Annotated in this window: 179 protein-coding genes, 6 tRNA genes and 2 pseudogenes (1 of these 187 only partly in view); 131 read left to right on the forward strand and 56 right to left on the reverse strand. The window is 61.9% G+C overall.

Translation table 11 applies throughout. From position 1 onward, the window contains the following. The 4 genes in view from C5J22_RS05985 to C5J22_RS06000 are tightly spaced (at most 1 nt apart) and all read right to left on the reverse strand, a layout consistent with a single transcriptional unit that may run on beyond the window. On the reverse strand, nucleotides 1–236 hold the 5' end (the start) of the coding sequence (locus tag C5J22_RS05985) for a phage major capsid protein (RefSeq protein ID WP_105437520.1). The gene continues 1,006 nt to the left of window position 1, outside the view; the window shows 236 of its 1,242 coding nt (coding positions 1–236); its start codon is at nucleotides 234–236; its stop codon lies beyond the left edge, outside the window. A 1-nt stretch (nucleotide 237) separates the two neighbouring features. Next, nucleotides 238–741 (reverse strand): HK97 family phage prohead protease, encoded by a 504-nt coding sequence (locus C5J22_RS05990; RefSeq protein ID WP_105437521.1) that lies wholly within the window; start codon nucleotides 739–741, stop codon nucleotides 238–240. Beyond that, complete coding sequence (locus C5J22_RS05995) at nucleotides 741–1,133, reverse strand: hypothetical protein (protein ID WP_105437522.1); 393 nt, start codon at nucleotides 1,131–1,133, stop codon at nucleotides 741–743. Before C5J22_RS05995 ends, C5J22_RS05990 begins: the two co-directional genes overlap by 1 nt. Continuing rightward, nucleotides 1,123–2,307, reverse strand: a complete 1,185-nt coding sequence (locus C5J22_RS06000) for a phage portal protein (protein ID WP_245440304.1) — start codon at nucleotides 2,305–2,307, stop codon at nucleotides 1,123–1,125. Before C5J22_RS06000 ends, C5J22_RS05995 begins: the two co-directional genes overlap by 11 nt. A gap of 152 nt (nucleotides 2,308–2,459) precedes the next feature. On the opposite strand from C5J22_RS06000, the gene C5J22_RS31040 reads away from it, so the two are divergent. Then, the gene (locus C5J22_RS31040; protein ID WP_172746536.1) at nucleotides 2,460–2,912 is read left to right on the forward strand and encodes a hypothetical protein; all 453 of its coding nucleotides are present in this window, start codon (nucleotides 2,460–2,462) and stop codon (nucleotides 2,910–2,912) included. Here C5J22_RS31040 and C5J22_RS06005 read toward each other — a convergent pair. From C5J22_RS06005 to C5J22_RS06030, 8 genes are all read right to left on the reverse strand, one after another. Beyond that, nucleotides 2,880–3,137: a hypothetical protein gene (locus C5J22_RS06005; RefSeq protein WP_105437524.1), complete on the reverse strand. Its 258-nt coding sequence runs from the start codon at nucleotides 3,135–3,137 to the stop codon at nucleotides 2,880–2,882. The genes C5J22_RS31040 and C5J22_RS06005 overlap by 33 nt on opposite strands. Beyond that, entirely contained in the window at nucleotides 3,134–3,352 is a 219-nt protein-coding gene (locus tag C5J22_RS06010; protein WP_105437525.1) for a hypothetical protein, read from the reverse strand. The genes C5J22_RS06005 and C5J22_RS06010 overlap by 4 nt, the downstream gene beginning before the upstream one ends. Beyond that, complete coding sequence (locus C5J22_RS31045; RefSeq protein WP_172746537.1) at nucleotides 3,349–3,510, reverse strand: hypothetical protein; 162 nt, start codon at nucleotides 3,508–3,510, stop codon at nucleotides 3,349–3,351. Before C5J22_RS31045 ends, C5J22_RS06010 begins: the two co-directional genes overlap by 4 nt. After that, nucleotides 3,507–4,166: a DUF1376 domain-containing protein gene (locus C5J22_RS06015; RefSeq protein ID WP_105437526.1), complete on the reverse strand. Its 660-nt coding sequence runs from the start codon at nucleotides 4,164–4,166 to the stop codon at nucleotides 3,507–3,509. Before C5J22_RS06015 ends, C5J22_RS31045 begins: the two co-directional genes overlap by 4 nt. A 14-nt stretch (nucleotides 4,167–4,180) precedes the next feature. Further along, a complete protein-coding gene (locus C5J22_RS31050) occupies nucleotides 4,181–4,351 on the reverse strand; it encodes a hypothetical protein (RefSeq protein WP_172746538.1) in 171 nt (56 codons plus the stop codon). A 1-nt stretch (nucleotide 4,352) separates the two neighbouring features. After that, the gene (locus C5J22_RS06020; RefSeq protein ID WP_105437527.1) at nucleotides 4,353–4,541 is read right to left on the reverse strand and encodes a hypothetical protein; all 189 of its coding nucleotides are present in this window, start codon (nucleotides 4,539–4,541) and stop codon (nucleotides 4,353–4,355) included. Further along, entirely contained in the window at nucleotides 4,538–4,783 is a 246-nt protein-coding gene (locus C5J22_RS06025) for a hypothetical protein (RefSeq protein WP_105437528.1), read from the reverse strand. Before C5J22_RS06025 ends, C5J22_RS06020 begins: the two co-directional genes overlap by 4 nt. 403 nt (nucleotides 4,784–5,186) lie before the next feature. Continuing rightward, nucleotides 5,187–5,381, reverse strand: coding sequence for a helix-turn-helix domain-containing protein (locus C5J22_RS06030; protein ID WP_105437529.1), 195 nt, complete (start codon nucleotides 5,379–5,381; stop codon nucleotides 5,187–5,189). A gap of 108 nt (nucleotides 5,382–5,489) precedes the next feature. Here C5J22_RS06030 and C5J22_RS32025 point away from each other — a divergent pair. From C5J22_RS32025 to exoR, 9 genes and pseudogenes are all read left to right on the forward strand, one after another. Next, nucleotides 5,490–5,588, forward strand: a pseudogene (locus C5J22_RS32025) (Arc family DNA-binding protein); the annotation flags it as partial. Beyond that, entirely contained in the window at nucleotides 5,589–5,906 is a 318-nt protein-coding gene (locus C5J22_RS06035; RefSeq protein WP_245440318.1) for a hypothetical protein, read from the forward strand. It begins immediately after the preceding pseudogene. Then, entirely contained in the window at nucleotides 5,906–7,099 is a 1,194-nt protein-coding gene (locus C5J22_RS06040) for a site-specific integrase (RefSeq protein ID WP_105437531.1), read from the forward strand. Before C5J22_RS06035 ends, C5J22_RS06040 begins: the two co-directional genes overlap by 1 nt. Nucleotides 7,100–7,376: 277 nt before the next feature. Beyond that, nucleotides 7,377–7,574 carry a hypothetical protein gene (locus C5J22_RS06045; protein ID WP_046630783.1) on the forward strand — a complete coding sequence of 66 codons (198 nt, stop codon included), beginning with the start codon at nucleotides 7,377–7,379 and terminating at the stop codon, nucleotides 7,572–7,574. A 152-nt stretch (nucleotides 7,575–7,726) separates the two neighbouring features. Next, nucleotides 7,727–8,380, forward strand: coding sequence for a protein-L-isoaspartate O-methyltransferase (locus C5J22_RS06050; protein WP_105437532.1), 654 nt, complete (start codon nucleotides 7,727–7,729; stop codon nucleotides 8,378–8,380). A gap of 269 nt (nucleotides 8,381–8,649) precedes the next feature. Beyond that, nucleotides 8,650–9,564 (forward strand): DUF2497 domain-containing protein, encoded by a 915-nt coding sequence (locus C5J22_RS06055; protein ID WP_105437533.1) that lies wholly within the window; start codon nucleotides 8,650–8,652, stop codon nucleotides 9,562–9,564. Nucleotides 9,565–9,705: 141 nt separating this feature from the next. After that, complete coding sequence (locus C5J22_RS06060; protein ID WP_105437534.1) at nucleotides 9,706–12,537, forward strand: valine--tRNA ligase; 2,832 nt, start codon at nucleotides 9,706–9,708, stop codon at nucleotides 12,535–12,537. Nucleotides 12,538–12,902: 365 nt separating this feature from the next. Next, nucleotides 12,903–14,135, forward strand: coding sequence for an OmpP1/FadL family transporter (locus tag C5J22_RS06065; RefSeq protein WP_105437535.1), 1,233 nt, complete (start codon nucleotides 12,903–12,905; stop codon nucleotides 14,133–14,135). Nucleotides 14,136–14,638: 503 nt separating this feature from the next. Beyond that, entirely contained in the window at nucleotides 14,639–15,409 is a 771-nt protein-coding gene (gene exoR / locus C5J22_RS06070) for an exopolysaccharide production regulator ExoR (RefSeq protein WP_371412552.1), read from the forward strand. A gap of 27 nt (nucleotides 15,410–15,436) precedes the next feature. Here exoR and xth read toward each other — a convergent pair whose 3' ends face one another. Continuing rightward, a complete protein-coding gene (xth, locus tag C5J22_RS06075; protein ID WP_105401174.1) occupies nucleotides 15,437–16,240 on the reverse strand; it encodes an exodeoxyribonuclease III in 804 nt (267 codons plus the stop codon). Between the two features lie 82 nt (nucleotides 16,241–16,322). Then, nucleotides 16,323–16,652 (reverse strand): iron-sulfur cluster insertion protein ErpA, encoded by a 330-nt coding sequence (gene erpA, locus C5J22_RS06080; protein ID WP_105424958.1) that lies wholly within the window; start codon nucleotides 16,650–16,652, stop codon nucleotides 16,323–16,325. Between the two features lie 136 nt (nucleotides 16,653–16,788). Between erpA and C5J22_RS06085 the strand changes: the two genes are divergently transcribed. From C5J22_RS06085 to C5J22_RS06145, 13 genes are all read left to right on the forward strand, one after another. After that, nucleotides 16,789–18,006: a deoxyguanosinetriphosphate triphosphohydrolase gene (locus C5J22_RS06085; RefSeq protein ID WP_105437536.1), complete on the forward strand. Its 1,218-nt coding sequence runs from the start codon at nucleotides 16,789–16,791 to the stop codon at nucleotides 18,004–18,006. A 62-nt stretch (nucleotides 18,007–18,068) separates the two neighbouring features. Then, nucleotides 18,069–19,826 (forward strand): arginine--tRNA ligase, encoded by a 1,758-nt coding sequence (gene argS, locus C5J22_RS06090; RefSeq protein ID WP_105437537.1) that lies wholly within the window; start codon nucleotides 18,069–18,071, stop codon nucleotides 19,824–19,826. A gap of 66 nt (nucleotides 19,827–19,892) precedes the next feature. Continuing rightward, nucleotides 19,893–23,057 (forward strand): SPOR domain-containing protein, encoded by a 3,165-nt coding sequence (locus tag C5J22_RS06095; RefSeq protein ID WP_105437538.1) that lies wholly within the window; start codon nucleotides 19,893–19,895, stop codon nucleotides 23,055–23,057. Between the two features lie 81 nt (nucleotides 23,058–23,138). After that, the gene (gene nagZ / locus C5J22_RS06100; protein WP_105437539.1) at nucleotides 23,139–24,155 is read left to right on the forward strand and encodes a beta-N-acetylhexosaminidase; all 1,017 of its coding nucleotides are present in this window, start codon (nucleotides 23,139–23,141) and stop codon (nucleotides 24,153–24,155) included. A gap of 26 nt (nucleotides 24,156–24,181) precedes the next feature. Then, entirely contained in the window at nucleotides 24,182–25,048 is an 867-nt protein-coding gene (locus C5J22_RS06105) for a ScpA family protein (protein ID WP_105437540.1), read from the forward strand. A 20-nt stretch (nucleotides 25,049–25,068) separates the two neighbouring features. After that, entirely contained in the window at nucleotides 25,069–25,761 is a 693-nt protein-coding gene (gene scpB / locus C5J22_RS06110; protein WP_245440316.1) for an SMC-Scp complex subunit ScpB, read from the forward strand. Nucleotides 25,762–26,446: 685 nt separating this feature from the next. Then, nucleotides 26,447–26,671, forward strand: a complete 225-nt coding sequence (locus C5J22_RS06115) for a twin-arginine translocase TatA/TatE family subunit (protein WP_037084545.1) — start codon at nucleotides 26,447–26,449, stop codon at nucleotides 26,669–26,671. Between the two features lie 33 nt (nucleotides 26,672–26,704). Continuing rightward, a complete protein-coding gene (gene tatB / locus C5J22_RS06120; RefSeq protein WP_105437542.1) occupies nucleotides 26,705–27,412 on the forward strand; it encodes a Sec-independent protein translocase protein TatB in 708 nt (235 codons plus the stop codon). Then, nucleotides 27,409–28,233, forward strand: coding sequence for a twin-arginine translocase subunit TatC (gene tatC / locus C5J22_RS06125; protein ID WP_105437543.1), 825 nt, complete (start codon nucleotides 27,409–27,411; stop codon nucleotides 28,231–28,233). The genes tatB and tatC overlap by 4 nt, the downstream gene beginning before the upstream one ends. Before the next feature lie 55 nt (nucleotides 28,234–28,288). Further along, complete coding sequence (serS, locus tag C5J22_RS06130) at nucleotides 28,289–29,572, forward strand: serine--tRNA ligase (protein ID WP_105437544.1); 1,284 nt, start codon at nucleotides 28,289–28,291, stop codon at nucleotides 29,570–29,572. After that, on the forward strand, nucleotides 29,572–30,342 hold the full coding sequence (gene surE, locus C5J22_RS06135) for a 5'/3'-nucleotidase SurE (RefSeq protein ID WP_105437545.1): 771 nt from the start codon (nucleotides 29,572–29,574) through the stop codon (nucleotides 30,340–30,342). The genes serS and surE overlap by 1 nt, the downstream gene beginning before the upstream one ends. Before the next feature lie 8 nt (nucleotides 30,343–30,350). Beyond that, complete coding sequence (locus tag C5J22_RS06140) at nucleotides 30,351–30,989, forward strand: protein-L-isoaspartate(D-aspartate) O-methyltransferase (protein WP_371412553.1); 639 nt, start codon at nucleotides 30,351–30,353, stop codon at nucleotides 30,987–30,989. 147 nt (nucleotides 30,990–31,136) lie between these two features. Next, nucleotides 31,137–32,756: a peptidoglycan DD-metalloendopeptidase family protein gene (locus C5J22_RS06145; protein ID WP_105437546.1), complete on the forward strand. Its 1,620-nt coding sequence runs from the start codon at nucleotides 31,137–31,139 to the stop codon at nucleotides 32,754–32,756. Nucleotides 32,757–32,828: 72 nt separating this feature from the next. Here C5J22_RS06145 and C5J22_RS06150 read toward each other — a convergent pair whose 3' ends face one another. Next, a complete protein-coding gene (locus C5J22_RS06150; RefSeq protein WP_105437547.1) occupies nucleotides 32,829–33,701 on the reverse strand; it encodes an ATP-binding protein in 873 nt (290 codons plus the stop codon). Between the two features lie 196 nt (nucleotides 33,702–33,897). Between C5J22_RS06150 and yajC the strand changes: the two genes are divergently transcribed. From yajC to C5J22_RS06170, 4 genes are all read left to right on the forward strand, one after another. Next, nucleotides 33,898–34,266 carry a preprotein translocase subunit YajC gene (gene yajC / locus C5J22_RS06155; RefSeq protein WP_105401185.1) on the forward strand — a complete coding sequence of 123 codons (369 nt, stop codon included), beginning with the start codon at nucleotides 33,898–33,900 and terminating at the stop codon, nucleotides 34,264–34,266. A 98-nt stretch (nucleotides 34,267–34,364) separates the two neighbouring features. Continuing rightward, complete coding sequence (locus C5J22_RS06160; RefSeq protein ID WP_105401186.1) at nucleotides 34,365–34,751, forward strand: Mth938-like domain-containing protein; 387 nt, start codon at nucleotides 34,365–34,367, stop codon at nucleotides 34,749–34,751. 3 nt (nucleotides 34,752–34,754) lie between these two features. Continuing rightward, nucleotides 34,755–35,609, forward strand: coding sequence for a phytoene/squalene synthase family protein (locus C5J22_RS06165; RefSeq protein WP_105437548.1), 855 nt, complete (start codon nucleotides 34,755–34,757; stop codon nucleotides 35,607–35,609). Between the two features lie 118 nt (nucleotides 35,610–35,727). Then, nucleotides 35,728–36,180 carry a hypothetical protein gene (locus C5J22_RS06170; RefSeq protein WP_046668053.1) on the forward strand — a complete coding sequence of 151 codons (453 nt, stop codon included), beginning with the start codon at nucleotides 35,728–35,730 and terminating at the stop codon, nucleotides 36,178–36,180. Here C5J22_RS06170 and trmFO read toward each other — a convergent pair. The 3 genes from trmFO to C5J22_RS06185 form a co-directional block, all read right to left on the reverse strand. Further along, entirely contained in the window at nucleotides 36,158–37,582 is a 1,425-nt protein-coding gene (trmFO, locus tag C5J22_RS06175; RefSeq protein WP_105437549.1) for a methylenetetrahydrofolate--tRNA-(uracil(54)-C(5))-methyltransferase (FADH(2)-oxidizing) TrmFO, read from the reverse strand. The two genes, C5J22_RS06170 and trmFO, sit on opposite strands and share 23 nt — an antisense overlap. 148 nt (nucleotides 37,583–37,730) lie before the next feature. Further along, nucleotides 37,731–37,874: a DUF1127 domain-containing protein gene (locus tag C5J22_RS06180; protein WP_007762204.1), complete on the reverse strand. Its 144-nt coding sequence runs from the start codon at nucleotides 37,872–37,874 to the stop codon at nucleotides 37,731–37,733. Between the two features lie 251 nt (nucleotides 37,875–38,125). Continuing rightward, nucleotides 38,126–38,272, reverse strand: a complete 147-nt coding sequence (locus C5J22_RS06185; RefSeq protein ID WP_080951229.1) for a DUF1127 domain-containing protein — start codon at nucleotides 38,270–38,272, stop codon at nucleotides 38,126–38,128. Between the two features lie 731 nt (nucleotides 38,273–39,003). Between C5J22_RS06185 and C5J22_RS06190 the strand changes: the two genes are divergently transcribed. The 4 genes from C5J22_RS06190 to C5J22_RS06205 all read left to right on the forward strand — a co-directional run bounded on the left by C5J22_RS06190 (nucleotide 39,004) and on the right by C5J22_RS06205 (nucleotide 43,635). Continuing rightward, nucleotides 39,004–39,088: transfer RNA gene (locus C5J22_RS06190), tRNA-Leu, on the forward strand. A gap of 162 nt (nucleotides 39,089–39,250) precedes the next feature. Continuing rightward, entirely contained in the window at nucleotides 39,251–40,744 is a 1,494-nt protein-coding gene (tig, locus tag C5J22_RS06195; RefSeq protein WP_105437663.1) for a trigger factor, read from the forward strand. An 82-nt stretch (nucleotides 40,745–40,826) separates the two neighbouring features. Further along, on the forward strand, nucleotides 40,827–42,449 hold the full coding sequence (locus tag C5J22_RS06200; RefSeq protein ID WP_105437550.1) for an ABC-F family ATP-binding cassette domain-containing protein: 1,623 nt from the start codon (nucleotides 40,827–40,829) through the stop codon (nucleotides 42,447–42,449). 295 nt (nucleotides 42,450–42,744) lie between these two features. Next, complete coding sequence (locus C5J22_RS06205) at nucleotides 42,745–43,635, forward strand: cell wall hydrolase (protein WP_245440305.1); 891 nt, start codon at nucleotides 42,745–42,747, stop codon at nucleotides 43,633–43,635. A gap of 28 nt (nucleotides 43,636–43,663) precedes the next feature. On the opposite strand, the gene C5J22_RS06210 is transcribed toward C5J22_RS06205, so the two are convergent. The 3 genes from C5J22_RS06210 to C5J22_RS06220 all read right to left on the reverse strand — a co-directional run bounded on the left by C5J22_RS06210 (nucleotide 43,664) and on the right by C5J22_RS06220 (nucleotide 46,093). Further along, a complete protein-coding gene (locus tag C5J22_RS06210; RefSeq protein ID WP_105437551.1) occupies nucleotides 43,664–44,275 on the reverse strand; it encodes a glutathione S-transferase family protein in 612 nt (203 codons plus the stop codon). 69 nt (nucleotides 44,276–44,344) lie between these two features. Next, a complete protein-coding gene (locus C5J22_RS06215) occupies nucleotides 44,345–44,806 on the reverse strand; it encodes a GNAT family N-acetyltransferase (protein WP_038542420.1) in 462 nt (153 codons plus the stop codon). A 72-nt stretch (nucleotides 44,807–44,878) separates the two neighbouring features. Then, a complete protein-coding gene (locus C5J22_RS06220; RefSeq protein ID WP_105419633.1) occupies nucleotides 44,879–46,093 on the reverse strand; it encodes an NADP-dependent isocitrate dehydrogenase in 1,215 nt (404 codons plus the stop codon). A 227-nt stretch (nucleotides 46,094–46,320) separates the two neighbouring features. On the opposite strand from C5J22_RS06220, the gene C5J22_RS06225 reads away from it, so the two are divergent. The 12 genes from C5J22_RS06225 to C5J22_RS06280 all read left to right on the forward strand — a co-directional run bounded on the left by C5J22_RS06225 (nucleotide 46,321) and on the right by C5J22_RS06280 (nucleotide 55,740). Further along, nucleotides 46,321–46,851: a hypothetical protein gene (locus tag C5J22_RS06225; protein ID WP_105419258.1), complete on the forward strand. Its 531-nt coding sequence runs from the start codon at nucleotides 46,321–46,323 to the stop codon at nucleotides 46,849–46,851. 132 nt (nucleotides 46,852–46,983) lie between these two features. Further along, complete coding sequence (locus tag C5J22_RS06230; RefSeq protein WP_105437552.1) at nucleotides 46,984–48,975, forward strand: FUSC family protein; 1,992 nt, start codon at nucleotides 46,984–46,986, stop codon at nucleotides 48,973–48,975. A 61-nt stretch (nucleotides 48,976–49,036) separates the two neighbouring features. Next, nucleotides 49,037–49,888: an RNA methyltransferase gene (locus C5J22_RS06235; protein WP_105437553.1), complete on the forward strand. Its 852-nt coding sequence runs from the start codon at nucleotides 49,037–49,039 to the stop codon at nucleotides 49,886–49,888. Beyond that, nucleotides 49,872–50,669, forward strand: a complete 798-nt coding sequence (gene murI / locus C5J22_RS06240; RefSeq protein WP_105419254.1) for a glutamate racemase — start codon at nucleotides 49,872–49,874, stop codon at nucleotides 50,667–50,669. The genes C5J22_RS06235 and murI overlap by 17 nt, the downstream gene beginning before the upstream one ends. A 383-nt stretch (nucleotides 50,670–51,052) precedes the next feature. Next, complete coding sequence (locus C5J22_RS06245; RefSeq protein WP_105437554.1) at nucleotides 51,053–51,289, forward strand: DUF1127 domain-containing protein; 237 nt, start codon at nucleotides 51,053–51,055, stop codon at nucleotides 51,287–51,289. Between the two features lie 72 nt (nucleotides 51,290–51,361). Then, nucleotides 51,362–51,805 carry a GNAT family N-acetyltransferase gene (locus tag C5J22_RS06250; protein WP_105437555.1) on the forward strand — a complete coding sequence of 148 codons (444 nt, stop codon included), beginning with the start codon at nucleotides 51,362–51,364 and terminating at the stop codon, nucleotides 51,803–51,805. Nucleotides 51,806–51,951: 146 nt separating this feature from the next. Next, entirely contained in the window at nucleotides 51,952–52,035 is an 84-nt protein-coding gene (locus C5J22_RS31605; protein WP_215893446.1) for a type II toxin-antitoxin system RelE/ParE family toxin, read from the forward strand. A gap of 14 nt (nucleotides 52,036–52,049) precedes the next feature. Continuing rightward, nucleotides 52,050–52,337 carry a HigA family addiction module antitoxin gene (locus C5J22_RS06260; RefSeq protein WP_105437556.1) on the forward strand — a complete coding sequence of 96 codons (288 nt, stop codon included), beginning with the start codon at nucleotides 52,050–52,052 and terminating at the stop codon, nucleotides 52,335–52,337. Nucleotides 52,338–52,423: 86 nt separating this feature from the next. Beyond that, nucleotides 52,424–53,062 (forward strand): LysE family translocator, encoded by a 639-nt coding sequence (locus C5J22_RS06265; RefSeq protein WP_105401198.1) that lies wholly within the window; start codon nucleotides 52,424–52,426, stop codon nucleotides 53,060–53,062. Between the two features lie 23 nt (nucleotides 53,063–53,085). Then, entirely contained in the window at nucleotides 53,086–53,457 is a 372-nt protein-coding gene (locus tag C5J22_RS06270) for a GFA family protein (protein WP_105437557.1), read from the forward strand. 10 nt (nucleotides 53,458–53,467) lie between these two features. Then, complete coding sequence (locus C5J22_RS06275; protein WP_105437558.1) at nucleotides 53,468–54,100, forward strand: LysE family translocator; 633 nt, start codon at nucleotides 53,468–53,470, stop codon at nucleotides 54,098–54,100. A gap of 125 nt (nucleotides 54,101–54,225) precedes the next feature. Next, nucleotides 54,226–55,740, forward strand: a complete 1,515-nt coding sequence (locus C5J22_RS06280; RefSeq protein WP_105437559.1) for an ATP-binding protein — start codon at nucleotides 54,226–54,228, stop codon at nucleotides 55,738–55,740. Between the two features lie 4 nt (nucleotides 55,741–55,744). On the opposite strand, the gene C5J22_RS31055 is transcribed toward C5J22_RS06280, so the two are convergent. Further along, complete coding sequence (locus tag C5J22_RS31055; protein WP_046667938.1) at nucleotides 55,745–55,990, reverse strand: DUF982 domain-containing protein; 246 nt, start codon at nucleotides 55,988–55,990, stop codon at nucleotides 55,745–55,747. A 298-nt stretch (nucleotides 55,991–56,288) separates the two neighbouring features. On the opposite strand from C5J22_RS31055, the gene rpsD reads away from it, so the two are divergent. Then, nucleotides 56,289–56,906, forward strand: a complete 618-nt coding sequence (rpsD, locus tag C5J22_RS06290; protein WP_105424983.1) for a 30S ribosomal protein S4 — start codon at nucleotides 56,289–56,291, stop codon at nucleotides 56,904–56,906. Between the two features lie 98 nt (nucleotides 56,907–57,004). On the opposite strand, the gene sthA is transcribed toward rpsD, so the two are convergent. Further along, nucleotides 57,005–58,492, reverse strand: a complete 1,488-nt coding sequence (gene sthA, locus C5J22_RS06295) for a Si-specific NAD(P)(+) transhydrogenase (RefSeq protein WP_172746539.1) — start codon at nucleotides 58,490–58,492, stop codon at nucleotides 57,005–57,007. Nucleotides 58,493–58,709: 217 nt separating this feature from the next. Here sthA and C5J22_RS06300 point away from each other — a divergent pair, with 217 nt between their 5' ends. From C5J22_RS06300 to C5J22_RS06330, 7 genes are all read left to right on the forward strand, one after another. Beyond that, nucleotides 58,710–59,450, forward strand: coding sequence for a FadR/GntR family transcriptional regulator (locus C5J22_RS06300; RefSeq protein WP_046606239.1), 741 nt, complete (start codon nucleotides 58,710–58,712; stop codon nucleotides 59,448–59,450). An 89-nt stretch (nucleotides 59,451–59,539) separates the two neighbouring features. Further along, a complete protein-coding gene (locus C5J22_RS06305; protein WP_105437665.1) occupies nucleotides 59,540–61,045 on the forward strand; it encodes an ABC transporter substrate-binding protein in 1,506 nt (501 codons plus the stop codon). A gap of 84 nt (nucleotides 61,046–61,129) precedes the next feature. Then, a complete protein-coding gene (locus C5J22_RS06310) occupies nucleotides 61,130–62,077 on the forward strand; it encodes an ABC transporter permease (RefSeq protein ID WP_105437561.1) in 948 nt (315 codons plus the stop codon). Beyond that, the gene (locus C5J22_RS06315; RefSeq protein ID WP_105437562.1) at nucleotides 62,074–62,949 is read left to right on the forward strand and encodes an ABC transporter permease; all 876 of its coding nucleotides are present in this window, start codon (nucleotides 62,074–62,076) and stop codon (nucleotides 62,947–62,949) included. Before C5J22_RS06310 ends, C5J22_RS06315 begins: the two co-directional genes overlap by 4 nt. Before the next feature lie 36 nt (nucleotides 62,950–62,985). Further along, on the forward strand, nucleotides 62,986–64,770 hold the full coding sequence (locus C5J22_RS06320) for a gamma-glutamyltransferase family protein (protein ID WP_105437563.1): 1,785 nt from the start codon (nucleotides 62,986–62,988) through the stop codon (nucleotides 64,768–64,770). Nucleotides 64,771–64,772: 2 nt separating this feature from the next. Then, the gene (locus tag C5J22_RS06325; RefSeq protein ID WP_105437564.1) at nucleotides 64,773–65,537 is read left to right on the forward strand and encodes a DUF1028 domain-containing protein; all 765 of its coding nucleotides are present in this window, start codon (nucleotides 64,773–64,775) and stop codon (nucleotides 65,535–65,537) included. A 26-nt stretch (nucleotides 65,538–65,563) separates the two neighbouring features. Continuing rightward, nucleotides 65,564–67,375: an ABC transporter ATP-binding protein gene (locus tag C5J22_RS06330; protein ID WP_105437666.1), complete on the forward strand. Its 1,812-nt coding sequence runs from the start codon at nucleotides 65,564–65,566 to the stop codon at nucleotides 67,373–67,375. A 10-nt stretch (nucleotides 67,376–67,385) separates the two neighbouring features. Here C5J22_RS06330 and C5J22_RS06335 read toward each other — a convergent pair whose 3' ends face one another. Further along, on the reverse strand, nucleotides 67,386–68,225 hold the full coding sequence (locus C5J22_RS06335; protein ID WP_105437565.1) for a helix-turn-helix transcriptional regulator: 840 nt from the start codon (nucleotides 68,223–68,225) through the stop codon (nucleotides 67,386–67,388). Nucleotides 68,226–68,324: 99 nt separating this feature from the next. Here C5J22_RS06335 and C5J22_RS06340 point away from each other — a divergent pair, with 99 nt between their 5' ends. Continuing rightward, nucleotides 68,325–69,212 (forward strand): SDR family oxidoreductase, encoded by an 888-nt coding sequence (locus C5J22_RS06340; protein ID WP_105437566.1) that lies wholly within the window; start codon nucleotides 68,325–68,327, stop codon nucleotides 69,210–69,212. A gap of 4 nt (nucleotides 69,213–69,216) precedes the next feature. Here the strand turns inward: C5J22_RS06340 and radC are convergent, their stop codons facing one another. Continuing rightward, the gene (gene radC, locus C5J22_RS06345; RefSeq protein ID WP_105437567.1) at nucleotides 69,217–70,020 is read right to left on the reverse strand and encodes a DNA repair protein RadC; all 804 of its coding nucleotides are present in this window, start codon (nucleotides 70,018–70,020) and stop codon (nucleotides 69,217–69,219) included. A 3-nt stretch (nucleotides 70,021–70,023) separates the two neighbouring features. After that, nucleotides 70,024–70,860: a type I methionyl aminopeptidase gene (map, locus tag C5J22_RS06350; RefSeq protein WP_046667929.1), complete on the reverse strand. Its 837-nt coding sequence runs from the start codon at nucleotides 70,858–70,860 to the stop codon at nucleotides 70,024–70,026. A 176-nt stretch (nucleotides 70,861–71,036) separates the two neighbouring features. Here map and C5J22_RS06355 point away from each other — a divergent pair, with 176 nt between their 5' ends. Next, on the forward strand, nucleotides 71,037–71,285 hold the full coding sequence (locus tag C5J22_RS06355; RefSeq protein WP_105429835.1) for a type II toxin-antitoxin system Phd/YefM family antitoxin: 249 nt from the start codon (nucleotides 71,037–71,039) through the stop codon (nucleotides 71,283–71,285). Continuing rightward, the gene (locus tag C5J22_RS06360; RefSeq protein WP_105437568.1) at nucleotides 71,275–71,556 is read left to right on the forward strand and encodes a type II toxin-antitoxin system RelE/ParE family toxin; all 282 of its coding nucleotides are present in this window, start codon (nucleotides 71,275–71,277) and stop codon (nucleotides 71,554–71,556) included. Before C5J22_RS06355 ends, C5J22_RS06360 begins: the two co-directional genes overlap by 11 nt. Here the strand turns inward: C5J22_RS06360 and sfsA are convergent. Then, nucleotides 71,532–72,260, reverse strand: coding sequence for a DNA/RNA nuclease SfsA (gene sfsA, locus C5J22_RS06365; protein ID WP_105437569.1), 729 nt, complete (start codon nucleotides 72,258–72,260; stop codon nucleotides 71,532–71,534). The two genes, C5J22_RS06360 and sfsA, sit on opposite strands and share 25 nt — an antisense overlap. An 11-nt stretch (nucleotides 72,261–72,271) precedes the next feature. After that, complete coding sequence (locus C5J22_RS06370; protein ID WP_105437570.1) at nucleotides 72,272–74,119, reverse strand: alpha/beta hydrolase; 1,848 nt, start codon at nucleotides 74,117–74,119, stop codon at nucleotides 72,272–72,274. A gap of 122 nt (nucleotides 74,120–74,241) precedes the next feature. Here C5J22_RS06370 and C5J22_RS06375 point away from each other — a divergent pair, with 122 nt between their 5' ends. From C5J22_RS06375 to recJ, 5 genes are all read left to right on the forward strand, one after another. Next, complete coding sequence (locus C5J22_RS06375) at nucleotides 74,242–74,643, forward strand: hypothetical protein (RefSeq protein ID WP_105437571.1); 402 nt, start codon at nucleotides 74,242–74,244, stop codon at nucleotides 74,641–74,643. A 145-nt stretch (nucleotides 74,644–74,788) separates the two neighbouring features. Continuing rightward, complete coding sequence (locus C5J22_RS06380) at nucleotides 74,789–76,006, forward strand: LL-diaminopimelate aminotransferase (protein ID WP_038542482.1); 1,218 nt, start codon at nucleotides 74,789–74,791, stop codon at nucleotides 76,004–76,006. A 62-nt stretch (nucleotides 76,007–76,068) separates the two neighbouring features. Continuing rightward, the gene (locus C5J22_RS06385; RefSeq protein ID WP_105437572.1) at nucleotides 76,069–77,391 is read left to right on the forward strand and encodes a homoserine dehydrogenase; all 1,323 of its coding nucleotides are present in this window, start codon (nucleotides 76,069–76,071) and stop codon (nucleotides 77,389–77,391) included. Nucleotides 77,392–77,562: 171 nt separating this feature from the next. Continuing rightward, the gene (locus C5J22_RS06390) at nucleotides 77,563–77,799 is read left to right on the forward strand and encodes a hypothetical protein (RefSeq protein WP_105437573.1); all 237 of its coding nucleotides are present in this window, start codon (nucleotides 77,563–77,565) and stop codon (nucleotides 77,797–77,799) included. An 88-nt stretch (nucleotides 77,800–77,887) separates the two neighbouring features. Continuing rightward, nucleotides 77,888–79,720: a single-stranded-DNA-specific exonuclease RecJ gene (gene recJ, locus C5J22_RS06395; RefSeq protein WP_105437574.1), complete on the forward strand. Its 1,833-nt coding sequence runs from the start codon at nucleotides 77,888–77,890 to the stop codon at nucleotides 79,718–79,720. Between the two features lie 49 nt (nucleotides 79,721–79,769). Here the strand turns inward: recJ and C5J22_RS06400 are convergent. From C5J22_RS06400 to gloA, 4 genes are all read right to left on the reverse strand, one after another. Beyond that, nucleotides 79,770–79,844: transfer RNA gene (locus C5J22_RS06400), tRNA-Glu, on the reverse strand. A gap of 160 nt (nucleotides 79,845–80,004) precedes the next feature. Further along, a tRNA-Glu gene (locus C5J22_RS06405) sits at nucleotides 80,005–80,079 on the reverse strand. Between the two features lie 121 nt (nucleotides 80,080–80,200). Beyond that, nucleotides 80,201–80,713, reverse strand: a complete 513-nt coding sequence (locus C5J22_RS06410) for a hypothetical protein (RefSeq protein ID WP_172746540.1) — start codon at nucleotides 80,711–80,713, stop codon at nucleotides 80,201–80,203. A gap of 221 nt (nucleotides 80,714–80,934) precedes the next feature. After that, nucleotides 80,935–81,375 carry a lactoylglutathione lyase gene (gloA, locus tag C5J22_RS06415; RefSeq protein WP_046636837.1) on the reverse strand — a complete coding sequence of 147 codons (441 nt, stop codon included), beginning with the start codon at nucleotides 81,373–81,375 and terminating at the stop codon, nucleotides 80,935–80,937. A 222-nt stretch (nucleotides 81,376–81,597) separates the two neighbouring features. Between gloA and C5J22_RS06420 the strand changes: the two genes are divergently transcribed. The 6 genes and pseudogenes from C5J22_RS06420 to C5J22_RS06445 all read left to right on the forward strand — a co-directional run bounded on the left by C5J22_RS06420 (nucleotide 81,598) and on the right by C5J22_RS06445 (nucleotide 85,300). Continuing rightward, the gene (locus tag C5J22_RS06420) at nucleotides 81,598–82,176 is read left to right on the forward strand and encodes a cold-shock protein (protein WP_037084473.1); all 579 of its coding nucleotides are present in this window, start codon (nucleotides 81,598–81,600) and stop codon (nucleotides 82,174–82,176) included. Beyond that, nucleotides 82,176–82,655: a DUF192 domain-containing protein gene (locus C5J22_RS06425; RefSeq protein WP_105437576.1), complete on the forward strand. Its 480-nt coding sequence runs from the start codon at nucleotides 82,176–82,178 to the stop codon at nucleotides 82,653–82,655. The genes C5J22_RS06420 and C5J22_RS06425 overlap by 1 nt, the downstream gene beginning before the upstream one ends. Before the next feature lie 101 nt (nucleotides 82,656–82,756). After that, nucleotides 82,757–82,833, forward strand: a tRNA-Pro gene (locus C5J22_RS06430). 181 nt (nucleotides 82,834–83,014) lie between these two features. Continuing rightward, nucleotides 83,015–83,234 (forward strand): annotated as a pseudogene (locus C5J22_RS31610) (CBS domain-containing protein); the annotation flags it as partial. An 82-nt stretch (nucleotides 83,235–83,316) separates the two neighbouring features. Beyond that, nucleotides 83,317–84,486 carry a zinc-dependent alcohol dehydrogenase gene (locus C5J22_RS06440; RefSeq protein WP_105437577.1) on the forward strand — a complete coding sequence of 390 codons (1,170 nt, stop codon included), beginning with the start codon at nucleotides 83,317–83,319 and terminating at the stop codon, nucleotides 84,484–84,486. A 13-nt stretch (nucleotides 84,487–84,499) separates the two neighbouring features. After that, the gene (locus C5J22_RS06445; RefSeq protein WP_105437578.1) at nucleotides 84,500–85,300 is read left to right on the forward strand and encodes an SDR family oxidoreductase; all 801 of its coding nucleotides are present in this window, start codon (nucleotides 84,500–84,502) and stop codon (nucleotides 85,298–85,300) included. 6 nt (nucleotides 85,301–85,306) lie between these two features. On the opposite strand, the gene C5J22_RS06450 is transcribed toward C5J22_RS06445, so the two are convergent. From C5J22_RS06450 to C5J22_RS06460, 3 genes are all read right to left on the reverse strand, one after another. After that, nucleotides 85,307–86,368, reverse strand: coding sequence for a Gfo/Idh/MocA family protein (locus C5J22_RS06450; protein WP_105437579.1), 1,062 nt, complete (start codon nucleotides 86,366–86,368; stop codon nucleotides 85,307–85,309). Next, nucleotides 86,361–87,353 carry a zinc-binding dehydrogenase gene (locus C5J22_RS06455; protein ID WP_205837159.1) on the reverse strand — a complete coding sequence of 331 codons (993 nt, stop codon included), beginning with the start codon at nucleotides 87,351–87,353 and terminating at the stop codon, nucleotides 86,361–86,363. The genes C5J22_RS06450 and C5J22_RS06455 overlap by 8 nt, the downstream gene beginning before the upstream one ends. A 109-nt stretch (nucleotides 87,354–87,462) precedes the next feature. Next, nucleotides 87,463–88,020, reverse strand: a complete 558-nt coding sequence (locus C5J22_RS06460; protein WP_105437580.1) for a DUF1003 domain-containing protein — start codon at nucleotides 88,018–88,020, stop codon at nucleotides 87,463–87,465. A 187-nt stretch (nucleotides 88,021–88,207) separates the two neighbouring features. Between C5J22_RS06460 and C5J22_RS06465 the strand changes: the two genes are divergently transcribed. From C5J22_RS06465 to C5J22_RS06500, 8 genes are read left to right on the forward strand one after another with little or no spacing between them, the layout of a single operon-like run. Beyond that, nucleotides 88,208–89,314, forward strand: coding sequence for an NAD(P)-dependent oxidoreductase (locus C5J22_RS06465; RefSeq protein WP_105437581.1), 1,107 nt, complete (start codon nucleotides 88,208–88,210; stop codon nucleotides 89,312–89,314). Further along, a complete protein-coding gene (locus C5J22_RS06470) occupies nucleotides 89,311–91,353 on the forward strand; it encodes an SDR family NAD(P)-dependent oxidoreductase (RefSeq protein ID WP_105437582.1) in 2,043 nt (680 codons plus the stop codon). The genes C5J22_RS06465 and C5J22_RS06470 overlap by 4 nt, the downstream gene beginning before the upstream one ends. Next, entirely contained in the window at nucleotides 91,350–92,468 is a 1,119-nt protein-coding gene (locus C5J22_RS06475) for a glycosyltransferase family 4 protein (protein WP_245440306.1), read from the forward strand. The genes C5J22_RS06470 and C5J22_RS06475 overlap by 4 nt, the downstream gene beginning before the upstream one ends. Before the next feature lie 2 nt (nucleotides 92,469–92,470). Beyond that, the gene (locus C5J22_RS06480; RefSeq protein WP_105437583.1) at nucleotides 92,471–93,601 is read left to right on the forward strand and encodes a glycosyltransferase; all 1,131 of its coding nucleotides are present in this window, start codon (nucleotides 92,471–92,473) and stop codon (nucleotides 93,599–93,601) included. Beyond that, entirely contained in the window at nucleotides 93,598–94,689 is a 1,092-nt protein-coding gene (locus C5J22_RS06485) for a glycosyltransferase (protein ID WP_105437584.1), read from the forward strand. The genes C5J22_RS06480 and C5J22_RS06485 overlap by 4 nt, the downstream gene beginning before the upstream one ends. Continuing rightward, on the forward strand, nucleotides 94,686–95,801 hold the full coding sequence (locus C5J22_RS06490) for a glycosyltransferase (RefSeq protein ID WP_105437585.1): 1,116 nt from the start codon (nucleotides 94,686–94,688) through the stop codon (nucleotides 95,799–95,801). The genes C5J22_RS06485 and C5J22_RS06490 overlap by 4 nt, the downstream gene beginning before the upstream one ends. An 11-nt stretch (nucleotides 95,802–95,812) precedes the next feature. Next, nucleotides 95,813–96,856: a UDP-glucuronic acid decarboxylase family protein gene (locus C5J22_RS06495; protein WP_105437586.1), complete on the forward strand. Its 1,044-nt coding sequence runs from the start codon at nucleotides 95,813–95,815 to the stop codon at nucleotides 96,854–96,856. Between the two features lie 2 nt (nucleotides 96,857–96,858). Further along, entirely contained in the window at nucleotides 96,859–97,638 is a 780-nt protein-coding gene (locus tag C5J22_RS06500; RefSeq protein ID WP_105437587.1) for a TIGR04290 family methyltransferase, read from the forward strand. A 206-nt stretch (nucleotides 97,639–97,844) separates the two neighbouring features. Here the strand turns inward: C5J22_RS06500 and C5J22_RS06505 are convergent, their stop codons facing one another. After that, nucleotides 97,845–98,252, reverse strand: a complete 408-nt coding sequence (locus C5J22_RS06505) for an ester cyclase (protein WP_105437588.1) — start codon at nucleotides 98,250–98,252, stop codon at nucleotides 97,845–97,847. A gap of 295 nt (nucleotides 98,253–98,547) precedes the next feature. On the opposite strand from C5J22_RS06505, the gene C5J22_RS31060 reads away from it, so the two are divergent. From C5J22_RS31060 to C5J22_RS06520, 4 genes are all read left to right on the forward strand, one after another. After that, nucleotides 98,548–98,754 carry a hypothetical protein gene (locus C5J22_RS31060; protein ID WP_172746541.1) on the forward strand — a complete coding sequence of 69 codons (207 nt, stop codon included), beginning with the start codon at nucleotides 98,548–98,550 and terminating at the stop codon, nucleotides 98,752–98,754. 143 nt (nucleotides 98,755–98,897) lie between these two features. Next, a tRNA-Pro gene (locus C5J22_RS06510) sits at nucleotides 98,898–98,979 on the forward strand. Between the two features lie 49 nt (nucleotides 98,980–99,028). After that, nucleotides 99,029–99,334, forward strand: a complete 306-nt coding sequence (locus C5J22_RS06515) for an ETC complex I subunit (RefSeq protein WP_105437589.1) — start codon at nucleotides 99,029–99,031, stop codon at nucleotides 99,332–99,334. A gap of 43 nt (nucleotides 99,335–99,377) precedes the next feature. Further along, nucleotides 99,378–99,454, forward strand: a tRNA-Arg gene (locus C5J22_RS06520). Between the two features lie 97 nt (nucleotides 99,455–99,551). Here C5J22_RS06520 and C5J22_RS06525 read toward each other — a convergent pair. Then, entirely contained in the window at nucleotides 99,552–99,854 is a 303-nt protein-coding gene (locus C5J22_RS06525) for a hypothetical protein (protein ID WP_105437669.1), read from the reverse strand. Between the two features lie 140 nt (nucleotides 99,855–99,994). On the opposite strand from C5J22_RS06525, the gene C5J22_RS06530 reads away from it, so the two are divergent. Both C5J22_RS06530 and C5J22_RS06535 read left to right on the forward strand, forming a co-directional pair. After that, nucleotides 99,995–100,306, forward strand: a complete 312-nt coding sequence (locus tag C5J22_RS06530; protein WP_105437590.1) for a putative quinol monooxygenase — start codon at nucleotides 99,995–99,997, stop codon at nucleotides 100,304–100,306. Between the two features lie 261 nt (nucleotides 100,307–100,567). After that, complete coding sequence (locus C5J22_RS06535; RefSeq protein WP_172746542.1) at nucleotides 100,568–101,224, forward strand: hypothetical protein; 657 nt, start codon at nucleotides 100,568–100,570, stop codon at nucleotides 101,222–101,224. A gap of 71 nt (nucleotides 101,225–101,295) precedes the next feature. Here the strand turns inward: C5J22_RS06535 and C5J22_RS06540 are convergent, their stop codons facing one another. The 4 genes from C5J22_RS06540 to C5J22_RS06555 all read right to left on the reverse strand — a co-directional run bounded on the left by C5J22_RS06540 (nucleotide 101,296) and on the right by C5J22_RS06555 (nucleotide 105,615). Next, on the reverse strand, nucleotides 101,296–102,069 hold the full coding sequence (locus C5J22_RS06540) for an amino acid ABC transporter ATP-binding protein (RefSeq protein ID WP_046637733.1): 774 nt from the start codon (nucleotides 102,067–102,069) through the stop codon (nucleotides 101,296–101,298). Between the two features lie 48 nt (nucleotides 102,070–102,117). Continuing rightward, nucleotides 102,118–103,275: an amino acid ABC transporter permease gene (locus C5J22_RS06545; RefSeq protein WP_105437592.1), complete on the reverse strand. Its 1,158-nt coding sequence runs from the start codon at nucleotides 103,273–103,275 to the stop codon at nucleotides 102,118–102,120. Between the two features lie 4 nt (nucleotides 103,276–103,279). Further along, nucleotides 103,280–104,473 carry an amino acid ABC transporter permease gene (locus C5J22_RS06550; RefSeq protein WP_105437593.1) on the reverse strand — a complete coding sequence of 398 codons (1,194 nt, stop codon included), beginning with the start codon at nucleotides 104,471–104,473 and terminating at the stop codon, nucleotides 103,280–103,282. A 116-nt stretch (nucleotides 104,474–104,589) separates the two neighbouring features. After that, the gene (locus tag C5J22_RS06555) at nucleotides 104,590–105,615 is read right to left on the reverse strand and encodes an amino acid ABC transporter substrate-binding protein (protein WP_105416381.1); all 1,026 of its coding nucleotides are present in this window, start codon (nucleotides 105,613–105,615) and stop codon (nucleotides 104,590–104,592) included. Nucleotides 105,616–105,980: 365 nt separating this feature from the next. Here C5J22_RS06555 and C5J22_RS06560 point away from each other — a divergent pair, with 365 nt between their 5' ends. Continuing rightward, nucleotides 105,981–107,171: a cystathionine beta-lyase gene (locus C5J22_RS06560; RefSeq protein ID WP_105437594.1), complete on the forward strand. Its 1,191-nt coding sequence runs from the start codon at nucleotides 105,981–105,983 to the stop codon at nucleotides 107,169–107,171. Here the strand turns inward: C5J22_RS06560 and C5J22_RS06565 are convergent, their stop codons facing one another. Both C5J22_RS06565 and C5J22_RS06570 read right to left on the reverse strand, forming a co-directional pair. Further along, nucleotides 107,172–108,335, reverse strand: a complete 1,164-nt coding sequence (locus C5J22_RS06565; protein WP_105437595.1) for an FAD-dependent monooxygenase — start codon at nucleotides 108,333–108,335, stop codon at nucleotides 107,172–107,174. It lies immediately after the preceding gene. Nucleotides 108,336–108,348: 13 nt separating this feature from the next. Then, nucleotides 108,349–108,594: a zinc-finger domain-containing protein gene (locus C5J22_RS06570; protein ID WP_007758304.1), complete on the reverse strand. Its 246-nt coding sequence runs from the start codon at nucleotides 108,592–108,594 to the stop codon at nucleotides 108,349–108,351. A 172-nt stretch (nucleotides 108,595–108,766) separates the two neighbouring features. Here C5J22_RS06570 and C5J22_RS06575 point away from each other — a divergent pair, with 172 nt between their 5' ends. The 8 genes from C5J22_RS06575 (at nucleotide 108,767) to C5J22_RS06610 (ending at nucleotide 115,812) form a co-directional block, all read left to right on the forward strand. Beyond that, entirely contained in the window at nucleotides 108,767–109,555 is a 789-nt protein-coding gene (locus tag C5J22_RS06575; RefSeq protein ID WP_105437596.1) for an alpha/beta fold hydrolase, read from the forward strand. Nucleotides 109,556–109,671: 116 nt separating this feature from the next. Further along, nucleotides 109,672–110,493 (forward strand): serine O-acetyltransferase, encoded by an 822-nt coding sequence (gene cysE / locus C5J22_RS06580; RefSeq protein WP_046637726.1) that lies wholly within the window; start codon nucleotides 109,672–109,674, stop codon nucleotides 110,491–110,493. Between the two features lie 162 nt (nucleotides 110,494–110,655). Next, a complete protein-coding gene (locus tag C5J22_RS06585) occupies nucleotides 110,656–110,859 on the forward strand; it encodes a DUF3126 family protein (protein WP_037088580.1) in 204 nt (67 codons plus the stop codon). 273 nt (nucleotides 110,860–111,132) lie between these two features. After that, nucleotides 111,133–111,486, forward strand: coding sequence for a phasin family protein (locus C5J22_RS06590; RefSeq protein ID WP_105437597.1), 354 nt, complete (start codon nucleotides 111,133–111,135; stop codon nucleotides 111,484–111,486). Between the two features lie 256 nt (nucleotides 111,487–111,742). Beyond that, nucleotides 111,743–112,096, forward strand: a complete 354-nt coding sequence (clpS, locus tag C5J22_RS06595; protein ID WP_007758328.1) for an ATP-dependent Clp protease adapter ClpS — start codon at nucleotides 111,743–111,745, stop codon at nucleotides 112,094–112,096. Nucleotides 112,097–112,106: 10 nt separating this feature from the next. Beyond that, nucleotides 112,107–114,638: an ATP-dependent Clp protease ATP-binding subunit ClpA gene (gene clpA, locus C5J22_RS06600; protein WP_105437598.1), complete on the forward strand. Its 2,532-nt coding sequence runs from the start codon at nucleotides 112,107–112,109 to the stop codon at nucleotides 114,636–114,638. Nucleotides 114,639–114,727: 89 nt separating this feature from the next. Next, entirely contained in the window at nucleotides 114,728–115,477 is a 750-nt protein-coding gene (locus C5J22_RS06605; protein WP_105437670.1) for an AzlC family ABC transporter permease, read from the forward strand. Further along, nucleotides 115,474–115,812 (forward strand): AzlD domain-containing protein, encoded by a 339-nt coding sequence (locus tag C5J22_RS06610; protein WP_046637722.1) that lies wholly within the window; start codon nucleotides 115,474–115,476, stop codon nucleotides 115,810–115,812. The genes C5J22_RS06605 and C5J22_RS06610 overlap by 4 nt, the downstream gene beginning before the upstream one ends. A 3-nt stretch (nucleotides 115,813–115,815) precedes the next feature. On the opposite strand, the gene C5J22_RS06615 is transcribed toward C5J22_RS06610, so the two are convergent. The 4 genes from C5J22_RS06615 to C5J22_RS06630 are packed head-to-tail and all read right to left on the reverse strand — an operon-like array spanning nucleotide 115,816 to nucleotide 118,702. Then, a complete protein-coding gene (locus C5J22_RS06615; protein WP_038542587.1) occupies nucleotides 115,816–116,247 on the reverse strand; it encodes an HIT family protein in 432 nt (143 codons plus the stop codon). A gap of 45 nt (nucleotides 116,248–116,292) precedes the next feature. Then, nucleotides 116,293–117,489 carry a GNAT family N-acetyltransferase gene (locus C5J22_RS06620; protein ID WP_105437599.1) on the reverse strand — a complete coding sequence of 399 codons (1,197 nt, stop codon included), beginning with the start codon at nucleotides 117,487–117,489 and terminating at the stop codon, nucleotides 116,293–116,295. Nucleotides 117,490–117,497: 8 nt separating this feature from the next. Beyond that, entirely contained in the window at nucleotides 117,498–118,235 is a 738-nt protein-coding gene (locus C5J22_RS06625) for a glycerophosphodiester phosphodiesterase (protein ID WP_172746543.1), read from the reverse strand. Continuing rightward, complete coding sequence (locus C5J22_RS06630; protein WP_105437600.1) at nucleotides 118,232–118,702, reverse strand: RidA family protein; 471 nt, start codon at nucleotides 118,700–118,702, stop codon at nucleotides 118,232–118,234. Before C5J22_RS06630 ends, C5J22_RS06625 begins: the two co-directional genes overlap by 4 nt. A gap of 110 nt (nucleotides 118,703–118,812) precedes the next feature. Here C5J22_RS06630 and C5J22_RS06635 point away from each other — a divergent pair, with 110 nt between their 5' ends. The 14 genes from C5J22_RS06635 (at nucleotide 118,813) to lpxB (ending at nucleotide 133,059) form a co-directional block, all read left to right on the forward strand. Then, complete coding sequence (locus tag C5J22_RS06635; RefSeq protein WP_105437601.1) at nucleotides 118,813–119,661, forward strand: cell envelope integrity EipB family protein; 849 nt, start codon at nucleotides 118,813–118,815, stop codon at nucleotides 119,659–119,661. Between the two features lie 213 nt (nucleotides 119,662–119,874). Beyond that, nucleotides 119,875–120,648 carry a 30S ribosomal protein S2 gene (gene rpsB / locus C5J22_RS06640; RefSeq protein ID WP_046637716.1) on the forward strand — a complete coding sequence of 258 codons (774 nt, stop codon included), beginning with the start codon at nucleotides 119,875–119,877 and terminating at the stop codon, nucleotides 120,646–120,648. 236 nt (nucleotides 120,649–120,884) lie between these two features. Then, the gene (gene tsf / locus C5J22_RS06645) at nucleotides 120,885–121,811 is read left to right on the forward strand and encodes a translation elongation factor Ts (protein ID WP_046606277.1); all 927 of its coding nucleotides are present in this window, start codon (nucleotides 120,885–120,887) and stop codon (nucleotides 121,809–121,811) included. A gap of 114 nt (nucleotides 121,812–121,925) precedes the next feature. Continuing rightward, nucleotides 121,926–122,648, forward strand: coding sequence for a UMP kinase (gene pyrH, locus C5J22_RS06650; protein ID WP_038542600.1), 723 nt, complete (start codon nucleotides 121,926–121,928; stop codon nucleotides 122,646–122,648). A 45-nt stretch (nucleotides 122,649–122,693) separates the two neighbouring features. Further along, on the forward strand, nucleotides 122,694–123,251 hold the full coding sequence (frr, locus tag C5J22_RS06655; RefSeq protein WP_046606279.1) for a ribosome recycling factor: 558 nt from the start codon (nucleotides 122,694–122,696) through the stop codon (nucleotides 123,249–123,251). Nucleotides 123,252–123,303: 52 nt separating this feature from the next. Next, nucleotides 123,304–124,047 carry an isoprenyl transferase gene (locus C5J22_RS06660; protein ID WP_105401247.1) on the forward strand — a complete coding sequence of 248 codons (744 nt, stop codon included), beginning with the start codon at nucleotides 123,304–123,306 and terminating at the stop codon, nucleotides 124,045–124,047. Further along, nucleotides 124,047–124,880 (forward strand): phosphatidate cytidylyltransferase, encoded by an 834-nt coding sequence (locus C5J22_RS06665; RefSeq protein WP_105437602.1) that lies wholly within the window; start codon nucleotides 124,047–124,049, stop codon nucleotides 124,878–124,880. The genes C5J22_RS06660 and C5J22_RS06665 overlap by 1 nt, the downstream gene beginning before the upstream one ends. A gap of 39 nt (nucleotides 124,881–124,919) precedes the next feature. Continuing rightward, on the forward strand, nucleotides 124,920–126,041 hold the full coding sequence (gene rseP / locus C5J22_RS06670; protein WP_105437603.1) for an RIP metalloprotease RseP: 1,122 nt from the start codon (nucleotides 124,920–124,922) through the stop codon (nucleotides 126,039–126,041). A 197-nt stretch (nucleotides 126,042–126,238) separates the two neighbouring features. Next, on the forward strand, nucleotides 126,239–128,602 hold the full coding sequence (gene bamA / locus C5J22_RS06675; protein WP_105437604.1) for an outer membrane protein assembly factor BamA: 2,364 nt from the start codon (nucleotides 126,239–126,241) through the stop codon (nucleotides 128,600–128,602). 51 nt (nucleotides 128,603–128,653) lie between these two features. Continuing rightward, complete coding sequence (gene lpxD, locus C5J22_RS06680; protein ID WP_105437605.1) at nucleotides 128,654–129,721, forward strand: UDP-3-O-(3-hydroxymyristoyl)glucosamine N-acyltransferase; 1,068 nt, start codon at nucleotides 128,654–128,656, stop codon at nucleotides 129,719–129,721. Beyond that, complete coding sequence (fabZ, locus tag C5J22_RS06685) at nucleotides 129,714–130,181, forward strand: 3-hydroxyacyl-ACP dehydratase FabZ (protein ID WP_046637708.1); 468 nt, start codon at nucleotides 129,714–129,716, stop codon at nucleotides 130,179–130,181. Before lpxD ends, fabZ begins: the two co-directional genes overlap by 8 nt. After that, nucleotides 130,178–130,993: an acyl-ACP--UDP-N-acetylglucosamine O-acyltransferase gene (gene lpxA, locus C5J22_RS06690; protein WP_105425080.1), complete on the forward strand. Its 816-nt coding sequence runs from the start codon at nucleotides 130,178–130,180 to the stop codon at nucleotides 130,991–130,993. The genes fabZ and lpxA overlap by 4 nt, the downstream gene beginning before the upstream one ends. Nucleotides 130,994–130,999: 6 nt before the next feature. Further along, nucleotides 131,000–131,881: an LpxI family protein gene (locus C5J22_RS06695; protein WP_105437606.1), complete on the forward strand. Its 882-nt coding sequence runs from the start codon at nucleotides 131,000–131,002 to the stop codon at nucleotides 131,879–131,881. Beyond that, nucleotides 131,881–133,059, forward strand: coding sequence for a lipid-A-disaccharide synthase (gene lpxB / locus C5J22_RS06700; protein ID WP_105437607.1), 1,179 nt, complete (start codon nucleotides 131,881–131,883; stop codon nucleotides 133,057–133,059). Before C5J22_RS06695 ends, lpxB begins: the two co-directional genes overlap by 1 nt. Nucleotides 133,060–133,088: 29 nt before the next feature. Here the strand turns inward: lpxB and gltA are convergent, their stop codons facing one another. Then, nucleotides 133,089–134,378: a citrate synthase gene (gene gltA / locus C5J22_RS06705; RefSeq protein WP_046637704.1), complete on the reverse strand. Its 1,290-nt coding sequence runs from the start codon at nucleotides 134,376–134,378 to the stop codon at nucleotides 133,089–133,091. A gap of 593 nt (nucleotides 134,379–134,971) precedes the next feature. Here gltA and C5J22_RS06710 point away from each other — a divergent pair. Next, complete coding sequence (locus C5J22_RS06710) at nucleotides 134,972–137,173, forward strand: ComEC/Rec2 family competence protein (protein ID WP_245440307.1); 2,202 nt, start codon at nucleotides 134,972–134,974, stop codon at nucleotides 137,171–137,173. Here C5J22_RS06710 and lexA read toward each other — a convergent pair. Continuing rightward, on the reverse strand, nucleotides 137,154–137,873 hold the full coding sequence (lexA, locus tag C5J22_RS06715; RefSeq protein ID WP_105401256.1) for a transcriptional repressor LexA: 720 nt from the start codon (nucleotides 137,871–137,873) through the stop codon (nucleotides 137,154–137,156). The genes C5J22_RS06710 and lexA overlap by 20 nt on opposite strands. A gap of 200 nt (nucleotides 137,874–138,073) precedes the next feature. On the opposite strand from lexA, the gene C5J22_RS06720 reads away from it, so the two are divergent. From C5J22_RS06720 to lipA, 11 genes are all read left to right on the forward strand, one after another. Continuing rightward, a complete protein-coding gene (locus C5J22_RS06720; RefSeq protein WP_105437609.1) occupies nucleotides 138,074–138,946 on the forward strand; it encodes a VOC family protein in 873 nt (290 codons plus the stop codon). 4 nt (nucleotides 138,947–138,950) lie between these two features. Next, nucleotides 138,951–139,799, forward strand: a complete 849-nt coding sequence (gene kdsA, locus C5J22_RS06725; protein ID WP_105437610.1) for a 3-deoxy-8-phosphooctulonate synthase — start codon at nucleotides 138,951–138,953, stop codon at nucleotides 139,797–139,799. A 110-nt stretch (nucleotides 139,800–139,909) separates the two neighbouring features. Further along, on the forward strand, nucleotides 139,910–141,184 hold the full coding sequence (gene eno / locus C5J22_RS06730; protein ID WP_105437611.1) for a phosphopyruvate hydratase: 1,275 nt from the start codon (nucleotides 139,910–139,912) through the stop codon (nucleotides 141,182–141,184). Between the two features lie 162 nt (nucleotides 141,185–141,346). After that, nucleotides 141,347–141,664 carry a septum formation initiator family protein gene (locus tag C5J22_RS06735; RefSeq protein ID WP_046669298.1) on the forward strand — a complete coding sequence of 106 codons (318 nt, stop codon included), beginning with the start codon at nucleotides 141,347–141,349 and terminating at the stop codon, nucleotides 141,662–141,664. A 193-nt stretch (nucleotides 141,665–141,857) separates the two neighbouring features. After that, nucleotides 141,858–142,928: a pyruvate dehydrogenase (acetyl-transferring) E1 component subunit alpha gene (pdhA, locus tag C5J22_RS06740; RefSeq protein WP_046669299.1), complete on the forward strand. Its 1,071-nt coding sequence runs from the start codon at nucleotides 141,858–141,860 to the stop codon at nucleotides 142,926–142,928. An 18-nt stretch (nucleotides 142,929–142,946) separates the two neighbouring features. Next, nucleotides 142,947–144,365 (forward strand): pyruvate dehydrogenase complex E1 component subunit beta, encoded by a 1,419-nt coding sequence (locus C5J22_RS06745; RefSeq protein ID WP_105437612.1) that lies wholly within the window; start codon nucleotides 142,947–142,949, stop codon nucleotides 144,363–144,365. Between the two features lie 15 nt (nucleotides 144,366–144,380). Then, nucleotides 144,381–145,724 (forward strand): pyruvate dehydrogenase complex dihydrolipoamide acetyltransferase, encoded by a 1,344-nt coding sequence (locus C5J22_RS06750; protein WP_105437613.1) that lies wholly within the window; start codon nucleotides 144,381–144,383, stop codon nucleotides 145,722–145,724. Between the two features lie 66 nt (nucleotides 145,725–145,790). Further along, nucleotides 145,791–146,429: an SGNH/GDSL hydrolase family protein gene (locus C5J22_RS06755; protein ID WP_105437614.1), complete on the forward strand. Its 639-nt coding sequence runs from the start codon at nucleotides 145,791–145,793 to the stop codon at nucleotides 146,427–146,429. A 61-nt stretch (nucleotides 146,430–146,490) separates the two neighbouring features. Next, nucleotides 146,491–147,936, forward strand: coding sequence for a dihydrolipoyl dehydrogenase (gene lpdA / locus C5J22_RS06760; protein ID WP_105437615.1), 1,446 nt, complete (start codon nucleotides 146,491–146,493; stop codon nucleotides 147,934–147,936). A 287-nt stretch (nucleotides 147,937–148,223) separates the two neighbouring features. Continuing rightward, entirely contained in the window at nucleotides 148,224–148,469 is a 246-nt protein-coding gene (locus C5J22_RS06765) for a GlsB/YeaQ/YmgE family stress response membrane protein (protein ID WP_046630581.1), read from the forward strand. 37 nt (nucleotides 148,470–148,506) lie between these two features. Then, complete coding sequence (lipA, locus tag C5J22_RS06770; RefSeq protein WP_105437616.1) at nucleotides 148,507–149,481, forward strand: lipoyl synthase; 975 nt, start codon at nucleotides 148,507–148,509, stop codon at nucleotides 149,479–149,481. A 22-nt stretch (nucleotides 149,482–149,503) separates the two neighbouring features. Here lipA and C5J22_RS06775 read toward each other — a convergent pair whose 3' ends face one another. After that, a complete protein-coding gene (locus tag C5J22_RS06775) occupies nucleotides 149,504–149,689 on the reverse strand; it encodes a hypothetical protein (protein WP_037087239.1) in 186 nt (61 codons plus the stop codon). A gap of 302 nt (nucleotides 149,690–149,991) precedes the next feature. Between C5J22_RS06775 and C5J22_RS31065 the strand changes: the two genes are divergently transcribed. Both C5J22_RS31065 and C5J22_RS06780 read left to right on the forward strand, forming a co-directional pair. Continuing rightward, nucleotides 149,992–150,135 (forward strand): hypothetical protein, encoded by a 144-nt coding sequence (locus C5J22_RS31065; RefSeq protein ID WP_172746544.1) that lies wholly within the window; start codon nucleotides 149,992–149,994, stop codon nucleotides 150,133–150,135. Nucleotides 150,136–150,203: 68 nt separating this feature from the next. After that, the gene (locus C5J22_RS06780; protein WP_105437617.1) at nucleotides 150,204–150,671 is read left to right on the forward strand and encodes a type II toxin-antitoxin system RatA family toxin; all 468 of its coding nucleotides are present in this window, start codon (nucleotides 150,204–150,206) and stop codon (nucleotides 150,669–150,671) included. Here C5J22_RS06780 and C5J22_RS06785 read toward each other — a convergent pair. Further along, complete coding sequence (locus C5J22_RS06785) at nucleotides 150,662–151,165, reverse strand: CinA family protein (RefSeq protein WP_105437618.1); 504 nt, start codon at nucleotides 151,163–151,165, stop codon at nucleotides 150,662–150,664. The two genes, C5J22_RS06780 and C5J22_RS06785, sit on opposite strands and share 10 nt — an antisense overlap. Next, nucleotides 151,162–152,382: a bifunctional 2-C-methyl-D-erythritol 4-phosphate cytidylyltransferase/2-C-methyl-D-erythritol 2,4-cyclodiphosphate synthase gene (locus C5J22_RS06790; protein WP_105437619.1), complete on the reverse strand. Its 1,221-nt coding sequence runs from the start codon at nucleotides 152,380–152,382 to the stop codon at nucleotides 151,162–151,164. The genes C5J22_RS06785 and C5J22_RS06790 overlap by 4 nt, the downstream gene beginning before the upstream one ends. Before the next feature lie 158 nt (nucleotides 152,383–152,540). On the opposite strand from C5J22_RS06790, the gene dusB reads away from it, so the two are divergent. The 10 genes from dusB to C5J22_RS06840 all read left to right on the forward strand — a co-directional run bounded on the left by dusB (nucleotide 152,541) and on the right by C5J22_RS06840 (nucleotide 165,202). Further along, the gene (gene dusB / locus C5J22_RS06795; protein ID WP_105437620.1) at nucleotides 152,541–153,560 is read left to right on the forward strand and encodes a tRNA dihydrouridine synthase DusB; all 1,020 of its coding nucleotides are present in this window, start codon (nucleotides 152,541–152,543) and stop codon (nucleotides 153,558–153,560) included. Further along, on the forward strand, nucleotides 153,557–154,705 hold the full coding sequence (locus C5J22_RS06800; protein WP_105437621.1) for a nitrogen regulation protein NR(II): 1,149 nt from the start codon (nucleotides 153,557–153,559) through the stop codon (nucleotides 154,703–154,705). The genes dusB and C5J22_RS06800 overlap by 4 nt, the downstream gene beginning before the upstream one ends. Beyond that, nucleotides 154,702–156,153 carry a nitrogen regulation protein NR(I) gene (gene ntrC / locus C5J22_RS06805; protein ID WP_037087225.1) on the forward strand — a complete coding sequence of 484 codons (1,452 nt, stop codon included), beginning with the start codon at nucleotides 154,702–154,704 and terminating at the stop codon, nucleotides 156,151–156,153. Before C5J22_RS06800 ends, ntrC begins: the two co-directional genes overlap by 4 nt. A gap of 220 nt (nucleotides 156,154–156,373) precedes the next feature. Next, a complete protein-coding gene (locus C5J22_RS06810; RefSeq protein ID WP_105416317.1) occupies nucleotides 156,374–158,647 on the forward strand; it encodes a PAS domain-containing sensor histidine kinase in 2,274 nt (757 codons plus the stop codon). Beyond that, a complete protein-coding gene (locus tag C5J22_RS06815; protein WP_105401269.1) occupies nucleotides 158,637–160,001 on the forward strand; it encodes a sigma-54 dependent transcriptional regulator in 1,365 nt (454 codons plus the stop codon). Before C5J22_RS06810 ends, C5J22_RS06815 begins: the two co-directional genes overlap by 11 nt. Nucleotides 160,002–160,004: 3 nt before the next feature. Beyond that, a complete protein-coding gene (gene trkA, locus C5J22_RS06820; RefSeq protein ID WP_105437622.1) occupies nucleotides 160,005–161,381 on the forward strand; it encodes a Trk system potassium transporter TrkA in 1,377 nt (458 codons plus the stop codon). A gap of 31 nt (nucleotides 161,382–161,412) precedes the next feature. Then, nucleotides 161,413–162,276 carry a D-amino-acid transaminase gene (locus C5J22_RS06825; protein ID WP_105437623.1) on the forward strand — a complete coding sequence of 288 codons (864 nt, stop codon included), beginning with the start codon at nucleotides 161,413–161,415 and terminating at the stop codon, nucleotides 162,274–162,276. A 107-nt stretch (nucleotides 162,277–162,383) separates the two neighbouring features. After that, nucleotides 162,384–162,626, forward strand: a complete 243-nt coding sequence (hfq, locus tag C5J22_RS06830) for an RNA chaperone Hfq (protein WP_007757453.1) — start codon at nucleotides 162,384–162,386, stop codon at nucleotides 162,624–162,626. Between the two features lie 43 nt (nucleotides 162,627–162,669). Beyond that, nucleotides 162,670–164,043 carry a GTPase HflX gene (gene hflX, locus C5J22_RS06835; protein WP_205837160.1) on the forward strand — a complete coding sequence of 458 codons (1,374 nt, stop codon included), beginning with the start codon at nucleotides 162,670–162,672 and terminating at the stop codon, nucleotides 164,041–164,043. Nucleotides 164,044–164,182: 139 nt separating this feature from the next. Continuing rightward, entirely contained in the window at nucleotides 164,183–165,202 is a 1,020-nt protein-coding gene (locus C5J22_RS06840) for an acyltransferase (protein ID WP_105437624.1), read from the forward strand. Nucleotides 165,203–165,220: 18 nt separating this feature from the next. On the opposite strand, the gene C5J22_RS06845 is transcribed toward C5J22_RS06840, so the two are convergent. From C5J22_RS06845 to C5J22_RS06855, 3 genes are all read right to left on the reverse strand, one after another. Then, entirely contained in the window at nucleotides 165,221–165,910 is a 690-nt protein-coding gene (locus tag C5J22_RS06845) for an isoprenylcysteine carboxylmethyltransferase family protein (RefSeq protein WP_105437625.1), read from the reverse strand. A gap of 76 nt (nucleotides 165,911–165,986) precedes the next feature. After that, nucleotides 165,987–166,820 (reverse strand): nucleoside triphosphate pyrophosphohydrolase, encoded by an 834-nt coding sequence (gene mazG, locus C5J22_RS06850; RefSeq protein ID WP_105437673.1) that lies wholly within the window; start codon nucleotides 166,818–166,820, stop codon nucleotides 165,987–165,989. A gap of 24 nt (nucleotides 166,821–166,844) precedes the next feature. Then, complete coding sequence (locus tag C5J22_RS06855; RefSeq protein ID WP_105437626.1) at nucleotides 166,845–167,423, reverse strand: deaminase; 579 nt, start codon at nucleotides 167,421–167,423, stop codon at nucleotides 166,845–166,847. Between the two features lie 236 nt (nucleotides 167,424–167,659). Here C5J22_RS06855 and cysG point away from each other — a divergent pair, with 236 nt between their 5' ends. The 5 genes from cysG to C5J22_RS06880 all read left to right on the forward strand — a co-directional run bounded on the left by cysG (nucleotide 167,660) and on the right by C5J22_RS06880 (nucleotide 172,591). Then, nucleotides 167,660–169,114: a siroheme synthase CysG gene (gene cysG, locus C5J22_RS06860; RefSeq protein WP_105437674.1), complete on the forward strand. Its 1,455-nt coding sequence runs from the start codon at nucleotides 167,660–167,662 to the stop codon at nucleotides 169,112–169,114. Next, nucleotides 169,111–169,425, forward strand: a complete 315-nt coding sequence (locus tag C5J22_RS06865; RefSeq protein ID WP_105401274.1) for a DUF2849 domain-containing protein — start codon at nucleotides 169,111–169,113, stop codon at nucleotides 169,423–169,425. The genes cysG and C5J22_RS06865 overlap by 4 nt, the downstream gene beginning before the upstream one ends. A gap of 7 nt (nucleotides 169,426–169,432) precedes the next feature. Next, nucleotides 169,433–171,106, forward strand: a complete 1,674-nt coding sequence (locus tag C5J22_RS06870; RefSeq protein WP_105437627.1) for a nitrite/sulfite reductase — start codon at nucleotides 169,433–169,435, stop codon at nucleotides 171,104–171,106. Next, entirely contained in the window at nucleotides 171,107–171,616 is a 510-nt protein-coding gene (locus C5J22_RS06875; RefSeq protein ID WP_105437628.1) for a DUF934 domain-containing protein, read from the forward strand. A 147-nt stretch (nucleotides 171,617–171,763) separates the two neighbouring features. Then, nucleotides 171,764–172,591 carry a ferredoxin--NADP reductase gene (locus C5J22_RS06880; protein ID WP_105437675.1) on the forward strand — a complete coding sequence of 276 codons (828 nt, stop codon included), beginning with the start codon at nucleotides 171,764–171,766 and terminating at the stop codon, nucleotides 172,589–172,591. Between the two features lie 191 nt (nucleotides 172,592–172,782). Here the strand turns inward: C5J22_RS06880 and C5J22_RS06885 are convergent, their stop codons facing one another. Then, entirely contained in the window at nucleotides 172,783–173,223 is a 441-nt protein-coding gene (locus tag C5J22_RS06885) for a DUF3828 domain-containing protein (RefSeq protein ID WP_105437629.1), read from the reverse strand. Nucleotides 173,224–173,291: the final 68 nt, after the last annotated feature.

The raw sequence follows: 173,291 nt of genomic DNA on the forward strand, positions 1-173,291 counted from the left end.
ATCTGCTCGTCCTTGTCCTTCTTTACGCCGGGGCGATTGGCCTTCTTCTCCAGCTCGTCGAGGCGATCGATGAGTGCCTTGATCTCCGGCCCACCTTCGACCTTCTTCAGACGCTCGTCGATGTTCTTCTGCAGATCCTCAAGGGACTTGGTGACGATCGAAACCGGATCGTCCTCTTCGCCCTTGCGGGTGATCGCCACGCTGTCGAGCAGCGCCTGTTTCATGACATGCTGCATGTCACTTCCTTCCGATCTGCGCGGCTGCGCGGTTGATGGCAGCGGCGATGGAAAGCGCCTCGACTGCCGACTTGGCGGAGGTGACCCTCGCGCCGGGATGCATGCCTACCGTGACAAGGCTGATCTCGATCATTTCGAGAGCCTTGATGGTGCGGCCCCCGCCTGGGCGGGTAAGTGCTTTTTTGGTGATGAAGCTGATGGAGACGCCATTGACGGCGCCGGCCCGAACAAGAGCATTCACTTCTCGGGCCCGCGCGACTTCGCTGATCAGCATCTTGCCGCTGACGTGTAGGCCGTCCGATCTCTCACCGGCGACATCCCAAGTGCCGATCGGATCACCATGGTCATGGCCAAACAGCATCGGGATCGGGAGCTTGAGGCTCTTGAACGTACCCGGCTCGATCATGTCGCCTACCCGGTCGGGGGTGGCGAAAGGCCATGCCAGTGCCGAGATAGCCCCGCTATCGTCTGCCAGCATCTTGGTTTCGAAGAATATCCGATCCATCAGCCACGCTCCGGTGCGAAGTTCCGGCGGTCACCGGCGAAGGCGTCCACTTGCGCCTGGAGCCAGTCAGCTGCCTTGAGGACGCGCACGACGTTCTTGTGGTTGAAGGAAAGGTCCGAGCCTTCGTGTTGCACCTCCCAACGAAGGACGCATTTGCCGAGGCAGTTGATGCGGGCTGCTTCCCGGTGCGCCGCGGTGACTGTGCCGTCCGGCTCGGCGCGCTCGGCCAGTTCGTCCATCATTTCGATACGGGCGCGGCGCTGGGTGGCGCTGTCCGGGCCGGCGATCCACATCACCATACCCGTCGGCTTGCCTTCGAACGGCTCGTGGATTTCGAGCTTTCGGCCACGGTCCTGGTCGACCACGTTGGCTTGGATTTCCTCAAGCGTCATCGCGCGGCTCCTTGTCGGCGTCGTCTTCATTGTCTGGCTTCGGCGGGGTCTGCGCAGAATTGCGTATAGGGTCCGCTGGGTTTTGAGCAGACCCCGGCTGACTACTGCCGGTGTTCGGGTTCGCGTATTCCTCGCCACCATCACGGGGTGGGAGGTCTAGCCAATCGCGGCCGGTGTTCGGGTTGATGACGCGGGAGGCAACGAGGCTGTTGATCGCGGCTGCCAACACCGCCAGGTCAACCTTACTGAAGTCGTCACGCTCAAAGCGGACAGCATATTTCGCCCGCTCTTCTTTCGTGAAAAGGGCGCGGCGATAGGCGCTCTCCAATGCCTTCAGCCACGGCTCAAGGCAGAGCAGAAGAAATAGGCGCTGCATCTCTGCCGAGTTCGACCATGTTGCCCGGGAAAGCTCGCCAATAAGTATGGCGGGGATGTTGAAAGCGCGGGCTATTTCTTGAAGCTGGAAGATCCGGAGCTGCTGGAATTGGGCATCCACGCTCGAAAATGTCATCTGTGCCCATGACGCACCGTCATAGAGGAAGGCGGTCTTGCCCCCGTTCTCGGAGCCCTCCATGGCCGCGCGCCAGCCCTTGATCATTTTCTTTAAGCCTTCGTCACCGAGCGGCTTAGGAGACGAGACGACGCCACCGGGACGGGCGCCTTTACCGAAAAGCTGCGCCGCATGGCGCTCCATGACGATGGCAACACCGATCGCCTCCCGGCATAGTGTCACCGGGCTCCTGTCGAAGGTGCTCTTGAGGTGGACGATGTTGCCGGCCGGTTGGATGATACCGTTGATCCGGTACCGCGGCTGAAGACTGTCATCGGGATAATCGACGTTGATATAGCCGGGACGCGGGCGGATGATTTCCAGAACCGAATCGTCCGATGATCGGCGCGTCACCTGGGCAAGTCCGCCTTGGTCGCGGGTCAGGGCATCGACCATGAGGGAGCGGGTCAGCTCGAAACCGGAGGTCCAGTCATTTGCTTCGTTCTTGAGAAGGCCGGCAACCGGATGGGCTGGGACATCCGTCTCGGTACCATCATCCGCGATTTCAACGACCTTCACACGAAGGCTGGCGGCCGCTTCGGATATGGTGCGGACGGCAGCGGCGACGGCCGGCACGCGAAGAGCGATCTCAGATGAAACTGCGATGCCGGTTGAGGTCGGCATTCCGCCACCGAGCAGATCAAGGATCTGGTCGTCGGTCAGGGCTTTCTTTTCAGTCCGGAATGGGTTCCATCTCATCCATCAGGTTATGCCCGATGCGGGATGTAATAGCATAACGGTTTGAGACGGGAATTCGTGGCTGTGGGAGGTTAGGCGTGGGTGTAGGAAAAGTTCTGTTTGATTGGCGAGATCGTCGCTACCGTCTGATCCAGCTTAGGCTGGAGCGCGAAAAAGCATATGAGGATTTCTACACAAGGACTAAGGGGCTCAACCGCCGATCCGAAGAGTATGAAAGCCTGGATGGCGACCACCAGAATGCGGTAGCGCTACTCTCTGCCGAAATAGGAAGGCTAGAGACCTTAGACCTGCTTCGCCGCGCCTACCGCTGGCGAGCTCCCGTTCCCGGTCACCCGGTGCTGCCGGAAACGGAGAATGAGCATTGGGCTTGGAACCGAGTGATCGGTGGATATCATCTGACAACGAAGGGAATGCGCGAGGTAAGGCATGCCGTTGCCGCTGAGGTCGACCTCTATTACAAGCCATGGCTTTCATGGGCAGCCATCGCGATCAGTTTCCTAGCCCTGATCGTTTCTGTTTTCAAACCGTAGGAAGGCGATCAGGTCGTCCTCAAAAGCGTAGTACCGCCCGCCGATTTCCCTCACCGGAGAGCCGGGCTGTTTAGCGATCGTGTCCCGGACGAAGTCGGCACCAACACCGATCCGCCGGCCGATCGCCGGCAGCGTCCAAATGATCCGAGACGGGTTTCCGGCTGGCTTAGCTCTGCCGTCCAGCATGGCGTCGAGGCGCTCGGGGGTGAGGGCGGGGCGGGTCAAATATCGTCCTCCGTGTCACCGACCTCGTTCACGACCAAGCGGCCCCGCTCATTTCGGTAGGGCGTGAAGTATTTCGCAGATTTGCGGCTCAGCTTGACATGACGATCCCTGTAATAGTCGATTAGATCTTTCAACTCGGGCGATGGGCCAGCTATCTTTTCAAGCGCAGCCAGCGTTGAGGCAATGCGCTCGATCTCGTCATCCAGATCTTTCATGCGACGCTCCGTTTCATCTGGATCAGATCGCCGCCACCCTTGGGGCGCGGGATGTTGTAGATCGCCTCCATCGCCGCCTTGTGGACCAGCGCCGGCATGAGCGTCACGACATTGGTCGGTTTCGTATCGGCCCACTCGAATAGATCAAGCTGCTTCATGCGTTTGCCCTCGCTTTAACGTCCCACGCCTCGATATCGAAAGGTGTGAGGTGCCCTTCCATCAGCATGCCGAGGCACCGCTTCAATTCCTCTGGCGGGCAACCACGGCTCAAAAGAAAGTTTCTGCCACCTTCAACGCTCTGAGGAACCGGGAAGGCTCGCGTATACGTTTCCTTCCTTTCTTCATCATAAGCCCGACTTGGTGAGGCTGACGCTGCCGTTGGCGCTGCCGGTGAATTTAAGTCTGAAGGTGAAGGTGATGGTGATGGTGATGGTGTTTCATTTAGCTTTCCATCAGCTTTGCCGTTAGCTTTACCTGTAGGTTTCGTTTCGGTTTCGTTTAGGTTTTCTGTCGGCTTGCGCGGACGACCACCTTTCTTGCCGTTCTCAACCTTCGTCAGGCGCAATTCCTCTGATTGCCGGCGGAGTTCAGCCGTCTTGACGTGATGCCACTGCCAATCGAAGAGAGGCGCCAGAGCATCCCGGATCATCGGCCATTGCTCCCGCTCTGCCGAGCAGATGCGGCGAAGCCGTTCTTCGTCCGTCGGAAGTTCGCCATGCATCCATTGGTGAAGCCTGAGGCGCATGTGGCAACCGTATTCCTCGGGGCTGAGTGCCGACGTTTCAGCAAGCTCGTCTCCGATATAGATTTGCATCCAAGGTAGATGGCTCAACCGAAAGCCCTCCGGTTCGTTCTATACTGCCGCGCGAGTGTAAGCGCCTGGGCGGCCTGAACCGCGGTGATGTGGAACTTCTCCCGGAGCAGGTGGATGACCTGCTCCGGGATTTCCTTCTGATCGGCAAGCCACATCGCTGCGGCCGTGATGGGCTCGTTTGTCATGCTACCTCCCAAGGACGTGGAGTTTCTGCAGCTCGACGGCCAAGCTCTGGATCGTCAGCGGCCGCTTTTCACCGGCAATCATCTTGCCGGTAGCAGTGTGTGAAAGGACGTAACCGCCGCTTGATTTGGCGACGGTGAAGCCAGCGTCCTTGGCCAGCTTCTTGAGGCGGGATTGGGGATTGATGGTCACAGTCCGCAGCCTCCGGTCAGGCGGCCGACGCTGTAATCTCCCTCGTCGCCATTGTAGTCTTGCTCATCGCCGTCGACTTCAAGGTCGTATTCACCGCACTGGGGCGAACCACCAAGCCATGGCTCTTCGTCCCCGCTATTTTCGACGTCGGGATCACCGTCGAGGATGTCCAGCAGCCCGATCATCTCCTCAATCTTGGCTTCCAGCCTTCGGCGCGTGGTGATGATGATGCGCGGGTTCATACCGACGCCCTCCCGGAGGACCGCGGGACGACCAGGACGAATTCTGACTTTGCCTCATGGCAGGTCTGAACACGCCATCCCGTCTCGTTCGGGTGCAAATCTGCCATCGCCTCCGCAAGCGCGTTTGAATGGTACCGAACACGCTCCGAGGGTAGGGCCTTCGCGAGGAACTCGTCTACCGATAGGGGTGCATCACGAACCGAAACCTTAGCGGCCGCTGTGACCGGTAGCGAGGCGACGGTCGCAAATCCAAGGAACAGTCGGCGGGAGAGGGGTGGAAATGGTGACGGCGCAGTGTTATCTTCCCCTTTGTTCATAGATAAGTCCTTTCTCGGGATGTTTGAACCATGGTCCGGAACCGTTGGCGCGGTTGCCGGACCGTTTGCGTTCCGGAGGGCCGCGTTCATGCCGCCTCCATGAAGAAGGCAATGAGCTTGCTCCGCTCGACGACCCAGCGGCCGTTCACTTTCTTGGCTGGCAGCTGGCCCTTTTCCAGCATGTCGAACGTCGCGCGCTGAGATCGCCCAATCATCTTTGCGATATCGGCGGCGCCCCAGATGAGGTCGAGCGCGACGGAGTTATCCGCATTTCTCGTCATAAATGGTAACCTTTCGTTATTAACATCACGGTAATGTAAATTACGGTGATTTCATTGCGCGTCAAGCGAAAAGAAATTACGGTGATGTAAATCTCGGGGGTATACGGAATGGCGAAGGTAGGGCGGGGTTCGGATCAGTTTCCGCTGAGGCTTCCTGACGGGCTCAGGAACAGGATCAAAGGTGCAGCCGATCGGAACGGCCGCAGCATGAACGCGGAGATTGTTCGGGCTTTGGAGATAGCATTTCCTGAACCCGTTTCGGTGGGGGCTCGCTTAGCGGACTTAGGGGTCTTGTTTTCTGCGCTCAGAAAGATGCGTGGTTACGATGCAGCGGTCGAAGCTATTACGGACGAAATCCTCGACATCATCACCTCGGGTGCGGACGGGCGAGATCCAAGTCTAGGTGATGAAGCGATCTCGGAGCTGCAAAAAGCTCTACTCAAGTGGAATGGTCAGCGAGAGGTTGAGGCAGCCGCTCACAAGAGGATCGTTGATGAAAAGTACAAGTCTCTGGAGAGTGAGTGATGTCCGTTCGCAAGCGTGAATGGACCACACCTAAAGGCGTCGAGAAATCCGCCTGGGTTGTAGACTATTTCGACACCACCGGCGTTCGCCGCTTGAAAACGTTCCGGCTCAAGAAGGAAGCTGACCAGTTCGCAGCTACGGCAACTGTCGAGGTGAGGGAAGGGACCCACGTCGCGGACTCGGCGAGCGTCACAGTCGAGAAAGCCGGCGCGCTGTGGGTCGCGTCTGGCGAGAACGCCGGCCTTGAGCGGTCGACCGTAAACCAGCGGAAGAGCCACCTTGAGCACCACATCGTGCCACTCATTGGCCAGGTACTGCTTTCGAAGCTCACGGTGCCGGCGGTGCGCGATTTCGAGGATAAGCTCAGGGAAGCAGGAAGGTCACCGGCGATGGTGAAGAAGATCCTCACTTCGCTCGGTTCCATCCTGTCCGATGCGAACGAGCGTGGTCTCGCTACACGCAATCCAGTGCGCGACATAAAAGGGAGCCGAAAGGGCCGCGACAGACGTCAGGAGAAGCGCCAGAAGGGCAAGCTTGAGGTCGGGGTCGATATACCAACTCGCGAGGAGATCAAGGCTCTTGTGGCCGCCCTGGACGATCACTGGAGGCCGCTGCTCGTCACGGCGATCTTCACCGGTATGCGCTCATCAGAGCTGCGCGGGCTGAGATGGCAGGACGTGAATTTCAAGAAGGGCGAGATCAGCGTCAACCAGCGCGCCGACCAGTTCAAGGCGATCGGCCCGACGAAGTCAGAAGCAGGCGTCAGGGCAATCCCGGTCCCCCCGCTCGTCATAGCCGCTCTGAAGGCTCATAAGCTCAAGCAGCCAAACGGCGCCCATCTAGTTTTCGCCAATCCTGATGGAGAACCCCGATCGCATACGAACATCATCAACAAGGGTTTGGTGCCGGCGATGATGAGGGCAGGGGTGACGGTCGAATCAGCCGAGCTCGACGAGGATGGCAAGCCGCTCCTGAAGGCGAAGTACACCGGCCTACACGCCTTGCGTCATTTTTACGCAAGCTGGCTCATCAATCGTAAAGAAGATGGCGGCCTGGGTTTGCCGGCCAAAATGGTCCAGGAGCGCCTCGGACACGCCTCCATCGTGATGACAATGGACGTCTATGGCCACCTTTTCCCCCGCGGCGACGACGGGACAGAACTGGCACATGCAGCGAACATCCTGCTCAACTGACTGCAACATGAGTGCGACACGAGACAGAAAAGCCAAACGTTAACAAAGGCAGGGAAAAGCCTGCAAATCCTTGCACCCGAGTTCGATTCTCGGCGAGGCCTCCAATTTCCCCTTCTTGTCTGACCTGTTCCTCAAATCCAAACATGCTTTGATACCAAGCATTTACCACGCATATTTGTGTGCGCTGCAACATGGTTAATTTTTTAACCTTCTCCTCCTAGTCTCGGAACAGAAAGGCCCGCTCAGCATTTATGGGGTGGAACGGAGGGAAGGCGCCATGATCACCAGGATAATCAACGTACACCGTCAGGCAGCCAACGAGGTCGAAGGCACCGGCACATTCGCCGACGGCATGTTCCCGCTGACCTCCGCCGAGCAGTCCGCCTTCGACAAGGACCACAGCCTGCGCTCTTCCTATGGGCGGGACTATGTGACCATCCGCAAGCTGGAAGAAGCGCCGCCGGCCTACGCTTGAGCTTCGGCCCCACGGTTGAGCCTGAGGAGAGCGGGGCGCTCTCCTCCGCTTTTTTGCTTCGAAAGCGGCCAGTGTCTTGAAAGCATGTCTTGCCGTCAGTAAGACGGTCATGCGTAGACCGGCGCATCGCCGGGTGATTTGGGACGACTGAGATGATGGATTTCGAAGCAGCACGGACGAAGATGGTCGAAAATCAGATCCGCACCACCGATGTCACGTCGCATTCGGTTCTGCGGGCCTTCTACAATGTTCCGCGTGAGGCTTTCGTGCCGGCCAAGGCAAAATCGCTCGCCTATATCGATGCGGACATCGAGGTTGCCCCTGGCCGGTACCTGATGGAGGCTTCGCCGCTTGCCAAGCTTCTGCAGCTTGCCGCCATTACCAAGGATGACGTCGTGCTCGAAATCGGCACCGGCAGCGGTTATGCGACCGCCGTCCTGTCCCTGATCGCCGGCTCCGTCGTCTCGCTGGAGGCGGATGAGACGCTGGCCTCGCAGGCAACCGCGACGCTCTCCTCGCTCGGCTACGACAATGTCGCGGTCGTTACCGGCGAGCTCGAGAATGGTTATGTCGCCGAGGCGCCCTATGACCTGGTCTTCGTCAACGGTGCCGTCGAGGAAGTGCCTGCCGCGCTTCTGGAACAGCTGCGCGATGGCGGACGGCTGGTCGCCGTCGTCGGTTATGGCAATGCCGCCCAGGCGAAGGTGCTGGTGAAGGAGCAGGGTTCCATCTCCGAAAGCGCCTCTTTCAACGCGTCGGTGAAGCCACTGCCGGGCTTCCGAAAGGCCAAGGAATTCGTGTTCTGATCGCTCGGCGCGGTTCGAACGCCATGAACGGGAAGGGGCCTTGCGGCCCCTTTGTCGTTTCCGGCGGCGCCACCTGTCTGTTTCACGCCAGTGTCACTTGTTTCCTGCAAGTGTGACTTACGGGATTCACAACCCCAACAAAACTGTGTATCGGTAGGAGGCCTGGGGCACTTGTCATTGTTTCCAGCCCCCCCAACACCTTAGAGTAACGTCGATTCGGTTCACCCTCCACGGGGCCGACTCGAGTGCCGGTAACAGCGGGGATGAAAATGGCTCAGCCAAATGTAGCGCGTGAACCCTCCATGGAAGAAATCTTGGCGTCCATTCGCCGGATCATTGAAAGCAATGAACCGAACGCCGAGAACGCGCTCAGCGGCCAGCTTCCCCCGGTTTATGGCGACGATGAGATCGAAGACGGCGAAGAGACGGGCTTTGTTCCCGACATGGCTGCCAATGATCGCGGCGCGCCATCGCGCAGCGAGCCGATGAACTACCCGTCGGGATCCTCGGGCCAGACGGCACAGCAGGATCGTACCCTGTCGCTCGCAGATGTCGCCGCAAGGGTCCGGGCCGCTTCGACCCGCCAGCAGGAGACCGGCAGCGTGCGTCTTTCGGCCGCTTCGACTGCGCCGGGCCCGTCGGCGGCCACCTCTTCCGCGCAAACGCCGTCCTCGCCCGCATCGGCGGCACGCCAGGAGGAGCCGGCTCAGCTTCGCCCGATGCCGCGCATGCCCGAATTCCGCGAACCGGCCACCCAACCAGCCCCCGTCACGCAGGCTGCCCCGGTGGCGCCGCAGCCGGAGCCGGTCCAGCGTGTCATGATGCCGGTCTTCGACCCGCCGCTGTCGGCTACGCACAGGGCCGAAGCGCCGGTGCGGTCCGAACCACGAATCGAGCCGAAAACAGAGCCGAAACTCGCTGCGGAACCCGCGCCGCGCAGCCTGCCGGCGAAGATCGAGGAGACCGCGAACCTTCTGTCCGCCGAAGCCGGCGCTCAGGTCGCAAAATCCTTCAGCGAGCTTGCCTCGGTGTTCAACGGCATGGAGCGCCGTTCGCTCGAGGACATGGCCGGCGACATGCTGCGCCCGATGCTGCAGGAATGGCTGGACGACAACCTGCCGACGCTGGTCGAGCGCCTGGTGCGCGAGGAAATCGAACGCGTATCCCGCGGCACGCGCCGCTAAGCCAGCGGTTGGCCTGGCCCATCCGCCCGCAAGGCTGATCGATACGGCCGCTCCGGTGACGGGGCGGCTTTTTTATTGACTTGGAACACCCCATCCTATTTACACCCCGATAGCTCTCAAAGAACAAAAACGGGTCAGGAAATGCTCGAAAAGACCTATGATTCCGCAGAAGTAGAACCGAGGATCGCCAAGGCCTGGGACGAGGCCGACGCTTTTCGCGCCGGCGTCAACGCCAAGCCGGGCGCGGAAACCTTCACGATCGTGATTCCGCCGCCGAACGTGACCGGTTCGCTGCATATGGGCCACGCGCTCAACAACACGCTGCAGGACATCATGATCCGCTTCGAGCGGATGCGTGGCAAGGACGTGCTGTGGCAGCCGGGCATGGACCATGCGGGCATCGCCACCCAGATGGTCGTCGAGCGCCAGTTGATGGAGCGCCAGCTTCCGGGACGCCGCGAAATGGGCCGCGAGGCCTTCGTCGACAAGATCTGGGAGTGGAAAGAGGAGTCGGGCGGTCTGATCTTCAACCAGCTGAAGCGTCTCGGTGCTTCCTGTGACTGGTCGCGCGAACGTTTCACCATGGACGAGGGCCTGTCGGCCGCGGTCCTGGAAGTCTTCGTCACGCTCTACAAGCAGGGCCTGATCTACAAGGACAAGCGCCTCGTCAACTGGGATCCGAAGCTGCTGACCGCGATCTCCGACCTCGAAGTCGAGCAGCACGAGGTCAACGGCAATCTCTGGCACTTCCGCTATCCGCTTGAGGAAGGCGTCACCTACCAGTATCCGGTCACATTCGACGAAGACGGCAATGCGACCGAATTCGAGACGCGTGACTATATCGTCGTCGCGACGACGCGTCCCGAAACCATGCTCGGCGATACCGGCATTGCGGTGAACCCCGAGGATGAGCGCTACAAGGCCATCGTCGGCAAGCACGTCATCCTGCCGATCGTCGGCCGCAGGATCCCGATCGTCGCGGACGACTATGCCGATCCGACGGCCGGCACCGGTGCGGTCAAGATCACCCCCGCGCACGACTTCAACGACTTCGAAGTCGGCAAGCGAGCACGGCTGCGTGCCATCAACGTGATGAACGTCGACGGTACGATCACTATCAAGGACAACGAGGATTTCCTCGAAGGCCTCGATCATCCGGCAGCACTTCACGGCGCCTGGGATCGCCTCGAAGGCCAGGATCGTTTCACCGCCCGCAAGATCGTCGTCGAGATTTTCGAGGAAGCAGGCCTGCTCGACAAGGTCGAGCCGCACAAGCACATGGTGCCGCATGGCGACCGTGGCGGCGTGCCGATCGAGCCGAGGCTGACCGAACAATGGTATGTCGACGCCCACACCCTGGCGCAGCCGGCAATCGCTTCCGTCAAGGAAGGGCGCACCAAGTTCGTGCCCAAGAACTGGGACAAGACCTATTTCGAATGGATGGAGAACATCCAGCCCTGGTGCATATCGCGACAGCTCTGGTGGGGACATCAGATCCCGGCCTGGTATGGCCCGGACGGCCAGGTCTTTGTCGAAAAAACCGAGGAAGAGGCGCTGCAGGCCGCCATCCAGCACTATCTTTCGCACGAAGGCCCGATGAAGGCTCTTGTCGAGGATCTCCTGGAGAACTTCAAACCGGGCGAGATCCTGACCCGCGACGAGGACGTGCTCGACACCTGGTTCTCTTCGGCGCTCTGGCCGTTCTCGACGCTTGGCTGGCCGGACCAGACCAGGGAGCTTGAGAAGTATTATCCGACCAGCGCGTTGGTCACCGGTTTCGACATCATCTTCTTCTGGGTTGCCCGCATGATGATGATGGGCCTGCATTTCATGAAGGACGAGGATGGCAATCCGGTCGAGCCCTTCCACACCGTTTATGTCCACGCGCTCGTTCGCGACAAGAACGGTCAGAAGATGTCGAAGTCGAAGGGCAACGTCATCGATCCGCTCGACCTGATCGACGAATACGGCGCCGACGCCTTGCGCTTCACGCTGGCGATCATGGCGGCGCAGGGACGTGACGTGAAGCTCGATCCGGCCCGCATCGCCGGTTACCGCAATTTCGGCACCAAGCTCTGGAATGCCACACGCTTTGCCGAGATGAACGGCGTCAAGCGCGATCCGGCCTTCCTGCCGGAGGCAACTGCGCTGACCGTCAACCGCTGGATACTGACGGAACTTTCCGAGACCATCCGCGACGTCACGGAGGCGATCGAGACCCAGCGGTTCAACGAGGCGGCGGGTTCGCTCTACCGTTTCGTCTGGAACCAGGTCTGCGACTGGTATCTGGAACTCCTGAAGCCGATCTTCGCAAGCGAGGATGAGGGTGCCAAGGCGGAGGCCCAGGCCTGTGCGGCCTACGTGCTGGAAGAGACCTACAAGCTCCTGCATCCGTTCATGCCGTTCATGACGGAAGAGCTCTGGGCCCACACCGAAACGCGCGACGGCCTGCTTTGCCACGCCGATTGGCCGGCGCCGGAATTCGCCGATCAGGCAGCTGCGGAAGAGATCAACTGGCTGGTCGACCTCGTCACCGGTCTGCGCTCTGCCCGCGCGGAGATGAACGTGCCGCCATCGGCCGTTGCGCCGCTGATCGTCGTCGGCGCCAACGAACTGACCCAGGCGCGTCTGCGCCGTCACGAGGCGGCCGTCCGCCGCCTTGCACGCGTGGAAACCATCGAGCTTGCCGAGGCAGCGCCGAAGGGTTCCGCCCAGATCGTCGTCGGCGAGGCGACGGCCTGCCTGCCGCTCGGCAACCTGATCGACGTCGTGGCCGAAAAGGCGCGCATCGAGAAGGCGGTCGGCAAGACCGAGGCCGAGATGGATCGCATCGGCAAGAAGCTGGCCAACGAAAAATTCGTCGCCAATGCCGATCCCGAAGTGGTTGCTGCCGAGCGCGAACGCTTTGCCGAACTGGAAGTTCAGATGGCGAACCTGAAGACTGCTCTTCTGCGCATCAGCGAAGCCGGCTGACCGTCTTCATCGTGAATCGGTGGAAATAAGGGGTGCCGCGCCGGAAACGAGCGCGGCATTTCCCGTTTCGCAACCGTTTGTTGGCCCTGGGTCGCATGTGTGCAACTGCTCACTTGCAGAAAGCCGCATTGTTGCCACATTGACACAGATAGCCGGCTTAAAATAATAAAATTCTAATCTTAACGATCCAATTAAGGGAGAGAGAGCAATTTTGTGCCGAAATCGGCATCAAAGCCCCGGTTCCTGGTTTGCTTACGTAAATCTATAGAGCGTTTGCGCCGCGAAGCGCCGGACAGCCGAAAGTTGTCAATTGGAGCGAACCATCTAGAGTGATTTCGGTCACTTACCAGGGAGTGGGAGAATTTATGGTAAGCAAACTAATCTCAAGGGGCGTCTTTGCTCTCGTAGCTGGATGCACCCTTCAGTCGCCTGCGCTCGCAGGCGGCATCGAGCGGGGCGGATACAATATCGATCTGCTTTTTGATCCGTCTTCGGTCGCGATCGAGTCCACGGCTACCTACGTGATGCCCCAGAGGAAACTCAAGAACGTCACCGATACAATCGCGGGGGATGGCGCGCTCAACACCTTGGGTTATTCCAGCTCCGTGGACGAGACGGACGACTACTGGTCTCCGCGTATCGGCGCCAAGGCGGGCTTCGAGGGGTTCGACTGCTTGGCCGACTACTCGCAGCCCTATGGCGCTCATACCAACCCAGGCGCCGGTTGGGCCGGGGCAAACCAGAACATCGAGACAAAGATCAACAGCGACAACTACGCGCTGACCTGCTCCTACAAATTCGATGCCGGCCCGGGCGACTTGCGCGTCATCGCCGGTGGAAACTATCTCCAGATGGACGGCTTCAAAGAACGTCTGGTCGTGGCGCCGTCAGTCTTCGCGCCGTTACCGGGCTCTGGTGTGGGCCGCCTCGATCTTGAAGGTGACGGCTGGGGCTGGCGGGCAGGTGTTGCCTACGAAATTCCGGAATACGCGCTGCGCGCCAGCCTGATGTACTATAGCCAGGTGAAATTGGATAGCGTCACCGGCCAGGTTGACCTTACCAACCTTCCCGGGGGCATCGGCGTGCCCGGCGCCGGCACGGTCATTCCGGTCGAAGGCTCAACCGCTATGCCGGAGGCTATCGAACTCAAGCTGCAGTCTGGCATCGCTCCCGATTGGCTCGCGTTCGGATCGGTCAAATGGACCAATTGGAGCGTGTTGCAGCGGATCCCGTTCTACAATGCCGGCGGCGTGGAAGTTACCGCGCTTGAACTCGGATACCGGGACGGTTGGACGGTTACCGGCGGCGTAGGCCACAAGTTCAACGAACAATGGAGCGGCGCGGTCAGCCTCACCTGGGATCGAGGGACTTCGCAGGGCTTTGGCACCCTCACGGATACCTGGACCGTCGGCGCAGGTGTCGCCTACTCGCCGAACAAGAACGTCGAGATTCGTCTGGCCGGCGTGCTTGGCGTCCTGACCGGCGGCAGCTCAAGTGCCGTGACCATCAACGGCATTGCCGCTGGTGACGAAGCAACATACCGGTTTGGTGACGATCTGGTCGCTGCCCTCTCGACGTCTCTGAAGGTCAAATTCTGACTTCACTTGATTGAAGCTTGAAAGCCCGGTTGCGACCGGGCTTTTTTGTGGCGAATTTTAATTCAGATGAGAACAGTTTCGTCGTTTCTCTTGTGACGATTTAGCAACACTTTTTCGAGACTATTGTCGGGTGCCTTGAGAGGGGCGTTTCTGTCCACTTCCCGCCACAAACGGGGAGCAGCGATAGAGGAAGAACAGGCGCGGAACGCGGGGGCGCGGCGCGTAATTGGAGTATCATGGGCGGGTTTCTTTATGAAAAGCCGGGCTTTTTGCGCTCAGGCAGGCGGATTCTGATGCCGTCCTGTCCTGCCGCAATCGCTGCGGTTATGGGTCCTAGTCTTGCCGAAAACGGCGGCTACAGTTTCATTCGTCTCTCGGGAGGAGCAGGCACGGGATATTCCCGGACAAATCTTGTTCCGGCAGCGAGCGACGCTCGGGCTGCGGCGGGTAGTCGCGCGCGGAGTGAAAGAAACTGAACCATGCCGAAGTGTGACATCGGATCCATGAGAGTATTGCTTCTTGGAGCGTCGCTCGCCTCGATTTTGGCGGGATCGGCTGCGGCCTTCGATATCAAGTCGGGAGTGACGAAGGAGTCTGGCCCCTTCGATCTCTTCAAGTTCGGCTTCAAGGCCTATAAGAACGGCCAGAAGGAAGACGCGGTCGAAGCTTATCGTTATGCCGCCGAAAAGGGCCATACCGGTTCGCGCTGGGCGCTTGCCAATATGTACGCCTATGGCGACGGCGTCGCGAAGGACGATTTCGAGGCCTTCAAGATCTATAACGAGATCGCGGCACAGGGCGTCGAACCCGGCTCGGAGGACACCGGCTTCTTCATCAACGCGCTTCTGTCGCTGGCCAACTATTATCGCCGCGGCATTCCCGGCAGCCCAGTCAGACCCGATCTTTCGCAGGCCCGCCAACTCTATTTCCAGGCGGCATCCACGTTCGGCGTGGCAGAAGCCCAGTTTCAGCTGGCCCGGATGATTCTGGCCGGCGAGGGCGGTACTGCCAATATCCAGCAGGCGAAGAAATGGCTGAACCAGGCCCGCAAGAGCGGCCATCCGGGCGCCATGTCGGTTTTCGGCAACGTCCTTTTCCAGGAAGGCCAGACGGTGCGGGGGCTCGCCTTCATGACGGCAGCGCTCGACAAGTGCACCGCCAAGGAATGTATCTGGATGCAGCAATTGCAGGAACAGGCATTCTCCGTCGTCGGCGAAGAGGATCGCCGCGGTGCAGTCGCCCTGTCTCAGGAGTTCGCCCGAGGCGTCGAATAACCGACGCCTCGCCGATCTTTCAGGCGATCAGCCGAAATCGAACATGCCGATGACGGGCACATGGTCCGACGGCTTTTCCCAGGCCCGGACATGTTTCTCGATCGCCGTGGATTTCAGCCTGTCGGCGGCTTCCGCCGAGAGCAGGAGATGGTCGATGCGGATGCCGTTGTTCTTCTGCCAGGCGCCGGCCTGATAATCCCAGAAGGAATAGAGCTTGGTCGCGTCGGTCGTGGCGCGTACTGCGTCGATAAGGCCGAGGTTTTCCAGACGCCGGAAGGCGGCGCGGGTCTGCGGCAGGAACAGTGCGTCCGTCGCCCACACCGCCGGATCGAAACAATCATGCGGCTCGGGAATGACGTTGTAGTCGCCGGCAAGGATTAGCGGCTCTTCGAGGAGAAGGCAGTTCTGCGCATGCAGGCGCAGCCGCTCCATCCAGGCCAGCTTGTAGGGGTACTTGACCGGGTCGTCGGCTGGATTGCCGTTCGGCAGATAGATAGAGGCTACACGGATCGCGCCGCCCGGCACCGAAAAGACCCCCTCGATATAACGCGACTGCTCGTCCACCAGTCCGTCCGGGCCTTCGCCACCCGGCAGACCGCGCATCACCTCGTCGGGCCTCGTCTTCGACAGCAGTGCGACGCCGTTGAAGCCCTTCTGGCCGTGGGTCTCGACGTGATAGCCGAGCGCCTCGATCTCGAGCCGCGGGAAGGTTTCGTCGACGGATTTGATTTCCTGCAGGCAGACGATATCCGGAGAAGAATCGGTCAGCCACTGGCGCAGGCTGTCGATACGCGCCTTGACGCCGTTGATGTTCCAGGTGGCGATCTTCATCGGCCCTTGCCTCCATGTTCGCTTCCTCTTTTAGCGAAAGAGGAAGCGTTGGGAAGGGCGAACTGCGCGGAAGGAAGAGTTATCAGATCGAGAAGCTGGTGCCGCAGCCGCAGCTGGCGACCGCGTTGGGGTTCTTGATCTGGAAGGACTGGCCGAGCAGGTTGTCGACGAAGTCGATCTCCGAACCCGCCATGTAGACGAGCGAGAGGCTGTCGATCAGCACCTTGGCATCGCCGTTGGCGATCACCACGTCGTCGTCCGCGGCCGCTTCGGCGAGATCGAACTTGTAGGAGAAGCCCGAACAGCCACCGCCTTCGACCGAGACGCGCAGCGCCTGCTTGCCGGCTTCATTGCCGACGATTTCGGCGATGCGCTTGGCCGCCGCATTTGAAAGAGTTACATTGGTTTCCATATTATCCGCCTCCTGCCGGGTTCAAGGCCCGGAGAGATTCCTGTCACCGGCATTGCGCACAGCTTCACTATAGGTATGAAGACGTGAACGGCACGTCAATGGGCGGCAGGCGGCGGATGAACAAACAGGTGACGGCATGACGATCGATACCAGGGCGCTGGGTTTCGGCAGTGGCGAACGGGCGGTCTATGCCGCCAACCCCTGGGCATCGCGCGGACGTCTGTTTCCCGAGGACGGCAGCCTGACGCGTTCCGAATTTCAGCGCGACCGCGATCGCATCGTCCACACCACCGCATTCCGGCGGCTGAAGCACAAGACCCAGGTGTTCATCAGCCCCGACGGCGACCACTACCGCACCCGGCTGACCCACACGATCGAGGTGGCGCAGATCGCCCGCGCGCTTGCCCGCGCCCTGAAGCTCGACGAGGATCTCGCCGAGGGCGTGGCGCTGGTCCACGACTTCGGCCACACGCCGTTCGGCCATACGGGAGAGGACGCGCTTGACGAGATGCTGAAGCCCTATGGCGGTTTCGACCACAACGCGCAGTCACTCCGCATCGTCACCAAGCTCGAACGCCGATATGCGGATTTCGACGGGCTCAACCTGACCTGGGAAAGCCTCGAAGGCCTCGTCAAGCACAATGGTCCGCTCCTGACCGCCACCGGCGAGGGGACGCGCGGTCCAGTGCCGCAGCCGATCCGCGACTATAGCGAACTCCACGACCTGGAGCTTGCCAGCTATGCCAGCCTGGAAGCCCAGGTTGCCGCGATCGCCGACGACATCGCCTATAACACCCACGATATCGACGACGGGCTGCGTTCCGGTCTGCTGACCTTCGAGATGCTGGATGAGGTCCCGTTCCTCGCCAAGCTGATGACGGAGGTGAGGGCGCGTTATCCGCATCTCGAACCGAGCCGTTTCGCCCACGAGATCATGCGCCGGCAGATCACCCACATGGTCGAGGACGTGATCGACGTCGCGCAGCGCAATCTCGGTAAGCTGGACCCTCAGAGCGCCCAAGACGTCCGTGCCGCGGGACATGTCATCGCCACGTTCTCGCAGGAGATGGCCGAGACCGACCGCTGCATCAAGAAGCTCCTGTTCTCGCGCATCTACCGGCATCCGGACATCATGCGCATCCGCGCCGGCGCCTCCCAGATCGTCTCCGACCTGTTCGGCGCCTATATGAATGACCCGTCGCTGATGCGCAGCCACTATTGGGTCAACCATATTGCCGGGCTCGGCGAGACGGCGAGGGCGCGTCACGTGGGCGATTATCTCGCCGGGATGACCGATACGTTCGCAATCAAGGCGCATGGGGAGCTGTTTGACCACACTCCGGATTTACGCTAGGCACCGCCACCAATGACACTGGCCAGCAAGGGTCCTCGGGCAAGTCTCGGGGATGATTGAACATGAATCTTTTTGCCGACTTCGAAACAAGAATTAAGAACGCTTTGGAAGCCCTTGATATCATCAAGGAAAAGCGAAGCGAGATTGATTTTGGCCGTATCGCAGTCGAACCGCCGCGGGACCAGAGCCATGGCGATGTGGCGACCAATGCCGCCATGGTTCTGGCAAAGCCGCTTGGCACCAATCCGCGTGCCCTTGCCGATATCATCGCCGAAGCGCTGCGTTCCGATGCCGATGTCTGCGAGGTTTCGGTGGCCGGCCCCGGGTTCATCAACATCCGGCTTGGTGCGCCTTACTGGCAGCGCCTGCTCGCATCGATCATTGCCGAGGGCACGGATTACGGCCGCTCCAAGGTCGGTGCAGAGAAGAAGGCGAATGTCGAATACGTCTCGGCCAACCCCACCGGCCCGATGCATGTCGGCCATTGCCGCGGTGCGGTGGTGGGGGATGCGCTGGCGAACCTGATGGAGTTTGCCGGCTACGACGTGACCAAGGAATACTACATCAACGATGCCGGAAGCCAGATCGATGTTCTGGCCCGCTCGGTCTTCCTGCGTTACCGCGAGGCTCTCGGAGAGACGATCGGCGAAATCCCCTCGGGTCTTTATCCGGGCGACTATCTCGTGCCGGTCGGGCAGGCCCTGGCGGCGGAATATGGTCCCCGCCTGCACAACATGCCGGAAGACGCCTGGATGCCGATCGTCAAGGACACGGCGATCGATGCGATGATGGCGCTGATCCGCGACGATCTCGAAGCACTCAACGTCCATCACGACGTCTTTTATTCGGAACGGGCATTGCACGCCAACGGCGCGCAAAGCATCCGCCAGGCGATCAACGACCTCACCTTCAAGGGGCACGTCTACAAGGGCACGCTGCCGCCGCCGAAGGGCCAGTTGCCGGAAGACTGGGAGGACCGCGAGCAGACGCTGTTCCGCTCCACCGAGGTGGGCGACGATATGGATCGTCCGCTGATCAAGTCGGACGGCAGCTATACTTACTTCGCGGCGGACGTTGCCTACTTCAAGGACAAGTTCGATCGTGGTTACGACGAGATGATCTATGTGCTCGGCGCCGACCATGGCGGCTACGTCAAGCGCCTGGAAGCCGTCGCGCGTGCCGTCTCAGGCGGCAAGGCGAAGCTCACCGTGCTCCTTTGCCAGCTGGTCAAGCTGTACCGCAATGGCGAGCCGGTGAAGATGTCGAAGCGTTCCGGCAACTTCGTGACGCTTCGCGAAGTGGTCGACGAGGTCGGCCGCGACGCGGTGCGTTTCATGATGCTCTACAGGAAGAGTTCCGAGCCGCTCGATTTCGACTTCGCCAAGGTGACGGAACAGTCGAAGGATAATCCGGTCTTCTACGTGCAGTACGCCCATGCGCGCTGCTCGTCGGTGTTCCGGCAGGCAAAGGAAGCATTTCCGGGTCTCGATTTCGACTCGCTCGACCTCAAAGGTTCGACCAGCCTGATCAACGATCCGAACGAGATGCAGCTGGTCGCCAAACTTGCGGAATACCCCAGGATCGTTGAGGCTGCGGCCCAGGCGCAGGAGCCTCATCGGCTTGCTTTTTACCTCTATGATCTGGCAAGTTTCTTCCATGCGCATTGGAATAAGGGTAAAGAACAACCGGAATTACGCTTTGTTAACGATAAAAACCGAGAATTGAGTATTGCCAGGCTTGGGCTGGTGCATGCTGTCGCCTCTGTTTTGAAGTCAGGACTTGGGATCACGGGCACTGCAGCACCGGAAGAAATGCGGTAGATATCGCCACCATTTCCCCACATTGCACTGGCATATGCGTTGTAATGTAGGTGAGTGGACGAGGTAATGGCCGATAACAACCTTGCGCGTAGCCGGAATGATTTGCCGGACTTCTTTGCCGATGATGACCCGCTGGCTGAACTCGCCCGCATCGTAGGCTACGACGATCTCCCCGTCGCTGCCAGGCCCGGATCATCTTCCGCCGATACTTCATCGACTGCGCGGCGGGAGCCGGCGTTCAATCTCGAAGACGAGCTTCTTCAGGAGTTCGAACGTTATGACACGCCGCATCTCGACCCCATTCACGATATCGCGCTTGACGATGTTCCTCAGCATTTCGCCGCACCGCCGGTAGAGCCTGAGGAGCTGGAGTTCGTTCCGGCCGAAGCTGCCGCGGTAGAAGTGCCGCAGGCCGATAGCGCCATCAGTGAGCGCGCTGACATTTTCGGCGACGAGGAGCCTCCGTTGGCGGTTGATGCCGTTGACGCGAACGATGCTGCGGAACCGGTATTCGAGCCGGCTGTCGAATCCGCGCGCATGGAACCCGTTTTCGATCTGCCCGACTTCCCCGCTGCAGGCTCGATGTCGCCCGCCGCGTCGGCAGAAGACCCCGCGGAAGAATTCGATCTCGCTGCGGAGCTGGAAAACTCGATCGCGGCCGAGTCCGAGGCGGCGTTCGACCCGGAAGGGACGTTAGAGCCCGAAGCAAGATTTGAGCCGGAAGTCCGGTTCGTGCCTCAGGCGGCATTCGAACCCGAGACGGCCCCCGAGCCCGAGGCGGCGTTCGAGCCTGAAGCAAATTTGGAACCCGAAGCGAAGTTTGAGCCGAAGACGGAGAGGGGCAAAGGCGCCTACATTCCCGGCTTCCGGATGCCGCTCAGCAATTTCAGCGTGGCACGAGACGTCGCAGCGGCCTCTACACAGGCGGCTGCAGCCGCTTCTCAGGTGACCTCACCTGCATCGAACGAATATGCGTTCGAGCCTCCGGTCCTGAACGATATCCCGAGCCCGAAGATCGAGCCGGCACCGGCTGCCGAGCCGCTGGCTTCCGCAAAGGCCCCGGAGCCGCCGGCCCAGGAACCGCAGCCGGCGCCCGTCGCCGCTGCGCCGCAAAAGGATAGGTTCTCCGCGCTCGACGAACTGATCTACGACGTCCAGCGCTATACGCTGCCGACATCGAACGGGCAGCCGCTCGCGAAGCCTGTGGCGAAGCCCGAGCCGGCCGTCACGCAGGCCGCCGCATCTGTCGCGCCGTCGGCGCCCTCTGTTGTCGATGCGCCGGTTACCAAGCCCTCGGTTGCCGAGGTCTCGTCTCTGGACGAGACGGATCCGTTCTCCGACGAGGAGTTCGAGTTGGCGCTTGACGGTCTCGAACTCGACCTTGCCGAGATCGTCGTCGAAGAAGCGCAGGCACATCCGGTTCAGGCACCGTCTCCGGCGCCAGCCCCTGTTAAAGCCGAACCCGCACCTGCTGCCGCTCCTTCCATGGCGCCGGTCGCGCGCGTTGCGCCCGTCACCGCTGCGGCGGCACCGGTCGTGGAGACGCAGGTTGTAGAAGAGCCGGAATCGATTGCCGACCTGCCGTTCGATCCGGCCCAGATTGCCGATTCGGAAGATCAGGTGGAGGCGATCGCCGAACTCGACGTACCGTCGCTACCGGCAGAAGAGCCGGAACAGCCGCCGGCCTATCGTCCCGATTACGAACTCGACATCGATGCCGAGCTTGCGACGCTTCTGGCCGCGCCCGGCAAGCCGTCGCCGGCACGCAAGCCGGAAATCGATATCGCGCCGAGGGGCCGGCAGGCCGCCGCCGAAGCCGCCCGTTCGCCGAACTATACCGATCTCGACGACTTCGAACGGGCACTGGAAGAGGATTTCCGCCGCAGCCTGACGACGCCGCTGCCTGCCGCCGAGCACGAGGAACTGCATTATTCCGACGCCGACTATGTCGCGACCGTCGAGAACGCCCGCCGTTCCGTCCGCAGCTGGGCTGTGCCGCTGGTCCTAGCGGGAGTTGTGATCCTTGGAGGTTTCGGCGCCTACACGTTCTTCGGCAGCAGCGTGTCGGGTGTTGTGTCGGGCGGCGAACCGGTCATCATTGCCGCCGACAACGAACCGATCAAGATTGCGCCGGAAAATCCGGGCGGCAAGACCGTCCCCAACCAGGACAAGGCGGTCTACGACCGTGTCGCCGGCGTTTCGCCGAAAGATCCGAAGCAGCGCACCCTGATCTCCTCCAACGAGGAGCCTATCGACGTCGTGCAGAAGACCCTGATGCCCGATACGCTGCCGCTCGAAGGCGAAAACGATATCGAGCCGACCGATGTCGGCGAAACGGAGGATCCACGCCTCCTGCCGCAGGATCGGACCGCGCAAAACAATACCGCTGCTGAGCAGCAGCCGGTGACCGTCATGCCGCGCAAGGTCAAGACGATGATCGTCCGCCCTGACGGCAAGCTGGTCGAGCAGGAAGTTGCAGCCCCGGCGCTTGCCGCGCCGGAAACCGTCAAGCTGCCCGCGGCCGGCGCCAAGCCGGTTGAAACGGCCGCTGCTTTCCCCGAGAAAGTCCCGGCTTCCGTGCCGGCGACACCGGTCCGCACGCAACCCCTGCCGGCTAGCTCGAATGCCGGCGCTGGCGGTATCCTTCCGGTCTCGACACCTGCCAATCCGGCCGCGCCGGCCGAACACGTCAACGTGGTGAGAACGAACCCGGTCACGCCGGCCGTCGCAGCCGCTCCCGCCCAGCCGACCCCGGCGGCCGCGGCGCCTGGTCCTGCTCCTGCTGCCGCACAGGCTCCGGCGCCTGTCACTCCGGTTCAGGCCTCTGCGCCTGCGGCGAGGGCTCCGGTTCCGATCGCACGTCCGGCCGAGCAGCCGGTCAACGTAGTCGCTGCGGTTACCGATCAGGGCAACGTCCGTGCACCGGCCCAGCCGGCGGCGGCGGCCGCTGCGGGTTCCGCCTCGAACCAGGTCGCTTCGCTGGGGTCCGGTGACTATGTGATCCAGATCGCCTCGCTGCCATCCCAGGCGGAAGCCCAAAAATCCTACCAGAGCCTGTCCGCCAAGTTCGGCAACGTCATCGGCGGCCGCGGCGTCGATATCAAGTCTGCCGAGATCGCCGGCAAGGGCACGTTCTACCGCGTCCGCATTCCGGCCGGCAGCAAGAACGATGCCGTGGCGCTCTGCGAACGCTATCGCGCCGCCGGAGGCACCTGCCTGGTCGGCCGGTAAAGGCCGAAAAAGCGAAGAAATTGGACGGGGCGCCTAGGCGCCCCGTTTTTCGTTAGCCCTCCAATGATCTAAGATCGGACCATGAGCGAATCAAAAGCAATGATCCTGGGCTCCAGCGGCCCGACCCTCACCGCGGACGAAGTGGCGCTTTACCGGGATGAACGACCCTGGGGCTTTATCCTGTTTGCCCGCAATTGCGTCGAGCCGGCGCAGATCACCGATCTCGTCGCGTCCATGCGCGATGCCGTCGGTCGGCCGGATGCGCCGGTGCTGATCGACCAGGAGGGCGGCCGCGTCCAGCGCATCCGCCCGCCGATGATCGAGCGTTATCCCTCGGCCGCTGTGCTCGGTGAGCTTTACCGCCGGGATCGCGAAATGGGCCTGCGGGCGGCTTGGCTGATGTCGCGCCTGCATGCCTTCGACCTGATGAAATTCGGCATCAATGTCGATTGCCTGCCGGTGCTCGACGTGCCGATCGAAGGAGCGAGCAACGTCATCGGCGATCGCGCCTATGGATTCGATCCGAAGACGGTTGCCGAAATGGGGCAGGCGGCTGCCGACGGCCTCAAGGCGGGCGGCATGCTGCCGGTGATGAAGCATATTCCAGGTCATGGTCGCGGCATGGCCGACAGCCATCACGAACTGCCGGTAGTCACCGTCTCGCGCGCAGATCTGGAAGCGCACGACTTCCTGCCCTTCGTCGCCATGAAGGACGAGTTGATGGCGATGAGCGCCCATATCGTCTTCACCGCCATCGACCCGGACGAGCCGGCGACCATTTCGCGCAAGGTGATCGACGAAATCATCCGCGGCCATATCGGCTTCGATGGGCTGCTGATGTCCGACGACACGTCGATGAACGCGCTCAAGGGCACGATCGGTGAGCGTGCGGCAAGAATCGTTGGGGGCGGCTGCGATATTGTCTTGCATTGCAACGGCGTGATGGACGAAATGAAGGCCGTCGTGAAGGAAGCGATACCGCTTGGCGGCGAAGCGCTGCGGCGTGCGAAGGCGGTGGAAGCGGCCTTCGGCCGGGGCGATGGCTTGAGCGAGGAGGCGGTCCGCGCGGAGTTCCAGGGTCTTCTCGCCGTCTCCTGACGGCTGTCGACAGCAAGAGGTTGGGAATGGCAACGACGACATCGCAGAACGCCATTCCGATGGACAAGTTGTGGCAGGATGCCGGCGCCGAACGTGCGACGGACGATCCGGCACTTGTCATCGATGTCAGCGGTTTCGAAGGTCCGCTCGACCTGCTGCTTCATCTGGCCCGCACCCAGAAGGTCGATCTCGCCCGCATCTCCGTTCTGGCACTGGTCGAGCAATATCTGTTGTTCATCGACAGCGCCCGGCGGGTCCGCATCGAGCTTGCCGCCGATTATCTCGTCATGGCCGCCTGGCTCGCCTATCTCAAGTCGAAGTTGCTTATTCCGCAGCAGGCCAAGGGCGACGACGGCCCGAGCGGCGAAGAACTGGCAGCGACGCTCGCTTTCCGCCTGAAGCGCCTCGAGGCGATGCGCGAGTCGGCGACCCGGCTGGTCAACCGCAATCGGCTCGGCCGCGACGTCTTTGCCCGCGGGGCGCCGGAACATATCCCGCATCGCGTCGAATCCGCCTATGACGCGACGCTCTATGACCTTCTCTCTGCCTATGCGAACCTTCGCCAGCGCACCGCCGTCACCCAGGTGACGATCGAGAGGCGCAAGGTCTGGTCGCTGGTCGATGCCCGCGAACTGCTGACCCGCATGCTCGGCGAGATCGTCGACTGGACGGCGCTGCAGCACTATCTCTTGCCCTATCTGCCGCCGGAGGATCGCGTCACGGCAACCGCCAGCGCCTTTGCCGCGTCGCTCGAACTGGTGCGCGAAGGCAAGCTCGAAATCCGCCAGGACGGCGCCTTCCAGCCGATCTTTCTGCGCAAGGGGACCGGACCGCAGCTGCCCGCTCCGCCACAGCCCGCCCCACCACAGCCCGCCAAGGGAGGCGTTGATTGACGCCGCAAGAGGACGACGATCTGCCGATCGCTGCGGAAGAAGAGGCGGAGCTCCCATCGTTCTCGTCGGCGGAAGTCGAGCGGATCGCGGAAGCGCTGGTCTTCGCCTCGGCCGAGCCGGTCTCTGAGGCGTTTCTGGCCGAACGCCTGCCGCGCGGCACCAATGTCAATGCCGTCATGCAGCAGCTGGCGGAGGTCTATGCGCCGCGCGGCGTCAATCTGATCCGGACCGGCGACCGCTGGGCCTTCCGCACCGCCGCCGATCTCTCCTTCGTCATCCGTAACGAAGACAACGAGACGAAGAAGCTGTCGCGCGCCGCACTCGAAGTGCTGGCCATCATCGCCTATCACCAGCCCGTCACCCGCGCCGAGATCGAGGAGATTCGCGGTGTGCAGACGTCCAGAGGCACGCTGGACGTGCTGATGGAAGCGGGCTGGGTCCGCTTCCGCGGCCGCCGCCGCACGCCGGGACGGCCGGTGACGCTCGCCACGACGCCTGATTTCCTCGACCATTTCGGCCTGGAGGAACTGCGCGATCTTCCCGGTCTCGAAGAATTGAAGGGCGCCGGCCTGCTGTCCGGCCGCATCCCGCCGGGCTTTGCGATACCCGTCCCGCTCAATGTCGACGATCTTTCCGAAGACGAGGACCCGATCACGCAACTCGACCTCGAGGAACTTGGCCTCCTGACGCCGGGCGGGGAAGCGGAAGAGTGATTTCGCCGGAGTGGTCGCGCCCTCGGGACGCGTCGGTCTGTCGCACCTCACGCTCCCCTTTGGCAAACATGGCGTCCCATGGCTCGCGCGGGCTCCTGGGGCAGATCACTTTTTACGGAAGAGCCCTTTTCCGGCCTCGTTTCTCGGCTACAGGAGATTATCCGAGCCGAACCGCCGGCGACCCTGATGAGAGTGTCGCGACGGCGATCGCAGTCAGCCACGATGCTGAAGAAGCGATGCGGGTGGCAGACCAATCGCACTTTTGAAGGATGTCCTTCAGGTGCAGGTCGGTAGATCGGACGGGTGCCATCGTTCACCTTCTCATTTGTCGCCGCTCGTTTCCTCATGGAAATCAGCTGGTTCGCGATGTGGTGAAAGATGGCGCGGTTGTTATGCAGCCCACAATTGGGACCGCCGATGGCTTCGGCTGGACATTTCGGTGTCGTGCCAAGGGTGGCCAGCTTGCGGCGGGAAGCCTGTCGAGAGGGTCCCCTCGGCGGCCTGGAATCCCAGATGTTCGCGGTTCGCAGGGCCAGTCAGCCGGGCCGTGGCCGGATCCGCGCCGACGAGTTGTCGTGCAGGGTTAAGGACGTCTCGATAAGGTGTCCACTGACGACATTTTGGTGTTTGAAAAAGCATCATAAAGAGCTTACATCGATGAAACGGTACTAATGGAGTTGGACTTATGGGTTCTTTCAGTGTGTGGCATTGGCTGATCGTTCTGGTCATCGTGCTCGTTCTCTTCGGACGCGGCAAGATTCCGGAATTGATGGGCGATTTCGCCAAGGGCATCAAGAGCTTCAAGAAGGGCATGAGCGACGAGGACGCCCCGGAGGCGAACGGCGCGACGACCACGACGAAGACCGTTGATCTCAAGGCTGAAGAGGCCAAGGAAACCACCCGGTCGTAATGGCCGAGTGGCGGGTTCCAGGAGCCTCGTTGAATGTTAGATATCGGCTGGACCGAGCTTCTCGTCATTGCGATCGTCCTGATCGTCGTGGTTGGTCCGAAGGATTTGCCGCCCATGCTCAGGGCCTTTGGCAAGATGACGACCAATCTGCGCAAGATGGCCGGGGATTTCCGCTCGCAATTCGACGAGGCGCTGAAGGAGTCGGAACTCGACGACGTGCGCAAGACGATTTCGGATGCGCAGCGGCTGAACCCGACGAACGCGCTGAGGGATGCGATCAACCCGCTCCGGCAGATGGGTCAGGAAATCCGCGCCGACCTGCAGAAGGCGACGCAGATGCCGACGCCGGCCGTAGCCGAGACCGATATCGAGGCCCAGCAGGCTGTCGAGGGCACGTCGAGCATCGACGCCGCTCCGGAGGTTCCCGCAAACTTCCCGTCGGCGGCGCCCGCATCCTCGACACCTGCGCCAGTCCCGGCTCCGGCCCAGCCCTCACCTGAGGCAGCGGCAACCGTCGTGGAAAAGCCGAAGCCGGTCCGCAAGACCGCCGCCAGGGCAAAACCCGTCGTCGAGACCGCTGCGGCTCCGGTTGCCCCGGCCGCTATTGTCGAAAAACCGAAACGCCCTCGCGCGGCGGCAAAACCGGCGCCTGTTGCCCAGGCTGTGGATGAGGCGATCGCCAAGGCTCCGGCCCGCAAGCGCGCGCCGAAAAAGGCCGATACCCCGAAGGACGACGCATGAGCGGTGATATCGAAGACAAGCCGCAGCCGCTCATCGAGCATCTGATGGAACTGCGCACCCGGCTGATGTGGTCGATCGGCGCCTTTTTCGTCGCGTTCGTCGTCTGTTTCTTCTTCGCCAAGCAGCTCTTCAACCTGCTTGTTGTTCCTTACAAATGGGCTGTCCTCTGGGCCGGCCTCGATCTTGCCAAGTCCGAGCTGATTTACACCGCGCCGCAGGAATTCTTCTTCACCCAGGTGAAGGTGGCGATGTTCGGGGCGCTGGTGATCGCCTTCCCGGTGATCGCTTCGCAGATTTACAAGTTCGTGGCGCCGGGCCTCTACAAAAACGAGCGGGCTGCCTTCCTGCCGTTCCTGGTCGCTTCGCCGGTCCTCTTCCTGATGGGCGGCGCGCTGGTCTATTTCTTCTTCACTCCCATGGTCATGTGGTTCTTCCTCGCCATGCAGCAGGCGCCGACCGAAGGTGAAGTCGGCATTTCGCTTCTGCCGCGGGTCTCGGAATATCTGAGCCTGATCATGACGCTGGTCCTGTCCTTCGGGCTGGTGTTCCAGCTTCCGGTCGTCACCACGCTGCTCGCCCGCGTCGGCATCCTGTCCAGCGGCTGGCTGCGGGAGAAGCGCAAATACGCGATCGTGCTGGCCTTCGTGGTTGCAGCCGTCCTGACCCCGCCCGATCCGATGTCCCAGATCGGTCTTGCACTGCCGACCATCCTTCTCTACGAGATTTCCATCTACGCCGCACGACTCGTCGAGCGCAAACGTGCCGAGGATAAGCTTTCGGAGCAGGAACCTTCGGATGTTGCGGAGACGGACAAGGCCTGAAGCCTTCCGGCCTGCCTTGCGAGTCCGCGGCGTTCCGCTCTAAAGGCAAGGCAAGATGCTCGATATCAAGTGGATCCGTGAAAACGAAGGGGCTTTGGATGCGGCGCTCAACAAGCGCGGTGCAGAGCCCATGGCGGCAACCCTCCTGGCGCTGGACGACAAGCGCCGTTCCGTCATCCAGAAGCTTCAGGACATGCAGTCCCGCCGCAACGCCGCCTCCAAGGAGATCGGCATTGCACTCGGACAGAAGAATTCCGAGCTCGCCGAAAGGCTGAAGGCCGAAGTCGGGTCGATCAAGGATACGATGCCGCTTGCCGAGCAGGAAGAGCGCGAGGCCGTTGCTGCCCTCGAAGACGCCCTGTCGCGCATCCCGAACGTGCCCTTCGACGACGTACCGGTCGGCAAGGACGAACACGACAACGTGGTCAAGCACGTCGTCGGCGAAAAGCCGCGCTGGAACCACGCTGCCAAGGAGCACTACGAGATCGGCGAAGCGCTCGGAATGATGGATTTCGAACGCGCCGCGAAACTCTCCGGCTCGCGTTTCACTGTCCTCACCGGCCAGCTCGCCAGGCTTGAGCGGGCGCTCGGCCAGTTCATGATCGACATGCACACGACGGAGCACGGCTACACGGAAGTCTCTTCGCCGCTGATGGTGAAGGGCGACGCCATGTACGGCACCGGCCAGTTGCCGAAGTTCGAGGAAGACCTCTTCAAGACGACGGATGGCCGCTACCTGATCCCGACGGCGGAAGTGACGCTCACCAACCTCGTTGCCGGGGAAATGCTGGAACAGGAAAAGCTGCCGCTGCGCTTCACGGCGCTGACGCCGTCCTTCCGTTCGGAAGCCGGTTCCGCCGGCCGCGATACCCGCGGCATGCTGCGTCAGCATCAGTTCTGGAAGTGCGAACTCGTGTCGATCACCGATCAGGAAAGCTCGGTCGCTGAGCACGAACGGATGACCGAATGCGCCGAGAACATGCTGAAGCGCCTCGGCCTGCATTTCCGCACCATGACGCTCTGCACCGGCGATATGGGTTTTGGCGCACGCAAGACTTATGACATCGAGGTCTGGCTGCCGGGTCAGGATACCTACCGTGAAATCTCGTCCTGCTCTGTTTGTGGCGATTTCCAGGGGCGCCGCATGAACGCGCGCTATCGAGCCAAGGACGACAAGGCGTTGAAGTTCGTTCACACGCTGAACGGCTCCGGTGTCGCGGTCGGCCGCTGCCTGATCGCGGTCATGGAAAATTACCTGAACGAGGACGGTTCGGTCACAATTCCGGACGCGCTTCTGCCGTATATGGGTGGCCTGACCAAGATCGAGCGGGCGGCCTGATGCGGATACTTCTGACCAATGACGACGGCATTCACGCCGAGGGCCTCGCCGTTCTCGAGCGGATCGCCCGGAAACTTTCGGACGACGTCTGGATCGTCGCGCCGGAAACCGACCAGAGCGGCCTTGCCCACTCGCTGACGCTCTCCGAGCCACTGAGGCTCCGCAAGGTTGGCGAGAAACATTTCGCCCTGCGCGGCACGCCGACCGATTGCGTCATCATGGGTATCCGCGAAATCCTGCCCGAAAAGCCGGACCTGGTGCTTTCCGGCGTCAACGACGGCGCCAACATGGCCGATGACGTCACCTATTCCGGCACGATTGCCGGCGCGATCGAGGGGACGCTGCAGGGGGTGCAGTCTTTCGCACTGAGCCAGGCGGTGCGTCGGGAAGACGGTCGCTACGCTCCCTGGGAAGTCGCGGAATCCTTTGCGCCGGACCTCATCCGCAAGCTGATTGACGTGGACTTGCCCGACGGCACCTTCCTCAACCTCAATTTCCCGAACTGCGAACCTGCCGACGTGCAGGGCGTCGAAGTGACGTCGCAGGGAAAGCTCGATTTTGGCCTGACGATCGACGCCCGCAATGACGGCCGCGGCCTGCCTTATTACTGGCTGCGATTCGGCGAACGGAAAGGTCATTTCCGCGAGGGCACCGATATTCAGGCGCTCAAGGAAAACAAGATCTCCGTAACGCCGCTGAAGCTGGACCTGACCGATCATTCGGTTCAGGATCGTGTGGCGAAAGCACTGGGATTTGGAGCTGCCGATTGAAATCGGGCATGGTCGAAAAAGAGGGTTTTGCGGCGCTGGTGCTGCGCCTCAGGTCGGAAGGCATTTCCGACCTCGATCTGCTGACCGCCGTTGAACAGACGCCGCGCTCGCAGTTCGTGCCGCTATCGCTTGCCGAGGACGCCTATTCCAGCCGTACCGTGCCGATCGACTGCGGCTCCTTCATGGAAGGCGCGGATCTTGCCGTGCGCTTGCTGCATCGCCTTCAGGTCAAGCCCGGCCACAGGGTGCTCGAAATCGGCACGGGCAGCGGCTTTACTGCCGCCGTCATAGCCCGCATCGCCGAGCGGGTGCTGACCGTCGAGCGGTATCGCACCCTGGTCACCGCCGCCCACGGCCGCATGGATGCGCTGGGGCTGCGCAATGTCGTCGTGCGCCAGGCGGACGGCGGCAACGGCATGCCGGGCGAGGGCACTTTCGACCGCATTTTCGTGACAGCCGCCTTTTCTTCGCTGCCACGATTCTATGCCGAGCAACTCACGCATGGCGGTTCGATGGTCGCGCCGCTCACCGACGGCGAGTCCTGCATGATGGTGCGCCTCACCAAGACCGGCAGCCGATTCGAGCGGGAGGATCTGTTCCCGGTGCCTTTTTTGCCGATCGTTCCGCATATTGCGGCGGCGCTCTAGGCCGTTTGTTCCATGCCGCGACGGCGTTTCGGCCGTCATGGTTATCAATTTCTCTAAAATTTTAGGACAATGCCTGCCCTTTAACGGTGCAGTAAGACTAACGCGCTTTAATGACTCTCACGATGGTGGCGTATCTGTAAGCGAGTCATGCGTATGAAGAGTTCTCCGAAATTCGGAAAATCCGTAATCAAATTTGCTGTCGCGGCACTGCTTGCCAGCGCTGCGACAGGGTGCAGTTCGGACGCGACCCGTTTCTCGGGGCTCTTTTCGAAATCCGACAACATAACGACGGCGTCCATTCCGCAGCGGCAGGGTGGTGGGGCTTATGGCCGCGCACCGACCCCGCAGGCCGATCTTGGCTCCGGCCAGGCTCAGGCGCTGCCGCCGATCCCGCAGAACGACTACGGCTCGCGCAACGCAGCTATGGCTCAGCCCTATCCGGGTAATTCCGGCGGGTATACCTCTCCGGCGCGCACCGCATCCGCTCCCGTTGCTGTGCAGCGAACCGAACTCGCAGCTCCGACCGGCGCCACGGCGCAGCGTAACATTTCCCCGATGGGTCGCGACACGGCTCGCCAGGAAGCGCTCGCCCAGCCATTCCCGGGTCGCCAGCCGGCTGCCAACACGCTTGTCGCTCCCTCCGCTTCGACGCTGAAGGCCGACAATGTCGTCACCGGCACGACCCCGAAGCCGATGTCCGGCTGGTCCACGGTCAACGCTCCCAAGGTGACCCTGAAGCCCGGCGAAACGGTCTCGACGCTTTCCAAGCGTTACGGCGTTCCGGAAAAGGAAATCCTGAAGGCAAACGGCGGCGCCGTTGCTGCCGGCCAGTCCGTCCTTATCCCGACCTTCGGTACGGCGCAGAACTCGGCGAAGAACGCCGCCGGCACGATCGACCTCCAGAACAAGGCTCCGGCGCCTGCCCGGGAGCCCGATCAGAAACTCGCCGTCCTGCCGACCCCGGCGCGTGATAAGGCGATGGCCGAACCAGCCAAGCTGATGCCTCCGGGCGGCAAGCCGGTCGGCGGCACCTACGTGGTCAAGCCGGGCGACACGATCACCAGGATCGCCCGCGAAACCGGCACGCCGGTCGATCAGCTGAAGGCCGCCAACAACCTGACATCGGGCGGCGTCCGCATCGGCCAGACGCTGAAGGTGGCGAACGGCGCGGCCGCTCCGGCAGCCGATCCGGTCAAGACCGCATCCATTCCGCAGAAGCCGGTCGAAAAGGTGGCGGCCGCGGCCCCGAAGCCGGCTGCTGCCGCCGCACCTGCCCAGGTCGCCCAGGTGTCTGTGGCACCGGCCGCAGCCAAGGCTGCCGTCGATAACGCATCGGTCGCCGACGTCGAGAAGAAGTCGGACACCGCTTCCGTGGCGCCCCAGTCTACCGGCATCGGCAAGTATCGCTGGCCGGTCAACGGCGCGGTCATCGCCGGCTACGGCCAGAACGTCGACGGCAATCGCAATGACGGCATCGACATCTCGGTTCCGGAAGGCACGCCGATCAAGGCGGCTGAAAACGGCGTTGTCATCTATGCGGGCAACGGCCTGAAGCAGCTCGGCAACACGGTTCTCGTCCGTCACGACGACGGCAAGGTCACCGTCTACGGCCACGCCGGCAGCATCAACGTCACGCGCGGACAGAAGATCACCCGCGGCCAGACGGTCGCCGCCTCCGGCATGAGCGGCGACGCCAAGCGCCCGCAGGTCCATTTCGAAGTCCGCAAGGACGCGACCCCGGTCAATCCGATTACCTTCCTTGAATAAGTAGTGCGTTTCAGGGGACGGAGAAAAGCCCGGCAGTGCCGGGCTTTTTGCGTTCTCAGTGCTTTTCAGGTTTCAATCTCGGGAAAGCGGCTTCCTCAGCCGTCCGGCGAGATCCTGGATATATTGCCAGGCGACGCGGCCCGAACGCCCGCCGCGGGTGGTCGCCCATTCGAGCGCCTCGTGGTGCAGCGTCTGCTGGTCGAGGCCAAGGTCGAAATATTCGGCATATCCGTCGATCATCGTCAGGTAGTCGTCCTGGCTGCATTTGTGGAAACCGAGCCACAGGCCGAACCGATCCGACAATGATACCTTTTCCTCGACCGCCTCGGACGGGTTGATCGCCGTCGACTGCTCGTTCTCCATCATATGGCGCGGCAGGAGATGGCGGCGGTTGGAGGTCGCGTAGAACAGAACGTTGTCGGGCCGGCCTTCGATGCCCCCGTCGAGAGCCGCCTTCAGCGACTTGTAGGCGGTATCGTCATGATCGAAGGAGAGATCGTCGCAGAAGACGATGACGCGCTGGCCGGAAGTCTTGAGGATATCGAGCAGGGCGGGGAGCGAGGCGATATCCTCGCGATGCACTTCGACGAGCTTCAGCGAGATCGCAGTCGCGGCGCGCACGTCTTCGTGCACGGCCTTGACCAGCGAGGACTTGCCCATGCCGCGGGCGCCCCACAGCAGCACGTTGTTGGCTGCAAAACCTTCCGCAAACCGCAGGGTGTTTTCATGCAGGATATCGCGCACATGATCGACGCCGCGGATCAGCGTTAGGGCGACGCGGTTCGGACGCGGCACCGGTTGAAGGCGCTGGTTGGCCGGTACCCAGACGAAGCAGTCGGCGGCGTTCCAGTCGTTGATGGCGGGTGGAGGGCCGGCGAGCCGCTCCAGCGCATCCGCAAGCCTGCGGATCTCGGTCAGGATCAGGGTATTGATGTCGTTGCTCATGGTGTTTCTCCGGTCGCATCGGCGAGTTTTTGAGCCTTTTGGCTGCGGTAACATGCTCGTTAGTGCATCAAAAGCCTGAGAGCCGTGGATTCGGTACGCCAGCTGGCGTGTTTCTGTTGCATTCCGGCCTATCGCAACTATATTCCGGCGGCTTGAAACGGGGGCCCGGCGTCTCCGGTAATCTTAGGAGTTTTCGATGTTCATTACCGAAGCATTCGCCCAGGCCCCAGCCGCAGCACCGGGAGCCTCCGCGTTCGGCTCCGGCCTTGAGATGCTCTTCCTGTTCGCGCCGCTGATGGTGGTCTGGTATTTCTTCCTGATCCGTCCGCAGCGCGCCAATGCCAAGAAGCGCCAGGAGACGCTGTCCAACATCCGTCGCGGCGATCAGGTCGTTCTCGGCGGCGGCATAACCGGCAAGGTGACCAAGGTTGTCGACGACACCGAAGTGGAAGTCGAAATCGCCGAAGGCGTAAAGATCCGCGCCATGCGTGCCTATATCGCCGAAGTCCGCGTCAAGGGCGAGCCGGTCAAGACCGAACCTGCAAAGACCGGAACCGCTTCCTAAAGCGTAGGCCGATACTGGGCCCTGTCTGCTGCAGGGCCTTGAACTCAAAGAGCCGGATCGTCTCCGGCTCGCAACCTCTTCGAGAAGGCATGTGACCCATGGCGAAAGGCATCGAAATTCGCGACGCCCATTTCCCCGGTCGCGCTCCGATCGATGCCTATGGCAATGGTGGTTTCCGTTTTGCCGACATGTCGCATCGCGGCTCGCTGCTCTGCCTTCCGTCCGGTGTTCACGGCTGGGAACTGCAGGAAGGTGAGCCGCTGACGGTCGCTTCCCTGATGAAGGTGCTCGCCGAATCAAACCAGATCGAGGTGTTGCTTGTCGGCACGGGTGCCAATCTCAAGCCCATTCCGGCTGAAGTGAAGGCGGCGCTGAAGGCCAAGGGCATTGCCTCCGACCCGATGAGCACCGGTGCCGCCGTGCGCACCTTCAATATCATGCTGGCCGAATCGCGCGCCGTCGCGGCAGCTTTGATTGCCGTCTGACAGATGGCCGATTCAGCCAGACAGAACGGCGATATCTGCCTCGCAACCCTCAGGGATACCGACCGCGACCGGTATCTCGCCTGTCTTCTGTCCCCGGAAGACAAGCGCGGCGCACTTGCGGCCCTTTATGCCTTCAACGCCGAGATCGCCCGTGTCCGCGACGTGGTGCGTGAGCCGCTTCCGGGTGAAATCCGGCTGCAATGGTGGCGCGACCTCCTCGAAGGCAACGCTCACGGCGACAGCACCGGCAACCCGATCGTCGCCGGGCTGCTTGAGGCAGTCGACACCTATCGCCTGCCGCGCCAGACGCTCGTCGACATGATCGAGGCGCGCATTTTCGATCTCTACGACGATCCGCTGACCGATCGCAACGCGCTCGAGGGTTATGCCGGCGAGACTGCTTCGGCACTCATCCAGCTCGCGAGCCTGATTCTCTCTCCCGCCGATGCGGCAAAATCTGCGGAGGCGGCAGGCCACGCGGGCGTCGCGCAGGCGATCGCCGGTTTCCTGCTCCTGATGCCGATCCATCGCCGTCGTCATCAGCTCTATCTGCCGCTCGATATTCTCTCGGCGACCGGGCTCGACCGTGATACATTTCTGCGCGGCGAGGACAGACCGCGCATTTCCGCCGCGATCGAGGCCTTTGCCGGGCTTGGATTGGAGCATCTGGCCAAGGCGAGAAAGTCGGGAACTATCCCGGCAGCGGTCTTTCCGGCCTATCTGCCTGTGGCGCTTGCCGAACCGGTGCTGCGCCGGGCAGTGCGCGCAGGTGCCTCGGTGCTCGACTCGGCCCTGCAACTGCCGCAGTGGCGGCGCCAATTGCGGCTCATGAAGGCCTCCGTCACCAGGCGCTTTTGACGGACGCCAAATTCGCGCAAGGCTCGCCGGCTAAGGAACGAAGCACAAATCCGGCGCCATCATAAGGAGAAGCGGTGTGAGCCCCGTTGTCGTCTGGTCGATCATCTTCGTACTCCTCATGGCGCTTGCCTATTACGTCACGCGAATGTCCGGCAAGGACAGGGACAAGGACGGCAACCTGCATGACACGGGGATGGCCATCCTCGAGTTCGGCCGGGCCTTTCCCAATGAGGCCATCCGCAGCCTGCATGTGACGGCCAAGGGCGACGCCATCTTCGTGCGCCTGCACGACAACAAGGCCGGCTTCATGCGCAGCCACCGCAACCACTACGCCTGCTTTCTGATCGAGCCTGGCCGGGTCCGCGTGACCCCATTGCCGAATGCCAAGGGGTTCACCGTCGAGTTTCTGGACGCATCGACGCAGAACGGCACCTACCTCTTCTCGACGGAAAAGGAGGCAGCCGAAGTGGCCCTTTGGCTGCTCGACAACTATGTCAGCGTTGCCGATCGCGATCTGGAGGAAAAGCCGGGGACGCCTTCCGGGGATGTCAGCCCCGACCGAGCCAACTAGCGCAATCCTGAAGCGCGCGGGCAGAGAGCAGCTGCCGTTTCATTACCGTCTTGTCCTTGCCTCGGAAACGCTTGACGCCCTCCGGCTTGACGATCGATCCCGGCTCCAGCTCCGGGAACAGCCCGAAGTTGACGTTCATCGGCTGGAACGAACGCTTGCCCGGCTCGTCCTCCGAAACCAGATGCCCGCCCGTGATATGGCCGAGCAGCGAGCCTAGAGCGGTCGTCGCCGGCGGTGCCGGGAGCGTTTCGCCCTTGCGTTCGGCTGCGGCGAAACGGCCGGCGAGAAGCCCGATGGCCGCACTTTCCACATAACCTTCGCAGCCGGTGATCTGGCCGGCGAATCGCAGGCCCGGCCGGCTTTTCAGCGTCAGCGATTTATCGAGCAGCACGGGCGAGTGGATGTAGGTGTTGCGGTGCAGGCCGCCGAGCCTTGCGAACTCGGCATTCTGCAAGCCGGGAATCATCCGGAAAATGTCCGCCTGGGCACCGTATTTCAGCTTTGTCTGAAAGCCGACCATGTTGTAGAGCGTGCCGAGCGCGTTGTCCTGCCGGAGCTGCACGACCGCATAGGCCTTGACGGTCGGGTTATGGGCATTGGTGAGACCCATCGGCTTCATCGGCCCATGACGCAGCGTTTCGCGGCCGCGTTCGGCCATCACTTCGATCGGCAGGCAGCCGTCGAAATAGGGCGTGCCTTCCCATTCCTTGAAACCGACCGAATCGCCGGCTATCAGCGCGTCGACGAAGGCATTGTACTGCGCCTCGTCCATCGGGCAGTTGATATAGTCCTTGCCGGTGCCGCCGGGACCGACCTTGTCGTAGCGCGACTGGTACCAGCAGATATCCATGTCGATCGAATCACGGTGCACGATCGGCGCGATGGCGTCGAAGAAGGCGAGCTGGTCCTCTCCCGTCTCAGCCTGGATCGCAGCTGCAAGCGCCGGCGAGGTGAGGGGCCCGGTGGCGATGATCGCCAGATCCCATTCCTTCGGCGGCAGGCCCTGGACCTCCTCGCGCACGACGGTGATGAGTGGGTTGCTTTCGATCGCCTCGGTGACCGCGTCGGAAAACCCGTCGCGGTCGACGGCAAGCGCCCCGCCGGCCGGCACCTGGTGCCTGTCGGCACATGCCATGATCAGCGAACCGGCAAGCCGCATTTCCGCATGGATGACGCCGACGGCATTCGCCGTCGCATCGTCGGAGCGGAAGGAGTTCGAGCAGACGAGCTCGGCAAGTCCGTCTGTCTTGTGGGCATCGGTGCCGCGCACGCCGCGCATTTCATGGAGAATCACCGGCACGCCGGCCGAGGCGATCTGCCAGGCGGCTTCTGAACCTGCGAGGCCGCCGCCGACGACATGGATGGCAGCAGGAGAGGTGGGGGACGTGGAAATATTGCTCATGGCCGGCTCATTATCACGCCATTTGCCGGATCGGAATCAAAAAGGCACCCGAGAAGGTGCCTTTGATACGTCCTTGGATGTCCTCTCGGACCGCTTTATCCTCGCCGCAACGGCCTCGTGCCGTGCGGGTCCGCCTGCGAGCAGCGGATTAGCGGAAAGAGCGAGCCGCGATGTGGCGGATGTCGTAGCGGGTCAGACCGATGTCGCTGAGGGCCTGGCTCGAAAGATTTCCAAGCTCGTTCATCGTGCGGCGGTAGCTGATCCAGTTCTTGGCGATACGGATCGGGTTCATGGTTGTTTCCTCAAGATCTTTTCCTGATGCTCTGTCGTCATCAGCGATGAGGGTCTTATACATCCGCATAATAAGAATGTGCAGTGCAAAAAATGTGCGACTGCCATGCAAATGTGCAAGAGATCGCTGAAATTTGCGGCGCAGGTCGAAAATCAGGCAGGAATTTTAGGCCTTGAATTTCCATGAACAAAAAGAAAAAGCGCCTCCCGAAGGAGGCGCTTTTGGATAGTGCAGCAATGTCTGTGCGAGGCTTAGAAGCCGACGGCAGACCGGGCAACGCGGCGGATATCGGCGCGGCCGATGCCGAGGTCGTTGAGTTCGCGGTCGCTCATGCGGCCGAGCTCATTGACGGTTTCGCGGTACTTGCGCCAGGTGGTGAGCTTCTGTGCGATGTTCATGATCTTGTCCCTTTCTAGGCCCTTGCCAGCAGCCCGTTCGGCGCTGACTTCAATCTCATGACCGGTAATATATGCTGCGCTGCAAAAAGTAACAGCGTCTATTCGGAATGCCACCTATGCATCCGGCGCATTACGAGATCGTTTACCATGCAGGAGTGATGAAATTTTGCGCTGGTTTTAGGCAGGTCGCATGCTGCAGGACAAAAAATAACGCCCACCGGGGGAGGAGGTCCGGTGGGCGTCATTTGTAACGACTGGCGATTTGGGAGGAGGAGGAGGATCGCCAGTCCCATCAAGCCTGCGCTGGGAGGAGGAGTGCGCGGCTCGAATTCCTGTCACGGGAAATTCCCCGAGGGCATCTGCATCGTTCAGGGCGGGCGCCAAACCGTCCAAACCAGAGAGACCGAAACCTTCAATCAATCTCTGTAATTGCATATTATGAGATTGCAGCGAAATTGTGCAGTGCAATATCCGTATGGATGGCATGCGGTTATTGCATGGCTCACATCGCCGTTGATTCCAATGTACACATTAGAATTTAATAAAAAGTTAAATATCCCGATAATCGCTGGTTCGACCGGGCGCGGCGGGAGCAAATTCGCCTATCCACCGCGGTTTCTCGGAGCTGCCAAAAAAGCGTCATTTTCCCTTTGCGTGCGCCGAAACGGGTGATATAGAGACGCGCGCTCCGGAAGGCCTTGTGCGACGAGGATTTTCGACGCGGCTGGGGCGCGGGTATGGTGAAATTGGTAGACACGCCAGATTTAGGTTCTGGTGCCGCAAGGCGTGGGAGTTCAAGTCTCTCTACCCGCACCAGAACCGCCCCGCATCAAAACCGCCAGGAGTGCGGTCCGAGCCGGTTCTGGCTAAAGGATCGGCGCTCCTTGAAGCCGCGGCCGGTCTCTCAAAGTTCCGGCGATGTGCTCATTGAAACCAACGGCTGTCTGAGCACCGCCGCCACGATATGAAGGTATGAAAATGCAGGTTACCGAAACGCTCGCTGAAGGGCTGAAGCGCGAAATCAAGGTCGTTATCCCCAAGCGGGATATGGAAGCGCAGCTGAACGTGCGCCTCGCCGACGCCAAGGACAAGGTCCGCATCAACGGTTTCCGTCCGGGCAAGGTGCCGATCGCCCATCTGAAGAAGATGTACGGCAAGTCGATCATGGCGGATCTCGTCAACGAGATCGTTCGTGAGCGTCCGACCGAAATCCTCACCGACCGCGGCGAGAAGTCGGCGACCCAGCCGTCGGTCGCCATGACCGAGGACGAGAACGAAGCGGAAAAGATCCTCAATGCCGAGGTCGATTTCGAATTCACGCTCTCCTACGAAGTCATCCCGGAGATCGAACTGCAGCCGACCGACGGCCTTTCCGTCATTCGCGAAGTCGTCGAAGTCACCGAAGACGAAGTCAACGAGCAGATCGAGAAGATCGCCGAGAGCGCCCGCACCTTCGAGACCAAGAAGGGCAAGGCTGCCGATGGCGACCGCGTCACCATGAACTATCTCGGCAAGGTCGACGGCGTTGCCTTCGACGGCGGCACCGCCGAAGATGCCGAACTGGTTCTTGGCTCCGGCCGCTTCATCCCGGGCTTCGAAGACCAGCTCGTCGGCGTCAAGGCCGGTGAAGACAAGACCATCACCGTGACCTTCCCGGCCGAATATCCGGCCGCGAACCTTGCCGGCAAGGAAGCCACCTTCGACGTCACCGTCAAGGAAGTCGCAGCTCCGGCCGCTCTCGAGATCAACGACGAACTCGCCTCCAAGCTCGGCATCGAATCCGTCGATCGCCTGAAGGAGATCGTCCGCGGCCAGATCGAAAGCCAGTACGGCAACGTCACCCGCCAGAAGGTCAAGCGTCAGATCCTCGACCAGCTCGACGGCATGTACCAGTTCGACACCCCGCAGGGCCTTGTCGACGCCGAGTTCGAAAACATCTGGCGCCAGATCAACACCGACCTGCAGCAGTCCGGCAAGACCTTCGAAGACGAAGAGACGACCGAGGAAGATGCGCGCGTCGAATACCGCAAGCTTGCCGAACGTCGCGTTCGTCTCGGCCTGGTTCTTTCCGAAATCGGCGAACAGGCCGGCGTCGAAGTGACCGAGGAAGAAATGCAGCGCGCCCTTTATGCGCAGCTCCAGCAGTTCCCGGGCCAGCAGAAGGAAATCCTCGATTTCTTCCGCAACACCCCCGGCGCTTCCGCCTCGCTGCGCGCGCCGATCTTCGAAGAGAAGGTCGTCGACAAGCTGCTCTCCGAGATCAAGGTCACCGACAAGGTCGTGACCAAGGAAGAGCTGATGGCTGAGGACGAAGAAGGCTCGGAAGGCACTGAAAAGCCGGCCAAGAAGAAGGCCGCTCCGAAGAAGGCTGCGAAGGCTGAGGCTGCTGATGAAGCCGCCGAAGGCGAAGACGCCGCTCCGAAGAAGAAGGCTGCTCCGAAGAAGAAGGCCGCTGAAGACAGCGCCGAATAACCTTCGCATTGATTGGATAGAAAAGCCGGGTCGGCGACGACCCGGCTTTTTGTTGTGATGAAACCTCCCGAGTCCGCCGCCCATGATCCGTATTGAAAACATCAGCAAATCGAACAGCCATCGCATCCTCTTCATCGAGGCCTCCGCGGCGCTGAACCGTGGCGAGAAGATCGGCCTCGTCGGCCCGAACGGCGCCGGCAAGACGACGCTCTTCCGGATGATCACCGGCTCGGAAATGCCGGACGAGGGGCAGGTTTCCGTCGAAAAGAACGTTACGATCGGTTATTTCAACCAGGATGTCGGCGAGATGGCTGGCCGCAGCGCCGTCACCGAAGTGATGGATGGCGCCGGTCCGGTGAGCGTCGTCGCCGCCGAGCTGCACGAACTCGAATCGGCGATGGTCGATCCCGATCGCCTCGACGAGATGGACCAGATCATCGAACGCTACGGCGAGGTACAGGCGCGTTACGAGGAGCTCGACGGCTACGGCCTCGAAGGTCGCGCCCGCGAGGTTCTCGCCGGCTTGAGCTTCACCCAGGAGATGATGGACGGCGACGTCGGCAAGCTGTCCGGGGGTTGGAAGATGCGCGTGGCGCTCGCCCGCATCCTGCTGATGCGTCCGGACGTCATGCTGCTCGACGAACCGAGCAACCATCTGGACCTCGAAAGCCTGATCTGGCTGGAACAGTTCCTCAAAGGATATGACGGCGCGCTGCTGATGACCTCGCACGACCGCGAGTTCATGAACCGGATCGTCACCAAGATCATCGAGATCGACGGCGGGTCGCTCACCACCTATTCCGGCGACTACGGTTTCTACGAGCAGCAGCGGGCCCAGAACGAAAAGCAGCAGCAGGCCCAGTTCGAGCGCCAGCAGGCGATGCTTGCCAAGGAGATCAAGTTCATCGAGCGCTTCAAGGCCCGCGCATCCCACGCGGCCCAGGTGCAGAGCCGGGTGAAGAAGCTCGACAAGATCGAGCGCGTCGAGCCGCCGAAGCGCCGGCAAGTGGTCGCCTTTGAATTCCAGCCCGCGCCGCGTTCCGGCGAAGACGTGGTCAACATCAGAAATGTCGCCAAGCGATACGGCAGCCGCTCGATCTACGAAGGTCTCGACTTCATGGTGAAGCGGCGCGAGCGCTGGTGCATCATGGGCATTAACGGCGCCGGCAAATCGACGCTGCTAAAGCTGGTAACGGGCTCGACCGAGCCGGATGAAGGCAGCGTCTCGGTCGGCGCCAGCGTCAAGATGGGCTACTTCGCCCAGCATGCCATGGATCTGCTCGACGGCGACCTGACCGTCTTCGAATGGCTGGAAGAGCAGTTTCCGCGCGCCGGGCAGGGGTCGCTGCGGGCACTTTCCGGCTGCTTCGGCTTTTCAGGAGACGATGTCGAGAAGAAATGCCGGGTTCTGTCCGGCGGCGAGAAGGCGCGCCTGGTGATGGCGGCCATGCTGTTCGACCCGCCGAATTTCCTCGTCCTCGACGAGCCGACCAACCACCTGGACCTCGACACCAAGGAAATGCTGATCAAGGCGTTGTCGGAATACGAAGGCACCATGCTGTTCGTCAGCCACGACCGGCATTTCCTCGCGGAACTGTCGAATCGCGTGCTCGAACTGACGCCAGATGGCATCCACCGTTATGACGGCGGTTATACGGAATATGTGGAACGCACCGGTTACGAGGCGCCGGGGCTGCGAAGCTAAGGATCAAGACAGGAGGCAGAGGTGGAGTGGCTTCGGCCTCTATCGGTTCCGGCCGGCGGACGCTGTGGCAGGGCGGGAAGTCAACTTTCCGTTAGGAAGACCGTCGTAAGACGTCGTTCCGGCACGCGCGGAAAGACCTCGGTTCGAGGGGGCTTACCGTCGGGCCGACCTGCAGCCGGAACGATTTTCTGCACAGTTTTGATTGTCTCATATGCCGTTTGATCTGAATCAATTTTTGAGGTATCCCTTTTCACGCCGTAGCGATTTCTGGAATTATACCGCAGGGGGGATATTCATGACGGCGAGCGATAAGGCCTTTCTCCGACCGGCAATCGGTCTGGTTGGAATGATGTTCCTGTCGGCATGCACGTCGGCGCAGACGACGGCGTCGATCTCTCCTACCACCACGACGGTGAAGCCGGCGCCGGTCTCCAAGAAACAGGTCTACCACTACACGCCGGCCGATCGCGACTGCATGAAGCGGGCGATGTATTTCGAGTCCCAGCGATCGAGCCGCGAAGGGCTGATGGCAGTCGGCACCGTGATCATGAACAGGCTGACCTCCGACGCCTATCCGTCCACCATTTGCGGCATCGTCGCCCAGGAGCGGCAATTCGCACCGGGCGTGATGACCCGGGCGATGAATGAGGCAACGGTTCCGGAACTCGATGCCGCCGTCGATGCGATCATTCGCGGCGAGCGGAACCCGGAAGTCAAGGATGCCATGTTCTTTCACACGGCCGGCTTACGTTTCCCCTACCAGAACATGCATTATGTCACGGTTGCCGGCGGCAATGCGTTCTACGAGAAGCGCGGCAGGGACGGGGATCTGCAGACGCCACCGCCGAAGCCCGTCGATGAATACGTGCTCGCTCTGGTGCAGAGCAATCCCGACCCGTTCAGCCTGATCCAGGCGAAAGAATTCGACGTTGCGTCGATCCCGGCGACCGGCACGGATCCGATGGTGGCGACGAATGTCCCTGTTCCGATCGAGCGGCCGGATCCCCTGGCGATCCGTTCCGCCAGCATCCAGCCGGCTGGAACTCAGGCTGTAAAGCCTTCTGTCGCGCCGGTGATCCTTGCCAGCTCCATGAGCAATGAGTGGATGCTGCGTTTCGACACCGGCAACGCAAAGCCGATACCGACACCGTCGCCAAAACGATCGCCGGCCGGTGTCGACCGCTGATCCCTGAAGCCTATCCTGCCTTTTGCAGCTAGGCAGCCGCGGCATTGTCCTTGTCGTTGGCCCGCTGGTAGGCCTCGCGTAGCGCGAGCCGTCCGAAATACTGTTCGAATGCGGCGCGTTTTTCGATGGTGCCGAACTGCAGGCCGTAACCGAGCTGCGAGCCGACATAGACATCCGCGGCGCTGAATGTGTCGCCGGCGATATAGGCGTTCGCCCGGACGGCCGCTTCCAGCGTATCCATGACGTCCTGATAGGTGCCGTAACCCACCATCCGCTCGCGTTCCTTCGGCACTTCGAAGCCGAGCACGCGGTTGCTGACGGCTGCTTCCAGCGGACCGGCCGCAAAGAACATCCAGCGGTAATAATCGGCGCGCTTGGCGGGGGCGGGGGCAAGACCCACTTGTGGAAAGACATCCGCCAGATAGGCGCAGATCGCCGCGCATTCGGTGACGATGGTCTTGCCGTGCATGATGCTCGGCACCTTGCCCATCGGGTTGACGCTTTTGTAGGTGTCGCCCTTCATCGTCGTGCCAAAATGCAGGATTTCGGTACGATAGGGGACGCCGACCTCCTCCAGCATCCAGCGGGCAATCCGGCCGCGTGACATCGGGTTCGTGTAAAGCACGAGTTCATCTGACATGTGATCCCTCCCGGCAGTGATGTCTATGTTTTGGTGCAGCTTGCTTTTCAATCAAGGCGCCGGGGCGAATTAGAGCGCCTTCCGGTACTGGATGAAGCCGGAGTTTTGGGCGATGCGGTCGTAGAGCCGCCGCGCGGCCGCATTGCTCTCCTGCGTCAGCCAATAGAGCCGCCCGGCGCCGTTTGCGCGCGCGAGATCTGCCACCGCTTCGATCAGGGCTGCGCCGGTTCCGCGGCCGCGCAGGGTATTCTTGACATAGAGGTCCTGCAGATAGCAGGTCGATTCGGGCAGCCAGCAGGATCGGTGGAAGATGACATGCGCGATGGCGATCATCTTGCCGGTCTCGTCGAATGCGCCGAGGGCATGCATCGGCTCGGCGGGATCGTGAAGCCGGCTCCAGGTGAGATCGTACATCTCCTTCGGCAACACGGTCTCGTAGAAGCGCAGATAGGCTTCCCAGAGCGGTTCCCAGGCGGTGCGGTCGGCTGGCTCGAGCGGACGGATGATCGCAGGTGTCGTCGTGGCGGTCATGGCAAACTTCCTCACAAAAGAAAACGGCGGAGATTGCTCCCCGCCGTCGAATGATTAGCCGATTTTTCGGACTTAGGCAGCCATGGCCACCTTGAGATTTTCGTCCACCTTGTCGAGGAAGGCGGTGGTGGAGAGCCACGGCTGATCCGGACCGATGAGCAGCGCCAGGTCCTTGGTCATGTAGCCGGCTTCGACGGTGTCGACGCAGACCTTTTCGAGCGTCGAAGCGAACTTGGCGAGGTCGGCATTGTCGTCGAGCTTGGCGCGATGTGCGAGGCCACGGGTCCAGGCGAAGATCGAGGCGATCGAGTTCGTCGAGGTCTCCTGGCCCTTCTGGTGCTGGCGATAGTGGCGGGTGACGGTGCCGTGGGCGGCTTCCGCTTCAACCGTGCGGCCATCGGGCGAAAGCAGAACCGAGGTCATCAGGCCGAGCGAGCCGAAGCCCTGGGCGACGATGTCGGACTGGACGTCGCCGTCGTAGTTCTTGCAGGCCCAGACGTAGCCGCCGGACCATTTCAGGGCTGCTGCGACCATGTCGTCGATCAGGCGATGTTCGTAGGTGATCTTCAGCGCGTCGAACTGTTCCTTGAATTCGGCGTTGAAGATTTCCTCGAAGATATCCTTGAAGCGGCCGTCATAGGCCTTGAGGATGGTGTTCTTGGTCGACAGGTAGACCGGCCACTTGCGCATCAGGCCGTAGTTCAGCGAAGCGCGGGCGAAATCGCGGATCGATTCGTCGAGGTTGTACATGGCCATGGCCACACCGGCGTCCGGAGCCTTGAACACTTCCTTCTCGATCACCTGGCCGTCTTCGCCGACGAACTTGATCGACAGCGTGCCCTTGCCGGGGAACTTGAAGTCGGTTGCCTTGTACTGGTCGCCGAAGGCGTGACGGCCGACGACGATCGGCTTGGTCCAGCCCGGAACCAGGCGCGGCACGTTCTTGCAGATGATCGGCTCGCGGAAGATGACGCCGCCGAGAATGTTGCGGATCGTGCCGTTCGGGCTCTTCCACATTTCCTTGAGGTTGAATTCCTTGACGCGGGCTTCGTCCGGCGTGATCGTCGCGCACTTGATGCCGACGCCGTGCTTCTTGATGGCGTTGGCGGCGTCGATGGTCACCTGGTCGTTGGTGGCGTCGCGGTTCTCGACCGAGAGGTCGTAATATTCGATGTCGAGATCGAGATAGGGAAGGACCAGCTTGTCCTTGATGAGCTGCCAGATGATGCGGGTCATCTCGTCGCCGTCGAGATCGACGACCGGGTTGGCTACCTTGATCTTTTGCATGGAATTCCTCTTGGACATAGAAGGGACCTCAAGGTCCCGACGGGTGGACACCAGTGGGTGCGCTATAACATCGCCGGGCTGGAACGCAAAGGCATTGAGGCCATCATATGCGGCTTTTCGTGCGAGAAATCGCGGTGCGTCCGGACCTGCGGACGATTGCCCTTGCCAAACCATAATGCCTGATTAATGTCCGGCCAAATCGCTCTCCAACAGCCGGATTTGATCTTATGCGGACCTTGCCGCTTGCCCTTGCCTTTTCATTGATCTCGACCCTCACTGCGGCGGCTGATGTGACCGATCCCGTGAAAGAGGTGATGAAGATCACCGAGGACAACTGGAATACCGTCGACAGCGAATGGAAATACATCTTCGATGCCGATCCGTTGTCTCGCCTGTTCAGCAAGAAATTCCAGGGCGCCTATGCGGAAGCCGCCAAGCACCCGGCCTACGACACGGAGAACAACCAGCCGGGCGATCCCTTCGGCTACGACGTGATCACCTCGTCGCAGGACGGCTGTCCGCTAAAGGACATCAAGACGACCTCGGCGCCCGGCGCCAACGGCATGACCGATGTTACCGTGACCTTCAAGATGTGGACCTGCGTCGATGAGGCGGCGGTGAAGGACAGCGTCAACGAACTGCATTTCGACATCATCCAGGAGGCCGGCAAGCCGGTCATCGACGACATCCACCGCGTCGCCGATGGCGAGCGGGATTCGGTGATCGAAGAGATGCAGTCGATCGCCAAGGGCGAGTAACTCGGCGGTGATCGGGCGGCATGTCGCTCTCTCGATCGTGGCCTTGAGACCCATGCTTGGTCTCGCCAAACCTTGCCCAGGCGATATAGTCGGCGGCCAGGAGCGGGTATCGGCACCCGCCTGAGGTAGTGGATGAGGTTTGCCGCGAAGATCCGAGACTGGCTGCTCGCCAACGACCCGGCGCTGTCGCGCCTGCGCATGGCTGGACGGGTGACCCTGACCGTCATCGCCGCAGTGGCCTGCCTTGCGCTCATCCACATCGCCGGCCTGGCGTTGCCGACGATCGCCTACGGACTTGCGATCATCCTGTCGATCGAAGGCGGCGTCGCGGTGCGCGACCGGCTGCCGTCCGACCAGTTGAAGACGCGGCTGATCGGCGGCGTGGTCAGCCTCGTCTGCGTCGGGCTGGCTGCGGTGCTCGAAGACTATCGCTACATTTCCGATCCGATGTTCCTGGTCGTCATCGCTGGCGCTACCGTCGGGCGCGTCTACGGACCGCGCGGATTTGCAGTCGGCATGTTCGCATTTACGTCCTATTTCATGGGCGCCTACCTCAAGCCGAGCCTTTCCGACCTTCCGCTGGGCGCCATCGGTCCGGTGATCGCGGTCGTTACCGGCCATCTGGTCCGCACCTATCTCCTGCCGGACGACTGGCGGCGGGATCTTCTGCAGTCGCTGGTGGCGATCCAGGGCAGGGTGGGCGATACCCTGATGAAGCTCGCGGTTCTGTCGAGCGGCGGGATCGTCTCGGACAGTGATCGGCGCGAATTGCGGCAGCTCGAGGAGCGGTTGAAGGACGTCGTGCTGATGGCCGAAGGTTTCCTTCCCCGCACGGCAGACGGAACGATCGATCCGGAGGACGAACCGCTCACGTCCCTCACGATGAAGATTTTCGACGTGCATCTCGCTGCGGAAAGCGTGATAGTCCTCTCCTTCGAGGCGCTGCCGCCCTTCATGCTCGTCCATGCGCTGATCGAGGGCGATCAGGACATGGCCGAAAAGATCGTGGCCAGCCCGGCGGTCACCGACGACGACCGGGTGGCGGAAAGCGCAGCCGCCCTGATCTGGCTGCAGAAGGTCAGGATGGCCTTGGCGGAAGCGATCGAGGGGGGACGGCGCGACCAGTTCCGGGCAATCGAGGATGCAGCCGCCGCGCCGGCATCGGCCAGAATCGATTTCTCGCTCAGGAACCCGGTGATGCGATCCGCGGTGCAGATCACGATCGCATCGAGCCTGGCGATGGTTTTCGGCCTGATGTTGTCGCGCGACCGCTGGTTCTGGGCTGTGCTGACCGCCTTCCTGATCTTCACGAACACCAAGTCGCGCGGCGATGCGGCGATCAGGGCCCTTCAGCGCTCGATCGGCACGCTGCTCGGCATTGCGGCCGGCCTCGTGTTGGCAACGCTGATCGGCGGTTATCCGTTGGTATCCGCGCCGATCGCGGTGCTCTGCATCTTCCTCGGCTTCTATTGCCTACAGATCTCCTATGCGGCGATGACCTTCTTCATCTCGATCGTGCTCTGCCTGGTCTACGGCCTGACCGGGGTGCTGACCCTCGACCTCCTGCAGCTCAGGATCGAGGAAACGCTGATCGGCGCGCTTGCAGGAACCATCGTCGCCTTCCTTGTTTTCCCGGCATCGACACGCTCGACCCTCGATCTTGCGCTGGGGCGCTGGTTCGATGGCCTGCGTGAACTTCTTTCCGCGGTCAGGGAGAGCCGGAGCGATTTTGAGATCATCGCGCTCTCCCACAAGCTCGACGCCGCCTATCGCGAGGTCACGCTCGCTGCGCGCCCGCTTGGCACCACCTGGTCGGTCGTCAGCCGGCCGGGCCAGGTTCGCCAGACGCTCGGCATCTTCCTCGGCGCTACCTATTGGGCGCGGATCTTTGCCCGCAATGCGGTCCGGGCGGGGGAGAAGCCGGAAGGTGACGTGCTGGCGGCGCTGGAGGACGTATTGAACACTATCGCAGCGCTTTCGGCCCGCGGTTCGGAATGTTTCGTGGTAAAGCGCAAACTGAGCCGAGGCGCCAGCCGCCATCTGCCGATCTTCAAGCACGGCAGCCGGGTTGGCGTCGAAATGATCGGCACGATGCTGGGCAGGCTTTACCCCGCAACGGCATGAGGCTTGCCGATTTCCTCGGGCACCGGTATTCCGGCCGTCGGATTTGGATACGGAAACAGAAATGTCAGGCACGAACAGCGAGCGCGAACTCATAGCCGAAGGGCCGGCGGTCATCCTGGTCGAGCCGCAGCTCGGCGAGAATATCGGCATGGTGGCGCGCGCAATGGCCAATTTCGGCCTCGCGGAACTGCGCCTGGTCAAGCCGCGCGACGGTTGGCCGAGCGAAAAGGCCCGCTCCGCCGCCTCCAAGGCCGACCACGTGATCGACGGCACCAAGGTGTTCGAAACGCTCGAGGAGGCGATCGCCGACCTCAATTTCGTTTACGCGACTACCGCGCGCGAACGTTACGGCTTCAAGCCGGTGCGCTCGCCGGTGACCGCTGCCGAGACCCTGCGCACCAGGTTCAAGGCGGGCGAGAAGACCGGCATTCTCTTCGGCCGCGAACGCTGGGGCCTCACCAACGAGGAAGTGGCGCTCGCCGACGAGATCGTCACCTTTCCCGTCAATCCCGCCTTCGCTTCGCTGAACATCGCCCAGGCCGTGCTTCTGATGTCCTATGAATGGATGAAGTCGGGCATGGACGATCTAACCGAGACGGTCTTTCTGCCGATCGAGCAGCGTCCTTCCACCAAGGAACAGGTCATTGGCCTGTTCGAGCACCTGGAAGAGGCGTTGGACGCCCGCAATTATTTCCATCCGCCCGCGAAAAAGCCAAGAATGATCGACAACCTCCGCGCAGTCATCTCGCGGCGGGGTTTTACGGAGCAGGAGATCAGCGTGTTCCGGGGCGTCATCAACTCGCTCGACCGTTTTCCCCGCGGATGGTCGAAAAAGGACGGGCCGAAGCCTGAAAAGGCCGATCTGCCCAAAGGGGTATCTGGGGAGAAGACGGGGAATGACGCAGACGAATGAATCGAAACCCGTGCTGATGTTCGATTCGGGCATCGGCGGGCTGACGGTGCTGCGCGAGGCGCGCGTGCTGATCCCGGAACGCGGCTTCATCTATGTCGCCGACGACGCCGGCTTTCCCTACGGCGACTGGGAGGAGCCGGCCCTGCGCGAGAGGGTGATCGCGCTCTTTGCAAAACTCCTCGATGAATACGATCCCGAAGTCTGCGTCATCTCCTGCAACACCGCTTTCACCCTGGTCGGCGCGGATCTGCGCGAGACTTTTCCAAAAATGACCTTTGTCGGCACTGTCCCGGCGATCAAGCCGGCTGCCGAACGCACCCGCTCCGGTCTGGTCTCCGTTCTCGCGACCCCCGGCACGGTCAAGCGCGCCTATACCCGCGACCTCATCCAGTCTTTTGCCACCCAGTGTCATGTGCGTCTCGTCGGCTCGCAGAATCTCGCCCGCATGGCGGAAGCGTATATTCGGGGCGAGACGATTTCCGACGAGGCGGTGCTGGCCGAGATCGCGCCCTGTTTCGTCGAGAAGGACGACCGGAAAACCGATATCGTCGTGCTCGCCTGCACCCATTACCCCTTCATGGCCAATGTGTTCCGCAGGCTCGCCCCCTGGCCGGTGGATTGGCTCGACCCCGCCGAGGCGATCGCCAGGCAGGCACGCCGAAAAGTCCCGCTGGTCGAGGGCGCCGAACATCCCGACAATTACGATTTCGCCGTCTTCACCTCCGGCAATCCCGATTTCGCCACCCGCCGCCTGATGCAGGGCTTCGGTCTCAGGGCCTGAGCGCCATTGAGTAATGTGGCTTATTTGCCACGCTTTTTTCGTGATGACTGCAATTCGCGATTGTGCACTTGCTCATCGGGCGATCTCGTGTATTATTTACCCATTCCGCAAATCGAACACAGGAGGCGTGAAATGAAGTCCATTACCATGTATATGCGCCTTTCTGGCGGAACGGCTATTGTGGCCTCGGTGTCTCGCACATCGATGCCGGCCGGCATGTGCTTCCAGGCTGCATAAGACTGGATTTCCGCCGTTTTGGCACTTTTCCCATTGATCTGACGTGACCGGCTGACGACGCGATTTACCGCGTTTCCTCGTCCGCATCCGCACGTCTTTCTTCATCTCAGAGGACCTGGTCGCGACATGCGCCGGGACGAAAAATCATGCGTGAATCACAATTTGTGGTTGCTGATACCCTTTCGGCTGCGGTTCATGAACTCTGCCGCGAACATGGCGTCTGGAAGACTGCTGGTGCACTGCTCCTGGCAGCCTGGAGACGTCGTCAAGAAGAGAACCAAATCTCTGATCTTTCCAATCGGATGCGCCGCGATGTCGGTTTCCCCGAACTCGAGGACGACCGCGGAAATGTCCGGTTCATCCTTTGGGACCTCCGGCTGTGAAATGACTGGGATGGGTCCCCGGCGGGCTTGCCGCCGGGGCCTCACGTGGAGGTTCTATGTGGAGCTGAAACAATGACGGCCGTCTTCCGCAAGCTTTGCCGTGACGATATGGCGGAGGCTGCGAGCGTTCACCGTACGTCCTTCAACGAACGGCTGCCGTGGCTCGCTCAGCTTCACGCGCCGGAGGAGGATCGCGGATACTGGAGAGAACATCTCTTCGCGACCTGCGACATCTGGGGCGCCGAAAGGGACGGCACCTTGCTCGGCGTCATCGCCTTTCGCACGGATTGGGTCGAGCAGTTCTATATCCTGCCGAGCGTGCAGGGGCAGGGGATCGGCTCCCGGCTGCTGGACATCGCCAAAGGAGCCCATCCGCAGCTTTTTCTGTGGACCTTCCAGCGCAATATGGCAGCCCGGCGTTTCTATGAAGCGCGCGGTTTCATCGCGATCGAGGAGACCGATGACACTGGCAATGAAGAGAAAGAGCCAGACGTGCTCTATCGCTGGCCAGCATAGTCATGCTTGTATCGCATTCAAGCCGCTCATTCCGCTAAGCTGGAACGCATTCTCGGTCTGCTTGATGCCGCTGTCAGTCCGGAAGATTTGAACCTTCCTGGTTTGAAGCTGCATCCGCTCAAAAGAACCTGAAAGGCCACTGGTCGATCTGGGTCAACGGCAACTGGCGGGTAACATTTCGTTTTGTCGGGGCAGACGTCGAACTCGTCGATTATCAGGATTACCACTGAAGGGAGCCGTGACGATGATGAAATCTCCTCCACACCCCGGCGAGCTGCTGCGAGAGGATGTACTTGCCCCGCTCGGTCTGTCGGTGACGGAAGCGGCGACACGTCTCGGCATGTCACGGGTCGCTCTGTCGCGCGTGCTGCATGGACGCGCAGGGATCAGCCCCGATCTGGCGGTACGCCTGGAGCGAGCGGGCGTCAGTACTGCCCGCGCATGGTTGTCGATGCAAGCGAACTATGACCTGGCGCAGGCCATGGAACGCGAGCAGCCGCCGGTTCGCCCCCTGGATACCGAGGCGGCCTGATCGCGAAAGCGATGCCTGCCAAGAACCCGCTTGCAAACTGAAAAATTCGGTGGCTTGCTCCCTCCAGTCTATGGAGGAGAATCCGCATGTCGCTTGAACACTGGCTCGCTTTCGTCGCCGCTTCATCTGTTCTCCTGGCCATTCCGGGGCCGACGATCCTGCTCGTCATTTCTTATGCGCTGAGCCATGGCCGCAAGGTGGCATCCGCAACGGTTGCCGGCACGGCGCTGGGTGACTTCACGGCGATGACCGCATCCATGCTCGGGCTGGGCGCTCTGCTTGCGACCTCTGCGGCACTCTTCACGGTGCTGAAATGGGTGGGCGCCGCTTACCTCATCTATCTCGGCATCAAGCTCTGGCGCGCGCCGGTTTCCGAACGGGCTGCCGATCTCGGCGAGGCCGAGGTAACGTCCGTAAAACCCTTCAAGATTTTCCTGCACACCTACGTGGTCACCGCATTGAACCCGAAGAGCATCGTCTTCTTCGTGGCCTTCCTGCCGCAGTTCCTGGATCTCAGCCAGCCGCTGTTCTTCCAGATGGTGGTCTTCGAAGTGACCTTCCTGGTGCTCGCGACCCTGAACGCCACGCTCTACGGCCTGCTGGCCTCGATGGCGCGCAACACGATCCGCAAGCCGAAAGTCCAGCGGATCGTCAACCGCACCGGCGGTTCGTTGATGATCGGTGCCGGCCTGCTGTCGGTCGGCTTCAAGCGCGCAGCCGCCTGAGCTTCGTCAAGGAGGAACAGCTGATGATCACCGGGCGTTGCCATTGCGGCGAGACCGTTTTCGAGATCAAGGGTGAACTGCCGCAGGCACTCACCCGCTGCACCTGCACTTACTGCTCAAGGCGCGGCGCGCTCCATGCCTATTACGAGCCGGCGCAGGTGAAGGTTACCGCCAATGCTGCGAGCGACAAGGTCTATCGCTGGAATTCCAAGATGGTGGCGCATCATTTCTGCGGTACATGCGGCTGCACCACCTATAGCGACAGCCCGGATTTCCAGATGGACGGCACCTGGGACGGCAAGACCCGGCGTATCGCCGTGAATGCACGATTGTTCGACGATTTCGATGCCGAGGAATGGCCTCACACGGTCATCGACGGCCGGCATCTCTGGTAGGAGAAGAGCGATGAGTGACGTTACCCTGCTTGCTTTCGCGATCGTTGCGTTCATCGGCATTGCCACGCCCGGGCCGACCGTGCTGCTGGCGCTCACCAATGGCTCGCGTTACGGCCTTCGCCGTGCTCTGCCGGGCATGGCAGGCGCGATGATCTCCGATTTCGTTTTGATCGGCGCAGTAGCGCTCGGCCTCGGTGCTTTGCTGGCGGCCTCCGAATTCTGGTTCTCGGTCGTCAAGTGGCTGGGTGCCGGTTATCTTGCATTTCTCGGCCTGATGCTTCTGCGCTCGAAAGGCTCGCTTGACGTAACGGCAGGCGCTGCTGCCGCCAGTTCGGGTGCCGCGACGTCAATCTTCCTGAAGAGCTTCCTCGTTGCGGTGACCAATCCCAAGGGATACCTGTTCTTCTCGGCTTTCCTGCCGCAATTCATCGTCCCGGATGCGCCACAGTTTCAGCAATATGCGATCCTGGCGCTCGTCTTCGCGCTGATCGATATGGCCGTCATGTTCGGTTATGCGCTGCTCGGCTCGCGGGCTGTGCATCTTCTGAAGAAGAAGGGCGCGCTCTGGCTCGACAGGCTCTGCGGCGGGGCACTTCTGGCGCTTGCCGGCTCGCTGGCATTCTATCGTCGCGCGACATCCTGAGCGGTTTCGCAAAGGCCTGTGCATTTTCGATCTTGCCCGGCGAAACGAATCCCGATCTCTGTTAGAGTTCCGGAGTCGCGGCTTCTAACGGTCACCGCGAAGAGACAGCATACGAGGTAAGTGCATTGCAGGTCGGCATCGATATGGGAATTGTGTCCGGGGGCGATCCGGCCAAGCTCGATATCGAGGAGCTTCTGGCGACCCGTCTGCTCGTGCAGGGAAATTCTGGCTCCGGCAAGTCGCATCTCCTGCGCCGCCTGCTGGAACAGTCCGCGCCCTGGGTGCAGCAGGTGGTGATTGATCCGGAAGGCGATTTCGTCACTTTGTCTGAAAAATTCGGCCATGTGGTGGTCGATGGCGAGCGCAGCGAGGCCGAGCTTGCCGGCATCGCCAACCGTATCCGCAAGAATCGCGTCTCCTGCGTCCTGACGCTCGAAGGCCTCGATCTCGAAGAGCAGATGCGCGCCGCCGCCGCCTTCCTGAACGGCATGTTCGATGCCGACCGCGAATACTGGTATCCGGTCCTGGTCGTCGTCGACGAGGCGCAGATGTTCGCGCCGTCGGTCGGCGGAGATGTGTCGGAAGACGCCAGAAAGCTCTCGCTGGGTGCCATGACCAACCTGATGTGCCGTGGCCGAAAGCGTGGCCTTGCCGGCGTCATCGCGACCCAGCGGCTCGCAAAGCTCGCCAAGAACGTCGCCGCGGAAGCCTCGAACTTCCTGATGGGCCGCACCTTCCTCGATATCGACATGGCCCGCGCCGCCGATCTGCTCGGCATGGACCGCCGCCAGGCGGAAATGTTCCGTGATCTGAAGCGCGGCAATTTCGTCGCCCTCGGCCCGGCTCTGTCGCGCCGTCCGTTGCCGATCGTCATCGGCACGGTCGAGACGTCGGCGCGCTCTTCCAGCCCGAAGCTGATGCCGCTGCCGGATGCACCGCAGGATGTCGAGGACCTGATCTTCACGCCGGATCCGGAAGAATTCACCCGGCCGATGGTCCGGCGTGCCCCGCCGGCGCCGCGGCCGACGACGGATATCCTGGCCGAATTGTCGCGCTCGACACCCGCCGCCGTGGCTGCGCCGCAGGAGCCGCGTGTCGCCCAGCCGGAATTGTCCGCCGAAGAGCGCGAAGAACGGCTGTCCGCCGTGCTGTCGGAAATTCTCGACGATCCGCAATCCGCCTACCGGACGGATTCCGTCCTATATCAGGATTTTCTGGTGCGCGCCCGGATGCGGCGCCTGCAGGGTCCGCCGCTCTCGCTCAGTGAATTCCGCCGCCGCACGGCGATCGCCCGCTCGGGGGTCGACGAGGAAACCGCTTCCAGCGAGGCCTGGGGAACGGCGCTGTCGCTGTCATCCGGCGTTTCGGATGACCTGCAGGGCGTTTTCCTGCTGATGGCGAAGGCGGCGATATCTGGCGAACCATGTCCCTCGGATGCGCGGATCGCCCGGGCCTACGGCACCCACTCGGCGCGTCGCGCACGTCGCCTGCTCGGTTATTTCGAAGAACAGGGCCTGATTGTCGTGCATGCGGACTTTTCGGGCAAACGCATTGTTGCTTTCCCGGATCTCCAAGCCGAAACCGCGCCGGGCAGCGCCGACGCGCCGGATGAGGGCGAGGCGAGGGCCGCTGCCGAATAAGCGGTCAGTGGATGTGAAAATGCGCTTCCACAGCCGCGGCGATAAAGGCGCGCCGGGCCTCCGAAGGCCTCGACTTTCCCTTTAACGCTTCGTCGCAAACCTGTTCCGCCAGATGATGCTGGCTGCCGTGATAGGCCGGCCAGAAGCGATCGAGGACTGTTTTCGCCTCGCGTACCGTCTTGACCGTGCGGACCATGCCGGTTTCGGGATTTTCGATCCTGATCGGGCTGCTCCAGAGTTTCGATTTCATGACACGACACCTCCTTCCCTTAAGATGGTACGAACCCCCTGTTCCGTCAAAAAAGCCTGCAGACAGCCTTGCCGAAAGGTTAAGAGACCGGTGCAGTTGACATTCCTGTGACATCCGCCTAAACACCGCGCCAACGCCGGGCCGAAAGACCCGGTGTTTCACTGACATGTCCCGTGGTTTTCTCCGAACGCTTTCGTGAGAGACCTGTCAGAGCTCTTAAATCAGGGCTCAGAGGAGGGCGTGTTTCCTTGATCCGGCTTGGCAACAAGTCGGTGTAACCGTTTGATAAGGAAATACGATGAGCAAGCGCGAATCGTCCAAATACAAGATCGACCGCCGTATGGGCGAAAACATCTGGGGCCGTCCGAAGTCCCCGGTGAACCGCCGCGAATACGGCCCTGGCCAGCACGGCCAGCGCCGCAAGGGCAAGCTTTCCGACTTCGGCGTGCAGCTGCGCGCCAAGCAGAAGCTCAAGGGCTACTACGGTGATCTGCGCGAAAAGCAGTTCCGCTCCATCTATGACGAAGCCAACCGCCGCAAGGGCGACACTTCGGAAAACCTGATCGGTCTGCTCGAATCGCGCCTCGACGCGATCGTCTACCGCGCCAAGTTCGTTCCGACGGTCTTTGCTGCCCGCCAGTTCGTCAACCATGGCCACGTCACCGTCAACGGCGTTCGCGTCAACATCGGTTCCTACCGTTGCAAGGCCGGCGACGTCATCGAAGTCCGCCAGAAGTCGAAGCAGCTCGTCACGGTTCTCGAAGCCGTTTCGCTCGCTGAACGCGACGTTCCGGACTATATTGAAGCCGACCACAACAAGATGGTTGCCACCTTCGCCCGCATTCCTGGCCTGAGCGACGTTCCTTACGCCGTCATCATGGAACCGCAGCTGGTCGTCGAATTCTACTCGCGTTGATGAATTGCCCTTCGGGGCGGTTCTGCGACACAAAAGAAAAGCCGCCTTTCGGGGCGGCTTTTTTCGTTTGATCGGATAGTTTAGCGAGAATTACCGCCTCACTTGGAGGCGGCTTTTTTCTTCTCGCTGGCAGGTTCCGTGGTGGTCGCGGTCGTGTCCGTGGACTGGGAGGTTGCGACAGGCGCTTCCTTCGGGCCTTCGCCCATGCGGTTCCAGGCGTCGAGGCCGGCGATCTTGTAGGCTTCGGCAAGCGTCGGGTAGTTGAACGTGTTCTCGACGAAATATTCGACGGTGCCTTTAAGGTTCAGGACCGCCTGGCCGATGTGGACAAGTTCGGTCGCACCTTCGCCGACGATGTGGACGCCGAGCAGGCGGCGGGTCTTCAGCGAGAAGATCAGCTTCAGGAGGCCGGTATCGAGGCCCATGATGTGGCCGCGCGAGGTCTCGCGGAAGCGGGCGATGCCGCATTCATAAGGAATGCCGCGCTCCTTCATTTCCTCTTCGGTGAGGCCGCAGGTGGAGATTTCCGGCACGGCATAGATGCCGTAGGGGAAATATTTCTGCGGCTCCTTGGCGATCGCGCCGACGGCGACGCGCGCCGCGACGCGACCCTGTTCCATCGAGGTCGAAGCAAGGCTCGGAAACCCGACGACGTCGCCGGCGGCGTAGATGTTGGGAACGGAGGTCTCGAAGGTTTCCGGATTGACCTTGAGGCGACCGCGGCTGTCGGCTTCGAGCCCCGCTGCTGCGAGGTTCAGCGTATCGGTGGCGCCCATGCGGCCGGCGGCGAACAGCACCATGTCGGTAATGATCTGGCGGCCGCTGTCGACGTGCACCAGAACCTTGCCGTCCGGCAGGCGCTCCACCTTGTCCGCCTTCTGGCCGAGCAGCAGTTTCATGTTGCGGTCGCGCAGCTGGTAGGTGAAGTCTTCGACGATTTCCTTGTCGATGAAGTCGAGCATGGTCGGCTTCGGGTCGATAACGGTCACGGCAGCATCCAGTGCACTGAAGATCGTCGCATATTCGATGCCGATAACCCCGGCGCCGATGACCACCATCGAACGGGGGAGTTGCTCGATTTCGAGCAGCTCGTCGCTGTCGAGAACCGTCTTGCTGTCGAATGGCATGTAGTCGGGGCGGAAAGGCTTGGTGCCGACCGCGAGCAGGATCGACTTGCCCATGACGTGCATGACGTCGCCGTCGTCCTTGGCGATTGCCATCGTGTCGGGCGTGACGAAAGTCGCCTTGCCACGGATGCTCTGGACGCGATTGCGGGCGAACTGGTGTTCCAGCACTTCGACCTCATGGTCGAGCGTGATCAGCAGGCGGCGACGCAGATCCTCCGCACTGATTTCCTGCTTGACCCGGTAGGCTTTGCCGTAGAAGCCGCGCTCGCGCCAGCCGGACAGGTTGAGCGCCGTTTCGCGCAGCGTCTTCGACGGGATCGTGCCCGTATGGACCGAAACGCCACCGACCCGCTTGCCCTGTTCGACGACCAGAACCTTCTTGTCGAGCTTGGCTGCCTGGATGGCCGCGCGGCGACCGGCCGGTCCGCTGCCGACGACGATGAGGTCGTATTGGTTCATGGGATGCTCCGCTCCGAATCTGACGGCTGCCGCAATGCGGCAGCGCTTACGAATCCCTTTGTAGTCACCTATTCTAAAGTTTTGATTGCGGCTCGTCCAAGCCTTGATTTCAATCTGTATGCATCAATTTTGTGCACTGCAAGAATTGCTGAAAAATTAACTTGACGGAGGTCCGGAAATGCCGTCCATTCGGACCAATCAGAAATTGGTACGATAAATGGTACAGGATAAAGCCGGCGAGGCTCATGACAATTCGAGCTATGCGCTGGATCGCCTGAGGGAGCTTTTAAGGGCGGGAGAATTCGGTTCTGAGGGCCGCCTGCCGACCGAACGGGCTTTGACCGACATGCTCGGCATCAGCCGGCGCGCGGTGCGACGTGCACTCGAGGTGCTCGAATCCGAAGGTCTTATCTGGCGTCGCCAGGGCTCGGGCACGTTTATCGGCGAAAGGCCGAGCGAGTGGAGCAACCATGTGGGCGCGATCGTCGCCGGCACGGATTTCATGGAGATCATGGAAGTCCGTTTGAGGATCGAGCCGCAGCTCGCCCAGCTCGCGGCCATGCGCGCCAAGCCGGCGGATATCGCCAAGATGTACGAGATCGCCTCGAAGATCATCGAGAGCAGCGATGCCGACGCCCGCGAACTGTGGGATGGAACGCTGCACCGGCTGATCGCCCAGAGCGCCGGCAACCAGCTTTTCCTGTCGATTTTCGACGTCATCAATCGCGTCCGCCAGGACGAGGCATGGCGGGCGATCCGCGAGCGCGCCCGCTCCAGCGGCAATGCGGTCAACATCTCGTTTGCCCAGCACAAGACCATCATCGAGGCGATCGCCGCGCGTGATCCGGTCCAGGCCGGGGAGGCGATGCGCGAACACCTGCTGATGCTTCAGGAACGGCTCATCCGAGCGACGTCCCTTGGCTCCGTGGAACAGGGATCGCTCAGCGAAGCAAGCTGAATGGCCATCACGCGGCCCACCACCAGAAGCCGGAAACCGGCCAAGACTAAAAACAGGAACCTAAAAACAAGAGAGGAATGTTCATCATGATGCGACTTACCAAGCTTACGACCGCGCTGCTGGCCGGCGCGCTTTTCGCCTTTCCGGCGCTTGCGGTCGATTTGCGCATCGGCCTGCAGGACGATGCCGACGTTCTCGATCCCGCCCAGTCCCGCACCTTCGTCGGACGTATCGTCTATACCGCCATGTGCGATAAGCTGGTCGACGTTTCGCCTGACCTGAAGATCGTCCCGCAGCTCGCCACCGAGTGGAAATGGTCCGCCGACGGCAAGGAGCTGACGATGAAGATCCGCGAGGGCGTCAAGTTCCACGACGACACCCCGCTCGATGCCGCCGCCGTGGTTGCCACGATCGAACGCAACATGACCCTGCCGGAATCGCGCCGCAAGAGCGAGCTGACCTCCGTCGCCAAGGTCGAGGCGACCGGGCCGCTGGAAGTCAAGTTCACCCTGAAGTCCCCGGACGTGACGCTGCTCGCTCAGCTCTCCGACCGCGCCGGCATGATCGTTTCCCCGACCGCCGCCAAGGCGCTCGGCGCCAATTTCGGCTCCAAGCCGGTCTGCGCCGGCCCGTTCAAGTTTGTCGAGCGCGTCCAGCAGGACCGCATCGTGCTCGAAAAGTTCAAGGATTACTGGGCCAAGGACAAGATCTTCGTCGACAAGGTCACCTACCTGCCGATCCCGGATACGACCGTGCGCCTCGCCAATCTGCAGTCGGGCGACCTCGACTTCATCGAACGCCTGGCGCCGACCGACGTTGCTGCCGTCAAGGGCAATTCGGGCCTAAAGTTCGACGCGACCGTCAACATCGGGTACATGGCTCTTTACGCCAATGTCGGCAACGGTCCGCGCGCCGACAACCCGTTCGGCAAGGACAAGCGCCTGCGCCAGGCCTTCTCGCTGGCGATCGACCGCGACGCCATGAACCAGATCGTCTACGAAGGCACCGCCGTCGGCGGCAATCAGCCGTTCCCGCCGAACAGCCCGTGGTTCAACAAGGCAATCCCGGTTCCGGCCCGCGACGTCGCAAAGGCCAAGGCTCTGATCAAGGCCGCCGGCTTCGACCGTGTCCCGGTCGAGCTGCAGATCCCGAACAACCCGGTCGCCCAGCAGATGATGCAGATTCTGCAGTCGATGGTTGCCGAAGCCGGTTTCGACGTCAGCCTGAAGTCGACCGAGTTCGCCACCCTGCTCGAAGAGCAGACCCGCGGCAACTTTCAGCTCAGCCGCTCCGACTGGTCCGGCCGGGTCGATCCTGATGGCAATATCCATCAGTTCATCAGCTGCAAGGGCGGCATCAACGACGTGAAATACTGCAACCCGGACGTCGACAAGCTGCTCAACGAAGCACGCGCCTCGACCGATGATGCGGTCCGCAAGCAGAAATACGACGCAGCTTCCGTGATCCTCAACGAAGACATGCCGGTCATCTATCTCGGCCATCAGTCGTGGATCTGGGCTTACAAGAAGACCATTACCGGTTTCGTGGCCAGTCCGGACGGCATGATCCGCCTGCAAGGCGTCAAGAAGGGCTAAGCCTCCCGTGCCGCATGGGAGTGAACCCATGCGGCACTTTTCCGCATCGCTTCGTAACAATGTTGCTCAACGGGGGACGGCGTCATGCCTGTCTACATCGGAAAGCGTCTGCTGGTCGCCATCCCGACCTTGCTGATCATCTCCATTTTTGTCTTTTCACTGCAGAAACTGCTGCCCGGCGATCCCATTCTGGCGATGGCCGGCGAGGAGCGTGACCCTGCGGTCATCGAATTCCTGCGCGACAAATACCGGCTGAACGATCCGGTCGTGGTGCAATATTTCTATTGGCTCGGTGGCGTGCTGACCGGCGACTTCGGCATCTCGCTGCGCACCAACCAGCCGGTCCTGGAACTGATCCTCCAGAAGCTGCCGGTGACGATCCAGCTTGCCGTCATGGCGATGTTCTTCGCGATGGTGATCGGCATTCCGATCGGCATCCTGGCGGCGGTCAAGAAGAACACGTTCATCGACTACATCGCCAATGTGCTGGCGCTGACCGGCCTGTCGATCCCGAATTTCTGGCTCGGCATCATGCTCATCCTGTTGATCTCGGTGCAGCTCGGCTGGCTGCCGGCTTCCGGCTTCGAGTCGATCTTCGTCGATCCCGTCCGGTCCCTGCAGACCATGGTCATGCCGGCCTTCGTGCTCGGCAATGCGCTGGCGGCGACGCTGATGCGCCATACCCGCTCGGCGATGATCGGCGTGCTCAGCGCCGACTATATCCGCACTGCCCGTGCCAAGGGCCTGTCGCCGCGCGAAGTGGTGCTCAGCCACAGTTTCCGCAATGCGCTCCTGCCGGTCGTGACGCTGTCGGCGCTGCTGTTCGGGGAGCTGCTCGCCGGTGCGGTGCTGACCGAGCAGATCTTCACCATCCCGGGCTTCGGCAAGCTCATCGTCGATGCCGTCTTCAACCGCGACTATGCGGTGGTGCAGGGCGTCGTGCTGTGCACGGCAGTCGGCTTCATCCTGATGAACCTCATCGCCGACGTGCTTTACGTCCTCCTCAATCCGCGTCTGAGGGCCACCCTATGACCACGATCGACCAAGCGCCGCCGGTTGCGGCAGCCAAGCGCGACAAGAGCCGCGCCTGGCGAAAGATGAAGAAGAACAGGAGCGCGCTGGTCGGCGCCGTCATCGTCCTGTTCTTCGCAATCCTCGCGGCCAGCGCCCCGATCCTGCCGATCATCGATCCCGTCGCGACGAGCTGGACGGCGATCCGTAAGGCGCCGTCAGCCCTGTACTGGCTCGGCACCGACGATCTTGGCCGCGACATTCTTTCGCGGATGATCTGGGGCGCCCAGGCATCGCTGATGGCGGGGGTGTTCTCGGTCGCCATTGCGGTCGGCATCGGCGTGCCCTTCGGCCTGATCTCGGGTTATTTCGGCGGCTGGGTGGATATGGTGATCTCGCGGATCACGGAGGCTCTGCTCGCCATGCCTTTCCTGATCATGGCGATCGCGCTGGCGGCATTTCTTGGCCCGAGCCTGATGAACGCGATGATCGCCATCGGCCTGTCCGCCATGCCGATCTTCGTGCGGCTGACCCGCGGTCAGGTCCTGGCGGTCAAGACGGAGGATTATGTCGAAGGCGCACGCGCCGTTGGCCTGAACCACTTCGAAATCATGACCCGCTACATCCTGCCCAACGTTTTCGCCCCGATCATCGTCCAGGCGACGCTGACGATCGCAACCGCGATCATCGCCGAGGCGAGCCTTTCCTTCCTCGGCCTCGGCCAGCAGCCGCCAGCCCCCTCCTGGGGCTCGATGCTGAACGTCGCCAAGAACTTCCTGAGCCAGGCGCCCTGGATGGCGATGTGGCCTGGCGCGGCGATCTTCCTCGTCGTCATCGGCTTCAATCTCCTCGGCGATGGCTTGCGCGATGCGCTGGATCCCCGCGAGGCATGACGGCCGCGCCAAGCATGATTTGAAAGGACCAACACAATGACTGAGTTCACCACACGGCCGGAAATCCTCGGCACGTTCGGGGTCGTCACCTCGACCCACTGGATCGCCTCGGCCGTCGGCATGGCGATCCTCGAAAAAGGTGGCAATGCCTTCGATGCGGCCGTCGCGACCGGCTTCGTGCTGCAGATCGTCGAGCCGCATCTCTGCGGCCCGGGCGGCGACATGCCGGCCATCTTCTATTCGAAGAAGAAGGACAAGGTCGAAGTCATCTGCGCCCAGGGACCTGCACCGGCCGGCGCGACGATCGAGCACTATACGTCGGAAGGCCTGAAGCTGATCCCCGGCGACGGGCTGCTGGCGACCGTCATCCCCGGCGCCTTTGACGGCTGGATGTTGATGCTGCGCGACTACGGCACGATGAGCGTGCGCGACGTGCTCGAGCCGGCGATCTATTACGCCGAGCACGGCCACCCGATGCTCGCCCGCGTTTCCGCCACCATCAAGGGGCTGGCGAACTTCTTCGAGACCGAGTGGCCGACATCCTACGCGACCTGGCTTCCGGGCGGCGTGGCACCCGAAGCGCAGAGCAATTTCAAGAACCCGGTTCTGGCCGAGACATGGAAGCGTCTCATCGCCGAGGCTGAAGCCAAGACCGGCCGCGACAACCAGATCGAGGCGGCCCGGGACGCCTTCTACCGCGGCTTCGTGGCCGAGGCGATCGACCGCTACGTCTCGACGGCGGAAGTCATGGATGCGAGCGGCTCCCGCCACAAGGGTGTGCTGACCGCCGACGACATGGCCAACTGGCAGGCGACCGTCGAGGCGCCGCAGACCTACGACTATCACGACTGGACCGTTGCCAAGACGCCGGCCTGGGGGCAGGGGCCGGTGCTCCTGCAGTCCCTGGCGCTGCTGAAGGGCTTTGACCTCTCGGCGATGGATCCGGCCGGACCGGATTTCGTGCATGTCGTCGTCGAGGCCATGAAGCTCGCCTTCGCCGACCGCGAAGTCTATTACGGCGACCCGGATTTTGCCCAGATCCCGACCGAATACCTGCTCTCGGAAGGCTACAATGCCGAGCGCCGCAAGCTGATCGGCAGCCAGGCTTCGCTCGAATTGCGGCCAGGCCGCGTGCCCGGTTACGACCACCAGTTCGACCTCACCATGGGCATGCTGGCGGAAGTGAGCGGCAAGGGTGCGGTTTACGAGCCGACCATGTCGCATCTCACCGAAAAGCGCGGCGACACGGTGCATATCGACGTCATCGACCGCTGGGGCAACATGGTCTCGACCACGCCGTCGGGCGGCTGGCTGCAATCCTCGCCGATCGTGCCCGGCCTCGGTTTCGCGCTGAACTCCCGCGCGCAGATGTTCTGGCTGAAGCCCGGCCTGCCGACCTCGCTGGAACCGGGAAAACGTCCACGCACGACGCTCACCCCGTCGCTGGCCCTGCATCGGGGCCGCCCGACCTTGGTGTTCGGCACGCCCGGCGGCGACCAGCAGGACCAGTGGCAACTGCCTTTCTTCCTGCGTTATGTCCACCACAAGCCGAACCTGCAGGCGGCGATCGACATGCCGCTGTTCCACACCACGCATTTCCCCGGCTCCTTCTATCCGCGCACCAGCCAGCCTGGGAACATCATGGTGGAAAGCAATATCGGTGCCGACGTGCTCGCCGAGCTGCGCAGTCGCGGCCACCAGATCACGGTGGCGGATCCCTGGAGCGTCGGCCGCCTGACCGCGGCCCGCCGCGACGCCGACGGATTGCTGCGGGCGGCGGCAACGCCGCGCCTGATGCAGGCCTATGCGGTCGGGAGATAGCCATGACCTGGTCCATCGTCGCACGCGATCCTGAAACGGGTCACTTCGGAATCTCGGTTGCCAGCCGCTTCTTCGCGGTCGGCGCCGCAGTGCCCCACATCAAGGGCAGGGTAGGCGCCGTCGCCACCCAGGCCTTCGTCAGCCCGCTCTACGGCACGGACGGACTGAAGCTGCTGGAAGAGGGCAAGAGCCCGCAGGAGATCATCGAGGTGCTGACGGCGCGCGATGACGGTTGCCGCCAGCGCCAGTTCCACCTGATCGATGCCAACGGCCGCAACGCCGCCTATACCGGCGAAATCTGCATCGACTGGGCAGGCCATCTGGTCGATGACAACGTCTCCGTTGCCGGCAACATGCTGGCCGGGCCGCAGGTGATCGCCGAGACGCTGCGGGTCTACAGGCAAAAGGCGGCCGAAGGCGCGCCGCTCGCCGAACGCCTGCTCGCCGCCATGGATGCCGGAGAGGCCGCCGGCGGCGACAAGCGCGGCAAGCAGTCTGCCGCCATGGTTCTCTATCGCGACCAGGATTACCCCTGGCTACGCATCAATGCCGACGATCACGCCGATCCGCTCGGCGAACTGCGCCGGCTCTACGCGGTGGCGCAGGAACGGTTCCTGCATGTCGCCGAAACCATGCCGACCCGCGAAAACCCGCACGGCATGATCGACCGACGGGTCATCGACCAGAAGATCGCCGAGCTGGAAGCCGCCCGCGAAGCGGAAGGCCGCGCCTCGGCCTCCTTTGCCACTCCCTGGAAGCCCCAATGACGGAAGCCCCCAAGACGGAAGCCCCAATGACCGAGACACCTGTTCTTTCCGTCAGGAACCTGACGACATCCTTCCTCGTCGACGGCGAATGGAAAAGCGTCGTCCGCGACGTCTCCTTCGACGTATATCCCGGTGAGACGGTCGCGATCGTCGGCGAAAGCGGCTCCGGCAAGAGCGTCACCTCGCTGTCGATCATGCGGCTGCTTGCGGCCAACACGAGCAAGATCGAGGGCAGCATCCTGCTCTCCGGGCGGGATCTCCTGTCGATCTCCGAAAAGGAGATGCGGGGCGTGCGCGGCAACGACGCCTCGATGATTTTCCAGGAGCCGATGACTTCGCTCAACCCGATCTTCACGATCGGGCGGCAAATCTCGGAAGTGCTGACGCGCCACAGGGGACTGTCGAAATCGCAGGCGCGCGCCGAAACAGTGCGGCTGCTCGAAAAGGTCCGCATCCCGAACGCCGGCGCCCGGTTCGACGACTACCCGCACCAGTTCTCTGGCGGCATGCGCCAGCGCGTGATGATCGCGATGGCCTTGGCGTCGAAGCCGAGGCTACTGATCGCCGACGAACCGACCACCGCGCTTGATGTCACCATCCAGGGACAGATCCTCGACCTGATCAAGGTATTGCAGGAAGAGGAGGGCATGTCGGTGCTCTTCATTACCCATGACATGGGCGTCGTCGCCGAGATCGCCGACCGCACCATCGTCATGTATCGCGGCGAGGCTGTCGAAAGCGGCCCGACCGAGGAGATCTTCCATCGCGGCAAGCACCCGTATACGCGGGCGCTTCTCTCCGCCGTGCCGCGGCTCGGCTCGATGCAGGACCGCAAATGGCCGACCCGTTTCCCGGTCGTCGATATCATCACCGGCGAGACCGCCGAGCCCAAGGAAGTCACCGGCACCGTCGATACCCGAAAAACCCCGGTACTGGCCGTCAAGAACCTCGTCACCCGCTTCGCCGTCCGCTCCGGCCTCTTTGCGACGCAGACGGGTTCCGTCCACGCTGTCGAGAACATTTCCTTCGATCTCTTCCAGGGCGAGACCTTGTCACTGGTCGGTGAATCGGGTTGCGGCAAGTCGACGACCGGCCGCTCGATCATGCGGCTGATCGAGCCCACCAGCGGCGACGTGGCGCTCGATGGCTACGACGTCCTGCGCCTCGACCAGACGGGCCTGCGCGACATGCGCAAGACCATCCAGATGATCTTCCAGGATCCGTTCTCGTCGCTCAATCCGCGCATGACCGTCGGCGCCGCAATCTCCGAGCCCTTCGTCAAGCACAAGCTCGGCAACGCCAAGGACGCCAGGGAAAAGACCGCCGACCTGCTCCGCAAGGTGGGCCTGTCGCCCGACATGGCAGGCCGTTATCCGCACGAATTTTCCGGCGGCCAGCGCCAGCGCATCGCCATTGCCCGCGCCCTGTCGCTCGATCCGAAGGTGATCGTCGCCGACGAAAGCGTTTCGGCACTCGACGTCTCGATCAAGGCACAGGTCTGCAACCTGCTCCTCGACCTGCAGCAGAGCCTGAACCTCGCATTCCTGTTCATCAGCCACGACATGGCGGTCGTCGAACGGGTCAGCCATCGGGTAGCGGTCATGTATCTCGGTGAGATCGTCGAGATCGGCCCGCGCGCCGCGGTGTTCGACAACCCGCAGCATCCCTATACGAAAAAGCTGATGGCCGCCGTTCCGGTGCCGGACCCGGCCCGCCGAGGCATCCGCCGGGGCATTTCCAACGACGAGTTGAAGAGCCCGGTCCGTCCGATGGGTTTCCAGCCGCCGGCCCGCCAGTACCGCGAGGTTTCCGAAGGCCACTTGGTGCAGGTGGCATGAGGGCCGGCGCTCAGGCGGCTGTCCTGCGGCTCTCGACGAGCGCCCTGATCCGCTCAGTATCGTCCGCCGTGACCGGATTGAAGATGACGAGGCCGAGGTCCGGTCGGCCGTCGACTGCGAAGGATGAATATTCGAGCATGAGATCGCCAGCCGTCTCGTGACGGAAGTGCTTGAGGCCCTCGCCATAGCTTTGGACATCGTAGTCCCGCCAGATGGCTTGGAACTCGGCGCTTGCGTTGCCGAGTTCGCCGACCAGTGCCTGCACCGCCTCCGACGCGCCGATGCGGGCCGCTTCCGCACGGAAGGCGGCGACGGCAGAACGCGCGTCACGTTCCCAGTTGACCATATGCCCCCGGACGCGGTCGTTGAGGAAGATCAGCTTCAGAATGTTGCGTTCTTCCGGCGGCAGGGTGGCATAGTCGGTCATCACCACCGCTGCCGCGTCGTTCCAGGCGATGACGTCCCAGAGCGGCGTGCGCACGACGGCTGGGCTGTAGACCAGCGAATCGAGCACGCGCTGAAGCTGCGGAGTGACAGGCTCGAAAGATCGGAAGCGCATTTCGGGCGGCCGGTGCTGCGCCAGCAGGAAAAGGTGCTCGCGCTCGGCGTCGTTCAGCGACAGGGCCTTGGCGAGCCGGTCGAGCACATCGGCGGAGGGCGCGCCGCCGCGGCCCTGTTCGAGCCAGGTGTACCAGGTGGCGCTGACATTGGCGCGCTGTGCCACTTCCTCGCGCCGAAGGCCGGGCGTGCGCCGGCGTGTCGAGGGTATTCCGAAGGCGGCCGGGCTCAATTTTGCCCGGCGGTCCTTCAGATAGTTTCCGAGAAGGTTTTCGTCCTCAATCGTCGGCATGCTCAGCCTGTTAGTACCTATACCGGTAAGTCGTCACGACTTTTTCGCGATCCGGAAAACCCTATCACAGCCTCGTCAGACAACTGAAGAGGACTATTCATGCGTGTTTTCGTAACCGGCGCGACGGGGTTCGTCGGCTCCGCCGTCGTCAAGGAACTGATCGAGGCAGGCCATCAGGTCCTGGGCCTTGCCCGTTCGGACGCTTCTGCCGAGGCACTGACGGCTGCAGGCGGCGAGGTCCATCGCGGCAACCTGGAGGATCTGGAAAGCCTGAAGGCCGGAGCTGGCCGCTGCGACGCCGTCATCCATACCGGCTTCATCCACGATTTTTCGAAATTCAAGGAAAATTGCGAGATCGACCGGCGCGCCATCGAAGCACTCGGCGGGGCTCTGGCTGGCACCGACCGCCCCCTGATCGTCACCTCCGGCACCGGTCTCCTGTCGCCGGGCCAGTTGGCAAGCGAAGAGACGCCGCCGGCCTATGGCTCCTCGGTTCCGCGCGTCTCGGAACAGACTGCACTTTCGGTGACCTGGGGTCCGCGCGTATCGATCATCCGGCTTCCGCTTTCGGTGCATGGCGACGGCGACCACGGCTTCGTCCCGATTCTCATCAACATGGCCCGTCAGAAAGGCGCTGCGGCCTATATTGGAGATGGGAGCAACCAGTGGCCCGCGGTGCATCGATTTGATGCTGCCCGTCTCTACAGGCTCGTGCTGGAAAAGGGCGTCGCTGGCGCGAGATATCATGCCGTTGCGGAGGAAGGCATTCCCTTCCGCGAGATCGCAGGCGTGATCGGAAAACGGCTGAACCTGCCGGTCGTCGCAAAATCTCCAGACGAGGCGGCCGAGCATTTCGGCTGGTTCGCGCATTTTGCGCAAATCGACAACCGGGCTTCGAGCGGCTGGACCCGGGAACAACTGGGATGGCAACCTACCCGTTTGGGACTGATCGCGGATCTGGACCGGGAAGCCTATTTCGCTGCCTGAGAACTCAGATCAGCCTCAGTCCCTTCAGGCTGACATGCCCGTCCTTGCCGATGATGATGTGGTCGTGCACCGTGATACCCAAGGGTTTTGCGGTGTCGACGATCGTCTTCGTCATGTCGATATCGGCGCGCGATGGCGTCGGATCGCCGCTCGGATGGTTGTGGACGAGGATGATCGCGGTCGCCGACAGTTCGAGCGCCCGGCGCACGACTTCGCGCGGATAGACCGGCGTATGGTCGACGGTACCACGGCCCTGCACCTCGTCGGCGATCAGCGCATTCCGCTTGTCGAGGAAGAGGATGCGGAACTGCTCGCGTGGCTCGTAGGCCATGATCGCATGGCAATAGTCGATGACCGAAGACCAGGAGGACAGGACCTGCTTGCCCCGCAATTCGCTTTTCAGCATCCGGTGACCGACGGTCGCGACGAGCTTCAGGTCGAGCGCCACCGCCTCGCCGACACCCTTGACCTCCTGCAGCAATCCGAGCGGCGCCCCCATTACTCCGGCAAGCGTTCCGAACCGGGCGATCAGCGCCTTGGCAAGCGGTTTCGTATCGCGGCGCGGGATCGACCTGAACAGCAGGAGTTCGAGGATTTCATAGTCGGCAAGTCCGGTATCGCCATGTTCGCGATACTTGGTTTTGAGGCGCTCGCGGTGCCCGTGGTAATGCGCGCCCGGTTCTTCGTCGTCCATCGAGGCCGGTTTCTTGATGGCTTTCGGCTTGGTCAGCTGTTCGGCGAAAAAGCCGCGCTCGTCCTCGATGAAGGACGTCTGTTCGTCCGGTGGAGGAGCGGAGCGGCTGGCCATCCCTTACCTCGAAAGCGGTGGCAGGCCGGGTCGGTCGAAACCTCCAGGCGACAAGGTGAAGATCTCGCAGCCGGTGGCAGTGACGCCGATCGCATGTTCGTATTGCGCTGACAGCGACCGGTCGCGGGTCACCGCCGTCCAGCCGTCGGAAAGCACCTTCACATGCGGCTTGCCGAGATTGATCATCGGCTCGATGGTGAAGATCATGCCTTCCTTCATCTCCGGACCCTCGTCGGCGCGGCCGTAATGGAGGATGTTCGGCGAGTCGTGGAAAAGCCGGCCGACGCCATGGCCGCAGAAATCGCGCACCACTGAGCAGCGTTCCGCTTCCGCATAGGTCTGGATCGCCTCGCCGATCGCGCCGGTGCGGGCGCCGGGACGCACGGCCTCGATGCCGCGCATCAGGCATTCGTAGGTGACTTCGAGCAGGCGCTCGGAGGCGCGCTTGATTCCGCCCACCGGATACATGCGGCTCGAATCCCCGTGCCAGCCGTCGAGGATATAGGTGACGTCGATATTGACGATATCGCCTTCCCGCAAAGGCTTGTCGTCCGGAATGCCGTGGCAGACGACGTGATTGATCGAGGTGCAGGAGGATTTCGTGTAGCCGCGATAGTTCAGCGTCGCCGGCAGCGCCCCGTGGTCCATGCCGAACTCGAAGACGAAGCGGTCTATCGCGTTGGTGGTGACGCCGGGCTGCACGATCGAGGCAAGCTCGTCGAGGCAGCGCGCGGTCAGCAGGCAGGCCTTGCGCATGCCGGCAAAGTCCTCCGCACCATAGAGGCGGATCGCACCCGTATTCTTCAGGGGGGCGGAAACCGCCTCGATATAGTTGACCATGGTTCTTCTCTCGCAATCTCTCCGTTCATAAAGCAGCCGGCCCCGGTTCGTCCATGGCGATCGGAGATTTCAGCGCTTTTCTTCCCGACAATCCGAACGGGATGATTTAAAGAGAGCCTTTTAAAGTGCTTCTAACAGGTCTATATAAGGTGCGAATTGGAGCACCTGGAGCCGCCATGGTCAGTATCGTCCTCGCCGAAGTCACCGCCAGCGTTTCCGAACTGAAGCGCAACCCCATGGGTACCGTCGCAGCAGGAGACGGAGCCCCCGTCGCCATCCTCAATCGCAACGAGCCCGCCTTCTACTGCGTGCCTGCAAAGGCTTACGAAGCGATGATGGACCGGTTGGAAGACCTTGAGCTCAACCTACTGGCAGACAGCCGCGCAGGCGAGACTGTCATCAAGGTAACGCTGGATGAGCTGTGAGCTCGCGTTTCTGGATGTTGCGCTGAAGGAATGGCGCAAGCTCGACTCGAACATCCGTGAGCAGTTCAAGAAGAAGTTGACCGAGCGTGTCGAAAATCCGCGCGTCGCTGCCGCCCAGCTTCATGGATCCAAGAACCGTTACAAGATTAAGCTGCGGTCCATCGGCTATCGCCTCGTCTATGAGATTCGAGATACGCAACTGGTCGTACTGGTCGTCGCCGTCGGCCGGCGAGATCGAGACGCGGTCTACAAGGCGGCTGAAAGGCGATAGCCGAGATCTTCGACCGGGATCAGCCCCGCAGGCGTTATGTCCTCCGGCGAAACGCGGCAATGCACGGCATAGGCCTCAACGCCGCGGGACTTGGCGCGCTCGAAGGCGAGCGCATAGAATGGGTCGAGATCTCCGCAGATACGGAAGCGCGAGCAGTCGTGCCGCTGGATGAGGTAGATCATCACCGCCCGGTGACCGGCCTCCGCCATATCGCCCAGCTCTTCCAGATGTTTGGCGCCGCGTTTGGTGACGGTATCGGGAAATTCCGCCAGTCCCGGTTCGCGGCAGAAATGAACGTTCTTGACCTCCACGTAAGCATTCGGCAGATCGCCATCCAGAAGCAGGAAGTCGATGCGCGAGTTGCGGCCGTAGCGCTGTTCGCGCAGGATCGTCCGATAGCCGGCAAGGCTCGGAATCAGCCCGGCGCGGATCGCCTCTTCCGTCAGCCGGTTCGGCAGGCCGGTATTGATGCCGACGCGCTCGCCGTCCACCTCGACCATCTCGAACATGTGCCGGTATTTGCGGGTGGGGCTGTCATGCAGCGATACCCAGATTTTCGAGCCCGGCGTCGTCAGCCCTCGCATCGAACCGGTGTTGGGGCAGGAGCCGGTAAACGGCGTGCCGTCCTCCAGCACGGCGTCGAACAGGAAACGCTTGTAGCGTTGCAGGAGGGTCGCAGGCACCAGCGGCGGATCGAAACGCATCGGGATAAGGATCAGACGCGCTCGAGCACGTAGGTGCCGGGCGCATCGGCAATCGCGTTGAGCGCCTTGCCGCCGGGCTTGCGGGCGGGCACGCGCTCGTCGTCCTTTGCCTCGGCCCACGCATGCCAGTGCGGCCACCAGGATCCCTTGTTTTCCTCGGCATCCGTCAGCCAGTCTTCGTACTGGCCTTCGGCCTTGCCGCCTGTCCAGTACTGGTACTTCTGCTTGTCGGGCGGATTGACGACGCCGGCGATGTGCCCCGAACCGGTCAGCACGAAATCCACAGGACCACCGAACAGCGAGGAGCCGAGAAAGACCGATTTTGGCGGCGCGATATGGTCCTCCCGGGTGGCGAGATTGTAGACCGGGATCTTGATGTCCTTCAGCGAGATCGTCTTTCCCGCGAGCTTCATCTCGCCCTTGCTCAGGTTGTTGTCGAGATAGCAGTTGCGCAGGTAATAGGCGTGGTTGGCGGCCGCCATGCGCGTGCTGTCGGAATTCCAGTAGAGCAGGTCGAAGGGCATCGGTTCCTTACCCTTCAGGTAGTTGCTGACCACATAGGGCCAGATAAGCTCGGAGGCGCGCAGCATGTTGAAGGCGGTCGCCATCTTCGAGCCGTCGAGATAGCCGATCGTGTGCATATGCTTTTCGATCGCGGCGATCTGTTCTTCGTCGACGAAGACCTTGAGATCGCCCGCATGGGTGAAATCCACCTGGGTGGTGAGGAAGGTCGCCGACGCGATGCGGCTGTTCTTCTTCTGCGCGTGATAGGCAAGCGTCGCGGCAAGCAGCGTTCCGCCGACGCAATAACCGATCGCGTTGACCTGTTTTTCGCCGGTAGCCTTCTCGACCGTAGTCAGTGCGAAATCGATCCCCTCGTGCATGTAGGATTCCCAGTCCTTCTTCGCGTGGCGTTCATCCGGATTGACCCAGGAGATCACGAAGACCGTATGGCCCTGGTCGACGCACCACTTGATGAAGCTCTTCTGCGGGTTGAGGTCGAGAATGTAGAACTTGTTGATCCACGGTGGGCAGATGAGGAGAGGACGCTTCAGCACCGTTTCCGTTGACGGCTCGTACTGGATGACTTCGCAGACCTCGCTCTGGGCGATCACCTTGCCCGGCGTCAGCGCCATATTGCGGCCGATCGCAAACTTGGTCGCGTCGGTGTGGCGCAGCCTCAGATCACCGCCCCCCGCGGCGATATCCTCGGCGAACATCTTCATGCCGGCCACCAGGTTGGCGCCATTGCTGGCGACCGTCTCGCGATACACTTCCGGATTGGTGAGAGCGAAATTGGCCGGTGAAAGGGCTGCCGTCACCTGCTTCACGTAGAAGGCGGCTTTGTGCCGGGTGTGCTCGTCGAGCCCTTCGGCTTCGTTGACCAGTTTGTCGGCCCAGGAGGCGGTGACGAGATAGAGCTGCCGGAGGAGGGCGAAGAACGGGTTCTTTGCCCAGTCATCGTCGGCAAAACGTTTGTCCTTCGGCAAGGTGTCCGCCGCGGGCTCGACCGGCTGGCCGGTGAATTGCCCGAGCGTGCGCGTCCAGATGCCGATATAGCTGGAAAACAGCAGGGTCTGGGCTTCGAGTGTCCGCTTCGGATCCGAAATCCAGTATTCGGTGACCTTGGAGAGGGTCTTCACGAGGTCGGTCATCGGGTCTGCGGCCGAATCGCCGATCTCGCCGCGTTCGCGGGGACCGAGCCATTCCGATGCCGCTTTGCCGAGATTTTCGAGCGCCCGCGCGAAGTTCATGGCGAGCGCCTGCGGGTCCTTGACCACATAGGCCTCGACCGATTTGGGGTCGAATCCCGGAAATTCCTGTCCGGTCTGCCCTTTATCGTCGGTCTTTTCCGCCACGTGCGGCCTCCCCACAGTTTGTTAGTTGTTTTCGTTTGTACATTGTGCCTGAAAGCGAATACAAGTGCCAGCGATCGGCGCCTTCAGGTGCATTGGCCGATGACGGAAACTGGGTTACGGAAATGGAAAAACTGAGGCATCGGATCGGCAGCTTACCGCTTTTCATCGGTCTTGGCGCGCTCTCTCTGCTGGCCGGCTGCAACAGCAACACCTTTGCTCTGGATGACGGTATTCCGAACACCGCACCGCCGGCCGTGGTCGTCCAGACCAAGACCGCGCCGCCGCCAGGCCCTGTCACCAGGCAGAATACCGGCGTCTATCCGACTTTCGATCCGACGCTGCGCGCCGCGGCCGAGCAGATCGAGGACGAGGATTACAACAAGTCCGAACCGCGCCTTGCGTCGCTCGCCCGCCTGCGCAGGTCGGGCTCGATCTCGGAAGCCGAATATCAGCGCCGGGTCGCCGAATACCGCAAGCTCGCCGCCGAGCATGGCAAGGACGCATTGGCCAATATCTCCAGGTAGTCCAGGCAAACCAAGTCATCCGGGCAACTCGATATCGGCAAATAGCACTTGCCTTTCGGCGCTTTTGGTCGCAAAGCAAAAAATCGCCAATCATGCGACACCGGCGCGTCGCGTCCGACGCTGCGCGCCCTCCACGGGGAGAAAGATGGAAGAGTTTCATAAAGTCCGACGCCTGCCGCCATACGTCTTCGAACAGGTCAACCGTTTGAAGGCCAGCGCGCGAGCGGGTGGCGCGGACATTATCGATCTCGGCATGGGCAATCCCGACCTTCCGACCCCGAAGGCGATCGTCGACAAGCTGTGCGAAGTGGTCCAGGACCCGCGCACCCATCGTTATTCGTCGTCCAAGGGCATTCCCGGCCTGCGCCGCGCCCAGGCTGCCTATTATGCCCGCCGTTTCGGCGTGAAGCTCAACCCGGATACCCAGGTCGTCGCGACGCTCGGCTCCAAGGAAGGCTTCGCCAACATGGCGCAGGCGATCACCGCGCCCGGCGACGTTATCCTCTGCCCGAACCCGACCTATCCGATCCATGCCTTCGGCTTCCTGATGGCCGGCGGCGTGATCCGCTCCATGTCGGTCGAACCGGACGACAGCTTCTTTCCGCCGCTTGAACGCGCGGTGAAGCATTCGATCCCAAAACCCTTGGCGCTGATCCTCAACTATCCGTCCAACCCGACGGCGCATGTCGCCTCGCTGGACTTCTATAAGGAAGTCGTGAGCTTCGCGAAGAAGCACGACATTATCGTGCTGTCGGATCTTGCCTATTCGGAAATCTATTTCGACGGCGAACCGCCACCGTCCGTGCTGCAGGTACCCGGTGCGATGGATATCGCCGTCGAGTTCACCTCGATGTCGAAGACCTTCTCCATGCCCGGCTGGCGCATCGGCTTTGCGGTCGGCAACGAACGGCTGATCTCGGCGCTGACCCGCGTCAAGTCGTATCTCGATTACGGCGCCTTCACGCCGATCCAGGTTGCCGCGACCCATGCCCTCAACGGTGATGGTTCCGACATCGCGGAAGTCCGCAACGTCTACAAGCGCCGCCGCGACGTGATGGTCGACTCCTTCGGCAAGGCCGGTTTCGAAGTGCCTCCGCCGGCAGCCACCATGTTCGCCTGGGCAAAGATCCCGGAAAAGTTCCGCCACCTCGGCAGCCTCGAATTCTCGAAGCTCCTGGTCGAAAAGGCGGATGTCGCGGTCGCGCCGGGCATCGGTTTCGGCGAGATGGGCGACGACTATGTTCGTCTGGCGCTGGTCGAGAACGAACACCGCATCCGTCAGGCGGCCCGCAATATCAAGAAGTTCCTGTCGACGGCCGACGAGACGATGCACAACGTCATCTCGCTCAACACGCGCCGCTGATCGAAACGGCATTTCCGGCGGCCCCGACGGGCCGCCACCTCCAGGCAATCAGGAAGAATAGCATGGCAGACGCCCTCAAAGTCGGCATTGCGGGTCTCGGCACTGTGGGTGCCTCGCTCGTCCGGATCATCCAGACCCGCGCGAATGAATTGGCAACGACGTGCGGCCGTGCAATCGAGATCACCGCGGTCACGGCACGCGACAGGTCGCGCGACCGCGGCATCGATATTTCAGGCATCACCTGGTTCGACACGCCGGAAAAAATGGCCAACGAGGCCGATATCGACGTCTTCGTGGAACTGATGGGCGGCGCCTCGGGTGCTGCCGCCGATTCCGTAAAGGCAGCGCTGACCCGTGGTCTCCATGTGGTGACGGCCAACAAGGCGCTGCTTGCCGCCTCCGGCGTCGAGCTTGCAAAAATCGCCGAAGAAAAGAGCGTCCTTCTCAATTTCGAAGCGGCCGTTGCCGGCGGCATCCCGGTCATCAAGGCGCTTCGTGAATCCCTGACCGGCAACACGGTCTCGCGCGTCTACGGCATCATGAACGGCACCTGCAACTACATCCTGACGCGGATGGAGAAGGAGGGCCTGTCGTTTGCCGATTGCCTCAAGGAAGCCCAGCGGCTTGGTTATGCGGAGGCCGATCCGACCTTCGACATCGAGGGCAACGACACTGCCCACAAGCTTGCAATCCTGACGACGCTCGCCTTCGGCACGCAGATCGCCGCCGACGAGATCTATCTCGAGGGCATCAGCAATATCTCGATCGAGGACATCCACGCCGCCGCCGATCTCGGCTACCGGATCAAGCTGCTTGGCGTTGCCCAGTTGACTGACAGCGGTATCGAGCAGCGCGTCCATCCGACCATGGTGCCGCACGACTCGGTCATCGCCCAGGTCGATGGCGTCACCAATGCGGTGGCGATCGAATCCGATATCCTCGGTGAACTGCTGATGGTCGGTCCCGGCGCCGGCGGCAACGCGACCGCTTCCGCCGTTCTCGGCGATATCGCCGACATTGCCAAGAGCAGCCCGGGCGCTCAGCGTGTTCCGGTTCTCGGAACACCGGCCGCGTCGCTGGCGCCTTATAAGCGCGCCCGCATGCAGAGCCATGAGGGCGGTTACTTCATCCGCCTGACGGTCGCCGACCGCACCGGCGTCTTTGCCAGCATCGCCGCCCGTATGGCCGAGAACGGCATCTCGCTGGAATCGATCATGCAGCGGGCCAAGCCGGACGCCGCGGCGGACACGCCGAAGACGATCATTCTCGTCACCCATGCGACGATGGAGGATTCAATCCGCAAGGCAGTCGATGCGATCAAGGCGGAAAGCTATCTCGTCGGCGAGCCCCAGGTGATTCGTATCGAACGGCCCAAGGCTTTTTAAAAACACGTCGCTTCGAGAAGCCGGCGCTGCCGTTTCCTGTGGGTAACGCCGGAACCTTTCCAGAACTTCTGTGAAAAGCAAGGCCGCAAAGGCTCACTAGCTGGCCGCTCCGGGGCCTCCGGACGTAGATTGTCGCTGGCAATCACTGTCGAGGAGGCTTGCGCGATCGCCATGAAGATGCGGGCCATGAATACGCGGAAAATGAGCACGCGGAACAAGGGATACCGGCTGCAACTCAGCGGCGTCCGCTCCGAGCCACATGGCTCTCCGTCCATGCGTTTCGCCCATGCCAACGATCAGCCGCGTGGTGATGGTCTTGAAGGGCGGCGGGGTTTTGTTTTCCTGCTTGTGTTCTTCGCAGTCGCGGCCGGCATCAGCGGCTCGGCATTCGTCTGGTCGATGCTGTGATCGGCCGGTTACCGAAAGATCGTGAGATCCCACCGGCAATCCCGTCAAAGCGATTCCTCTTGCTCTCGCGATACGCTAAAAGCGCTCCATGACCAGAATTTTCTCCGCGCTTTCGTCGACAGTGGAAACGGTTGATCCCGTCCCGCGCGCATTCCTCGGCGTCGAACGCTCCGCGGGCGATCAGCGGTGGGTGTCGCGTCTCGATCAGGCAGCCCAGAACCGGGCGCTGGCGATTGCCCAGATCCACGGGATTCCCGATCTCGTCGCCCGCGTTCTTGCCGGTCGCGGCGTTACGCTCGATGATGCCCCCGCCTTCCTCGATCCGACCATCCGGTCGCTGATGCCGGATCCCTATACGCTCACCGATTGCGAAAAGGCGGTGCTGCGGCTCGCCGACGCGATCGCCAGGCAGGAGAAGGTGGCGATCTTCGGCGATTACGACGTCGACGGCGCATCCTCTTCGGCATTGCTCTACCGGTTCCTCCGCCACTTCGGCGTCGAGGCGGAAATCTATATTCCGGACCGCATCTTCGAAGGGTACGGCCCCAATCCGACGGCGATCCGCCAGTTGATCACCAACGGCGCCCGCCTCATCGTCACCGTCGACTGCGGCTCCACCAGCCATGATGCGCTTGCCGCGGCGCGCGACGAGGGCTGCGACGTCGTGGTCATCGATCACCACCAGCTCGGCCACGAACTGCCGCCGTGCCTGGCGCTCGTCAATCCTAATCGCGAGGACGATCTTTCGGGCCAGGGCCATCTCTGCGCCGCCGGCGTCGTCTTCCTGGTTCTGGTCGCCGCCGCGCGCCACATGCGGCAGATCGGCGATCCGCGCGCCGGATCGCTCGACCTGCTCGCCTGGCTCGACATCGTCGCGCTGGCGACCGTCTGCGACGTGGTGCCGCTGAAGGGTCTCAATCGCGCCTACGTGGTCAAGGGCTTGCTTGCCGCCCGCCATATGGGCAATGCCGGGCTTTCGGCGCTGTTCCGCAAGGCAGGCCTTGGCGGCCCGGTGACGCCCTATCATTTCGGCTTCCTGATCGGCCCGCGCATCAATGCCGGCGGACGGATCGGCGATGCGGCGCTCGGCAGCCGTCTGCTCACGCTCGAGGATCCGATCGAGGCCGAGGTGATCGCCGCTCGGCTGGACGAACTCAACCGCGAGCGGCAGGCCATGGAAGCCGCCATGCTTGCAGAGGCGGAAGCCGAAGTACTTGCCGAATACGGCAACGGTGAGGGGGCCAACGTCATCGTCACGGCACGCGACAAGTGGCATCCCGGCATCGTTGGGCTGATCGCGGCGCGGCTGAAGGAGAAATTCAAGCGGCCGGCTTTCGCGATCGCGTTTGATCCGTCCGGCAGGGGAACCGGTTCCGGCCGCTCGATCAACGGTTTCGACATGGGCCGCATGGTGCGAGCGGCGGTGGACTCAGGTTTGCTCGTCAAGGGCGGCGGCCACGCCATGGCGGCGGGGTTGACGGTCGAGCGCAGCAATCTCGGCCGCCTGCGCGCCTTCTTCGAGGAGATGGCGGGCGAGGGCGTGCCGGCGCTGGTCGCCAATCATGTGTTGAAGATCGATGGCGCGCTTTCCGCTTCCGGTGCGACGCTTGAACTTTTCGACCAGCTCGAACAGGCCGGCCCCTATGGTTCCGGTCACTCGCAGCCCGTTTTTGCGATCCCCGCCCACCGGCTGAAGGATGCCCGCCTGGTCGGGACCGCGCATATCAAGGTGACGCTGGAGGCGGCCGATGGCTCGCGGCTCGAGGGGATCGCCTTCCGCGCCGCCGAAACGCCGCTCGGCAATATGCTGCTGAATTCCCGGGGCGCCCAGATCCACGCCGCCGGCTGCCTCAGCGCAGACCAATGGCAAGGCACCCGCCGGATGCAGCTCCGCCTGCTCGACGCGGTGAGGGCGCCGTAAGGAAGCGGGTCGATCTCGGGATGGGATCCGCTTTTGCGGAGAGTGGAAGTGGCACGCCCTAGGGGAGTCGAACCCCTCTTCCCAGAATGAAAATCTGGTGTCCTAACCGATAGACGAAGGGCGCGTGCGCTTCGTGGTGGCGCCCTTATAGTCAGGGTGTTTGTATCCCGCAAGCGCAAAATTGCATTTTCCAGCGCTTGCGAACGCAAAAAATCGTGCGGCCGCAAGATGGCGTGCGAGAGCTGGATACGGAAATGAAAACAAAAGCTTGGGGGAGGTGGAAGTGGCACGCCCTAGGGGAGTCGAACCCCTCTTCCCAGAATGAAAATCTGGTGTCCTAACCGATAGACGAAGGGCGCCTGCGCTTCGTGGCGCTCTTATAGAGAGGGGATTTCTTTCCTGCAAGCGCCAAAGCCATCTTTTTTACAAAAAAATGACGGCTTTTCCGGCGCCGGCGGTTTGAATGAAAATGGCGTCAAATCAGCAGCTTAAAGGAGTGCCCTGAGCATCGGTCCCGCAGGCTGCAGCGGGCAGCGCCTGCGGCGTGCTGTAGACGCTGGCGGTGGTGGCGTTGAAATTCCGCCGCGGCAGATTGGCCGGAACCGGGCCGTTGCCGGATGGGGCGGCCGCAGCCATCGGCGGGTTCGCCGAAAAGATCGTACCGCTGTCGGCACGCACGCCGGTCGATTGTGTCGCAAGGCCCGCGATAGAGGCCTGCTGCGGCTGTGCCGGTGCCGGCGGGAACGTGTTTTCCGCGGTGGGAACGGCGGCCGGCGCGGTTGCATCAGGTGCCTGGGCTGACTGCACCTCTACCTTGGGGACGGCCGGATCGGTACGGCGGTTCGAGGCCGTGGTGCGGCCCTTGGCAAGGATGCCCTTGGCGCTTGCCGCCACCGTGGTGCGCGGCGCTGGCGTCGTGGCGTCAGCCGTCTTTTTCGTGGTGGTGCAGCCACTGAGCGTCAGCGCAGAAAGGCAGACGATCGCCAGCGTCATGCGGACGTTCGAACAAAGGAAAGGCGTTTTTGGCAAAGGCATGCCCCGTCGGCTCGTATCGCGGACGTCATGCCGCGAATCATCGTGCCCGAGCATCTCGCGGAAGACCGCCATGGACAAGCCCGCCGGGGCAGGCGAGGTCAGCCTGGGGCAAGGTTGGGCCAAGGTTGGGGAAAGAACGCGGCGGTTGAGTAAAAAGGAAGCCGCCGCGTTGAAAAATCTTACCAGCTGCCGATATTCGGAGCTGAAGCCCAGGGTTCGGCAACGGGCAGGTTGTCGCCCTTCTGGAGGAGCTCGATCGAAATGCCGTCCGGCGAGCGGACAAAGGCCATCCGGCCTTCGCGCGGCGGACGGTTGATGGTGATGCCGTTGTCCGAAAGGTGCTGGCAGAAATCGTAGATGTTATCGACCTCATAGGCGAGGTGACCAAAATTGCGTCCGCCGGTATAATCTTCCGTGTCCCAATTGTAGGTCAGCTCGACGCAGGGGGCGAGAACGTCCTTGGCGTCGCTCAGATCGTCGGGGGCCGCGAGGAAGACCAGCGTGAAGCGGCCCTTCTCGTTGTCGATGCGGCGGATCTCTTTCAGGCCGAAAACGGTGGTGTAGAAATGAAGTGAGGCGTCCAGGTCTTTCACCCGGACCATGGTATGAAGATAACGCATTATGGTGTCTCCCTCCGATAAATCCAGTCGCCAACAAACCCCGTGCGGGTCCGTGCTGGATATGGCGCAGACGCCAGCCTGGAGCAAGCCACTCTAGATAGAGATGAAGGTGGATAAAGCCAAGGCAGGGACTTGCGCTAGATGGTTAGCAGGATGTTAATCTATCCTCTAAGAATCAGTTGATCGTCACGTCGTAACGCGTAATCGAGGGGCCGACAGGATATGGCAGACAGAATGTCATCGAAAGACGTTGGCAGTTTCGAAGAGCTTCCGGGCGAGCCGGTCGAGCTGATCGAAATCACCGGCGTCGTCAAATGGTTCGATGTGGCCAAGGGGTTCGGCTTCATCGTTCCCGACAACGGCATGCAGGATGTGCTTCTGCACGTGACCTGCCTTCGTCGGGACGGATACCAGACCATTCTGGAGGGCACGCGCATTGTCGCGATGATCCAGAAGCGGGATCGCGGCTACCAGGCGTTCCGCATCCTGTCCATGGATCAGTCCACCGCCGTCCACCCCTCGGATCTTCCGCCGGTGCGCACCCACGTGCAGGTGACTGCGACCAGCGGTCTGGAACGGGCGCTGGTGAAGTGGTTCAACCGCACCAAGGGTTTCGGCTTCCTGACGCGCGGCGAGGGGACGGAAGATATCTTCGTGCACATGGAAACGCTGCGCCGCTTCGGCCTCACCGAGCTGCGCCCCGGCCAGGTCGTGCTGGTGCGCTTCGGACCGGGTGACAAGGGCCTGATGGCGGCGGAAATCCACCCCGACAATCCCAATCCCGTGAGCCGGTCGCACTGATGCGTTTCTCGTTTCCATCGTTTCTGAAAAGCGCCCTTGCGGCGCTTTTTCTCATAATGGCGGGCAGCGCGGTTGCGCAGGACGTGACCTTTCCGCGCGAGGAGCTTTCGATCAGGACTGCGGCCGGCCAGACCTACAAGTTTTCCGTCGAGCTCGCTTTTACCGATGCCCAGCGCGAGCGGGGGCTGATGTACCGCAAGGTGATGCCGCCGGATGCCGGCATGCTCTTCGATTTCGGCACGCCGCGGCCGGTCTCGATGTGGATGGAGAATACCATCCTTTCCCTCGACATGCTGTTCATCCAGGGCGACGGCACGATCTCACACATCCGCGAGAACGCCGTGCCCTATTCACGCGACATCATCGATTCGCGCGGACCTGTGAAATTTGTGCTGGAGCTCAATGCCGGCCGCTCGAAGTCGCTTGGGCTCAAGGTGGGCGACAAGGTGATCAGCAAACGCATCGGCAATCAGTGGTGATCCTGTGGTTATCCTCGGCTTGTTTGCTTTAGCGTAACCGCGGTTCCATTTTGCTGTTGCGGCACGGTGGGGAACCGTGTATCTCGCAACCACCGTAGGAACGGAGTGTAGCGCAGCCTGGTAGCGCATCTGGTTTGGGACCAGAGGGTCGGGAGTTCGAATCTCTCCACTCCGACCATTCGAAAGCCCTGCGGGGCAAGGCTTGCAAGCAAAGCCTAAAACAATCCCTAGAACTTGCCGCCACCGATACAGTTACCGCCACCTCCTGGACCGTGGTGGCATGAAAACGCCCTCCGAAGAGGGTTCTTCATTCTTGCTCCTTAGCCACGACCCATCGTTGCCTGCTCCGTAGTGTGGTGCTGATGACGCGCGATGTCAAATACTGCTTCGAAGACGAGGATGTCGATGACGTGGCCCGCAACATGTGCCAGGTTCAGGGGCCGCCGTCTTCCCGTCGTCAACCGCGACAAACGCCTGACAGGCGTCATTTCGATCGGTGATGCCGCCCTTGCGGACGCCGCAGCAGCGGGAGCCGGATTGAAGAAGGTTTGCCGTCCGGGCGGCGCTCACGCCCACTGACGAATGAACGCGCATCCGGTGTCGTGCATCGGAACTAAACCGGCAGCCGCAGGTTCGGGACGCTCAATCAGGAGGACGTCTCATGAAAGCTCTCACCTGGCACGGCAAGCACGACATCCGCTGCGAACGTGTTCCGGATCCGGAAATTCAGGATGGCAGGGATGCCATCATCAAGGTCACCGCCTGCGCCATCTGCGGCTCCGACCTGCACCTCTTCGACGGCGTAATGCCGGAAATGCACAGCGGCGACATCATGGGACACGAGACGATGGGTGAAGTCGTCGAGGTCGGCCGGGACAACGCCAAGCTGAAAGTCGGGGATCGGGTCGTGGTTCCCTTCACGATCTCCTGTGGCGAATGCTTCTTCTGTCAGCGCGGCTTTTATTCCGGCTGTGAACGCTCCAATCCCGACCGCAGCAAGGTGACCAAGCTGTGGGGCAATTCCCCGGCCGGGCTGTTCGGTTACTCGCATCTGCTTGGCGGCTATAGCGGCGGTCAAGCCGAGTACCTACGTGTTCCCTATGCCGATGTCGGACCGATCAAGGTCCCGGAAGGACTAAGCGACGAACAGGTCCTGTTTCTCTCCGACATCTTCCCGACTGGTTACATGGCCGCGGACTTCTGCAATATCCAGCCGGGCGACACCATCGCCATCTGGGGCTGCGGCCCGGTAGGCCAGATGGCAATCCGCTCCGCCTTCCTGCTCGGCGCCGAGAGGGTTATCGCCGTCGACACCGTGCCGGAGCGGCTGGCGCTCGCAGCCTCCGCCGGCGCGCTCACTCTCGATTTCCTCGACGAGGACATCTACGACCGGATCATGGAATTGACCCGTGGTCGCGGCGCGGATGCCTGCATCGATGCGGTCGGCACCGAAGCGGATGCCTCGGCGAGCTGGGACTCACGCATCGACCGGATCAAGGTCGCGACCTTCATGGGCACCGACCGGCCGCACGTCCTGCGCCAGGCGATCCATTGCTGCCGCAATTTCGGAACCGTGTCGATCGTCGGCGTCTATGGCGGCTTCCTCGACAAGATCCCCATGGGGTCGGCGATCAACCGTGGCCTCACCTTCAAAATGGCCCAGACGCCGGTGCAGCGCTACCTGCCGATCCTCATGGAGCGCATCCAGAAGGGAGAGATCGATCCGTCCTTCGTCATCACCCATCGAGCTAGCCTGGAGGACGGGCCGGAGCTCTACAAGACCTTCCGCGACAAGAAGGACGGCTGCATCAAAGTCGTCATGAAACCCTGAAAAGGAGAGAAACATGAATCCCGTGGAAACAGGCAGGGGCCTTGCCGTCGTCACCGGCGCATCGACCGGTATCGGTTACGAACTCGCTAAATGCGCAGCACAGGATGGTTACGATCTCGTCATCGCCGCCGATGAGCCGCAGATCCAGGACGCGGCCGTGAAGCTCAGGGAGTTCGGCGGCAAGGTCGAAGCGATGCAGGCGGATCTCGCCACGCCGGATGGCGTGCGGCATTTCGTGGCGGGTATTACCGCCCTCGGACGGCCGGTCGACCTGCTGATGGCCAATGCGGGCAGGGGCCTGGGCAACGGTTTTCTCGACGAAGACATTCGCGAAGTACAGCGCGTCGTCGATACCAATATCAGCGGCACGATCGCGCTGGTCCATGACATCGGCAACCGCATGCGAGCGCGCGGCCAGGGCCGCATTCTCTTCACCGGTTCGATCGCCGGCTTCGTGCCGGGAACCTTCCAGGCTGTCTATAACGGCACCAAAGCCTTCATCAATTCCTTCTCCTTCGCGTTACGTGAGGAACTGAAGGATACCGGCATCACGGTAACCTGCCTGATGCCCGGTGCGACGGACACCGAGTTCTTCGAACGCGCCGACCTCCTGGACACCCAGGTCGGTCAGTCCAGGAAGGACGATCCGGCTGTCGTGGCAAAGATCGGTTACGATGCGATGATGGATGGCGAAGGCGATGTCGTTTCGGGCTGGAAGAACAAGCTGATGTCGGCGGCGGCCAATATCACGCCGGCCGGCATGCTCGCCAGGCAGCACCGCAAGGTGGCCGAACCCGGTTCTGCCAAGAACTGATCAAGATCATTCGAGGCGGGCCGATTGGCCACCGGTCTCACGCGAAGAGCGGTAGATCCGGTCGATCACCCTGCCCACATCGGCGATCCTCTCGCATGCGGGATCGTACCTTTCTCCCGCGGCCAACCGCCGAGCCCAGTCGGCCGCCGCGCGTCCGCCCCAGTCGTCCGGAGGCTCGATCAGGGTTTCGCGCGATGTGCCGTAAAAGCGTTCGAGGGTGAAATCGTAGAACGACCCATCGACATTGCGCATCGATATTCCCCCGTTCGTGCCGTAGAAACTTGCCTCGATGATAGCCTCGCGGCCGGCCTGCAATCGCCATGAGCAGGCGAGGCGGACCGCCATTCCATCGCCAAGCGTCAGGTTCGCGACGGCGTAGTCCTCGACCTGATGATCATTGGCGATGATCGGCCGGCCGCCGGCCATCAGGTGACCGGAAACGGATGTCACGGCCGGAAAATCCAGGGACCATAGCGCCATGTCGAGCAGATGGACCCCGAGATCCATCAGGCATCCGCCTCCCGACTTGGCCTTGTCGTAGAACCACGGCTTGTCGGGTCCATAGGCATTGTGGAACACGAGGTCGGCTGCAAATATCTTGCCCAGTTCTTCTGCCCGTATGATCTCGCGGATGCGGTTCATGCCGGCGGTATGTCGGTAGGAAAAATCGACTTCCAGCAGCCTGTCGGACGCCTTTGCCGCCTCCACGACCGCTGCCACTTCTTCTGCCGAGCGTCCGAGCGGTTTCTGGCAGAAGACCGAGACGCCCGCCCGCAGCGCGGCGATCGACTGTTCCGCATGCTGGGCGCTGGGGGTCGCGATAACGACGCCATCCAAACTGTGAGCGAGGAGCCCGTCGAGATCGTCTGCCATTGCGGCACCGGGCGCTATCTTTTTCGCCTCCGCCGCCATGTCCACGGAAGGGTCGGCGATCGCGACGGCCTCGGCAATTCCAGTATCGAGGATGGCCTGCATGCGGTGCCGGCCGATCCAGCCCACCCCGAGGAACCCGAGCCCTATAGGCCTGGAGGAAAGGGACATTGTTTTCTCGGAAATCATTTCATTCATCGTAGAGCACCAATGCCTTGAGAAAACTTCCCGGACGGTCGCGGGTATCGTTGAGCGCCTGGTCGAGCTGGTTCAGGCGATAGGTGTGCGTGTAAAGCGGCGAGGGATCGAGCTGGCCGGTCGCGACCGCTTCGACCGCCTCGCGGATGCCTTCGATGTACATTGCCGGGTCGCGCTCGTGGGCATTGACGACATCCAGCCCGCGCCAGTTCCAGAGCTGCATGTTGACCTGCCGGGGACCGTCCTGATGATAACCGGCGATGACCAGCCTGCCGCGCTCCATAGTCAGCTCGGCGGCAAGATCGAGCGGCCACTGCTTGCCGACGGCCTCAATGACCCGATCGCAGAAACGACCGTCGGTGAGCGTGCGGACGTCCTCGATGATGCGCCAATGGTCGTCCATGACGATGGTCTCGGCCGCGCCCATTTTCCGGGCGACCTCCAGCGAAGCCGGCCGCCGCGAAATGGCGATAACCCGCGCGCCGGCATTCGATGCGAGCCGGGTCAGCAGAGCTCCGAGGAAGCCGATGCCGATGATCGCCATCGTCTGGCCGGGCTCTATTCCGCTGCGGCGGAGGATGTTCATGGCGCAGCCCAGCGGCTCGCCGGGAAAGGGTTTTCCCTCCAGCGCCGGCGGCAGAGGAACGACCATATTCTCGTCAGCCACGTCATGCGTGGCATAGGCATGATAGGACAGGGCGGCAACGCGGTCGCCAGTCTTGATGCTGCGGACGCCAGGCCCGACCGCCTCGACATGCCCCCAGCCTTCGTGCCCCAGGCCACCGGGTTCGGTGGGAAACGTCATCCAATCAGGGCCGGCCCAGGGACCCAGGTTGGACGCGCATACACCGCATCCTTCCAGCCTGATCCTGACCTGATGAGGGCCGGGCTCCGGCAAAGGCCGCGCCTCCACCACAATCCTGCCGGGGCCGGTCATGATGGCGGCCTTCATCTCCTTCAGCCGCGGCATCGTCGTGCTATCCATGCCAGATTTCTCCTCTTCGGAACGCGTGACACGGCGGGTGGAACTGGAAACCCGCGGCAGAGTTCCGGAAGAAGTTGAAGAAGATGAAGTCATAGAAGATGAAGCTGCATCAGCGGTCAGCTTGCCGCTCGATCTCTTCCATGACCACTTCGGGCGGTACGTTCTGTTTCATCTCCTCGATTTCATGCTGTTCGACCTCGGTTTCGATGCCGAGCCTGTCGGCGATTGCCGACACCATGGCGATCAGCTTCGTCGTCTCGTGTTCGTTGAGAAGCGATATCTGGAGGCTGAGGTCCGCGCGTTTATCGTCCTCGAGCGCCATGCGGTTCTGGCTGATCAGCACGAAGGTCGAAATGAAAATCGCCTCGACCGAAGCCACCATGGCGAGGATCACAAGCGACGGGTCGAAGGCGGGCATCACCGGCAGCCATCCGACGTTAACGAGGATCCAGAGACCGAAGACCAGCGCATGAAGGTAAACGAAGGGCATGCTGCCGGCAAAGTTCGTCATCGCTTGCGCAAGGCGCTCCTGCCGCGACATCGTCTTCTGGTCTGCGGCCCGGCGCTGGATCAGCGCATTGATATTACGGTCGAGAACTGCGGAGACCGCCTGGCCCTTCCGGGGGACATTGGGGGCCCGGGTCTTTTCTTTTTCCTGATCGGTCACATCTCTATCCCGTCATGGCGCGTCCATTTTTCTCCTAACCGGAGACTCCGCGCGCGGTTCCGGCCGCTGGGGATGATGTCATTGATGAAGTCATAGATGACAAAGATGTCATTGATGAAGGAACTTTTGTTCCCGACTGCTGTTCGGCGACCATCGAAATCCATGTTCCATACATTTAGGACATCCGATGGCAACGATTCTTGTAACTGGTGGTTGCGGCTTTATCGGCCGTCATGTGACTGAAGAACTTCTGGAAAATGCCTACGACGTACGCATTCTCGATGCGCTGATCGATCAGGTTCACGGCGACGCGGAAGCGTCCGTGCCCGATGCGGCGGAAGTCTTCCGCGGCGACGTCAGAGACAAGTCGGCAGTCGAAAAAGCACTAGAGGGCGTAGACGGCGTCATCCATCTCGCTGCCGAGGTCGGGGTCGGCCAGTCGATGTACGAGATCGCCCGTTATGTCGGTGGAAACGACCTCGGTACGGCGGTCCTCCTCGAAGCCATGATCGGCAGGCCCATCAGGAGGATCGTGGTGGCCTCGTCCATGAGCGTCTATGGCGAGGGGCGTTACCGGACAGCCGATGGAGACCAGCTCGGCTTCATCCGGCGGAAGCCGGAGCGGATCAGGATCGGTCAGTGGGATCCCCTCTCTCCCGATGGAAGGGCGCTGATACCGATCGCCACGGACGAGGAAAAGCCGGTCGACCTCGCCTCGATCTATGCGCTGACGAAATATGCGCAGGAAAAGCAGGTGCTTATTTTCGGCGAGGCCTATGGGGTCGAGGCGGTGGCACTGCGGCTGTTCAACGTCTTCGGCGCCGGGCAGGCGCTTTCCAACCCCTATACCGGCGTGCTCGCCAATTTCGCGTCCCGGCTCGCCAACGGCCAGCCACCGATGATCTTCGAGGACGGCCAGCAGCGCCGCGATTTCGTCCATGTGCGCGATGTCGCCCGGGCATTCAGGCTGGCGCTCGAAAAGCCGAACGCCCCCGGCCATGTCATCAACATCGGCAGCGGACAGGCCTATACGATCGCGGAGGTGGCAACCTTGCTGGCGGAGGCGATGGGCGTTCCGGACATCGCCCCTGATATCATGAACAAGGCCCGTTCCGGCGATATCCGCAACTGCTTTGCCGATATCTCCAAGGCCCGCGAACTCCTGGGCTTCGAGCCCGGATATCGTCTGGAGAACTCGCTGGAGCCGTTCGCCGAATGGGTCCGCAGCACGGGCGCCGTCGATCGGGGTGCCGAAATGAAGCGGCAACTGGAAGACCGGGGGCTTGTATCATGAACCCAACCGTCCCGTTCCCCGCAGACCCTGTCCGTCGCAAGTCCTATGGTTTCGTCGAGTGGTTCCGCCCGGGCGAGTTCGATCGGACCGAGCAGTTGCTGCCGAACATCCTCGCAAGCGGTGCCGGCTATCTGCGCACCCATCTCTCTTGGGCGGAATATCTTGCACCCGGTGGCGAAGAGTGGTTCGACTGGCTGATCCCGCGCCTCGGCAGCCAGATCGATCTTCTGCCCTGCATCCATTACACGCCGCCTTCGATGTCGCGGACCGGCCGGTCCTCCGGCGCGCCGCGCGATCTCAAATCCTATGCGGATTTCGTCGATCACGTGCTGACCCGCTACGGCAAACATTTCAGTCACATCGAACTGTGGAACGAGCCCAACAACCTGCTGGACTGGGATTGGCGCGACGACGGCGACTTCCTGCTGTTCTGCGAAATGGTGGGCGGGGCTGCCTATTGGGCAAAGCATCGGGGCTGGAAGCCGGTGCTTGGCGGCCCGTGCCCGTTCGATCCCTATTGGCTGAACCTGATGGGCGAACGGGGTGTTTTGAATGTCGTGGACGCCGTCGGTTTCCATGGTTTTCCAGGCACCTGGGACAGCGAGACCGGTACCTGGGGCGGCTGGGACATGCATCTCGGCGAGATGCGCAAAATCCTCGACCGCTATAATGCAAATGCCGAAGTCTGGATCACCGAAACGGGTTACTCCACCTGGCGCAGCGACGAGATGGAGCAGGCCCGGCGTTTCGTAAAGGCGCTCTCCGTGCCAGCCGATCGCATGTACTGGTATTCCTGGTGCGACGTGCCGCCGGACGTGCCGGTGCAGGAGGGGTTGTGGTTCGATCCGCGGCATTATCATCTCGGCGCCGTCACCCATGATTATCAGCCGAAACTGCTTGCCCGACTGCTGATGGAAGGCGGCGTCTCGCGTCTCGAGGACGTGACGCAACTTGCGGCTCCGAACCTTTCGGCCGGTGCGGCGCCTGTCGTGGTCACCGGAGGCAGCGGCTTCATAGGTTCCAACCTCGCCGATAGTTTTCTGCAGGAAGGCGAGGACGTGGTGATCCTCGACAATCTCAGCCGGCCCGGCGTCGATCAGAACCTTGCCTGGCTGACCGAGCGCCACGGCAAGCGGGTCCACCCGGTGCTTGCCGACGTGCGGGACCTGCGCAGCATCGAAGCGGCCTTCAGCGATGCCAAGGCGGTCTTTCATTTCGCCGCGCAGACTGCGGTCACCACCAGCCTTGCCCATCCGATCGACGATTTCGAAGCGAATGCGCGGGGAACGATCAACGTCCTGGAAGCCGTGCGAAAGGCCGGAAAGAACGCCCCGGTGATCTTCGCCAGCACCAACAAGGTTTACGGAGCGCTCGACGATCTGAAGATGCTGGAGGTGGAGGATCGCTACATTCCGGCGCACGAAGGCGTGCGGTCACATGGCATCGGCGAGGACAGGCCGCTCGATTTCTGCACGCCCTACGGCTGCTCGAAGGGCGTGGCGGACCAATATGTGCTCGACTACGCCAAATCCTATTCGATCCCGACCGCGGTTCTGCGCATGAGCTGCATCTACGGGCCGCGGCAGTTCGGAACCGAAGACCAGGGCTGGGTGGCACATTTCCTGATCCGCGCCCTGTCGGGGGAGCCGATCTCCATTTACGGCAACGGCAAGCAGGTGCGCGACATCCTGCATGCCGACGATGCTGTCCAGGCCTACCGGGCGGTGCTTTCCAACATCGCTGAGGTCAAGGGCGAAGTCTTCAATCTCGGCGGCGGGCCGCTGAACGCCGTCAGCATTCTGGCCGTCCTCGAAGAGATCGAGAAGCTTGCCGGGCATCCGCTGGAAACCGGCTTCGGCGACTGGCGCGCCGGCGACCAGTATTATTTCGTCGCAGACACGCGAAAGCTGGAACGCCAGCTCGGCTGGCAGGCACGGGTGCGCTGGCAGAGCGGCCTGCGGCACCTTGGCGAATGGCTGGCTGACAACCGCTTCGGTGGCCGCTCGCGTCCTCGGCAGAAGCAGAAGGTGCGGGCATGACGGGGCGTGACAATCGTGTCGGCAGCCGTCGGCTGCTGATGACGCTCGACGCCGTCGGCGGCGTCTGGCGATACGCGCTCGACCTCGCTTCGGGTCTGCGATCGAACGGGGTCGACGTCGTCTTCGCCGGTCTGGGGCCTGGGCCATCGGTCGAACAGACACGCGAGGCGGAGGCAATCGGAAAGCTGGTCTGGCTCGACGCCCCGCTCGACTGGATGGCCGAAGACGAGGCGGAGCTGAGACCTGTTCCGGACCTCATCGCAAATCTCGCGGAGCGGGAAGGCATCGACCTCGTCCATCTCAACCTCCCATCCCAGGCGGCGGGATTGGCGATCGAGATACCGGTGGTGGCCATGTCCCATTCCTGCGTCGTCACCTGGTTTGCCGCCGTTCGCGGCCACGCGGTGCCCAATGACTGGCAGTGGCAGTTTCGCCTCAACCGGCAAGGGTTCGATCGTGGGGACGTGGTGCTTGCGCCGAGCCGTAGCCATGCGGCGGCGTTGCAACAGGCCTACGGACCGATTGCCGGATTGCAGGTCGTCCGCAATGCAAGCCTGGTCGAGCATCCGCGCGGCCCGAAAGAGGATTTCGTCTTCGCCGCCGGCCGCTGGTGGGACGACGGAAAGAACGGCGCTGTGCTGGATGCCGCAGCCAAGCACCTCGACTGGCCGGTGGTCATGGCGGGCGCGAACCGCGGGCCGAACGGGCAATATCTGCCGCTCGAAAATGTCCAATGGCGAGGTGAGCTTTCCCACGACGAAACCATGATGCTGATGGGCCGCGCCGCAATCGTCGCATCGCCTTCCATTTATGAACCGTTCGGCTTGGCAGCTTTGGAAGCGGCCCGCAGCCGAAGCGCCTTGGTGTTGGCCGATATCCCGACCTATCGGGAGCTCTGGGATCGCGGGGCCCTGTTTGCCGATCCTCACGACCCGCAGGCATTCGCCAGGGCTATCAACCGCCTTTCCCGGAATACGCGGTTGCGGGATGAACTGGCAGAAGCCGCGCTTTCCCGGGCTCGTCACTACACGCCGGATGCGCAGGTCGCAGCGGTCATGCAGATTTATGACCGGCTCCTGCCGGCGAACCACCACGCACGCACCGCAGCGGAGTGATCATGAAGTTCATTTTTTACACCCATTCCCTGATTTCCGACTGGAATCACGGAAACGCCCATTTTCTTCGAGGCGTCATGCGCCACCTGATCCGCCGCGGCCATGAGGCGCTTGCGCTGGAGCCGCAGGATTCCTGGAGTCGTGCCAACCTCCTGAAGGAGCAGGGGCCTGTCGCCGTCCAGAAGTTCCGTGAGACATTTCCCGAGCTCACGGCGCAGATCTATGACGGGGATTTCGACCACGAGGCCGCGATCGCCGACGCCGATGTGGTCGTTGTCCACGAATGGACCGAGCCGGAGCTTGTGGAACGGATTGGAAGGATCCGGCGCAACGGCGGCAGGTTCACGCTGATCTTCCACGATACGCATCACCGCGCCGTTTCGGCCGAAAGCGATATAGCCGGTCTGCGGCTTGCCGACTACGACGCGGTTCTGGCTTTCGGCGAGACGTTGCGGCAGCGATATCTCAAGGCGGGCTGGGGCAGGGCCGTCTTCACCTGGCATGAGGCTGCAGACGACACGCTGTTCCATCCGCGGCCGGACATTGCCAAGACGGGCGATCTCATCTGGATCGGCAACTGGGGTGACGACGAACGGTCCGCGGAGATCATGGAGTTTCTCATTCGCCCCGCCAAGGCGCTGAAGCTCGACGCGACGGTGCGCGGAGTCCGCTATCCGGAACACGCGCTGGAAGAACTCAGCCAGGCCGGGATCGCCTATGGCGGCTGGATTGCCAATGCCGAGGCACCGCTCGCGTTCGCACGGCATAAAGCGACCGTGCATATTCCGCGACGGCCCTATGTCGAAAACCTGCCGGGCATTCCGACGATCCGTGTCTTCGAGGCGCTGGCCTGCGGCATCCCGCTGATCTCGGCCCCCTGGAACGACGCCGAAAATCTCTTTCGCCCGGAGACCGATTACCTGGTCGCCCGCAATGGCGAGCAGATGACGCGTCTGCTGCGCGATGTTCTGTCCGATCCGAATCTGGCGGAATCCCTGACCGCCTCCGGTCTGGCAACCATCCGCGCCCGCCACACCTGTCGCCACCGCGTCGATGAACTGCTCTTCATCCTCAGCCAATGCGGCACCGAACGGGTTACCGGCAAACTGGCAGCAAGGGAGGCAGCCGAATGAAGATCGCCTTTTACGGATCGAGCCTCGTCTCCGCCTACTGGAACGGCGCCGCCACCTACTACCGCGGCCTCCTGCGGGCCCTGGCGCAAAAAGGCTACGACATCACCTTCTACGAACCGGATGTCTACGACCGCCAGAAGAACCGCGATATCGACCCGCCGGACTGGTGCAGGGTCGTCGTTTACCAGGGCACCGTCGACGCGTTGAAGGCCGTCACGGTGAGGGCGGCGGAGGCCGACATCGTCGTCAAGACAAGCGGGGTCGGTTTTGAAGACGACCTCCTGCTCGAAGAGGTCCTTCGCAACGTCCGGCCGACGGCGCTGAAGATCTTCTGGGACGTGGACGCGCCGGCGACGCTTGCCGAACTGCGGGCCGCGCCCGGGCATCCGCTTCGCCAGGCTCTCGGCAAGACCGACCTCGTCCTGACCTACGGCGGCGGCGACCCCGTCGTGGACGCCTATCGTGCCCTCGGGGCAGCCAATTGCGTTCCGGTCTATAACGCGCTCGATCCTGAAACCCATCATCCGGTGCCGGCACAGCCGCGTTTCAACGCCGATCTCGGGTTTCTCGGCAATCGTCTGCCGGACCGCGAGGCGCGTGTCGAACAGTTCTTTTTGGAACCTGCCGCACGATTGCCCCGGCAGACGTTTCTGCTCGGCGGTTCCGGCTGGCAAGACAAGTCGATGAGCGGCAACGTGCGCTCCATCGGCCACGTCTCCACTCGCGATCACAACGCCTTCAACGCGGCGCCGAAGACCGTCCTGAACATTTCCCGCTCCAGCATGGCGGAAAACGGCTTTTCTCCGGCGACGCGGGTGTTCGAGGCGGCCGGTGCCGAAGCGTGCCTGATCACCGATTATTGGGAAGGCATCGACCTTTTTCTCAAGCCCGATGAGGAGGTTCTGGTCGCCCGCGACGGTCAGGACGTGGCGGAGATCCTGTCCGGCCTGACGCCGGAGAGGGCAAAGGCAATCGGAAAGAGGGCGTTGGCCCGGGTGCTTTCCGAACACACTTACACCCACCGCGCAGACGAGGTGGATGCGATCCTCCGCGCCCAGGCCGGCGCTCGCATGGAGGCGGCCGAATGACGAAGCGGCTAGACATCGTTTTCCTCGGACTGTCGCTGTCGTCCTCATGGGGCAACGGCCATGCCACGACCTTCCGGGCGCTGATCCGGGGGCTGAAGGCTGCCGGGCACCGCGTGTTGTTCCTGGAGCGCGATGTTCCCTGGTATGCGAACCAGCGCGACCTTGCCGATCCCGATTTCTGCGAACTCGCCTACTATTCCGACGTCAGCCGAATGATCGACGCCTACGCCCACCGCATCCGGCGCGCCGACGCCGTCATCATCGGCTCCTATGTGCCCGACGGCGTGAGCGTCATCGATGCGGTGGCGGACCTTCAGCCGAGACTTTTGTGTTTCTACGATATCGATACGCCGGTGACGCTTGCCAAGCTCGAAAGGGCGGACGAGGAATATCTGGCTCTCCGGCAAATCCCGGTCTTCGACACCTATTTTTCCTTCTCGGGCGGCGAGGTCCTGACGCGGCTCGAGCGACGTTTCGGAGCCAGGAAAGCCGAGGCCCTTTATTGTTCGGTCGATGTGGGCCGGTACCGAAATACCGGTGAAACTTTCCGGTGGGATCTTGGTTATCTCGGCACATTCAGTGCCGACCGCCAGCCGACGCTCGAAAGGCTACTGATCGAACCGGCAAGGCGGTTGCCGCACTTACGCTTCGTGGTGGCCGGCCCGCAATATCCCGCGGACATCGCCTGGCCCGCTAACGTGCAGCGTATCGAGCATCTTCCGCCAAGCGAGCATGCGAGGTTCTACAGCCGGCAGCGGTTTACGCTGAACGTCACGCGGGCCGACATGATCGCCGCCGGCTGGTCTCCGAGCGTTCGCCTCTTCGAGGCCGCCGCCTGCGGCACGCCGATCGTCAGCGACTTCTGGCGCGGCCTCGACGAGGTTCTGCCTCACAGTGAAGCCCTCATCGTCGCGAGGCAGCCGGAGGACGTGGTGACGGCGCTGACCGAGATCGGCGAGGAGGCTCGCAGATCCCTGGCGGATGCCGCCAAGGCTCGCGTCCTGAAAGACCATACCGGCCTTGCCCGTGCCCGCCAGCTCGCCGCCGCCCTCGAACACCTGCCCGAACGATCCGCACGCCCCGAACCGATGATCCAATCCCTGTCAGCCTAAGGAGTGCCTCAATGCTTCAAAGAACCCGAAACGGAAAAAGCAGAACCGTTCTTGTTGCCGGAGGGGCCGGCTTCGTGGGCTCGCATCTTTGCGATGCCCTGCTTGCCCGCGGTGATCGGGTGATTTGCGTGGACAGCTATATTACCGGTTCCAAGGACAATGTCCGTCCGCTGCTGAACCATCCGGAATTCCGGCTGATCGAGGCGGATATCTGCGAGTTCGACCGCATCGACGAGCCGCTGGACCAGGTCTACAACCTCGCCTGCGCCGCCTCTCCGCCGCAATATCAGGCCGATCCCGTCCACACGATGATGACCTGCGTCAGCGGCACCGGCAATCTCCTGTCGCTTGCCGAGCAGCACGGTGCCAGCTTCCTGCAGGCCTCGACCAGCGAGGTCTATGGCGACCCGGCCGAGCATCCGCAGCGCGAGGACTACCGCGGCAACGTCAACTGCATCGGCCCGCGGGCCTGCTACGACGAAGGCAAGCGCGCGGCGGAGGCCCTCTGCTTCGACCTGCTCCGGAGCGCAAGGGTGGATGCCCGGGTGGCGCGCATCTTCAACACCTACGGTCCGCGCATGCAGCCCCATGACGGCCGGATCATCTCCAACCTTCTGGTCCAGGCGATCTCCGGCAAGCCGCTGACGATCTATGGCACCGGCGAACAGACACGCTCCTTCTGCTTCGTCAGCGATCTCGTCGCCGGCCTGATGGCGCTGATGGATGTGGATCCCAATCCGCAGGCGCCTGTCAACCTCGGCAATCCCGGGGAGTTCACCATCAACGAACTCGCCGCCCTGGTGCTCGCCATGGTGCCGACGGTTTCGAAAATGGTCCGCAAACCGCTTCCGCAGGACGATCCTCAGCGCCGCCGGCCGGATATTTCGCGGGCACAGGAACTGCTCGGCTGGGAGCCGAAGGTGCCGCTGCGGGAGGGATTGCGCCACACAGCGGACTGGTTCATCGCCACGGTCGGGAGCGATGCGGAGAGGAAGCCGCGCCGTGGCACTGTCCGGACCCAGCCGGTCTCTCCCGATATGGGCATGAGGGTTTGACGATGGATGCGGGAAGAGGGAGAACGCGCGAGGATCTGCGACGGCGGATCGCCGAGCTCGGGCCCTGGTTCCACAACATGGAGATCGGCGGCGTGCAGACGGCGCCGGATCATTTCCTCGGCGATTATCCGGCCTTCAAGTGGCGCGGTTTCCAGCATGTCATCCCCGACGATCTCGAAGGCCGTAGCGTCCTCGATATCGGCTGCAATGCCGGCTTCTATTCCCTGGAGATGAAGCGGCGGCATGCCGGGCGCGTCGTCGGCATCGATTCCGATCCGCGCTACCTCGCCCAGGCGCGGTTTGCTGCCGAACAATCCGGCCTCGACATCGAGTTCAGGCAGATGTCCGTCTATGACGTCGGCCAGCTCTGCGAAAAATTCGACCTCGTGATCTTCATGGGAGTGCTCTATCATCTGCGCCATCCGCTGCTGGCGCTCGACCTTCTCCACGAGCACGTGGTCGCGGACCGGATGCTCTTCCAATGCCTGCAGCGCGGCGACGAACGGGCTCCGAATCTCCAGGAGAATTACGAGTTTTCCGAATGGGCGGTCTTCGACTGGCCGGATTACCCAAAGCTGTTTTTCGTCGAGGAGCGTTACGCCGCGGATCCGACCAACTGGTTCATTCCCAACAAGGCGGCGATGGACGCGATGCTGCGCAGTTCCGGCTTCACGATCGAGGCCAATCCCGAGCGCGAGGTCTATCTTTGCCGGCGCGGCGAGCGGCACTACATGGTCGAACCGCCGCCGCGGATTTCTCCCGCAAATCCCGGGCAGGTCTGAAATTGGCCCCGACGGGGTCGATGGAGTAGGGAACGCCGAGGCGGCATCCCCGCCCGTGCAGGCTGGCGATAGTGCCGAAGGTCTTCGCCGTCACGCCGATGACCGGCTGGACGGCAACGAAAGCACGTTGGTCGCAGACATCAAGCCACCGTCAGCTGTAAACCCAGATTGTTGGTTCTTCGAAGCGCGACAGCCGCCCGCCATTGTCAGCCGGCGATTTGCAGTTCAACCGCCGACTTGTCGAGGATCGACCAGACCTTCACAATCTTCGAACCCTCGAACTCATAGGTGACGTGCTCCGCGAACGAGATCGTGCGGCCGTTGACGGGCAAGCCGAGGAATACTCCTCGTGGTGAACATGTGAATTCCAGGCGGGCCGCGATCATCGGCGGCTCGCAGACCACGAGCGACGCGCTAAAATATAGGTCGGGAATGTCCTCATAATCCTTGATCAGCATCTCGCAATAGCCTTTCAGTCCGAAAGCGCGGCCATTGTGTACGGCGTCGTCGCGGACGAACTCTCCAAGTTCGCTCCATGCCTGCCGATTGAGGCATTCCAGATAACGGAGGTAGATCTCCCGCAAAGCCGCCGGGCCAGTGTCCTCATTAGTCATTTGCTTCGCCTTCCAATCCTCGAACCAGCCTGGATACGGAGTGTTCTTCGCCAAGTGCCGATTGAAGTCCGGAGCGCCGTCCGGCCACTACACGGAGCCACGATCGCGCAGAGCTACCTTTGCCTGTTCAACCCGCATTCTGGCGACGTTGCCGCCGTACCACAACCGGCCGCCGGCGCGTGTTGTTACGCAAACGGTGACCGTTGCGTACTGGAAAATCTCTCCGGCTCCGTCGCTAATCAATTCTCGAATTCGCAGTTCGAGATGCGATCCACTGTTAGCTGGAGGAAAACGCGTGAGCGCAGCATCGTCGGGATTTTCCCATATGTTAAGCTTCGCGGTCCTGCTCACCACGGTAACCCTGCTCGGGGTCGGTATCGCACTATACAAGCACGTGATCCCAGGTGAATACTCACCCGTCAACAAGGCCTTCAGCCGCAAGCCCCGAGTGGGATCGGTGACAAGGCGTGACCGCCAGCTCGCCGAGGCCGACGCTGCTTGACTTGCGGGGGGAGTCGGGGCATTGAAGGACAACCGTTTCGGTCGGCGTTTTGAGAGCGGATTTACCGCCACCGAGCCGCCACCGAAACAACGGAAATACACGGGAACGAACGGGGATCAACCGACGTTTCCGGAACGTTGGAATGGAGTGTAGCGTCACCTGGAGCGTACTGGTCGCTGGTTTGGGACCAGAGGGTCGGGAGTTCGAATCTCTCCACTCCGACCACGCTTTTAGGTGAGGCTCCTTCCGTTCCATTCCATGGAGCGTTACAGGAATGGCCGCCAAGATCTATCGTCCCGCAAAGACCGCCATGCAGTCCGGCAAGGCCAAGACCCATCTCTGGGTGCTGGAATTCGACCAGGAACAGCCACGCCGCATCGATCCGATCCTTGGCTACACATCCTCCGGCGACATGAAGCAGCAGGTTCGGCTGACGTTCGAAAGCCAGGAACAGGCGGAAGCCTATGCCAAGCGCGAAGGCATCGAATACCGCGTCATCCAGCCGAAGGATCCGAATCGCCAGACCGTTTCCTACACCGACAATTTCCGCTTCAGCCGCACCCAGCCCTGGACGCATTGATTTTTGAGCCGCTCGGGCTTTCCCGAGCGCCGCTGCCGAGATCGGCCCCTTAGCTCAACTGGATAGAGCAGCTGCCTTCTAAGCAGCAGGTCGCAGGTTCGAGTCCTGCAGGGGTCGCCAAGCTTGATATGGGTCCATACCGGACACATAGGTAACAAAACGCACCTAAGACATGGGTGACACTTTTGGACCGAACCCTTCCAGCTGATCCCTGCGACTACCGGATGCGGTAAACAGACACACCTACCGGGTATGCATAGACGCCCCGGTAGAAGAACCCTTTGCGATACAGACAACCCCGCAGCCGCACCGCAGGCAGGCTGGCCTCAGCGATCGCTCCGGCCTCTGCCAGATCAGCTTCGGGGAGGCATCGCTCCAGCGCCCTGTTGTAGGCCTGCATGAGCTGAGGGCTGCTTTCCACAGGCACGGCTCCGTAGAGCCGCAAATCCGACCGGGCTTCGGCCGCCATCGGTATGCAGGCCAGGCCAAGTGCCACGCCCAATGCGAGCTTGAGGTTCATCTGTTCGCTCTCCGCTTGATAAGATGCCGCCTTGAACGCGATGCCATGCGATTTGTTCCTGAGCTGTGTGTGCCTATACTCCAAGCCGCCGTATCTCCGACCCGTCGCCGGTCGGCGCGGCTCTGCCTTGGGAGGGGAAGATGAAATGCATCATCGGATTTTTCACAACCAAGCCCGGCAAGCGCGAGCAATATCTCGAGACGGCGCGTGATCATCTGGAGAAAAGCCGGCTCGACCCCGATTGCCTTTACATCGAACTGGTCCCGATGCCGGATCATCCCGATAAGATCCTGCTCGCGGAGGCCTTCACCAGCGAGGAAGCACATCGCCGACATGAGGATACCGATCATATGCGAGCGCTTTGGGCGGTGGGGCCGATGCTTCTGTCCCACGTCGTCATCGACAATGTCATATCGGCGTCGGTGGAACACATAGACGAGCGTTTTGAATAACACCTGAAACCGCCCGCCGTCGCCGCCCGAAGTGGCCGAGCCCACGAAACCCCATTCTTGCCGCATTGAGGATTCGGAATTGCCGCATTGTTTCGTATAGTGGGCGTTGTCGGTTCCGTAGCGACACGCGAGCGGAAGACAGATCGGCGATTGAGCGGCCATGGCCCTCGGAAAACGCCTCCAACACATTGAAATGGTTTTCATTCGGGCAGCTCGAACTGCCCGGACCCTTTGCTTGTTTGAGCTTCGAGTGGGATTCATATGAAAAGGATATCGTCCGCTGGCGCGGTTTTGGCGCTTGCGTGTTTTTTGACGGCCGGTCCGGGGTTTGCGGAAGACACCCCACTGATCTGGAACCCGATCCGCAGTTCCGACACCAGCTACTCCGTCAAGCTCGGCCTCAAGCTGCCGACCCGGCTCGAAACCGAGGCCGGCGTGTCGATGGGCGTCGATACGTCGACTAGCGGAACTCCGCTGGATACGCCCATCAAGTTCTGGAGCAATTTCACGGCGGAAAAGATCCAGACGCCGGCCTATCAGTTGAACCGCGGCGTCGGTGTCGATCTCGACGGCAATACCGGCAGCGCCGGGATCACCATGAATTATTACGAAAAGGAAATCGCCACGCCGACGATCGATATCGAGAGGCGCAGCAGCTACGGCCTGCGGTATGACGGCGCCTCGGGAGAATGGCTCGGCCTTGATGCGAGCCAGTCGGTTCGCCTGTCGCATAGCCCAAGCAGCACGGCGCTGGTCGGGCGGGCAAGCGGCAGCGACGGGTTTCGCACGCTCGGAGCAGGCGTCGCCGTCGAGAAGATGCTCGGCCGGTACATGACGGTCAGCGGCGCGCTCGACCGCACCTCGGATGCGCCCGAACCGGTCACCAGCGTCAATGCTCGTTATTCCTTCCGCTGGTGAAACGAACCGCTGGTAAAACGGAAATGGGGCGCCGAAGCGCCCCATGATTGCGTGCCCATCCTGTAAAGCTGTCAGTGCAGGATCTGGCTCAGGAAGAGCCTCGTGCGCTCGTGCTGCGGGTTGTCGAAGAATTCCGCCGGCGAGTTCTGTTCGACGATCTGGCCCTGGTCCATGAAGATCACCCGATGTGCGACCTGGCGGGCAAAGCCCATTTCGTGGGTGACGCACAGCATGGTCATGCCTTCTTCCGCAAGGCTCACCATCGTATCCAGCACTTCCTTGACCATTTCCGGGTCGAGCGCCGAGGTCGGCTCGTCGAACAGCATGATCTTCGGTTTCATGCAGAGCGAGCGGGCGATCGCCACGCGCTGCTGCTGGCCGCCGGAGAGCTGGCCCGGATATTTATGGGCCTGTTCCGGGATCTTGACGCGGGCGAGATAATGCATGGCGATCTCTTCCGCCTGCTTCTTCGGCATCTTGCGGACCCAGATCGGCGCAAGCGTGCAGTTTTCCAGGATCGTCAGGTGCGGGAAGAGGTTGAAGTGCTGGAACACCATGCCAACTTCGCGGCGCACTTCGTCGATCTTCTTCAGGTCGTTGGTGAGCTCGATGCCATCGACGATGATGTTGCCGGCCTGGTGTTCCTCAAGGCGGTTGATGCAGCGGATCATCGTCGATTTGCCGGAGCCGGACGGGCCTGCGATGACGATGCGTTCGCCCTTCATCACCTTCAGGTTGATGTCGCGCAGCACGTGGAAATCGCCGTACCACTTGTTCATGCCGATGATTTCGACGGCAACGTCGGTAGCCGAGACGGTCATTTTTTTGGGTTGGGCGTCTGCCATTTATATCCCCTTAGTTATCGTTTGTAGCTAGGCACAGCGTCAGGTCGGCTATCGCTTCAGGTTGGTGTCGAGGTGCCGCTCCATGAAGGCGGAGTAGCGCGACATGCCGAAGCAGAACAGCCAGAAGATGAAGCCTGCGAAGATGAGGCCCGTGATCGGCGTGACGGGGCTGATCCAGGTCGTGTCGGTGAAGTTCAGCTGTACGATCCCGAGAAGGTCGAACATGCCGATGATCGACACCAGCGACGTGTCCTTGAAAAGACCGATGAAGGTGTTGACGATGCCCGGGATGACCAGTTTCAGCGCCTGCGGCATGATGATCAGCCGGATCTTCTGCCAGTAGCTGAGGCCGAGCGAATCGGCGCCTTCGAACTGCCCCTTCGGGATGGCCTGCAGGCCGCCGCGAACCACCTCGGCCATATAAGCGGAGGCGAAGATCGCCACGCCTACCAGCGCCCGCAGGAAGTTGTCGATCGTGTAGCCGGTCGGCAGGAAGAGCGGCAGCATCACGTTCGCCATGAACAGAACCGTGATCAGCGGCACGCCGCGGATGACCTCGATGAAGCTGACGCAGATGACCCGGATCACCGGCATCGTCGAGCGTCGCCCGAGCGCCAGCAGGATGCCGACGGGAAGCGAGACGGCGATGCCGACGAAGGACAGGATCAGCGTCACCATCAGGCCGCCCCAGAGCGGGGTTTCGACCTTCTGGAGCCCGAACACGCCGCCATGCAGCAGGAAGAATGAGACAATCGGCAGGCCGACGAAGAGCAGCAGGGCATTCAGGCCCTTGCGAGGCAGCTTCGGCATCAGGACCGGCACGAGAAGGGCGATGAACAGGATCGCCACCAGCATCGGCCGCCAGCGCTCGTCGATCGGATAACGCCCGAACATGAATTGCTGGAAACGGTCGCCGACAAACGCCCAGCAGGCGCCGCTCCAGCCGTTCGGCTTGATGCCGCCCTGCACGGCGGTGGTGCAGAACGAGCGGTCGGTCCCGAACCACGCCGCCTGGACGAACAGCCAGTTGATCATGCCCGGCAGGATCCAGACCAGGAGGGCAACCGCAAGGATCGTCAGCGCGGCGTCTTTCGGTGTGGCCAGAAGGTTGATGCGGATCCAGCCCGAGGCGCTCCTGGTGCTGAGCGGAGCGGGGGCGGGGGCGAGCATTTCCGGGCGGACATAGGCAAGGTTTTTCGCGTTCATGATCTTACCTCTCCACCAGGGCCATTTTGGCGTTGAACCAGTTCATGAACAGCGAGGTCGTGATACTGATGCTGAGATAAACGACGAGCCAGATCGACACCACTTCGATCGCCTGTCCGGTCTGGTTCATCGTCGTGCCGCCGGTGGCGACCAGTTCCGGAAAGCCCACGGCAATGCCGAGCGACGAGTTTTTCGTCAGGTTGAGATATTGGCTGGTCAGCGGCGGGATGATGACGCGCATCGCCTGCGGCACGACGACGAGGCGGGTCGTGGTGGCGGGCTGCAATCCGAGTGCTGCCGCCGCTTCGCTTTGCCCCTTGGCGACGGCCCGGATGCCGGCTCGGATCGTCTCGGCGATGAACGAGGCCGTATAGAAGGACAGGGCCAGGTAGAGAGCCACGAATTCCGGCGCAATCACGGATCCGCCCGACAGGTTGAAGCGGCCGGCGATCGGGACATCGAACGTCAGCGGAGCGCCGACGGCAAGGAAGGCGAGGACCGGCAGGCCGACAATCAGCCCGATTGCCGTCCAGATCGTGTGGAACTGCTTGCCGGTGCGCATCTGCCGCTGTTTTGCCCAGCGCGCGACGAAGAAAGTCGCAACGATGGCGACCAGCAGCGCGATGGGGATGACCCATGCGGTATCACCCCAGACGGGTCTCGGGAAGGCGAGGCCACGGTTGTTGAGCACCATGCCGAGCGGCAGCTTGAGCGAGTCCCGAACCTGCGGCAGTGACGAAAGCACGCCCTTGTACCAGAAGAAGATGATCAGCAGCACCGGAATGTTGCGGAAGACTTCCACATAGACGGTGCAGAGTTTCGCGATCAGCCAGTTCTTCGAAAGACGGCCGATACCGATGATGAAGCCGATGGTCGTGGCGGTGATGATGCCGAAGAATGCCACCAGGATCGTATTGAGGAAACCGACGAGGATGGCGCGCCCGTAGGGCGAATCGCTTGAATAGTCGATCAGCGAGGCGCCGATGTCGAAACCGGCGCGGCCTTTCAGGAACTGGTACCCGGAAGCGGTACCGGAACGCGCAAGGTTGGTGACGGTGTTGTCGAAAATCCACCAGCCGATGCCGACGACGATGACGAGCGTGAGGACCTGGAAAAAAATACCCCGGATCTTGGGGTCGTAAACGTAGGATCTGAGAGTTCGCGCTTCGGAAGGCGCAATTGCAGCGTGATCTGTCATGCTGGCCTTTTCCCCTGTGACCTCATTTTTGAGGTCTTTTTCTTTTTATGCGTTTTTCTTTTTATGCCGGGGGATAAGGCGGCAGCGGCCGCCTTATCCGGTCTTGGTCTGGCCGATTACCGAACCGGCGGAGCGTATTGCAGGCCGCCCTTGGTCCAGAGCGCGTTCAGGCCACGCTGGATCTTGAGGGGGGTGTTCTGGCCGATGTTGCGTTCGAACACTTCGCCGTAGTTACCGACGGCCTTGATGATGTTGTAGGCCCAGTCGTTGGTCAGGCCGAGGTCGGTACCGATCTTGGTATCCTTCTCGATGCCGAGGAAGCGGCGGACGTCCGGGTTGGTGGAGGACTTGCGGATGTCGTCGACATTTGCCTTGGTGATGCCGAATTCTTCAGCCTGCACCAGCGCGTAATGCGTCCACGAAACGATGTCGAACCACTGGTCGTCGCCCTGGCGAACGGCCGGGCCGAGCGGCTCCTTGGAGATGATTTCCGGCAGAATGATGTGCTCATCCGGGTTCGAAAGCGACAGGCGCAGCGAATAGAGGCCGGACTGGTCGGTCGTGTAAACGTCGCAACGGCCTTCCTGGTAGGCCTGGTTCACTTCCGGCAGCTTTTCGTAGACGACCGGCTTGTATTCGAGCTTGTTGGCCTTGAAAAAGTCGGCGAGGTTAAGCTCGGTGGTGGTGCCGGACTGAACGCAGACGGCAGCGCCGGAAAGCTCCAGAGCCGACTTCACGTTGAGGCTCTTCGGTACCATGAAGCCCTGACCGTCGTAATAATTGACGGTACGGAAGTTGAAGCCGAGCGCGGTGTCGCGGTTGATCGTCCAGGTCGTATTGCGGAAGAGGACGTCGCCTTCGCCCGACTGCAGTGCCGTGAAGCGGGTCTGCGAGGTGGTCGGGGTGTATTTGGTCTTCGTTGCGTCATTAAAAAGGGCAGCAGCAAGGGCCTTGCAGTAGTCAACGTCGAAGCCGGACCAGTTGCCCGATGCGTCCGGTGCGGCAAAGCCGGCGAGACCGGTGTTGACGACGCACTGAACGAAACCCTTGGACTTGACGGTATCAAGCGTGGCGGCCGATGCCGCCGATGCGAAGCCAAGGACCGCTGCGCCAATCGCGGCTGACAGAAGCGTCTTTTTCATTTTCCCAACCTTTATCTGTGGTTTTCTGTGACTTGATGGAACCGAGCCGCTCCCCTGTCTTATCGAATACGGCCGGCCGCCCGCGAACCCTCCCGGTGCAGGCGCCGCTATCTCATTCGCAAAACAACGCAGGGTCAAGTGTCGCCTTTTCGAATTGCGTCTGAAATGAGGTAAATTCGTTAACCCGGCTCAGAAAACGTTCATTTACTTAAAGTTTGGGCAGCGCGTGATCAAAAGAGGTGCGTTTTCCGTGATGTGGCAGGCGACCTGATGTCTCTGCTTCAGGCTCCTTTCGCGGGGTTGACCGGGCCTTGCTCCGGCGGCAAAACTTTGCGCCTCAATTGCCAACGAAAGCTCTCCCCGACATGAAAAAGACGAACGAGTCCCTGTTCACCGGCGCTGGCCCCAACACGCGTCTCGCCCATATGGGCAACGACCCGTCCGACTACCACGGTTTCGTCAATCCGCCGGTCGTTCACGCTTCGACCGTGTTGTTTCCCGACGCGGCAACGATGGAGAAGCGGGCCCAGAAATACACCTACGGAACCCGCAGCACGCCGACGACCGATGCGCTCTGCGCAGCACTCGACGAATTGGAAGGCTCGGCCGGCACTATCCTCGTTCCCTCGGGACTGGCAGCGATTTCGGTGCCGTTTCTTGCCTATCTCTCGGCCGGCGACCATGCGCTGATCGTCGATTCCGTCTATGCGCCATGCCGTCATTTCTGCAACACGATGCTGACGCGCCTCGGCGTCACCGTCGAGTATTACGATCCGGAAATCGGCGCCGGCATCGAAGCGCTGATCAAGCCGAACACCAAGCTTATCCATACAGAAGCGCCGGGCTCCAACACCATGGAAATGCAGGATATCAGGGCGATCGCAGAGGTGGCTCACCGGCACGATTGCGTCGTCACGATGGACAATACCTGGGCGACGCCGCTTTATTTCCGCCCGCTCGATTTCGGCGCCGACGTGTCGATCCATGCGACGACGAAATATCCGTCCGGCCACTCGGACATCATCATGGGTTCGGTGTCGGCCAACGCCAAGCACTGGCCGAAGCTCGAGGAAGCCCGCCTTGCACTGGGCATCTGCGGCTCACCGGACGATTCCTACCAGATCCTGCGCGGCCTGCGCACCATGGGCGTGCGTCTCGAACATCATCAGAAGAGCGCGCTCGATATCGCCACATGGCTGGAGGGCCGCGATGACGTCGCGCGTGTCCTGCACCCGGCACTGCCGAGCTTTCCGGGCCACGCGATCTGGAAACGCGATTTCAAGGGCGCCAGCGGCGTCTTCTCCTTCGTGATGAAAGCGGAGGGCGACAAGGCGAAAGCCAAGGCGCACGCTTTCCTGGATGCGCTGACCTTCTTCGGCCTCGGTTACTCCTGGGGCGGTTACGAGAGCCTCGCGGTGCCGGTCAACCTGTCTGACCGCACTATCCGCAAGGCGCCGCCGGAAGGCCCGGTCATTCGTCTGCAGATCGGCCTCGAAGACGTGGCGGACCTCAAGAAGGACCTGGCAATCGGCTTCGCGGCCGCGGCCGAGATCTGATCACCTCGCCTTGAAGCCGTAAAGCCAGTCGAAATCCGCCGCGAGCGATTGCGGCGGACGCAGCGACAGGACGATGTCTCGGCCGAGCCGGATCGGGCCGCGGGCGTGATAGGCGAAGCGGTTGAACAGGCCGCGGGAGCGAACCTTGGCGATCCGCCCCGTACGTTCGCTCTCGAAATCTGCCAGCGCCTGCGCAAGGGGCAGGGGACCGGCGATCCGGTTTGCGAGCACGAACGCGTCCTCGATCGCCATCGATGCGCCCTGGGCCGCAAACGGCATCATCGCATGCGCCGCATCGCCGATCAGCACCATGTCGCGACTGTTGTGCCAGCGCCCGGCACTCACTTCGTAAAGCGGCCAGAAGGTCGGCTGTTCGGCTCTTTCGATCAGTTGAACGATGCGCCGGTCCCAGCGATGGAACTGGCCGAGCAGCATGCGTCGCTGCGCATCGCCGGCTTGCGCATCCCAGGTCTTGCCGGGGCTGATGCCGGAGGCGATTGCGACGATGTTGAACCCGTCGATCTCCTTGAGCGGATAGGCAACCGCATGGGTCGACGGCCCGAGAAAGGCGATGACCTGGCCCGGCTCCAGCCAGTCGGGTCTGGCGCTGCCGGGAATCGTGAAGCGCCAGGCGACATTGCGCGAAAAATCGGGCTCCGGACTGTCCGGTATCTCGGCGCGCAGATTGGACCAGACGCCGTCGGCGCCGACGATCAGGGGATAGGTTCTGCCGGTGATTCCCGCGAGCGTCCCGTGCGGATCCTTGCGGACAGGCGTATCCAGGTGGATGTTGCAGAGCGGGTTCTGTTCGACCGCGGCAAGCAATGCCTGTTGAAGCGTGGCGCGATGCAGGACCCCATAGGGTGCACCCCAGCGCTCGCGGGCGAAACGCCCGGCCGGCACATGCGCAAGCGGTCTGAGCGATGTCCCCGAAACCAGCGCAATCCGCTCCGGCTCGGTCCAAACGGCTTCGAGCGCCGGCAGGACGCCGAGTTCGGAAAGTACGTGCGAAGCGTTCGGCGATATCTGCAGGCCGGCGCCGACCTCGATCAGGGCGGGTGCCTCCTCGAAAATGTCGCAGGCTATACCGTGGCGGGCAAAGGCGAGCGCAGCCGTCAGCCCGGCCATGCCGGCACCGATGATCGCTACTCTTTCAATGGGCATATCGGAATGCCGATCAGGCGGCCTTGACGTGGAAGACGCAGCCCGGCGGGTCGGTCTGTTCGGCCTTCAGCGACGGATTGTAGCGGTAGAGGGTCGAGCAATAGGAGCAGACCTTCTCGTTGTCGTCGCCCATGTCGATGAAGATATGCGGATGGTCGAAGGGAACGGAGGCACCGGTGCACATGAATTCCTTGACGCCGATCTGGATCAAGCGATGCCCGCCGTCGTTCTGGAAGTGGGGAATGCTGTGCCCGGCCATGATGGTCTCCGATACTTGAATGCGGCGCGTCTGATTTGCGCCGGACATTAGCGGCCCGCTTGGCGATTGTGTAGTGGGAAAACCGCCGCAGGCGCGTCGATTTCGTATCGGGCACGGGTTCAAACGCCGCGGCTCATCCCTTATGTTCCCGGCGTCAATGAGGACTGCCCCGATGAATCTCAACGCGCCTGCCTTCTCCAAGTTTTCCCACGAGGGTCTCGATCTTGCCTATTTCGACGAAGGCGATCCGTCGGGCGATCCGGTGCTGCTTATCCACGGGTTTGCCTCGAGCGCGCTGGTCAACTGGGTGCATCCGGGCTGGCTGAAGACGCTCGGCGACGCGGGTTACAGGGTGATTGCCATGGACAATCGCGGGCATGGGGCAAGCGACAAGCCGCGCGATCCGGAAGCCTATCGGCCATGGGTGATGGCCGAGGATTCGATGGCGCTCCTCGATCACTTGAGAATCCCGGAAGCGCATGTCTTCGGTTATTCGATGGGCGCACGCATTTCGGTCTTTTCCGCACTCGCCCATCCGCATCGGGTACGTTCCCTGGTTCTGGGAGGTCTCGGCATCGGCATGACCGACGGGGTAGGGGATTGGGACCCGATCGCCGACGCCTTGCTCGCCCCTTCGCTCGAGGACGTCAGCCATGCCCGCGGCCGCATGTTCCGCGCCTTTGCCGACCAGACGAAGAGCGACAGGCAGGCCCTGGCCGCCTGTATCCGTGGTTCGCGGGATCTGGTGACCCGCGCGGACATGGGGCGGATCGACGCGCCGACGCTGATCGGGGTCGGAACCACCGACGACATCGCCGGTTCCGCGCAGGAGCTGGCCGCCTTGATGCCGCACGCGATTGCCCTCGATATTCCCGGCCGCGACCACATGCTAGCGGTCGGCGACCGGGTGTTCAAGAAGGCGGTTGTCGACTTCTACGCGGAACTCTCCGCAAGGCCGTAGGTTTCTTCATTCTTACGATCAACGGAATGCGATTTTGCGCCCATTGGTCTCGGCGTAAACTTATTCTATATACTGGCCTTGGAAAGCTCTGCCATACGGCAAACGAGGAGACGGCGATGGCCGCAAGAACTGAAATCCGCCAGGAGCAGGTCGCAACGATGGATCCCATCTGGGATACGTTGCGCCAGGAGGCGCGCGCGGCAACCGAGCAGGACCCGCTGCTCGCCGCATTTCTGTATTCTGCCGTGCTCAATCATCGCTCGCTCGAGGAATGCGTCGTGCACCGCATCTGCGAGCGCCTCGCTCATGCGGATATTCCGGATGTCCTTCTGCGTCAGACCTTCATGGAAATGCTGGCCGACTGGCCGGAATGGGGCGCGATCATGCGCGTCGACATCCAGGCCGTCTACGACCGCGATCCTGCCTGCCTGCGTTTCATGGAGCCGGTCCTCTATTTCAAGGGGTTCCACGCGATCCAGGCGCACCGGCTGGCGCATTGGCTGTTCAACCGCGGCCGCCGCGATTTTGCGCTCTATCTGCAGAGCCGCTCCTCCAGCGTCTTCCAGACGGACATCAACCCGGCAGCCCGCATCGGCAAGGGCATCTTCCTCGACCATGCCACCGGCCTCGTGGTCGGCGAGACTGCCGTCATCGGCGACAATGTCTCGATCCTGCATGGGGTGACGCTCGGCGGTACCGGCAAGGAAGGCGCCGACCGCCATCCGAAGATCGCCAACGGCGTCCTCATCGGCGCCGGCGCCAAGATCCTTGGCAATATCGAGGTCGGGTCATGCTCGCGCGTCGCCGCGGGTTCGGTGGTCCTGAAGGCCGTACCGCCGAAATCCACCGTCGCCGGCGTGCCGGCAAAGGTGGTCGGGAGCGCTGGGTGTTCGGAACCGTCGCGCTTGATGGACCAGCTTCTCGGTGCCGACGACTGATTCGTCTGCGTTTGCCCGCCGCTTGCCGATGTTTGGGGTTCGCTGAACATCAGCCCCACGGAACATCGCAAAAGAGCGGCAAAGGCTACTTCTGGCGGCTTTACTTTCGCCTTTGTCCCATGCCAAAAGCGCCGAAACCGAGAACCGCTGACGGAGAGAAACGTGAAACCGGACGAAATCAAAAAACTCGACGCCTATTTCAAGCGCGTGATCAATCCGCAGGCGATCGTCAAGGCGCGTCCGCGCAAGGACGACTCGGCCGAAGTCTACCTCGGTGACGAGTTTCTTGGCGTCGTCTATATCGATGACGAGGATGGCGACCGCTCTTACAATTTTTCCATGGCGATCCTAGAGGTCGATCTCTGATCGTTCTGGTCACGCGACTTCAAGGCGGGCTGACAGGCCCGCTTTTTGATTCGTGCGGAGCGACCGCCGGGAAAGAAAATGGCTGCGACGTTTTTGCATGGCTGGCTGTGATCCGCTGATATATCTTCGCAAAATCAGAAGCCTGAATCCATCTATGCATTTGCATGAATCCTGTTGCAACCAAAAGTAATTTTGCGCTGCACAATTCACCTTGACTTTTATCGGCGAGCCGCCTTCAATCAGCAAATCCGAATAGAACAAAAGGGACAGGCGATGATCAACTTTGATGAAGCCAACAAGAAGAGCAAGGAAGCGATGGACGGCATGCTGAAGAGCTATTCCGAGATCGCCAAGGGTTTTCAGGCGATCGCCACCGAGACGACCGATTATTCCAAGAAGTCCTTCCAGGACATGGCGGGTTTCGTGGAGGCGCTCGCTTCCACCCGCAGTGTCGAGGCGGTTTTCGAACTCCAGACCAAGTACGTGAAATCGGCTTATGAAGGCTTCATTGCTGAGTCGACCAAGATTACCGACATGTATGCCGATCTCGCCAAGACGGCCTACAAGCCCTACGAAGCGCCGGTCGCCAAGTCGACCGCCGTGGTCGCCGCAAAAAACGCGGCGTAACGCGCATAGCGGCCCCTCCAAGCGACGCCTTCACGATAGAAGGCCGGCGGCGTTCAGCGCTGCCGGCCTTTTTGATTCATGCCAATGCGGAAATACCCGACTTTCGGCATGTTCCATCATCTCTTTAGCGTAATAGTGATTGCGTGGCCGCAAAGGGGGCTTAAAATCCGCGTTCAATGAACTAAGTTAGGAAGACTAAAGTCCGGCCGTTCGGCCATTCGGACGAACCCGCCGGATGACTGGGGAATGAATGAAGATGATCGCACTGCCGATCTTGATGCAAGCTGAAAAGGGTGGCGACGGAGACAACGCAAATCGCGGTACCTCGGTCATCACGCGCACGAAGCCGAAAACAAAGAAGCCCAATCTCTACCGCGTACTGCTGCTGAATGACGATTATACGCCGATGGAATTCGTCATCCACATTCTGGAACGTTTCTTTCAGAAGGATAGGGAGGCAGCGACGCGTATCATGCTCCACGTCCACAATCACGGCGTGGGGGAATGCGGAATATTTACATATGAAGTAGCGGAAACCAAAGTGTCCCAGGTCATGGACTTCGCCCGGCAACACCAGCATCCGCTGCAATGTGTCATGGAAAAGAAGTGAGGAACCCGACGTGCCAACATTTTCGCCTAGTCTAGAAAAGGCGCTGCATCAGGCACTGACCTTTGCCAACGAGCGGCATCACGAATATGCCACGCTCGAGCACCTGCTTTTGGCGTTGATTGACGATGCCGACGCAGCCGCGGTCATGGGCGCTTGTAACGTCAATTTGGAAACGCTGCGCAAGACCGTCACCGACTATGTCGATAATGAACTTGCCAACCTGATCACCGGTTATGACGAGGATTCGAAGCCGACCTCCGGCTTCCAGCGCGTCATCCAGCGCGCCGTCATCCACGTCCAGTCCTCGGGCCGCGAGGAAGTGACCGGCGCCAACGTTCTCGTCGCGATCTTCGCGGAACGGGAAAGCCATGCGGCCTTTTTCCTGCAGGAGCAGGAAATGACCCGCTACGACGCGGTCAACTACATTTCTCACGGCATCGGCAAACGCGCGGGCACCTCCCAGACCCGCACGCCGCGCGGCGCCGAAGACAGCGAGCCGGAAGCCAAGCCTTCCGCCCGCGACCAGGAGGAAGGTTCCGCCAAGAAACCGCAGGATGCCCTCAAGGCCTATTGCGTCAACCTGAACGAAAAGGCCCGCGATGGCCGGATCGACCCGCTGATCGGCCGCCATGCCGAAGTCAACCGCACGATCCAGATCCTGTGCCGCCGTTCCAAGAACAACCCGCTCTACGTGGGTGATCCGGGCGTCGGCAAGACGGCGATCGCCGAAGGCCTCGCCAAGCGGATCATCGAAGGCAAGGTGCCGGAGGCGCTCGCCGACGCCACCATCTTCTCGCTCGACATGGGCACGCTCTTGGCTGGCACCCGTTATCGCGGCGATTTCGAGGAACGCCTGAAGCAGGTCGTCAAGGAACTCGAAGAGTATCCGGGTGCGGTTCTGTTCATCGATGAAATCCACACCGTCATCGGCGCCGGGGCCACCTCCGGCGGCGCGATGGATGCCTCGAACCTGTTGAAGCCGGCTCTGTCTTCGGGCTCGATCCGCTGCATCGGTTCGACCACCTACAAGGAATACCGCCAGTTCTTCGAAAAGGACCGGGCTCTGGTTCGCCGCTTCCAGAAGATCGACGTCAACGAGCCGTCGATCGAGGATGCGATCGAGATCATGAAGGGCCTGAAGCCTTATTTCGAGGACTATCACAAGCTGCGTTACACCAACGAGGCGATCAAGTCGGCCGTCGAACTGTCGGCCCGCTACATCTCCGACCGCAAACTTCCGGACAAGGCGATCGACGTGATCGATGAGACCGGTGCGGCCCAGATGCTGCTGCCGGCCTCCAAGCGCCGCAAGCTGATCACCGAGAAGGAGATCGAAGCAACGATCGCCACCATGGCGCGGATTCCGGCAAAGACCGTCTCCAAGGATGACGAGATGGTCCTCGCCAACCTGGAAAAGGAACTGCGTTCGGTCGTCTACGGCCAGGATGCAGCGATCGAAGCCCTGTCGACGGCGATCAAACTCGCCCGCGCCGGCCTTCGCGAGCCGAACAAGCCGATCGGTTCCTACGTCTTCTCCGGCCCGACCGGCGTCGGCAAGACGGAAGTCGCCAAGCAGCTTGCCGCCTCGCTCGGTGTCGAGATACTGCGCTTCGACATGTCGGAATATATGGAACGCCACACGGTCTCGCGGCTGCTCGGCGCACCTCCCGGTTATGTCGGCTTCGACCAGGGCGGTCTCCTGACTGATGGCGTCGATCAGCATCCACACTCAGTGGTCCTGCTCGACGAAATCGAGAAGGCTCATCCGGATATCTACAATATCCTGCTGCAGGTCATGGACCACGGTTCGCTGACCGACCACAACGGCAAGAAGATCGACTTCCGCAACGTCATCCTGATCATGACGACCAATGCGGGCGCGTCGGAAATGGCCAAGGCCGCCATCGGCTTCGGTTCGTCCAAGCGCACCGGCGAGGACGAAGAGGCGATCAACCGCCTGTTCACGCCGGAATTCCGCAACCGTCTCGATGCGATCATCCCGTTCGCACCGCTGCCGACCGAGGTCATCCATCAGGTCGTGCAGAAGTTCGTCATGCAGCTCGAGACGCAGCTTTCGGAACGCAACGTCACCTTCGACCTGCATCAGGATGCGATCGCCTGGCTGGCGGAAAAGGGTTACGACGAGAAGATGGGTGCCCGCCCGCTCTCGCGCGTCATCCAGGAATACATCAAGAAGCCGCTCGCCAACGAGATCCTGTTCGGCAAGCTGCGTAAGGGTGGCGTGGTTCGCGTTACCGTCGGCAAGGGCGAGGATGGCAAGGACAAGCTCATCCTCGACTCGATTTCCGAAGCGACGCCCGTGAAGCCGAAGCCGGAGGCCGAGGTGAAAGAGGCCGCCGAGGAAGCCGAGGCCAAGGTCACCAAGCCCAAGGCGCCGAAGAAGTCGGCGTCGAAGGACAAGGACGGCGGCTCGGCCCGGGCTCGCGCCATGGTCGACGCGGACGTGATCGCTTCGGAAGATGCGCCGAAGACACCGCCGCGCAAGAGCAGCACGGTGCCGCGCGTGCCGAAGAGCAAATAACAGTTTCGCACGGAACTCCTGCGATGCCGGGCTTGTCCCGGCATCGTCGTTTTGATGACGAGCCTTTTCCCATATCCGCCGGAATGCCGATGTCTCCAGACAGTGACGACCGCCACGCCCTATCCTGGTTCTTTACCGGCATGCGGGGCCTGCTTTCGCTTCCGGCCCTCATTCTCCTGACCTCGATCGTCGGTTTCAGCGCCTTTGCGCTCGAATCGGGGCTGACGCGCGCCGAGGCGGTCTTCATGTCGCTGGCGATCTGGGCGCTTCCGGCGCAGGTCATTCTGGTCGGCAGCATGGCGGGCGGCGCCAATATTGCAGCCTGTTTCCTCGCAGTCACGCTCTCCTCGATCCGCATGATGCCGATGGTCGCCTCGGTCGTCCCGGAAATGCGCACGCGGCGCACGCCGATCTGGCTGCTGCTGATCCTCTCGCATTTCATCGCCATCACGTCCTGGGTGTTCGCGATCACCACGCTGCGCAACGTGCCGCGCGAATACCGGGCAATCTATTTTGCTGGCTTCGGCGTGACTTTGACCTTGACGGGCACCCTTGTCGTCGGGGTCTTCTACGACATCGTTTCGGGCTTTCCGCCGGTCGTCGCGGGCATACTCTTCTTCCTGACGCCGGTCTATTTCAACGCTTCCATCTGGGTGAGCGCGCATCAGCCGGTGGTCAAGATCGCCTTCGTGATGGGGATGATCCTCGGCCCGACGCTGGCGCTGGTGACCCCGCAATTCGACGTGCTTTGCGCCGGCGTCGGTGGCGGAACGGTGGCCTATCTGATCGATCGAGCGCGTCGGAAGAGAAAGCGCGTCGGGCAGGAGGCCAGGCGATGATTGCCGAATACTGGACCTTCATCGTCATCGCAGTCGCCGGTTTCCTGGCCACCGATATCTGGCGCTGGCTTGGGGTTTTCACCGGCAACCGGCTGAACGAGGATTCCGAGGCGCTGTATTGGGTGAGGGCGGTGGCGACCTCGCTCGTCATGGCCGTCACCGCGAAGCTGATCGTCTTCCCGAACGGCACGCTCGCCGGCACACCGCTCTGGCTAAGGGTCGGGGCCGCCGGCATCGGCTTTGCCGTGTTCCTGGCGACCGGCCGGAAGGTCGGCATCGGTGTGGCGGTGCCCATGGCGCTTTTGGTCGCCGGTCTCTGGTGGATCGGGTTCTAGAGGTCAGTTGCCCAATTCGCCGATGATCTTCTCGGCATTCGCCGCCAGCACGTCATTATTCTCCATCTGGCCCGAATGGGGTTTCAACGGCTGTCCCTCGTAACGCGGGACGACGTGGAAATGCAGATGGTAAACCGTCTGTCCGGCGGCGGGTTCGTTGAACTGGATGACCGTGATGCCGTCAGCTTCGAAAGCCTCTTTGGCGGCCCTGGCGAGCTTCTGCACCACCGGGATCACCTTTGAAAGCACGGCAGGATCGGCATCGAGAATGTTGCGCGATGGGGCTTTCGGGAGCACCAGAAGGTGACCGGGTGATTGCGGCATGACATCCATGAAGGCAAGGGTGTCGTCATCCTCGTAGACCCGGTGGCACGGGATCTCGCCGCGCAGGATTTTTCCGAAGATGTTGTTGCTGTCGTAAGCCTGTCCGCTCATCGTGATATCCTCTCCTTGGTTTTGTCGGCCCGATCTTTCCGAGCTCTAGTCCTGTTCCTGCTGGCGCTCGCCCTTGCGGAAAGGGCTGTGCTCGGCGAGATATTCCGTCATCTGCTCCACGTCTTCCCGCTCGTGCTCCAGATAGTCGGCGATCGCCCGCCTCAGTCCCGCATGGGCGATATAGTGCATCGAATGGGTGGTGACAGGCAGGTAACCGCGCGCCAGCTTGTGTTCCCCTTGCGCGCCCGCCTCGACCCGCTTCAGGCCCTTCGCAAGCGCGAAGTCGATCGCCTGGTGGTAGCAGACCTCGAAATGCAGGAAGGGGTGGTCCTCGATACAGCCCCAGTGGCGGCCGTAAAGCGCGTCCCCGCCGATGAAGTTGATCGCGCCGGCGACGTATTTTCCCTCGCGCTTGGCCATCACCAGCAGGATGTCCTCGGGCATGCGCTCGCCGATCAGCGAATAGAACGCCCGGGTGAGATAGGGACGGCCCCATTTGCGCCCGCCGGTATCCATGTAGAAGGTGAAGAACTGGTCCCAGATGTCCTCTGTGAGGTCCTTGCCGGTCAGCCAGTCGATCGTAATGCCGTTTTCCAGGGCTGAGCGGCGTTCCTTCTTCAGGGCTTTGCGTTTGCGCGAGGCGAGCGTCTCGAGAAAGGCGTCGTGGTTCTCATAACCCTCGTTGATGAAATGGAACTGCTTGTCGGTGCGGTGCAGGTAATCGGCCTCCTCGAAGGCTGCGACCTGGTCTTCCGCGACGAAGGTCACATGCGCGGACGAGATGCCGAGCTGGCGTGTCACCTCCTGGAGACCAGCGGCGAGCGTCAGCTCCGTCGATCCCCTGTCGTAACCGTCGCGGACGAGCAGGCGCGGTCCGCTCGCCGGCGTGAACGGCACGGTGCATTGCAGCTTCGGGTAATAACGCCCGCCAGCGCGTTCGAAAGCGTCGGCCCAGCCATGGTCGAAGACATATTCGCCCTGGCTGTGGCTTTTCAGATAACCGGGGACCGCGCCGATCAGCGTGCCCTTGTCGTCTTCGAGAAGCAGATGGTGGCCGAGCCAGCCGGTCTTGGCGGTGGCCGAGCCCGATTCCTCCAGCGCCGAGAGAAAGGCGTGCGACAGGAACGGATTGTAGGGCGTTTCCGAAGAGGAGGACTTGGAAGTGCCCGAAAGGCGCGACCAGCTTGCCGGGCTGATCGCGCAGAAGGACTTTTCGATGCGGATGCTAAGATTACCGGTCATACTCTGCTTTACAGGGAGGGGGAGGTTGCCTCCCGCGGATCAAAACCTTCGAAGGTCATCTGGTCCGCATATTTATAGGTATGTTCGCCGCCGTTTGCATCCCTCACGGTCCAGGTAATGATCGGAATTCCAGTCGCTCTCTGGGCTGTGACGAACGTGTTCGGCAGGTGGGGGTAGTGGTAGGAAATGAAGTCGAGGCCCAATTGCATGGCCTCGTTATGCTCGAAGAATTCCTCCGGCTTGTCGCCCATCGCCGTCAGGCCGAGCGGGTAGGGTGAGCCCGCTGTCTTCAGGTCGCGCAGGATGTGGTAGTCGAAGCTCATCAGCGCCACCTTGCCCTGATAACCTTCGAGAACTTCGAGCACTGCCTCGGCGAACCCGTCGTCCTCGCCGTCGCCTTCGCGCCCCTTGATCTCGATGACCAGAGGCACCTTGCCGGCGACGATGGCCAGCATCTGCTTCAGCGTCGGAACCTTGTCCTTCGTAGCCCCGACCGAAAGCATGCCGAGTTCGGCCGAGGTCTTTTCGCGGATATCGCCCTTGATACCACAGAGCCGCTCGAGGTCGTGATCGTGAAAGACCACCGGAACGCTGTCGGCGGCAAGCTGCACGTCGCATTCGATCGCAAAGCCGGCTTCCACCGCGCGGGAAAAGGCAGACAGCGTGTTTTCCCAGACCTGGTGGTTCATGTCGTGAAAGCCGCGATGGGCGACCGGGAGGTCCTTGATCCAGGATGCGGAGGTCATGCTTCGATCTCGATGACGGCGTCGATTTCGACGGAGGCGTTGAGGGGCAGGCAGGCCATGCCGACAGCGGCGCGGGCATGTTTGCCGGCGTCGCCCAGCACGTTGGCGATCAGGTTGGAGGCGCCGTTGATGACGAGGTGCTGCTCGACGAAGTCAGGTGTCGACGCGACGAAGCCGTTGAGCTTTAAAACGCGGCGGATCCTGCCGAGATCGCCCCCGAGTGCCGCCTTCGCCTGGGCGAGGATGTTGATGGCGCAGAGTTCCGCTGCCCGTTGCGCGGCCGGCAAATCCACATCGCGGCCGACAAGGCCGGTGACGGCGACCTTGCCCCCTTCGATCGGCAACTGGCCGGAAAGATAAAGGGTATTGCCACTGATCGTATATGGCACGTAATTGGCGGCGGGTGCTGCCGCGACGGGGAGTTCGATCCCCAGTTCCTGCAGGCGCCCCTCGATGGCTCCGGTCATTTTCGACTCCCGTTTTGTTGTAAATTCTTCAAAAATCCTGCATCAAGGCCTTAGCTTGGTCAGATGGCGTTCTTATAACATCACCAACTGAGTCCAACAGGAGAATGTGAATGTTGCGAATGAGCCTCGGGGTGATCCTTGCCGGCGGTCTGAGCCTTGTGGCTGCCACCTCCGCGGACGCGAATACCGACGCTGCTGCCCGGCTGCTCGTCCCGCATCGCGCAATTTACGACCTGAAGCTCAAGAAGGCCTCCGAACGTTCCGGCATCGAAGGCATGTTCGGCCGCATGGTCTATGAATTCACCGGCTCGGCCTGCACCGGTTTTTCCACCAATTTCCGGCTGGTGACCAAGATCAATACGGGCGAGGAGACCCGCCTTAGCGATCAGCAGACCACCACCTTCGAGGACATGGCCGCAAACCAGTTCCATTTCGAGACCAAGTCGTTCACCGACGAGCAGCTCGACAAGCAGCTGAGTGGCGATGCGTCGATCGTCGACAAGGGCATCAAGGTGGAAATCACCCAGCCCGACGGCCGTGAGATCCAATTGCCGTCGAGCGATTTTCCGACCAGCCATATGCTCGACGTCATCGCGAATGCCAAGCAGGGCAAGAGTTTCTTCGAGGCGCGGGTCTTCGACGGCTCTGAAAACGGCGACCAGGCGCTGCTGACCACGACGGTGATCGGCAAGTCGCAGACGGCGCAGACGGACGATGTCGATGCCGACAAGGCCGGCGAGTTTGCAAAGTCTTCCTTCTGGCCGGTGACGATCGCCTATTTCAACGAGAATGCGGTCGGCGACCCGACCCCGGTCTACAACATGTCGTTCAAGCTCTACGAAAACGGCATCACCCGCGATCTCACCATGGACTACGGTGACTTCGTGCTGTCCGGCAGCCTCGCCAAGCTGGAGCTCCTGAAGCCGCAGCAGGATCCGTGCCCGGCGCCGGCGAAATAGCCGTCCCTCGCTGACTGCCGGTCACTCGCCGGCACGCCGGGGGAATTTCGGAAAAGCTCTTGCTTTTGCGGCAAATCGAATGTATGGCCAGCCACATTCCACACGTAAGGCATGGGATTGTCCGGGAGAAATCCGGACCGTTCCGCCCGGTGGCATTCTCGAAGAGGGTGCTGTTCGCCTTGCGGAGGTTCAACCGGAAAAGGATAACAAGGCATGGCATTGCCCGATTTCTCTATGCGCCAGCTTCTCGAAGCAGGCGTCCACTTCGGCCACCAGACTCACCGCTGGAACCCGAAGATGAAGCCGTATATCTTCGGCGACCGTAACAACATCCACATCATCGATCTGGCCCAGACCGTTCCGATGCTGTCGCGCGCCCTTCAGGTCGTGTCCGACACCGTCGCCCGTGGCGGCCGCGTTCTGTTCGTCGGCACCAAGCGCCAGGCGTCCGAACTGATCGCCGACTCGGCCAAGCGTTCGGCCCAGTACTACGTCAACTCCCGCTGGCTCGGCGGCATGATGACCAACTGGAAGACCATTTCGAACTCGATCCAGCGCCTGCGCAAGCTCGACGAAATCCTCAACTCGGAAGCTTCCGGCTACTCCAAGAAGGAACGCCTGAACCTCGAGCGCGAACGCGAAAAGCTGGACAAGGCTCTCGGCGGTATCCGCGACATGGGCGGCACTCCGGACCTGATGTTCATCATCGACACCAACAAGGAAAAGATCGCTATCGACGAAGCCAAGCGCCTGGGCATCCCGGTCGTCGCCATCATCGATTCGAACTGTGATCCGGACCTCATCGACTACCCGATCCCGGGTAATGACGACGCCTCGCGCGCCATCGCTCTCTACACCGACCTGATCGCCCGCGCTGCCATCGACGGCATCGCGCGCCAGCAGGGCGCTTCGGGTCGTGATGTCGGCGCCTCTGCCGAAGCTCCGATCGAGCCGGCTCTCGAAGGCGAAGCAGAAGCAGAAGCTTAAAGGCCGGATGGAGCGGCTTGGTCCGCTCCTCCTTTCTGAAATTCGATCGAGGCCAGAGATAGCGATCCCTGGCCTTGGTCGTTTCAAGGCGAGCCGCCACCGCTTGGTCGTCGAGGCGATCGCTTTCGTGATGTCTTCATCACGCTGTCACACTTCCGGGTACATTCGTCCCAAAACTTTTGAGTCCGCCGACGTTTTTCCGGCGAGAAGCACTTGAACCGACAAGAGGCAAAACAATGGCTGAAATCACCGCTGCACTGGTAAAGGAACTGCGCGAAAAGTCCGGCGCAGGCATGATGGACTGCAAGAAGGCGCTGACTGAAACGAACGGCGACATCGAAGCGGCGATCGACTGGCTGCGCGCCAAGGGCATCTCCAAGGCCGACAAGAAGTCCGGCCGCACCGCAGCCGAAGGCCTGATCGGCATCGCCAGCGCCGGCCACAGGGCCGTCGTCATCGAACTCAACTCGGAAACCGACTTCGTTGCCCGCAACGATGCCTTCCAGGACCTCGTCCGCGGCATCGCCAGCGTCGCGCTGACGACCGACGGCTCCGTCGAGGCGATCTCGGCTGCTACCTATCCCGCTTCCGGCAAGCCGGTTGCCGACACGATCAAGGACGCGATCGCCACGATCGGCGAGAACATGACGCTGCGTCGCTCCGCCCTGCTGCAGGTCGAGCACGGCGTCGTCGCGACCTACGTCCATAACGCTGCCGGCGACGGCATCGGCAAGCTCGGCGTCCTGGTCGCCCTGAAGTCGGTCGGCGACAAGGAAGTCCTGACCTCGCTCGGCCGTCAGGTCGCCATGCACATCGCTGCCACCAACCCGCTCGCCATCCGCGCCGAAGAAGTCGACGCGACTGTCGCCGAGCGCGAGCGCAACGTGTTCATCGAGCAGTCGCGCGCTTCCGGCAAGCCGGAAGCGATCATCGAAAAGATGGTCGACGGCCGCATGCGCAAGTTCTTCGAGGAAGTTGCCCTTCTGTCGCAGGCCTTCGTCATCAACCCGGACGTGACTGTCGGTCAGGCCGTCAAGGATGCTGAAAAGCTCGCTGGCGCCTCGATCGAAGTCACCGGCATGGCCCGTCTTCTGCTCGGCGAAGGCGTCGAAAAGGAAGAATCGGATTTTGCCGCTGAAGTAGCAGCGGTCGCCAAAGGCTGATATTCGTTAGCTAAAGCTGTCGAAAGCGCAAGGGCACCGGTGACAAGCCGGTGCCCTTCGTGTATCCGCAACCCGTTTGACCCTCCGCATGCAATTCGATTTCAAGGAGCCTCCATGTCGCCTCAGCCCCTCTACAAGCGTGTCTTGCTCAAGGCCTCCGGTGAAGCTCTGATGGGCAGCCAGGGTTTCGGCATCGATGTTGCGGTTGCCGATCGGGTAGCCTCCGATATTGCCGAAGCGCGCGCCATGGGCGTCGATGTCGGCGTGGTCGTCGGCGGCGGCAACATCTTTCGCGGCGTCGCCGTGGCTTCCAAGGGCGGCGACCGGGTGACCGGCGACCACATGGGGATGCTCGGCACCGTGATCAACGCGCTGGCGCTTGCCACGTCGCTGCGCAAGCTGAACGTCGACACGGTGGTCCTGTCGGCGATCTCGATGCCGGAGATCTGCGAGAGCTTCTCGCAGCGCCAGGCGCTGCATCACATGGCGCAGGGCAGGGTGGTGATCTTCGCCGGCGGCACCGGCAATCCGTTCTTCACGACCGATTCGGCGGCAGCGCTACGCGCGGCTGAAATCGGTGCGGAAGCGATCTTCAAGGGCACCCAGGTGGACGGCATCTATTCGGCCGATCCCAAGAAGGACCCGACGGCGACCCGGTTCGAGACGCTGACACATGGCGAAGTGCTGGAAAAGGGTCTGGCGGTGATGGACGTGGCGGCGGTGGCGCTTGCCCGCGAAAACTCCATCCCGATCATTGTTTTTTCGATCCATGAGAAGGGCGGCTTCGCCCAAATCTTGACCGGCGGCGGCCGCAAGACCATCGTAGCGGACAATTGAGGCGCGGCATCGCGGGCCGCCCAGACAACATACGGGAGTAGACGGATGAGTGGAATCGACCTCAACGACATCAAGCGCCGCATGGAAGGCGCGATCAACGCGTTCAAAAGCGATATCGCGTCGCTGCGCACCGGCCGCGCCTCGGCCAATATTCTCGATCCGGTGATGGTCGAAGCCTATGGTTCGCGCGTGCCGCTCAACCAGGTGGCCAACATCACCGTGCCGGAAGCGCGCATGCTGGGCGTGTCCATCTGGGACAAGTCGATGGTCAACGCCGTCGACCGGGCGATCCGCGAATCACATCTCGGTCTCAATCCGATCGTCGACGGCCAGAACCTGCGCATTCCGCTTCCCGAGCTCAACGAAGAGCGCCGCAAGTCGCTGGTCAAGGTTGCGCATGATTATGCGGAAAAGGCGAAGGTTGCTGTCCGTCACGTCCGCCGCGATGGCATGGACGGCCTGAAAAAGGCCGAAAAGGACGGCGACATCGGCCAGGACGAGAGCCGCTCGCAGTCGGAAAAAGTGCAGAAGATGACGGATGATACGATTTCCGAAGTCGACCGCTTGCTTGCGGATAAGGAAAAGGAAATCATGCAGGTCTAACTTAGGCCTGGTTTGCCGCCATATTCCGGCGGCCAAAGGAGCCGCGTAGAATATGGTGAACCCCGAGCTTGCAATCATCCCTCAACACGTTGCCATTATCATGGATGGCAACGGACGCTGGGCCAACAAGCGCGGGCTTCCTCGTACGGTCGGACACAGCAAGGGCGTCGAAGCGGTTCGCGAAACGGTGCGGGCTGCCGGCGACGCAGGCGTCAAATATCTGACGCTCTTTGCGTTTTCTTCGGAGAACTGGAGCAGGCCCGAAACCGAGGTGAGGGATCTCCTCGGTCTCCTCCGGCGCTTCATCCGCCAGGATCTGGCCGAATTGCACCGAGAGAATGTCCGCATCCGGGTGATCGGCGAACGCGAGAAGCTGCGCAGCGACATTCTTCCGCTTCTTCTCGAAGCCGAGGAAACGACGAGGTTCAACACGGCACTGACGCTGGTCATCGCCTTCAACTACGGTGCGCGCGACGAGATCGCCCGTGCGGTCGCCATGCTCGCTCGGGACGTCGAGGCCGGTGTCCTCAAGGCTTCCGAGATCGACGCGGACAAGATCAGTGCAAAGCTGGATACCGCCGGCATTCCCGATCCGGACCTCATCATCCGCACCAGCGGCGAGGAGCGGCTTTCGAATTTTCTGCTCTGGCAGGCGGCTTATTCCGAACTTGTCTTCCTGCCGGACTACTGGCCCGACTTCGATCGGAAACTCTTCCTCGACGCCCTGAAAATCTATGCCTCCCGCGACCGGCGCTTCGGCGGCCTGTCGAACAAGACGATAGCAGTGGGTGGTTGATGAGCACTGAACTGAAGCGCCGCATCGCATCCGCGGTGGTTCTGGCGGCCGTGGTCCTGGCGGCCACCTGGTATGGCGGCCTGGCCTTCCGCATCTTGGCTGCAGCCATGGCGGTCCTGATCTATTACGAATGGTCAACGATCACGCGGGCCGCCGAGCGCGATTTTCGTGCGAACGCCTTCGGCTGGGCCGCGATTTTTCTGATCGCCATCGACCTGGTGGCCGACGAAGGTGCGCTCTCGGTGCCGATTCTCGGCGGCGCTGTAGTCACCGCCCTTCTTCTCGTGCTGCTGCGCAAGGGCAGCTGGTGGCTGCCGGGCGGCATCTTCTACGCAGGCTTGAGCGGGATCTCGCTGGCGGCGATCCGTGCCGAAGACCAGGCGGGGTTCGTTGCGACACTCTTCATCTTCGCCGTGGTCTGGGCGACCGATATCCTCGCCTATTTCGTCGGCCGCGCCCTCAAGGGGCCGAAACTTGCACCGCGCATTTCGCCCGGCAAGACCTGGTCCGGTGCGATCGGCGGCACGGTGTCGGGCGTGGTCGCAAGCTCCGTCCTGACGCTCGGCGTCTTTTCCCGGCTGTCGATCTGGACGGTGGCGATCGCATTTCTGCTTTCCGTCGCGAGCCAGATCGGTGACCTGTTCGAGTCCTTCATCAAGCGCCGGTTCGGCGTGAAGGATTCCAGCCACCTCATTCCGGGGCACGGCGGCGTCATGGATCGCGTCGACGGCCTCGTTTTCGCCTGTTTCGCGGCGTTCCTGCTGACGCTTGTTTATACGGCCATGACGGGCCATCTTGATGTATCGGTTGCAGGCTTCCTCTTCGGGTTTTGAGGCCTGGGCGGCCGGTACAATGTTGAAACGGAAATTTTGATGGCCATCCTCAGCTTCCTTACCGGCTATATCATCCCCTTCGTGCTGGTCCTCTCCCTGCTCGTCTTCGTGCATGAGATGGGCCACTATCTTGTCGGACGCTGGTGCGGCATCCGAGTCACTGCCTTCTCTGTCGGCTTCGGACCGGAGCTCGTCGGCTTCACCGACAGCCATGGCACCCGCTGGAAGCTCTCGGCGATCCCGCTTGGCGGCTACGTCAAGTTCTTCGGCGACGAGGACGCCGCGAGCCTGCCGGATGCGAGCGGCCTTGCGGGCATGAGCGAGGAAGAAAAGGCTCAGACGCTCGCCGGCGCTAAGCTCTGGAAGAGAGCCGCCACCGTCGCGGCCGGCCCGATCGCCAATTTCATCCTGGCGATTGCCATCTTCGCCGTCCTCTTCAGCGTTTATGGCAAGGTCGTCGCCGATCCCGTGGTTGCCGAAGTCCAGCCGGGAAGTGCCGCGCTCGCGGCTGGCGTTGAGCCCGGCGATCGGCTGGTGGCGCTCGACGGCTCGCGCATCCGGACTTTCGACGATGTACGGCGTTATGTCAGCATCAGGCCGGATACCCCGATCGTCGTGACGGTCGAGCGGAACGGCCAGGACATCGATCTGCCGATGGTGCCGAAGCGCTCCGAGGTCACCGACCAGTTCGGCAACAAGGTCGAGCTCGGCCTGATCGGCATCGTCACCAACGAACAGCGCGGCAATTTCCGCATCGAGACGTTCACGCCGCTGCAGGCGGTTGCCGAAGGCGTCACCGAGACCGGCCATATCGTCACCGGCACCTTCCGCTATATCGGAAACCTGGTGACCGGACGGATGAAGGCTGACCAGCTCGGCGGGCCGGTCAGGGTCGCTCAGGCGTCGGGCCAGATGGCGACGCTCGGCTTTGCGGCGGTGGTTCAGCTGGCGGCGGTTCTTTCGGTCTCGATCGGGCTTTTGAACCTCATGCCTGTGCCAGTTTTGGACGGCGGTCATCTCGTCTTCTACGCGATCGAGGCCATCCGTGGCCGACCGCTCGGCTCAGGTGCGCAGGAGATCGCCTTCCGCATCGGGCTTGCGATGGTTTTGAGCCTCATGGTCTTCGCGACCTTCAACGACATCAGCAATCTGATCGGTTGATGTCCTTCAAATCGTAAAAGAAACTGTTTATTCACTATGTTTCCAACAGTTGCGTGGCCATTGGGTCACGCAAGGGAAGTAAGTAAACAGAAATTAACGCGATACCTTGCTTGTAGGTCAAAAGAAGGTAAAACGACACACGTGGCCGGAGTCGGGCACCACCCGCCGAGGGACAACGGGAAAAGGTAAGAATTGAAATGAAGGCTGGTTCAAAGTTTTTGAACGCAGTGTCGGCGTTTGCGCTGTCTGCTAGTGTTGTTGCATCGGGCGCAGGTGTACTGGTACTTGCTTCCGCACTTTCTGCCGAAGCGGCGGTTATCCGGAGCGTTCAGGTCCGCGGCGCACAGCGCGCCGGCGAGGAGGCTGTCCGTTCCAACCTGACCATCCGCCCGGGTGTCAATTTCTCCAATAACGACATCGATGAATCGGTCCGCAAGCTCTATTCGACCGGCTATTTCTCGGATGTCAAAATCAGTGTTTCCGGCAGCACGCTGGTCGTGTCGGTGAGCGAGAACCAGCTCATCAACCAGGTCGTGTTCAACGGCAACCGCAAGATCACCGACGACAAGCTTCAGGCAGTCGTTCAGACCCAGCCGCTCGGCCCGTACAATCAGGCATTGGTGGACGCGGATATCCAGCGTCTGCGCGAAGCCTATCGCGCCATCGGCCGCAGCGACGTTCAGATCACCACCCAGACCGCTGATGTTGGCCAGGGACGCGTCAACCTTGCTTTCGTCATCAACGAAGGTGACCGCACCAAGATTGCCGACATCAGTTTCGCCGGCAATCAGGCTTATGGCGATGGCCGTTTGAAGTCGGTGCTGATCACCAAGGAATCCGGTCCGCTGTCCTTCCTGACCCGCAAGGACGTTTACAGCGAGGACAAGCTGCGCGCCGACGAGGAAGCGCTGCGCCAGTTCTATTATAACCACGGTTATCCTGACTTCCGCGTCATCTCGTCGGAAGCAGTGCTCGATGAATCGAGCAACAAGTACAATATCAGCTTCACGGTCGAGGAAGGCCAGCGTTACGAGTACGGCAACGTCTCGGTAGAATCCACGGTCGAGGGCATCAGCGGCCAGGACCTCGAAGGTCTGGTTCAGACCCGCGCCGGTAGCGTCTATAACGCCCGCGAAATCCAGAAGTCGATGGAAGCGATCTCCAAGCGCGTCGCCGCGGCCGGTTATCCGTTCGCTCGCGTCACGCCGCGCGGCGACCGCAACATGGAAAACCACACGATCGGTGTTTCCTACCTCGTCGACCAGGGCGAGCGCGCCTATGTCGAGCGCATCGAGATCCGCGGCAACACCCGCACGCGTGACTATGTCATCCGCCGCGAATTCGATTTCAGCGAAGGCGATGCCTTCAACCAGGAAATGATCTCGCGCGCCAAGCGTCGCCTTGAGGCGCTCGGTTATTTCACGACCGTCAATATCTCGACCTCGCAGGGCACTTCGCCTGACCGCGTCGTCATCGTTGTCGATGTCGAGGACCAGCCCACCGGTTCGTTCGGTATCGGCGCCGGTTACTCGGCGGGCGGCGACGGCTTCCTGCTCGAAGCTTCGATCGAAGAAAAGAATTTCCTCGGCCGCGGCCAGTTCATCCGCGTCGCAGTCGGCGGTGGTCTCGACGAAGCCCGCAGCTACAACCTTTCGTTCACCGAGCCTTATTTCCTCGGTTATCGTCTGGCGGCCGGTTTCGACCTGTTCAAGAGCAAGACCTCTTCGAACGAGTATTACGATTATGATGAGCAGGGCGTCACCCTGCGCGTAACGGCGCCGATCACCGAAGATCTGGCGACCACGTTCCGCTACACCTACAAGGAAATCCAGTACGACAACGACGGTGCCTTTGGTACCGATGGCGTCCCTGGCACCGCGGACGATAACCTTTCGTCGCCCTACATCTCGATGATCGACCAGGGCAAGTTCGTTCAGTCGTCGATTTCGCAGACGCTGACCTACAACACGCTCGACAGCCAGACGCTGCCGCGCGAAGGTCTCTACGCGACGATCACGCATGAATATGCCGGTCTCGGCGGCGACTCCGACTTCTACAAGATCTCCGGTCGTGCCCGTTATTTCCAGCTTCTGTCGACCGAAGCTGACCTGATCGGCTCCATCGCAGTCGGTGCGGGCCATGTGGTTTCCACCGGCGACAATCTGCATGTCTTCGACCAGTTCACGATCGGCGGTCGCCAGATCCGTGGCTTCGAGAACGACGGTATCGGTCCGCGTACCGCCGATCACGGCGATGCGCTCGGCGGCACGACCTACTTCACGGCCTCTGCCGAAATGTCGATGCCGATGCCGGCTATTCCGGAAGACTTCGGCCTGCGTGCTGCCGTCTTCGCCGATGCCGGTACCCTTTACGGCAATGATGTCCCGCTCGGTACCAGCACCGCGCAGGGCACCAGCATGAACTGGCGCGCTTCCGTCGGTGCGGGTATCATGTGGGCGTCGCCGTTCGGCAACATCCGCTTTGACTACGCGCATCCGGTCATGAAGGAAGACTTCGACGAAACCCAGGAATTCCGGTTCAGCATGGCGAACCAGTTCTGATCATTTCCGCTCGCGGTTGCGGGCGGAAATCTGTTCTGGAGCTTTAGCTTTATGGACCACAATGAATTCTTTCCGCCCCATGATGGCGTGAGCCTGCGCGAGTTGGCCGCCCTTCTTGGGGCTGAACTGCTTGATGGCAGCGCCGGCGATCGACTGATCCGTTCCGTCGCACCCGTTGCGCGGGCCGGCGAGGGCGAGATTTGTTATATCCTGTCCCGGAAAAGCCGTCACGAATTGGAAAGCTGCAAGGCTTCCGCGATTATCTGTGATCCCGCGATCCGTTCGATCATTCCGGCCCATATCCCGGTTCTGCTGACCAAGACGCCACACACGGCGTTTGCCCAGGCCGGTGCCATCCTGCATCCGATCGCGATGCGGCCGTCTCCGATCACTTCGTTTCCACCGGGCATCTCGCCGGCCGCGTTCGTCGATCCGACCGCCAGGCTCGAACCCGGCGTCGAGATCGAGCCCATGGCCGTGATCGGCGCGCGGGCGGAGATCGGCACCGGCAGCCGCATCGGCGCCGGAACCATCATCGGTGCCGACGTCAAGATCGGCCGCGATTGCACGATCGCTGCGGGGGCGAGCGTGGTCGCTGCTCTCATCGGCAACGGCGTGATCATTCACAATGGCGTCCGCATCGGCCAGGACGGTTTTGGTTTTGCTCCGGGTCCGCGCGGCATGCTGAAGATCGTCCAGATCGGCCGCGTCATCATCCAGGACAATGTCGAGATCGGCGCCAACACGACGGTCGACCGCGGCGCCATGGACGATACGGTCATCGGCGAAGGCACCAAGATCGACAACCAGGTTCAGGTGGCACACAACGTGCGCATCGGCCGTCATTGCGGCATCGCCAGCGGCGCCGGCATAGCCGGTTCGACGCGGATAGGCGACGGTGTATTGATCGGCGGCGCATCCGGTATTAATGGACACATCTCGATTGGAGACGGCGTGCAGATTGCCGCGATGAGCGGTGTGGTGGGAGATATTCCCGCCGGGGCGCGTTATGGCGGTATTCCCGCCCGCCCGATGCCGGATTTCCTCCGCGATACCGCGGAAGTCTTGATGCGTTCGGATGAGCGGGCGAAACGCAGAGGAGAGAAGAAGAATGACTGATGAGACCAAGCCGGTGCTCGGCGCGGCCGATATTCAGGAAATCATGAAGCTGCTGCCGCACCGCTATCCTTTTCTCCTGGTCGATAAGATCGTCGAGATCGACGGCGACAATTCCGCGATCGGCATCAAGAACGTCACCGCCAATGAACCGCATTTCACCGGGCATTTCCCGGAGAAGCCGATCATGCCGGGCGTGCTTCTGGTCGAGGGCATGGCGCAGACTGCCGGCGCCATCTGCGCCAGGAAAGAAGGCGAGGGCGGCAATCTCGTCTACTTCATGACCATCGACAATGCCCGCTTCCGCAAACCGGTCGTGCCGGGCGACCGGGTCGAATTCCACGTTACCAAGCAGAAACAGCGCGGAAATATCTGGAAATTCCATTGTGACGCGAAGGTGGACGGCGTACTTGTTGCCGAAGCCGATATCGGCGCAATGATCCGGCGCAAGGAAGAAGAATGAGCAGCATTGCAGCCAGCGCGCGCATCCATCCGTTAGCATTGGTCGAGGACGGCGCCGTCATCGGCGAGAACGTCGTCGTCGGCCCGTTTTCGCATGTCGGCCCGCGCGTGGTGCTGAAGGATGGCGTCGAGCTGCTGTCGCATGCCGTGGTGAGCGGTCGCACCGAGATCGGCCGCAACTGCCGTATCTTTCCGATGGCGATCATCGGCGGTGTTTCTCAGAGCCTTCATGAGGCGGGCGAGGATTCGACGCTGACGGTCGGCGACAATTGCGTCATGCGCGAAGGCGTGACGATGAACTGCGGCACGGTCGGCGGCGGCGGCAAGACTGTGGTCGGCAACAACTGCCTGTTCCTCGCCAATTCGCACGTCGCGCATGACTGTCAGCTCGGCAACGACATCATCATGTCGAACAACGTCATGCTGGCCGGCCACGTCCACGTGGCGGACCGGGCGATCTTGGGCGGCGGCTGCGCCGTGCATCAGTTTACCCGCATCGGCCGCCAGGCTTTTATCGGCGGTCTTTCGGCCGTCAATTACGACGTCATTCCCTATGGCATGCTGAACGGCAATCCGGGCGTCCTCGGCGGCCTGAACGTGGTCGGCATGACCCGGGCCGGCGTCGAGCGCGCGACGATCCATACCGTCCGCCGCGCCTTCAAGCAGATCTTCGAGGGCGAGAGTAACATCCGCGCCAACGCAGCGGCGATCCGCAACGACTACGCCGATTGCAAGGAAGCGATGGAAATCCTCGATTTCATCGCGGTCGAGAGCGATCGTGCCATTTCCTCGACCTTCCGCGGCAAGGGCTGATCCCACATGGCCGGCCTCCCGAGCCTTGCGCCGAAGGGCCGGCTGGCAATCATCGCCGGGAAGGGCTTCTTGCCCCTCTATGTGGCGAAAGCCGCCCAGGCTGCCGGTGAAGCGCCTCTGATCGTAGCGCTCGCAAACGAATCCGATCAGGGCTTCGACGGTTTCGAAGCGGTCTCCGTCGGCGTCGGCAATCTTTCGGCGATCGAACGCCTGTTTCGCGACAAGGGCATCACCCGTGTCATCCTGTCGGGCGGTGTTGCCCGAAGGCCCGACTGGCGCGACATCCATCCGACCTTCCGCACGATCCTGAAAGTCCCCTCGGTTGTCCGCACGCTTCTTTCCGGCGGCGACGATTCGGTGCTCCAGATGGTCATCAAGCTCATCGAGGCGATGGGCTGCGAGGTGCTGGGCGCCCACGACATCGTGCCCGGCCTGCTTGCAAAGACCGGACCGCTCGGCGCCCATGCGCCGTCCGAGGATGACCGCCGCGATATCGATCGGGCGTCCGAAGCCGCCAAGCGTCTCGGCGAGCTCGATATTGGCCAGGGCGCCGTCAGCGTCGGCGGACGTGTCGTGGCCTTGGAAGGCGTCGAGGGCACGGACCGGATGCTGGAGCGGGTGACGGCATTGCGCGCCGAGGGCCGCATCTCCGCCCGCCGCAAGGGCGTGCTCGTCAAGCTCTGCAAACCGCAGCAGGATATGCGCGCTGATCTGCCGACGATCGGCCCGTCGACCATTGAAAACGCCATCAAGGCCGGTCTCGCCGGCATCGCCGTGGAGGCGGGACGCGCTTTGGTGCTGGAAGAAGCGAAGATGATTGCCGCGGCGGATGCTGCCGGTATTTTCGTCTGCGGCATCGATCCCGGCCTGCCGCAAGGAGGATTGTGATGGTCAAGACCTTGAAGGTCGGCGTCATAGCCGGCGAAGTATCCGGCGATCTTCTCGGCGGCGATCTGATCGCGGCCTTGAAGGCAGCCCATGACGGCCCGGTCGAACTCGTCGGCGTCGGTGGCGAAGCGTTGGAGGCACAAGGCCTCACCTCGCTCTTCGACTTTTCCGAACTGTCGATCATGGGGCTGACCCAGGTGATCGCCCGCCTGCCGAACCTGATCAAGCGGATCAACCAGACGGCGACCGCGATCGTTGCCGCCAAGCCTGACGTGCTGATCATCATAGACAGCCCCGATTTCACCCATCGCGTCGCCAGGAAAGTGCGCGCCGCTTTGCCGGACCTGCCGATCGTCGATTATGTCTGCCCGAGCGTCTGGGCCTGGAAGGAATATCGCGCCAAGGCGATGCTCGGCTATGTCGATCATGTCCTGGCTGTGCTGCCGTTCGAGCCTGAGGCCATGAAGCGTCTCGGCGGGCCGGAAACCACCTTCGTCGGCCACCGTCTGACAGCCGATCCGTCGCTCCTCAAGGTCCGCGGCATCCGGGCCGGGCGCCCGGTGAAGGAGCGAGGGGAAGAAAAGACGATCATGCTTCTGCCGGGCTCCCGTTCGGCGGAGATCAAGGCGCTGCTGCCGATCTTCGGCGAGGCGGCCCGCGAGTTCGTTGTGCGCAACGGGCCGACCCGCTTTGTGCTGCCGACGGTTCCACGCCAGGAAAAGCTGGTGCGCGAGATCGCCGCCGGTTTCGAGGTCAAGCCGGAGATCACCGCCGATGCGGACGGCAAATGGGCGGCCTTTGCTGAGGCCGATGCATCGCTTGCGGCCTCCGGAACGGTGATCCTCGAACTCGGCCTGGCCGGAATTCCGGTGGTCTCGGCCTACAAGACCGACTGGCTGATCACCATGCTCGCAAAACGCATCAAGACCTGGTCCGGCGCCCTGCCGAACCTGATCGCCGACTATGTCGTCGTGCCGGAATACGTCAACGAGGTGGTGCGATCGGCAAACCTCTGCCGCTGGGCCGAGCGCTTGTCTTCCGACACCATGCAGCGTCGCGCCATGATCGAAGGTTTCGACCTCACCTGGGAGCGCCTGCAGGTGCCCGTGCCACCGGGCGAAGCGGCCGCCGGCATCGTTCTCCAGGTTCTGGACACAAAAAAGCCCGGTCGTCTCTGACCGGGTTTTTTGTTGGGTTCGCTTGGCGATTAACGCTTGGAAACCGGGATGTAGTCCCGCTGCGCTTCGCCAGTATAGAGCTGACGCGGGCGGCCGATGCGCTGCTGCGGATCTTCGATCATTTCGGCCCACTGGGCGATCCAGCCGACGGTACGGGCGAGAGCGAAGAGCACGGTGAACATGGTGGTGGGGAAGCCCATCGCCTTCAGCGTGATACCCGAATAGAAGTCGATATTCGGGTAGAGCTTCTTCTCGATGAAATACTCGTCGGTGAGCGCGATGCGCTCGAGTTCCATCGCGACCTGCAGGAGCGGATCGTCCTTGTGGCCGAGTTCGCCGAGCACTTCATGCGTGGTCTTCTGCATGATCTTGGCGCGCGGATCGTAGTTCTTGTAGACGCGGTGACCGAAGCCCATCAGGCGGAACGGATCGTTCTTGTCCTTGGCGCGGGCGATGTATTCCGGGATTTTGTCGACCGAGCCGATTTCCGTCAGCATGTTGAGCGCTGCTTCGTTGGCGCCGCCGTGGGCCGGGCCCCAGAGGCAGGCAATGCCGGCCGCGATGCAGGCGAACGGGTTGGCGCCCGAGGAACCGGCGAGGCGGACCGTCGAGGTCGAAGCGTTCTGCTCGTGGTCGGCATGCAGGATGAAGATGCGGTCCATGGCGCGCGAGAGCACCGGGTTGACCACATACTCTTCGCACGGAACGGCAAAGCACATGCGCAGGAAGTTCGACGCATAGTCCAGGTTGTTCTGCGGATAAACGAAGGGCTGGCCGATGTGATACTTGTAGGCCATCGCGGCAAGCGTCGGCATCTTGGCGATCATGCGCAGCGAAGCGACCATGCGCTGGTGCGGATCGGTGATGTCCGTCGAGTCGTGATAGAAGGCCGACAGCGCCCCGACGCAGCCGCACATGACGGCCATGGGATGGGCGTCGCGGCGGAAGCCGGTGAAGAAGCGGCTCATCTGCTCGTGTACCATCGTGTGATGGGTCACGCGATAGTCGAAGTCCTTCTTCTGCGCAGCGGTAGGCAGTTCCCCGTAAAGCAGCAGATAGCAGGTTTCCAGGAAGTCGCCATGCTCGGCCAGCTGTTCGATCGGATAACCGCGATGCAGCAGGATGCCCGCGTCGCCGTCGATATAGGTGATCTTGGATTCGCAAGACGCCGTCGAGGTGAAGCCCGGGTCGTAGGTGAAGGTGCCGGTGTGTTTGTAAAGAGCGCCGATATCGACCACGTCCGGACCGATGGTGCCCGACTTGACCGGCAGATCGACTTTTCTGTCACCGATTACCAGATTTGCGCTTGTATCCGTCATGCTGATCCTCCAACCTTTTGGCGGCATGGCGCCCAAAAAGCGCCACAAGAATTAAGCGTCCACAGTTTAGCTATATGATCCGAAAGCTGATGCCAAGCTGTCGTGACGGCATTTTGTGCAGCGCGAAAAATTATTGGGCAGCGGCGTTTGCTTGGATGTCCAACTTCCTGTTGCAGGCCTTTTTTGCGCCTCGGAATTCCCGATATTTAACCGTCGGTTGACGGCCGGGGAGGAAGCGCGCAGGTTGCATTGCCACATGTTTGGCGGTGGGGCGAATAGAGCGTTTCATGCCGGAGGAAAATGCATTTCCGACGCGTGCCGAGGCAGGGAAGCTGATATCCCGGCCGCCGGATCTCCGCATAAACGGAGGCGCATCCGACTCAGTCAAGGTCCGGGACCTGGCCGAGCTTTTTCCCGCGATCGAACGCAGCCCGCCGGTTCACACGTCACGCGGGTCCTTTCAACGCTCGACGATCCGACGCCTTGACCGGCTGCGGCGCCGTCTCCCGGCCATGCTGGAGGAGGAGACGGTCCATGGCCATGGCTTCCTTTTTCTGCCTGTTGTCATCGGGGCAGGGGCCGCCTGTTGGTTTGTGCTGCCGCAGACCCCGGCTTTCTGGCCGTATTTCCTTCTCTTTTGCGTCTGCGCGATATTTGTGATCGTCTCGCGCTACCGGTCCGGTGCCACGCACCTGTTGCCGCTCGCTCTCGCACTCTTTCTCGCAGGCATGATGCTGGCGCAGTTGGAGACCTGGAGGCGCTCCACCGTCATTCTCGATACGCCGGTGACCACCGAGCTTGCCGGCGTGGTCGAGCGCAGGGAGAGCGACGCCCAGGGCCGCTGGCGTTATATTGTCCGCATTGAGCGGACCTCCAATCCGCAAGTCAGGCGCCCACCGCAGCGTGTATCTCTGCTGGCAAGGTCCCGCCATGAGCCGGCCCAAACCGGCGAGACGATCAGCGGCCGCGCCCGCATTTCACCCCCGTCGGGACCCGCCCTGCCTGGCCTCAACGACTTTGCCTTCTCTTCCTATTACGACGGCATCGGCGCGGTTGGATTTTTCTATGGGGCGCCGAAAAAGCAGGCTGCTTCCCCTTCAACCCGGAGCTGGATTGCGAACGTCGAAACCCAGCTTTTCGATCTGCGCAGTGCAATCGCAACCCGTATCCGGAAGACCGTGCCCGGAGATCCCGGCGCCTTTGCCGCGGCGATCGTCACCGACGAGCGCCGGGCGATTTCCGAAGACACCACCGAGGCGCTGCGACTGTCGGGCCTTGCCCATATCGTCGCTATTTCCGGGCTCAACATGGCGCTCGCCGCCGGCATCTTCTTTGTCGGCGTGCGCACCGTGCTTTCCGTCTTCACGGGCTTCGCCCAGGCCTATCCGGTCAAGAAGATCGCCGCACTCGGCGCCCTGATGATGGCGACGGCCTATTACCTGATCTCCGGTTTCGGCGTTTCCGCCGAGCGGGCCTATATCATGATGGCGATCATGCTGGTCGCGGTGCTTTTCGATCGGCCATCGATCAGCCTGCGCAATGTGGCGCTGTCTGCCCTGGTCATCATCGCCATGTCGCCCTCGGAAATATTGGGGCCGAGCTTCCAGATGTCGTTTGCCGCCACCGCCGCCCTTGTCGCCGGCTACGCACTCTGGAAACACAGGGCAGAACGCCGCGATCCCGAACCTCTGCCATTCCGTCACCCTGTGGTGACGCCGGTGCTGGCATCCTGGAATTTCGCGGCCGGCATCTTCGTGACCTCGCTGATCGGCGGCATCTCGACCGCCATGTTCTCGGTCGAGCATTTCCACCGTATCGCCACCTACGGCCTTGCCGCCAACCTCGCCGCCATGCCGATCATCTCCTTTGTGGTCATGCCGGCGGGGCTGGCCGGCATGCTGCTGATGCCGTTCGGCCTCGATGCGCCCTTCATGAAGCTCATGGGCATCGGCCTGGGATGGGTGATCGCCATCGCCAAACACGTCGCCGCCTGGGGCGGCGATGTCGGCATAGGGCGACAGCATCCCTGGTTCCTGACCGTGTCGACGGCAGGTTTCCTGCTGCTGACGCTCATGAGGACGAGACTGAGACTGATAGGCCTGCCGCTGATGGTGACCGCTCTGCTGCTTTCCTGGCATGAGCGGTCGATGCCGCTGCCGGATATACTGATCTCGGAAGACGGGACGATGGTCGCACTTGTAGACGGGGAAGGGGTGACCACCAATCGCGCCCGCCCGCCCGACTTTGTCTACGGCCAATGGAAGAGGGCGCTTCTGCTCGGCGATCCCACCAAGCCTGAAATGTCGCCATCCAGGGACAAGCCCCCCGACGACAAGCAGCCCGGCGAGAAAACCAACGAGCGCCGCGAACTGACCCCGCAGCAACTGGAAACGGCAAAGTCGAGGATAAAACAGGCGCCCGTCGGCCGCTTCACCTGCGAGCCGACGGCCTGGTGTGCGGCAAGCACGGGCAAGGGCATCGTTATCGCTGTCGAGGACGGCCGTTATGCGGGTGCCGCCTGCGACGCCGCCAGTCTTGTCATTGCGCCGCGCGCCCGCTTCGACCAATGCCGGTCCGGCGCCCTGATGATTAATGGCGCCACGCTTCGCAAGGCGGGTGCCCTGGAGATTTCCCTCAACGGCGCGACCGACATTCGGCGCTGGCAGATCCGTGCCGCCATGGCGGGCGCAGACCGTCCCTGGAGCCGGCACCGCCACTATGATTGGCGAAGCCAGGGTTTCGATAGTTCATTGCCGGAACCGCTCCGGCAGATGATCAGTGATACCGGCGGATGAGGCCGACGAGCTTGCCCTGGATCTTCACCCGGTCCGGCCCAAAGATGCGGGTTTCGTAGGCTGGGTTGGCGGCTTCGAGGGCGATGGAGGCGCCGCGGCGGCGGAAGCGCTTCAGCGTCGCTTCCTCGTCGTCCACCAGCGCCACGACGATATCGCCCGGATTGGCCGTATTGCTGTTGCGGATGATCACGGTATCGCCGTCGAGAATGCCGGCCTCGATCATCGAATCGCCCTTGACCTCGAGCGCATAATGTTCGCCGGAACCGAGCATCTCGGCCGGCACGGCGATGTCGTGCGTGTTGTTCTGGATCGCCGAGATCGGCACGCCGGCAGCGATGCGGCCCATGACCGGAACTGTCGTGGCGTTCGGCGAATCGTCGTTGGCGGCAGGTTTCTGAGGCGCCGCGACCGGCTGCGGTTTGCCGAGGCTGCCCTCGATGACGCTGGGCGAAAAACCACGCCGCGGCTGCATGCTCGGCGAGTAGGCTTCCGGCAGCTTGATGACTTCGAGCGCCCGGGCCCGGTTCGGCAGGCGGCGGATGAAGCCGCGCTCCTCGAGCGCGGTGATCAGGCGGTGGATGCCGGACTTGGACGCGAGGTCGAGAGCATCCTTCATTTCATCGAATGACGGCGGGATGCCGGATTCCTTCATGCGTTCGTGAATGAACAGAAGCAATTCCTGTTGTTTGCGCGTGAGCATCTTTTGGCACCCTCAGAGTCGGAAACAAATCCAGAACGGACACTATATGTTCCATATGTGTTCTGCAAGTCCCTAAATTTCTGTGAAGTATGATGATTTTTTCTTCATAGATGCGTACCAGATATCTCGAGCCACACCACTTGCGCGGCGCGAGCCCGCTGCCAAACTAGCTTTGCGATTCCAATTCCGGGGGCCCTCGCGTGAACGCAAGACCAATCGATCATCTCGTGCTGCCGGTGGCGGGACTTACCGCTGCGCGTTCCCGGCTCACGAAGCTTGGTTTTACAGTTGCGCCCGACGCTTTTCATCCTTTCGGCACAGCCAATGCTTGTGTGTTCTTCTCGGATGGCAGCTATCTGGAGCCGCTGGCTATTGCCAATCGGCGTCATGCAAGCGCTGCCGCCAAACGCGGCAACGTTTTTACCGCACGCGATCTGGCCTTCCGCAAGGCACGTGACAGGCAGGGCTTCTCGGCGCTCGTTGTCGCGACGCGCGACGCGATGGCCGATCACGCGCGTTTCAAGATGCGTGGCATCTCGGCAGGCGACGTGCTGGAATTTTCCCGCGGAATGACCTTGGCCGACGGTTCCGAAATCCAGGCAAGCTTCCGGCTGGCTTTTGCGGGTGATGACCGGGCGCCCGACTTCCTGATGTTTTCCTGCCAGCGGATCAATCCCCTGCCGGCCGATCGCGGCGAACTGGAGCACCATTCCAATGCGGTCATGGGGCTGAGCAAGATCATTCTGTCGGCATCGGCGCCCTCCGATTTCGCACCCCTGGCCGAGCTGGTGCTGATGACGAAGGCGAAGCCAGAGGCTGCTTCGCTCGAGCTTGCGGCGGCAAATGCCCACATTCGCATCCTGCAGGATCACGAACTCGAGGCGGAATTCGCCCTGCCGCCGACGCCGGGTGCCGAGGGGCTGCGCGGCCGGGTGATCATCTTCAAGACGGCCGATCTTGCCGTGACAGAGATCACCCTTGCTGCTAATGACGTCGCATTCGTCCGCCGGGAGGGCCGTGTTCTCGTCTCGGCGGCGCCCGGCCAGGGTGTTTTGTTCGGCTTCGAGGAATAGGTTCATGGAAGTTACCGCAAATTCCAGCGTCTCCGTCGGCGAGGGAGACGGCAAGGTGGTTTTCGCGCAGGACGCAAAACTGTCGCTGATCGCCGGCCCCTGCCAGATGGAAAGCCGCGACCACGCCTTCATGATGGCAGGCGCCCTGAAGGAAGTCTGCGGCAAGCTCGGTATCGGCCTCGTCTACAAATCCTCCTACGACAAGGCCAACCGCACGTCGATTTCCGGCAAGCGCGGCATCGGGCTCGAAACCGCCATGGAGATCTTTGCCGACCTCAAGAAGGAGTTCGGCTTTCCGGTCCTGACCGACATTCACACGGAAGAGCAATGCGCCGTCGTTGCCGAGACGGTCGACATCCTGCAGATCCCGGCTTTCCTCTCCCGCCAGACGGACCTGCTTGTCGCAGCCGCCAAGACCGGCCGCGTCATCAACGTCAAGAAGGGCCAGTTCCTGGCCCCATGGGACATGAAGAACGTGCTTGCCAAGTTCACCCAGAGCGGCAATCCGAACGTGCTGCTCTGCGAGCGCGGTGCTTCCTTCGGCTACAACACGCTGGTCTCCGACATGCGCTCGCTGCCGATCATGGCGTCGCTCGGCGCTCCGGTCATCTTTGATGCGACGCATTCGGTGCAGCAGCCGGGCGGGCAGGGCGCTTCGACCGGTGGCGACCGCACCATGGTGCCGGTGCTGGCGCGCGCAGCCGTCGCGGTCGGTGTCGCCGGCGTCTTTCTGGAAACCCACGAGGACCCGGACAATGCGCCCTCGGACGGCCCCAACATGGTGCATCTGAAGGACATGCCGCGGCTGCTCGAAAAGCTGCTCGCGCTCGATGCCATCGCCAAGGCGGCTTGAGCCCGCCCACAAAAAGCGCGCAAACTGCTTCGATTGTAATTTTCGTGTCATTGATTATGAGACATTTTCAGTGACCTCGTGACGTCAAGTCCAAACCCAGGGAGAGACCCTTGACCGCCATCACCGATATCATCGCCCGCGAAATTCTCGACAGCCGCGGCAATCCGACCGTCGAGGTCGATGTCTATCTGGAAGACGGTTCGATGGGCCGTGCGGCCGTTCCGTCGGGCGCCTCCACAGGCGCGCACGAAGCCGTTGAACTGCGTGACGGCGGCAAGCGCTATCACGGCAAGGGCGTCGAAAAGGCGGTCGAAGCCGTCAACACCGAGATCTTCGATGCGATCGGCGGTTTCGATGCCGAAAGCCAGATCCATATCGACAAGACGATGATCGCGCTCGACGGCACGCCGAACAAGTCGCGCCTCGGCGCGAACGCCATCCTCGGTGTCTCGCTCGCCGTCGCCAAGGCTGCTGCCGAGACGTCGGGCCTGCCGCTCTACCGTTATGTCGGCGGCCCCAATGCCCATGTCCTGCCGGTGCCGATGATGAACATCATCAACGGCGGCGCCCATGCCGACAACCCGATCGACTTCCAGGAATTCATGGTCATGCCGGTTGGCGCCGATACGCTGAAGGACGCCGTGCGCATGGGCTCGGAGATCTTCCACGTTCTCAAGAAGGAACTTGCGGCCCAGGGCCACAATACCAATGTCGGCGACGAAGGCGGTTTCGCACCGGGCCTGAAGAGCGCGTCGGAAGCCCTCGACTTCATCATGAAATCGGTCGAGAAGGCCGGTTACACGCCGGGCGACGACGTCTGCCTGGCGCTCGATTGCGCCTCGACCGAATTCTTCAAGAACGGCAAGTACGAAATGGAAGGCGAGGGCCGCACGCTCGAGCCGGAAGCCATGGCCGATTACCTGGCCGAGCTTGCAGCCAAGTACCCGATCATTTCGATCGAAGACGGCATGGCTGAAGACGATTGGGCCGGCTGGAAGTACCTGACCGACAAGATCGGCGCCAAGTGCCAGCTGGTCGGCGACGACCTGTTCGTCACCAATTCGGCCCGCCTGCGCGACGGCATCAAGATGGGCGTCGCCAACTCCATCCTCGTCAAGGTCAACCAGATCGGCTCGCTGTCGGAAACGCTCGATGCCGTCGAGACGGCCCACAAGGCGGCCTACACCGCCGTCATGTCGCACCGCTCGGGTGAAACCGAAGACTCGACGATCGCCGATCTCGCTGTCGCCACCAATTGCGGACAGATCAAGACCGGCTCGCTGTCGCGCTCCGACCGGCTTGCCAAGTACAACCAGCTTATCCGCATCGAGGAAATGCTGGGTCCGCAGGCCGTTTATGCCGGCCGCGGCATCCTGAAAGCCTAAGGCTTTTCGATCCGATATTTGCCATGAAGGCCCGCGCCAAAAGCGCGGGCTTTTTCGCGTCATGATTCTGGTCAACGATTGCTTAAGCAAGTTCTGCGAATTTGAAGCTCTGTTTCGGATCTGATTTGAGATCCCGTAAGCGTGACAAGGCGTTAGAGCGGCATGTGGACAAAGCATCATAAGAAAAGAAAATTCGGCCGTTTTGTCCTTCCCGCCATCACAGTCGCGTTTCTGTCCTACTTCGGCTATCATTCCATCCATGGCGATCTAGGCCTGATCGCCACGGAGGAATTCGAGCGTCAGCGGCAGGCGCGTGCGGGCGAACTCGCCAAGCTGACCGCCCGGCGCGAAACGCTGGAGCGGCAGGTTCAGCTGATGAGCGACGGTTCGCTCGACAAGGACATGCTGGACGAGATCGCCCGCTATCAGCTGAATATTTCCCGCGGCGACGAAATCGTCATCTTCAACAACTACTTCTAAATTAACCCGATTTCGGTTAATTTTACATTTCTGTAACCTATTCAATAGGTTGTGCGGAATGTGAGCCATGCATTTATGGCATTGCTGGGGCAGCTTTTCTTGCCTATGGTACGCCCGACACCAGAGTGGGAATCTGGCGATACACGTCAGGGCGTAATCTCGCTCTCAACGCAGAACTCAAAGGGAGGGATGAATGGCGCCGACCAAGACCGCGTCTGTATCCGGCCGCAAACCAGCGGCAAAGTCTGCAATCAAATCGGCCTCGAAAGCCTCCGCCAAGGAGTTTACGGGCAAGAACACCCCGGATTTCGGCAAGGATCAGGATCTTCACGCCTATCGTGAAATGCTGATGATCCGCCGTTTCGAGGAAAAGGCCGGCCAGCTCTACGGCATGGGCTTCATCGGTGGTTTCTGTCACCTCTATATCGGCCAGGAAGCTGTCGTCGTCGGCATGCAGATGGCGCAGCAGGAGGGTGACCAGGTTATCACCGCCTATCGCGACCATGGGCATATGCTGGCAACCGGCATGAGCGCGCGTGGCGTCATGGCGGAGCTCACTGGACGCAAGGGCGGCTATTCCCGAGGGAAGGGCGGCTCGATGCACATGTTCTCCAAGGAGAAGCATTTCTACGGCGGCCACGGCATCGTCGGCGCCCAGGTTTCGCTCGGAACCGGCCTCGCCTTCGCCAACAGGTATCGTGGTAATGACAGCGTCTCGGTCGCCTATTTCGGCGATGGCGCGGCCAACCAGGGGCAAGTCTACGAGAGCTTCAACATGGCGGCCCTCTGGAAGCTGCCGATCGTCTATATCGTCGAGAACAACCGTTATGCGATGGGCACCTCGACGGCGCGTGCGACGGCGCAGTCGAACTACTCGCTGCGTGGTTCCGGCTTCGGCATCCCCGGAATCCAGGTCGACGGCATGGACGTTCGCGCCGTGAAGGCCGCCGGCGACGAGGCGCTCGAGCACTGCCGCTCCGGCAAGGGCCCGATCATTCTCGAAATGCTCACCTACCGTTATCGCGGCCACTCCATGTCCGACCCGGCGAAATATCGCTCCAAGGACGAAGTGCAGAAGATGCGCTCCGAGCACGATCCGATCGAGCAGGTGCGCCTGCGCCTCATCGAAAAGGGCTGGGCCACCGAGGACGAGCTGAAGGCGATCGACAAGGATATCCGCGACGTCGTTTCGGATAGCGCCGATTTCGCCCAGGCCGATCCGGAGCCGGATCCGTCCGAGCTCTACACCGACATTCTGCTCTGATCGCGGGGAGGGAACCCAATGCCAATCGATATCCTGATGCCCGCGCTTTCTCCGACCATGGAGGAAGGCACGCTTTCCAAATGGCTGAAGCAAGAAGGCGACAAGGTCACGTCCGGCGATGTCATCGCTGAAATCGAGACCGACAAGGCGACCATGGAAGTGGAAGCCGTCGATGAAGGCGTGATCGGCAAGCTGCTGATCGCCGCCGGCACCGAAAACGTCAAGGTCAACACCAAGATTGCCGTGCTCCTGCAAGATGGCGAAAGCGCCGATGCGATGAGCGCGGAAAAGCCGGCGGCACCTGCCAAGGCTGACGCGGATACGCCGGCTGCAACGTCCGACGCCGCAGGCGGCAAGGCCCGCGAAGCAAGTGAAGAGACGCCTGCCGCGGCCAAGGTCCCGGCCCAGCCCAAGGCCGAGGCGGCCGCCGATCCGGATATCCCGGCCGGCACCGAAATGGTCATGACCACCGTTCGCGAAGCGCTTCGCGATGCGATGGCCGAAGAAATGCGCCGCGACGAGAACGTCTTCGTCATGGGTGAGGAAGTCGCTGAATACCAGGGCGCCTACAAGATCACCCAGGGCCTGCTGCAGGAATTCGGACCCCGCCGCGTGGTCGATACCCCGATCACCGAACACGGCTTTGCCGGCGTCGGCGTCGGTGCCGCCATGGCGGGCCTGAAGCCGATCGTCGAGTTCATGACCTTCAACTTCGCCATGCAGGCGATCGACCAGATCATCAACTCGGCCGCCAAGACGCTTTACATGTCCGGCGGCCAGATGGGTGCGCCGATCGTGTTCCGTGGCCCGAACGGTGCTGCCGCCCGCGTCGGCGCGCAGCACAGCCAGGACTATGCCACCTGGTACAGCCAGATCCCGGGCCTCAAGGTCGTCATGCCCTACACGGCTGCCGACGCCAAGGGCCTGCTGAAGGCCGCCATCCGCGACCCGAACCCGGTCGTCTTCCTGGAAAACGAAATCCTCTACGGTCACCAGTTCGAAGTGCCGAAGCTCGACGATTTCGTCCTTCCGATCGGCAAGGCGCGCATCCACCGCAAGGGTAACGACGTCACCATCGTTTCCTTCGGCATCGGCATGACCTATGCCGTGAAGGCGGTCGCCGAACTGGAAAAGGAAGGCATCGACGTCGAGTTGATCGATCTGCGCACGCTGCGCCCGATGGACCTTCCGACCGTCATCGAGTCGGTCAAGAAGACCGGCCGCCTCGTCACTGTCGAGGAGGGTTATCCGCAGAACTCGATCGGTACGGAAATCGCCACCCGCGTCATGCAGCAGGCCTTCGACTATCTCGATGCGCCGATCCTGACGATCGCCGGCAAGGACGTTCCGATGCCTTATGCGGCCAATCTCGAAAAGCTGGCGCTGCCGAATGTCGGCGAAGTCGTCCAGGCGGTGAAAACCGTCTGCTACAGATAAGGGGAGGATGTTTCGATGCCAATCAACATCACCATGCCTGCCCTGTCTCCGACCATGGAAGAGGGCAATCTTTCCAAGTGGCTGGTCAAGGAAGGCGACAAGGTCAAGTCCGGCGACGTGCTCGCCGAGATCGAGACCGACAAGGCGACCATGGAAGTCGAATCCGTCGATGAGGGCACAGTTGCCAAGCTCGTCGTTGCGGCCGGTACCGAAGGCGTCAAGGTCAACGCCCTGATCGCCATCCTCGCCGCCGACGGCGAGGATGTCTCGGCTGCCGCCTCTTCGGGCGGTGGCGCTTCTCCGGCTCCGAAGGCCGAAGCTGCACCCGCCCCGAAGGCGGAAGCCGCTCCGGCTCAAAAGGCGTCCGAACCGGCTCCTTCAGCCGCAGCACCGGCTCCGGCGTCTTCGGGCGGTGCAAGGCCCTTTTCTTCGCCGCTCGCCCGTCGCCTCGCCAAGGAAGCCGGCCTCGACCTTTCCGCCGTGTCGGGTTCCGGCCCGCACGGCCGTGTCGTCAAGGCCGATATCGAAAGGGCTGTCGCTTCCGGTGGTGCCAAGCCTGCACCGGCTGCCGCTGCACAGGCTGCTGCCGCACCGGCGATCGCCAAGGGGCCGTCGGACGATACCGTCCTCAAGCTCTTCCCCGAGGGTTCGTACGAGCTTCTTCCGCATGACGGCATGCGCAAGACGATCGCCTCGCGCCTCACCGAGTCGAGCCAGACGGTTCCGTCCTACTTCGTCTCGATGGATTGCGAGCTCGACGCGCTGATGAAGCTGCGCGCCGAGATCAACAAGTCTTCGCCGATGAAGAAGACCGACAAGGGCGAGGTTCCGGCCTTCAAGCTGTCGGTCAACGACTTCATCATCAAGGCGATGGCGCTCGCGCTGCGCGATGTCCCGATGGCGAATGCTTCCTGGACCTCGACGGCCCGCGTGCTGCACAAGCATGCAGACGTCGGCGTGGCCGTATCCATCCCGGACGGCCTGATCACCCCGATCGTCCGCAAGGCCGAAACGAAGACGCTCTCCGCCATCTCCAACGAGGTGAAGGATCTCGCCAGGCGCGCCCGCGACAAGAAGCTGAAACCGGAAGAATACCAGGGCGGCACGACATCCGTGTCCAACCTCGGCATGTTCGGCGTCTCCAACTTCACCTCGATCGTCAACCTGCCGCAGGCTTCGATCGTCTCGATCGGCGCAGGCGTCGAGAAGCCGATCGTGAAGAACGGCGAGATCAAGGTCGGCACGGTCATGACCGCAACCTTCGCCTTCGACCACCGCGTCATCGACGGCGCGCTCGGTGCGGAACTCGCGTCCGCCTTCAAGCGCTACATCGAAAATCCGATGGCGATGCTGGTCTAGTCTGGTCTTTCCCTCCCCCTTGCGGGGAGGGTGTCCCCAAGGGGGAGGGGAATGCGTGGTGCGTCCATGAAAACCGTTCTGTGCTATGGCGATTCATTGACCTGGGGTACGGATGTCGCAACCGGCGGCCGCCATGCTTTCGAGGATCGCTGGCCGAGCGTGCTGCAGGCAGCGCTCGCTCCGGCGGTCAATGTGGTTGCTGAGGGTCTCGGCGGTCGTACCACCGCCTATGACGACGGGCTTGCCGATTGCGATCGCAATGGCGCGCGGCTGCTGCCGACAGTCCTTCATAGCCATGGTCCTCTCGAGCTGGTCATCCTCATGCTCGGCACCAATGACCTGAAGCCGATCATCCACGGCACGGCCATGGGCGCGCGGCAGGGCGTGAAGAAACTGGTCAGCCTCGTGCGCTTCCACGACTGGGGGCGGGAATGCGACACGCCGGAAATCCTCATCGTGTCGCCGCCGACGCTCTGCGAGACCGCAAACCCGATGACCGGAGCGCTGTTTCGGGGAGGCATCGAGCAGTCTTCGATGCTTGCATCGCTCTATCGGGACCTCGCGGACGAACTGGGCTGCGGTTTCTTTGATGCGGGATCGGTAGCGAAAACGACGCCGATCGACGGCGTGCATCTCGATGCAGAAAATACCCGAGCCATCGGACGCGGCCTCGAGCCCGTCGTCCGGATGATGCTGGGGCTGTAGAACAAGATTTCCCGAGGCGGGCCGCTTGGAGCTGGCCCCCCAATGAGAAGGCAGGAAAGCAATGGCTCAATCCTACGACGTCATCGTTATCGGTTCCGGTCCGGGCGGCTACATCGCCGCCATCCGGGCATCCCAGCTCGGGTTGAAGGTCGCCGTCGTCGAGCGCGAGCACCTCGCCGGCATCTGCTCCAACTGGGGTTGCATTCCGACCAAGGCGCTGTTGCGTTCGGCCGACGTCATGCACACCGCGAGCCATGCGAAGGACTACGGCCTGACGCTGGAAGGCACGATCAAGCCGGACGTCAAGGCGATCGTCGACCGCTCGCGCGGCATCGCCCACCGCATGAACAACGGCGTCGGTTTCCTATTCAAGAAGAACAAGGTCGATATCATCTGGGGCGAGGCGAAGCTTTCGAAGCCCGGTGAGGTCGTCGTTTCCAAGACCACCAAGAAGCCGGTCGAACCGATCGGCCCGATCCCGAAGAATACGCTGGGCGAGGGCACCTATACCGCCAAGCACATCATCATTGCGACAGGCGCCCGTCCGCGCGCGCTGCCGGGCATCGAGCCGGATGGCAAGCTGATCTGGACCTATTTCGAGGCGATGAAGCCGGAAGAGATGCCGAAGTCTCTGCTGGTCATGGGGTCAGGCGCGATCGGCATCGAGTTCGCCAGCTTCTACCGCACCATGGGCGTCGAGGTCACCGTCGTCGAGATCATGAGCCAGGTCATGCCGGTCGAGGACGCGGACATCTCGGCGCTTGCCAAGAAGCAGTTCGAGCGCCAGGGCATGAAGATCCTGCTCGAAGCCAAGGTTGCCAAGGTCGTGAAGGGCGCCAACTCGGTCACCGCGACGATCGAGCTGAAGGACGGCAAGACGCAAGAGATCACCGCCGACCGGATGATCTCGGCCGTCGGCGTCCAGGCCAATGTCGAAGGCATCGGCCTCGAAACCTTGGGCGTGAAGACTGACCGCGGCTTCATCGTCATCGACGGTTACGGCAAGACCAACGTGCCCGGCCTCTATGCGATCGGCGACGTCGCCGGCCCGCCGCTGCTCGCCCACAAGGCTGAACACGAAGCGGTCATCTGCGTAGAGAAGATCGCCGGCCTGCCGAACGTGCATCCGATGGACAAGCTGAAAATCCCCGGCTGCACCTATTGCCATCCGCAGGTCGCCTCTGTCGGCCTCACTGAAGCCAAGGCGAAGGAGCAGGGCCGCGACATCCGCGTCGGCCGTTTCCCGTTCGTCGCCAACGGCAAGGCGATCGCGCTCGGCGAGGACCAGGGCCTCGTCAAGACCATCTTCGACAAGAAGACTGGCGAACTGATCGGCGCCCACATGGTCGGTGCCGAAGTCACCGAACTGATCCAGGGCTTCGTCGTCGCCATGAACCTCGAGACGACGGAAGAGGAGCTGATGCACACGATCTTCCCGCATCCGACCATTTCCGAGACGATGAAGGAAAGCGTGCTGGATGCGTATGGCCGGGCGTTGAATGCGTGAGGGAAGTAGAGGCCAGGGATATCCCCTCGCCAACAAAATTTAAGACTTAGCTGAAGCTAAGATCTTGATTTTGTAACCTCTCCCGCAAGGGGAGAGGTAGCGCTGAGGCGGCGCGGCATGCCTATCTCTCCCCTTGCGGGAGAGAAAGCAATTTCGAAATCTTAGCGTAGCTAAGTTTCAGAAATTGCAAGTGAGGGGGTAAGCGGCATATCTCGTAGGCAAGATTCGGATATCTGGATTCTGGATCAGGCCATTACCATATTTGAGTTTTCGAAACGGGGGTTCTCATGGGTGTAGGTTGGATTGCGGCGATCATCATCGGCGGCCTGGCGGGTTGGCTCGCCGGCAAGCTGATGGATGTCCGCTTCGGCATTTTCATGAACATCGTCATCGGCATTGTCGGCGCGGTGCTCGCCAATGGCATCTTCAACAGGTTCAACATCCATGTTGCAGACGGATGGCTGGGTTACCTGGTTGCGGGTTTCATCGGCTCCTGCATTTTGCTATTTATCGCCAAACTCGTCAGGCGCTGACGGTAGCCGCGCTCCAAGCGGTTGAAAGCAGGTATCTATGGTCACCATTCTCGACACGATCGCATCCGGCGATGAAAAGCGCGTCCGTCATCCGGAAAAGGCGCATCGTCCCGATACCGAGATCATGCGCAAGCCGGAATGGATCCGCGTTCGTGCCCCGGTTTCCAAGGGTTATCAGGAAACCCGCGCGATCGTGAAGGAAAACAAGCTGGTGACGGTCTGCGAGGAAGCGGGCTGCCCCAATATCGGCGAGTGCTGGGACAAGAAGCACGCCACCTTCATGATCATGGGTGAGATCTGCACCCGCGCCTGCGCCTTCTGCAACGTGGCGACCGGCAAGCCGAACGCGCTCGATATGGAAGAGCCCGAAAACGTCGCCAAGGCCGTCAAGCAGATGGGTCTCTCCCATGTGGTCATCACCTCCGTCGACCGCGATGACCTCGCAGACGGCGGCGCCGAGCATTTCGAGAAGGTGATCTGGGCGATCCGAGCCGCGTCGCCGGCAACGACGATCGAGATCCTGACGCCCGACTTCCTGAAAAAGCCCGGTGCGCTGGAGCGCGTCGTCGCCGCCAAGCCGGACGTGTTCAACCATAATATGGAAACCGTGCCGGGCAACTATCTGACGGTGCGCCCCGGCGCCCGCTATTTCCACTCCGTCCGGCTGCTGCAGCGGGTGAAGGAGCTGGATCCGACCATGTTCACCAAGTCCGGCATCATGGTGGGGCTCGGCGAGGAGCGCAACGAAGTGCTGCAGCTGATGGACGATCTGCGCACCGCCGACGTCGATTTCCTGACGATCGGCCAGTATCTGCAGCCGACCCGAAAGCACCACAAGGTAGAAAGCTTCGTCACGCCGGAGGAGTTCAAGTCCTACGAGACTGTGGCCTATTCCAAGGGTTTCCTGATGGTGTCGTCCAGCCCGCTGACCCGGTCTTCGCATCACGCCGGCGACGATTTCGCTCGCCTCAGGGCTGCGCGCGAGAGGAAGGTCCTGGCCGCCGCCGAGTAGGGCGGCAGCCGGTTCCGGGCTCTTATTCGGCCGCCTGGATCTTTTCGCTTTTGTCCTGGCCGCGTCTTCGTTCGCGCAGCGTGAACCTGTGGCCGCGCGCTTCGGCCTTAGCCATTTCAATGAGATAGACGAGCATGGGGAGCTGGTTCATGTCTGCAAGCTGCTTTGCGGATTCGAGCAGCTTTATCATCTGCGAGAAATCGTCCATGGATGCCTCTTTCGGCTGCGCCCGGTCTGCTGTCGGTTGATTATACCAAATGTACGCAAGCTTGCGACTCTGGATCACTACAACCGGATGGATGCTACATTAAATCTTATTAATCTGAATGCCATCTGACATCAACAAATGACCGGTGGTTGAACCGGTCCCTCAGACGTCCGTGTCAAAGCTCTGTCACAATCGCATTCGGCGATCTCTATAGCGCCGTCTGTTTGACATTGAAATCCTCCTGTCGTCATCGGAAGTTACCGCCAGTCACGATACTGAAAGCCTGATTCACGGGAGAGAGCATGATGGATATGGAATCCGGCGTGAATGCGATCCACTACGTGGGAATTGCCGAGGCGGCAGACAAGATTCTCGGTGCCGACCGCTTTATGGTCCGCGCGTGCTTGCGGGGTTGGCATCGCACGCGGCCGGAAAGTCGGTTCTGATGTTGAAATCGAGATCCGAGATGCGCGATCTTCTTGATCTTATCGGAGCGGACGCTTAACTCGGGAACATGCCAAAGTTTGAAATCCGCCGTCCCGTCAAGCACAGCGCTGAAAAGATGTACGCGCTCGTTGCCGATGTCGAAAAATATCCGCAATTCCTGCCGCTCTGCGAAGCGCTGACCGTACGTTCCTCCAAGGAGCGCGACGGCAAGACGCTTCTCGTGGCCGACATGACGGTCGGCTACAAGGCGATCCGGGAAACCTTCACCACCCAGGTCCTGCTCAACCCGGCCGAGCGGATCATCGACGTGAAATATATCGAGGGGCCGTTTAAATACCTCGACAACCGCTGGAGCTTCGAGCCGGTAGCGGGCGGTTCCCCGAATGCCGGCCCAGACGGGTGCATCGTGCATTTCTACATCGATTACGAGTTCAAGAGCATGATCCTCGGCGCCCTGATGGGCTCGATGTTCGACCGCGCTTTCCGCATGTTCGCCGAAGCCTTCGAGACCCGGGCCGACAAGATCTACGCCTGAGCGGCCACCTCGGCCAGCATCGCGAGCGCAGTGCGCACCGTCGCAAGCCTGACCTCCGTGCGGCCGATATCGCCGTACCGCATTTCCCGGTGCAGGATTTTCCCCGAACGGCTTTTCGCAGCCAGATGCACCAGGCCGACCGGCTTTTCCGCCGATCCGCCGCCGGGACCGGCAATGCCGGTCACCGCAACCGCGACGCTCGCCTGCGAGCGATAAAGCGCACCATGCACCATCTGCAGCGCCGTTTCCTTCGACACCGCGCCATGCGTCGTGAGCGTCGCGTCCGCCACCCCGAGCATGTCCATCTTCGCCTGGTTCGTATAGGTGACGAAACCGCGGTCGACGACGGCCGACGAACCTGAGATCTCCGTCAGCGCCCCGGCGATCAGCCCACCCGTGCAGGATTCGGCGGTTGCGACCATTTTCCCGCGCGCCGTGAAATCGGCAACGATCTGTCGGGCCTGGTCCTCGATGTCGGAGGGAAACAGGCTCACGCGGCGTCTCCGCGGTAAACGACGGTCGCCGTGGCGATCGCGGCGATGCCTTCGCGGCGGCCGATGAAGCCGATCTTCTCGTTGGTGGTCGCTTTGACAGAGCAGCGGTCGATCGCAATGCCGAGAATCGCGGAGAGGGTTTCGCGCATCGCCTGGCGGTGCGGGGCGATCTTCGGCGCTTCGGCGATCAGCGAGATGTCGGCGTTCATGATCGTGCCGCCATGCTCGCGGACGATCTTCGCCGCATGGTCGAGGAAGATCTTTGACGGCGCACCGCGCCACTGCATGTCGGACGGCGGAAAATGGTCGCCGATATCGCCGGCGCCGCAGGTCGCGAGCAGCGCATCGGTCAGGGCATGCAGCGCGACATCCGCATCCGAATGGCCGCTGAGCTTCTGGTCGTGTGGAATGAACACGCCGCAGAGCGTCACGCCGTCGCCGGGCTCCAGCTGGTGCACGTCGTAACCGTTGCCGGTGCGAACATCGGGGAGGGTGGTCGAAGACCGGGTCTGCGAGAGCTTTTCGTCGGCCATGGCGATATCCCGCTTCACGGTGAGTTTGATATTGTCGATCGATCCTTCCACCAGCGTCACCGGCAGGCCGGCCCATTCGGCGATCGAGGCGTCGTCGGTGAAATCCTCGCGGCGCAGTGCCGCAGCCTTTTCATGGGCGGTGCGGATTTCGGAGAGAACAAAGCTCTGCGGCGTCTGCGCGGCATAAAGCCCGGCGCGCGGTACGGTTTCGTGCACCAGTCCGTCGGAACCGCCGCGCTTCAGCGTGTCGCTGACCGGAACGGCCGGCAGAACGCCGTCCTGCCCCTCGTCGAGCGCCCGCGCCACCCGCTCAAGCACGCCGTGGTCGATAAAGGGCCGCGCCGCATCGTGGATCATCACGTGGGTCGCCGCGGTGCCGGAAAGGGCGCGCAGGCCTTCATAGACCGAGCGCTGCCTTGTTTCCCCGCCGAACGTGGTGATCAGCCCGGCCGCTCCCTTGACGCCGACGGTTGCCGCCGCGAACAACGCCTCGTCGTCGGGATGGATGACGACGACGATCGGGCCGCTGCGGGGCCAGGTCAGAAACCGCTCCAGCGTATGGGCGATGACCGGCTTGCTCCCGATCCGCCGATACTGTTTGGGGCCGTCTTCAGGGGAACCGGCACGTTCCCCGCGGCCCGCGGCGACGATGACGATACCGATTGTCTTGGGACCGATTGTCATGGCTTTGTCGTCCCCGACCCGTAATTCGTTTTGGATTGACAGGCGCAGAACTATAGGACCAAAAGCCTGAATTCCAGCATGGCGCTCAAAAATAACGCAGTTCCGGAATTGCTCTTGGCAAACGTCCGAGACATGAATAAAAATAGTGCAACTATCTCATGTGCCCGAAAGATCATCATTTGAGTTTCCAAGATCTTGCCAAGCCTTTTCAGATCGGGCCTGTCGCCATTCGCAATCGCGTCGTCCTGGCGCCGATGTCCGGCGTCACCGATCTGCCGTTCAGGCGGCTTGCCTGGCGCTATGGCGCCGGGCTCGTCGTGACGGAAATGGTCGCCAGCGGTGAACTCATTCTCAACCGCGGCGAATCATGGGCGCGGCTCAAGGGCGCCGGCATCTCGCCGCACATGGTGCAGCTTGCCGGCCGCGAGGCGCAGCCGATGGCGCAAGCCGCGAAAATCGCTGCCGATAACGGCGCCGATATCATCGACATCAACATGGGGTGTCCGGCCAAGAAGGTAACGGGCGGTTATTCGGGTTCGGCGCTGATGCGCGATCCGGATCACGCGCTTTCCATGATCGAAGCGACGGTCAATGCCGTCAGCGTGCCGGTGACGCTGAAGATGCGGCTCGGCTGGGACGAAAATTCCATCAATGCGCCCGAGATCGCCCGCCGTGCGGAACAGGCGGGCATCCAGCTGGTGACCATCCACGGCCGCACCCGCATGCAGTTCTATGAGGGCAGGGCGGACTGGGATGCGATCCGCCAGGTGCGCGACGCGATCTCCATCCCGCTGATCGCCAATGGCGACGTTGAATCGCCCGAGGACGCTCAAGCTATCTTGGCGCGCTCCGGTGCCGATGCGGTCATGGTCGGCCGCGGCGCCCAGGGACGGCCCTGGCATGTCGGCTGGCTTGCTGGCCACGCCGCGCCGTCGCAGGCCGAGATCGCCGATCTGGTCATCGAACACTACGAGGCGATGCTGGAACTCTACGGCCGCGAGGCCGGTCTCCGCCATGCGCGAAAACAGCTCGGCTGGTATCTCGACCGCTTCGCGGGCGACCTGCCGGCCACAGAAAAGGCCGCCATCATGATTTCGAAAGACCCGGCCGACGTTTCGCGCCGGATGATTGCAGCGCTCGGCGGCCAACCCGTCGACGCTCAGAAGGAGGCCGCATGAGCAAGTCCCCGGCGCAGGATGCCACGATTGGCAACGCGCTCGCCATGGCTGTCCTCAACTCGGTGCAGAACCCGGTGATATTGGTCGATGCGGTGGGCAAGGTCGCGTTCGCGAACTGGGAGGCGGAGGCCTTCTTCGGCGCCAGTGCTCCCCATCTCGCCAAGAACAAGATCTCCACCTTCATCCCGTTCGGCAGCCCGCTTCTCGCCCTGATCGACCAGGTGCGCGAGCGTAAAGCGCCCGTCAACGAATACCGCGTCGACCTGTCTTCGCCGCGCCTTGGCCAGGACAAGCTGGTCGATCTCTATGTGGCGCCCGTGGTCAGCGAACCGGGCTCGGTGGTCGTCGTCTTCCAGGAACGGTCCATGGCCGACAAGATCGACCGCCAGCTCACCCATCGCGCCGCCGCCCGTTCGGTGACGGGTCTGGCCTCCATGCTCGCCCACGAGATCAAGAACCCGCTCTCGGGCATCCGCGGCGCCGCCCAGCTTCTGGAAAGCGTCGTTCCCGACGACGACCGGGCGCTGACCCAGCTGATCTGCGACGAGACCGACCGGATCGTCTCGCTGGTCGATCGCATGGAAGTCTTCTCCGACGAACGGCCGGTCGATCGCATAGCCCTCAACATCCATTCGGTGCTCGATCACGTGAAGGCGGTCGCCAAGGCCGGCTTTGCGCGCAAGATCAAGATCTCCGAAATGTACGACCCGTCGCTGCCGCCGGTCTTTGCCAACCGCGACCAGCTGGTGCAGGTCTTCCTCAACCTCATCAAGAATGCGGCCGAAGCCGTCGGCGACCAGCCGGACGGCGAAATCATGCTGACCACCGCCTATCGCCCCGGCATCAAGCTTTCGGTCGCCGGCACCCGGGACAAGATTTCCCTGCCGCTCGAATTCTGCGTCATCGACAATGGGCCAGGCGTTCCGACCGATCTCGTGCCGCATCTTTTCGATCCCTTCATCACCACCAAGACGAACGGCTCCGGCCTGGGCTTGGCGCTGGTCGCCAAGATCATCGGCGGCCATGGCGGCATCGTCGAATGCGACAGCCAGGCGCGCCGGACGATATTCCGTGTTCTGATGCCCATGCACAAGGAAGAGGCCATGGACGGCCGCGCCTTGAACTCCACAGGAAACGTAAAATGACTGCCACGATCCTTGTCGCCGACGACGACGCGGCCATCCGCACCGTTCTGAACCAGGCCTTGACCAGGGCAGGCTACGAAGTGCGCATCACCTCCAATGCCGCCACCCTGTGGCGCTGGATTTCGGCCGGTGAGGGGGATCTCGTCGTCACCGACGTGATCATGCCGGACGAGAACGCCTTCGACCTTCTGCCGCGCATCAAGAAAGCGCGACCCGAGCTCCCGGTGCTCGTCATGAGCGCCCAGAACACCTTCATGACGGCCATCAAGGCCTCGGAAAAGGGGGCCTACGACTACCTGCCGAAACCGTTCGACCTGACCGAGCTGATCGCCATCATCGGCCGGGCGCTCGCCGAGCCGAAGCGCAAGCCCGCCCGCCTCGACGACGACATGCAGGATGGCATGCCGCTCGTCGGCCGCTCTGCCGCCATGCAGGAAATCTACCGGGTCCTGGCCCGTCTGATGCAGACCGACCTGACGCTGATGATCACCGGTGAGTCCGGCACCGGCAAGGAACTCGTCGCCCGCGCGCTCCATGACTACGGCAAGCGGCGCAACGGTCCGTTTGTGGCGATCAACATGGCCGCCATCCCGCGCGACCTGATCGAATCGGAACTTTTCGGCCATGAGAAGGGCGCGTTTACCGGCGCCCAGAACCGCTCCACCGGCCGCTTCGAGCAGGCCGAGGGCGGAACCCTTTTCCTCGACGAGATCGGCGACATGCCGATGGACGCCCAGACGCGGCTTCTGCGCGTCCTGCAGCAGGGCGAATACACGACCGTCGGCGGCCGTACGCCCATCCGCACCGATGTCCGCATCGTCGCGGCCACCAACAAGGATTTGAAGCACCTGATCAACCAGGGCCTCTTCCGCGAGGACCTTTATTACCGCCTCAACGTCGTGCCGCTGCGCCTGCCGCCCTTGCGTGACCGTGCCGAGGACATTCCGGATCTGGTGCGCCACTTCATGCAGATGGCCGAGAAGGAAGGGCTGGATGCCAAGCGTTTCGACAGCGAGGCGCTGGATCTGATGAAGGCCTATGCCTGGCCGGGCAACGTGCGTGAGCTGGAAAACCTCGTTCGCCGCCTGATGGCGCTTTATCCGCAGGAGGTCATCAGCCGCGAGATCATCGAATCGGAGCTGCGCTCGGATGTTCCCGATAGCCCGATCGACAAGATGGGCACCCGCAGCGGCTCGCTCACCATCGCGCAGGCCGTGGAAGAAAACATGCGCAGCTATTTCGCGAGCTTCGGCGAAAACCTGCCGCCGCCGGGTCTCTACGATCGCGTCCTGACGGAGCTGGAATATCCGCTCATCCTGGCGGCGCTGACGGCCACCCGCGGCAACCAGATCAAGGCAGCCGATCTCCTCGGCCTCAACCGCAACACGCTTCGCAAGAAGATCCGGGAACTGGGTGTCTCGGTCTATCGCAGCTCTCGCGGCGCTTGATGGTTAGTTTGTTCCCGACTGCTTGACAGCTTCCGCTCATCGTTGCATTTTCGCCACATTGCGTTGCTTAAAGGTCACGCAGGGTTTGGTGAATGCTCGACGGAGTGGCGGCCGTCGATGGGGTAGGCCAGCCCTTTTCTGGAAAGTGGCTGTCGCTTCGCCCGGTCTGACCGGGTTGGATCGATCTCCCGCGAGGGTTTTGGGGATCGGAGTGGATTCGATGACGGAAGGCGTAACAGCGCCGATGGCCGAAGACGAGCCAGCGGTGTCAGTGCAGGATCGGCGCGCGTCGTTTGCGCTCCCCGGCCTTCTGCTCGCCGGCGGAGCCTTGATCTGCGCGTCGGTGACGCTGTTCATCCTGCTCGGCCTGACGCCGATCGCCCCGACCACCAATGTCGTGATCGCCTCGGCTGCGCTGAATTCGCTTTTCATCCTCGGCCTGATGTATCTGATCGCCCGCGAGATCGTCCGGCTGGTGAAGGCGCGCAACCGCGGCCGTGCCGCCGCCCGCCTGCATGTCCGCATCGTCGTGTTGTTCTCGATCGTGGCGATCACGCCGGCGGTTCTGGTGGCGATCTTCGCGAGCCTCACGCTCAATGTCGGCCTTGACCGCTGGTTCTCGCTGCGGACGCAGTCGATCGTGCAGTCGTCCCAGGACGTTGCCCGCGCCTATATGCTCGAGAATGCCAGCTATCTTCAGGGCCAGACTGTGTCGATGTCGAACGACCTCGAGCGCAACCGGCCGATGTTCTATCTCGACCGTACGGGGTTCGTGGACCTGATGACCCGCCAGGCGCGGGGTCGCGGAATGCTCGGAGCCTTCCTGGTGCGCGAAGACGGGCAGGCGATCGTCCAGGCCGACATCAAGACGGAAAAGCCGCTGCCGGCGATCCCGGAGGATGCGCTGAAGACGGCGGCCGCCGGCCAGCCGACGCTGATCCCGCCAGGCGTCACCAACCTCGTCGGCGCCGTCATCAAGCTCGACGCCATCCCGGGCTCCTATCTCTATACGATCCGCGCCGTCGATCCGAAGGTCATCTCGGCGATGCGGCTGATGGAGGAGAACACCGCCGAATACCAGGCGATGGAAGCCGGCCGCACATCGCTGCAGATCGCCTTTGCGGTGCTCTATCTCGGTTTCGCGCTGATCGTGCTGCTCGCGGCGATCTGGACGGCGATCGCGGTCGCCGACCGCATCGTCCGGCCGATCCGGCTGCTGATCAGCGCCGCCGACAGCGTGGCGACCGGCAATCTCAATGTCGTCGTGCCGGTGCGCGCCGCCGACGGCGACGTCGGCAGCCTGTCGCGCACGTTCAACAAGATGATTTCGGAGATCCGCAGCCAGCGCGACGAGATCCTCGAGGCCAAGGATGAAGTCGACGACCGCCGCCGGTTCATCGAGGCGGTGCTGTCCGGCGTCACCGCCGCCGTCATCGGCGTCGAGGAAGATCGCCGCATTACCATCGTCAATCCGTCGGCGGAGCATTTCCTCGGCGTTCCCGCCGAACAGCTGATGGGCGAAAAGCTTGAGGATGTCGCGCCCGAGATTGACCACGTCCTCACCGAAGCGCGCACCAGAGCCCGCGGCGAGTTCCGTAAGCAGGTGAACCTGATCCGCGGCGGCAAGGAGCGGACGCTGTCGGTTCAGGTCACCCGCGAGGAACAGCGCGCCGCGCACGACAGCTATGTGGTGACGCTCGACGACATCACCGATCTCGTCATCGCCCAGCGCTCGACCGCTTGGGCGGACGTCGCCCGCCGCATCGCCCACGAGATCAAGAACCCGCTCACCCCGATCCAGCTTTCGGCCGAGCGCCTCAAGCGTCGCTACGGCAAGCAGATCGCCGAGGACGACCGCGCCGTCTTCGACCAGTGCACCGATACCATCGTGCGCCAGGTCGGCGATATCGGCCGCATGGTCGATGAATTCTCCTCCTTTGCCCGCATGCCGAAACCCGCCAAGGAAGAGGCCGATCTGCGCGATATCCTGCGCGACGCGATCTTCCTGCGCGAGATGGGCACGACCCATGTGGATTTCATCCGCGAGCTTGGCGACGAGCCGCTGAAGGGCATGTTCGATGCGCGCATGCTTGGCCAGGCCTTCGGCAACCTTATCAAGAACGCCGTCGAGGCGATCGAGGCGGTGCCGAGCGATCAGGAGCGCGATGGTCGGAAGGTCAAGGTGCGCTCGGTCTACGACGCGGAGCGCGACACCTATGTGGTCGATATCATCGACAATGGCAGCGGCCTGCCGACCGAAAACCGGCACCGCATCCTCGAGCCCTACATGACCATGCGCGACAAGGGCACGGGTCTGGGGCTCGCCATCGTCAAGAAGATCATTGAAGAACACGGCGGGCAGCTCGAACTGCACGATGCTCCCGCCGATTTCGATCATGGCAAGGGCGCCATGATCAGGGTGCTGCTGCCACATCTGGAACAGGTGGCGGTGCCGGGAACGGATAATAACAAGGAATTGGCTTATGGCGTCTGATATTCTGGTCGTAGATGACGAGGCGGATATCCGCGATATCGTTTCAGGTATTTTGTCCGATGAGGGCCATGAAACCCGCACGGCCCACGACAGCGACAGCGCGCTGGCAGCGATATCTGATCGCGTGCCGCGGCTGGTTTTCCTGGATATCTGGATGCAGGGCTCCAGGCTCGACGGCCTGGCGCTGCTCGACGAAGTCAAGAGCCGCCACCCCGATTTGCCCGTGGTGATGATCTCCGGTCATGGCAATGTCGAGACCGCTGTTTCGGCGATCAAGCGCGGCGCCTTCGACTTCATCGAAAAACCGTTCAAGGCCGACCGGCTGATCCTGATCGCCGAGCGGGCGCTCGAAAACTCCAAGCTGAAGCGCGAGGTGACCGAACTCAAGAAGCGCACCGGCGACGCCGCCGAGCTGGTCGGCACGTCGGTTGCCGTCTCGCAGCTTCGCCAGACGATCGAGAAGGTCGCGCCCACCAACAGCCGCGTGATGATCCTCGGCCCCTCCGGCTCCGGCAAGGAACTGGTGGCGCGGATGATCCACAAGCGGTCGTCTCGTGTGACCGGTCCGTTCGTGGCGCTGAACGCTGCGACGATCACGCCCGATCGCATGGAGATGGCACTGTTCGGCACGGAAGGTGCTCCGGGCCAGGCGCGCAAGATCGGCGCACTGGAGGAGGCGCATCGCGGTATCCTCTATCTCGACGAAGTCGGCGAAATGCCGCGCGAGACGCAGAACAAGATCCTTCGTGTGCTTGTGGATCAACAGTTCGAGCGCGTCGGCGGTTCGAAGCGCGTCAAGGTCGATGTCCGCATCATTTCCTCGACCGCCTACAATCTCGAAAGCCTGATCGCCGACGGTTCGTTCCGTGAGGATCTGTACCATCGTCTCGCCGTCGTGCCGGTCAAGGTGCCGGCGCTGGCCGAGCGTCGCGAGGACATTCCTTTCCTGGTCGACATGTTCATGCGCCAGATCTCCGAACAGGCCGGCATCCGCCCCCGCAAGATCGGCGAGGATGCCATGGCCGTCCTCCAGGCCCATGACTGGCCGGGCAATATCCGTCAGCTGCGCAACAATATCGAACGGTTGATGATCCTCGCCCGTTCCGACGGTCCGGATTCGCCGATTTCCGCCGACATGCTGCCGACCGATCTCGGCGACATGTTGCCGAAGGTTTCCGCCAAGGGCGACTACCACATCATGACGCTGCCGCTGCGCGAGGCCCGCGAAATGTTCGAGCGCGACTACCTGATCGCCCAGATCAACCGTTTCGGAGGCAACATTTCCCGCACCGCGGAATTCGTCGGCATGGAGCGCTCGGCACTCCACCGCAAGCTCAAATCGCTCGGTGTTTGACATATGAAGGTGATCATCTGCGGCGCGGGACAGGTGGGCTACGGCATTGCCGAGCGGCTCGCCCAGGAGGACAATGACGTCTCCGTCATCGATACCTCGGCGACGCTGATCGCTGCGATCACCGAGACGCTCGACGTCAAGGGTTACGTCGGCCACGGCGCTCATCCGGACGTGCTGGAAAAGGCGGGCGCCAAAGACGCCGACATGATCATCGCGGTGACCCTCTATGACGAGGTCAACATCGTTGCCTGCGAAGTCGCGCACGCCCTGTTTTCCGTGCCCACCAAGATCGCCCGCATCCGCGCCCAGAGCTATCTGAAGCCGGAATATGCCGACCTCTTCAGCCGCCAGAACATGTCGATCGACGTGACGATCTCGCCGGAAATCGAGGTCGGCAAGATGGTGCTGCGGCGCATTTCCTTTCCCGGCGCCACCGATGTCGTAAAGTTCGCCGACGATCACATCACCATGGTGGCGATCGAGTGCATGGAGGACTGCCCGGTGGTCGCCACGCCCCTGCACCAGCTCTCCGATCTCTTTCCGGACCTGATGGCAACCGTGGTCGGCATCGTCCGGGGCGGCGTCCTGACCGTTGCCCGCTCCGCCGATGAGCTCGAAGTAGGCGATCTCGCCTATGTCATCTGCCAGCGCGAACACATCCGCCGCACGCTCGGCCTGTTCGGCCACGAGGAGCAGGAGGCCCGCCGCATCATCATCGCCGGCGGCGGCAATATCGGATATTACGTTGCCCGAACCATCGAGGAACACCAGCCGAGGACGCGGCTGAAAATCATAGAGAGCGACCGCGAGCGGGCGCTGATCGTCTCCGAGCAGCTGCGCAATACGATCGTGCTGCACGGTTCGGCGCTCGACCAGAACATCCTCACCCAGGCCGATATCCAGGATACCGACCTGATGATAACCCTCACCAACAGCGACCAGATCAACATCCTCGGCGCGGTCCTGGCGAAATCGCTCGGCTGCAAGTCGAACCTGGTGCTGATCAACTCCACCTCGTTCCATCAGGTCACCGACGCGCTCGGCATCGATGCGCAGATCAATCCGCGTGCGGTGACGATCTCGCGCGTGCTGCAGCACGTCCGCAAGGGCCGCATCCGTTCCGTCTATGCGGTGCAGAACGGCGCTGCCGAGATTATCGAGGCCGAGGCGCTGGAAACCTCGCCGCTGGTCGGCCGGCCGTTCCGCGAGCTCGACCTTCCGGACGGCATCCGTGTCGGCGCGATCTACCGCGGCGAGGCCGTCATCCGCCCCAACGGCGATACCAAGATCAAGGCGCGCGACCGGGTCGTGCTCTTTGCCACCGCCGAAGCCGTGCGCCATGTGGAGCAGCTTTTCCGCGTTTCCATCCAGTATTTCTGACCAGCATTTCCGAAAAGAGCAGGGGACATCGATGTCGAGAATTGCCTATGTGAACGGACAATATGTTCGCCATTCCGACGCCGCGGTGCATGTGGAGGATCGCGGCTTCCAGTTCGCAGACGGCGTCTACGAGGTCTGCGAAGTGCGTCACGGCATGATCGTCGACCTGACCCGCCACCTCAACCGCCTCGACCGGTCGCTGGGTGAACTGAGGATGGCCGCGCCGATGGGCCGCGCGGCGCTCACCTTCGTCATCCGAGAAGTTCTCCGCCGCAACCGGGTGAAGAACGGCATCTTCTATCTGCAGGTAACCCGCGGTGCCGCCCGCCGCGACCACTACTTCCCGTCCGAGGGCACGCCGCCGACCATCACGATCACCGCCAAGAGCACCGATCCCTCGGCCGCCGCCAAAAAATATGCCAGCGGTATCAAGGTCATCACCCTGCCTGAGAACCGCTGGGACCGCGTCGACATCAAGACGGTCGGCCTCTTGCCGAACGTGCTTGCCAAGCAGCAGGCGAAGGAGGCCGGCGCTCAGGACGCCATCTTCATCGACCGTTCCGGCATCGTCATGGAAGGTGCCTCTTCGAACGTCTGGATCGTCACGCGGGATGGCGAGCTGGTTACCCGGCCGGCCGAACACGGCATTCTCAAGGGAATCACCCGCACGACCCTCATCGATGTCGCCAAAAAGCTCGGGCTCAAGGTGGTCGAGCGCGAGTTCAAGACGGAAGAGATGCTGGCGGCGCGCGAGGTGTTTTTCACCTCCGCCACCGGGATCTGCGTGCCGATCGTCGAAATCGACAACAAGCCGGTGGCCAATGGCCATCCGGGCACCGTATCGTCAAGTATACGCGACACCTTTTTCGACGTTGCGGAAAAGACGACGATTTGATAGTCAAACATCGGGGAAGGGAAGCACGGGGCGCTTTCCGGTCGCCTCTTATCAAGCTTGATCATGATCCCGGCTTATTGGCCGGCAAAAAAGAAAGAAGCGGCGCTATGGCGGAACGTTCTCAGAACCTGCAGGATTTATTTCTTAATACCGTTCGCAAGCAGAAGATTTCCCTGACGATTTTCCTGATCAACGGGGTCAAGCTGACAGGTGTCGTGACCTCTTTCGACAACTTCTGCGTCCTGCTTCGCCGTGACGGCCACTCTCAGCTCGTGTATAAGCACGCGATCTCGACTATCATGCCGGGCCAGCCCATGCAGATGTTCGAAACCGAAGAGAATGCGGCCTAACAGGACAGAACAGATTTCAAATCGCGATACGTCTAAAGAATCCATGGTCCCGGAGGCTGAAAAGCGCCGGGACGATATGCGCGCACTCGTCATCGTGCCGGTCCTCAAGCAGGCACGCTCGAAGGCGGGGCAGGGCGACTCTAGCCAGGCACCCGCGCCGCAGCGCTCCAACGAGGCCCGCCTCGAAGAGGCAATCGGCCTTGCCAGGGCAATCGACCTGGAGATCGTGCAGGGGTTGATCGTACCGATCAGCCAGCCGCGCCCGGGAACGCTGATGGGCAGCGGCAAGATAGAGGAAATCAAGGCGCTGCTCGATGAGCACGATGCCGGCCTCGTCATCGTCGATCATCCGCTGACCCCGGTGCAGCAGCGCAATCTCGAAAAGGAATGGCAGGCCAAGGTCATCGACCGGACCGGCCTGATCCTCGAAATCTTCGGTCGCCGCGCTTCCACCAAGGAAGGCACGCTGCAGGTCGATCTGGCGCATCTCAATTACCAGAAGGGCCGCCTGGTCCGCAGCTGGACCCACCTTGAACGCCAGCGCGGTGGCGCCGGTTTCATGGGCGGCCCTGGCGAAACCCAGATCGAGGCCGACCGCCGGCTGCTTCAGGAACGCATCGTCAAGCTGGAGCGCGAGCTCGAACAGGTCGTGCGCACCCGCCAGCTTCACCGCGCCAAGCGCCGCAAGGTGCCGCACCCGATCGTGGCGTTGGTCGGTTATACCAATGCCGGCAAGTCGACACTGTTCAACCGCATCACCGGCGCCGGCGTGCTTGCCGAGGACATGCTGTTTGCGACGCTCGATCCGACGCTGCGCCGCATGAAGCTGCCGCATGGGCGCACGGTGATCCTCTCCGATACGGTCGGCTTCATCTCCGACCTGCCGACCCATCTGGTCGCCGCCTTCCGCGCCACGCTGGAAGAGGTGCTGGAAGCCGATCTCGTCCTGCATGTGCGCGACATGTCCGATCCGGATAATGCCGCCCAGGCCGGCGACGTCATGCGCATCCTTGCCGATCTCGGCATCGACGAGAAGGAAGCGGCAGCCCGCATCATCGAGGTCTGGAACAAGATCGACCAGCTCGACCCGGAAGCCCATGAGGCGATCGCCGAACGCGCCGTCGGCCGCGAGAACGTCATGGCGGTCTCGGCGATCACGGGCGAGGGCGTCGAGCCCCTGATGGACGAGATCTCGAAACGCCTTTCCGGCGTTCTCACCGAAACCTCGATCACCATCCCGCCGGAAAAGCTAGGCCTCGTCTCCTGGGTCTACAGCAATTCCGTCGTCGACGGCCGCGAGGACAACGAGGACGGCTCCGTCACACTGGATGTCCGCATGTCCGAGGCCGAGGCCGCCGAACTGGAGCGCAAGCTCGGCAACGGCCTGAAACCGGACAAGGAAGACTGGGAACGATAGGAGCGCGCTGCGCGCAACTTCGGCAACCGCCGGCAGCGTCATGATGTTGCCGGTTTTTTGCGGTGCAACATGAGCCGACGAGGACGGCCACGATTCTTGCGGTATTATCATCCGCGGGCCAGCAAAAACGGGTTTCGCGATGATACAAAATCCACCGAAGGAAGAGACCGGAGCACACCTGGACTACCTGGATGGGTGGAGAGGTATTGCGGTACTCTTCGTGATAGTGGGCCATTTCTGGATCGATGATTTCTGGCCCGGCGTCAGTACCTTCGGGGTGGACCTGTTTTTCGTTCTGTCCGGGCGGTTGATGTCGGAAATTCTGTTCGTCAAGCGGGCGGAACTGCCGACCTTCTTTTTCAGGCGTTTCTCGCGAATTTATCCGGCCCTCTTCGCGTTCGTCGTCATCACGACCCTTGCCTTCCAGGGCACCGAGATTTCGCACGGCCCCGTCGCGGCATTGCTGGCGCTGACGTTCACGATCAACTACGCCATGGTCTTTACCCATCCGGTGGCGTTGCTCGATCACCTGTGGTCGCTATGCGTCGAAGAACATGCCTATGTTCTTCTGGCGGGCGTCGCCTTCCTGTCGCGCCGCAGACTGTTTCCGGTCGGGGCTCTGATCGTCGCACTCGGCGCTGCGGCCATGCTGAATGGCCTCATTCGCACGGAACTCGGCGCAAGCGTTCTCTATACCCACTGGCGCAGCGACGTCTCCGTGGCAGGCATATTCATCGCCGGCGGCCTCTGGCTATTCCTGCGCAACCGCCAGGCTCCCTGGTGGGTCTCGCCGCTGGCGCTGCTGGTTGCGGTCGTGGCGAAGGGGATGCCGTTTCACGTCCTCTCCTTCGGCCTGTCGACCGCCATGCTGGCACTGTCGATCACCACGATCGACAGCGCGGCGCCGGTCTTCCGCAAGGTGCTGTCGGCGAAGGTGCTCACCTATGCCGGACTGTGGTCCTATTCGCTCTATCTGTGGCAGCAGCCCTTCTACAAGCTTTACCGCGAGGGCGCGGCACCGACCCCGTTGCTGATCCTCGCCGCCCTGCTGGCCGCACTCGCCAGCTTCTACCTGGTGGAAAAACCCTCCCGAACGGCGCTCAACCGTCTCTTCCAGAACCGCATGGAGAAAGTCGTCGCCGCCGGCCGAACAGCGTAGGGAGCCGCAGATAGCGGCCTAATAGATCCCCGGGATCAGCCTGTATCTGACGCGCTCGCAATAGGCGGCATAACCCTGCAACTCGGCCCGCAGATGCCTTTCCTCGTCGATCAACCGGGCGACCAGCCCTCCGACGATAGGCGGCACGAGTAGCAGTCCCCAGAGCGATCCGAGCGCAAGCGGGGCGCCTGAGAAAAGAAACATGGCGGAACTGTACATCGGATGTCTCACAAGACCGTAGAGGCCGTCGGAGACGACGCTCTGGCTGGGCTGGACGCCCACGGTCGCCGAGGCATAGGAGTTCTGCCGGAAGACGGCGAGACAGCCCGCAAATCCGAGAGCGGTCAGGATGTTTCCGACGATGACGAGTACAACCGGCGTGGACGACCATGAGAAGCGGTAATCCAGAGCGGAGACCACGTAGAGCGTCAGCATTACCACGCTGTTATAAGCCTGGATGCGCTTCTGCGCGGGCAGCGTTTCCGAACCCGGCCCGGCGCTCAGCCGTTTCTCCGCAAGCTCGGGGCTGTGCGTCACCACATACCAGCCGGTCCCGATCGTCCAGGCGGTGAAGTTCGCCAGGTAGAGCCAGGCCTGCCAGTAGTCCAATGTGCCCGCGCAAGCGAATATCAAGATTGCCAGGAAGGCCATGAAGAGTGCGGTGATTTTGGCCGTTCGCAGGCCGAGCCGATTGCTTTGCTCCTGCATGTCACTGTCCCGATCTGATATGATCGGGATGTAGGTAATCTCCTTGCTGCGGCGATCAAGAGGTCGGGCGGGACCGTCAGCCGAGCTTCCGTTCGATCGCCTTGGCGGCCTGCCAGAGTTCTTCCATGCGTTCCAGCGTGGCAGCTTCCAGCGTCTCATTCGATTGTTGAAGAGATGTTTCTATATAATTGAACCGTCGCCTGAATTTTGTATTCGTGCCGCGAAGCGCCTCTTCCGGATCGGCTTTCACATGCCGGCCGATATTGACCAGCGCGAAGATGAGATCGCCGAGTTCGTCGGTGACCTTGTCATGGTTTCCGTCGCGCAGAGCTTCGCGCAGTTCCCCAATCTCCTCCTCGATCTTGTCGAGGATCGGTTCGGCTGCCGACCAATCAAAGCCGACCTTTGCCGCCCGCTGCTGCAGTTTCAGCGCCTCGGTCAGCGCCGGTTGGGCGCGGTGGACGCTTCCGAGGTATCCGAGCTTGAAATCCTCGGTAATACCGCGACGCGCCCGCCGCTCGGCCCGCTCGCGCTTCTCCTCCGTCTTGATGTCGTCCCACTGCACTTTTACCGCGTCCGGAGTTGCCGCATCCGAGACGGCGAAGACATGCGGATGCCGGCGGATCATCTTTTTGGTGATCGCCTGGACGACGTCGCCGAAAGAGAATTCGCCGGCTTCTTCGGCCATGCGGGCGTGGAAGACCACCTGTAGCAGCAAGTCGCCCAGCTCCTCGCAGAGATCGTCCATGTCGTTGCGCTCGATCGCATCGGCGACCTCATAGGCCTCCTCGATCGTATAGGGCTTGATGGTCGAAAAATTCTGTTCGAGGTCCCAGGGGCAGCCGGTGACGGGTGTCCTGAGCGCCGCCATGATCTCGATCAGCCGCGAAATATCCTTCGATGCTTCCATCATCTTGTCCTTCAATGCCGGATGTCAGGCGAGCGGAATGGTGTTTTTGTCCTTGCCGGACTGGTAGACGCCGGAAAGCCCGTCATATCGGGCTTTGATCCGGCTGGTCTGGGTCTTGAGACCGGCACGGAGCGGCTCGCCTTCGCTCTCGACCAGATCGGCAATTGCGTAGGAATGCCAGAAGGCATTGTTGCGCCGGTAACCGCCGGGCTCCAGGCCGAAAACCTCTTTGAGGATCTTCAGGTCATGGGGGATGGCGAAGGCGTCGCGCGAATCCTCATGGCTGAAAAAATAATAGAAATTGTCGAAACCGGCCCAAGTGATCGCCGACATGCACATCGTGCAGGGTTCGTGAGTCGACAGGAAAATCAGGTCCTTGGTGGGAAGATCTCGTGTAGTTTCGTAAAAGCGCTTCAGCGTGTGCACTTCACCGTGCCACAGCGGATTTTCGAGCTCATTGTTGGTTTCGGCAATCACCAGTGACAGATCGGATTTCTTGAGGATCGCCGCGCCGAAAACCTTGTTGCCGGTGGCGACGCCCTTTTCCGTCAGGGGCAGAATGTCGTTTTCGATGACGTCGAGAAGGCGGGCGGCGATTGTCATGGGAACTCTTTATTGCAAGGTGTCTAGGCAGTTTATGGCGCGGAACGAAAAGATCGGGGCAAAAAAACACTGTAGTCTACAGAAATACTGGAGAAATATCGTCTGCGGTGGCTTTTGCTCAAGAACCGGTTGATCGTAAAACAGAAATACCGGCTCCCAATCCACTTCGCATATCCATTCCTTCAATTCCGCCGTCTTATTGTGGATATTGCTGTCATATGATTCAGGATACCCGCATGTCTCCAAGCCAACAACGCCTGTCGGTCTTTCCGGCTTTCTTCCGCGTCAGCGGACGGAGCGTTGTCGTGTTCGGCAATGGTGACGAAGCCTATGCCAAGGTCCGGCTGCTGCGCAACACCGATGCGGACATCGTCGCTTGCGCCTCCGCGCCGGCTGAGGACTATGCCGACTGGCTCGCCGCTCAGGGTATTGAAACCGTTCATTCGGATTTTTCGCCGGATCAGCTCGCAGATCAGATCAAGGGCGCGGTGCTGGTGTTCGCCGCAACCGGCGACGCCGCCCTGGATCGTGCGATCGCCACTGCCGCCCGCGCCGAAAAGGTCCCGGCCAACGCGGTGGATCAGCCCGATTTCTGCGATTTTTATACGCCGGCTCTCGTCAATCGCGCGCCGGTGGCGATTGCCATCGGCACGGAAGGTGCAGGACCGGTTCTCGCCCAGATGATCCGCGCCCGCATCGACCAGATGCTGTCGCCATCGCTCGGCGTTCTCGCCCGTCTCGCCGCGGAATATCGCGATGCCGCCGAACGTTTGGTGCCCCGCGGCGTATCGCGCCGGATCTTCTGGCGCCGCTTCTTCTCGGCCGATGTCGCAAGCGCCGTCGATGCCAACGATATCGCCACCGCCCGCCGTTCGGCCAATGCGCTGCTGTCGACCACCGGTCGCGCCGCGGGCCATGTCTGGCTGGTCGGCGCCGGCCCGGGCGCCGAGGATCTTTTGACGCTGCGTGCCCAGCGCGTGCTGATGGAAGCCGACGCGATCGTCTTTGACGCGCTGGTGCCGCAGGCGATCGTCGACATGGGCCGCCGCGATGCCGAGCGCCTGTCGGTCGGCAAGCGCAAGAACTGCCATTCGAAATCTCAAGACGAAATCAACAGGCTGCTGGTCAGGCTCGGCCGCGAAGGCAAGCGCGTCGTCCGCCTCAAGTCCGGCGATCCGCTGGTCTATGGCCGCGCCGGCGAGGAAATGGCCGCACTCCGCGACGCCGGTGTGACTTACGAGATCGTACCAGGCATCACCTCCGCCTTTGCCGCAGCCGCCGATTTCGAACTGCCGCTGACGCTGCGCGGCGTTGCCTCGTCGCTGATCTTCACCACCGGCCATGACCTCACCGGCGACGTTCTGCCCGACTGGGCGAGCCTTGCGATTTCCGGCGCGACGATCGCCGTCTATATGGGCCGCACGGTTGCCGCCTCCGTCGCCGAACGGCTGATGGGCGCCGGCCTTGCCCCGGAAACCACCGTCGCGGTGATCGAAAATGCCAGCCGCGCCGACCGCCGGCTCTTCCACGGCGTTCTTCGCGAGCTGCCGGACCTGGAAGCGCGCGACGATCTTTCCGGCCCGGTCATGGTGATCATCGGCGAAGCCGTCGCCGGTGCGAATTTCGAAAAGTCCGAACCGCTTTCCTATGGTAAGATTCCGGTTCGCGAGGAAATGGAACAGACAAAATGACCGACAAGGTTTTGACCGCCAACCGCCTTTCCGATGGCATCGCCGTCTGGCTCGACGCGAACGGCCAGTGGGTGGAAAACCTGCAGGACGCGATCGTCGCGCGCCATCCAGAGGCCGTGGCCTCGCTGGAAGCGATCGGCAAGCGCGATTTTGCGCAGAACCTGGTTGTTGACGTCGCCGTCATCGACGTGCAGGAGCAGGACGGCAAGCTCTGGCCGCTGCGTCTTCGCGAACGTATTCGTGCCCAGGGCCCGACCATGGAATATGCTGCCGGCTACCGCCCCGCCGATCCGGCCTTCATCGCAGTTTGAGGAAGTCATGTACCGTTACGACGAATTCGACCACGCTTTTGTTTCGAGCCGCGTGGAGCAGTTCCGCGATCAGGTCGGCCGCCGCCTCGCCGGTGAGCTGGCCGAAGATGCGTTCAAGCCGCTGCGCCTGATGAACGGGGTCTACCTCCAGCTTCACGCCTATATGTTGCGCGTCGCGATCCCCTACGGGACGCTGAACGGCAAGCAGATGCGGATGCTCGCCCATATCGCCCGCAAATACGACCGCGGTTACGGGCATTTCACCACCCGCCAGAACATCCAGTACAACTGGCCGAAACTCTCCGACACGCCTGATATCCTGGCCGAGCTAGCAAGCGTGGAGATGCACGCGCTGCAGACCTCGGGCAATTGCATCCGCAACGTCACCGCCGACCATTTCGCCGGTGCTGCCGCCGATGAAGTCGCCGATCCACGCCCTTACGCCGAGATCCTGCGCCAGTGGTCGTCGGTCCACCCGGAATTCTCGTATCTGCCGCGCAAATTCAAGATCGCCGTCACCGGCGCCGAGCGCGACCGCGCCGCGATCCAGGTGCATGACATCGGCCTGCACCTGAAGAAGAGCGAGGATGGTCAGATCGGTTTTGCGGTCTATGTCGGCGGCGGGCAGGGCCGTACCCCGATGATCGCCAAGAAGATCAAGGATTTCCTCCCCGAGGAGGACCTCCTCTCCTACACGACCGCGATCATGCGCGTGTACAATCTGCACGGCCGCCGCGACAACAAGTACAAGGCGCGCATCAAGATCCTCGTCCACGAAACCGGTGCCGAGGAACTGGCCAGGCAGGTGGAGGAGGAATTCTCCCATCTGCAGGGCACCGAGCTGAAGCTGCCGGAGAAGGACATCCAGGCGATCGCCGCCTATTTCGCGCCGCCGGCTCTTCCCGACCGCGCGGAAGGCTGGCCGCAGCTTGCCGGCTGGAAAAAGACCGACGAGAATTTCGCCCGCTGGGTCGACCAGAACGTCAAGCCGCACAAACATCCCGACTACGGCATGGTGACCATTTCCCTGAAGCCGATCGGCGGCATTCCGGGCGACGCCTCCGACGTGCAGATGGACGCCATCGCCGATCTGGCGGAAGAATTCGCCTTCGACGAGATCCGCATCAGCCACGAGCAGAACGTCATCCTGCCGCATGTGGCGCTGGCCGATCTCGAGCCGCTCTATCGGGCGCTGGTGGCCCACAATCTCGCGACCGCCAATGCCGGGCTGATCACCGACATCATCGCCTGTCCGGGCTTGGACTACTGCGCGCTGGCGAACGCCCGTTCGATCCCGCTGTCGCAGGAGATCTCCACCCGCTTCGGGTCGCCGGAGCGCCAGGCCGAGATCGGCGAGCTCAAGATAAAAATTTCCGGCTGCATCAATGCCTGCGGCCATCACCATGTCGGCCATATCGGCCTGCTGGGCGTCGAGAAGAAGGGTGCCGAGCTCTATCAGATCACGCTCGGCGGTTCCGGCGACGAGAACACCTCGATCGGCGAGATCATCGGCCGCGGTTTCGAGCCGAACAAGGTGACCGACGCGGTGGAGACGATCGTCGACACCTATCTCGGCCTCCGTACCTCGAAGGAGGAGACCTTCCTCGAAGCCTATCGCCGTGTCGGGCCGCAGCCTTTCAAGGAAGCGCTCTATGGCGATGCCAAGGCGGAGGCTGCGTAAATGACCAGACTCTGGAGAGAAACCGGCTTCGTCGAAAACGACCCCTGGGTGATCGAGACCGAGGAGGTGAAGGCGACCGAGGACCAGAAGGTGCTGCTGCCGCTCGACGAGATGATCGCCCGGGCCGAGGAGAGCAACGATGTCGGCCTCGGCGTGCTGATCCGCCCGGCGGACGACGTGCGCAAGCTCGAGCCCTATCTCTACCGCATCGAGATCGTCGCGGTGGATTTCCCGGCCTTCAACGACGGCCGCGCCTTTTCGCATGCCTCGCTGCTGCGTGACCGGCTCGGCTACAGGAACGAGCTGCGCGCGGTCGGCGACGTGCTGATCGACCAGGTGCCCCTGATGCTGCGCTGTGGCATCGACAGCTTTTCGGTGAAGAACGCCACGGCGCTGAAGCGGCTCGAGGAGGGCCGGCTGCCGGGCATTGCCGAGCATTACCAGCCGACGGCCCGCCACGCCGAAAAGGGCGAGGGCTACAGCTGGCGGCGCCACACCGTGACGGCCTGAGGCCGGGGAACGACCGGCCGAAAGGTGAATTTCCCGCACATATTTTCTGAAAGGCCCGCGACAAAGGCACGCGGATGCCTTCAAATGCGGGACCAGATGGTATATTTCGCTTTTGCGAAGAACGACGAGACGAAGAGACCGATAGGCATGAACGCTCCAGCAAAGACGGAAGAATTCGCAGTGGCCCAGGTTCAGGCAAAGATTCCGGACGGCGTTTATGCCGAGACGGTGCTCGCCGTCGAGCATTATACCGACCGCCTGTTCCGCTTCCGCATGACGCGGCCGGCCGGTTTCCGCTTCCGTTCGGGCGAGTTCGCGATGATCGGGCTGATGGTCGGTGACAAGCCGGTCTACCGCGCCTATTCGATTGCCAGCCCGGCCTGGGACGAGGAACTGGAGTTCTTCTCGATCAAGGTGCCGGACGGTCCGCTGACCTCGCACCTGCAGGCGATCAAGCCGGGCGACACGGTGCTGATGCGCAAGAAGCCGACCGGCACGCTGGTGCTCGATGCGCTGACGCCCGGCAAGCGGCTCTACATGTTCTCGACCGGCACCGGCATCGCGCCCTTCGCCAGCCTGATCCGCGACCCCGAGACCTACGAAAAGTTCGACGAGGTCATCCTCACCCATACCTGCCGCGACGTCGCCGAGCTGAAATACGGTTTCGACCTGGTGCACGAGATCAACAACCACGAGTTCCTGCACGAGATCGTCGGGGACAAGCTCAAGCATTACCCGACCGTGACCCGCGAGGATTTCAAATATCGCGGCCGCATCACCGACCTGATCGAGAGCGGCAAACTGTTCACCGATCTCGGCGTCCCGGCGCTCGACCCGGCCGTCGACCGCGGCATGATCTGCGGCTCGACCGCGATGCTGAAGGACACCAAGGACCTGCTCGAAAAGGCCGGTCTGGTCGAAGGCTCCAACAACAAACCCGGCGAGTTCGTCATCGAACGGGCGTTTGTAGGGTGAGAGGCGACGGCCTGCGGCCGGCAAAACGCTCCAGTGGAGCGTTTTGAGCGTCGAACGCCCTGAGCCAAAGCGAAGGGCCGGGAGGCGGTGCGGCATACGCGGCCCTGCACCACCGGCGCGGCGCCGCTGGTTTCCTGATACAAGGACAGGAGTGAGGGAGGGCGAGGGGCTGGCCGCGTAAAAAACGCCCCCTACTGCCCCAGCAGGTCGCGAAGGCTCCAGGGTTCGTCGCCGGACTGGTCGGCGATGTCGTCCACCTTCCAGCCGCCATTTTCGCGCACCAGCGTGTAGAAGAGCGTCGCCGAGCGCTTGCCGTTGCGGAACGACACTTCCAGCTCCGCCGTGTTGTCGAAGACGATCGGCGGGGAAAGCTGGATATTGCTGGCGACGCCATCCTGCCCGGCAAGGATCGGATCGAAATCCACCGCCTCGCCATTCGCCGTCAGGCTCTCGTTGAGCGCATCGGAAAAATAGGCGGAATAGGGCGAGGGCGCATCGTCCTCGGCGGGGTCGATCGTGTCGGCATAAAGCGATTTGATCAGCGCCTGCGGCGACTTGTAGACCCGCGCCTCGGCGCCGGCCGCAGCCAGCAGGGAAAACAGCAGTCCAAGAACGATGGCCGGCATGCGCATGGATGAGTCGTTCCCCGTTTGGATGTGAGGGGATGTTTAGGGGATGGAGGGGTGGAAGGATAGGGGGG

It is taken from the genome of Neorhizobium sp. T25_13, assembly GCF_002968675.1.
GTDB lineage: Bacteria > Pseudomonadota > Alphaproteobacteria > Rhizobiales > Rhizobiaceae > Neorhizobium > Neorhizobium tomejilense.

Bases quoted from the DNA above. Each gene is read 5' to 3' on its own strand.
- C5J22_RS05990 (WP_105437521.1), bottom strand. From the start codon at position 741: ATGGATCGGATATTCTTCGAAACCAAGATGCTGGCAGACGATAGCGGG.
- C5J22_RS05995 (WP_105437522.1), bottom strand. From the start codon at position 1,133: ATGACGCTTGAGGAAATCCAAGCCAACGTGGTCGACCAGGACCGTGGC.
- C5J22_RS06000 (WP_245440304.1), bottom strand. From the start codon at position 2,307: ATGCCGACCTCAACCGGCATCGCAGTTTCATCTGAGATCGCTCTTCGC.
- C5J22_RS06010 (WP_105437525.1), bottom strand. From the start codon at position 3,352: ATGAAAGATCTGGATGACGAGATCGAGCGCATTGCCTCAACGCTGGCT.
- C5J22_RS31045 (WP_172746537.1), bottom strand. From the start codon at position 3,510: ATGAAGCAGCTTGATCTATTCGAGTGGGCCGATACGAAACCGACCAAT.
- C5J22_RS06015 (WP_105437526.1), bottom strand. From the start codon at position 4,166: ATGCAAATCTATATCGGAGACGAGCTTGCTGAAACGTCGGCACTCAGC.
- C5J22_RS31050 (WP_172746538.1), bottom strand. From the start codon at position 4,351: ATGACAAACGAGCCCATCACGGCCGCAGCGATGTGGCTTGCCGATCAG.
- C5J22_RS06025 (WP_105437528.1), bottom strand. From the start codon at position 4,783: ATGAACCCGCGCATCATCATCACCACGCGCCGAAGGCTGGAAGCCAAG.
- C5J22_RS06030 (WP_105437529.1), bottom strand. From the start codon at position 5,381: ATGACGAGAAATGCGGATAACTCCGTCGCGCTCGACCTCATCTGGGGC.
- C5J22_RS06035 (WP_245440318.1), top strand. From the start codon at position 5,589: ATGAACGCGGAGATTGTTCGGGCTTTGGAGATAGCATTTCCTGAACCC.
- C5J22_RS06040 (WP_105437531.1), top strand. From the start codon at position 5,906: ATGTCCGTTCGCAAGCGTGAATGGACCACACCTAAAGGCGTCGAGAAA.
- C5J22_RS06045 (WP_046630783.1), top strand. From the start codon at position 7,377: ATGATCACCAGGATAATCAACGTACACCGTCAGGCAGCCAACGAGGTC.
- C5J22_RS06050 (WP_105437532.1), top strand. From the start codon at position 7,727: ATGATGGATTTCGAAGCAGCACGGACGAAGATGGTCGAAAATCAGATC.
- C5J22_RS06055 (WP_105437533.1), top strand. From the start codon at position 8,650: ATGGCTCAGCCAAATGTAGCGCGTGAACCCTCCATGGAAGAAATCTTG.
- C5J22_RS06060 (WP_105437534.1), top strand. From the start codon at position 9,706: ATGCTCGAAAAGACCTATGATTCCGCAGAAGTAGAACCGAGGATCGCC.
- C5J22_RS06065 (WP_105437535.1), top strand. From the start codon at position 12,903: ATGGTAAGCAAACTAATCTCAAGGGGCGTCTTTGCTCTCGTAGCTGGA.
- exoR (WP_371412552.1), top strand. From the start codon at position 14,639: ATGAGAGTATTGCTTCTTGGAGCGTCGCTCGCCTCGATTTTGGCGGGA.
- xth (WP_105401174.1), bottom strand. From the start codon at position 16,240: ATGAAGATCGCCACCTGGAACATCAACGGCGTCAAGGCGCGTATCGAC.
- erpA (WP_105424958.1), bottom strand. From the start codon at position 16,652: ATGGAAACCAATGTAACTCTTTCAAATGCGGCGGCCAAGCGCATCGCC.
- C5J22_RS06085 (WP_105437536.1), top strand. From the start codon at position 16,789: ATGACGATCGATACCAGGGCGCTGGGTTTCGGCAGTGGCGAACGGGCG.
- argS (WP_105437537.1), top strand. From the start codon at position 18,069: ATGAATCTTTTTGCCGACTTCGAAACAAGAATTAAGAACGCTTTGGAA.
- C5J22_RS06095 (WP_105437538.1), top strand. From the start codon at position 19,893: ATGGCCGATAACAACCTTGCGCGTAGCCGGAATGATTTGCCGGACTTC.
- nagZ (WP_105437539.1), top strand. From the start codon at position 23,139: ATGAGCGAATCAAAAGCAATGATCCTGGGCTCCAGCGGCCCGACCCTC.
- C5J22_RS06105 (WP_105437540.1), top strand. From the start codon at position 24,182: ATGGCAACGACGACATCGCAGAACGCCATTCCGATGGACAAGTTGTGG.
- C5J22_RS06115 (WP_037084545.1), top strand. From the start codon at position 26,447: ATGGGTTCTTTCAGTGTGTGGCATTGGCTGATCGTTCTGGTCATCGTG.
- tatB (WP_105437542.1), top strand. From the start codon at position 26,705: ATGTTAGATATCGGCTGGACCGAGCTTCTCGTCATTGCGATCGTCCTG.
- tatC (WP_105437543.1), top strand. From the start codon at position 27,409: ATGAGCGGTGATATCGAAGACAAGCCGCAGCCGCTCATCGAGCATCTG.
- serS (WP_105437544.1), top strand. From the start codon at position 28,289: ATGCTCGATATCAAGTGGATCCGTGAAAACGAAGGGGCTTTGGATGCG.
- surE (WP_105437545.1), top strand. From the start codon at position 29,572: ATGCGGATACTTCTGACCAATGACGACGGCATTCACGCCGAGGGCCTC.
- C5J22_RS06140 (WP_371412553.1), top strand. From the start codon at position 30,351: ATGGTCGAAAAAGAGGGTTTTGCGGCGCTGGTGCTGCGCCTCAGGTCG.
- C5J22_RS06145 (WP_105437546.1), top strand. From the start codon at position 31,137: ATGCGTATGAAGAGTTCTCCGAAATTCGGAAAATCCGTAATCAAATTT.
- C5J22_RS06150 (WP_105437547.1), bottom strand. From the start codon at position 33,701: ATGAGCAACGACATCAATACCCTGATCCTGACCGAGATCCGCAGGCTT.
- yajC (WP_105401185.1), top strand. From the start codon at position 33,898: ATGTTCATTACCGAAGCATTCGCCCAGGCCCCAGCCGCAGCACCGGGA.
- C5J22_RS06160 (WP_105401186.1), top strand. From the start codon at position 34,365: ATGGCGAAAGGCATCGAAATTCGCGACGCCCATTTCCCCGGTCGCGCT.
- C5J22_RS06165 (WP_105437548.1), top strand. From the start codon at position 34,755: ATGGCCGATTCAGCCAGACAGAACGGCGATATCTGCCTCGCAACCCTC.
- C5J22_RS06170 (WP_046668053.1), top strand. From the start codon at position 35,728: ATGGCGCTTGCCTATTACGTCACGCGAATGTCCGGCAAGGACAGGGAC.
- trmFO (WP_105437549.1), bottom strand. From the start codon at position 37,582: ATGAGCAATATTTCCACGTCCCCCACCTCTCCTGCTGCCATCCATGTC.
- C5J22_RS06180 (WP_007762204.1), bottom strand. From the start codon at position 37,874: ATGAACCCGATCCGTATCGCCAAGAACTGGATCAGCTACCGCCGCACG.
- C5J22_RS06185 (WP_080951229.1), bottom strand. From the start codon at position 38,272: ATGAACATCGCACAGAAGCTCACCACCTGGCGCAAGTACCGCGAAACC.
- tig (WP_105437663.1), top strand. From the start codon at position 39,251: ATGCAGGTTACCGAAACGCTCGCTGAAGGGCTGAAGCGCGAAATCAAG.
- C5J22_RS06200 (WP_105437550.1), top strand. From the start codon at position 40,827: ATGATCCGTATTGAAAACATCAGCAAATCGAACAGCCATCGCATCCTC.
- C5J22_RS06205 (WP_245440305.1), top strand. From the start codon at position 42,745: ATGACGGCGAGCGATAAGGCCTTTCTCCGACCGGCAATCGGTCTGGTT.
- C5J22_RS06210 (WP_105437551.1), bottom strand. From the start codon at position 44,275: ATGTCAGATGAACTCGTGCTTTACACGAACCCGATGTCACGCGGCCGG.
- C5J22_RS06215 (WP_038542420.1), bottom strand. From the start codon at position 44,806: ATGACCGCCACGACGACACCTGCGATCATCCGTCCGCTCGAGCCAGCC.
- C5J22_RS06220 (WP_105419633.1), bottom strand. From the start codon at position 46,093: ATGCAAAAGATCAAGGTAGCCAACCCGGTCGTCGATCTCGACGGCGAC.
- C5J22_RS06225 (WP_105419258.1), top strand. From the start codon at position 46,321: ATGCGGACCTTGCCGCTTGCCCTTGCCTTTTCATTGATCTCGACCCTC.
- C5J22_RS06230 (WP_105437552.1), top strand. From the start codon at position 46,984: ATGAGGTTTGCCGCGAAGATCCGAGACTGGCTGCTCGCCAACGACCCG.
- C5J22_RS06235 (WP_105437553.1), top strand. From the start codon at position 49,037: ATGTCAGGCACGAACAGCGAGCGCGAACTCATAGCCGAAGGGCCGGCG.
- murI (WP_105419254.1), top strand. From the start codon at position 49,872: ATGACGCAGACGAATGAATCGAAACCCGTGCTGATGTTCGATTCGGGC.
- C5J22_RS06245 (WP_105437554.1), top strand. From the start codon at position 51,053: ATGCGTGAATCACAATTTGTGGTTGCTGATACCCTTTCGGCTGCGGTT.
- C5J22_RS06250 (WP_105437555.1), top strand. From the start codon at position 51,362: ATGACGGCCGTCTTCCGCAAGCTTTGCCGTGACGATATGGCGGAGGCT.
- C5J22_RS06260 (WP_105437556.1), top strand. From the start codon at position 52,050: ATGATGAAATCTCCTCCACACCCCGGCGAGCTGCTGCGAGAGGATGTA.
- C5J22_RS06265 (WP_105401198.1), top strand. From the start codon at position 52,424: ATGTCGCTTGAACACTGGCTCGCTTTCGTCGCCGCTTCATCTGTTCTC.
- C5J22_RS06270 (WP_105437557.1), top strand. From the start codon at position 53,086: ATGATCACCGGGCGTTGCCATTGCGGCGAGACCGTTTTCGAGATCAAG.
- C5J22_RS06275 (WP_105437558.1), top strand. From the start codon at position 53,468: ATGAGTGACGTTACCCTGCTTGCTTTCGCGATCGTTGCGTTCATCGGC.
- C5J22_RS31055 (WP_046667938.1), bottom strand. From the start codon at position 55,990: ATGAAATCGAAACTCTGGAGCAGCCCGATCAGGATCGAAAATCCCGAA.
- rpsD (WP_105424983.1), top strand. From the start codon at position 56,289: ATGAGCAAGCGCGAATCGTCCAAATACAAGATCGACCGCCGTATGGGC.
- sthA (WP_172746539.1), bottom strand. From the start codon at position 58,492: ATGAACCAATACGACCTCATCGTCGTCGGCAGCGGACCGGCCGGTCGC.
- C5J22_RS06300 (WP_046606239.1), top strand. From the start codon at position 58,710: ATGGTACAGGATAAAGCCGGCGAGGCTCATGACAATTCGAGCTATGCG.
- C5J22_RS06305 (WP_105437665.1), top strand. From the start codon at position 59,540: ATGCGACTTACCAAGCTTACGACCGCGCTGCTGGCCGGCGCGCTTTTC.
- C5J22_RS06310 (WP_105437561.1), top strand. From the start codon at position 61,130: ATGCCTGTCTACATCGGAAAGCGTCTGCTGGTCGCCATCCCGACCTTG.
- C5J22_RS06315 (WP_105437562.1), top strand. From the start codon at position 62,074: ATGACCACGATCGACCAAGCGCCGCCGGTTGCGGCAGCCAAGCGCGAC.
- C5J22_RS06320 (WP_105437563.1), top strand. From the start codon at position 62,986: ATGACTGAGTTCACCACACGGCCGGAAATCCTCGGCACGTTCGGGGTC.
- C5J22_RS06325 (WP_105437564.1), top strand. From the start codon at position 64,773: ATGACCTGGTCCATCGTCGCACGCGATCCTGAAACGGGTCACTTCGGA.
- C5J22_RS06330 (WP_105437666.1), top strand. From the start codon at position 65,564: ATGACCGAGACACCTGTTCTTTCCGTCAGGAACCTGACGACATCCTTC.
- C5J22_RS06335 (WP_105437565.1), bottom strand. From the start codon at position 68,225: ATGCCGACGATTGAGGACGAAAACCTTCTCGGAAACTATCTGAAGGAC.
- C5J22_RS06340 (WP_105437566.1), top strand. From the start codon at position 68,325: ATGCGTGTTTTCGTAACCGGCGCGACGGGGTTCGTCGGCTCCGCCGTC.
- radC (WP_105437567.1), bottom strand. From the start codon at position 70,020: ATGGCCAGCCGCTCCGCTCCTCCACCGGACGAACAGACGTCCTTCATC.
- map (WP_046667929.1), bottom strand. From the start codon at position 70,860: ATGGTCAACTATATCGAGGCGGTTTCCGCCCCCCTGAAGAATACGGGT.
- C5J22_RS06355 (WP_105429835.1), top strand. From the start codon at position 71,037: ATGGTCAGTATCGTCCTCGCCGAAGTCACCGCCAGCGTTTCCGAACTG.
- C5J22_RS06360 (WP_105437568.1), top strand. From the start codon at position 71,275: ATGAGCTGTGAGCTCGCGTTTCTGGATGTTGCGCTGAAGGAATGGCGC.
- sfsA (WP_105437569.1), bottom strand. From the start codon at position 72,260: ATGCGTTTCGATCCGCCGCTGGTGCCTGCGACCCTCCTGCAACGCTAC.
- C5J22_RS06375 (WP_105437571.1), top strand. From the start codon at position 74,242: ATGGAAAAACTGAGGCATCGGATCGGCAGCTTACCGCTTTTCATCGGT.
- C5J22_RS06380 (WP_038542482.1), top strand. From the start codon at position 74,789: ATGGAAGAGTTTCATAAAGTCCGACGCCTGCCGCCATACGTCTTCGAA.
- C5J22_RS06385 (WP_105437572.1), top strand. From the start codon at position 76,069: ATGGCAGACGCCCTCAAAGTCGGCATTGCGGGTCTCGGCACTGTGGGT.
- C5J22_RS06390 (WP_105437573.1), top strand. From the start codon at position 77,563: ATGAAGATGCGGGCCATGAATACGCGGAAAATGAGCACGCGGAACAAG.
- recJ (WP_105437574.1), top strand. From the start codon at position 77,888: ATGACCAGAATTTTCTCCGCGCTTTCGTCGACAGTGGAAACGGTTGAT.
- C5J22_RS06410 (WP_172746540.1), bottom strand. From the start codon at position 80,713: ATGACGCTGGCGATCGTCTGCCTTTCTGCGCTGACGCTCAGTGGCTGC.
- gloA (WP_046636837.1), bottom strand. From the start codon at position 81,375: ATGCGTTATCTTCATACCATGGTCCGGGTGAAAGACCTGGACGCCTCA.
- C5J22_RS06420 (WP_037084473.1), top strand. From the start codon at position 81,598: ATGGCAGACAGAATGTCATCGAAAGACGTTGGCAGTTTCGAAGAGCTT.
- C5J22_RS06425 (WP_105437576.1), top strand. From the start codon at position 82,176: ATGCGTTTCTCGTTTCCATCGTTTCTGAAAAGCGCCCTTGCGGCGCTT.
- C5J22_RS06440 (WP_105437577.1), top strand. From the start codon at position 83,317: ATGAAAGCTCTCACCTGGCACGGCAAGCACGACATCCGCTGCGAACGT.
- C5J22_RS06445 (WP_105437578.1), top strand. From the start codon at position 84,500: ATGAATCCCGTGGAAACAGGCAGGGGCCTTGCCGTCGTCACCGGCGCA.
- C5J22_RS06450 (WP_105437579.1), bottom strand. From the start codon at position 86,368: ATGAATGAAATGATTTCCGAGAAAACAATGTCCCTTTCCTCCAGGCCT.
- C5J22_RS06455 (WP_205837159.1), bottom strand. From the start codon at position 87,353: ATGGATAGCACGACGATGCCGCGGCTGAAGGAGATGAAGGCCGCCATC.
- C5J22_RS06465 (WP_105437581.1), top strand. From the start codon at position 88,208: ATGGCAACGATTCTTGTAACTGGTGGTTGCGGCTTTATCGGCCGTCAT.
- C5J22_RS06470 (WP_105437582.1), top strand. From the start codon at position 89,311: ATGAACCCAACCGTCCCGTTCCCCGCAGACCCTGTCCGTCGCAAGTCC.
- C5J22_RS06475 (WP_245440306.1), top strand. From the start codon at position 91,350: ATGACGGGGCGTGACAATCGTGTCGGCAGCCGTCGGCTGCTGATGACG.
- C5J22_RS06480 (WP_105437583.1), top strand. From the start codon at position 92,471: ATGAAGTTCATTTTTTACACCCATTCCCTGATTTCCGACTGGAATCAC.
- C5J22_RS06485 (WP_105437584.1), top strand. From the start codon at position 93,598: ATGAAGATCGCCTTTTACGGATCGAGCCTCGTCTCCGCCTACTGGAAC.
- C5J22_RS06490 (WP_105437585.1), top strand. From the start codon at position 94,686: ATGACGAAGCGGCTAGACATCGTTTTCCTCGGACTGTCGCTGTCGTCC.
- C5J22_RS06495 (WP_105437586.1), top strand. From the start codon at position 95,813: ATGCTTCAAAGAACCCGAAACGGAAAAAGCAGAACCGTTCTTGTTGCC.
- C5J22_RS06500 (WP_105437587.1), top strand. From the start codon at position 96,859: ATGGATGCGGGAAGAGGGAGAACGCGCGAGGATCTGCGACGGCGGATC.
- C5J22_RS06505 (WP_105437588.1), bottom strand. From the start codon at position 98,252: ATGACTAATGAGGACACTGGCCCGGCGGCTTTGCGGGAGATCTACCTC.
- C5J22_RS06515 (WP_105437589.1), top strand. From the start codon at position 99,029: ATGGCCGCCAAGATCTATCGTCCCGCAAAGACCGCCATGCAGTCCGGC.
- C5J22_RS06525 (WP_105437669.1), bottom strand. From the start codon at position 99,854: ATGAACCTCAAGCTCGCATTGGGCGTGGCACTTGGCCTGGCCTGCATA.
- C5J22_RS06530 (WP_105437590.1), top strand. From the start codon at position 99,995: ATGAAATGCATCATCGGATTTTTCACAACCAAGCCCGGCAAGCGCGAG.
- C5J22_RS06535 (WP_172746542.1), top strand. From the start codon at position 100,568: ATGAAAAGGATATCGTCCGCTGGCGCGGTTTTGGCGCTTGCGTGTTTT.
- C5J22_RS06540 (WP_046637733.1), bottom strand. From the start codon at position 102,069: ATGGCAGACGCCCAACCCAAAAAAATGACCGTCTCGGCTACCGACGTT.
- C5J22_RS06545 (WP_105437592.1), bottom strand. From the start codon at position 103,275: ATGAACGCGAAAAACCTTGCCTATGTCCGCCCGGAAATGCTCGCCCCC.
- C5J22_RS06550 (WP_105437593.1), bottom strand. From the start codon at position 104,473: ATGACAGATCACGCTGCAATTGCGCCTTCCGAAGCGCGAACTCTCAGA.
- C5J22_RS06555 (WP_105416381.1), bottom strand. From the start codon at position 105,615: ATGAAAAAGACGCTTCTGTCAGCCGCGATTGGCGCAGCGGTCCTTGGC.
- C5J22_RS06560 (WP_105437594.1), top strand. From the start codon at position 105,981: ATGAAAAAGACGAACGAGTCCCTGTTCACCGGCGCTGGCCCCAACACG.
- C5J22_RS06565 (WP_105437595.1), bottom strand. From the start codon at position 108,335: ATGCCCATTGAAAGAGTAGCGATCATCGGTGCCGGCATGGCCGGGCTG.
- C5J22_RS06570 (WP_007758304.1), bottom strand. From the start codon at position 108,594: ATGGCCGGGCACAGCATTCCCCACTTCCAGAACGACGGCGGGCATCGC.
- C5J22_RS06575 (WP_105437596.1), top strand. From the start codon at position 108,767: ATGAATCTCAACGCGCCTGCCTTCTCCAAGTTTTCCCACGAGGGTCTC.
- cysE (WP_046637726.1), top strand. From the start codon at position 109,672: ATGGCCGCAAGAACTGAAATCCGCCAGGAGCAGGTCGCAACGATGGAT.
- C5J22_RS06590 (WP_105437597.1), top strand. From the start codon at position 111,133: ATGATCAACTTTGATGAAGCCAACAAGAAGAGCAAGGAAGCGATGGAC.
- clpS (WP_007758328.1), top strand. From the start codon at position 111,743: ATGATCGCACTGCCGATCTTGATGCAAGCTGAAAAGGGTGGCGACGGA.
- C5J22_RS06605 (WP_105437670.1), top strand. From the start codon at position 114,728: ATGTCTCCAGACAGTGACGACCGCCACGCCCTATCCTGGTTCTTTACC.
- C5J22_RS06610 (WP_046637722.1), top strand. From the start codon at position 115,474: ATGATTGCCGAATACTGGACCTTCATCGTCATCGCAGTCGCCGGTTTC.
- C5J22_RS06615 (WP_038542587.1), bottom strand. From the start codon at position 116,247: ATGAGCGGACAGGCTTACGACAGCAACAACATCTTCGGAAAAATCCTG.
- C5J22_RS06620 (WP_105437599.1), bottom strand. From the start codon at position 117,489: ATGACCGGTAATCTTAGCATCCGCATCGAAAAGTCCTTCTGCGCGATC.
- C5J22_RS06625 (WP_172746543.1), bottom strand. From the start codon at position 118,235: ATGACCTCCGCATCCTGGATCAAGGACCTCCCGGTCGCCCATCGCGGC.
- C5J22_RS06630 (WP_105437600.1), bottom strand. From the start codon at position 118,702: ATGACCGGAGCCATCGAGGGGCGCCTGCAGGAACTGGGGATCGAACTC.
- C5J22_RS06635 (WP_105437601.1), top strand. From the start codon at position 118,813: ATGTTGCGAATGAGCCTCGGGGTGATCCTTGCCGGCGGTCTGAGCCTT.
- rpsB (WP_046637716.1), top strand. From the start codon at position 119,875: ATGGCATTGCCCGATTTCTCTATGCGCCAGCTTCTCGAAGCAGGCGTC.
- tsf (WP_046606277.1), top strand. From the start codon at position 120,885: ATGGCTGAAATCACCGCTGCACTGGTAAAGGAACTGCGCGAAAAGTCC.
- pyrH (WP_038542600.1), top strand. From the start codon at position 121,926: ATGTCGCCTCAGCCCCTCTACAAGCGTGTCTTGCTCAAGGCCTCCGGT.
- frr (WP_046606279.1), top strand. From the start codon at position 122,694: ATGAGTGGAATCGACCTCAACGACATCAAGCGCCGCATGGAAGGCGCG.
- C5J22_RS06660 (WP_105401247.1), top strand. From the start codon at position 123,304: ATGGTGAACCCCGAGCTTGCAATCATCCCTCAACACGTTGCCATTATC.
- C5J22_RS06665 (WP_105437602.1), top strand. From the start codon at position 124,047: ATGAGCACTGAACTGAAGCGCCGCATCGCATCCGCGGTGGTTCTGGCG.
- rseP (WP_105437603.1), top strand. From the start codon at position 124,920: ATGGCCATCCTCAGCTTCCTTACCGGCTATATCATCCCCTTCGTGCTG.
- bamA (WP_105437604.1), top strand. From the start codon at position 126,239: ATGAAGGCTGGTTCAAAGTTTTTGAACGCAGTGTCGGCGTTTGCGCTG.
- lpxD (WP_105437605.1), top strand. From the start codon at position 128,654: ATGGACCACAATGAATTCTTTCCGCCCCATGATGGCGTGAGCCTGCGC.
- fabZ (WP_046637708.1), top strand. From the start codon at position 129,714: ATGACTGATGAGACCAAGCCGGTGCTCGGCGCGGCCGATATTCAGGAA.
- lpxA (WP_105425080.1), top strand. From the start codon at position 130,178: ATGAGCAGCATTGCAGCCAGCGCGCGCATCCATCCGTTAGCATTGGTC.
- C5J22_RS06695 (WP_105437606.1), top strand. From the start codon at position 131,000: ATGGCCGGCCTCCCGAGCCTTGCGCCGAAGGGCCGGCTGGCAATCATC.
- lpxB (WP_105437607.1), top strand. From the start codon at position 131,881: ATGGTCAAGACCTTGAAGGTCGGCGTCATAGCCGGCGAAGTATCCGGC.
- gltA (WP_046637704.1), bottom strand. From the start codon at position 134,378: ATGACGGATACAAGCGCAAATCTGGTAATCGGTGACAGAAAAGTCGAT.
- lexA (WP_105401256.1), bottom strand. From the start codon at position 137,873: ATGCTCACGCGCAAACAACAGGAATTGCTTCTGTTCATTCACGAACGC.
- kdsA (WP_105437610.1), top strand. From the start codon at position 138,951: ATGGAAGTTACCGCAAATTCCAGCGTCTCCGTCGGCGAGGGAGACGGC.
- C5J22_RS06735 (WP_046669298.1), top strand. From the start codon at position 141,347: ATGTGGACAAAGCATCATAAGAAAAGAAAATTCGGCCGTTTTGTCCTT.
- pdhA (WP_046669299.1), top strand. From the start codon at position 141,858: ATGGCGCCGACCAAGACCGCGTCTGTATCCGGCCGCAAACCAGCGGCA.
- C5J22_RS06745 (WP_105437612.1), top strand. From the start codon at position 142,947: ATGCCAATCGATATCCTGATGCCCGCGCTTTCTCCGACCATGGAGGAA.
- C5J22_RS06750 (WP_105437613.1), top strand. From the start codon at position 144,381: ATGCCAATCAACATCACCATGCCTGCCCTGTCTCCGACCATGGAAGAG.
- C5J22_RS06755 (WP_105437614.1), top strand. From the start codon at position 145,791: ATGAAAACCGTTCTGTGCTATGGCGATTCATTGACCTGGGGTACGGAT.
- lpdA (WP_105437615.1), top strand. From the start codon at position 146,491: ATGGCTCAATCCTACGACGTCATCGTTATCGGTTCCGGTCCGGGCGGC.
- C5J22_RS06765 (WP_046630581.1), top strand. From the start codon at position 148,224: ATGGGTGTAGGTTGGATTGCGGCGATCATCATCGGCGGCCTGGCGGGT.
- lipA (WP_105437616.1), top strand. From the start codon at position 148,507: ATGGTCACCATTCTCGACACGATCGCATCCGGCGATGAAAAGCGCGTC.
- C5J22_RS06775 (WP_037087239.1), bottom strand. From the start codon at position 149,689: ATGGACGATTTCTCGCAGATGATAAAGCTGCTCGAATCCGCAAAGCAG.
- C5J22_RS31065 (WP_172746544.1), top strand. From the start codon at position 149,992: ATGATGGATATGGAATCCGGCGTGAATGCGATCCACTACGTGGGAATT.
- C5J22_RS06780 (WP_105437617.1), top strand. From the start codon at position 150,204: ATGCCAAAGTTTGAAATCCGCCGTCCCGTCAAGCACAGCGCTGAAAAG.
- C5J22_RS06790 (WP_105437619.1), bottom strand. From the start codon at position 152,382: ATGACAATCGGTCCCAAGACAATCGGTATCGTCATCGTCGCCGCGGGC.
- dusB (WP_105437620.1), top strand. From the start codon at position 152,541: ATGTGCCCGAAAGATCATCATTTGAGTTTCCAAGATCTTGCCAAGCCT.
- C5J22_RS06800 (WP_105437621.1), top strand. From the start codon at position 153,557: ATGAGCAAGTCCCCGGCGCAGGATGCCACGATTGGCAACGCGCTCGCC.
- ntrC (WP_037087225.1), top strand. From the start codon at position 154,702: ATGACTGCCACGATCCTTGTCGCCGACGACGACGCGGCCATCCGCACC.
- C5J22_RS06810 (WP_105416317.1), top strand. From the start codon at position 156,374: ATGACGGAAGGCGTAACAGCGCCGATGGCCGAAGACGAGCCAGCGGTG.
- C5J22_RS06815 (WP_105401269.1), top strand. From the start codon at position 158,637: ATGGCGTCTGATATTCTGGTCGTAGATGACGAGGCGGATATCCGCGAT.
- trkA (WP_105437622.1), top strand. From the start codon at position 160,005: ATGAAGGTGATCATCTGCGGCGCGGGACAGGTGGGCTACGGCATTGCC.
- C5J22_RS06825 (WP_105437623.1), top strand. From the start codon at position 161,413: ATGTCGAGAATTGCCTATGTGAACGGACAATATGTTCGCCATTCCGAC.
- hfq (WP_007757453.1), top strand. From the start codon at position 162,384: ATGGCGGAACGTTCTCAGAACCTGCAGGATTTATTTCTTAATACCGTT.
- hflX (WP_205837160.1), top strand. From the start codon at position 162,670: ATGGTCCCGGAGGCTGAAAAGCGCCGGGACGATATGCGCGCACTCGTC.
- C5J22_RS06840 (WP_105437624.1), top strand. From the start codon at position 164,183: ATGATACAAAATCCACCGAAGGAAGAGACCGGAGCACACCTGGACTAC.
- C5J22_RS06845 (WP_105437625.1), bottom strand. From the start codon at position 165,910: ATGCAGGAGCAAAGCAATCGGCTCGGCCTGCGAACGGCCAAAATCACC.
- mazG (WP_105437673.1), bottom strand. From the start codon at position 166,820: ATGGAAGCATCGAAGGATATTTCGCGGCTGATCGAGATCATGGCGGCG.
- C5J22_RS06855 (WP_105437626.1), bottom strand. From the start codon at position 167,423: ATGACAATCGCCGCCCGCCTTCTCGACGTCATCGAAAACGACATTCTG.
- cysG (WP_105437674.1), top strand. From the start codon at position 167,660: ATGTCTCCAAGCCAACAACGCCTGTCGGTCTTTCCGGCTTTCTTCCGC.
- C5J22_RS06865 (WP_105401274.1), top strand. From the start codon at position 169,111: ATGACCGACAAGGTTTTGACCGCCAACCGCCTTTCCGATGGCATCGCC.
- C5J22_RS06870 (WP_105437627.1), top strand. From the start codon at position 169,433: ATGTACCGTTACGACGAATTCGACCACGCTTTTGTTTCGAGCCGCGTG.
- C5J22_RS06875 (WP_105437628.1), top strand. From the start codon at position 171,107: ATGACCAGACTCTGGAGAGAAACCGGCTTCGTCGAAAACGACCCCTGG.
- C5J22_RS06880 (WP_105437675.1), top strand. From the start codon at position 171,764: ATGAACGCTCCAGCAAAGACGGAAGAATTCGCAGTGGCCCAGGTTCAG.
- C5J22_RS06885 (WP_105437629.1), bottom strand. From the start codon at position 173,223: ATGCGCATGCCGGCCATCGTTCTTGGACTGCTGTTTTCCCTGCTGGCT.